This window comes from Pseudonocardia xishanensis (genome assembly GCF_039541715.1).
In the GTDB taxonomy this organism is placed as follows: Bacteria; Actinomycetota; Actinomycetes; order Mycobacteriales; family Pseudonocardiaceae; genus Pseudonocardia; species Pseudonocardia xishanensis.
Map to the genome: position 1 here is coordinate 1 of NZ_BAABGT010000040.1, position 176,605 is coordinate 176,605.

At 70.5% G+C, this 176,605-nt stretch carries 164 protein-coding genes and 6 pseudogenes; 54 read left to right on the top strand and 116 right to left on the bottom strand.

Annotated features, from left to right (window positions below; translation table 11 throughout):
• Positions 1 to 376: 376 nt before the first annotated feature.
• From ABD993_RS17190 to ABD993_RS17220, 7 genes and pseudogenes are all read right to left on the bottom strand, one after another.
• Positions 377 to 741, bottom strand: a pseudogene (locus ABD993_RS17190) (2-oxoacid:acceptor oxidoreductase subunit alpha); the annotation flags it as partial.
• A 46-nt stretch (positions 742 to 787) separates the two neighbouring features.
• On the bottom strand, positions 788 to 2,038 hold the full coding sequence (locus tag ABD993_RS17195; RefSeq protein ID WP_345418934.1) for an MFS transporter: 1,251 nt from the start codon (positions 2,036 to 2,038) through the stop codon (positions 788 to 790).
• A 122-nt stretch (positions 2,039 to 2,160) separates the two neighbouring features.
• Positions 2,161 to 3,051, bottom strand: coding sequence for an ABC transporter permease (locus tag ABD993_RS17200; protein WP_345418937.1), 891 nt, complete (start codon positions 3,049 to 3,051; stop codon positions 2,161 to 2,163).
• Complete coding sequence (locus ABD993_RS17205; RefSeq protein WP_345418940.1) at positions 3,048 to 3,896, bottom strand: ABC transporter ATP-binding protein; 849 nt, start codon at positions 3,894 to 3,896, stop codon at positions 3,048 to 3,050. Before ABD993_RS17205 ends, ABD993_RS17200 begins: the two co-directional genes overlap by 4 nt.
• On the bottom strand, positions 3,893 to 4,978 hold the full coding sequence (locus tag ABD993_RS17210; protein ID WP_345418943.1) for an ABC transporter substrate-binding protein: 1,086 nt from the start codon (positions 4,976 to 4,978) through the stop codon (positions 3,893 to 3,895). Before ABD993_RS17210 ends, ABD993_RS17205 begins: the two co-directional genes overlap by 4 nt.
• Before the next feature lie 127 nt (positions 4,979 to 5,105).
• Entirely contained in the window at positions 5,106 to 5,330 is a 225-nt protein-coding gene (locus tag ABD993_RS17215; protein ID WP_345418946.1) for a ferredoxin, read from the bottom strand.
• The gene (locus tag ABD993_RS17220) at positions 5,327 to 6,436 is read right to left on the bottom strand and encodes a cytochrome P450 (RefSeq protein WP_345418949.1); all 1,110 of its coding nucleotides are present in this window, start codon (positions 6,434 to 6,436) and stop codon (positions 5,327 to 5,329) included. The genes ABD993_RS17215 and ABD993_RS17220 overlap by 4 nt, the downstream gene beginning before the upstream one ends.
• Positions 6,437 to 6,819: 383 nt before the next feature.
• Here ABD993_RS17220 and ABD993_RS17225 point away from each other — a divergent pair, with 383 nt between their 5' ends.
• The 4 genes from ABD993_RS17225 to ABD993_RS17240 are packed head-to-tail and all read left to right on the top strand — an operon-like array spanning position 6,820 to position 9,611.
• The gene (locus ABD993_RS17225; RefSeq protein WP_345418952.1) at positions 6,820 to 7,926 is read left to right on the top strand and encodes an amidohydrolase family protein; all 1,107 of its coding nucleotides are present in this window, start codon (positions 6,820 to 6,822) and stop codon (positions 7,924 to 7,926) included.
• Between the two features lie 35 nt (positions 7,927 to 7,961).
• Positions 7,962 to 8,972 (top strand): amidohydrolase family protein, encoded by a 1,011-nt coding sequence (locus ABD993_RS17230; RefSeq protein ID WP_345418955.1) that lies wholly within the window; start codon positions 7,962 to 7,964, stop codon positions 8,970 to 8,972.
• A 1-nt stretch (position 8,973) separates the two neighbouring features.
• Positions 8,974 to 9,378 (top strand): Rieske (2Fe-2S) protein, encoded by a 405-nt coding sequence (locus tag ABD993_RS17235; protein WP_345418957.1) that lies wholly within the window; start codon positions 8,974 to 8,976, stop codon positions 9,376 to 9,378.
• The gene (locus ABD993_RS17240; RefSeq protein WP_345418959.1) at positions 9,375 to 9,611 is read left to right on the top strand and encodes a ferredoxin; all 237 of its coding nucleotides are present in this window, start codon (positions 9,375 to 9,377) and stop codon (positions 9,609 to 9,611) included. Before ABD993_RS17235 ends, ABD993_RS17240 begins: the two co-directional genes overlap by 4 nt.
• 70 nt (positions 9,612 to 9,681) lie before the next feature.
• On the opposite strand, the gene ABD993_RS17245 is transcribed toward ABD993_RS17240, so the two are convergent.
• From ABD993_RS17245 to ABD993_RS17285, 9 genes are all read right to left on the bottom strand, one after another.
• A complete protein-coding gene (locus tag ABD993_RS17245; protein ID WP_345418962.1) occupies positions 9,682 to 10,032 on the bottom strand; it encodes a Rieske (2Fe-2S) protein in 351 nt (116 codons plus the stop codon).
• Positions 10,029 to 11,102 carry an amidohydrolase family protein gene (locus tag ABD993_RS17250; protein ID WP_345418965.1) on the bottom strand — a complete coding sequence of 358 codons (1,074 nt, stop codon included), beginning with the start codon at positions 11,100 to 11,102 and terminating at the stop codon, positions 10,029 to 10,031. The genes ABD993_RS17245 and ABD993_RS17250 overlap by 4 nt, the downstream gene beginning before the upstream one ends.
• 44 nt (positions 11,103 to 11,146) lie before the next feature.
• On the bottom strand, positions 11,147 to 12,526 hold the full coding sequence (locus ABD993_RS17255) for a 4Fe-4S dicluster domain-containing protein (protein ID WP_345418968.1): 1,380 nt from the start codon (positions 12,524 to 12,526) through the stop codon (positions 11,147 to 11,149).
• Positions 12,523 to 13,761, bottom strand: coding sequence for an NAD(P)/FAD-dependent oxidoreductase (locus ABD993_RS17260; protein ID WP_345418971.1), 1,239 nt, complete (start codon positions 13,759 to 13,761; stop codon positions 12,523 to 12,525). Before ABD993_RS17260 ends, ABD993_RS17255 begins: the two co-directional genes overlap by 4 nt.
• On the bottom strand, positions 13,758 to 14,675 hold the full coding sequence (locus tag ABD993_RS17265) for an HpcH/HpaI aldolase/citrate lyase family protein (protein ID WP_345418974.1): 918 nt from the start codon (positions 14,673 to 14,675) through the stop codon (positions 13,758 to 13,760). The genes ABD993_RS17260 and ABD993_RS17265 overlap by 4 nt, the downstream gene beginning before the upstream one ends.
• Before the next feature lies 1 nt (position 14,676).
• A complete protein-coding gene (locus tag ABD993_RS17270) occupies positions 14,677 to 15,516 on the bottom strand; it encodes an alpha/beta fold hydrolase (protein WP_345418977.1) in 840 nt (279 codons plus the stop codon).
• A gap of 44 nt (positions 15,517 to 15,560) precedes the next feature.
• The gene (locus tag ABD993_RS17275) at positions 15,561 to 16,562 is read right to left on the bottom strand and encodes an aldo/keto reductase (protein WP_345418980.1); all 1,002 of its coding nucleotides are present in this window, start codon (positions 16,560 to 16,562) and stop codon (positions 15,561 to 15,563) included.
• A gap of 45 nt (positions 16,563 to 16,607) precedes the next feature.
• Positions 16,608 to 17,801, bottom strand: a complete 1,194-nt coding sequence (locus tag ABD993_RS17280) for a CaiB/BaiF CoA transferase family protein (protein WP_345418983.1) — start codon at positions 17,799 to 17,801, stop codon at positions 16,608 to 16,610.
• Between the two features lie 92 nt (positions 17,802 to 17,893).
• Complete coding sequence (locus ABD993_RS17285) at positions 17,894 to 18,718, bottom strand: FadR/GntR family transcriptional regulator (protein ID WP_345418986.1); 825 nt, start codon at positions 18,716 to 18,718, stop codon at positions 17,894 to 17,896.
• A 162-nt stretch (positions 18,719 to 18,880) separates the two neighbouring features.
• On the opposite strand from ABD993_RS17285, the gene ABD993_RS17290 reads away from it, so the two are divergent.
• Positions 18,881 to 19,672 carry an enoyl-CoA hydratase/isomerase family protein gene (locus ABD993_RS17290; protein ID WP_345418989.1) on the top strand — a complete coding sequence of 264 codons (792 nt, stop codon included), beginning with the start codon at positions 18,881 to 18,883 and terminating at the stop codon, positions 19,670 to 19,672.
• A gap of 631 nt (positions 19,673 to 20,303) precedes the next feature.
• Entirely contained in the window at positions 20,304 to 20,720 is a 417-nt protein-coding gene (locus ABD993_RS17295) for a YkvA family protein (RefSeq protein ID WP_345418991.1), read from the top strand.
• Positions 20,721 to 20,726: 6 nt separating this feature from the next.
• Here the strand turns inward: ABD993_RS17295 and ABD993_RS17300 are convergent, their stop codons facing one another.
• The 13 genes from ABD993_RS17300 to ABD993_RS17355 all read right to left on the bottom strand — a co-directional run bounded on the left by ABD993_RS17300 (position 20,727) and on the right by ABD993_RS17355 (position 33,613).
• Positions 20,727 to 21,770 (bottom strand): sodium:calcium antiporter, encoded by a 1,044-nt coding sequence (locus ABD993_RS17300; protein ID WP_345418994.1) that lies wholly within the window; start codon positions 21,768 to 21,770, stop codon positions 20,727 to 20,729.
• Positions 21,767 to 22,861 (bottom strand): pyrroloquinoline quinone biosynthesis protein PqqE, encoded by a 1,095-nt coding sequence (gene pqqE / locus ABD993_RS17305; RefSeq protein WP_345418997.1) that lies wholly within the window; start codon positions 22,859 to 22,861, stop codon positions 21,767 to 21,769. The genes ABD993_RS17300 and pqqE overlap by 4 nt, the downstream gene beginning before the upstream one ends.
• Positions 22,854 to 23,201: a pyrroloquinoline quinone biosynthesis peptide chaperone PqqD gene (gene pqqD / locus ABD993_RS17310; protein WP_345419000.1), complete on the bottom strand. Its 348-nt coding sequence runs from the start codon at positions 23,199 to 23,201 to the stop codon at positions 22,854 to 22,856. Before pqqD ends, pqqE begins: the two co-directional genes overlap by 8 nt.
• On the bottom strand, positions 23,198 to 23,884 hold the full coding sequence (pqqC, locus tag ABD993_RS17315; protein ID WP_345419003.1) for a pyrroloquinoline-quinone synthase PqqC: 687 nt from the start codon (positions 23,882 to 23,884) through the stop codon (positions 23,198 to 23,200). Before pqqC ends, pqqD begins: the two co-directional genes overlap by 4 nt.
• Before the next feature lie 4 nt (positions 23,885 to 23,888).
• A complete protein-coding gene (gene pqqB, locus ABD993_RS17320; RefSeq protein WP_345419006.1) occupies positions 23,889 to 24,779 on the bottom strand; it encodes a pyrroloquinoline quinone biosynthesis protein PqqB in 891 nt (296 codons plus the stop codon).
• A 74-nt stretch (positions 24,780 to 24,853) separates the two neighbouring features.
• Positions 24,854 to 24,949 (bottom strand): pyrroloquinoline quinone precursor peptide PqqA, encoded by a 96-nt coding sequence (pqqA, locus tag ABD993_RS17325; RefSeq protein ID WP_345419009.1) that lies wholly within the window; start codon positions 24,947 to 24,949, stop codon positions 24,854 to 24,856.
• 55 nt (positions 24,950 to 25,004) lie between these two features.
• Complete coding sequence (locus ABD993_RS17330; protein ID WP_345419012.1) at positions 25,005 to 26,699, bottom strand: PQQ-dependent dehydrogenase, methanol/ethanol family; 1,695 nt, start codon at positions 26,697 to 26,699, stop codon at positions 25,005 to 25,007.
• Between the two features lie 12 nt (positions 26,700 to 26,711).
• Positions 26,712 to 27,173: an MSMEG_3727 family PQQ-associated protein gene (locus ABD993_RS17335; protein WP_345419015.1), complete on the bottom strand. Its 462-nt coding sequence runs from the start codon at positions 27,171 to 27,173 to the stop codon at positions 26,712 to 26,714.
• Between the two features lie 285 nt (positions 27,174 to 27,458).
• Positions 27,459 to 29,714, bottom strand: a complete 2,256-nt coding sequence (katG, locus tag ABD993_RS17340) for a catalase/peroxidase HPI (RefSeq protein ID WP_425569030.1) — start codon at positions 29,712 to 29,714, stop codon at positions 27,459 to 27,461.
• A gap of 23 nt (positions 29,715 to 29,737) precedes the next feature.
• The gene (locus tag ABD993_RS17345) at positions 29,738 to 31,126 is read right to left on the bottom strand and encodes a DNA-binding protein (RefSeq protein ID WP_345419021.1); all 1,389 of its coding nucleotides are present in this window, start codon (positions 31,124 to 31,126) and stop codon (positions 29,738 to 29,740) included.
• 93 nt (positions 31,127 to 31,219) lie between these two features.
• A complete protein-coding gene (locus ABD993_RS36750; RefSeq protein WP_425569035.1) occupies positions 31,220 to 31,387 on the bottom strand; it encodes a VOC family protein in 168 nt (55 codons plus the stop codon).
• Between the two features lie 1,546 nt (positions 31,388 to 32,933).
• Positions 32,934 to 33,242 (bottom strand): helix-turn-helix domain-containing protein, encoded by a 309-nt coding sequence (locus ABD993_RS17350; RefSeq protein ID WP_345419024.1) that lies wholly within the window; start codon positions 33,240 to 33,242, stop codon positions 32,934 to 32,936.
• Entirely contained in the window at positions 33,239 to 33,613 is a 375-nt protein-coding gene (locus ABD993_RS17355; protein ID WP_345419026.1) for a type II toxin-antitoxin system RelE/ParE family toxin, read from the bottom strand. The genes ABD993_RS17350 and ABD993_RS17355 overlap by 4 nt, the downstream gene beginning before the upstream one ends.
• An 889-nt stretch (positions 33,614 to 34,502) precedes the next feature.
• Between ABD993_RS17355 and ABD993_RS36755 the strand changes: the two are divergent.
• Positions 34,503 to 34,676, top strand: a pseudogene (locus ABD993_RS36755) (site-specific integrase); the annotation flags it as partial.
• 118 nt (positions 34,677 to 34,794) lie between these two features.
• Positions 34,795 to 35,001, top strand: a complete 207-nt coding sequence (locus tag ABD993_RS17360; RefSeq protein WP_345419379.1) for a tyrosine-type recombinase/integrase — start codon at positions 34,795 to 34,797, stop codon at positions 34,999 to 35,001.
• A gap of 562 nt (positions 35,002 to 35,563) precedes the next feature.
• Here ABD993_RS17360 and ABD993_RS17365 read toward each other — a convergent pair.
• The 9 genes from ABD993_RS17365 to ABD993_RS17405 form a co-directional block, all read right to left on the bottom strand.
• Positions 35,564 to 36,325, bottom strand: coding sequence for an SDR family NAD(P)-dependent oxidoreductase (locus ABD993_RS17365; RefSeq protein ID WP_345419029.1), 762 nt, complete (start codon positions 36,323 to 36,325; stop codon positions 35,564 to 35,566).
• The gene (locus tag ABD993_RS17370; protein WP_345419032.1) at positions 36,322 to 37,854 is read right to left on the bottom strand and encodes a class I adenylate-forming enzyme family protein; all 1,533 of its coding nucleotides are present in this window, start codon (positions 37,852 to 37,854) and stop codon (positions 36,322 to 36,324) included. The genes ABD993_RS17365 and ABD993_RS17370 overlap by 4 nt, the downstream gene beginning before the upstream one ends.
• Positions 37,855 to 37,867: 13 nt before the next feature.
• A complete protein-coding gene (locus ABD993_RS17375) occupies positions 37,868 to 38,164 on the bottom strand; it encodes a hypothetical protein (protein WP_345419035.1) in 297 nt (98 codons plus the stop codon).
• Between the two features lie 111 nt (positions 38,165 to 38,275).
• Entirely contained in the window at positions 38,276 to 39,430 is a 1,155-nt protein-coding gene (locus ABD993_RS17380; protein WP_345419038.1) for an acetyl-CoA C-acyltransferase, read from the bottom strand.
• A gap of 115 nt (positions 39,431 to 39,545) precedes the next feature.
• Positions 39,546 to 40,358, bottom strand: a complete 813-nt coding sequence (locus ABD993_RS17385; protein ID WP_345419043.1) for an alpha/beta fold hydrolase — start codon at positions 40,356 to 40,358, stop codon at positions 39,546 to 39,548.
• Between the two features lie 47 nt (positions 40,359 to 40,405).
• A complete protein-coding gene (locus ABD993_RS17390) occupies positions 40,406 to 42,055 on the bottom strand; it encodes a thiolase C-terminal domain-containing protein (RefSeq protein WP_345419046.1) in 1,650 nt (549 codons plus the stop codon).
• Positions 42,052 to 43,506, bottom strand: coding sequence for an aldehyde dehydrogenase family protein (locus ABD993_RS17395; protein WP_345419049.1), 1,455 nt, complete (start codon positions 43,504 to 43,506; stop codon positions 42,052 to 42,054). Before ABD993_RS17395 ends, ABD993_RS17390 begins: the two co-directional genes overlap by 4 nt.
• Positions 43,503 to 44,696 (bottom strand): cytochrome P450, encoded by a 1,194-nt coding sequence (locus ABD993_RS17400; protein WP_345419052.1) that lies wholly within the window; start codon positions 44,694 to 44,696, stop codon positions 43,503 to 43,505. The genes ABD993_RS17395 and ABD993_RS17400 overlap by 4 nt, the downstream gene beginning before the upstream one ends.
• Before the next feature lie 48 nt (positions 44,697 to 44,744).
• Positions 44,745 to 45,974: a CaiB/BaiF CoA transferase family protein gene (locus ABD993_RS17405; RefSeq protein WP_345419055.1), complete on the bottom strand. Its 1,230-nt coding sequence runs from the start codon at positions 45,972 to 45,974 to the stop codon at positions 44,745 to 44,747.
• A 171-nt stretch (positions 45,975 to 46,145) separates the two neighbouring features.
• Between ABD993_RS17405 and ABD993_RS17410 the strand changes: the two genes are divergently transcribed.
• Entirely contained in the window at positions 46,146 to 46,979 is an 834-nt protein-coding gene (locus ABD993_RS17410) for an NAD(P)-dependent oxidoreductase (protein ID WP_345419058.1), read from the top strand.
• 16 nt (positions 46,980 to 46,995) lie between these two features.
• On the opposite strand, the gene ABD993_RS17415 is transcribed toward ABD993_RS17410, so the two are convergent.
• Complete coding sequence (locus tag ABD993_RS17415; protein WP_345419061.1) at positions 46,996 to 47,655, bottom strand: TetR/AcrR family transcriptional regulator; 660 nt, start codon at positions 47,653 to 47,655, stop codon at positions 46,996 to 46,998.
• Positions 47,656 to 47,856: 201 nt separating this feature from the next.
• On the opposite strand from ABD993_RS17415, the gene ABD993_RS17420 reads away from it, so the two are divergent.
• Positions 47,857 to 48,054 carry a ferredoxin gene (locus tag ABD993_RS17420; protein ID WP_345419064.1) on the top strand — a complete coding sequence of 66 codons (198 nt, stop codon included), beginning with the start codon at positions 47,857 to 47,859 and terminating at the stop codon, positions 48,052 to 48,054.
• A 21-nt stretch (positions 48,055 to 48,075) separates the two neighbouring features.
• Here the strand turns inward: ABD993_RS17420 and ABD993_RS17425 are convergent, their stop codons facing one another.
• The 6 genes from ABD993_RS17425 to ABD993_RS17450 are packed head-to-tail and all read right to left on the bottom strand — an operon-like array spanning position 48,076 to position 54,551.
• Complete coding sequence (locus tag ABD993_RS17425) at positions 48,076 to 48,858, bottom strand: enoyl-CoA hydratase/isomerase family protein (protein WP_345419067.1); 783 nt, start codon at positions 48,856 to 48,858, stop codon at positions 48,076 to 48,078.
• A complete protein-coding gene (locus ABD993_RS17430) occupies positions 48,855 to 49,994 on the bottom strand; it encodes a beta/alpha barrel domain-containing protein (protein ID WP_345419070.1) in 1,140 nt (379 codons plus the stop codon). Before ABD993_RS17430 ends, ABD993_RS17425 begins: the two co-directional genes overlap by 4 nt.
• Positions 49,991 to 51,223 carry an acyl-CoA dehydrogenase family protein gene (locus ABD993_RS17435; RefSeq protein WP_345419073.1) on the bottom strand — a complete coding sequence of 411 codons (1,233 nt, stop codon included), beginning with the start codon at positions 51,221 to 51,223 and terminating at the stop codon, positions 49,991 to 49,993. The genes ABD993_RS17430 and ABD993_RS17435 overlap by 4 nt, the downstream gene beginning before the upstream one ends.
• The gene (locus ABD993_RS17440) at positions 51,220 to 52,347 is read right to left on the bottom strand and encodes an acyl-CoA dehydrogenase family protein (protein ID WP_345419076.1); all 1,128 of its coding nucleotides are present in this window, start codon (positions 52,345 to 52,347) and stop codon (positions 51,220 to 51,222) included. Before ABD993_RS17440 ends, ABD993_RS17435 begins: the two co-directional genes overlap by 4 nt.
• 9 nt (positions 52,348 to 52,356) lie before the next feature.
• Positions 52,357 to 53,295, bottom strand: coding sequence for an enoyl-CoA hydratase (locus tag ABD993_RS17445; protein WP_345419079.1), 939 nt, complete (start codon positions 53,293 to 53,295; stop codon positions 52,357 to 52,359).
• Positions 53,296 to 53,324: 29 nt separating this feature from the next.
• Positions 53,325 to 54,551, bottom strand: a complete 1,227-nt coding sequence (locus tag ABD993_RS17450) for a CaiB/BaiF CoA transferase family protein (protein ID WP_345419082.1) — start codon at positions 54,549 to 54,551, stop codon at positions 53,325 to 53,327.
• 172 nt (positions 54,552 to 54,723) lie between these two features.
• Between ABD993_RS17450 and ABD993_RS17455 the strand changes: the two genes are divergently transcribed.
• A complete protein-coding gene (locus tag ABD993_RS17455) occupies positions 54,724 to 55,548 on the top strand; it encodes a coniferyl-alcohol dehydrogenase (RefSeq protein WP_345419085.1) in 825 nt (274 codons plus the stop codon).
• 37 nt (positions 55,549 to 55,585) lie between these two features.
• Here the strand turns inward: ABD993_RS17455 and ABD993_RS17460 are convergent, their stop codons facing one another.
• A complete protein-coding gene (locus tag ABD993_RS17460) occupies positions 55,586 to 56,620 on the bottom strand; it encodes a phosphotransferase family protein (protein ID WP_345419088.1) in 1,035 nt (344 codons plus the stop codon).
• A 92-nt stretch (positions 56,621 to 56,712) separates the two neighbouring features.
• Between ABD993_RS17460 and ABD993_RS17465 the strand changes: the two genes are divergently transcribed.
• A complete protein-coding gene (locus ABD993_RS17465) occupies positions 56,713 to 57,873 on the top strand; it encodes an acyl-CoA dehydrogenase family protein (protein ID WP_345419091.1) in 1,161 nt (386 codons plus the stop codon).
• A 64-nt stretch (positions 57,874 to 57,937) separates the two neighbouring features.
• On the opposite strand, the gene ABD993_RS17470 is transcribed toward ABD993_RS17465, so the two are convergent.
• From ABD993_RS17470 to ABD993_RS17480, 3 genes are all read right to left on the bottom strand, one after another.
• Positions 57,938 to 59,077, bottom strand: a complete 1,140-nt coding sequence (locus ABD993_RS17470; protein WP_345419094.1) for an amidohydrolase family protein — start codon at positions 59,075 to 59,077, stop codon at positions 57,938 to 57,940.
• Positions 59,078 to 59,119: 42 nt separating this feature from the next.
• Positions 59,120 to 60,064: an ABC transporter permease gene (locus ABD993_RS17475; RefSeq protein WP_345419097.1), complete on the bottom strand. Its 945-nt coding sequence runs from the start codon at positions 60,062 to 60,064 to the stop codon at positions 59,120 to 59,122.
• Positions 60,065 to 60,171: 107 nt separating this feature from the next.
• The gene (locus ABD993_RS17480; RefSeq protein WP_345419100.1) at positions 60,172 to 61,716 is read right to left on the bottom strand and encodes a sugar ABC transporter ATP-binding protein; all 1,545 of its coding nucleotides are present in this window, start codon (positions 61,714 to 61,716) and stop codon (positions 60,172 to 60,174) included.
• A gap of 313 nt (positions 61,717 to 62,029) precedes the next feature.
• Here ABD993_RS17480 and ABD993_RS17485 point away from each other — a divergent pair, with 313 nt between their 5' ends.
• Both ABD993_RS17485 and ABD993_RS17490 read left to right on the top strand, forming a co-directional pair.
• Positions 62,030 to 63,130, top strand: coding sequence for a sugar ABC transporter substrate-binding protein (locus tag ABD993_RS17485; protein WP_345419103.1), 1,101 nt, complete (start codon positions 62,030 to 62,032; stop codon positions 63,128 to 63,130).
• A gap of 67 nt (positions 63,131 to 63,197) precedes the next feature.
• Positions 63,198 to 64,031, top strand: coding sequence for a mycofactocin-coupled SDR family oxidoreductase (locus ABD993_RS17490; protein WP_345419106.1), 834 nt, complete (start codon positions 63,198 to 63,200; stop codon positions 64,029 to 64,031).
• On the opposite strand, the gene ABD993_RS36760 is transcribed toward ABD993_RS17490, so the two are convergent.
• From ABD993_RS36760 to ABD993_RS17555, 14 genes are all read right to left on the bottom strand, one after another.
• Positions 63,994 to 64,923 (bottom strand): TetR/AcrR family transcriptional regulator, encoded by a 930-nt coding sequence (locus ABD993_RS36760; protein WP_425569032.1) that lies wholly within the window; start codon positions 64,921 to 64,923, stop codon positions 63,994 to 63,996. The genes ABD993_RS17490 and ABD993_RS36760 overlap by 38 nt on opposite strands.
• A gap of 10 nt (positions 64,924 to 64,933) precedes the next feature.
• On the bottom strand, positions 64,934 to 65,758 hold the full coding sequence (locus ABD993_RS17495) for an enoyl-CoA hydratase-related protein (protein ID WP_345419109.1): 825 nt from the start codon (positions 65,756 to 65,758) through the stop codon (positions 64,934 to 64,936).
• The gene (locus ABD993_RS17500) at positions 65,755 to 66,525 is read right to left on the bottom strand and encodes an enoyl-CoA hydratase-related protein (RefSeq protein ID WP_345419113.1); all 771 of its coding nucleotides are present in this window, start codon (positions 66,523 to 66,525) and stop codon (positions 65,755 to 65,757) included. The genes ABD993_RS17495 and ABD993_RS17500 overlap by 4 nt, the downstream gene beginning before the upstream one ends.
• Positions 66,522 to 67,322 (bottom strand): crotonase/enoyl-CoA hydratase family protein, encoded by an 801-nt coding sequence (locus tag ABD993_RS17505; protein ID WP_345419116.1) that lies wholly within the window; start codon positions 67,320 to 67,322, stop codon positions 66,522 to 66,524. The genes ABD993_RS17500 and ABD993_RS17505 overlap by 4 nt, the downstream gene beginning before the upstream one ends.
• Positions 67,322 to 68,731 carry an aldehyde dehydrogenase family protein gene (locus tag ABD993_RS17510; protein ID WP_345419119.1) on the bottom strand — a complete coding sequence of 470 codons (1,410 nt, stop codon included), beginning with the start codon at positions 68,729 to 68,731 and terminating at the stop codon, positions 67,322 to 67,324. The genes ABD993_RS17505 and ABD993_RS17510 overlap by 1 nt, the downstream gene beginning before the upstream one ends.
• Before the next feature lie 14 nt (positions 68,732 to 68,745).
• Positions 68,746 to 70,170: an aldehyde dehydrogenase family protein gene (locus ABD993_RS17515; protein WP_345419122.1), complete on the bottom strand. Its 1,425-nt coding sequence runs from the start codon at positions 70,168 to 70,170 to the stop codon at positions 68,746 to 68,748.
• Positions 70,171 to 70,231: 61 nt separating this feature from the next.
• On the bottom strand, positions 70,232 to 71,254 hold the full coding sequence (locus tag ABD993_RS17520) for an acyl-CoA dehydrogenase family protein (protein ID WP_345419124.1): 1,023 nt from the start codon (positions 71,252 to 71,254) through the stop codon (positions 70,232 to 70,234).
• Complete coding sequence (locus tag ABD993_RS17525) at positions 71,251 to 72,366, bottom strand: acyl-CoA dehydrogenase family protein (RefSeq protein WP_345419127.1); 1,116 nt, start codon at positions 72,364 to 72,366, stop codon at positions 71,251 to 71,253. The genes ABD993_RS17520 and ABD993_RS17525 overlap by 4 nt, the downstream gene beginning before the upstream one ends.
• Positions 72,363 to 74,021, bottom strand: coding sequence for a class I adenylate-forming enzyme family protein (locus tag ABD993_RS17530; protein WP_345419130.1), 1,659 nt, complete (start codon positions 74,019 to 74,021; stop codon positions 72,363 to 72,365). The genes ABD993_RS17525 and ABD993_RS17530 overlap by 4 nt, the downstream gene beginning before the upstream one ends.
• The gene (locus ABD993_RS17535) at positions 74,018 to 75,133 is read right to left on the bottom strand and encodes an acyl-CoA dehydrogenase family protein (protein WP_345419133.1); all 1,116 of its coding nucleotides are present in this window, start codon (positions 75,131 to 75,133) and stop codon (positions 74,018 to 74,020) included. The genes ABD993_RS17530 and ABD993_RS17535 overlap by 4 nt, the downstream gene beginning before the upstream one ends.
• The gene (locus ABD993_RS17540) at positions 75,130 to 76,362 is read right to left on the bottom strand and encodes an acyl-CoA dehydrogenase family protein (RefSeq protein WP_345419136.1); all 1,233 of its coding nucleotides are present in this window, start codon (positions 76,360 to 76,362) and stop codon (positions 75,130 to 75,132) included. Before ABD993_RS17540 ends, ABD993_RS17535 begins: the two co-directional genes overlap by 4 nt.
• A complete protein-coding gene (locus ABD993_RS17545) occupies positions 76,359 to 77,117 on the bottom strand; it encodes an SDR family NAD(P)-dependent oxidoreductase (RefSeq protein WP_345419139.1) in 759 nt (252 codons plus the stop codon). Before ABD993_RS17545 ends, ABD993_RS17540 begins: the two co-directional genes overlap by 4 nt.
• 41 nt (positions 77,118 to 77,158) lie before the next feature.
• On the bottom strand, positions 77,159 to 78,352 hold the full coding sequence (locus ABD993_RS17550) for a thiolase family protein (RefSeq protein ID WP_345419141.1): 1,194 nt from the start codon (positions 78,350 to 78,352) through the stop codon (positions 77,159 to 77,161).
• Positions 78,353 to 78,537: 185 nt separating this feature from the next.
• Positions 78,538 to 79,839 carry an oxygenase MpaB family protein gene (locus ABD993_RS17555; protein ID WP_345419144.1) on the bottom strand — a complete coding sequence of 434 codons (1,302 nt, stop codon included), beginning with the start codon at positions 79,837 to 79,839 and terminating at the stop codon, positions 78,538 to 78,540.
• A 205-nt stretch (positions 79,840 to 80,044) separates the two neighbouring features.
• Between ABD993_RS17555 and ABD993_RS17560 the strand changes: the two genes are divergently transcribed.
• Both ABD993_RS17560 and ABD993_RS17565 read left to right on the top strand, forming a co-directional pair.
• On the top strand, positions 80,045 to 80,704 hold the full coding sequence (locus tag ABD993_RS17560; protein WP_345419147.1) for a TetR/AcrR family transcriptional regulator: 660 nt from the start codon (positions 80,045 to 80,047) through the stop codon (positions 80,702 to 80,704).
• A 57-nt stretch (positions 80,705 to 80,761) separates the two neighbouring features.
• The gene (locus ABD993_RS17565) at positions 80,762 to 81,700 is read left to right on the top strand and encodes a quinone oxidoreductase family protein (RefSeq protein WP_345419149.1); all 939 of its coding nucleotides are present in this window, start codon (positions 80,762 to 80,764) and stop codon (positions 81,698 to 81,700) included.
• Between the two features lie 88 nt (positions 81,701 to 81,788).
• Here the strand turns inward: ABD993_RS17565 and ABD993_RS17570 are convergent, their stop codons facing one another.
• The 14 genes from ABD993_RS17570 to ABD993_RS17635 form a co-directional block, all read right to left on the bottom strand.
• Entirely contained in the window at positions 81,789 to 82,847 is a 1,059-nt protein-coding gene (locus ABD993_RS17570; RefSeq protein WP_345419152.1) for an ABC transporter ATP-binding protein, read from the bottom strand.
• Between the two features lie 43 nt (positions 82,848 to 82,890).
• Complete coding sequence (locus ABD993_RS17575) at positions 82,891 to 83,337, bottom strand: hypothetical protein (RefSeq protein WP_345419155.1); 447 nt, start codon at positions 83,335 to 83,337, stop codon at positions 82,891 to 82,893.
• Between the two features lie 119 nt (positions 83,338 to 83,456).
• A complete protein-coding gene (locus ABD993_RS17580; RefSeq protein WP_345419158.1) occupies positions 83,457 to 84,059 on the bottom strand; it encodes a hypothetical protein in 603 nt (200 codons plus the stop codon).
• A gap of 29 nt (positions 84,060 to 84,088) precedes the next feature.
• Complete coding sequence (locus tag ABD993_RS17585) at positions 84,089 to 84,667, bottom strand: hypothetical protein (RefSeq protein ID WP_345419160.1); 579 nt, start codon at positions 84,665 to 84,667, stop codon at positions 84,089 to 84,091.
• Entirely contained in the window at positions 84,664 to 85,299 is a 636-nt protein-coding gene (locus ABD993_RS17590; protein WP_345419163.1) for a hypothetical protein, read from the bottom strand. Before ABD993_RS17590 ends, ABD993_RS17585 begins: the two co-directional genes overlap by 4 nt.
• A gap of 46 nt (positions 85,300 to 85,345) precedes the next feature.
• On the bottom strand, positions 85,346 to 86,743 hold the full coding sequence (locus tag ABD993_RS17595) for an MlaD family protein (RefSeq protein ID WP_345419165.1): 1,398 nt from the start codon (positions 86,741 to 86,743) through the stop codon (positions 85,346 to 85,348).
• Positions 86,740 to 88,026 (bottom strand): MCE family protein, encoded by a 1,287-nt coding sequence (locus ABD993_RS17600; RefSeq protein ID WP_345419167.1) that lies wholly within the window; start codon positions 88,024 to 88,026, stop codon positions 86,740 to 86,742. The genes ABD993_RS17595 and ABD993_RS17600 overlap by 4 nt, the downstream gene beginning before the upstream one ends.
• On the bottom strand, positions 88,026 to 89,270 hold the full coding sequence (locus tag ABD993_RS17605; protein ID WP_345419169.1) for an MCE family protein: 1,245 nt from the start codon (positions 89,268 to 89,270) through the stop codon (positions 88,026 to 88,028). Before ABD993_RS17605 ends, ABD993_RS17600 begins: the two co-directional genes overlap by 1 nt.
• Positions 89,270 to 90,313 (bottom strand): MCE family protein, encoded by a 1,044-nt coding sequence (locus tag ABD993_RS17610; protein ID WP_345419171.1) that lies wholly within the window; start codon positions 90,311 to 90,313, stop codon positions 89,270 to 89,272. The genes ABD993_RS17605 and ABD993_RS17610 overlap by 1 nt, the downstream gene beginning before the upstream one ends.
• A complete protein-coding gene (locus ABD993_RS17615; protein ID WP_345419173.1) occupies positions 90,310 to 91,437 on the bottom strand; it encodes an MCE family protein in 1,128 nt (375 codons plus the stop codon). The genes ABD993_RS17610 and ABD993_RS17615 overlap by 4 nt, the downstream gene beginning before the upstream one ends.
• Entirely contained in the window at positions 91,434 to 92,663 is a 1,230-nt protein-coding gene (locus tag ABD993_RS17620; protein ID WP_345419175.1) for an MCE family protein, read from the bottom strand. Before ABD993_RS17620 ends, ABD993_RS17615 begins: the two co-directional genes overlap by 4 nt.
• A gap of 4 nt (positions 92,664 to 92,667) precedes the next feature.
• Positions 92,668 to 93,510, bottom strand: a complete 843-nt coding sequence (locus tag ABD993_RS17625; RefSeq protein ID WP_345419177.1) for an ABC transporter permease — start codon at positions 93,508 to 93,510, stop codon at positions 92,668 to 92,670.
• 10 nt (positions 93,511 to 93,520) lie between these two features.
• Complete coding sequence (locus tag ABD993_RS17630) at positions 93,521 to 94,291, bottom strand: MlaE family ABC transporter permease (RefSeq protein WP_345419179.1); 771 nt, start codon at positions 94,289 to 94,291, stop codon at positions 93,521 to 93,523.
• Positions 94,292 to 94,591: 300 nt separating this feature from the next.
• Positions 94,592 to 96,367: a sigma-54-dependent Fis family transcriptional regulator gene (locus ABD993_RS17635; RefSeq protein WP_345419181.1), complete on the bottom strand. Its 1,776-nt coding sequence runs from the start codon at positions 96,365 to 96,367 to the stop codon at positions 94,592 to 94,594.
• A gap of 270 nt (positions 96,368 to 96,637) precedes the next feature.
• Here ABD993_RS17635 and ABD993_RS17640 point away from each other — a divergent pair, with 270 nt between their 5' ends.
• From ABD993_RS17640 to ABD993_RS17670, 7 genes are all read left to right on the top strand, one after another.
• The gene (locus ABD993_RS17640) at positions 96,638 to 97,873 is read left to right on the top strand and encodes an LLM class flavin-dependent oxidoreductase (RefSeq protein ID WP_345419183.1); all 1,236 of its coding nucleotides are present in this window, start codon (positions 96,638 to 96,640) and stop codon (positions 97,871 to 97,873) included.
• A 12-nt stretch (positions 97,874 to 97,885) separates the two neighbouring features.
• Complete coding sequence (locus tag ABD993_RS17645) at positions 97,886 to 98,683, top strand: alpha/beta fold hydrolase (protein ID WP_345419185.1); 798 nt, start codon at positions 97,886 to 97,888, stop codon at positions 98,681 to 98,683.
• Positions 98,684 to 98,759: 76 nt separating this feature from the next.
• Positions 98,760 to 99,935 carry a thiolase domain-containing protein gene (locus ABD993_RS17650; RefSeq protein ID WP_345419187.1) on the top strand — a complete coding sequence of 392 codons (1,176 nt, stop codon included), beginning with the start codon at positions 98,760 to 98,762 and terminating at the stop codon, positions 99,933 to 99,935.
• Positions 99,932 to 100,372 carry a Zn-ribbon domain-containing OB-fold protein gene (locus ABD993_RS17655; RefSeq protein ID WP_345419189.1) on the top strand — a complete coding sequence of 147 codons (441 nt, stop codon included), beginning with the start codon at positions 99,932 to 99,934 and terminating at the stop codon, positions 100,370 to 100,372. The genes ABD993_RS17650 and ABD993_RS17655 overlap by 4 nt, the downstream gene beginning before the upstream one ends.
• Positions 100,369 to 101,919 (top strand): AMP-binding protein, encoded by a 1,551-nt coding sequence (locus ABD993_RS17660; RefSeq protein ID WP_345419191.1) that lies wholly within the window; start codon positions 100,369 to 100,371, stop codon positions 101,917 to 101,919. The genes ABD993_RS17655 and ABD993_RS17660 overlap by 4 nt, the downstream gene beginning before the upstream one ends.
• The gene (locus ABD993_RS17665; protein WP_345419193.1) at positions 101,906 to 103,477 is read left to right on the top strand and encodes an AMP-binding protein; all 1,572 of its coding nucleotides are present in this window, start codon (positions 101,906 to 101,908) and stop codon (positions 103,475 to 103,477) included. The genes ABD993_RS17660 and ABD993_RS17665 overlap by 14 nt, the downstream gene beginning before the upstream one ends.
• 79 nt (positions 103,478 to 103,556) lie before the next feature.
• On the top strand, positions 103,557 to 104,975 hold the full coding sequence (locus tag ABD993_RS17670; RefSeq protein ID WP_345419196.1) for an aldehyde dehydrogenase family protein: 1,419 nt from the start codon (positions 103,557 to 103,559) through the stop codon (positions 104,973 to 104,975).
• Positions 104,976 to 105,155: 180 nt separating this feature from the next.
• On the opposite strand, the pseudogene ABD993_RS36765 reads toward ABD993_RS17670, so the two are convergent.
• The 6 genes and pseudogenes from ABD993_RS36765 to ABD993_RS17690 form a co-directional block, all read right to left on the bottom strand.
• Positions 105,156 to 105,533, bottom strand: a pseudogene (locus ABD993_RS36765) (zinc-binding dehydrogenase); the annotation flags it as partial.
• Between the two features lie 112 nt (positions 105,534 to 105,645).
• Positions 105,646 to 105,953, bottom strand: a pseudogene (locus ABD993_RS36770) (aldehyde dehydrogenase family protein); the annotation flags it as partial.
• 159 nt (positions 105,954 to 106,112) lie between these two features.
• On the bottom strand, positions 106,113 to 107,432 hold the full coding sequence (locus ABD993_RS17675; RefSeq protein WP_345419199.1) for an MFS transporter: 1,320 nt from the start codon (positions 107,430 to 107,432) through the stop codon (positions 106,113 to 106,115).
• Between the two features lie 163 nt (positions 107,433 to 107,595).
• Entirely contained in the window at positions 107,596 to 107,937 is a 342-nt protein-coding gene (locus ABD993_RS17680) for an EthD domain-containing protein (RefSeq protein WP_345419201.1), read from the bottom strand.
• 49 nt (positions 107,938 to 107,986) lie between these two features.
• Positions 107,987 to 108,817 carry an SDR family NAD(P)-dependent oxidoreductase gene (locus ABD993_RS17685; RefSeq protein WP_345419203.1) on the bottom strand — a complete coding sequence of 277 codons (831 nt, stop codon included), beginning with the start codon at positions 108,815 to 108,817 and terminating at the stop codon, positions 107,987 to 107,989.
• A 7-nt stretch (positions 108,818 to 108,824) separates the two neighbouring features.
• Positions 108,825 to 110,135 (bottom strand): Rieske 2Fe-2S domain-containing protein, encoded by a 1,311-nt coding sequence (locus ABD993_RS17690; protein WP_345419206.1) that lies wholly within the window; start codon positions 110,133 to 110,135, stop codon positions 108,825 to 108,827.
• An 83-nt stretch (positions 110,136 to 110,218) separates the two neighbouring features.
• Here ABD993_RS17690 and ABD993_RS17695 point away from each other — a divergent pair, with 83 nt between their 5' ends.
• The 8 genes from ABD993_RS17695 to ABD993_RS17730 are packed head-to-tail and all read left to right on the top strand — an operon-like array spanning position 110,219 to position 116,586.
• Positions 110,219 to 110,470, top strand: a complete 252-nt coding sequence (locus tag ABD993_RS17695; protein WP_345419209.1) for a hypothetical protein — start codon at positions 110,219 to 110,221, stop codon at positions 110,468 to 110,470.
• A gap of 26 nt (positions 110,471 to 110,496) precedes the next feature.
• Complete coding sequence (locus tag ABD993_RS17700) at positions 110,497 to 110,898, top strand: RidA family protein (protein ID WP_345419212.1); 402 nt, start codon at positions 110,497 to 110,499, stop codon at positions 110,896 to 110,898.
• Positions 110,895 to 111,866 (top strand): amidohydrolase family protein, encoded by a 972-nt coding sequence (locus tag ABD993_RS17705; RefSeq protein WP_345419214.1) that lies wholly within the window; start codon positions 110,895 to 110,897, stop codon positions 111,864 to 111,866. The genes ABD993_RS17700 and ABD993_RS17705 overlap by 4 nt, the downstream gene beginning before the upstream one ends.
• Positions 111,863 to 112,960, top strand: coding sequence for an acyl-CoA dehydrogenase family protein (locus ABD993_RS17710; RefSeq protein WP_345419216.1), 1,098 nt, complete (start codon positions 111,863 to 111,865; stop codon positions 112,958 to 112,960). Before ABD993_RS17705 ends, ABD993_RS17710 begins: the two co-directional genes overlap by 4 nt.
• A complete protein-coding gene (locus ABD993_RS17715) occupies positions 112,957 to 113,904 on the top strand; it encodes an acyl-CoA dehydrogenase family protein (protein WP_345419219.1) in 948 nt (315 codons plus the stop codon). The genes ABD993_RS17710 and ABD993_RS17715 overlap by 4 nt, the downstream gene beginning before the upstream one ends.
• Entirely contained in the window at positions 113,853 to 114,983 is a 1,131-nt protein-coding gene (locus ABD993_RS17720) for an aldo/keto reductase (RefSeq protein WP_345419223.1), read from the top strand. The genes ABD993_RS17715 and ABD993_RS17720 overlap by 52 nt, the downstream gene beginning before the upstream one ends.
• The gene (locus tag ABD993_RS17725) at positions 114,980 to 115,630 is read left to right on the top strand and encodes an RraA family protein (RefSeq protein WP_345419226.1); all 651 of its coding nucleotides are present in this window, start codon (positions 114,980 to 114,982) and stop codon (positions 115,628 to 115,630) included. The genes ABD993_RS17720 and ABD993_RS17725 overlap by 4 nt, the downstream gene beginning before the upstream one ends.
• Positions 115,627 to 116,586, top strand: a complete 960-nt coding sequence (locus ABD993_RS17730; RefSeq protein ID WP_345419229.1) for a PDR/VanB family oxidoreductase — start codon at positions 115,627 to 115,629, stop codon at positions 116,584 to 116,586. Before ABD993_RS17725 ends, ABD993_RS17730 begins: the two co-directional genes overlap by 4 nt.
• Before the next feature lie 59 nt (positions 116,587 to 116,645).
• On the opposite strand, the gene ABD993_RS17735 is transcribed toward ABD993_RS17730, so the two are convergent.
• The 5 genes from ABD993_RS17735 to ABD993_RS17755 are packed head-to-tail and all read right to left on the bottom strand — an operon-like array spanning position 116,646 to position 123,094.
• A complete protein-coding gene (locus ABD993_RS17735; protein WP_345419231.1) occupies positions 116,646 to 117,770 on the bottom strand; it encodes an ABC transporter substrate-binding protein in 1,125 nt (374 codons plus the stop codon).
• 26 nt (positions 117,771 to 117,796) lie between these two features.
• Entirely contained in the window at positions 117,797 to 118,972 is a 1,176-nt protein-coding gene (locus tag ABD993_RS17740; RefSeq protein ID WP_345419234.1) for an ABC transporter ATP-binding protein, read from the bottom strand.
• Entirely contained in the window at positions 118,969 to 120,753 is a 1,785-nt protein-coding gene (locus tag ABD993_RS17745) for an ABC transporter permease (RefSeq protein WP_345419237.1), read from the bottom strand. Before ABD993_RS17745 ends, ABD993_RS17740 begins: the two co-directional genes overlap by 4 nt.
• A gap of 4 nt (positions 120,754 to 120,757) precedes the next feature.
• Positions 120,758 to 122,377, bottom strand: coding sequence for a flavin-containing monooxygenase (locus ABD993_RS17750; protein WP_345419242.1), 1,620 nt, complete (start codon positions 122,375 to 122,377; stop codon positions 120,758 to 120,760).
• A 15-nt stretch (positions 122,378 to 122,392) separates the two neighbouring features.
• Positions 122,393 to 123,094: an enoyl-CoA hydratase/isomerase family protein gene (locus ABD993_RS17755; protein WP_345419244.1), complete on the bottom strand. Its 702-nt coding sequence runs from the start codon at positions 123,092 to 123,094 to the stop codon at positions 122,393 to 122,395.
• A gap of 93 nt (positions 123,095 to 123,187) precedes the next feature.
• Between ABD993_RS17755 and ABD993_RS17760 the strand changes: the two genes are divergently transcribed.
• Complete coding sequence (locus tag ABD993_RS17760) at positions 123,188 to 123,949, top strand: SDR family NAD(P)-dependent oxidoreductase (RefSeq protein ID WP_345419246.1); 762 nt, start codon at positions 123,188 to 123,190, stop codon at positions 123,947 to 123,949.
• A 38-nt stretch (positions 123,950 to 123,987) separates the two neighbouring features.
• Here ABD993_RS17760 and ABD993_RS17765 read toward each other — a convergent pair whose 3' ends face one another.
• Genes ABD993_RS17765 through ABD993_RS17790 form a run of 6 tightly spaced genes read right to left on the bottom strand, consistent with a single transcriptional unit; the run spans position 123,988 to position 130,379 of the window.
• Positions 123,988 to 124,899, bottom strand: coding sequence for an alpha/beta hydrolase (locus tag ABD993_RS17765; RefSeq protein ID WP_345419248.1), 912 nt, complete (start codon positions 124,897 to 124,899; stop codon positions 123,988 to 123,990).
• Entirely contained in the window at positions 124,896 to 126,035 is a 1,140-nt protein-coding gene (locus tag ABD993_RS17770) for an acyl-CoA dehydrogenase family protein (RefSeq protein ID WP_345419251.1), read from the bottom strand. Before ABD993_RS17770 ends, ABD993_RS17765 begins: the two co-directional genes overlap by 4 nt.
• 17 nt (positions 126,036 to 126,052) lie before the next feature.
• On the bottom strand, positions 126,053 to 127,615 hold the full coding sequence (locus ABD993_RS17775; protein ID WP_345419254.1) for a class I adenylate-forming enzyme family protein: 1,563 nt from the start codon (positions 127,613 to 127,615) through the stop codon (positions 126,053 to 126,055).
• A gap of 36 nt (positions 127,616 to 127,651) precedes the next feature.
• Entirely contained in the window at positions 127,652 to 128,746 is a 1,095-nt protein-coding gene (locus ABD993_RS17780; RefSeq protein ID WP_345419257.1) for a zinc-binding dehydrogenase, read from the bottom strand.
• On the bottom strand, positions 128,746 to 129,396 hold the full coding sequence (locus ABD993_RS17785; RefSeq protein ID WP_345419259.1) for an RraA family protein: 651 nt from the start codon (positions 129,394 to 129,396) through the stop codon (positions 128,746 to 128,748). The genes ABD993_RS17780 and ABD993_RS17785 overlap by 1 nt, the downstream gene beginning before the upstream one ends.
• Positions 129,387 to 130,379, bottom strand: coding sequence for a DODA-type extradiol aromatic ring-opening family dioxygenase (locus ABD993_RS17790; protein WP_345419262.1), 993 nt, complete (start codon positions 130,377 to 130,379; stop codon positions 129,387 to 129,389). The genes ABD993_RS17785 and ABD993_RS17790 overlap by 10 nt, the downstream gene beginning before the upstream one ends.
• Positions 130,380 to 130,429: 50 nt before the next feature.
• On the opposite strand from ABD993_RS17790, the gene ABD993_RS17795 reads away from it, so the two are divergent.
• On the top strand, positions 130,430 to 130,837 hold the full coding sequence (locus tag ABD993_RS17795) for a PaaI family thioesterase (RefSeq protein ID WP_345419264.1): 408 nt from the start codon (positions 130,430 to 130,432) through the stop codon (positions 130,835 to 130,837).
• A gap of 34 nt (positions 130,838 to 130,871) precedes the next feature.
• Here ABD993_RS17795 and ABD993_RS17800 read toward each other — a convergent pair whose 3' ends face one another.
• From ABD993_RS17800 to ABD993_RS17815, 4 genes are all read right to left on the bottom strand, one after another.
• On the bottom strand, positions 130,872 to 132,011 hold the full coding sequence (locus tag ABD993_RS17800) for an acyl-CoA dehydrogenase family protein (protein ID WP_345419266.1): 1,140 nt from the start codon (positions 132,009 to 132,011) through the stop codon (positions 130,872 to 130,874).
• Between the two features lie 9 nt (positions 132,012 to 132,020).
• Positions 132,021 to 133,652, bottom strand: coding sequence for a class I adenylate-forming enzyme family protein (locus ABD993_RS17805; protein ID WP_345419269.1), 1,632 nt, complete (start codon positions 133,650 to 133,652; stop codon positions 132,021 to 132,023).
• Positions 133,653 to 133,826: 174 nt separating this feature from the next.
• Entirely contained in the window at positions 133,827 to 134,507 is a 681-nt protein-coding gene (locus ABD993_RS17810; RefSeq protein ID WP_345419272.1) for a GntR family transcriptional regulator, read from the bottom strand.
• A gap of 58 nt (positions 134,508 to 134,565) precedes the next feature.
• Positions 134,566 to 135,228, bottom strand: a complete 663-nt coding sequence (locus tag ABD993_RS17815) for an RraA family protein (RefSeq protein ID WP_345419275.1) — start codon at positions 135,226 to 135,228, stop codon at positions 134,566 to 134,568.
• A gap of 37 nt (positions 135,229 to 135,265) precedes the next feature.
• Between ABD993_RS17815 and ABD993_RS17820 the strand changes: the two genes are divergently transcribed.
• Positions 135,266 to 137,383, top strand: a complete 2,118-nt coding sequence (locus ABD993_RS17820; protein ID WP_345419277.1) for an acetate--CoA ligase family protein — start codon at positions 135,266 to 135,268, stop codon at positions 137,381 to 137,383.
• Positions 137,384 to 137,423: 40 nt separating this feature from the next.
• Here the strand turns inward: ABD993_RS17820 and ABD993_RS17825 are convergent, their stop codons facing one another.
• Genes ABD993_RS17825 through ABD993_RS17835 form a run of 3 tightly spaced genes read right to left on the bottom strand, consistent with a single transcriptional unit; the run spans position 137,424 to position 141,007 of the window.
• A complete protein-coding gene (locus ABD993_RS17825) occupies positions 137,424 to 138,800 on the bottom strand; it encodes an MmgE/PrpD family protein (protein ID WP_345419280.1) in 1,377 nt (458 codons plus the stop codon).
• Positions 138,787 to 140,199 carry an MFS transporter gene (locus ABD993_RS17830; RefSeq protein WP_345419283.1) on the bottom strand — a complete coding sequence of 471 codons (1,413 nt, stop codon included), beginning with the start codon at positions 140,197 to 140,199 and terminating at the stop codon, positions 138,787 to 138,789. The genes ABD993_RS17825 and ABD993_RS17830 overlap by 14 nt, the downstream gene beginning before the upstream one ends.
• A 37-nt stretch (positions 140,200 to 140,236) precedes the next feature.
• The gene (locus ABD993_RS17835) at positions 140,237 to 141,007 is read right to left on the bottom strand and encodes an SDR family oxidoreductase (protein ID WP_345419286.1); all 771 of its coding nucleotides are present in this window, start codon (positions 141,005 to 141,007) and stop codon (positions 140,237 to 140,239) included.
• A 101-nt stretch (positions 141,008 to 141,108) separates the two neighbouring features.
• Here ABD993_RS17835 and ABD993_RS17840 point away from each other — a divergent pair, with 101 nt between their 5' ends.
• From ABD993_RS17840 to ABD993_RS17875, 8 genes are all read left to right on the top strand, one after another.
• A complete protein-coding gene (locus ABD993_RS17840; protein ID WP_345419289.1) occupies positions 141,109 to 142,371 on the top strand; it encodes an acyl-CoA dehydrogenase family protein in 1,263 nt (420 codons plus the stop codon).
• Positions 142,372 to 142,391: 20 nt separating this feature from the next.
• Positions 142,392 to 143,858, top strand: a complete 1,467-nt coding sequence (locus ABD993_RS17845; protein ID WP_345419292.1) for an aldehyde dehydrogenase — start codon at positions 142,392 to 142,394, stop codon at positions 143,856 to 143,858.
• A 7-nt stretch (positions 143,859 to 143,865) separates the two neighbouring features.
• Positions 143,866 to 144,987, top strand: a complete 1,122-nt coding sequence (locus ABD993_RS17850) for an NDMA-dependent alcohol dehydrogenase (protein WP_345419295.1) — start codon at positions 143,866 to 143,868, stop codon at positions 144,985 to 144,987.
• Positions 144,988 to 145,017: 30 nt separating this feature from the next.
• Entirely contained in the window at positions 145,018 to 145,626 is a 609-nt protein-coding gene (locus ABD993_RS17855) for a LysR family transcriptional regulator (RefSeq protein ID WP_345419298.1), read from the top strand.
• Between the two features lie 249 nt (positions 145,627 to 145,875).
• Positions 145,876 to 146,127, top strand: a complete 252-nt coding sequence (locus ABD993_RS17860) for a hypothetical protein (RefSeq protein WP_345419301.1) — start codon at positions 145,876 to 145,878, stop codon at positions 146,125 to 146,127.
• Complete coding sequence (locus ABD993_RS17865) at positions 146,121 to 146,348, top strand: hypothetical protein (protein ID WP_345419304.1); 228 nt, start codon at positions 146,121 to 146,123, stop codon at positions 146,346 to 146,348. The genes ABD993_RS17860 and ABD993_RS17865 overlap by 7 nt, the downstream gene beginning before the upstream one ends.
• On the top strand, positions 146,309 to 146,779 hold the full coding sequence (locus tag ABD993_RS17870; protein ID WP_345419307.1) for an MFS transporter: 471 nt from the start codon (positions 146,309 to 146,311) through the stop codon (positions 146,777 to 146,779). Before ABD993_RS17865 ends, ABD993_RS17870 begins: the two co-directional genes overlap by 40 nt.
• A gap of 7 nt (positions 146,780 to 146,786) precedes the next feature.
• Positions 146,787 to 147,182 carry an MFS transporter gene (locus tag ABD993_RS17875; RefSeq protein ID WP_345419310.1) on the top strand — a complete coding sequence of 132 codons (396 nt, stop codon included), beginning with the start codon at positions 146,787 to 146,789 and terminating at the stop codon, positions 147,180 to 147,182.
• Between the two features lie 18 nt (positions 147,183 to 147,200).
• On the opposite strand, the gene ABD993_RS17880 is transcribed toward ABD993_RS17875, so the two are convergent.
• The 9 genes and pseudogenes from ABD993_RS17880 to ABD993_RS17920 all read right to left on the bottom strand — a co-directional run bounded on the left by ABD993_RS17880 (position 147,201) and on the right by ABD993_RS17920 (position 156,162).
• Positions 147,201 to 147,845, bottom strand: coding sequence for a TetR/AcrR family transcriptional regulator (locus ABD993_RS17880; protein ID WP_345419313.1), 645 nt, complete (start codon positions 147,843 to 147,845; stop codon positions 147,201 to 147,203).
• A 43-nt stretch (positions 147,846 to 147,888) separates the two neighbouring features.
• A complete protein-coding gene (locus ABD993_RS17885; RefSeq protein WP_345419316.1) occupies positions 147,889 to 148,737 on the bottom strand; it encodes an SDR family NAD(P)-dependent oxidoreductase in 849 nt (282 codons plus the stop codon).
• Entirely contained in the window at positions 148,703 to 149,896 is a 1,194-nt protein-coding gene (locus tag ABD993_RS17890; RefSeq protein ID WP_345419319.1) for a CaiB/BaiF CoA transferase family protein, read from the bottom strand. Before ABD993_RS17890 ends, ABD993_RS17885 begins: the two co-directional genes overlap by 35 nt.
• A gap of 11 nt (positions 149,897 to 149,907) precedes the next feature.
• Positions 149,908 to 150,852 (bottom strand): HpcH/HpaI aldolase/citrate lyase family protein, encoded by a 945-nt coding sequence (locus ABD993_RS17895; RefSeq protein WP_345419322.1) that lies wholly within the window; start codon positions 150,850 to 150,852, stop codon positions 149,908 to 149,910.
• Positions 150,849 to 151,831: pseudogene (locus ABD993_RS17900) on the bottom strand (MaoC family dehydratase). Before ABD993_RS17900 ends, ABD993_RS17895 begins: the two are co-directional and overlap by 4 nt.
• Entirely contained in the window at positions 151,828 to 153,279 is a 1,452-nt protein-coding gene (locus ABD993_RS17905) for an aldehyde dehydrogenase family protein (protein ID WP_345419324.1), read from the bottom strand. The pseudogene ABD993_RS17900 and the gene ABD993_RS17905 overlap by 4 nt, the downstream one beginning before the upstream one ends.
• 38 nt (positions 153,280 to 153,317) lie before the next feature.
• A complete protein-coding gene (locus tag ABD993_RS17910) occupies positions 153,318 to 153,980 on the bottom strand; it encodes a TetR/AcrR family transcriptional regulator (protein WP_345419327.1) in 663 nt (220 codons plus the stop codon).
• On the bottom strand, positions 153,980 to 154,954 hold the full coding sequence (locus ABD993_RS17915; protein ID WP_345419330.1) for an acyl-CoA dehydrogenase family protein: 975 nt from the start codon (positions 154,952 to 154,954) through the stop codon (positions 153,980 to 153,982). The genes ABD993_RS17910 and ABD993_RS17915 overlap by 1 nt, the downstream gene beginning before the upstream one ends.
• On the bottom strand, positions 154,951 to 156,162 hold the full coding sequence (locus ABD993_RS17920) for an acyl-CoA dehydrogenase family protein (RefSeq protein WP_425569034.1): 1,212 nt from the start codon (positions 156,160 to 156,162) through the stop codon (positions 154,951 to 154,953). Before ABD993_RS17920 ends, ABD993_RS17915 begins: the two co-directional genes overlap by 4 nt.
• A gap of 300 nt (positions 156,163 to 156,462) precedes the next feature.
• Between ABD993_RS17920 and ABD993_RS17925 the strand changes: the two genes are divergently transcribed.
• From ABD993_RS17925 to ABD993_RS17945, 5 genes and pseudogenes are all read left to right on the top strand, one after another.
• Positions 156,463 to 157,686: an ABC transporter substrate-binding protein gene (locus ABD993_RS17925; RefSeq protein WP_345419335.1), complete on the top strand. Its 1,224-nt coding sequence runs from the start codon at positions 156,463 to 156,465 to the stop codon at positions 157,684 to 157,686.
• Between the two features lie 39 nt (positions 157,687 to 157,725).
• Positions 157,726 to 159,444, top strand: a pseudogene (locus tag ABD993_RS17930) (N-acyl-D-amino-acid deacylase family protein); the annotation flags it as partial.
• A gap of 62 nt (positions 159,445 to 159,506) precedes the next feature.
• Positions 159,507 to 160,265 carry an ABC transporter ATP-binding protein gene (locus ABD993_RS17935; RefSeq protein ID WP_345419337.1) on the top strand — a complete coding sequence of 253 codons (759 nt, stop codon included), beginning with the start codon at positions 159,507 to 159,509 and terminating at the stop codon, positions 160,263 to 160,265.
• A complete protein-coding gene (locus ABD993_RS17940) occupies positions 160,262 to 161,002 on the top strand; it encodes an ABC transporter ATP-binding protein (protein ID WP_345419340.1) in 741 nt (246 codons plus the stop codon). The genes ABD993_RS17935 and ABD993_RS17940 overlap by 4 nt, the downstream gene beginning before the upstream one ends.
• Entirely contained in the window at positions 160,999 to 162,936 is a 1,938-nt protein-coding gene (locus ABD993_RS17945; protein ID WP_345419343.1) for an ABC transporter permease, read from the top strand. Before ABD993_RS17940 ends, ABD993_RS17945 begins: the two co-directional genes overlap by 4 nt.
• Positions 162,937 to 162,944: 8 nt before the next feature.
• Here the strand turns inward: ABD993_RS17945 and ABD993_RS17950 are convergent, their stop codons facing one another.
• Genes ABD993_RS17950 through ABD993_RS17965 form a run of 4 tightly spaced genes read right to left on the bottom strand, consistent with a single transcriptional unit; the run spans position 162,945 to position 165,991 of the window.
• Positions 162,945 to 163,574, bottom strand: coding sequence for a TetR/AcrR family transcriptional regulator (locus ABD993_RS17950; protein ID WP_345419346.1), 630 nt, complete (start codon positions 163,572 to 163,574; stop codon positions 162,945 to 162,947).
• Between the two features lie 46 nt (positions 163,575 to 163,620).
• Entirely contained in the window at positions 163,621 to 164,433 is an 813-nt protein-coding gene (locus ABD993_RS17955) for a mycofactocin-coupled SDR family oxidoreductase (protein WP_345419349.1), read from the bottom strand.
• Complete coding sequence (locus tag ABD993_RS17960) at positions 164,430 to 164,627, bottom strand: ferredoxin (protein WP_345419352.1); 198 nt, start codon at positions 164,625 to 164,627, stop codon at positions 164,430 to 164,432. The genes ABD993_RS17955 and ABD993_RS17960 overlap by 4 nt, the downstream gene beginning before the upstream one ends.
• Entirely contained in the window at positions 164,624 to 165,991 is a 1,368-nt protein-coding gene (locus ABD993_RS17965) for a cytochrome P450 (RefSeq protein WP_345419355.1), read from the bottom strand. Before ABD993_RS17965 ends, ABD993_RS17960 begins: the two co-directional genes overlap by 4 nt.
• On the opposite strand from ABD993_RS17965, the gene ABD993_RS17970 reads away from it, so the two are divergent.
• The 7 genes from ABD993_RS17970 to ABD993_RS18000 all read left to right on the top strand — a co-directional run bounded on the left by ABD993_RS17970 (position 165,990) and on the right by ABD993_RS18000 (position 174,176).
• On the top strand, positions 165,990 to 166,844 hold the full coding sequence (locus ABD993_RS17970) for a mycofactocin-coupled SDR family oxidoreductase (protein ID WP_345419358.1): 855 nt from the start codon (positions 165,990 to 165,992) through the stop codon (positions 166,842 to 166,844). The genes ABD993_RS17965 and ABD993_RS17970 overlap by 2 nt on opposite strands.
• Positions 166,845 to 166,867: 23 nt before the next feature.
• The gene (locus tag ABD993_RS17975; RefSeq protein WP_345419361.1) at positions 166,868 to 167,362 is read left to right on the top strand and encodes a VOC family protein; all 495 of its coding nucleotides are present in this window, start codon (positions 166,868 to 166,870) and stop codon (positions 167,360 to 167,362) included.
• Positions 167,363 to 167,420: 58 nt separating this feature from the next.
• Positions 167,421 to 168,617, top strand: coding sequence for an amidohydrolase family protein (locus ABD993_RS17980; protein WP_345419364.1), 1,197 nt, complete (start codon positions 167,421 to 167,423; stop codon positions 168,615 to 168,617).
• Positions 168,618 to 168,631: 14 nt separating this feature from the next.
• On the top strand, positions 168,632 to 169,438 hold the full coding sequence (locus ABD993_RS17985) for an enoyl-CoA hydratase-related protein (protein WP_345419367.1): 807 nt from the start codon (positions 168,632 to 168,634) through the stop codon (positions 169,436 to 169,438).
• Between the two features lie 32 nt (positions 169,439 to 169,470).
• Positions 169,471 to 170,157 (top strand): ABC transporter ATP-binding protein, encoded by a 687-nt coding sequence (locus ABD993_RS17990; RefSeq protein WP_345419382.1) that lies wholly within the window; start codon positions 169,471 to 169,473, stop codon positions 170,155 to 170,157.
• Positions 170,158 to 170,227: 70 nt separating this feature from the next.
• Positions 170,228 to 171,418 carry an ABC transporter substrate-binding protein gene (locus ABD993_RS17995; protein WP_345419370.1) on the top strand — a complete coding sequence of 397 codons (1,191 nt, stop codon included), beginning with the start codon at positions 170,228 to 170,230 and terminating at the stop codon, positions 171,416 to 171,418.
• 55 nt (positions 171,419 to 171,473) lie between these two features.
• Positions 171,474 to 174,176 carry an ABC transporter permease subunit gene (locus ABD993_RS18000; RefSeq protein WP_345419373.1) on the top strand — a complete coding sequence of 901 codons (2,703 nt, stop codon included), beginning with the start codon at positions 171,474 to 171,476 and terminating at the stop codon, positions 174,174 to 174,176.
• On the opposite strand, the gene ABD993_RS18005 is transcribed toward ABD993_RS18000, so the two are convergent.
• Positions 174,140 to 174,691 (bottom strand): amidohydrolase family protein, encoded by a 552-nt coding sequence (locus ABD993_RS18005; RefSeq protein WP_345419385.1) that lies wholly within the window; start codon positions 174,689 to 174,691, stop codon positions 174,140 to 174,142. The two genes, ABD993_RS18000 and ABD993_RS18005, sit on opposite strands and share 37 nt — an antisense overlap.
• Positions 174,692 to 174,727: 36 nt before the next feature.
• Positions 174,728 to 175,828, bottom strand: coding sequence for a site-specific integrase (locus ABD993_RS18010; protein ID WP_345419376.1), 1,101 nt, complete (start codon positions 175,826 to 175,828; stop codon positions 174,728 to 174,730).
• Positions 175,829 to 176,605 lie beyond the last annotated feature (777 nt).

Sequence of the window (176,605 nt, forward strand, 5' to 3'; positions counted from 1 at the left end):
GCGATTTGTGCAGTCATCTCAGCCATCGCGGGGGCCACCGCCAGGGAGACCTACCGCGTCCCCACGGCCGAGCTGGGCCTGCGCGCGTAGTCGTCCGGCGCATCCATCCCGGACGACATCGGTGGATCGCGACCTCGCTCTCCCGGCGTCGCCGTTGTAATGCAGACGGCGATGCCGGGATGCGAGCCAGGCCGCCCGCAGCTCGCGTCGATCGCGATGGGGACGGTCCGCCCTCGACATGGAACTGTCCGCCGGTGGTTCGGTGTGGGCCGCGCTGCTCCGACCGGGGTCGGGTACGAAGGCGACTACTCGTTCTCCAGGATCGCCTCGAGCGCGGGGAGGGCCGCCCGGATGCAGGCTCGCTCGGACCGTGCGGGTCGTGGTTGTCCGGGTCGTAGGAGATCGAGCCGCGGCCGTCGGCCTTCTCCAGCCCGTCGACCCGGTGCTCCAACCCGGGGGTGCCGGGGATCGCCCGCGGCCGCGCCAGAGTGTAGGAGTAGGCAGGTAGGGCCAGGACTCCCCGGACTTGTCGGGAGCGTTGGGTTCGGTCGCGAACCCGGGATCGACCTGCTCCAGAGTGGAGGCGTCGGAGACCTTCCACGGCTCGGAGCCGTTCGCCGGCGCGCCGTCGGAGAGGACCACGACGGGGTCCGGTACCTCGCGCTGATGGCGGCGGCCTCGATGGCGGCGTGGAAGCAGTCCCCCCGGGGACTGCGGCGCGATGATCGGCAGCGGCAGCTCCAGGGCGTACACCTGCAGATCATCGTCTCGCCGCAGCACAGCCCTCTCACCGCAGAGGCTCGCGCGCAGTCTCCGAGGCGAAGAACGACACGATGAACGACGGGATGATGGTGAGGACGAGGTAGAACCCGGGTATGAGTGCACTCCCGGTCGCTTCGCCCAGAAAGGTCGAGACGTAGGGTGCCGTTCCTCCGAAGATCGCCGACAGGAGGCCGAATGTGGCCGCTGACGCGGTGAATCGAATCGCCGCGGGGAAACGCTCGAGACCGGCCTGGAGTGCGTTCGCCTGAGCGGCGGCGGTCGGTATCGCCAGCAGCAGGAGACCGGCCACCGAGAGCACGACGCGACCACTCTGGAGCATCACGAAGGCAGGGTACGTCAGCAGAATGAAGCCGCCCGTGGCCAGACGCAGGACGACCCGCCGACCCAGAGCGTCGGAGAGGCGCCCGAAGAGCGGCACACAGACGAGCTGGACCGCACCCGCGACGAGGATGATGGACAACGACGCGGTCGCGCTGAACTTCATCTGGCTCTTGAGGTAGCTCGGCATGAAGGTCATGATGAGATAGAAGCTGACCATGACCGGCATGTAGTAGGCCGCCGCGACACCGATCTGCTTCAGGTTCGCCGTATCCCGCAAGGTGGATCTCAGCGGATGACGAACGTCTTTCCCCGCTTTTCGAATGCTCTCGAACTCCGGAGTCTCGGCCACCTTGAGCCGGATGTAGAGACCGACGATGCCCAGTGGTCCCGCCAGGAGGAACGGAAGGCGCCAACCCCACGACTGCATGGCCTCGGCGGGAAGGAACGCCGCCAGCGCAGCCGCGACCACGATTCCGGAGAGGAACGCACCCGTGGTGGCCACCTGGATCCAGCTCACCAGCGCCCCCCGACGGTTGGCGTGGGCATGCTCGGCCACGAAGATCGACGCGCCCGCGATCTCGCCGCCTGCCGACAACCCCTGCACGAGTCGAAGCAGGATCAGGACGACGGGAGCCGCGAGACCGATCGCGCTGTAGCTCGGGATGAGACCGATCAGGACCGTGGCCAGAGAGATCATCACGATGATGATCGACAGGGTGCGCTTGCGGCCGATGCGGTCGCCGACCGGGCCCCAGATCAGCCCACCCAGCGGACGCGCGACGAACGCGACGGCGAAGACCGCGAACGTGCTCAGCAACGCCGTGACGGAGTCGAACTCGGGGAAGAACACCGTCGCCAGGACCGGTGCCAGCGACCCGTATATGGCGAAGTCGTAGTACTCGACGAACGTGCCTGCGGTGGCCGACGTGACCACCCGTCGGATGGATCCACCCGTTCCCGAGGGTGGCGACGACGACTCTCGCGACCCGGTGACGTTCGATGTCATGTCCATGTACTGCTCCACAGGGTAGGCGCAGGGTGGGTGTCCGCCTGCGGTCAGAAGCCGGACCGCGACCGGAGCCGGTCCGTCTTCCACCGCAGGAGGTATCGCTCAAGGAGCGTCACGAGTCCGGTGAGGATGAGGCCCATCACGACGAGGACGAGGATGGCCGCGAAGACACCGGCCGTGTCGAACTGCCCCGCCGCGAGGTTGAGCAGATAACCGACCCCCTCGTTCGAGGCCACGATCTCTGCGGTCACCGCGGCGACGAGGGCGTAGGGGACGGAGATGCTCAGGCCGGAGATGATCCACGTCATCGCCGACGGCAGCGTCACCGTGGTGTGCAGCTGAACGGGTGACGAGCCCATCACCCTCAGGACGTCGACCAGCTCCCGGTCGACGTCGTGCACCCCCGCGAAGGTGTTGTAGAAGACCAGGAAGAACACGATCATCGCCACGAAGACGACCTTCGAGCTCATCCCCAGGCCGAACCAGAGGACGAACAAGGGTACAAGAGCGAGCCTCGGGACCGAGTTCATGGCGACGATGTAGGGGCGCAGCACCGCGCTCCAGAGTGGACTGATTCCGAGCAGGAAGCCGAGCACCAGACCGATGGCCGCGCCGAGTAGGAACCCGAGCACCGTCTCCATGGTGGTCGCGACGATGTTGGGGAGCAGCGTCCCGTCGGCGATGGAGTCGACCAGCGACGCCCAGATGTCGGACGGCTTGCTGACGTACAGCTGGTCGATCAGGGCCCACTCCGTGCGAGGTCTGCCGGAGACGAGCTCCCACATCCCCAGGAAGACGACCGCCACGCCGACCCGGAGGGCCAGTACGGTCCTGCGGTGCCGCCGCCGCGACCGCATCAGGGCCGTCCGGGTCGACTGCCCGGGGGGTGCGCTGTCCGCGCCGACAGAGGTGGCCGCGGGCTGGGTGTGAGTCGTCATGCCTGGACCGCGCCGTCGTCGAACTGGGCTTCGAGCTTGGACCACAGGACGTCCCAGGTGGCGATGAACCGTTCGTCTTTCCTGAGTGTCACGACGTTGCGCGGTCGCGGTAGGTCGACGTCCTCGATGTGGATGATCTGGCCCGGGCTGCGTCCGAGCACGACGACCTTGTCGGCCATCAGGATCGCCTCCTCGAGGTCATGGGTCACGAGCATCACCGTGCGGCGGTCCCGCTCCCAGATCGCCAGGAGCTCTCGTTGCATGACCAGGCGGAGCTGGGCGTCCAGCGGGCCGAACGGCTCGTCCATGAGAAGGCTGTCGGGCTTGTAGACGAGGATGCGGGCGATCGCGACCCGCTTCTGCATGCCGCCCGAGAGTTGGGACGGGAAGTAGTCGGCGAAGTCCTGCAACCCGACCGTCCTGAGGATGTCGTCGACCAACCGTCGACGCTCCGCCCTGGGAACGCGCCGGATCTCCAGCGCCACGGCGACGTTGTCCCGCACCGTGCGCCAGGGCAACAGGTTGTTCTGTTGGGTGAGGTAGCCGACCCGCGGGTTGATGCCGGCGACCGGCGTTCCGCTCTGGAGCACCTGGCCGGACGAGGGTGCCATCAGGCCCGCCGCCATGTTCAGCAGGGTGCTCTTGCCGCATCCGCTCGGCCCGATGACGGCGACGAAGCTCGCGCGCTCGACCTGCAGCGAGATGTCGCGGACTGCCGTGTGTGCCTGCCCGTCGGCCGACAGGAACTCCTTGGTGACCGAACAGAACTCGAACTCGACCTGCTGCGCCGGCGCGGCGTCGGAGGAGGTTCCGTCGGGCGCGACCAGGGTCCGCGGCGACCTCACTCGGCCGCCTCGGCCGTGACGAAACTGGTGTCGAAGACCTCGGCGAAGGTCGCCTTCGACGGGCCCTTGCGGTTGGGATTGGCGTTGGCCAGGTCGAGCTGAGCCTGGAAGCCCGCCTCCGTCGGCGCAGGCCCGCCGCTCAACGCGGGCAGGACCTGCTCGAACGAGCTCTGGTAGACCTTCGGGTCGAGGTCCTTGAAGTACGGTGTCGTGCTCATCGTCTTCATCACCTCGTCCGGATCGGCCTTGATCTCGTCGTCCGCCTTCGTGATCGCGTCGACGAACTTCTGGACCGAGTCGTGATGCGACTCGATGAACTCGCGTGTGGTGGCGAGATGGAAGAACGTGAGGTCCTTCAGCTGGGGCACCTCGCCGCCCGCGTAGTCGATCCACACCTCGCCGATGCCCTCGGCGACGCCGATCTGCGGATTGGGGAGAGTCGCGGTGTAGCCGTCGATCTGACCCTCGCGGAACGCCGCCAGGGAGGCGCTCGCATCCGGGATCGGCCGGATCGTCACGTCGCGGTCCGGTTCGAGGCCCGCGGAAGCCAATGTCGCACGGAAGCCTGCGTCGATCGAGGTCCCGGCCCCGTTCGTGCCGAGCGTCAGGCCCTTCAACGCCGCGACCTTCCGGTCGATCGGCGCGTCGACCGAGACCCCGGAGGCGGCGACCGCCGCGATGGCCTTCTCGGAGAGGACCAGCTGATACGTCGGCCTCGCGATGACCGCGACGGTCACGACGTTCGTCTGACCCGCGTCGTGGGCGGCGAGCACGCCCTCGCCCCCGACCATCACCATGTCGACCTGACCCGCCAGCATGGCCTGTACCGGCGCGACGCTGTTCTGAGCGAGCGGTAGCTCGGTGACCTTCAGCCCGGCGTCCGCGTAGAGTCCGCTCTGCATCGCGTAAAGGCCGGGCAGCGCGGTGAAGGACTTGGAGCTGTTCATGAAGCGGACCACGCCGTCGTCGGTGGTCGAGCCCGAGGTGGTACCGGCGCAGGCCGACAGCGCGAAAGCCAGTAGTGCGACCGGCGCCAACAGCAGCCGGAAACGGCGCCCTGGGGCGCTCGACAGTGTCTTCACCGAACCTCCTTGTGCGGCAGAAGTTTTCGAAGCAGTGCGTGGCGTCCGGGAGGACGGGGCCCGGGGTCGCCGAAATGCGATCGGGACCGATCTCGAACGGCGCGGTCGTGTGCCGGATGGAGGGCGGCTAGGAGGAGCCGGACTCGTCCTCCGTGATCGTGATAGCCGCCTCGGGACACACGCTCACGGCGTCCCAGGCCTCTGCTTCTCGACCCTCGGGCACCGCGACCGCGCTTCCTTTGACCTCCACATAGCCCTCGTCGTCCGGCGAGAGCCATCCGGTCGTCGCCAGCGTGTAGCAGCGGCCATGTCCGGTGCAGCGCTCGCCCGACACCGCCAGCCGCGCGCTCATCGCGGGGTCCGATCGACCGGCCAGGCGAGCGGCAGGGAGGTCAGGCTCAGCTGCGCACCCCGCTCCACGAGGGGCTCGTCCGTGTCGACATGGAAGTCGGGGATGGCACGCAGCCACTCCTCCAGCGCGACCTGCAGCTCGCTCCTCGCCAGGTGTGCACCGAGGCAGCGGTGCGGACCCGCGGCGAAGGCCAGGTTCGGGGTGGGCTTGCGGTCGAGCACGAACAGGTCCGGGTCGGTGTAGCGGCGGTCGCGGTTCGCGGCCGAGGTCATCCCGTAGACCATGTCGCCCTTCTTGAGCGGGCAGCCCTGGTACTCCTCGTCACGGGTGACCTTGCGGCCGTCCCCGTAGATGATCGTGTAGTAGCGCAGGACCTCCTCGACAGCGGTGACGACGAGGGCCGGGTCGTCGAGCACGCGCCGCCGGTCCTCGGGGTGCGTGGCGAAGTGGTAGAGCATCCATCCGATCTGCGCCCTGGTCGTGTCGAGGCCCGCCACCACCAACATGAAGCACAGGTCCAGCAGCTCGTCCTCGGTCAGCGGACGGGCAGGCTCGCCGTTCGGCGCCACCGTCGCCTGCACGAGGTAGGTGAGGATGTCGAACTCGGGATCCCGGGGCCGTGCGCGGCGCTCGGCCAGGGAGGTCCCGAAATACTCCTTGATCCTCGCATAGGCGGAGCCTGCCAGCTCCGGGGCGGCGCCGCTGTACCCGAGGAAGAAGTCCTCGACGACCTGCACGAGCATCTCGGTGTCCTCGGCGGGGAGGTTCATGAGGCCCAGGAAGACCTCGGTGGGATAGCGGATGGCGAACTCCGCGACCGCATCGCACCTCCCCGACGGCACGAGCTCCTCGATGTAGCGGCGACAGATCCGCCGCTGCTCGTCGGCGTTCCGCCGGACCGCCGCGGGTGAGAACCAGGGGTTCATCAGCCGACGGAAGGACGCGTGCTCCGGCGGGTCGACCCCGAGCGGCAGCCAGCTGAAGTGTGGCTCCGGGTTCCACGCGGTGACCGACTCCGTGGAGAACAGGTCCGTCCGCTGGTACATCTCCCGGACGCCGTCGTAGGAGGTGAACACCCAGAATCCCTGCGCGAGGGTGTTGAACAAGATGGGAGCCTGATCCCGCAGTCGCTTCGACTGTTCCCAGTAGAAGCCCGACTCGCGCTGTGGAGCCACGTCGAAGTGGACGACGGGGCAGCCGGTGATCTCACGGGGGGGCGAGCCGTTCGCCCGAACCGGCCCATCGTGGATTTGCGACATTACGACCTCCAGGGCCATGGAGCGCATTCAGCGGCGGAGAACGCGGACCGGCGAGCCCACCCGGCCGACCGTCGCATCCTCCGTTGGAGCGATAACCGAACGTATCGATCGAATTATTAGCATAGATAGATCTGTGAGCGCAAGCACTTCCCACGAGGCCGGGTCACTTGCCAGACCAGGCATGATCTGCCACTATCATACGTATAGATCGCATAGACACGGAGGTGGCGATGAGCCCGACCATCCACCACGACCGGCCGCCGCTCGTCGACTGTGACGTCCACCCGATGCTGCCGAGGGCCGAGGCCGTCTTCCCGTATCTGTCGGCTTCGTGGCGGCGCCACTTCGAGGCCCACGGAACCCGGCTGTACGCGCGCGCCCGGGACCGCTACAACCACCCGAACCGGACCCACCGACTCGACGCGGTCCCGAGCGACGGAGGACCCGCGGGATCGGACCGCGAGCTGACCGTGCGCTCGCACGTCACGCCCTACGGCATCAGCGCCGCGGTCCTGCTCCCCCAGGAGCCCTACGGGATCACCACCTGGTCCGACGCCGCAGCCGCCGCCGCGTTCACCTCGGCGACCAACGCGTACTTCGAGGACGAGTGGGTCGCCTACGACCCCCGATTCACGCTGGCCGTCACGGTGACGTCGCACGACCCGGCGGCCGCGGCCGCCGAGATCCGCCGCCGGGGCCGCGACGCGGGCGTAGTGGCGGTGCAGCTGTTGTTGGCCGAGCAGATGCTCGGCTCGCGGTGGTTCGACCCGATCTACGAGGCCGCGACCGAGCTCGGGCTGCCGATCATCTACCACCAGAGCGGGAACGAGGGCTGCTACACGACCTCACAGGGACCGGCGGGCGGGATCCCCCGCTCGTACGGCGAGCGGCACGTGGTCCTGACCCAGGTGGGCGCCGCCAACCTGGTCGACCTCGTCGTCGGTGGCGCGTTCGAGCGCTTCCCCGGGTTGCGGATCGTCATGGTCGAGTGGGGTTTCAGCTGGCTGACCAGCCTGCTCGCCCGGATGGACCACCTGTGGACCACCGACCCGGCTGCTGCGCCTCTGGTGCGGCGGCTGCCGAGTGCGTACGTGAGCGAGCACGTCACCTTCACGACCCAGCCGCTCGACGAGACGGACACCGTTCAGGAGCTGGAGGCGCTGTTCGCCCTCCCCGGCATCGACTCGATGCTGCTGTTCAGCTCGGACTACCCCCACTACGACACCGACGACCCCGACTTCGTACTCAAGCGCATTCCGAGGTCCATGCGGGACCGGGTCTGTTACGAGAACGCGGTGGCGACCTTCGGAGAACGGATACTGGCAGCGCGCGGATAGCGGAGTCGGCCAGTCCCCTCGAGAATCGGACTCGCATGTTGATCGATGTCGACCGCCACGTCGCGGTCAGCCGGTACCAGGACCTCTTCCCCCACATGACGCTCTCCTGGCAGAAGCACTTCGAGCGCGAGGAGTGGATCGGGTCGGCGGCCGTCGCCTCCGACCACGTCCGTGTCTCCGACCGCCTCCGCCACGATCCCGAGCCGTCACCCAGCTCCCCGCCCGACGGATCGGTCCAGCTGCTCCTGCCCCACCAGGGGCTCACGGTCAACGGCTGGGCCGACCACGTCGCCGCCCGCTCGTTCCTCGCCGCACTCAATGGCTACGCCCAGGCGACCTGGTCCTCCCCCACCTCGAGGCCGGTCGTCGTGCTGTCCCCGTTCGACGTCGAGTGGTCGGTCGAGGAGATCGCCCGACACGACGACGCGGACATCCCCGCGGTGGCGCTGCCGCTGGCGGGCCCGATGCTGGGCTCCGACCGGTGGAGCCCGATCTTCGCCACTTGCCAGGAGCGGGACATCCCGGTGGTCGTGCACTTCTCGGGCGTCGAGGGACGCTATCTCGGGGCACCGCCCCTGTCCGGTGGCGCCCACGCGAGTGCCTACTCCCGGCTGACGCTCATGCCCCACCTCGCCGAGTCCACCATCGCCAGCCTCGCGTTCGAGGGCGCCTTCGCCCGGTTCCCCCGCCTGCAGATCCTCGTCACCGGCTTCGGCTTCACCTGGCTGCCCTCGTTGCTCTGGCGCCTGGACCGTGAGTGGCGGACCTTCCGGCACGACGTGCCGTGGGTGACCACGCCGCCGAGCGATGCCGTGCTCACGTCTCTTTGGTTCAGCACCTGGCCGGTCGCCGAGGCCGCCGATCCTCGGCAGTGGGAGGACACGTTCACCGATCGACTCCGCGGGCGCGTCCTCTACGGCTCGCACGCCCCGCACGGGGGCGACGGAGTCGCCGACATTCTTCGTGTGCTGGGAGCCGACTGGCCGGCGCGGCTGGAGCTGAACTCGCAGGCGGCGCTGCCCCGTCTGCACACGGTGGTGGCCTGACATGGAGGACACCGTGGAGAAGGCGGTCGCCGAGCACTTCGTCGGCAGAGTCGAGGACCTGCCGCTCAACGAGATCCACCCCGTCGTCGTGGAGGGCCGCTCCATCGGCGTGATCCGCACCGTCGGCCGTGTCTACGCCATCGGCAACCGTTGTCCGCACCAGGGTGCGCCCATGTGCGCCGGACGGGTCGGCGGGACGATGGCGCCCTCGGAGCCCGACGAGTACGTCTACGCGCACGACGGCCTCATCGTGCAGTGCCCGTGGCACGCTTACGAGTTCCACATCGACAGCGGACGCAGCGTCGCGGCCGCCACCAGGGGCCGGGTGGCGACCTACCGCGTCACCGTCCGCGACGGCGACGTCTTCTGCACGCTGACGGCGCCCGGCTCGGGAGGTACCCCGTGAGGATCTACGTCGACCAACTCGACTGCACGGGTGCAGGGCAGTGCGAGCAGCTGGCGCCCGACGTGTTCGCCCTGCTCGACGATGGCCTCGCCACCGTTCGTGACGCCGACGGGGAGCCCATGGCGGACGGCGGGGCACCATCCGGTGCCGTCGTCGACGCATCGCGTACCGCCCGCGTCCTCGACGCCATCGACGTCTGTCCCGGTGCCTGCATCCGACGGCTGCCGGACTGACCCGGCTGCCGACGAGACGAGAGAGGTCCCCGGGCGGGTTCGCCCGGGGACCTCTCTCGGCGCGGTGGGCTCAACCGGCCTCGACCACGACCATCCCGTCCTCCTCGGTCGCCGGGAAGACCCGGACGCGCTGCCGCCGGTCGACGCCGCAGATCCCGTCGCTCGCATCGAACTGGAAGCGATGCCAGGGACACCGCACGTGGAACTCGCCCGACATCCGGACCTCGCCGATCCCGTCCGAGGCGACGGTCTCCTCCAGGACGCCGCCCGACAGCTTCGCACCCCGGTGAGGACAACGGTCGGCGACCGCGCCCACATCGCCGACCGGAGTCCGTAAGACCACAATCGGCGTGCGGCCGAGGACGACGCCGCGCATCTCCCCCCGGGACAGGTCGACGGACTTGCACACCTCGTACCTCATGCCGTGACGCCGCTAAGCCGTGGGAAGGTCGCCAGTGCGTTCCGGAAGAGGACGGCCTCGCGCATCGCGTCCGGCAGCGACTCCGGAAAGGTCTTCGCGGCGTCGTCGGCGTCGTAGTGCGGATAGTCCGACGAGAACAGGAACAGCTCGTCGGTCTCCAGCTCCTCCACGAGGCGCTTGTACTCCGACGGTTTCAGCTCTCCCATCGGCTGGGTGGACAGCCGCACGCTCGCGCGGACCGCCTCGCTGGGCAGCCGCCGCACCCACGGCACCTCGGTGGAGAACTCCCGGAGGTTCTCGTCCATCCGCCGCATGTGCCACGGCAGCCAGCCCAGGGAACACTCCAAGAACAGGAACTTCAGTCCGTCGAACCTGTCGAGCACCCCGTTGAACACGAGGCTCGTCAGCTGGCTCATCGCCGCCTGCGGGGCGGCGAGGACGTGCCACTCGGCGAAGTAGCGCGGGTAGCCCAGCAGTGTGGGCGTGGGGGCGCCGTGGTGGAAGGTCACGACGAGGTCGTGGCGCGCCGCCGCCTCGTAGATCGGGTGGTAGTAGGGGTCCCCGTACTGGCGGTCGCCGACCGTGGGCATGAACACCTGCACCATGCCGGGGTGGGCCGCGACCCGGTCGATCTCCCGCACGGCGCTCGCCGGGTCCGCGGCGACGACGTGCACCGAGCCGCGGAGGCGAGGCTCCTTGTCCAGCCACTCCGCGATCTGCCAGTCGTTGTAGGCGCTCGCCAGCGCGGTCGCGAACTCGAAGGAGGCTGCCATCGCCGAGAAGTGGAAGAACCCGTTCAGGATCGCGAGCGAGGTGTCCGACTCCTCGAAGAGGTGATGACGCATCGCCTCCACCGACACCGCCGCGGGCCCGTACTTCGTGGACCAGTCGAGCCGGTCCCCGCCCTTCAGCGCGTAGGGGAAGCCACCCTTGATGTAGCCCGACTTGAAGTCGTAGTCGGTGACGTAGGAATGCCACGGTTTCGCGAGGTAGGGCAACAGGACGTCGGTACCGGACAACCGTTCGTGGACATCGGAGTCGATGACCGTCGTCGGCGCAGCTGCACCCATTCCGCTCTCCCTGACCGTTGGCGTGTCGACCCGTCTCGACGTGCTCATGTCCTGAACTCCTCCTCGTCCCCGCCACGGCGGCGCGTGCCGGTGGAGCGGGCCGCCAGGGCCTGTTCGTCGACCACCGGGTAGTTCCCGAGTCCCGCTGCGACGACGACCGGAGGGGCCAGGAACTCCGGCGCCAGCCGGGGTGTGCTCCCGGGCCCGTACCGCTCGCCGTCGACGGGCCAGAGATATCCCTCGAGCTCGTCGGTGCCCTTCCCGAGCACGTCGCCGGTCGCCTCGAAGTGGTCCATCACCGCGGGAAGGCCGTAGCGCTGGACCGGGCACACCTTCATGCACACGGCACAGCCCTCGGCCTGCGCGACGACGGGCAGGCACCGCTTCGTATTGATCTTGGCCTTCTCCACGCCCCGGTGGAACCGGCGGTTCTGGGGGATCGCGCCGGAGGGACAGCGCCGGACACAGATCCGGCACTTGTCGCAGAGCCCGGTGATGCCGAAGTCCACGGGTCGCCCGACCGGGAGCGGAGCGTCGGTGTCGATGCCGATCAGACGACAGCGGGAGCCCGCGAAAGGGGTGAGCAGCTGCCCGTTGAGACCCAGCTGGCCCAGGCCGGCCTCGACCCCGTAGTGGATCATCATCGCGCTGCCTGCCGGGTCGTGCAGCATCGCCCGGTAGCCCCGTGCCTTGAGGTGGTCGACCAGCTCGGCGGCCCGCTCGATGAGCTCACCGTAGGTGCTCAGCGCGGTCCGCTCGGAGCGAGTGGAGGGGATCCGCTGCGTCGACTCCCAGTTCTGCTCCTGCACGCACACGATCACCCGGTCGCCCACCCGCTCGTGGACGTGCTCCTGGAAGACGTAGCGCGGGTCGTAGTCGGCGAAGCCGATGGCGCTGATGCCGGACCCGGCGGCGAGGGCACGCAGCTCCGCGGCCAGGACCTCGTCGGCGAGTGTCGCGCCGGGCCTCGGCTCGGCGGGGGTCGGCTCGGCGGGGGTCGGTTCGGCGGAGGTCGGTTCGGCGGAGGTCGGCTCGCGATCGACGGCGGGGGGTTGCGAGGCGTTCTCGACCCGGATTCGCCGCCGGGCCCGTTGGAGCACCGGCGCCGCGAGCAGGTGAGAGGCCCACATGTGGCTACGCATGAAGAACATGGCGTCGGAGTAGATCCGTGCGAAGTCCCGCAGCGGGTGCTCGTGGAACGCGGCCCAGGCCTCGTCCTGTCGCCGACGGATGCCGGGGACCGTCCTCAGCTCGTCGGGTGGCGGCTTCAGGCTGGCGAAGTCCCACGGTTGCGCCGGGGACCGGGTCGTGGTGCGCAGGGCGAGCGGGAGCAGGGGGACGTGGCGCATCCGCCGCGACTGGCTGATCCGGCCGATCACCCGGTAGAACAGCGCGGACGCCCGCTCGCGCAGAGGCAGGCTCATCGGACGGTGACCGGGGCGGGCTCGCCGAGCAGGACGGCGTCGAGGGCGACCCGGTCCAGGACCGGCCGGCGGTAGCCGTTGATCGCGGTGCCCGCCTGGATACCGGCCACGGCGACGAGGGATCCCTCGTGTCCGTAGGCGACGACGAGTCGGTCACCGTGGTGCTCCACGACCTCGGCGCGGTCGTGACCGGCGGTCGAGCCGATGCTCTGGATGCGCATGCCGAACTGGTCCGACCAGAAGTACGGCGCCGTGGAGAAGCCGGCCGGGTCGTGCAGGCCGAGCAACCTGGAGGCGGCGTAGGCACCCTGGTCGAGCGCGTGGTTCCAGTGCTCGACGCGCATCCGCCGTCGGTAGAGCGGATTCCACCAGCTCGCGACATCGCCCGCGCCGACGACGTTCTCGGCTCCCTCCACCGCGCAGGTGGCGTCGCACCGGACCCCGTCGGCGACGTCGAGTCCGGACCCCGCGAGCCATGCCGTCGCGGGCACCGCGCCGGTGGCGAGCAGCACAACGTCGGCCTCGACGCGCATGCCGTCCGACGTTCTGACGGCGGTGACCGCGCCGTCGGGACCGACCTCGACCCCGTCGACCATCACCCCACATCGCAGCCACACCCCGCGGTCGGCGTGCACCGTGGCGAGGTGCTCGCCGAACCGGGCGCCGAGGACTCGTTCGAGCGGAACCCCGGCGGCCTCCAGGACGGTGACCTCCTTGTCGAGCCCGCGGAGCACCGCCGCGACCTCCAGGCCGATGAAGCCGGCGCCGACGATCACCACCGACTGCGCCTCGGTGAGCGCGGCCCGCAACGCCACCGCATCGCTCAACGAGCGCAGGACGTGGGCACCCCGCACCGTGCCGTAGGGGCTCGGCCGGGCCTCGGTGCCGGTCGCGATGACGAGGCCGTCGAACGGGAGCTCCCGCGCGGCGCCGTCCGAGACCGCCCGGACGGTCCGCGCCGCCAGGTCGAGCCCGACGAGGGTGGTGCCGCCGAGCAGCTCGAGTCCGAGGTCGTCCGGGAAGCGCACGGCGGCCGTGGTCCGGTCGACCTTCCCCGTGAGCATCCCCTTGGAGACCTCGGGCCTGCGATACGGTGCGTGCTCCTCCGTATCGGCCAGGGTGATCGAGCCGGTGAAACCGGCTCGACGCAGGTGTCGGGCGGCGCTGAGCCCCGCCGTCGACGCTCCGGCGACGACGACCCGCTGCGACGGGTCGCCCACGGTCAGGTGTGTCATCGATTCTCCATCCGGTGGTCGCGGTCCACCGACCGCGCCAGCACGAGGCTCGCCACCCGGTAGTCGGGCAACGTCACGACGGTGCCGTCCACCACGGCCGCGGGGTCACCGCGGTCGACCGCGGCCTCGTAGGCGCGGCAGGTGGTCTCGGCGCGGGCGACCTCCTCCGCCGAGGGGCGGAAGGTCTCGTTCACCACCGGTAGGTGAGCCGGTGAGACGACGACGCAGCCCGAGTACCCCAGCGCGGCCCACGACCGGACGAAGGCCGCGACCTTGGCCAGGTCGCGGTACTCCGGGATCAGGGTCCCTCCGGTCGCGAAGAGGTCGTTGGCGGCCGCTGCCACGGCGATCTTGGCGCGCACGTAGTGGTTGGCGGGCGCGAACAGGTCGTCGCCCGACTCGGCGAACGGTCGCGATCCCACGTCGGCGGCATAGTCGACGTAGCCGAAGTGTAGGCCGACGACGTTCCGTTCCGCCGCGATACGCTCGAGGTCCAGAACGGCCGCGGCCGTCTCGATCATGACGTAGAGACCGTGCGCCGTCCCTCGGGAGCTCAGGATCTCGCGGGCCTCGGCCAGCTCGGCGGCGTCGCGGACCTTGGGGTAGCAGACGAGCACATCGGCGTCGACCTCGGAGAGCGCCTCGAGATCGGCGCGACCCCACGGCGTCGCCAGGTTGTTGGTGCGAACGACGACGTGGCGGTCACCGAAGTACGACCGGTCCGCCAACGCCTCCACGACCCGACCTCGCACGTGGTCCTTCATCGAGGGTGTGGCTGAGTCCTCGAGGTCGAGCATGATCGCGTCGGCGTCCACCTCGGGGACCTTCGCCCAGTACCGGGGCTTGAGGATCGGCACCTCGAGGACAGAGCGCATGCCGGCGTAGCGGCGGCGTCCGCCGAGCGGAGTCGTCATGTCAGTCCCGTTTCAGGAACTCGGCCACTGCAGCGGTGAACTCCTCCGGCTGCTCCCGCGGGATGTAGTGGCCGGTGTCGAACCAGCGCACTGTGGCCGCGGGCAGGGCCGCCGCGAGCTTGTCCACGCCGTCCTCGTCGATGATGTGGCTGCGTCGCCCGGCCATCACCAGGGTCGGCATCACCAGGTTCGCGGTCAACGACCACAGGTAGCCGATGTCGGGCACGCTCACCGACCCGGTGATCCACTGGACGTCCGGGTCGGCCTTCGGCACCAGCTTGCCCGCCCAGTTGCGGCGCAGCTGGTGGCGGACGTGCAGGTCGATGAACTCCGCGCGCCACTCGGGGTGGAGGTCGACGTAGTACTCTCGCGCCTCGGCGTCGTCGCGGAAACCCCTGATCGAGGTCGCGGACCGGACGAACTCGCGCATGGCGAGCGCACCTGCGCGGGTCGTCTCGGGTCCGGCGTCGGACAGGACGAGCGACCGGACCGTCGCCGGTCGCTCCCCCGCCACCGCCATGCCCACCCGCACTCCCAGCGAGTGGCCGACGAGGTCCACCGGGCCGAGCCCGAGGGCCTCGATCAACCCGTGGACGTCGTGGGCGAGGGAACGGACCCGGTAGCCGGCCCGTGACCAACCACTGTCGCCGTGGCCCCGCAGGTCCACGGCGATCACGTGGTACTCATCCGCCAGCTGTGCGGCGATGGGGTCCCACGTGTGGCACTGGACGTTGAGTCCGTGCAACATCAGCACGGGTGGCGCCGAGGCCGAGCCCCATTCCGTGAAGTGGATGGGCAGTCCGTCGATCTCGACCCACCCGTCCGCATACCGCTGCGTCATTGCACTGCCTTTCCGCACGTCGTCGGTGTCGGTCGGTCGAGTGGTCAGCAGACGGAGCTGCTCTCGGCGCTGCTCAACCCGCTGTACACCCCGTACCGCTCGCCGATCCCGCCGTGTGGAAGGGCAGCCTCGATCGCGGCGAGCTCCGCGTCGGTGAGGGTGACGTCGGCGGCAAGGAGGTTCTCCTCGACCCTGCCACGGGTCTCCATGCTGGGAATCGGGATCACCCGCGGTCCCCGGGAGAGCAACCACGCGAGCGCGAGCTGGGCGGAGCTGAGCCCCCGTGCCCCGGCGATCTCGGCGACCGCGTCAACCAGCTCGAGGTTCCTGGCGAAGTTCTCGCCCTGGTAGCGAGGGAGCCTGCGGCGGAAGTCGTGCTCGCTGAAGTCCTCCGTCGAGCGGATCCGGCCGGAGAGCATCCCGCGGCCGAGCGGGGCGAAGCACAGCAGACCGATTCCCAGCTCGTCGAGTGTCGGCAGCACTTCGGCCTCGGGGTCGCGGGTGAACAGCGAGTACTCGTTCTCGACGACCGCGACCGGGTGGATGGCGTGCGCCTTGCGGAGGGTCTGCATCCCGGGCTCGGACAGCCCGAGGTACCGGACCTTGCCCTCGGCGACCAGGAGCGAGAGCTCGCCCCACACGTCCTCGATCGGCACCCGAGGGTCGACCCGGTGCTGGAAGTAGACGTCGATGTGGTCCGTCCGCAGCCGCCGCAGAGAGCCCTCGCACGATGCCCTGATCGTCTCCGGCCGGCCGTCGACGACCATGGACCCGGAGTCGATGTCGAAGGTCAGCCCGAACTTCGTGGCCAGCAGGACGTCGCCCCGCCTGCGCTCGACGACCCGGCCGACGAGCTTCTCGTTCGAATGGTCTCGCCCGTAGGTCTCGCCCGTGTCGAGCAGCGTGACACCGAGGTCGATCGCCCGGTCGAGCGCCCGGGCAGACTCGGTCTCGTCGACGGGACCGTACGTCGACTCGGTCAGGCCCATGCAGCCCATGCCGATCGCCGAGACGCACAGACCCTGGCCGAGCTCGCGAAACTCCACAGTGAGCCTCCTTCGTGAGGTGATGACGACGGTTCCGGGGCAGGCTCAGATGGCGCCGCTGTCGGCCAGCCGCTCCATCTCGAGCACCGACTTGCCGAGCAGGACCTGGTAGACGTGGTCGTTGTCCTCCCCGAGGGTGGGCGCCGTCCGACGGACGCTCCCGGGATGGTTGGTCATGCGCGGGAAGACCCCCTGCATACGGACCTGACCGAGCTCGGGATCGGCCAGCTCGACGACGCTGTCGCGCTCCCGGAACGTCTCGTCCTTCAGGATGTCCTCGACCGTGTAGATCCGGGACGCCACGACCTCCAGCCGCGCCATCACCTCGAGGCACTCGGCGAGGGGCCGCCGGGCGATCCAGTCCCGGACCAGCCCGTCGAGGTGCTCGCGCCTGGCGACCTGCTGCGCCGACGTCGCGTAGTCCTCGAGCGGCTCCCCGACCAGCTCGGCAACGTTGCGGACCGAACGCGGGGTTCCCGAGGTGACCGTGAGCCACTGTCCGTCGGCGGTCTGGAACGTGTTGATGACCGCGGCGGGGGCGGCGGGGAGCCGGTTGCCGACCCGACCGGGGACCTCCCCGAGCTGGTCGTAGAAGATGACCTGCCACTCGATCAGCCGATAGAGGCCGTCGTACAGCGCGAGGTCGATCCACTCGCCGGCGAAGTCGGGGTCCTGGGAGCGCCGGTAGAGAGCGGCCTGGACGGCGTAGGCGCCCATGAGCCCGGTCACGGAGTCCCCGTGCGAGAACCCAGTGTGGGTGGGCGGACCGTCGGGGAAGCCGGTGATGTTCACGACGCCGCTCATGGCCTCGCCCACCTTGCCGAACCCCGGCTCGTTCCGCCGCGAGGACGTCGCTCCGAACCCGGTCACCTGGAGGAACACGACCTTCGGGTTGAGTCGGCGGAGCGAGGCGAAGTCGAGCTCCCACCGCTCGAGGGTGGCCACGCGGAAGTTCGTGATGACCACGTCGGCCCATGCCGCGAGCTCGCGGGCGACCTTCCGCCCCTCCTCGGTCCGGAGGTTGAGCGTGACCGACCGCTTGTTGCGTGCGGCGACCTTCCACCAGAGGTGCACGCCGTCCTTCGCGGGCCCGGCGTACCGCTGGGAGTCACCCAGGCCGGGATCCTCGACGTGGACGACCTCCGCTCCCAGATCCGCCAGCAGGGTCCCGGCCAACGGACCGGCGATGACGTGTGCGAACTCGACGACCTTGAGGCCGGACAGGGCACCCTCTGGCATCTTCTCCACCTTCATCGGCGAACCAAGCTATCTATACGCACGATACGGATGGAACGCCTAGATAGCAAGCCTAAGGATCGCCTCGGGTGCGCCTACTCCCAGGCCAGACGGCTGGCCCGGAACTCCGGCGCAGTCTGCCGGACGCGCTCGACGTAGTACTCCATGTGCGTCCTCATGAGCCGTTCGGCCGTGTCGGCGTCACCTCTCACGATCGCCGTGCAGATCTCCTGGTGCTCCAGCTCGATGCTGGGGTCGGTCGTCGCGTGTCCGACCCCGGTGCCGACCAGCCGGCTCGTGTACAGCTCCTTCAGCGCCGTGGACACGAGATCGAGGACCCTGTTCCCCGTCATCGTGGCGAGCACGTAGTGAAAGTCGTTCGCCGCCTCGAGGTACTCGCGAGAACCGCCGGACACCGGGGCCTGGGCGAGAGTCGCGCGAAGCAGCTCGGCCGACTCCGGAGTGCAGTTCTCGGCCGCCAGCCGAGCCACCATGGGCTCGAGGAAGAGCCTCGTCTGCACGAGCTCCTCCATCGTCGCGCCGCGAAGGCTCAGGTAGAGCGACAGCGTGCGGCTCACATTGCGTGGGTCGATGGCGGTGATGAAGGGTCCGCCCTTCGGGCCCGCCCGAAGCTCGATCAGGCCGTGGACCTCCAGGATCCGGAGAGCCTCGCGAACCGATCCGCGACCCACGCCAAAACGCTCGACCATCGCTGCTTCGTTGGGGAGACGGTCGCCCGGCCCCAGCCCGGCGTCGATGATGTCCTGCACGAGCGCTGTGGCGATGCGTTCCGAGGTCTTGACGGCCCGCGTGAGCTGACCCCAGCTCGGCGCGGACATCCGCTCGAACGGGTTCGCCTCCACGGTCCGGGTCGACGGCCGGTCGTGCGTCTCGTCGCCCCGCCCAGGTCCGACATCCATGCTGACGCGCCTCCGCCGACAGGGCGACCGCCCGAGGACGGTTGCCAGCTACTCAGATCTATACGTATAATACGCATTATACACCGCAGCTGCAGACCCCGATGGCGCGCCGGGCGGAACAGCCCGAAAGGGCAGCGGTGACGCACGATCTGAGGCTGGCCGATGACCTTACGAGATGTCGCCTGGGACAACGTGTCGGTGACCCGGGCGAACGGTATCGTGGAGCTTCGGTTCCATACCGGAGGCGGTTCGCTGCGCTGGACCGCCCAGGCGCATCGGGACGCCACCGAGGCCTTCGCGTTCGCCGCGACCGATCCCGACATCAAGGTCCTGATCGTGACGGGCACCGGGGACGACTTCTGCACGGAGATCGACACGACGGACTTCGCCGCGCTCCCCTGGGACCACATCTGGTGGGAGGGCCGTCGGATGCTCCGCAACCTGAACGACGTGGAGGTGCCGGTCATCGGCGTGGTGAACGGCCCCGCGACGATCCACTCGGAGATCCCCGTGATGGCCGACATCGTGCTGGCCGCCGACGAGGCGAGCTTCGCGGACCATGCGCATTTCAAGTACCGCGACACGATCCCCGGCGACGGGATCAAGCTGGTCTGGGGCGAGCTGCTCGGCCCGACCCGGACGAAGTACTGGCTCCTCACCGGGCAGTCCATCGGCGCCCGTGAGGCCCTGCAGATCGGCTTCGTCAACGAGGTGCACCCCCGCGGTGCGCTCCGGGCGCGCGCCTGGGAGCTTGCGACCGACCTCGCCTGCCGTCCGGTTCCGGTCCTCCGCTACGCGAAGGCAGCGCTGACCATCGGATTCCGCCGCGACTTCAACGAGGGGCTCAGCCACGGTCTCGCGGTACAGGGAGGCGCCTACTGGGCCCGCGGTGGCATGACAGCAGATCGGGTAGCCCAAGACAGTACGGACGGCAGGGCGACCCACGGAACGTGACCAGGGCTGCCACGAAGGTCAGCAAGGCGTCGGAGGCACCCGGGGGCGGAACTCTAGACTTCAGCCTGGATCCGCAGAGGAACGGCGCTGGTGGATCGGCGTGTGAACGAGGGAAGTGCCCATTGAGCTGGGACGATAGGTGTTCCTAGGCACAGATCAACCCGGCTCAATGAAGGGCACTTCCCCATGAAAGTGTCGCATAGATTCACGGCCGGTTCGGCGCGGTTCGACGAGGACGATCTCGTGTCGCACGCGGGGCTGGTGCCGTTGCTGGAGCTGGCCCGACAGACCGCCGCGAGGTCACCGCCTTAGCCTTGTCCCGGTCCTCGACGTCGGCCTTCAGCCGGTCGCCGCCCTCGGCGGGCGGCTCAGGGCGCCGCATCCGGCTCCTTGACCTCGTCGGTGCGCAACAGTGCCGGCCGCCGTCGCGACCGTCCCGGTCGCGGGTCCAGCAGGGCGAGGGCGCGGTCACCCACCACGCCGAGTCGGTCGATCTCGGCGCGCCGCGGCTCGGGCCGGGGGGCGGGGTGCGGGCAGGCTCATCGATCGACGCCGATGAGCCGGCCGGGTCGATGGACGAGGGGGCCGTGCCGCCCCTCCTGTGGGAGACTGCGGCTGGACGGGAGTACCGATGCCCGCATGGTTGCAAGCGATCCTGGTCGTCGCCGCCGTGATGGTCGCGTCGTGGCTCGTGCTGATCGTGCTGGCCCGTCGACTGCCGCCGGGGCTCGCCAAGGACCTGGCCGCTTTCCTGCCCGACTGCGTGACCACCGCGCGGGTCCTGCGCCGCGACCCGCGCGTGCCCCGCCGGGCCAAGGTCGCCGTCGTGTTCGCGATGCTGTGGGTGCTGTCGCCGATCGACCTGCTCCCCGAGTTCCTGCCGGTCATCGGCCCGCTGGACGACGTCATCGTCGTCGCGCTGGTGCTGCGGTACGCGGCCCGCAGCGTTCCCCGACAGGTCCTCCTCGACGCCTGGCCGGGCGAGCGTCGCCTGATCGAGCGGCTGGTCGGCCCGGGGCGCCGGGCCCAGCCACCGCCACCGGGGTGACGCTCCTCAGTCCACCTCGATCGGGGCCTCCCCGAGCACGGTGAAGCTGACGACCCAGTAGACCACGTACAGCGCCAGCAACAGGACCCCGTGCCATCGCCGCAACCGACCCCTCCAGATGAGGAGGGCGGACAGCGCAGTCATGCCCACCAGCACCGGGAGGTGCCAGGTCAGCACGTCGTCGTCGACGACGACGGTGCCGCCGACCAGCAGGATGATGCCGAGCTTGGCGGTGACGCCGAAGACGACGCTGCCGAGGACGTTGCCGACCCCGATCTCGGGCGCTCCCCGCCGGGTGGGTTCCACCGACAGGACGATGTCCTCGATGGTCAGCACGAGGGTGGCGATCGTGGCACCGAAGACGGTCGCCCCGATCTCGTAGCCCTCGACGATGCCCTCGGTCCCGGAGCTCATGAGGACGGCACCGGCCAGAACACCGACGAGAGCGAGCACCGCGAAGCCGACGAACGACCATCCCGGGAGCGGCCGATCCTTGACGAACGGCGCCGTCACCCTGAAGGCCGGCTCGTCGGTCGGCTCCGCCGTGTTGTCCCCGGTCCCCCCGCCCGCCCCGATGTGCTCCAGGATCTCGGCGTTCCGGAAGACCGGGGTGGTGCTCCGCAGCTCCCGGTGGGCGACGTAGCCGATGAACGCGACGAACAGCAGTACGAGGATCACACCGTGCACCGGGGTCAACGGCGAGATCAGCACGAACGGAACCACGACCAGCGGCGACACGGCGAACAACAGGACGTAGCTGCGAGGGATGTCCACCCTGGTCGGAGCGACGAGGACGGTGAGCGCGAGCACGATCCCGGTCATCGCCACGGCGGTGCCGAACACCGTGCCGAGTGCGACCTCGCCGAGGTCCTCAACGTTGAGCACGACGCCGAAGGCGACGTCGTCGAACTCGATGCCCGTGAAGACGATGGCCAGCAGGAACACCGACACGTGCAGCCCGGCGGCCGCGCCGACCAGGTAGACGATCAGCTTCTCGGCGCTGTACACGAGCACGGCCGCGCCGACCACGAAGAGCAGGATCGAGGTCACTTCCCCTCCTCCGGTAAGCGATGCGGGCGGGGCACGAGCTGCAGGTCGATCGGCCGTCGGTCGTTGGCGGCCCGCACCGCGTCGGCCACCAGGTCGTGGTCGGGTGAGAGGTGGCAGACCGGGTCGGTGCGGGCGGCGTCGCCCGTCAGCTGGAACGCCTGGCAGCGGCAGCCGCCGAAGTCCCGCTCGCGACGCTCGCAGCTCCGGCAGGGTTCGGGCATCCAGTCCGTCCCCCGGAAGGCGTTCATGACCGGCGCCTCGGCCCAGATCCAGTCCAGCGCGGCATCGCGCACGCTCGCCCGCGGCAACGGCAGCGACTGGGCGGCCGGACAGGGGAGGACGTCACCGTCGGGCGTCACGGTGAGCTGCCGGGAGGCCCAGCCGCCCATGCACGGCTTGGGGTAGCGGCTGTAGTAGTCGGGGACGACGTAGAGGACGTCCATGCGGTCCCGCAACCGCTCGCGGGCCGCTCGCACGACGACCTCGGCGGCCTCCAGCTGGGCGCGGCTCGGCAGCAGCGCCTCCCGGTTGACCCGGGCCCAGCCGTAGTACTGGGTGTTGGCCAGCTCCACCCGGTCGGCGCGCACCTCCTCGGCGAGTCCGAGCACGTCGGCGACGCGGTCGATGTTCTGCCGGTGCAGCACCACGTTGACGGTCAGCGGCCAGCCCAGCTCCTTGACCACGCCCATCGCCTCGACCTTGCGGTGGAAGGAGGGGGTGCCTGCGATGCGATCGGACACGGCCGGTTCGTCGGCCTGGATGCTGATCTGCACGTGGTCCAGGCCGGCGGCGCGCAGCTGCTCGGCCCTCGACCGCGAGAACCCGAGAGCGCTGGTCACGAGGTTGGTGTAGAGGCCCAGCCCGTGCGCCTCGGCCACGATCTCCACCAGGTCGCGCCGCAGGAGGGGCTCCCCGCCGGAGAGGTGGCACTGCAGCACACCGAGGTCGCGGGCCTCGCCCAGCACCCGTCGCCACTCGTGCGTGGCCAGCTCGTCGGAGTAGTCGGCCAGGTTCAGCGGGTTCGAGCAGTACGCGCAGGCCAGCGGGCAACGGTAGGTGAGCTCGGCCAGCAGCCCGAAGGGGCTATCCATCGGTGGTCTCCCCGGCGAGCTCCACCCATCGCCGGGCCACGAGCCGGGACAGGAACCGCAGCACCTCGTCGTCCGGGACGGTCCCGAACCGCAGGCCCAGCTCAGCGACGATCTCGGCCACGGTGCGCCGTCCGTCGCAGAGCTCGAGGATGCTCGCGCCACTGCCGCGCAGCACGACCACGGTCTCCGGGAGCTGCAGGATGTGCCGCTGCCTGGTCCGGCAGAACGACATCCGCACATGCCGGGCGAGCCGAGGGCGGACCCCGTCGGACAGCACCGGGTCGGGCGGCTGGGGGCCGGGCGGCTGGGGCCGGGTCGGGATGCGGTCCGGCGCGGTCATTCCGGGTAGGCCTTGTCGATCGCGTCCATGAGGCTCCAGAGCACGTCGCACTTGAACGCGAGCGCGTCGACGGCGCGGGCCCGGGACTCGGCGGACACGCAGTGTGTGGTGACGACCTCGAGAGCGTGCTCGCAGTCGCGGGGCGCCTGGTCGAGGCGGGCACGGAAGTAGGCGAGGCCCGCGGGGTCGATCCACCCGTACCACCGCTCGAATGCGGCCAGCCGCTCCGCCATCAGGTCGGGGGCGAACAGCTCGGTGAGCGACGACGCCACCGCCTCCACCCAGGGCCGCGTGTGGGCGAAGGTCACGTATGCGTCGACCGCGAACCGCACGCCGGGGACCAGGTGCCGATGGTCGGTGATCTCCTCACGGGTCAGCCCCGCGGCCGTGCCCAGGCGCAGCCACGCCTCGATGCCGCCCTCCCCGGGCCGTTCTCCGTCGTGGTCGGTGATCCTGCGGATCCAGCGCCTGCGGACCTCGACGTCGGGGCAGTTGGCGAGGATCGCCCCATCCTTGCGGGGGATGTTCTCCTGGTAGTAGAAGCGGTTCGCCACCCAGCCCTGGATCTGCCTGCGGGAGAGCCGCCCGGCGTTCATCCGGACATGGAACGGGTGCTGGTCGTGGTAGCGCCGCGAGTGGGCCCGCAACGTCTCGACGAGGTCGTCCTGGATCGTGCTGGTCACGCGTCTACACCTCCACCTCGAGGCCGTCCATCGCCACCTCCGCGCCGTGCTCCTCGACGATCCGCCGCTCGGGCGTGTCGTCGAGCAGGATCGGGTTGGTGTTGTTCATGTGCACGTAGATCGCCCGGCCCACGCCCAGCGACGGGAGCTGGGCGAGGCTGCCGTCGCGGCCTTCGACGGGTAGGTGGCCCATGTCCCGGGACGTCTTCCCGGGGACCTCGTCGTCGCACCAGCAGGTCCCGTCGATCAGCAGACACCTGCAGCCCGCGATCTCGGTGCGCAGCGCGGCCGTGAGCGCCTGCACCCCCGGCAGGTACACCAGCGTTCCCCCGGTGCGCTCGTCGGTCAGCCGGTAGCCCACGACGCGGCCGTGATCGACGCCGAGCCCGAACCGGTCGTGCTTCGTGGTGGGCACGTCGAACGCCCGGCACGACAGCCCGTCCGCCAGGGGCAGGTCGGCGCCGGGCACCACCGCCCGCCAGTCGACCGCGCAGTACCGCTCGAGCGTGCGCAGCACCCCCGAGCCGTCGCAGAGGGTCGTGCGCACCGCCGCCGTGGCGTAGAGCAGCACCGTCCGGGCCTCGCGCAGGAGCAGCAGACCCAGCGTGTGGTCCAGCTCGGCGTCGGTGAGCAGCACCGCCGCGATCGGGGTCGCCCGCGCGCCGTGCGGATGCAGGGCGGGAGCGGCCTCGATCTGGGTGCGGACATCGGGTGAGCAGTTGATCAGCAACCACCGTTCGCGATCGGCACTGACCGCGATCGACGACTGCGTGCGGACAGGACCGCCCCGGACGCGGACGGCGGTGCAGACCCGGCATCCGCAGTTCCACTGGGGGGAGCCGCCTCCGGCCGCCGAGCCGAGCACCCGCACCCACACCCCGCACCCCCGTTCCACCGGAGAGCCCGGCTCCTCGGCCGTGTGACGACCGCGGGCGGCGCCGGACCGCGTCCGGCGCCGCCCACCCCCTCCTAGTCGTCCAGCCGGGCGACGTACATGGTCACCTCGGGTGCGACTCCGATCTCGTCGAACTCGGGCGTCTCCCACGCGTCGAGCTGGGACTCCATGGATCCACCTCCTCTCCCTGCCGAACGCCGACAGCCTGCGTTCACGGTGTGTCGCTCACTCCGGCAGCGCGAAGACCAACAGCGCACTTCCGTGGCCTGCGCCGAGCATGCCCGGGAGGAACCCCTCGGCCCATCCACCCCAGCCGACCGGAACGGCGACGTACTGCCTGCCGTCGACCATGTAGCTCGTCGGGCTGCTGTGATGACCGCTGCCGCACTGGAACTGCCACAGCTGCTCCCCGGTCCGGGCGTCGAGCGCGTTGAACTCGCCCGACGGCTCACCGGCGAACACCAGGTCGCCCGCCGTCGCCAGCACGGAGGCACACATCGGGAGCTCGTTGCGCCAGCGCCACTTCTCGTCGCCGTTCGCGTCGAACGCGCTGATCGAACCGACCGCCTCCTCGATGTCCACCTGCACACCGGCGCCCCAGTAGGGAATCGACTCCTTGAACTCCCGGCGGCGGCGCGTGGCCGTCGCCCCGACGTCCTGGACGGGGACGTAGAACAGCTCGGTCCGCGGGCTGTAGGCAGCGTGGGTCCATTCCTTCGCGCCTGCCGGGCCCGGGTAGAAGTGGACCGGGACACCTTCCTCGTCCGGGTAGACCTTGGCCGTCACCTGGCCGTCGCGGGTGATCGCCCCCCAGGTGATCCGGTCCACGAACGGGGTGATGGAGACCCGTTCCCCGGTCGTGCGGTCGAGGACGAAGAAGTAGCCGTTCTTGTCGAAGTGCCCGAGCAGCTTGCGCCCGTCCCGCTCGAAGAGGATGCACTCGCCGATGCTGTCGTAGTCCCACACGTCGTGCGGGGTGCACTGGTAGTGCCAGCGGATCTGGCCCGCGTCGACGTCGACGGCGATGATGCTGTCGGTGTAGAGGTTGTCGCCCTCGCGGACGGCGCCGTCGAAGTCCGGCGCCGGGTTGCCGGTGCCGACGTAGAGCAGGTTCGTCTCCGCGTCGAACGTGCCGGTGACCCAGCAGTTCGCCCCGCCGCGCGCCCAGGCCTCCCCGTCGGCGGGCCAGGTCTCCGAACCGGGCTCGCCGGGCTTCGGGACCGTGTAGCAGCGCCACTGGTGCTCGCCGCTGTCGAGGTCGAACGCGTCGAGGTGACCGCGGACCCCGAACTCGCCGCCGGAGCTGCCGACGATGACCAGGTTCTTCACGACGAGCGGCGCGACCGTGGCGCTCTCGCCCGCCCGCACGTCCCCGTACGTCTTGTCCCAGACGCGTTTGCCGGTGGTGGCGTCGAGGGCGAGCACGTGCGCGTTCGCGGTGACCAAGAAGACCCTCCCCTTGGCCACGGCGACCCCGCGGTTCACGTTTCCGCAGCACAGCGAGACGTCGAAGGGGACGGCGTGCTTGTACCGCCAGATCTCCTTCCCCGTCACCGCGTCGAGGGCCCACACCCAGCCGTCCCAGCCTGCCAGGAACATGACCCCGTCGACGACGATCGGGGCGGCCTCGAACGAGTAGGTCGACGCCCCCGCGATGAGCCCGCTCGAGCCTGCCTGGAACACCCAGGCGGGCACGAGGCGCTTGACGTTGTCGGTGGTGATCTGGTCCAGCGGGCTGTACCGCTGACCGTTGTAGGCACCGTAGTAGGTGAGCCAGTTCTGCGGTTCCGAGGCGGCGTTCAGGATCCGCTCGTAGTCGACGTTCTGGACCACGGGTGGCGCGACCTCACCGCCCGCGATCTTGCCGCTCAGGTTGCCCTGGTCGACGGCCTCGCCCGCATCCACGTACTCGACGGTCATCGTGGGCTCCTTCTACGGTCGCGGCTGGTCGGGACGGTCGAGACGGGCCTCGGGCGGAACGTCGCCAAGGACGACGATCGCCCCGGTCAGTCCCCGGCCCTCGTCGTTGCCGGTGGGTGAGCTGAACCAGTAGTAGCCCGGCCCGTCGAGATTGAGAGTCGCCCTTCCGCGCGAGTGGTTCACGAGCCAGATGAACTTCCGGTCGCCATTGCTCGGCAGGAGCGCGCAGTGCGTGTTCAGGTCGTCGTTGACGAGGGTGAGCTCGATGTCTCCGCCGTGTGGCATGACCAGGATCGACGGATCCCAGGCGATCTCGTCGGGCCGGATCCGGATCGTCGCCTCCATCCGCCCGTCGTCCTTCTCCGTGGCCTGCCCGATCCTCCCGGTCCCCAGCACCTGCCCCAGCGGGCCCTTGTTCTGCGCGGCCAACCCGAGCTTGTCCATCAGGTCAGCCCGCTCCTGCGCGGTCGTCACCGGGCCTCACCTCCTCATCGAGATCTCGTCGTCGGCTTCGGTCGAATCGCGAACTCCAGCAGTACCCGGATCAGCATGGCGACGGACATCGTTCCCACGATGGTCGCCCTCGCTCGATGGCGGCGCGCGATGGTGATCGTGAAGTCTCCCAAGGCATGCGCGACGCTACGCCGGGGGTATCGGGCCAACAAGGGGCGTCGGCGGATCGGATCCGCTCACGCCGTTCGTCCGCGAACGGCTACCGTTCGTGCCCGGTACGCCGCCGGAGCCGTGGTCGGTCGCTGATCACTGCCGCCCCGGAGATCGGGCGAGGTCGTACCGGTCGAGGGTCATGACCTTGTCCCACGCGGCCACGAAGTCGTGCACGAACCGCTCCCGCGCGTCGTCGCAGGCGTAGACCTCCGCGACCGCCCGCAGTTCGGAGTTCGCGCCGAACACCAGATCGACCCGGCTTGCGGTCCACCTGGTCTCGCCGGTGGCGCGGTCGCGGCCTTCGAAGGTCTCCGCGTCCTTCGACGTGGCCCGCCACTCGGTGCCCATGTCGAGCAGGTTGACGAAGAAGTCGGGGGTGAGCGACCCGGGCGCCGAGGTGAGGACGCCGAGCGGGGACCGCCCGGAGTTCGCGCCGAGCACGCGCAGCCCGCCGACGAGGACGGTCATCTCGGGAACCGTCAGGGTCAGCTGGTCCGCCCGGTCGACCAGCAGGTGCTCCGACGGCAGCCGGGCCCCGCCGCCACGGAAGTTGCGGAAGCCGTCCGCCCGCGGCTCGAGCACGGCGAAGAACTCGCTGTCGGTCTGCTCCTGCGACGCGTCCGTCCGCCCGGGTGTGAACGGGACGCGGACGTCGTGGCCCGCGGTGCGGGCGGCCTCCTCCACGGCGGTGCACCCGCCGAGCACGATCAGGTCGGCGAGCGAGATCCGCGTGCCTGCCCGCTCGGCGGTCCGTGCACCATGGAAGGCTCCCTGGATCCGCGCCAGGGTGTCCAGCACGTGCGTCAGCTCGTCGGGGTCGTTTACCTCCCAGCTCCGCTGGGGCGCGAGCCGGATGCGCGCCCCGTTCGCCCCGCCGCGCTTGTCGCTCGTCCGGAACGTCGACGCCGACGCCCAGGCGGCGGCGACGAGCTGTGCCACCGTGAGCCCCGAGTCCAGGATGCGGCGCTTCAGCTCCGCGACGTCGTCGGCCGAGACCAGGGCGTGGTCGACCGCGGGCACGGGGTCCTGCCAGAGCAGCCGCTCCCGGGGGACCAGCGGCCCGAGATAGCGCTCGATCGGCCCCATGTCGAGGTGCGTCAGCTTGAACCAGGCCCGGGCGAAGGCGTCCGCCAGCTCGTCCGGATGCTCCAGGAACCGCCGGGCGATCGGCTCGTAGCCCGGGTCGAACCGCAGCGCGAGGTCCGTCGTCAGGAAGGTCGGGGCGTGCGTCACCGACGGGTCGTGGGCGTCCGGCACGGTGCCCGCCCCGCCGCCGCCTCGAGGGACCCACTGCCACAGGCCTGCCGGGCTCAGCGCCACGTCCCACTCGTAGCCGAACAGGGTCTCGAGGTAGGTGTTGTCCCAGCTGGTCGGGGTGGGCGTCCACGTCCCGTGCAGACCGCTGGTGACGGTGTCGGGGCCCCTCCCGGTGCCATGGCGGCCCCGCCAGCCCAGCCCCTGCTCCTCGAGGGCGGCGCCCTCGGGTTCGGGCCCGAGTGCCGTCTCGGGGTCGGCCGGGCCGTGCGCCTTGCCGAACGTGTGCCCGCCCACGATCAGCGCGACGGTCTCCTCGTCGTCCATCCCCATGCGGCGGAAGGTCTCGCGGATGTCGCGCGCCGACATCCGCGGGTCGGGCACGGTGTTCGGGCCCTCGGGGTTGACGTAGATGAGCCCCATCTGGTCGGCGGCGAGCGGGGTGTCGAGCTCGCGGACCCCGCGGTGGCGCTCGTCGCCGAGCCAGGCCCGCTCCGGGCCCCAGTAGGTGTCGTCGGGCTCCCGGACGTCGGGCCGGCCGCCCGCGAAGCCGAAGGTCGTGAACCCCATCGTCTCCAGCGCCCGGTGACCCGCGAAGACCATCAGGTCGGCCCAGGAGACGCGGCGGCCGTACTTCCTCTTCACCGGCCAGAGCAGCCGGCGCGCCTTGTCGAGGTTGCGGTTGTCCGGCCAGCTGTTCAACGGCGCGAAACGGGCCATCCCGGTGCCCGGGCCGCCCCGACCGTCGGCGATGCGGTACGTGCCTGCGCCGTGCCACGTCATGCGGACCATGAGCGGCCCGTAGTGGCCGAAGTCCGCGGGCCACCAGTCCTGGGACGTCGTCAGCACAGCGTCGACGTCCCGGGCGAGTGCGTCGAGGTCCAGGGACAGGAACTCCGCCGCGTAGTCGACGTCGTCGCCCATCTGATCGGCGGCGCGGGAGTTCCTCCGGAGGCCGCTCAGGTCGAGGCGGTTCGGCCACCAGTCGCGGTTGCGCGGCCCGCCGGTCGCGGTGCGCAGGCGCAGCGCCGGGGCGGAGAGGCCGAGGCCGCCTGCGGCCCCCTCGTTCACCGCTCTCCCCCGGACCACGAGCATGATCGGCTCATCCCGCCACCACCTCAGATGTCCAGCGCCCGGCGCACGGCAGGCGCGTTCCGCCGAGACACGGGCACCATGCTGTTCGCGCCGTCGTCCATGACGAGGTGGAGCTCGCCCCCGCGCCCGCGCTCGATCTCGCGGATGCGGCCGAGATTGACGACGTAGCGGCGGTGGACCCGCAGGAAGTCGGCGTCCGCGAGCTCGCCCTCGAGCCTGTCCAAGCCCTGCGACGTCGCGCGCAACCGGCCCTGGTCGGTCGACAGCCACACGTCGTTGCCGTCCGACTCCGCGACGCAGACCTCCGGGAGGCGCAGGAGCACCATCCGGTTGTCCCGCGTCGCCACCACCCGACGTGGCCGGCGGCGAGCGGGTGCTCCGCCGTGCGGGATCGCCGGTCCGTCGGACGTGCCGAACGAGACGAGGTTCCCGATCAGGTGCCGGGAGGAGAAGACGGGTCGGATGCTGATCGAGATCGGTTCGTCGGCCAGATGGGCGAAGATCTGGGTCGACCCGACCCAGTCGGGGTTGCGGGCCGCCTGCCTGCTGGCGTACCGGGCGGCGCCGATCAATTCGGGTAGGCCGGGGTTCCACCGGACCGTCGGGTCGACCGCCGGTGTGGCGGCAGGGACGCCCATGAGCACACTCGCCGTGTCGTCGGCGATCACCACCTTGCCCGCGACGTCGACCGCGGCCAGCGCCGCTCCCGAACGCGCTCTGGCCTGGGCGTATGCCGCGACCAGCTCGGCCCCGCTGTCGCGGGCCCGCCGCCGCAGCGTGCAGCGGGTCCCGGTGACCGCGTCGCCCAGCCACCCGCCCGCGGACGCGGGGAGCTCGCTGCGCCAACACGCGATGTTCAGCACCGCGATCGCCTCCCGGGTCACCACATCGCGTACCGCGATGCCCGCGCACACCCAGTTGTGGAACGCCTGGCACCAGTGCTCCGCGCCTCTGATCAGCACCGGGCCGTGCGCCTCGAGGGCCGTGCCCATGCCGTTCGTCCCGGCGGCGGCCTCGGACCAGCAGAACCAGGGCGCCAGGTTCGCCTCACCTGCTCTGGCGAGCGTGGCCGGGTCGCCCCACTCGGCGAGGATCCGGCCGGTGGCGTCGGCGACTGTGACCACCCCACCGAGGGTCGCGACCTCGTGGGCGACCGAGGCGGCGTGGAATCCCAGCTCGGTGAACACGACGTCGTGCTCCGGCGGGTGGTCGACCTCCGCGACCGCCACCGGAGCCTCCGCGAGATGCGGGTCGACCCGGTACTGCTCCCGACAGCGGTGCCACGAGATCGCCACCACGGGCCGGACCCCGGGGACCTGGTCATCGCCCTGCACGAACCGCTCCCACGCCGCGAACACGGTGCCTCTGCCCGGGCTCGCAGGCACGGGTTCGAGCCGATGTACGTCCGCCATGAGGGAGAACCGCCTTTGGTCTCGCACGGGCACTCCACACTAGTGCCTCGTCTCGGATCGGTGGGGCCGGAATCGGTGGATCCGGGTGCCCGCTCAGATCGCCCGGAGACAGAAGGGGTGTCCGGCCGGACTGGCGTGGACACGCCCGCCCCCGGGCGCCGTGGGGTCGACGTCATCCAACGGCCTCGGCCGACGCCCACCGCCCTCGAGTACCCGCCGGTCGGCGCCGGCGAGGTCGTCCGTCGCGAGGTCGATGTGCATCTGTCGGGACACGCCGTCCGGCCACTCCGGCGAGACGTGCCCGGGGTGCCGGTTGGACGACGACTACCGGGAACCCGTCGACCTGCACGAAGTGATGGGTACGAGTCGGGGTCCTCGTGACGGAGCCACCCAGCAGCCGTTGCCACCTCGGCTGGCCCACTAGCTGCGGTGTGCTCACGTCTGCCTACGGCTACGACGACTCCACGGCGGACGCCCGCTTGTGGAACGGTTTCAAACACGATGCTGATCAACTGGTCGCTGACCCGAGGGGTCGTCGGGGCGACCGGGCGACGGCCACTCACGGTGAACGAGCACCCGCACTTCGACAGGAGACTGATCTATCGCTGAGGTTGGGCGAGGACGCCGCCCTCCTCGGTGTGATGCCGAGCCACGTTGTTCAATCTGGAGATAGGTGCGGCCTTCCCGATTGTCGCAGCGCTGTGACAATCGCGATGTCGCCACATCCGGACTCTGCCTGATTAGCGAGGACAACAGCCTAGCTCGACGCGGTGGTCGTACGCCCACGGGACGCCCGCGACACAGTCCTCGACACCGGCCTGGAACGGGTGGTGGGCGCCTGCAGTCCAAGCCTGAGGAAGTCGACCACGACCACCACGGGGACCGCCGCGAGGCCGCTTCTCCAGCGGCAGTGCACCGGGTTGTCGGTCGTCCGGATCGTGATGCCGCCGCCAGCGTGCGTGGTGACGATGCCGGACAGCGGACCCTCCACGCCGCGCGGCCGACGACGTGGGCCAGTCGATCCACCAGGATCTGGCTGAAGCGCCCCGATTCATGCAGCAGAGCGAAGAAGGCAGCGGCGTCGGTCTGGACACGAGCGTAGGCCGCGAGAGTGTGGACCTGGGCCGGGGCCGTCCGCGGGCCAGCAACCCACATTGCCAGCCGCAGCACGGTCTCGTGGTCGTCGCGAACGGCACCGAGCGCGGCGACCAAGTCGGTCACGAGGTGCTTCGAGCCGGTGTCGCCCGCGTGGAACGCCGGCGCCCGACGAACGGCGACCCGCGTGAACAGCAGCGGCGCGCTCTCCTCACCCGCGGAGTCGACAGCGAGATCGTCGACCGGACCGGAGAGCTGGAACGCTACTTTCACGACCCGTCTTCCGTCGTGCCCGACGCCCGCCGTTCCGGTCAGCATGCGGATCAGGTAGCTCGCCGCGACTCGCCGCTCGAAGGTGAACCCACCCCCGTCGGTGGCGTAGGGGCTGGACTCACGTCGGCCCACTGCCCGACCGCTTCCAGGCCCCATCACGTCTCTCTCACCGCCGCGGGCCACCTGCCGATCCTGGCACGATCCGCTCGTCCGCGAATCGGGAGGCACGGGCTCGGGGTCAGACCTCAGCCGAGAACGAACGGTTCAGCCGAACAGCCGTCCCACGACCGCCGCAGCGTCGGCTGCCGACGGTGTTCTGCGCCAGCCCGGCAGACCGGCGACCCGCCATCGTCGACTGCGAATACCGCCCGCGGACATGGCGTGACCCCGCGGTGCCGACCAGGCATGTTCGTCGATCCGGGCCGCAGTCGGGGCGCGCTCAGCCGACCTTGATCTGCTCGTCTCCGAAGTTCGCCACGATCTGCAGGTCGCCACCGAGCGCACGCACATACCTATCGAGCACCTCGATACCGGCCAGCTCACCGTTCTCGATCTGACTCACCCGCCCGACGGTCACCCCCATCACCTCCGCCACCTGCCGCTGCGTCAGCCCTCGCCGCTTGCGGGTCTCCGCCAGCCGGTGCGCACGCACCTGGCCGAGCAACCGCCCCTTCTGACGCTCGACACGCTCCTCTCCCGCGGCCGCGACGTGCTTGCCTCGGACCTCCGACCATCGCGCAGCACTCATGCCTCGCCCTCCTCGGCTTCCCGTTCCTTCGGATACGTCGCGTAGAGCTTCTCCGCACGCGGAATGGCCTGCCGATACCACTCGCTCCAGCGCCCGGCCTTGTCGCCCGCGACTAGCAGGACCGAACTACGCCACGGGTCGAAGGCGAACAGGATCCGCACCTCGCTGTTCCCCGCGGAACCCGGGCGCAGCTCCTTCATGTTGTGGACCGTCGAACCCTTGATCCGATCGACCAGCGGACGGCCGAGGTTCGGGCCACCTTCCGCGAGAGCCTCGATCGCCGACACCACCTGATAGTGCGTGTCCCCGTCACCTCGGAGCAGCCCGTCGAGCCGCTCATGGACCTCGTCTGTCAGGTAGATCTCCCACATGCGACCTCCACCCACCTACTTTAGCTCAAGCTAAAGCCAGTCGGCAGGTGGAGGTGCGGATCCGTTGACCGCCCGTTCAAATGACACCGCGCTGACCAGCGAAGCTCCTGTACGTGGTCGCGATGTGGTCACGCTTGAGCCACCGTCGGCCTCCGGCACGCAGCGTGCGGGCCCGAGGAGGTCGACGATCATGCGCCAGGCAGCTCACCGCGGCCGCGTCTACCGGCGGTGCGCCTGCCGCGGAGCCGACGGGAAACAGCTCGGGGCGCGCTGCCCCATGCTCGCGAGGACACCTCGGCACGGCAGTTGGACCTTCGCCGTCGACATGCCCGCACTCACCGGGAGACGCTCCACCCTGCGCCGTGGCGGCTTCCCCACACGCGCCGCCGCCCCCGCCGCCCCCGACCACGTCCTGGAGTGCGAGCGCGCCGGGATCGTCTTCGACGACTCCGAGTCCGTGGCCGACTACCTCGACACGTGGCTGCACGAGAAGGCCCGCTCGCTCAAACCCACGACACTCGCGATCTACACCGACTACGTCACCAAAGACCTCGTGCCGGCCTCGGCGCGATCCGGCTCGAGAAGCTCAACCACCTGCACGTCGCCCGGTTCATCGACGCCCAACTCACCGCCGGACGCGGCCCGACCACAGTGCGCCGGCTCGTGGCCACGCTCTCGAGCGCCCTGGGCGACGCCATCCGGAAACGACGACTCCACGACAACGCCGCCCGACACGCGCCGCTGCCCCACCCACCGAAGCAGATCATGACGTGCTGGACATCGACAGACGCCACCACATTCTCCGGCACTGCGACGCCACCGACGACCCCTCACGAACCTCTTCGAGATCCTGATCGGCACCGGTCTCCGGAAAGGCGAAGCGCTCGCACTGCACTGGCGCGACGTCCACCTCGACGACGCGGTCCTGTTCGTGCGCTACACCCTGTTCAACGTCCGCAACGGCACACCCGTCATGACCAGCCCCAAGACGAAGTCCAGCCACGCCTGGGTCGGACTGTCCGAACGCGTCGTCGCGGCCTTCGACCGACAACGACGCACCCAAGCCGCACACAGCGCGACCACCGATCTCGTCTTCAGCCAGGCCGACGGCGCACCGCTACGACCCGAGGTGGTCCCTTCGGCGCTTCCACCACCTCTGCACCAATGCAGGCGTCCCACGGATCCGCGTCCACGACCTCCGACACCTCGCCGCCACCCTGATGATCAGCTCGCAAGTGCCCCTGGCCATGGCATCGAAGACACTGCGCCACTCGAAGATCTCCACCACCGTCGACATCTACGGACACCTCGTCCCCTACGCCGCGCAACAAGCCGTCGACGCCATCGCCGCAGCCCTCACCGCCGCCGAACTCGCCCAGCGACCCTGATCGATCGCGTGCGCCCGCAACCCTGCGACCACAGTGCGACCACATCGAAGATCGACGGGCAGCAGCCGCCGCGGGACACCGCGACGCGCGGAGGGAGTTCGCCAGGCCTGACCTGCCAGAACAGCGGGGACGAGATCGAAATCAGAAGAGTGGAGCTGAGGGGATTCGAACCTCTGACCCCTTGACTGCCAGCCCCCCACAAGCCTCCTACCAGCGACAACGCTTACAGAAGGCCCCTCTCCAACCTCCAGAACTCGCACCACGCGCACGATCTCGCACCACGACTGGCTCTACGCGAGACACGGCGCAGAGCGAGGGACGAGGTGCTTTGCCCGGCCGACAACCTTCGACGTCGCGCCACAGGATGACGTGATCTGGCGGATCGTCGACTGCGCGAGCGGCTTGCAGACATGCTGCCTGCAGCGGTAGTCGCAGTCGTGCGCAGCGGGGGAAGGTCATCTCCTTGATTGTTGCGCTCGGCCGCAAGCCGCTGCTCCCGCCATCGTCATGGCAGGAGCGCGAGGTCGACTGCCCTTGATCCGAAGCTCCTCCGTCCTGCGCCTCACCACACCCGACGGCCTCCGTCGACCGCGAGGACCTGGCCCGTCAGGTAGCTCGATGCCGGAGTCGCCAGGAACAGCACCATCGCGGCGATCTCGTCAGGGGTTCCGAGACGGCCCAGCAGGGCCCGGGCCGCAGCTCCCGCGCGCTGATCATCCGTCCACCCCGCCTGCACCGAGGTCTCGACCGCGCCAGGCATGACGGCGTTGACCCGCACGGTCGGTCCCAGGAGCTCTGCGAAGGAGCGCGTGATGTTGTTGAGGCCCGCCTTCGCGGCCGCGTACACCATCGCGCGCGGCGAGCCCAGCTCACCGGATATCGAGCCGATGTTGACGATCACTCCACCGCTCCCCGCCGCCATCAGCGACCCGATCCGGGCGGACAGTCGGAACGGGCCTCTGAGGTTGAGTGACACGACCTTGTCGAACAACGCCTCGTCGACATCGGTGATGTGGTCGTAGCGTGGAGACGAGCCCGCGTTGTTCACGAGCACGTCGACCCGGCCGGTCAGGGCGTAGGCCTCGTCGACGAGTGAATCGCAGTCCGCCCATCGGGACACGTTCGCCACCACCGGGTGAGTCGTACTCCCCGTCCGGTCGGCCACGGCCAGCGCCGCCTCGCGGCAGGCTTCCGCACGGCGACCGACCACGATCACCTCCGCTCCTGCGGAGGCCAGCGCGAGACAGATCGACCTGCCGATACCCCGGGTGCCACCGGTGACCAGAGCGACCCTGCCGCCCAGCGGCCTGCCGTCATCCCTCACCGCGGCTCGACGATCGCGGTGTCGCGCATGACATGCTCTCGCATCGACGGGGCGGCGGGGTCGTCGAGCTCGTCTCGCAGTACTCGCCGCAGAAGCTTTCCCGTCTCGCTGTACGGGAGGCCGGATCGCTGATGGAACCGGTCGGGGACACGGGTGGAGCGCAGGCGCTCTCGGACCCAGCTCTGCAGCTCAGCCACCTCGAGCAACTTTCCGGCGACCGGGACGACGAAGGCCTCGACCCTCTCGCCCCACTCGGTGTCGGCTACGCCGATCACCGCCGCCTCCTCGACGTCAGGATGCGTGACGAGCGCCTCCTCGACCTCACCCGGCGAGATGTTCTCGCCACCCCGGACGATCACATCGTCGGCCCGCCCGTCGAGGAACAGGTAACCGTCGGAGTCGAGCAGGCCACGGTCACGGGTGGCGTACCAGCCCTGGTCGTCCAACGCGCTGTGCGAGGTGTACTCCCCACCGACCTGCTCTCCGCGGACGAAGACCTCTCCGGCGACCCCGGGCTCCACGACGGCGCCATCGGCCGAGCGGACCTCGACCTCGACGCTCGGCAGCGGCCGGCCTACGGAGGTGAGGCGCGCACGTCCCTCCGGCGTCGTGGCCGCCAACGCCGCCCGATGCTCGTCGGGCCCGAGGATCGCGATGGTCGAGCTGGTCTCGGTCAGGCCGTAGGCGTTGACGAAGCCGACGTGAGGGAGCAGCCGCATCGCGCGTTCCACGACGGACCCAGGCATCCGACCGCCTCCGTAGGAGAGGTGCCGAAGCGCGGGGAGCCGTTCGTCCCGCGCATCGAGGACGTCCAAGATCCGACCGAGCATCGTCGGTACGACCATCGCGTGCGTCACCGACTCGGCGACCGCGAGATCGACCCACTCCTCGGCCGAGAAGGAGGGGAGCTGGACGACCCGGCGGCCGGCGTAGACCGAGCTGAGCACGGCGCTGAGCCCGGCGATGTGATAGTTCGGAACCGAGATCAGAGCCGCCTCGTCCACATCCGCCGAGGCGAACTCCACGGTCGAGATGATGTAGCTGGTGATGTGGCGGTGGCGGAGGACCGCTGCCTTCGGTTCCCCCGTGGTTCCGCTGGTGAACAGGAGTATGGCCGGAGCGTCGGGATCCACGGACCGCTGCGTGGTGTGCGGTCCCCCCTGGGCGACGTCGTCGATGCGGCTCACTGCGACGCCCGGCCGTGGCCGGATGCGACCGGCGAACGGCTCGCCCTCGACGACCAGCACCGGACTGAGCCGATCGGTGGCGGCCGCGAGCTGGGCGTCCGTCTGCCGATAGTTGAGTGGAGCGAACGGGACGCCCGCAGCCGCCGCCCCGAACAGCAGGGCAGGCATGGCGGGGCCGTTGAGGTCCAGAAGGGCGAGGCAGTCGGCCTGGGATGCGCGGGTCGCCACGGCCCCGGCGCGGTCCAGGAGCTGCCCGTAGCCGATGCCCCCGACGCGCGACCCGACGGCGACGCGGTCCGGGGCTGCGTCGGCAGCCATCTCCAGCAACATGAACAGGTTCATCGACGCCCGTCCGTCAGTCCGACGCAGGGAGCGGCTTGGCGGACTTCAGCGACAGCAGCCGCCCCTCGACCGCGACCGACCCGCGCCCGCCCTTCACGCACAGCACCTCGATCCCTGCCTCGCCGTCCTCGTAGCGCTTGCCCAGCACCGTTCCGGTGTCGTGCCCTCGGGCCGGGCCCGACGACCGCACCGCGGGAGCCGCGTCGGCCATCGGTACACCACCGCAGGACAGCTCGACCACGTCCGCAGCACGGACGATCACGACTTCGGTCTCGCACACCGCGCTGTAGAACCGACTGCCTGGTCTCATGGGAACTCCTCGCAGGCGACGCCGCCGGCATCGATGACGATCGGGATCACGGCATCCGCTCACGCAGGCGTGACGGAGGCTCGGCGACACCATATACTTACTTGTCAGCCATCAACAATAGAACGGGTCGAGGAGTTCGATGATGGTCGCCGTCGCGATACCGCCGCCCCCGCACACGACCTGCAGTCCGAAGCGAACGCGGTCTCGACGCATCCGGGCGAGGAGGGTGGTCATCAGGACCGCGCCGGTGGCTCCGAGCGGGTGCCCGAGTGCGAGCGAGCCACCCCAGGCGTTCACGATGCCCGGATCCACGCCCACCTCCGCCAACCAGGCCATCGGCGCGGGCGCGAAGGGCTCGCTGATCTCCACCGCCCCGATGTCCCCCACAGCCAGACCCGAGCGCTTCAGCACCTTCTCCGTCGCCGGGATGTGTGCGGTGAGGACGTCGAGCGGGCTCGCCGCGGCCACCGCACCCGAGTGGTACCGCGCGATCGGCGTGAACCCGAAGCGCCGCGCGGCCTCCGTGGAGGTGACCAGCAGGGCGGCGGCGGCGTCGGCCAGCGGGGCCGCGTGTCCACGCTGAAGAACGCCGTCCGGCACGAGAGGAGCTCGCCCGACGAGTCCGGCCGCGTCGAGCCCTGTCCGCGGACACTCGTCCTCGGTCACCCTGGCACCGCCGACGTCGACCGGCGCGAGGACCGGCCCGTACAGGCCCGCACGCGCGGCGCTGAGCGCTCGGTCGTGCGAACGGAGGGCGAAGTCGTCGAGCTGTGCCCGGCTCAGGTTCCACCGCCGCGCGATCCGCTCTGCCCCCCGGAGCTGGTCGAAGCCGTCGACTCCGTACCGCTCCCGTGGAACCCGGCCGTTCGGGTCACCGCCCTGACGAGCGGCACCCAGGGACACCCGGCTGCTCGACTCGACACCCCCGGCGACGACGACGTCCATCTGCCCCGCCAACACCGCCCACGCGGCGTGCTCGATCGCCTGCTGCCCCGACGCGCACGCACGCGTGACCGTGACGGCAGGCACCTCCTCCGGCCAACCCGCCGCCAACACGGCGGCGCGTCCGACGTTGCCCGCCTGGTCTCCCGCCTGTGACACGCAGCCCCATTGGACGTCCTCGACGTGGACGGGATCGAGCGCGGTGCGCTCCACGAGGGCCCGGAGCACGGAGGCCGAGAGATCCGCCGGATGGACGTCGGCGAGGCCCCCGCCGCGGCGACCGGACGGGGTGCGGACCGCATCGACGATGACCGCGTCCGGCATGGACGAACCTCCTCGCACTCACCCCGACGTCAGTGTCCAGCGCCACGGAGCATCTCACGATCCCGCCCTCGTGTCCGCCGCCCGTCGCGCAGTCCTCCGAACAGCCGCGCGGCGGTCAGGGCCCGATGAGGGTCTCGTCGCACTGCTGCGCACGGACGAACCGCGCGACGTGCGGAGCCACGAGGTCAGGGTGCGTGACGCAGGCGGCATGCCCCGCGCTCGGGATGACCACCACGGGCTCGGCTCCCGACAGGTCCGCTCGCATGGCCTCGGCCCGCTCGAGGGCGATGGAACGGTCGCATTCGCCGTGCACGACCAGGGCAGGCGCGTCGACGTGCCGCAACCGGCCCTGGATGTCGTCGCGGTCCAGGAGACAGTCGAGCGCTCGCCCCAGGCCCGCTCGGTCGATCTCGTGCATGCTCGCGACGATCTTCGGCGGGGCGTGGTCGACCTCGCCGAAGGTGACCTTGAGGAAGGTCGCCAGGCGATCCGCGTCGAGTCCGTGGGTGACCCACGATCCGAGGAGGTCCCGCTTGGCCCGCAGCGACCGTTCACCGTCGACGCCGGCCATCGTGTCGACCAGGACCAGACCGGTGACCCGATCGGGACGATGCAGGGCGGCCCGGAGGGCGATGAACCCCCCTTGGGAGAGCCCCATCCACACCGCGGACTCGATCCCGAGGTGGGCCAGCAGCGCCACACCGTCGGCCGCCTGGTCCCAGAAGTCGAACGGTCCGCCGTCGAACTCGGTCCGTCCGAACCCCCGGGCGTCCCAACGGACGCATCGGAACTCCGACTGGAGCAGCTCGACCTGGGCGTCGAAGGACGAGCTCGACATCCCGAAGGCGTGCGCCATCAGGATGACCGGCGAGACTCCCCCGGAGTCCTCGAACCAGAGTCGCTGACCATTCACAGCGGCGAACGGCACCGAGGCCTCCAACGTTTACGTTGCTTGTCGACCAGCAATGTACCCGCTCAGGGCGCGCGGAGCAGCATCGCCCCGCCCGGGGTCAGGCCTCCGCTCGTCACGACCGCGGTTCGGGCGTTCGACACCTGGCGCTCCCCGGCGCGGCCGCGCAGCTGAGCGACGGCCTCCAACAGGAACCCGTATCCGTGCAGCCGCCCGGCCGAGAGCTGGCCTCCGTGGGTGTTGAGCGGGATCCGTCCGTCGAGCCCGATCTCCTTGCCCCCGTCCACGAGGTCCTTGGCCTCGCCGATCCCGCAGAAGCCCAGGGCCTCCAACCACGACACCGCGTTGAACGTGAACCCGTCGTACAGCTCGGCCACGTCGACGTCCGCCGGTCGCAGGTCGGTCCGGCTCCACATGTGCTCGGCAGGGCCGAAGATCTGCGGTTCGTGGGTGAGTACGCCCTGGTCCCACGCCGTCCGTTCGACGATCCGCGTGCCGACGGCCTCGACGCGGACGGGCGGTGACGCGAGGTCCGCCTCCGCGTCCCGGGCCGAGACGACGACGGCGACCGCACCGTCGCAGAGCAGGTCACAGTCGTAGATGCCGAAGGGTGTACTGATCGGCTCGGCCGCCAGGTACTGCTCCATCGTCAGCGGCGTGCGGTAGATCGCGTCCGGGTTCGCGCCGGCGTGTCGACGCTCGGTGACGGCGACCCAGCCGAGCATCTCGCGAGTCGCACCGTAGGTGTGCATGTAGCGGGTCGCTCGTGCGGCGAGCAGGTTCACCGCCTTCGACGCGGCATAGGGCGCCCGCCATTCGTGGCCCCAGATGGGAGTCGCGGCTCCCGGCGCGAACCGCCCCTCGCGGGCGAGCGTGGCCTCGGTGGACTGCCAGACGGTCCGGTAGCACAGCACGTGCCGGCAGAGGCCCGAAGCCACGGCGAGCATCGCGGCGACCACCGACCCGAGCTGCCCGGGCAGCTCGAACCCGCTGTTGAACCAGGTGGGCTGCAGGCGCAGCGCCTCGACGAGGGGCACTATGCCCCCTTCGCCCATCCCCGTGTCCCCCGGCCCCGGATAGGTCGACAGACCATCGACATCGGCCCAGGTGAGTCCGGCGTCGTCGAGGGCCGCCCGGCACGCGTCGACGGTCAGGGACAGCGGCGGACGCATGAGCCTGCGCCCGACCTCGGACTGCCCCACCCCCGAGATCGACACGCGGTCCTCGAAGCGTGGCCGCCGCAGGAGGAGCCCCGCGGCCGTCGGGACCGGCGGCGGCGGGCCGAGGTCGACGTCGGACGCACCGTCCGGGCGGAAGACCGGCACCCAGACGTCGCCATCGATGCGCTCGAAGTCGACGCGCACCGACTGCCCGACCCGGACCTCCTCGGGCGGGCAGCCCACGATGTTCGTGACCAGGCGGACCTCGCGGTCCTCGACGAGGGACACGATGGCCACGGCGTACGGCACCGGGACGTCCGGATGCCACCGTCGATGGTTCACGGTGCACGCCTCGACGACCGCCCTGCCCGACACCGCCGCGATCTCGGTGCCGTCCGAACCGCATCGCGGACACACGGGGCCCGGCGGGTGCCGGAGCGTCTGACAGGTAGTGCAGCGTTGCAGGCGCAGCTCGCCCACCTCGCCGCCACGCCAGAAGAACTCGTTCTCCGGCGTCACGCGTGGCGGCTCACGGACCCAGCCCTGCTCGTTCACGCGGGTGTCCCGATGTTCTTCACCGCCAGGTGCTCCTCGAAGCCCATCAGCCCGCTGTCGACGCCGATGCCGGACTGCTTCCAACCGCCGAACGGGGTGTCCAGACCCGGCACCGCACCGTTGACGATCAGGTGGCCCGTACGGACTCGCCGTGCGACGGCCATGGCGCGCTTCGGGTCACCGCTGGTCACGGCACCGCTCAGCCCGTAACTGGAGTTGTTGGCGATGGCGACGGCCTCATCGTCGGTGTCGAAGGGGATCATCACGGCGACGGGCCCGAAGACCTCGGTCTGCGCGATCGTCGAGTCCGGATCGACGTCGGTGAACAGCGTGGGCTCCACGAAGTAGCCACGCTCGATCCCCGGCGGACGCCCGCTGCCCCCGAACGCCACCGTGGCGCCCTCCGACTTCGCGGTCTCGATCAGACCGAGCACCCGGCGGTGCTGGTGGGCCGAGACCTGGGGGCCCTGGACGGTGGCCTCGTCCGCAGGATCTCCGACCGGGATCCTCGCGAACGCGTCACGTGCGGCGTCGACCGCCTCGGCGTAGCGGGACCGGGGCACGATGAAGCGCGTGAGTCGGCCGCACCCCTGGCCCGCGTGCAACCCGACCCCCGCAGCGACGGCCGCCGCCTTCGCCACGTCGGCGTCGTCCAGGATGATCGATGCGGACTTCCCTCCGAGCTCAAGCACCAGCTTCTTCAGTGTGTCCGCCGCCTGGTGCATGATCCGGCGGCCGGTCGCCGTCGAGCCGACGAAGGACACCATGTCCACCCGCGGGTCGGAGGTGAGCGAAGCCGCGACCTCGGTGTCGCTGGAGGTGAGCACGTTGAGCACGCCCGGGGGCAGATCGGTGTGCTCGAAGGCCATCTTGGCGATGTACGCCGCGCACCACGGCGTCTCGGGGGACGGCTTGAGGATGGTCGTGCAACCGGCCGCCAACGCCGGCGCGATCTTCCGCAGGTCGAGGTAGGCCGGGTAGTTGAACGGCGTGATCGCCGCCATGACCCCGCGAGGCTCTCGCCGGATGGTGGAGAGCCTGTCGCCGACGGCGACCAGCGGCCGCTCCCACTCGTAGCTCCGGGCGAGGTCGATCGCGAGGTCGATCTCGCCAAGAGCGCCGTCGAGCTGCACGCTGCGTGTGAACGAGATCGGGCAGCCGGCCTCCTTGACCAGGATGGTGCGCAGCTCCTCGACGTTCTTCTCCAGGGCCGCCTTCAGCTGGACGAGGCAGTGCAGCCGGAACTCGAGGTCGTCGGCCCAGCCGGTGTCGTCGAACGCGACGCGTGCCGCGGCCATCGCCGCATCGGCGTCCCGCAGGGTGCCGTCGGCCGCGAGGCCGAGCACCTCTTCCGTGGTGGGGTCGATGTTCTCGAACGTGCGGCCGGACTCCGCGGCCCGCAGCTCGCGGCCGACGAGCAGCGGGCTCGGTCCGTCGAAGGCCCCGGTCATCGAGTCCACTCCAGCGGAAGGGTCTCGATACCCGCCACAGAGGTCAGGTATCGCTTGGGCGTGACCTCGGCGGGCACCCGGTAGTCCGGGATCCGCTGGTGGAACCGCTCCATGGCGACGCGGAGCTCGAGCCGGGCCAGGTGCGATCCGACGCACCGGTGCGGCCCGACGGAGAAGGCGAGGTGACGCCGTTCCCGCCGGGAGAAGTCGATCTCGTCCGCGTTCTCGAAGAACGTGGAGTCCCGGTTCGCCGAGATGGTGTTCACCAGCACCCGGTCACCCTTGCGCATCTCCACCCCGCCGACCTCCGTGTCCTCGACGACGGTGCGGCCTGCCATCACCAGCGACTCGTACCGCAGCAGCTCCTCCACCGCAGCGGGGATGAGCGACGGGTCGGCGACGATGGCCTCCCGCCGGGCGGCGTCCGTCGCGAGGTGCAGGAAGCTCAGGCTGATCGCCGACGTCACCGTGTCGAGCCCGGCCAGGAACAAGAGGTAGGTGACGTCGATGATCTCCTCGTCCGTGAGCTTCTCGCCCTCGACCTCGGCGGTGATCAGCACGCTGATGATGTCATCGGACAGGTCGCTCTTCCGCCGCCCGATGAGCTCGTTGATGTAGGTGTGGACCTCCTGTCCCGCAGCCTTCCGCTTGGATCCGTCGACGTCGTCGTGGTGGCCGTGGAGGATGACGTCCTTCCAGGTGTGGAACTGCGTGTAGTGCTCGTAGGGCAGCCCCATCATCTCGACGAAGATCATGGACGGCAGCGGCGACGCGAACTCGGAGACGAGATCGCACCCGCCCCGGTCGATGAACGCGTCGATGAGCCGGTCGCAGTTGGCGCGGATCTTCTCGCCGAGGGCCTCGATCCGCCGCGGCGCGAAGACGGGGGCGAGCAGGTTGCGGTACTTCACGTGCTCCGGCGGATCCAGCTCCAACGGGAGCAGCGGGCGCGCGTTGCCCAGGCCGGGCGGGATGGTGACGGTCTCGCGGGTCGTGAAGAGCTCGGGATGCTGCAGGACGTAGCGGGCGTTCTCGTAGTCGGAGATCACCCAGAATCCGCCGTGGACGTCGCTGTGGGCGACGGGGTGGTCGGCGCGCATCGCCGCGTAGATGGGCTCCGGCTCGGCCCCCAGCCGAGGGTCGTGGTGGTCGAAGTGCTCGACGAAGTGCTCGACGAGGCTCTGGTCCATCGTTGGTTCTCCTGACTACGTCGTCGGATCCGTGCGGGCGGGGCCGTCTCAGGTGATCGCCTCGGCCAGCTTGAGCTCGATGAGGCGCTCCTCGTCGATGCCGAGTTCGCGGAGCACGTCGTCGGTGTGCTCGGCGAACTCCGGTGCGCGCACGAGGGCTGGCGGGGTCTCGTCGAACTGAACCGGGTTGGCGAGCAGCTCGCGCTCGTTTCCTTCGACGTCCGTCACCGGTGCGATGTAGCCGTTCGCGCGCAGCTGTGGGTCCTGGGCGACCTCGAGGCTGTTCTGGTAGATCGCCCATGCCCCCTCCAGCGTCTCGAAACGCTTCTGCCAGTGGGCGAGCGGGTGCGCGGCGATGGCTTCGACGAGGATCGCGTTGGCCGCCGGGGCGTTGGCCATCAGCTTCGGCAGGGTGTCGAAGCGCTCGTCCTCGATGAGCTCGGGCCGGTCGATGTGTCGGCAGACGTCGGCCCAGTAGCGGCCTGCCTGCAGCATGCTGATCTGGATCCAACGGTCGTCCGCGGTCCGGAACGCCCCGTAGATGGGGTTGCGGGCCGGGCCGGGCTCCGGCAGCGAGTTGGGGGGCATCGGGTCGCCCGACAGCAGGGAGAGGTTGACACTCAGCCCGGCGGCCCAGGCTCCGGTCGCCAGGAGGGACACGTCGACGACGGAGCCCTCCCCCGTCGTCGCACGGGCGTAGAGCGCGCCGGCGATGCCGGCGGCGACGGTGATCCCGCCCATGGAGTCCCCGTACGCCCCTGCGGGCATGTAGAGCGGGCGGTCCGAACCCGGCGGGGTCACCCCGAACGAGCTCCCGCCCCGCGCCCAGAAGGCCGTGGCGTCGAAGGCGGGCTTCCCCGCGTCCGGCCCTCGCGCGCCGTACCCGCTGCCTCGCGCGTAGACGATGCTCGGGTTGACGGCTCGGATGTGCTCCACGTCGATCTCGAGACGGCTCAGCGCGTCGGGCAGAAAGTTCGTCAGGAAGACGTCACTGCGCCGCGCCAGGTCGTAGAGGATCTCCTTGGCCGCGGGGTGCGCGAGGTCGAGACCCACGGACCGCTTCCCGCGGTTGGGGTGCTGGAAGATCGGCCGGAACGAGCCGGCGGCGAGGTCGATCGAGCCGATGTTGGTCTGCCCCCGGGCGGCGTCGCCCCGGCTCGAATGTTCGATCTTGACGACTTCGGCGCCCCAGTCCGCGAGGATCGCGCCGGCTGCAGGCACGAAGGTGAACTGGGCCACCTCGAGGATCCGCACTCCGGCCATGGGCTTGTCGGTCACAGTGTCGCTCCCGGTCTCTGCGGAACCGGCGCGCACTCGGCGCACGACGGTTCGGCCCGTCGGGGTCCGGTCGGGCTCGTCGGAAGGGAAGAAACAAGCGCGGGCACGAGCCCCGCCAGGCGCTAACCTAGGAACCATATCCTCGCTTGTCAACCAACAACGAAGGTGGCCATGACCGACCGACACGGCTTCATCGGGCTGGGCGACCTCGGGCTCCCCATGGCCGAGCGACTCGCCGACGGCGGCTTCCTGCACGCCGCGTGGGCACGCTCCCCCGAGCGCTGCGCACCGCTGCGCACCGCCGGCGTCGCGGTGGCCGACTCCCCCACCGACCTCGGTCTCCGCTGCGACGTCGTGCACGTCTGCGTGACGGACGACGACGCTCTGGTCGAGGTCGTCGACCGGTTGGCGCCGGGCCTGAACCCCGGCGACCTCGTCGTCGTCCATTCGACGGTGCTCCCGGACGCGTGCGACGAGATCGCGCACCGGCTCGCCCCGCGCGGGGTGGGAGTGGTCGACGCGCCGGTCTGTGGAGGTCCGGTGCGCGCTCGCGCCGGTGAGCTGCTGATCTCCTGCGGCGGCGACGACGAGCAGATCGACCGCTGTCGCCCCGCGTTGGAGCAGTTGGGCCGCACCGTCCGCCGCGTGGGCGGCCTCGGCAGCGGCGAGCGGGTCAAGCTCGCCATGAACCTGCTGTACGCCGCGAACGTGGAGATCATCTGTCAGGCGATGGACTTCGCGGAGGAACTCGGTGTGCCACGAGAGATCATGAGCGAGTTCGTGCGCGCCCTGCCCTACGACGGCTTCGTCGGGGGCCCGCTCGCCACCGGGCACGTCGGAAGCAGCCGGGTCCGCCACGGTGCTCGGATGCTCGCCAAGGACGTCGACTACGCCTCGCGTGCGGCGGCGGACGCCGGAGCGGATGCCCGGGACCTGCTGAAGCTCGGCACCACCGCGATCAGCTCCCTCGCCGACGTGGCGGACGAGGTGGCCACCCCCGCGTGACGCCCCTCTCGGCCGGTCAGGCCGGGTCGGCCATCGAGGACCGCGTCTGCTCGGCCCCGTCGAGGGGACGCGCGAGCCGCTGCTCGACGGCCGCCGTCAGGTTCGCCAGCGCACTCACCTGGTCGAACCGCTCGGGATCGAGGCACCAGTGGTAGGCCACGCCGCGCACCCCGCCGAGGATCATCTCGGCCTCGGCCTGTGCGGAGAGCCCGGGGAGGATCGATCCGTCGCGCATGCCCAACTCGACCGACTTGGTCAGCCCCGTCTGCTGGTCCCGATGGAAGTCGAGGATGCGCTGGCGGAGCTCGGGAACGGGGCCGAGCGCCTCGAACATCAGGGCGTAGAGGAGGCGGAGAGCCGCGGGCTCGTGCTGTGCGCGGTCGTGCACCGCGCGCAGAAAGATCAAGACCCGCTCGAGCCCGGTCGCCCCCCGGTACCGGGACAGGATGTTCGTCCGACCCCAGGCGCTGGTGATGTCGTCGATCAGCCGCTCCAGCAGCTTGTCCTTCGACCCGAAACGCGCCGTGACCAGTCCGCGGCTGTAGCCGGACCGCTCGCCGACGGCAGCCAGCGTCATCCCCTTGTAACCGCCCTCGACCACCAGCTCTCCGGCCGCCTTCAGCAGCCGCTGGGTCGATGCTTCGGAGCGCTCCTTCTGAGTGCGTCTCGCCGCCACCGACTGCTCTCCCCGATCCTTGCGAGCCTGCCCGTGCACGACCCCGCGGCGCGTGCCGAGCCTTCTGGCCCAGAGATGCTACTCATCGCAGGTCGGACGGATCCGGCGACTGCACCGAGAGCGACTGGACACCTTTGCTTGGTAGTTGCGCAGCAAGTATAGTCCGGAGGCAGCGTGGCATCTCGAAGGAGAGGGATCGGAATGAAGGTTCAGGTCGACCGGCAGGCGTGCAGCGGGCACGCGCGATGCAGCGTCGCCTCCGAGGAGCTGTTCCCGCTGGACGACGACGGGTACTCGACCCTCACCGAGCCCCATGACGTTCCGAGCGCGATGGCGGGTCTGGCGCGGGAGGGCGTGAGCCTCTGCCCGGAGAACGCGCTGCGCCTGATCGAACCCTGATGCCGCGCCGGCAGGGGCGGTTCATCGCCCCCGCCAGCGCGCTGGACGCTTCTCGCGGAAGGCAGCCAGTCCCTCCTGGCGATCCTCCGCCGTGTAGGGGTTGGGCCCGACGTTGAGCCGCAGGTTGGCCGGGACGGGGAGCTCCCAGCCCTTCGTCGCCATCTCCTTGTAGCGCTGCAGCGTCAGCGGGGCCTTGGTCCGCAGCTCGGCCACCCACTCGGCGAGCCGCACGTCGAGCTCCTCGTCGGGCCAGACCCGGTTGACCAGACCGTGGCCGACCATCTCGGTCGCGGAGAGCCTGCGTCCGAAGTACAGCATCTCCAGCGCCACGGCGCGGGGTACGAGCCGTGGGAGCAGCACCGACCCGAAGGTGGCCCCCATGCCGATGGTCGACTCCGGCAGCCCGAAGACCGACCGTGTGGTGGCCACCCGCAGGTCGCAGGCCATGGCGAGCTCGAAGCCGCCGCCGAGGGCGTAGCCGTCGACCACCGCGATCGTCGGCTTGGTGATCTCGAGGACGGCCTCGTAGACGTTGCGGGACACCTCGTGCATCGGGACCTCGAAGGCGCCGCCCTCGTCGTCTCGGCGGACCTCCTTCAGGTCCGCGCCGACGCTGAACGCCCTCCCTCCCGCTCCGCGCAGGACGACGATCCAGACGTCCGGGTCGTTCGTGGCGGTGACCGCCTGAGCGATCAGGGCGCTCTTCAGCTCCCGGTTGAGGGCGTTCAGCGCGTCGGGCCGGTTCATGGTCAGCCACAGGACGTGGTCACGCCGCTCGACGTCGAGCACCGCGGGCGCGTTCATCCCGGCTCCACGACGTGGACGACCGGTTCTCCTCGCTCGGCGCGCGCCCGCTGCGGGCTCGCGACGGGACGTCGCCACGGGCGTAGGCCACCGGCGTACGCCTCAGGACCCAGCCGGTAGTGCGCTGCCTCCTCGACGGTCTCGACCAGCGGCATGTCCATCGGGTACAAGCGGTCTCCTCGTGGTCGGGGGCCCGCCAGAGCCACCTTGCCGTACAGGGGGTGCCCGAAGACCGTCTCGGCGAGCACGGCGGCCTCGACGAGGCGGTCGAGGTCGATCCCCGTCGGGATGCCCATCTCCTGCAGCATGTCGACGAGGTCCTCCGTGGCGATCATGCCCGCCGCACGGCCGTTGCCGCAGTAGGGGCAGCCGCCGACACCGCCGACGGCGGCGTCCAGGACGAGCTCGTGCTCGGCTCCGAGGGCCCGGATCGCGGCGTAGGCGGAGACGAGGGCCGCACCGCGCTGGTCGTGCAGGTGCAGATGAACGCGGCGGACGTGCGGCCAGCGGGCGATCACCTGCGTGACCAGGTGCTCGACCCCGAGCGGGGTGTTCCACCCCATCGGGTCGCCCAGCCAGACGGTGTCCACGCGGCGCCCGGCCCGCTCCCAGACATCCATCATGCGCGCGATGAGCCCGAGGACCAGCTCGGGCTCGACGTCTCCGAGATAGTTCGAGCCGAAGGCCGCGTTGACCCGGACCGTCGCCGGCTCCTCCCCCGGCCCGACTCGGTCCGCCGCGGCGGTGAGGCCTGCCAGCTCGGCGGCCTGACCGCGGTTGGTGTTGCGCTGGGCGAAGACGTCGCAGGCGTGCACCGTCAGCCGCGGAGAGGCGTCGACGGACAGTGGGGGCACGTAGCGGTCCCGGCGGGCGGCCCCCTTGTCATTGAGCACCAGGGCCCGGTAGCGCACCCCCGGGACGACCGTCATCCGCTCGATGACCTCCTCGACGTGCGCCATCTGCGGCACCCAGTCGCCGCGGACGAAGGACCCGACGACGATCTCGTCGAGCCCCGTCGCGGACAGCGCGTCGAGGAGCTCGACCTTCGCGGCCGTCTCGATCCCGACCCGCTCGATCTGCACCCCTTCCCGGAGTGCCTCCTCGACTATCCGGACGGTCGGAAGCCCTCGGGTCATGGCGTCCAGTCCCGCGCCCGCCGCTGCACCTCGCGGAAGGGTACGTCGCTGTCCACCGACCGCTCCCTCGGCAGACCCAGAACGCGCTCGGAGATCGCGTTGCGTTGCATCTGCTCGGTCCCCCCGGCCACGGCGAGCCGCTTGCTCACCAGGAAGGTGTTCGCCGCCGCAGCCGCGTCGCCGTCGCCCCGTGACCACGCGACGGATGCCGCGCCACCGATCTCCATGAGGGCGCGCGACCGGGCGGGGGCGAGCCCGGCCTCGGTCAGTTTGGCGAACGAGGCCATCCCGGCGGTCATCGTGCCCAGCCGGGTCCTGGTCGCGGCACGCGCCTTGACCTGTGCGTTCACGAAACGCTGCAGATGAACGGAGACGATGAGGTCCTGGACCGCCGTCTCCCCCGCTCGTCCCTGCCGCCGGGCCAGGTCGACGAGCTCGTCGTCGAGGCGCCCCGGGTCGTCGGGGTGTTCGTCGACCGCGGGCCGTCCCGCCCCGCGCTCGTAGACCAGGAGGGTCGAGGTGATCGCCCAGCCGCCGTCGACGGGGCCGATGCGGTCCTCATCCGGCACCGGCACTCCGTCCAGGAACTCCTCGCAGAAGTCGCGCTCCCCCGAGCTCATCCGGATCGGCCGCACGGTGAGACCGGGAGCGTCGGTCGGGACGGCGAACCAGGTCAGCCCCTTGTGTTTGGGGACGTCGGCGTCGGTCCGAGCCAGACACATGGCCCAGTCGGCCAGGTGGGCCGCCGAGCTCCACACCTTGGCCCCGGACAACGACCATTCGCCGTCCTCGGTCCGCTCGGCCCGCGTCTGCACCCCGGCCAGGTCCGAGCCGGCCGCCGGCTCCGAGAAGAACTGGCACCAGAGCTCCTCGCCGCGCAGGACCGCGGGCACGTGCCGGGCCAGGAACTCCGGGGTGGCGTGGCGGATCATCGTCGGTACGCAGGACCCGAACGTGGTCACCCCGAGGACACCGAAGTCGGGGGTGACGAACTCCTTGGCCTCGGCCGCGAAGACCTGCTCGTGCTCACGGGAGAGCCCGCCTCCACCGAAGTCCTGCGGCCAGCTCAGCCCGGCGTACCCGCCGTCCCAGAGCCGTCGCTGGATCAGGCGGTGCTCGGCGACGTGCTCCGGCGCGTAAGGGTCGCCGACGGCTCGTCCCCGCCGGTCCAGGTTGGCCGGGAGCCACGCCCGAAGCGCTGCCCGGAACTCGTCGAGATCGAGGCTCACTCGCCCGCCTCCAGCTGGTCGGTGTGGTGCGCTCGAACGCACTCGCGGTGGAAGGTGGTGGTGCCGTGCAGCGCGGCGGAGGCGGTGAGCCGCCGCATGTAGAGGTGGAGGTCGTGCTCCCAGGTGAAACCGATGCCACCGAAGACCTGCAGGCAGTCCTGGGCGAACGACACCGCGCGCTCGCCGAGGTGGAGCTTGGCGAGGCTGACGACCTCCGCGGTGTGGTCGGTGGGACTCGACGCCGACCGCGTGGCGGCCGCGGAGACACCCTCCGCGGACTCCTGCACCACCGAAAGGTCGGCCAGCAGGTGCTTGAGCGCCTGGAAGGAGCCGATGGGCCTGCCGAAGGCGACCCGCTGCGAGGCGTACTCGCAGGTCATCGTGAGCAGCTGCGTCATGGCACCCACGGTCTCGGCCACCGCCAGCGCCGTAGCGACGCTCCGCCCGTAGGTGACCGCCCCGCTCGTTCCCACGACGGCGGAGCGAGGCACCACGACGTCGGACAAGGTGACGGCGACGAGGGGCTGGGTCGGGTCCAGGGTCTCCAGACCACTCACGTCGACGCCGGGAGCGTCGAGCGGGACGACGAAGTACCGCTCGCGACCGGTCGCCTCGTCCGTCGCCACCACCAGGATGTGCTCCACCTCCGCGCAGTCCGGCAGCAGGAGCGAGCGTGCGGTGAGATGCCATTCGGATGGCCCCGGCACGGCGCGCGCCACACCGCCCCAGGTGCCGTCTCCCGAGGCGACCTGTGCGGTCAGCGACGTACCCGAGACGATCCCCGGCAACAACGCGGCCCGCTGGGCCTCCGAGCCATAGGCCTGGAGGACGGCGGCGGCGCCGTTGACCTCCACGAACGGATCCTGCTGGAGAGCGGCACCGCGCACCTCGGCCAGGATCGCGGCGTCCGCCATGGGCACCCCGGACACCGAACCTCCGCCGAAGGCCTCGCTGACGAACGTCGCATACCACCCGAGCTCGGCGCGCCGGGCGAGGTCCGCGGCGTCGAGCCGGATCCCCTTCTCGATCGCCTCCCGCACCCGCTCGGCCGGGTTCCGCTCGGCGATGAATCGCGTCGCCGTCTCGCGGACGAGCTGCTGGTCCTCGGTCAGGTCGAGCTCCATGACCGACGGTCAGCCCGCCTCGGACGGGGCGGCCACCGAGGCGACCTCGAGACCGGGCCGGTCCTTGACCGCGGGGGTCACCGGCGGCGCGTCCTTCCAGTTGGCGACACCGTCGGACTCGTGCGCTCGCGGCACCTTGTCCTCGTGCATCTCCGCCCAGTGCGAGTGGTTGATCTGGTGCAGGCTGAAGCACGCGTTCAACGCATTGTGGAAGCCCATGTTGTCCGCCGTCTGGTTCACGGCCTCCTTGATCAGCAGCGCCGTCATCGTCGGAAGGGCGGCGATCCGGGCGGCGAAGGCGTCCGTGTCGGCCCGCAGGCTGTCCGCCGGGAAGACCTTGGAGACCGAGCCGAGCCGGTACGCCTCCTCGGCGTCGATCGAGTCTCCGGTCAGCATGAGCTCCTTGGTCTTGCGCAGGCCGAACTCCCACGGGTGGGCGAAGTACTCGACCCCGCACATCCCGAGCCGGGTACCGACGACGTCGGCGAACGTCGTCTCCTCGGCCGCCACGATGAGGTCACAGCTCCACGCCAACATGAGGGCCGCCGCGTAGACCTTCCCGTGCACCTCGGCGATCGTGATCTTCCGCAGGTCCCGCCAGCGGCGGGTGTTGTTGAAGAAGTGGTGCCACTCCTGCAGCATCCGCTGCTCGGCGCCCGCACGCGTGCCGCCGTTCACCAGCGTCGACGGATGCTGGTTCGGGCCCGGCGTGCGCTCCACGAGGCGCACCTTCGAGCCCATGTCGTGCCCCGCGGAGAACATCGGCCCCTCCCCACCCAGGATGACGACGCGAACCGAGTCGTCCGCCTCCGCCGCCATCAGCGCATGGTCGAGCTCCACGAGCATCCCGCGGTTCTGGGCGTTCCTCGCCTCCGGGCGGTTGAGCATGATCCGGGCGACGCGGCCGTCCTGGCTCCTGCTGGTGGTGACGTAGGTGTACTCGCTCACGGGGGTCTCCTTGTCGTCTGGGTCAGTCATCAGATGAGTCCGTCGGCCGCCATCGCGTCGAGCCTCTCCCGCTCGTAGCCGAGGACGGTCCCGTACACCCGGTCGTTGTCCTGGCCGAGGAGCGGTGCATCGCCGTCGATCTCCGCGGTGTCGCGGGAGAACACGATGGGCAGGCCGCTCGCGACCACGTCGCCGACGGGCCCGTACACGGGATGGCTGAGCGCGACGGTCTCCCCGCGCGCGCGAACCCGTGCGTCGGTGACGGCCTCCACCGGAGTACGCACCGGGGCGGCGGGCACGTCGGCGGCGCTCAGCAGTCTGACGACCTCCTCCACCGTGCGAACCCGGGTCCACTCTGCGACGATCGCGTGGATGGCGTCGGCGTTGGCCGCACGGTGCGCACGACGGGCGAATCGGTCGTCCTCCAGTAGCTCCGGCCGCCCGATCGCCGCGGGCAGCCGGGCGAAGAACCGATCGTTCGCGGCACAGACCGCGACCTCGCCGTCCTTCGCCGGGAAGAGCCCGAACGGCGCGAGGCGGTTCAGGAAGCTCCCCGTCCGCGCGGACATGCCGACGGCGTCGTAGGCCTGCCACGGCTCGATGGCGACCATCGAGGTCAACGCCCCCAGCATGGACACGTCGACGTGCTGGCCCTCTCCCGACTCCTGTGCCGCGAACAGGGCCGAGACCGTGCCGATCACGGCGAAGAGCGGGGCGATCGCGTCGCCGAACGGGAGACCCGCTCGAACGGGTGGCTCGCCCGAGGACCCGGTCGTCATCGTGAGTCCGCTGAGGGCCTGGGTGATCAGGTCGTAGGCCTTCGTGTCACCCACCTCGGTCGCACCCGAGCCGCTGATGGACGTGTAGACCAGCCGCGGGTTGACCGAGTGGGCCCACGAGTAACCGACGCCCAGCCGGTCCGCGGTTCCCGCGCTGAAGTTCTCGACCAGGACATCGGCCCCCCGGATCAGGTCCGCGAGGACCTCCCGAGCGCCGGCGTGCTTCAGGTTGAGGGTGACACCGAGCTTTCCCCGACCCCGTTCGAGGAACGGTACCGACATGTCGTCCGGCTCGACCGGAACCCGGGACAGGCCCCCCCGACCCGCATACGGGACGTTGCCCCGGGCCACGTCCCCGGCCCCGGGCTCCTCGATCTTGATCACGGTCGCGCCGAGGCCTGCCAGCAACAGCGTGGCGTACGGCCCGGACAACGCCCGCGTCAGGTCGATCACGGTCACTCCGGCGAGAGGGCCCACGTCAGCTCCGTCCTCGAACAGGTCGTCCGTGGAAGGCTAGTATGTTGTCGGTCAACCAGCAACTTGAATCCGATTCCACGTGGGTGAAGATAGTTGTCGGTTGACCGTCAAATCCAGCTCTGGCACCGTCCCTCGCGACGGCGCCGACCGACGACGGAGGACGAGAAGACACATGACTGATCCTTGGCGATTCACGGGGCGGACCGCGGTCGTGACCGGGTGCTCGTCCGGCATGGGGCGCGCCGTCGCCGAGGAGCTGACGACGCTCGGCGCCAGCGTGGTCGGCGTCGATCGCAACGAGCCGCCGTCGGGCGGGCACGAGTTCGTCCGGGTCGACCTCCAGGACCCGGCGAGCATCGACGACGGCGTGGCGGCGCTCCCCGCCGAGATCGACGTCCTCGTGAACTGTGCGGGAGTGTCGGGCGCCCTGCCTCCGCTGCAGGTCATGGCCGTCAACTTCCTCGGTATGCGGCACCTGACCGAGGCCCTGATCCCCCGTCTGCGGGTGGGCGGGGCCATCGGCACCATCTCCTCCACCGGAGCTGTCGACTGGGAGGACCGCCTGGCCCAGCTCGAGTCGCTGGTCGACACCGCAGACGTCACCGACGGTCTCACGTGGTGCGCCGAACACTCCGAGGCCGTCGAGAAGAACGCGTACGGGATCTCGAAGGGCGCGGTGATCGTCTACACGATGCGCCGGGCTGCCCAGCTCGCGGAGCGCGGCGTGCGCGTCAACGCCATCGGCCCCGGGGTGACGGACACACCGTTCCTCGACGACACGAGGCGGCGCCTCGGCGACGCCGCTCTCGACGCGATCCCGAAGCCGCTGGGCCGGCTGGCCCAGCCGCAGGAACAGGCCCGCGCGCTGGTGTTCCTCTGCAGCGACGCCGCGAGCTACGTGACCGGCCAGAACCTGTGGGTGGACGGCGGCTTCATGGGAGCGGCCATGACGGGACAGATCGACGGCTCGATCCTGGGCTACCACCGGAGGACCTGACCCGCCGGGTCCACCCGCCCGACCCCGGCGGGTGGACTCAGATCCACGTGCCACGAGTGATCTCGAGTCCGTGCCTGACGAGATCGGGGACGAGCCGCTCGAAGCGGGCGTGGCGAGGGTTGCCGCTCCGCCCCGAGGCGTACCGGAACCACGCCCCCTCGACGATGCAGGCCAGCTTGAAGGTGGCGAGGGCGGCGTAGAAGGCGATCTCGCCGACCTCGCGACCCGTCCGCGCCGCGTACCGCTCCACGAGCGCCTTGCGTGGACCCATCCCCGTCAGCTGGGTGACCCCACCCGCGATCACGGGCTCCTGCCCGGGCTCGCTCCACTGGGCCACCAACCAGCCGAGGTCGACGAGCGGATCCCCGACCGTGGCGGTCTCCCAGTCCACGATGGCCACGAGCCGGGCGGGCGCGCCGGGGCGGAACAGCACGTTGAACAGGCTGTAGTCACCGTGGAGCAGCGCGGGGCTCTGCTCGGGGACGCGCCGGGAAGCGAGCCAGTCCGCCAGATCCTCCACACCCGGCAGGTCCCTCGTCCGGTACTTGGCGAGCTGCCCCATCCAGCGCGGGACCTGTCGCTCGAGGAACCCGTCGGGGCGCCCGAACCCGTCGAGCCCGCGCGCCCGCCAGTCGACCTCGCTCAACGCCGCCACCCCGTCGACCAGCTCTCGGCCGATGCCGGCACGCACCTCCGCATCGTTCGCCCAGTCGGGAAGGGGGTCTCGCAGCGCCACGCCGTCGACGTGCGCCATGACGTAGAACGGGCGGCCGAGCACCTCCGGGTCAGCGCAGAGCGCGACCGGCCCGGGGTGCGGGACCGCGGTGCCCTCCAACGCGGCCAGGAGCCGGAACTCCCTGGTGACGTCGTGTGCCGTCGGCGCGTTCTTGATCTCCGGCGGCATGCGGAGGGCCCATCGCCCCTGCCCGGCGTCATGGACCACCCACATCTCGTTCGAGGTCCCGCCCACCTGGAGTGGCTCGAGCCCGTAGGGCCCGTCCCCGTCGAGTGTCGTCTCGAGCCACGCCTGCAGTGCGGGCTCCGGAGTCTGCAGTTCCGGCGTTGCGTTCACGACGCCCCTTCCATGACGACTTCTACTTGCTGGCTGACTGTCAACTTTCTAGGCTCGACCTCGACCCCCGTCCGTCCAGCCGCGAGGACCTCATGCAGCGCGATCTCTTCGACACCGACCACGAGCAGTACCGGACGACCGTCCGCGAGTTCCTTGCGCGAGCTGTCGCCCCGCATCACACCGAGTGGGAGGAGGCGGGGATCGTGGACCGGCAGGTCTACGTCGAGGCCGCCCGGCAGGGGCTGTTGGGGTTCTCCGTTCCCGAGGAGTACGGCGGCCTCGGAGTCGACGACTTCCGCTTCAACGTCGTCGTCACCGAGGAGACCTGCCGGATCAACGCCACCGGCGTGGCGTTCCGCCTCCAGAACGACATCCTCGCCCCCTACCTCCTGCATCTCACGACCGCTGAACAGCGCCGCCGGTGGCTCCCCCGGTTCGCCCGCGGCGAGCTCATCGCCGCGGTGGCGATGACGGAGCCGGACGCCGGATCGGACCTGCAGGGCATCCGCTCCCGCGCGGTTCGCGACGGCTCCGACTGGGTCCTCTCCGGCTCCAAGACCTTCATCTCGAGTGGCATCAACGCCGACCTCGTCATCGTCGCCTGCCGGACGGACCCCGAGGTCCCCGCGCACCAGGGCATGTCCCTGCTGGTCGTGGAACGCGACATGCCGGGGTTCACGCGCGGGCGGCGGCTGAGGAAGGCGGGCATGCATGCCCAGGACACCGCCGAGCTGCACTTCGACGAGGTGCGAATCCCTCAGGAGAACGTGCTCGGTGAGGCAGGGACCGGCTTCGCCTCCCTGATGTCCAACCTCCCGATGGAGCGGCTGTCCATCGCCGTCGGTGCCGTGGCGACCAGCCGCGCCGCCCTCGAGATGACCCTCACCCACGTCCGCGACCGGCGCGCCTTCGGCCGGTCGATCGGGTCCTTCCAGAACAGCCGGTTCGTCCTCGCCGAGCTGGACACGGAGGTCGACCTCGCCCAGCAGTACGTCGACCGCGCCGTCCACCTCCTCCGCGAGGGTGCCCTGACCGCCGTAGACGCCGCGAAGGCGAAGTGGTGGTGCACCGAGCTGCAGCAGAAGGTCGCCCGCGCCTGTGTGCAGCTGCACGGCGGCTACGGCTTCATGCGCGAGTACCCCATCTCGCAGATCCACGCCGACGCGACCGTCCAGACCATCTTCGGCGGCTCCACCGAGATCATGAAGGAGATCATCGGCCGGTCCCTCGGCCTCTCCGACCGAAAACCGTGAGCCCCTGGTGGGTCGTTGAGAGCGCGCCGGCCCCGGACCGACGAGGGTCCGGGCCGGCGACGGGTCAGGACCAGAAGTTGTAGAGCTCGCGGGCGTTGAGCTCGGCGATGCGTCTGGCCTCGTCGTCCGGGACGTCGGCGAGCATCTTGGCCAGCACCTTCCGGCTGTCCGGCCAGTTCGTGTCGTTGTGGGGATAGTCCGTCTCGAACATGAGCTTCTTGATGCCGATGTCGTGTCGCAGCGTGATGCCGACGTCGTCGCTGATGAAGCAGGTCCAGAAGTGGCGGTCGTAGAGCTCGCGGGGCGAGACCGAGCGGTCGACCTCCATGCGCGTCCGTTCCCAGGTGTACTGCATGCGCTCGACGATGTAGGGCACCCACCCCGCGCCACCTTCGGACAGGGCGATCTTGATGTTCGGGAAGCGCTGCAGGATGCCGGAGAAGACGAGGTCCGCCATCGTCTCCATCGAGTTCAGGCCACAGAGGGAGATCTCGACGTTCTCGGACGACTCGGGCGCCGGGTGCGGCAGGCCCCCCGAGGTCCCGATGTGCATGGAGAGCGGCATCCCCGTCTCGATGGCGGCATCGAACACCGGATCCCAGTTGCGGGTCCAGTACGACGGCAGGCCGAGGGGTGCGGGGTTCTCCGGGAAGGAGATCGACAGGGCGCCCTTGTCCCGGCAGCGCCGGATCTCGGCTGCCGAGGCCTGCGGGTCCCAGAGCGGGAGCAGGATCGAGGCGATGAAGCGGTCGGGGGCCGTGGCGCACCAGTCGTCGATGAGCCAGTCGTTGTAGGCCTTGACGATGAGGTGCGCGAGTTCCTTGTCCTGTGCCTGAAGGAACAGCGTCCCGGCGAAGCGGGGGAACGTCGGGAAGTTGACCTGGGCGTGGATCCCGTCCTCGTCCATCGCCGCGACCCGCGCCTTCGCGTCGTAGACGCCGGGGACGACGCCGTCGTAGCGATGGGTGCGCAGCTCGTCCGCGCCGCCGCCGTTCGTGAAGACGCGCGTCTTCGGCGACCCCATGAGCACGAGCGGGTAGCGCCGACCCTCCCAGACCCAGACCTGGTCGTGGGTGTCCGGGTCCTCGATGATGTGCGGGGCGTCCTCCCGGTACCTCTCCGGGAGCCGTCCCTGCCAGACGTGCGGCGGCTCGACGATGTGGTCGTCGACCGAGATGACCTTGACGTCGTCGGTCAGGGGCATGGAGTGGACCTCTCTCGGGTTTCGGGTGTCGGTGATGCCACGTCAGCGGGCGCGGGAGGCCATGCGCCGTGCGGCGGAGCGCGCCGCCAGAGCCACGGCGACGATGAGGACGATTCCTTCGAAGAGGTCACGGATCCAGGGCTCGCCCGGCCACTGCAGCTCGAGCCCCTTGACGCCGATGGCCAGCAGGTAGATGGCGATCAGGGTCCCCCAGACGTTGAACCGGCCGGGACGGACCTGGGTCGCACCGAGGAACGCCGCCGCGAAGGCCGGGAGCAGGTAGGGGGCCCCCGAGTCGTACGAGGCCGTGCCGAGCTGGGCCGTGAACACGATGCCTGCGAACGCGGCGACCGCGGCGGACGTCATGAGGCCGAACCACTGTAGGCGCACCACCTTCAGCCCCGACAGCCGCGCGGCCGACATGTTCGACCCGACCGAGTAGAGGTAGCGCCCGGCCGGGGTGTAGCTCAACAGGTACCAGAGGACCAGCGCGATGACCGCGAAGTAGTAGACCGGCGCCGGGATGGTGAGCCACTTGCTCGACCCCAGCTCGCGAAACGCCGGGTCGAGGCCACCGACGATCGACTGTCCGTCGGAGAGCCAGTAGGTCGCCGCGGCGAGCACCGAGGACATACCCAGCGTCCCGATCACGGAGTCGACCTTGAGCACGGTCACGACGACGGCGTTGAGAACGCCGATGAGGACCCCGAACGCGAGGGTCAGCACGATGCTCAAGACCCAGTCGACCCCGACGACCGCCTGCAACCAGCCCAGGAAGATGGTCGACCAGCTCATGTTCGCCGCCACCGAGAGGTCGAACACGCCGCTGATCAGCGACACCATCAGTCCCAGCGTCAGGATCCCGGTGATCGCCTCGCTCGAGAGGATCACCCGCGCGTTGTCGGCGTTGAAGAAGGTCTCCGGCAGCCACAGCGAGTAGACGACGACGAGGAGGCCGATGAGGTAGAGGCCGCTGAAGCGCGACATGTTGAGATCGATGCGCGGCCGGCGACGCGAGCGGTCGGAGGGCGGCTCCCCCGGGGCCGGCTCCGTGGGCCCTCCCTCCTCGACGGGGGCCGTCGTCCGTGCCTGGTTCATCCGATGGTCTCCTTCGCCCTGTCCCGCGCAGTGGGGATGCCGAGGCTCGGTTTGATGATCGCTTCCTCCCGGATCTCGGCGCCGGCGAGGTCGGCCACGACCCGCCCCTGTGACAGCACGAGCACCCGCGAACAGAGTCGGACCAGCTCGGCCTCGTCGCTCGAGCAGACGAGCACCGCCGCGCCGCTCTGCGCCGCCTCCTCGATCAGGACGTGGACCTCCTCCTTGGCCGCGATGTCGACGCCCTGGGTCGGCTCCTCGAGCAGGAGGACGCGTGGCTTGAGCCGCAGCCATTTGCCTATGACGACCTTCTGCTGGTTCCCGCCCGAGAGTGCGTTGACCGAGGTGTCCCGTCCGCCCTTGATCCGGAGCCGGTCGATCCAGGCCTCGACGTCCGACCGCTCCCGCGACGTCCGCAGCACCAACCCGGAGAAGAAGTCCTTGAGCCGGGCCAGGGTCAGGTTCTCGAGCACGCTGAACTCCATCACCAGCCCGTCGGCGTGTCGGTCCCGAGGGACGAGGCCGACGCCGAGCCCAACCGCCTCGTGCGGACGGTCGGGCGCGAGCTCGACACCCGCCACCCGCACGGTCCCCCGCCGTGTCCGGGAGCCGAAGACGCCACCGGCGACCTCATCGCGGCCGGAGCCGTCGATGCCGGCGACGCCCACCACCTCGCCCGGACGGACCTCGAGGTCGAGGGCGTCCAGGACGTCACACGCGAGGCCTCGGATCTCGAGGACGGGGTCGCCGTCGACCGGCTTCCGCTCCCGCGCCGCCTCGGCCACCCAGATGCCCCCGGTCATGAGCTCGACGACGTGGTCCGGCGTCGTCTCGGCGATGTCGAGGGTCGCCGCCTCTCGCCCGTCGCGCAGCACGGTCACCCGGTGGGCCAGGTCGAAGACCTCCTGCAGATGGTGCGACACGTAGAGCACGGACGAGCCCAGCTCGGTGACGCGGCGAACCAGGTCGTGCACCCGGTCGACGTCACGCGCCGGCATCGTGGCCGTCGGCTCGTCGAGCACCAGGAGACCGGCCCGCTCGTCCCAGCCCTGCATCGCCCGGGCGATCGCCAGGGTGGTCCGTTCCACCGCGCTGAGCCGCTCCACGGGCACCGTCACGTCGAACTCGTGCCCGAGGGACGTCAGGAGCGAGCGCGCTGACTCCTCCTGAGCGCGCCAGCTGATGTGCGCGGGTCCCCGCGTCCGGTAGCCGACACCCAGGGCGAGGTTGTCCATCGCGTTCTCGGTCATGACGAGGCCGAGGTCCTGGTGCACGAACCGGAGTCCGGCCGCGTAGGCGGCCGCGGGGTCCCCCAGGCGCAGCGGCGCGCCGTGCATGGTCGCCTCCGCCCCCGGGTCCGGCGCGTGGAATCCGGCGAGGACCTTGATGAAGGTCGACTTGCCGGACCCGTTCTGCCCGACGAGCGCGTGCACCCGTCCCGGGTGGAGGTCGATCGAGAAGTCCTGCAGCGCCCGGGTACCGGGGAAGGTCTTGCTCAGGCCCGCCACGTGCAGGACCCCCGATGTCTGACCGTCATTCATCGATGAACACTGGCCCTTCCGCTGAGCAGGCCGCCGCAGCTCATCGGCCGCCCCGCATCGAGATGACCGTCACCGTAACTACTTGTTGGTCAACCGTCAATCAGGTTCCCGAGCCCCGCCGAGACGATTGTCAGCCGACCAACAACCCGCTATGTTCTGCCCCGCCGAGCCGGATCCGATCCCGGGGCCCGCGGTCGGAGGGCACCGCCCCGCGGCACGCGGGTGGGCGAGCTCGAATCGGAACCAACGACCCGCTTCCGAAAGAGGACACATGGACACCGGAGACCGGAAGAGCCCACGCAGCCTCCTGGCCGTGGCCGTCGCACTTGCGACCTTGACCGTGGCGGCGTGCGGGGGTGGAGGCGGCGGGAGCGCGGCGACGACCGCGGCGACGAGCCCGGGGACCGTCCCCGCCGAGGTCTCCTCGACGGTGGGCACCTTCGCGAGCGAGCCGAAGATCGACCTCGAGCCGCTGGCGTCCCGGCCCCAGGCCGGCGCACGCGTCATCTACCTCGCCAACTCCGCCGTCCCCACCGATGTGCAGAACGTCAAGGGTGTGGAGTCGGCCGCGCAGGTGCTGGGCTGGCAGACCTCGTCGATGGCGTACGACGGAACGCCGGCGGGCTTCGCGAACGCAATGGGGCAGGCAACCTCCGAGAAACCGGACGCGATCGCGTTCGCGGGCCAGGAGCCCGACGTCGCGCCCGACGCCGTGAAGGCCGCCAAGGAGGCCGGGATCAAGGTCGTCGCGTTCGCGATTGCGACAGCACCGACCGGCCTGACCGGGGACGGCACGTCCGGCGTCGCGCTCGGGATCGAGGCCACCAAGCAGCAAGGCCGGATCGCCGCCGACTGGGCGATCGAGGACTCCGGCGGGAACGCGCACGTCGCCGTGGTCAGCACGCCCGCCTTCCCGTCCCAGAGCGCGAAGGCGAACGCCTACGTCGATGAGATGAAGGCGCAGTGTGGCGGCTGCTCGACCACCCTGGTCAACGTCAACCCGCAGGACATCGGCAAGAAGGTCCCGGCGGCGGTCGTGTCCACTCTCCAGTCGGACCCGAAGCTGAACTACATCTTCTTCTCGTTCGGGAACCTGAGTCTCGGTGTCTACCCGGCCCTGTCGGCAGCCGGGCTCACCGAGAAGGTCAAGCCCACCACCGCGGTCGCGACCCCGGAGACCTTCCAGGACCTCCGCGACGGTCGCATGGCCATGGTCCTGAACCTGTCCGTCGAGGTGGACGGTTACCTGATCCTCGACGCGGTCGCGCGTTCGCTGGCCACCGACGCCGCCGTCGTCACCAACCCGTCGCCCTTCCAGCTGTTCACCAAGGACACGGTGCCCGCGAACGGGACCCCGCTGTCCCCCAGCGACTACGTCGACCAGTTCCGGACGATCTGGCGCATCACTCCGTGACGGCGCGGCCGGAGCATCGCATCCGGTGCTCCTGGGCCGGCGCCCGTCCGAGACGAAGGAGGAAGCAGTGACACGCCGACTCGAGGGCAAGGTCGCGTTCGTGACCGGCGCCGCCAGGGGCCAGGGCCGGAGCCATGCGGTCCGGCTCGCCGAGGAGGGCGCCGACATCATCGCCGTCGACATCGCCGACCAGGTGCCCACTGTCACCTACCCCATGGCGACTCCGGAAGACCTCTGGCAGACCGTCAAGGAGGTGGAGGCCAGGGATCGGCGAATCCTGGCCACCGTCACCGACGTCCGCGATCTCACCGGGCTCGAGGCGGCAGCCCGCTCGGGGGTCGAGGCGTTCGGCCGCATCGATGTGATCGCCGCCAACGCAGGCATCTCGTCGTACGGCACCGCGCTGGAACTCACACCGCAGGCCTGGCGCGACGTCCTCGACATCAACCTCACCGGAGTCTGGAACACCGTTCGCGCGGTGGCGCCGCACCTCGTGTCCGGGGGCCGCGGCGGGTCGGTCGTGATCACGAGCTCGGCGGCCGGGCTACGCGGGCTGCGGAACCTGGCCCACTACAGCGCCGCGAAGCACGGGCTCGTCGGCCTGATGAAGGCACTGGCGATCGAGCTGGCTCCGCATTCGATCCGGGTGAACTCGCTGCACCCCGGCAGCGTCCTGACCAAGATGATCGACAACGACGTCACCGCGCGGCTGTTCCGGCCCGATCTGGCCGAGCCGACACGGGAGGACGTCGCCGAGCGGATGGCCGAGAGCAACCTGCTGGGTGTCCCCTGGCTGGAGCCATCGGAGATCAGCAACGCGCTCGTCTTCCTCGCCAGTGACGAGGCGCGGTTCATCACCGGCGTCACGTTGCCGGTGGACGCGGGTTATGTGCTGAAGTGAGCGGTGGCGAGCTCGTCGGCCGATGATCTCGACGAGACGACGCGACTGGTCGAGGAGTGGGACCGCCGCGGCCTACCCCCAGGTGGACGTGCACAACGGCGAAGCCCTCGCCCGTCGCCTGGGGAAGCCTCGGCCGAGCTCGGCGGCAACGACGTCGCGGTGGGCTCGGCCGGCGTCTCGTCGTTCGACGGTGCGGTGCACGGCGCGGAACGAGCTGTCGGAACCGTCGGTGCCCACGACGATGGTCGTGTACTCGGTCAAGGGGATCCTCCTGACGTTGCCGTTCGGGGAGCGCCTCGTCGACATCGGTCCCCAGGATCCGGCGCGCGATGCCCCACGCCCGGTTCCCCGCCGTGTCCACGGTGCCCGTAGGGGCGGTCGCGACGCTCCGGCAGACTGCTCGGACCGCGCGCAACGAGTGATCGGGTGCGTCGACGGCGAACTCACCGGACCCGATCCCGTCCTGCGCGACCGCGCGCCAGATCTCGACGGTCTGTGCACACGGCGCGGCGGTCAGCTTCCCGACGACGCACGACGGGGTCCGGCGTTCCCGGTCGACGACCAGGGCGTCGAACGGGTGGGCGTTGCGGTACTCGACGGAGAAGCGCACGAGGTCCCTCATGCGCTCGGACGCCGGCTCGGGGCGGGCCGCGAGAGCCCGACACCGGTCCACGTAGTTCTCCGCGAACGGCTGCACGATCTGCGCGAGTACGTCCTCCTTCCCCCCGAACCAGTGATAGATCGTGGCGAGTGTGCACCCTGCGGCCGTCGCGACCGAGCGCAGCGACGCGGCCTCGTAACCGCGCACAGCGAACAGTCCCCGTGCGGCGTGGAGGATCCGGGCGTCCGCGGGTCCGTCCGGGATCCTCCGCCGGTGCTCGGTCGTCGTCATGGGTGGTCGGTCACTGCACCGTGGGGAGGTCGGCGAAGACGGGTTCGCGCTTCTCCCCCCGTGCGCGGATGGCCTCTGCGATGTCGGCGCTGTCGAGCGCGGAGACGTTCCAGTGGGCGACCTGCTCGAGCCCGGCCTCCACGCCGAAGTCCCTGGCGTGGTTGAGGGCGGCCTTCGCTCCGGTCACGGCCAGCGGGCTCTTGGCTGCGATCTCCGCGGCGATGCCCCGGACGCCGTCGAGCAGCGCCGCCTGGTCGTCGAAGACCGTGTTGACGAGCCCTGCCCGCAAGGCCTCGTCGGCGGGCATCCGGCGGCCGGTGTACACCAGCTCCCGTGCGAGCCCTGGTGCGATCAGGCCCGGCAGACGCTGCAGCGTGCCCAGGTCGGCGGTCACCGCGATGTTGGTCTCCTGCACGACGAAGAAGGCGTCCGCGGTGGCGTAGCGCATGTCGCACGCCGTGACGAGGTCGACCCCGCCGCCGACGCAGCCGCCCTGGACCGCTGCGAGCACGGGGATCCGCAGCCGGTCGAGCCGGGTGAAGATCTCCTGTAGGGCCCTGAGGTGCGCGAACCGCGAGATCGCGTGTCGCCCTCGGTCTGCGCCAGGCTCGGCTGCGGCACCGCCGAAGGCGGCCAGGTCCATACCCGCGGTGAAGTGCCTGCCGGTCGACGAGATCACCAGTACCCGCACCGCGGGCGTCGAGGCGATCTCGTCGAGTGCGGACGGGAACTCCGACCAGAACGCCGGGGTGAGGGTGTTGAGGGCATCGGGGCGGTCGAGGGCCAGCTCGGCAACCGGACCGTCGACCGACAGCCTCAGGGATGGCCGGCTCACCGGCCGGCTCCGCGTCCGCGTCCGGCGAACGCGGCGCGCGCCGCAGCGAACTGCGGGCCGTGCTGCGCCTTGCCCTGGGCGACGGCCTCCTCGTCGAGCTGCGTCGTCAGGTCGTTCGTGGCGGCAGAGGCGAGCAACCTTCGGGTCACGCCTGCGATCTCACCGAGACCGGCAGCGAGCTCCACGGCGGCCTGCTGCGCCTGCGGGCCCGTCGCCTCCACCCGGTTGACCAGGCCCCAGGCCAGCGCAGTGTCCGCGTCCACGGGCTCGCCGAGCAAGGCCATCTCGGCCGCCCGCCCGCTGCCCACGATGCGCGGCAGCAGCCAGGTCGCCCCCGCGTCGGGCACCAACCCGATCTTCGCGAAGGCCAGCCGAAAGGTCGTCTCCGAGGCCGCGACCCTCAGGTCGCACGCCAGCGCGAGCGACACCGCCGCACCCGCCGCGACGCCGTTCACCGCGGCGACCATGGGCGTCTCGACGCCGAGCATGGTGCGCACGAGCGGGTTGTAGTGGTCGCGGACCACCTCCCCGGCATCCGCAGCGGGACCTCGCAGGTCGGCTCCCGCGGAGAACGCGCCCTCCGCACCGGTGAGGACGACGGCGCGGACCGCGGGGTCCCGCTCGGCGGCGACGATCTCGTCGTGCAGGGCGTCGACCAACGCGTGGCTGAGCGCGTTGCGCCGGTCCGGACGGTCGAGGGCCAGGACCCGGACCGCGTCGCGGTCCTCGATCCGCAGTCCCTCGTCGAGTCGCCGCTCGGTGCTCATGTGCCGGTCCACACGGGCTCGCGCTTCTCCGCGAACGCGCGCGGGCCCTCCTTGGCGTCGTTCGACGAACGGACCAACGTCCGCTCGTCGGCGGACAGCGCCCAGGAGTCCGCCTCGGCCGGGATGGCTCCGCCGATCATGCCCTGGGCGACCCGCTTGCTCGCCTGCACGGCGAGCGGGGCGTTGGCGTTGATCCGTTCGGCGAGCTCCAGCGCCGCGGTCAGGACCTGGTCGGCGGGGACGACGGAGTTGACCAGGTGCAGGTCGAGCGCCTCTCGGGCGGTGAGCGGGTCGCCGGTGACGAGCAGCTGCATCGCCACCTTCGGCGGCAGCTGGGCGGGGAGCCGGAAGAGACCGCCCGCGCCGGCCACGAGACCACGCTTCACCTCGGGCAGGCCGAACACCGCCGTGTCCGCCGCGACCACGAGGTCGCTGGCGAGCACCAGCTCGGTCCCCCCGCCCAACGCCGTTCCGTTGACGGCGGCGATCGTCGGCTTGGAGATGTGGTGCGACACGTACCCGGCGAATCCCCACGCCGCTCGCGGGCCCTCGTCGAAGAGCAGGCTCTCGCCCCGTGCGAGGGCCTTGAGGTCCGCGCCCGCGCAGAACGACTTGTCCCCGGCTCCGGTCAGCACGACCGTGCGGATGTCCACCTGCTTCTCGGCGTGCTCCAGAGCGTCGCCGATCCCGACGGTGACGTCGCGGTTGATCGCGTTCCGCGCCTCGGGTCGGTTGATCGTCACCAGCAGCGTGTTCCCCCGCTGCTCGACGAGCACGGCCTCCGTCTGCTCGCCCATCACACCGTCCCTTCCGTGACCACGTGACGGACCTGCACGTCGGTGAACTCCTCGTATCCGTGGACCCCGTTCTCCACGCCCAGCCCACTCGACTTGTGCCCGGCGAACGGATAGCGCGGGGAGAGGGCGGTGTGCGTGTTCACCCACACCGTTCCCGCCTCCATCTGCGCGGCGGTGGCCTCGGCGCGGTCGAGGTCCGCACCCCACACCGAGGCGCCGAGGCCGTACTCGCCCGCATTCGCCCGTGCGACCGCATCCTCGAGCGTGTCGTAGGGCAGCACCGGCAAGGCGGGGCCGAACTGCTCGTCGGCTGCCAGGGGTGCCTCGTCCGGGACGCCCGCCACCACGGTGGGCGGGTAGAAGTGCCCTGGTCCGCCCGGGAGCTCGCCCCCGTGCACGACTCGCGCGCCCCGTCCGCGTGCGTCCTCGACGTACTGCGCGACCTTGGCGCGCTGCGCCGCCGTCGTCAGCGGACCGAGCTGGGTCGACGGGTCCGACCCGGGACCCACGACCTTGTTCGCCGCCTCCGCGGCCAGCGCCTCGGCGACCGCGTCGACCATCGCCGCCGGCGCGTAGACCCGCTTGACCGCCGCGCACGTCTGGCCGTTGTTCGCGAACGCACTCGCGAAGATCTTGGACGCCACGGCCGACGGGTCGACGTCGTCGAGGAGGATGGCGGGGTCGTTGCCCCCGAGCTCCAGGGTCACTCGCTTGAGGCCCGCACCCGCGGCGACCCGCCGTCCGGTCGCGGTCGAGCCGGTGAAGCTGATCTTTCGCGGTATGTCGTGCGCCGTCACCTGGGGGCCGAAGGAGTCCGGACCGGTGACGACGTTGAGCACACCGGGCGGAAGGACGTCCGCGAGCACCCGACCGAGCAGAAGTGAGCTCAGCGGGGTGAGCGGCGAGGGCTTGAGCACGACGGTGTTGCCGGCAAGCAGGCCGGGCGCAGCCTTGAAGGAGGCGAGGAGCAGGGGATAGTTCCAGGGGGTGACCGCGGCGACCACCCCGAGCGGCACCCGGTGCAGCGTGACCCGGACACCGTCGCCGTCCTGCAGGACCTCGACCGGAGTCGGCAGCGATGCGTAGTAGCCGAACCAGGCGGCGGCCGCGTGCGCCTCACGAGTGGACTCGACGAGCGGTTTGCCCTGCTCGAGGGTGAGCAGCTGCGCCAGCTCGCCTGCGGACGCGGTGATCGCGGCCGCTGCCCGCTGCAAGGAGCTCCGGCGGGCGTCCTGGTCTCGCGCCCAGTCGCGCTGCGCGGCCTGGGCGCTCGCCATGGCCCAGTCGAGCTGGTCCCGGCCACAGGCGGGTGCGACGGCGAAGACCTCGCCGGTCGCGGGGTTCTCGACGTCGAAGCCGGAGGTCCCGGCCTCGGACTTGCCGTCGATGGTCATCAGGTGATCGCTCACGGCAGCCTCCACGCTCACATCATCCGCCGCAGCACGGCGTTCTTGAGCGACGTCATCGGGGGGTACAGGAAGGGTGGGTCGGGGCGGGTGTAGGTGCGCACGACCGGCTTGCGGTGGGAGAAGGTCTCGAACCCCCACCGGCCGTGGTAGGCGCCCGTCCCGCTGTGGCCGACACCGCCGAAGGGGACCTGGGGCGACAGGCAGTGCAGGCCGATGTGGTTGATGACCACGCCGCCCGCGCTCACCTTGTCCACGAAGCGCTTGTGCTCGGCGCCGCTCCCGCTGAAGAGGTACGCGGCGAGCGGCTTGGGACGGGCTCGGACGAACCCGATGGCGTCGTCGAGCGAGTCGACCGCGAGCACCGGGAGGATCGGGCCGAAGATCTCGTCCGCCATCAGCGGTGAGGTGATGTCCGGGTCCACGATGATCGTGGGCTGGACGGCGACCGCGGCCTCGTCCACCGAGCCGCCGTAGGCCACAGTGCCACCGTGGCTGTCGAGCAGACCTGCCAGCCGGTCGTACTGGCGGCGGTTGACGATGCGCTGCGCGGCAGGGGCGTCCTTGCGGAACTCCTCGACCGTTTCCACCAGCCGGCGCACCAGCTCGTCCTTCACCCCGGCCTCGACCAGCACGTAGTCCGGCGTGATGCAGGTCTGTCCGGCGTTGGTGAGCTTCGCCCAGACGATCCGTCGCGCCGCCACCTCGAGGTCGGCGTCCGCGGTGACGACCACGGGGCACTTCCCGCCGAGCTCGAGGGTCACCGGTGTCAGCGTCGGGGCCGCCGCTTCGAGGATCTTCGCACCGACCGCCGCGCTGCCCGTGTACAGGACGTGGTCCAGACCCTGGGCCAGGAGCGCCTGAGTCTCGTCCACAGCCCCCTCGACGACCGTGATCGCCGACGTGTCGAGGTACTCCCCCACCAGCCGCGCCATGAGGGCGGACGAGGCGGGCGCGTGCTCCGAGGGCTTGAGGACGACGGCATTGCCCGCGGCCACCGCACCGACCAGGGGGCCGAGCGTCAGGTAGAACGGGTAGTTCCAGGCACCGATCACCAGGACGACACCCAGCGGCTCCCGGCGGATCCTGCCCCACGCGGGGAGGGTCGCCTTCGGCAGCCCGGTGCGGCGGTCCTTGGCCCACCGGCCGAGCCGCGAACGGGCGAAGCGGATCTCTGCGCGGATGCTCGCGATGTCGGCGAGCCAGGCCTCGAAGGCCGTCCGTCCGAGGTCGGCGTCGAGGGCCTCGACGATCTCGCGCTCGTGCGTGGTGAGCAGCCGGTCCAGCGCGTCGAGCTGACGACGCCGCCAGGACAGAGCCCGGGTCCGGTCCGTGGCGAAGGTGGCCCGCAGACGGGCGACCACCTCCGGGACCGTGGAGCCGGAGGTGTGCGGCCCGGACACGGGCTGGGCCGCACCGTTGCGGCCGACGAGTGAAGTCATGACCAACCTTCCCGACCGGCTCGTCGCCGGCCGACCTGTGCTGTCCGTGGATGACGTGCGGTCAGGCCACATCGCGTGGCGGGACGGACGCGGTGACGACGTCCCACAGGACCGCTTCGCCGCCGTCGAGGCAGAGCGTCCCCAACCGGGCCGACCACTCCGACTCGGTGCCGTCCGTATCGCGCCACGCCCAGAGCCTGCGAGTCAGGCGATGGAGCGGGTACTCCTGCGTGATCCCCATGGCGCCGTGCAGCTGGTGGGCGATCCGGGCGACGTCACCGGCGGCGGACGCCGTGGAGATCCGGGCCGCGGCGACCGCGGCGGCGACGGTCGCGTCGCCGGCGTCCACCCCGCCGCGCTCGTCCACGATCTCAGCGGCGCGTCGGACCGCCGTGCTCGCGGTGATCTGGGCGGTCCGCATGGTCGCGAGCTGGGTGGCGACGGCGGGCAGCCTGACCAGTGGTGCGCCGAACTGCTCGCGTTCCGCCACGTAGGTGCGGGTCAGGTCGTACGCGCCCGTGAGCGTGCCCAGGAGGGCTCCTGCGCGCAGGAGCCCGACGAGCAGGGTCAGGTCGGACCCGCGGGCCTCGTCGAGACGCGCGCCACCGACTCCGCCGTCCGGCCGGACCGTGTCGCGCGGCTCGTCCGCGAGGTCCACGTCCTCCTCGACCGCCGCATGCTCCACGTCGACGATGCGGACCCTGTCCCGCAACGGGACCAGGACCTCCGCGGCATGCCGTCCCCAGGGCACGTCGCGCAGCACGTCCCGGTCCACGCCACCGGGAGCGGCCACCCCTCTGATCGCATTGTCGATCTCGTGGTGGCGGCCGAGCAGCACGTTCGCCGCGGCGCACGCCACGATCGGTGTCCCGATGCCGTGCCTGGCCAGCTCGCCCACCACGACGAGCAGGTCCCCGAGGTCACCGTCGGAGCCGCCGTTCTCCTCGGGTACCCCGATTCGCGTCAGCCCGGCCTCGGCGACCGCTGCCCACACGGCGGGGAGCTCGCCTGGCTCCGGCTCGACGTGTTCCTCCGCGATCGCCGCGATGAGGTCCTTCAACGCGCTCTCGTTGTCCGCGCTCACCGGGCCTCCTCCCTGGCCAGCAGGCCGAGCAGAACGTCGGCCGCCCCGCCTCGGATCGTGAAGCCGGGCTGGGCCGCGAGCGCTCCCCGGAACAGCCGGGCACCCGCGCCCCCGCCCGCCCCGAACACCTCGCGCGCGAGCTCGACCACGCTGCACTCGAACGCGTTCCCGAGGTACTTGAGCGTGACCGCCTCCTGGACGGGGGCTCGCCCGTCGTCGAGAGCACCGGCGAGCTCCCAGGCGAGTCGGCGGAGGGTCGCCAGCCTGGCGGCAAGGCCACCGAGGCGGGTCGCGATGTGCGGCTGACGCGCGGTGGGATGGCCGATGAGCTCGGCGAGCAGGGGGTAGGTCGACAGCACCCGCTCCGGGCCACCACGCTCGAAGGACAGTTGCTCCACGACCTGACGCCAGCCGTCCCCGGCGGTCCCGAGCAGGCGGTGCTCGGGGACGAACACGCCGTCGAGGACCACCTCGTTGAAATGGTGCTCGCCCGAGAGGTCCCGGATCGGGCTGATCTCGATGCCCTCGCTGGGCAGGTCGAGCACGAACTCGCTGAGACCCTGATGCTTGCGCTCGGCCTTCTCGGTGCGCGCCAGCAGGTACATGTGGGTCGCGTGGTGGGCGTGGCTCGTCCACACCTTCCGCCCGCTGACCCGCCAGCCGCCCTCGACCCGGTCCGCCCGGGTGGTGACCGACGCGAGGTCGGAGCCCGCGCCGGGTTCGCTCATCCCCAGGCAGTACACGGCCTCACCCGCGGTGATCGCCGGGAGGAGCTCCTTGCGGAGCTCCTCGGTGCCGTGGCGGAGTATGGCGGGACCGATCTGCCGGTCCCCGATCCAGTGCGCCGCGATGGGGGCACCCGCGCGGAGCAGCTCCTCGGTCACGGCCAACCGGTCCCGGTTCGACGAACCCGCGCCGCCGAACTCGGTCGGCCAGGTGATGCCGATCCAGCCCCGGGCCGCGAGCGCCCGGCTGAACTCGGGGTCGAAGCCGCGCATCCAGCTGTCGCAGGTCGGCTCGACGTGACGGTCGGTCCGCCACTGGTCGACGAACGCGCGCACCCGGGCACGCAGCTCCGCGCGGTAGGGGTCCTGGTCGTGTGTCCCGGTCATGCGGTCAGCCGCTCCCGCAGCTCACGCTTGAGGATCTTGCCCGCCCCCGACACGGGGAGGCTCTCCACGACGTGGACCTCGCGGATCTTCTTGTAGGGCGCCAGCTCCCCGTTCACCTCCGCCATGAGCGCGTCGGTGTCGAGCGCCCGGGCCCCGCGAGGGACGACGAAGGCCACCGGCAGGTCGCCGACGTCCGGGTTCGGCCTGCCGACCACCGCCGCGGCCGCGACGTCGGGTCGGCGCGCCAGCAGCTCCTCGATCTCCCGCGGGTACACGTTGTAGCCCTTGTAGATCAGCATGTCCTTCGTCCGGTCGACGATGAACAGGTGGCCGTCGGCGTCGCGGACGGCGACGTCGCCGGTGCGGAGCCAGCCGTCGCGCAGGACGTCCGCGGTGTCGTCGGGCCGGTTGCGGTAGCCCTGCATGACCTGCGGCCCGCGGATCCAGACCTCGCCGCGCTCGCCGTCCGCGACCGGGACCAGCGTGTCGGGGTCCCGCAGCTCCACCTCGGTGTCGAAGACCGGCACACCCACGCTGCCGACCTTGCGCTCCGACGAGCGGGACGTCGGGCCGTAGCTGACCCCCATCGTCGCCTCCGTGAGCCCGTAGCCCTCGACGACGACGACCCCGGGGAATCGCTCGCGAAGTCGGTTGACGTGGTGTTGGGACAGCGGCGCGGCCCCCGAGCTGACCAGCCGGACGGTGGACAGGTCGCGGGTGGCGGTGTCCGGATGGTCCAGGAGGGCGGCGAACAGGGTGGGCGCCCCGCTCAGCGAGGTCGCCCCGTGGCGCTCGGCAGCCTCCAGGAAGGCGGCAGGCTCGAACCGATGCTGGAGCACGGTCGTCACGCCCGCGAGAACGGGAACGTTCATGCTGCCGACGCATCCCATGGCGTGGTACCACGGCGACAGGTTGACCGTGACCCCCGTGCCGAGCCGAACGGGGAACTCCTCGGGGGTCCCGACCTGGTCGAGCCACACCGTGCCGTCGCGCTCCTCCGGGACACTGCCGTGGATCCAGCAGCCGAACTGAAGGATGTTGCTCACGACGTTGCGGTGGGTGAGCTCGACGCCCTTCGAGACGCCGGTGGTCCCACCCGTGTACGCGATGTGGGCGATCCGATCGACGTCTGTCGGCACCTCGGGCAGGATCGCCGCGTCGTCCGCCACCAGCTCCTCGTAACCGACGACACCCGTCCGGAGCTCCCCCCCGACCTGGATCACCAGGCGCACGTCCGGGGCCCCGGACCGGCGGACGGCGTCTGCACCGGTGTCCGAGGTGACGACCGCGACCGCGCCGCTGTCCACCAGCTGGCGACCGAGCGCGTCGTCCGGCAGCAGGGGGTTGACCGGCGAGAACACGGCCCCCGCGAGGAGCAGACCGTAGTAGGCGACGGCGTACTCGGGCCGGTTGGGCAGGTGTACCGCGACGACGTCACCCGGCTCGACACCGCTGGCGGCGAGCGCGGCCGCGAACGCCCGCGAACGGGCGCCCAGCTGGGCGAACGTCGTCACCTCCTCGTCGGAGACGAACGCCGCCCGGTCGCCGTAGCGCTCGGCCGCACCCAGCACCACCGCGCCGATCGGCAGCGCCGGATAGGTCAGGCTCTCGGGGAGCCCGACCGGGCGGACGGCACGCGTACCCGCCGCCGTCACGGCCGGATCCCCACTCTGGTCGCGAGGAGGCGACGCTGGTTGTCCGAGCTCCCCAGCAGGAGCGCGTTCGACTCGGCCCGGCGGTAGTACAGGTGTGCGTCGTGCTCCCACGTGCAGCCGATCCCACCGTGGATCTGGATGTTCTGGCGCGCGGCGAAGAGCGCGGCATCGGTCGCGAGAGCCAGAGCCATGGGAGCTGCCACGGCGGCGCTCGCGCCTGCCCGAGCGAGATCTGCGGCGTGGTACACGGCCGACCGTGCGGTCTCGGCGGCGATGAGCATGTCGGCGCACCGGTGCTTGATGGCCTGGAAGCTGCCGATCGGCCTGCCGAACTGGGTGCGGATCTTGGCGTACTCGACGCTCGCCTCCAGACAGGCCTGGGCCACGCCGAGCTGCTCGGCGGCGAGCATCACCCGCGCGAGGTCCAGGGCGCGGTCGACCACCTCATGGCCGTTCGCGACCCCGACCGTCGACGCGGCGGTACCGGTCAGGTGGACATGGGCCTGCTTGCGGGTCTGGTCGAGGGTGCCGAGCGGCTCGATGCGCACGCCCGTCGCCGAGCGGAGGTCGACCTCGACGAGCGCGGCGCCGTCCTCGGTGTCCACGACCAGGAGGAGCACGTCCGCCGTGGCAGCCGCCAGGACGTGGTGCGCCGTGCCGTCCAGGGCGAGGGCCCCGTCCGCGGCGGGTCTCGCGGTCACGGCCGGGCTGCCCAGGCTCCCGTCCCGGTCGACCAGCGCGACGGTTCCGACGACCGATCCGTCGGCCAGCGCGGGGAGCAGCCGCTTCTGGGCGGTCTCGTCGCCCGACGCGGTCACGACCGCCGCGGCCAGCGCGACGGACGCGAGATAGGGCCCGGTGTACAGCGCCCGACCCATCTCCTCGAACACGATGGCCTGTTCGAAATCGGAGAAGCCGGCCCCACCGAACTCCTCGGGGACCGCCATCCCGTGCAACCCCAGCTCCGCGGCGCAGCGGGTCCAGTGGGCCCGATCGACGCCCTCCGGGGTCGCCATCACCTCACGAACCCGTGACGGCGGCGCGGTGTCGGCCAGGAAGGCGCGGACGGACTCGGCGAGCGCCTTCTGCTCGTCGTCGAACAGCATGCTCATGCCTTCCTCCCGGACAGCTCACGGAACGGGGTGTCCCGGTCGTGGGCGGGTTCCTTGGGCAGGCCGAGAACCCGCTCGCCGATGATCGTCTTGAGCACCTCGTCGGTGCCGCCCGCGACGGACAGCGACGGGGTGAACAGCAGGGTGTTCGCGTAGCCGTCGGCCCCGGCCTCGTCCTCCCGCCACGCCACCCCGGCGGCACCGGCGAACCGGGCCCCCGCCTCGGCCGACCGGTTGGAGAAGTCCGTCCGGACGAGCTTCGCGACCGAGCCCTCCGGGCCCGGCGTCGTCCCCTGCATGAGGGCGGTGGTGATCCGCTCTCCCAGCAGGCCGACGACGCGTTCTCGCATCCAGAGGTCCGCGAGGTCGCGCACGACGCCGTCGTCGGTGAGCAGCCCGCGCCGGCGGGCGAGCTCGATCAGGTCGTCGGTCGAGTGCACGTCGTCCAGGGGGCGGACCGCCCCGAGGGAGACCCGCTCGTTCATCAACGTCGCGGTGGCCGCGTGCCAGCCGCCGTCGACCCCGCCGAGCACGTTGGCGTCGGGGATCCGCACGTCGTCGAAGAACACCTCGTTGAAGTGCTCGCCGCCGTCGATCTGCTTGATCGGCTGGATCGTGACGCCGGGCGAGCGCAGGTCGACGATGAACATCGTCAGGCCCTTGTGCTTCGACTTGTCGGGGCTGGTCCGGGCGAGCAGGATGCCGAACTCGCAGTGGTGCGCACCGGAGGTCCACACCTTCTGCCCGTTGACGACCCAGTCCTCGCCGTCCTTGACGGCCCGAGTGGTGAGCCCGGCGACGTCCGAGCCCGCGCCGGGCTCGGAGAACAGCTGGCACCAGACCTCGTCACCGCGCAGCATGGGCTCGATGTAGCGCTGCTTCTGCTCGTCGCTGCCGACCGCCAGGATCGTCGGTCCGCACATGCCGAGGCCGATGATGAACATGACCAGCGGCAGGTCGTAGCGGCGCGTCTCCTCGGTGAAGACGATCTGCTCGCGCATCGTCAGGCCCTGGCCGCCGAACTCCTCGGGCCAGGTCAGCCCGGCGAGCCCGGCCTCGAACAGCGCGAGCTGGCACTCCTTGTTGCGCTCGACCGCGGCGTGGTCGCCCCGTCCGATGCGACGCCGCCCGCCGCTGCTCTCCTTCGTCCAGCCGTGAGCAGGCGCTTCCTTCTCCAACCAGGTCCGGACGCGGGTGCGGAAGGCCTGCAGGTCCTCCTCGCCGCTCATCGGGGTGCCATCCGGATCGCGCCGTCCAGGCGGATGGTCTCCCCGTTGATCATCGGGTTGTCGATGATGTGCGCGGCGAGCGAGGCGTACTCCTCCGGGGTACCGAGCCGCTTCGGGTGCGGCACCGAGGCTCCCAGCGAGTCCCGCACGGGCTGCGAGAGCCTGCCGAGCAGCGGCGTGTCGAAGATGCCGGGAGCGATCGTGTTGACCCGGATCTCCTTGCTCGCGAGGTCGCGGGCGGCGACGATCGTCATGCCGACGACACCTGCCTTCGACGACGCGTAGGGGATCTGGCCGATCTGGCCCTCGTAGGCCGCCACGGACGCGGTCAGGACCACCACACCGCGCTCACCCTCGACGGACTCCGTGCGGGCGATCCGCGCCGCGGCGAGCCGCAGCACGTTGAAGGAGCCGATCAGGTTGGTCCGGATCACGCCCTCGTAGTTCTCCAGGGAACCCGGGCGCCCCTCCTTGTCCAGGACACGCATCGTGTGGCCGCGTCCGGCGCAGTGGACGACCGCCCGCAGCGGTCCCGCCTCCTCGGCGGCGTCGAGGACCGACTCGACGCCCTGCTCGTCAGTCACGTCGGCGGGGACGAACCGCGCGCCGAGCTCCGCCGCGGACTCCTCCCCCCGCGACGTCGGCAGGTCCAGCAGGACCACCGACGCACCCTCCTTGACCAGCCGCGCGGCGGTGGCGTACCCGAGACCGGACGCACCGCCCGTGACGACGGCCGAAGCCCCTGCAATCCTCATTGATCCTCCTGTCGCAAGCGGTGAGCGGCGTGACCGGGGGGTCAGAGTCGCTCGATGACGGTGGCGTTCGCCATCCCGCCCGCCTCGCACATGGTCTGGAGCCCGTACCGACCGCCGGTCCGCTCCAGGTTGTTCAACATCGTGGTCATGAGCCGGGCGCCGGAACCGCCCAGCGGGTGCCCCAGGGCGATCGCGCCACCGCAGGGGTTGAGCCGCTCGGGGTCGGCGTCGAACTCCGCCTGCCAGGCCAGCGGCACCGGGGCGAAGGCCTCGTTGACCTCGATGTGGTCGAGGTCACCGATGGTCAGCCCGGAGCGCTCGAGCACCCGGTGCGTGGCCGGGATGGGGCCCGTCAGCATCATGATGGGGTCGTCCGCGACCACCGAGAACGAGTGGAAGCGGGCGCGCGGGCGGAGCCCCAGCTTCGCGGCGCGGTCGGCGCTCATCACGAGCATCGCGCTGGCGCCGTCGGTGATCTGCGAGGAGTTGCCCGCCGTCACCGACCACGTGATCTCCGGGAAACGCTGCAGCCACCGCTCGTGCTCGAACGCCGGCTTGAGGCCCCCGAGCTTCTCCGCCGTGGTACCGCGCCGGATCGTCTCGTCGCGGTCGACGACGACCTCGTCACCCGGCTCCCCGGGCACCCGGATGGGCACGATCTCGTTCGCGAACCCGCCGGCGTCCTCGTACGCGGCGGCCCGCTCGTGGGAGCGCGCCGAGTACTCGTCCATCTCCTCACGGGTAATCTTCCACTTCGCTGCGATCAGTTCCGCCGCGATGCCCTGCGGCACGAGTCCCGGCGCGAAGCGGGCGGCGACGCCAGGGCCGTAGGGGTCCATCCCGATGGCGCTGCTGCCCATCGGGATCCGGCTCATGGACTCCACACCGGCGACCACGGCGACGTCGTAGGCACCCGCGAGCACGCCCTGCGCGGCGAAGTGGGCCGCCTGCTGGCTGGAGCCGCACTTGCGCTCCACGGTGGTCGACGGCACGTGCACGGGCAGCCCCGCGCTCAGCCACGCCATGCGACCGACGTTGCCTGCCTGCTCCCCGACCTGGCTGACGCAACCCGCGAGGACGTCGTCGACGGTGCCCGGGTCGATCCCGGTCCGCTCGATCAGTGCCTTGATCGTCTGGGCCAGCAGCTCGACGGCGTGCAGCCCGGACAGGGCGCCGCCCTGCTTTCCCTTCGTCAGCGGCGAACGAATGGCATCCACGATCACGGCGTCGGTCACGTGTGTCTCTCCTCTGGTGGGGTGGCGTGCGGTGGCCCGGACCGGACACCGGCGGGGAGCGTGGCGCCACGTTCGGGCACTCACCGAGCCGCGACGGGCCTTCGGTCCGGACCGAGGCCGCGGCCCGCCGAAGGGGCGGCCGCGGACGGAGCGCGCGACAGGGACGTCGGCGCGCACGGGAGGGGTCAGGCGTGCAGGATCTCCGACGCCTTGGAGCTGTTGCGCTCAAAGGAGTCCGTGACCTCGTCGGCCCCCGCGACCTCCGGGTCGCCGTCCTTCAGCGCCAGGGCGACTCCGAACGCGCGCAGCGCCTCCGCCGCCTTCTCCCCGTCGTCGTGCGGGAGGATCCGCGTCACCCGGTCGTAGGTGGACACGAAGGGACGCGCGATCTTGACCAGGTGGCGCAGGCTGTTGTTGGGCAGGCCGAGCTGGTCGCAGATGTCGTCGCCCGCCCAGGCGCGCATCAGGCCGTAGGTCAGGACCTTCTTCTGGTCCGGGCCCAGACGCTTGTCGATGAACGGCGGCAGCACCTCGTAGCCCTGGATCTTCTCCTCGCAGATGTAGTCGGTGAGCGACTTCATCAGCGCGACGCAGCCCTGGTCGGCGGGGTGCTCGAGCATCCGCACGATCGCGGACTTCGTCTTGAGGTCCTTCCAGTCCGTGAAGTTGATGTCGTCCGGGATCCCCATGACGTAGCCGATGTAGCGCCACAGGGCGATGATGTCGTCGACCTCGCGGTCGCTGAGGTTGATCCCGACCTTGCGCAGGGCGTCGACCACCGCCTCGGTGAACAGGCACCCCATCGTGTACAGCGCATCGACGTTGTCGACCGGGACACCCCAGTCGTTCCAGTCCCAGTCCGCACTGCGGGACAGGTGGTAACGCACCGCCCCGTGGATCATCCGGACGTTCATGGTGAGGCGGAAACCGTCCTCGAACCTGCGCATCCCGTTCGGCTTGGAGGCATTCGCCGCCCAGCGCAGCGTCTCGATCAGCCGCCTGCCGACCTGGTCCCGCTCGATCAGGCGACGACTCAGCACCAACGGTCGCGTGCCGCCGTAGGTACGGAAACCCGCGCCGATGGCGGCGTAGGCGAGGCACATCACGACCATCTTGCCCGCGCGCCAATAGGCGATGCTGCCGCGCTCGAGCTGGTCCCAGTCCACCCAGTCCGGAACGGTGTCCACCGACTTGAACAGCTCGACGAGAGCAGCAGGCGGGTCGACCAGACTGTCGATCCCCTCCTCCAGCGCCTTGGCGTACAACGCCCGTCCTTCAGCGGGGGAACCGCCGAGGTCGTGCAGTGCCGCGTAGGCGGCGTAACCGAGCTCGTCTCCTCGGTTGTAGTGGTCCGCGATGTGCTCGACCGTGGTGCGGCCGTACAGACCCACGGCCTTCTCGAAGTTGACGGTCCGTCGTAGTGACGGGCCCGAGACCAGGTCGTCTGGGATGTCGGCGGGCCGGACATCCGGCTGCGCTGTGGGCATGGAGGCCTCCTAGCAGCGAATCGGGAACAGCCGCAGTGCTGCTCGGCGACAGATTACACGATCTGTCGCCTGCAGCAAGTCCGGACGGGCGACACAACGTGTCGCCTGACGCACTCCTCGACGACACGAGTCGTGAGCGGTGCCATACTCGACCGGGTACGGCTCGCGCGCATCGGTGCGAGCCCGTCGAACGAGGGGGCTGGACATGGCACGACGCTCGGGCGGTGGCGATCTCAGGAATGAGATTCTGGAGGTCGCCACCACCCTGCTGCAGCGCCTCCCGCTCCACAAGCTCACGATGGAAGACGTCGCCCGCCAGACCGGCATCGCGCGACAGACGATCTACAAGCACTTCAGCGGGCGGGACGAGCTCCTGATCGCGCTGTACATCCGGCAGATCGACCAGAACCACCGCCCGGTGCTCGAGCGACACTTCGCCGACACCGAGCCGTCGACGCGCGCGCTGCTCGACCTGATCATGACGGAGATCAAGATCGCCAGCGAGTTCGCCCTGTTCGACGAGGTCCTCGACCCCAACATCGCCCCTCGGATGGCGGAGCTCGTGTTCGGCTCGGTCGGCATGGCGGAGGCTCGCGAGGACTACTGGCTGCCGATCCTGCGGCGGTACGAGGAGAGCGGCGTCCTCCGCCCCGGACTCGATCACCGGGCGATGAGTCGATGGATCACCTATCAACAGTTCTGGCTGTTGACCCACCCCACCGCACTGACCAAGGAGGAGGACGAACTGACCGCGTACGTCCGGGACTTCATGGTGGCCGCTGTCGTGACCGCCCCACTCCCTCCGGGTGAGATCATCCCCACCCCACGCGAGAAGGCGACGGGCGACAGTATCGGTAACCTGTAACCTCCGAAGGAGTCCCCGACCACTGCCGGTCGGGGGCGTCCCGAGGAAGGAGCGCGGATGCGCGCGGTCTACATCGAGTCCTTCGCACCCGAGTCGCCGCTCGACGGTCTCGTGGTCGGTGAGCGTCCCGAGCCGGTCGTCCCGCCGGGGTGGTCCCTCGTCGAGGTTCGTGCGGCATCGCTCAACAGACACGACCTGTGGTCCCTGCGAGGCGTGGGGCTGGCCGAGAAGAACCTGCCCATGATCCTCGGCTGCGATGCCGCCGGCGTCACCGAGGACGGTCGTGAGGTCATCGTGCACGCGGTCGTGGCGGATCGAGGCCGACGTTCCGTGTTGTCCGAGCAGCACCAGGGCGCATTCGCCGAACGGCTCGTCGTCCCGACCGCGAACCTCGTGACCAAACCCGCGGAGCTGACGTTCGAGGAGGCGGCCTGCCTGCCCACGGCGTGGCTGACCGCCTATCAGATGCTGTTCGGCAAGGCGGACGTCGAGCCGGGCGGAACCGTTCTCGTCCAGGGCGCAGGTGGCGGGCTCGCGACGGCGCTCGTGCTGCTGGCGCGCTCCGCGGGCTTTCGCGTGCTCGTCACCAGCCGCAGCGAGCAGAACCGGGCGTTCGCGCTCGATCTGGGTGCCGAGGGGGCGTACGAGAGCGGGGCCCGGCTGCCCGAGCGGGTCGATGCCGTCATGGACTCTGTCGGAGCCGCCACGTGGCCGCACTCGCTCAAGTGTCTGAAGCCGGGCGGGACCATGGTCGTGTCCGGAGCGACCAGTGGCTACCAGATCACCGTCGACGCCGCCCTGGTGTTCGCCAAACAGCTGACCATCCGCGGCTCCTCGATGGGCTCCCTCGAGCGCCTCGACCGGCTCGCGAACCTGTGCGCGTCCGCGGGCATCAAGCCGCCGATCCACCAAGTCCTCCCGTTGGCCGAGGCACACGCCGGATTCGCCGCCATGGAGCAGGACGACCTGCGCGGAAAGATCGTGTTCACTCCCTGACCGGGGGCGGTTCGCGAGTGGGTGCCGTCCCGCCCCCTGGCACCCACCCGCTCCTCCGCGTCCCGCCCGCCCCTGCGGGCTCGGCGAATCAGCGAAGCCGGTGTCGCGGCTCGCCGTACCCGCCGTGGCCGGCCCGAGGCAGCTGCTCGGTGGGGGCCCCCGGGTCGGCGACGCCCGCTTGCGGCTGGGCGATGTGTGAGGCTCGGATCGCCGCCTGGGCGGCAGGCGACAGGGTGTGCATCATGTCCCGCACGCGCTGCTGCCTGCGAGCTACGGCCTTGCGCTCCGGCACTCCGGCGGAGACCTCCAGCTGAGGCTTGATGGGTGGCAGGCCGTCGAGTTCTCCCGCCTCCGCCATCTCCCGCTCGGCCTGCGCGGAGTCCTTCTCCTCCGACATGCCGATCGGTCCCTCGCGCCGACCGTTGAGAAACTGCGACACCACCGGGTCGTCGCTGGTCAGCAGAAGCTCGCGTGGCCCGAACATGGCCAGGTGCTTGCGGTACAGCATGCCGATGTTGTCCGGGACCGTCTGTGCGGTGTTGATGTCGTGGGTGACGATCAGGAACGTCGAGTCCGTCTGCGCGTTCAGGTCGATGATCAGCTGGTTCAGGTACGCCGTGCGCACCGGGTCCAGCCCCGAGTCCGGCTCGTCGAACAGGATGATCTCCGGGTCCAGCACCAGCGCCCTCGCCAACCCGGCCCGCTTGCGCATACCGCCCGAGATCTCACCGGGGAGCTTGGACTCGTCGCCCTTCAGGCCGACCATGTCCATCTTCTCCATCACGATGTCCTTGATCTGCGCCTCGGACTTCTTCGTGTGCTCGCGCAGGGGGAACGCGATGTTGTCGAAGAGGTTCATCGACCCGAACAACGCGCCGTCCTGGAACAGCACGCCGAAGAGCTTGCGCAGCTCGTACAGTCGGTTCTCGTTGCACCGCACGAGATCCGTGTCGTGGATGACGATCGATCCCTTCTCCGGCTTCAGCAGCCCGATAAGGGACTTCAGGAAGACCGACTTGCCGGTCCCGGACGGGCCCAGCAGCACGCTGACCTCGCCCGGAGGCAGGGTCAGGCTCACATCGGACCAGATGTTGGCCCTGCCGAAGGACTTCGACAGCCCCTCGACCTTCACTTCGACTCCGGACACGGGTCGGCTCCTCCAAGGATCGTGACTACGCCACGGGACTGGGTCAGACAGGGGTCAACTCGGAGACGAGCCACTCGTCCGCCGGGCGTTCCATCGTCACGCGGACACGGCTGCCGGCGACATCGGGCGCCCGTCCCTCCGGACCGGTGGACTGGTTGACGAACATGAGCAGGGTGATGCGGTTCGGGCCGTCGTCCGCGGCCACCCCGGAGTCGACGAGCTCGGTCGTGGTGATCAGGACGCTCTGCTGAGCGGCCGGGAGCACGACGTCTCGCATCAGCTTCGCGTAGTCGTCCTTGAACGACCCCGTCAGACGAGCCTCGCGCGAAGCCAGGTCACCACCGAGGCTCGTGTGGTCGAAGGACAGGAGCACCGGAACGGCCTCCTTCGCGACCGCCTGCGCCTCGGCCCGTGCCATCACCGTCCGCTGCTCACGGACGTGCAGCACCGTGAAGGTGGCGATCCCGGCGAGGAGCAGGAGCGCGGCCACTCCCGCGACGATCGCGGCGGGGCGCGGCGCACGCTCGGACCAGGTGATGAGTCTGCCCGGTGCTGTCCCCACCGCCGCCGCACCGGTTCGGAGCGTACCCAGGACACGTCCGACGCCGCTCATCCGACGAAGTCCAGCTTGTTCACGAGCCACCGGTCGTCCTCCTTCATCATCTCCAGACGCATCCGGTAGAGCCGTGGCTCCGCCTCGGGGGAGGAGCTGTTGTCGACCATGCTGCGCACCGCCACCAGCGCCTCCGCCGTCGAGGAGCCGGACTCGATCAGTGCGGCACCGGTCACCTCGCCCGTCGAGTCCACCTTCGACTCCCGGACCATCCCGATGTAGGAGTCCAGGTTCTGCCGGAAGAGGTCGCCGAACTCGCCGGTTCCGGCGTCGATGACACGCTGCACGTCGGCGTCGGCGGAGTCGAAGTTCATCGACGTCAGGGCGACCGCCGCCGAGCGAGCTGCATCGAGAGCCTCGGCTCGTGAGGCCTCCCGGGAGCGGTCGGAGAGGTAGAGCAGGCCGGAGGCCACGAGGCCGAGCAGCAGTGCCAGGAGCACGAGCAGGACGATCCACCGGGCCCGACGCGAGGTCGGTCGGTGCGGTTCGCTCGCGGACGAGTCCGCGGCGTCCTCGTCCCCGGCGGGGCCGTCGGTGATCACCGTGGTCGGCTCGTCGTCCTGGTCGGGCGCGAGCCGGTTCGTTCGGGTCGCGGACATGCCGTGACCTCCTTCTGACGGGGGGCGGATCAGACGGGTTGGATGTCGGCGGTCAGCCAGCGGCCGTCCACCCTCTCCAGCGAGAGCTGGACGCGGCTGCCCGTGAGCAGCGGCTGGGCGAGGCTCGGCGCCTCGGAGCTCTGGTTCAGGAAGAGCAGCAGGGTCACGTGGTCGACGTCCGGGACCGCCACGACCGACGATCCGACGACCGTCGAGGTGGTGACCACCTGCTGGGCGGCGGCCGCCGGGGCCACCGTGCCCGCGACCATCGAGCGGTACCGCTCGCGGAAGTCTCCGGTGAGCTGGTCCAGTCGGAGGTCCACGTCGCGGTCCAGAGAGCGGTAGTCGTAGGACAGCAACTGCTGGGCGGCGAGCGACGCGGCCTCTCGGGCCTCGGCCCTCGCCGTCTCAAGGGAGCGCTGGTGCAGGAGCATGCCTCCGAAGGTCGCGCCGACGACCAGTGCGACGAGGGCGACGCCCAGCGCCGCGACCATGCCCCTCGACCGGCGTGGAGCCGCGGGCTCCTCGCGGGACGAGGTCGACGCGACCGGGTCCGGCATCCCCACCGGGTTCTCCCCGTCGATGTCCTTCTCGGTCTTCTCGCTCACGGGACGAACTCCACCTTGTCGGCCAGCCATTCACCGTCGGGCTGCTCGGTCATCTCGACCGCCATGCGGTAGGTGCGCTGCTCGCCGTCGGGGGCCTGCTGGTTGCGCACCTCGGCCCTCAACGCGACGAGCACCCGGGCCGTGGGCCCGTCGAGGCGTTCCAGCCCGGACGAGACGACCTCGCCGCTGGTCTCGACGCCGCCCTTGCGGACGATGTCGACGTAGGAGTCCAGGTTCTCGGAGAAGATCTTCCCGAAGTCGCCCACGGCACCGTCCATGATCCGTCGGACGTCCTGCTCGGCCGAGTCGGAGCTGACCGACACCAGCGCCACCGCCATGTCCTGGGCTTCCGCGACCGCGCGGTCGCGGCGCTCGTCGAGCTGCCTGCCGTCGTTCCACAGGATTCCGAGGAGCACCGCGGCCGCGACGAGGAGGACCGCGAGCACGGCGGCTGCGACGGTCGCGGGCCGCGGCCGCGGGGCGACCGCCTCTCCCCCACCGCCGCCGTCCGTGCCTGCCGTCTCCACCTCGGACCCGCTGGTGTCAGCGGGCCCCGCGGCCTCGACGGCCTCCGCCTCGGCGAGCGGCTCGGGGGAAGCCGGCTCGGTGGCGCTCTGCTCGTCAGTCTTCATCTCAGGTTCACCTCGTCTCGTCGTCGAGCTCAGGGTCACGGTGGGCTCAGCCGGGCAACAGCAGTCCCCGCAGGTCCTCTGGCGCGGCACCCGGCTGGGCACCCGGCCCGAGAAGGTCCACCGGCACTGCCGGGGTCTGCCCGATGAACAGGGGGGCGTCGGACAGCGCGCCCCCGATCGGCAGCTGGGTGCCCTTCGTGGTGGTGGGCACGAAACCGCCCTCCCGGCACTGCTGGACGGTGGCGGCCCGACGGTTCGCCGGAGCGTCCGGCTCGAAGCAGGGCAGGTTCCGCGAACCGCGGACGAGTCGCTCGTCGTTCTGGGGCAGCTGGCAGTACTGGTCGTCCGGGAACGGCATGTCGGACAGCTCGAAGGCGTCGCGCGGCCCGCCCTCGGCCCCCGGTCCGACCCAGCCCTCGTAGCAGGCGGGGCGGTTGGGGTTGAGCTTGATGTTGAAGTTGATCTGCTCACGCGTGTTCGGCCCCAGCGCCGCCTGGTAGAACGACTGTAGCGCCGGGTAGACGACGAGCACCTGCTCGATCGGGGCGTTGTAGGCCTGGGCCAGCTCGGTCAGCACGATGGTGTTGTCGAGGGTCCCCGGCAGCGGCCCGCGCAGCCGGTCCAGGAAGTTCCCCGCCTGCTCGGCGGCCACCTGGCCGTTGCGCAGCGCCCCGCGCAGGTCACCGTCGCTCTGTTTGAGCTGCTCGGTGACCGAGGCGAGCTGCCGCGACCAGGCCCGGGCGTTGTCCGCACTCGCGATCTGGCTGTCGAGGAAGGGCTCCGCGTCCCGGATGAGCTGTTCGGTCTGGGGGTACGCGGCGTCGGCGGAGTCCAGCAGCAGCCGTGCGTTGTCGGCGATGGAGGACAGCTGCGGCCCGATGCCGCGGAAGGCGGCGTCGAACTCCCGGAGGACGACGTCGAGGTCCTGCTTGTCGACCGTCGCGAGCAGCCCGTTCACCTCATTGAGAACGTTCGCGGTGGGCGTCGGGATACTGGTGTGGCTCTCCGGGATGAAGGCGCCGTCGGCGAGGGGTTCTGTGGCCGAGGCAGGCGGCGCGGACCCTGGCTCGCCGGTGAAGCTCGCATTGGCGACCTCCGGGGAGTCCGGCGGGACGAAGTCGACGAACTGCTCGCCGATCGCGGACACCGACTGCACGTGGGCGTAGCTGTTCGCAGGCGGGGCGAGCGACTCGTCGATCGACATCCGCACGTCGACGGCGCCGGGGACCAGCGTCACCTCCTTGACCTTGCCGATCGTGTAGCCGCGGTAGGTCACGTTGGCGTTGGGATAGATGCCCCCGGCCTCGGGGATCCTGGCGGTCACCTGGATCTGTCCCGCCCCCAGCAGGGTGGGGACCTTCACGTAGCCGAACGCGATGATCGCGAAGGCGGCCACGGACAGCGCCGTGAAGATCACGAGCTGCTTGCGGACGAAGCTGGTCATCGGCCACCCCCGGTCACGGAGTCGAGCAGGCCACCGAGTGCGCCGCCGTCGGGCTGCGGTGCCGTGGTGGGGTCCGGCGGGGCGTTGTACGCGTCCGGGGCCGGGTTGGGCGCCTGGGCCCCGTCTGCGGGAGACAACCCCGGGATCGGCGGGAGGCCCGGGAGCCGGTTCTCCTCCGGGAGCGGGGCCGGCAGCAGCGGGTCCACGGCCTGGGTGACCGTGCCGCCGTTGGCGAGGATCGTCTCCACCTGCCCCAGCGCGCCCGCGAAGGGCGTGTTGGTCAGGAAGTTGTGGTCCAGCGTCCCGAGCGTGAGGTCCACCGTGATGGAGAAGTTGATGAAGTCGCCGCGCACGTAGCGGTCGAACGTGCGCAGCGGGAACACGACGGTGCCCAGCATGTACAGCGAGTCGACGAGAGAGGGCCCCGCATCGGCGAGCCCCGCCAAGGCCGGCTCGAGGTTCGACAGGTTGGCGGCCAGGTCGTCGCGCACGCCGCCGAGCACCCGGTCGGCCTCGACGCCGAACCCGCCCAGCGAGTCCAGCGTCGCCACGAGGTCGGCGCGTTGCGCCTCCAGCTCCGCGAGGGCGGGTGGGAACGTCGCCAGGGCCTCCCGCAGCGCGGGGTCCTGCTCCGCGAAGCTCGACCCGAAGCGGTCCAGCCCGTCGATGGCGCGGACGATGTCGTCGCGCTGGTCGTCGAGCCCGGTCACGAAGGTGTCGAGCTCGGTGAGCAGGTCGCGGATCTGCGGCGTGCGGTTCGACAGCGCCCGGTCGAGCTCGCCGCTGATGGTCTTGATGTGCTGCAGACCGCCGCCGTTGAGCAGGGCGGCGACCGACGCCAGGACATCCTCGGTCTCCGGGTACCGGCCGGTCTGCGCGACCGGGATGACGTCCCCGTCCTGCAGCCGACCCTGCGGAGCCTCCTCGGGCAGGTCGAGCTGGACGAACTTGGCACCGAGCAGGCTGCCCTGCCCGATCTTCGCCCTGGTGTTGCGCGGCAGCTCCACATCACCGTTGAGCGCCACGGTCACGACGGCGTTCCAGTCGTCCAGCCGGATGGCACTGATGGTGCCGACGTTGACGTCGCGCAGCCGGACGGGGTTGTTGGCCACGAGGTTGCCCACGTCCTCCATCTGGATGTCGATCGTGTAGGCCCCCTCCCCCTGGCCCTGCGTGCCCGGCAGCTTCAGCGAGTTGATCCCGCCGTAGTCACATCCGGAGAGCGCGAGCACGCTGCCGACGACGAGCGCCGCCATCGCCTTCACGCCGATGCGTCGTCGCATCAGTTGCCTCCCGTCAGCAGGCCGCCGAGGCCCGGGATGTCGGTCGAGGGGACGAGCTTGTCGTTCGACGGAGCCGTGCCGCTGGTGCGGTCGACCTCGCCGGGACGGTCCGTCGAGAGGCCGCCGCCGGGCCTCGAGATCGGGTTGACGCCGATGGGCGGCTGCTGGATCCGCAGCAGGTTGAGCAGCGGACCGAGCGTGGTGACGCAGGAGTCCGTGCCCTCCTTGGCGCTGTGCGCGGCGGCGGCCGCGAACGCCGAGCACACGAAGTCCGCCGGGGTGTCGAGGTTGTTGACGGTGAGCGTGCCCGTCACGGCCTGCCCGGTCGGCGAGAAGACGTTCAGGAACGCCTGCAGCGTGTTCGGTGCGACGTGGAGGATCTGTGCCAGGTCGTCCCGCTGCGCGGCCAGGGCACCGTTGAACTGCCCGAGCCTCTCGACGGTGGTGTTCAGCTCATCGCCGTTGGTCCGGACGAACTCGTCGATCGCCTGGCCCGCCTGGTCGATGCCGCTGATCGCCTGCGCGAGCTGGTCGCGGTTCTCGTCGAAGATGCCCGACACGTCGTCGAGACGCGTGTTGAACTCGGTGATCTGGTCTCCCAGCCCGGACAGCGCGGTGACCAGCACCTGCAGGTTCTTCACCGTGCCGAACAGGTCCTCCCGGCCGTCGGCCAGTGTCTGCATCGCGGCTGACGCGTCCTGGATCATCGTGTTGAACTCCGCGCCGCGGCCGTCGCCGTTCTCCGCCGACACCCGGAGGAACCGGTTGAGCGCGCCCTGCGGGTCGAGACCGTCCGGGCCGAGCTGGGTGGCGACCTTGGACAGCTCCTTCTTCAGATCGTCGAACTCCAGCGGGGAGGCGGTGCGCTCCAGCGGGATCACGCCGCCGTCCTCGAGAACCTCGCCGCCCTTGTAGGCCGGCGCGATCTGCAGGAAGCGGGTGGCCACCAGGGTGGGGGTGACCACGGCGGCGCCTGCGTCGGCGGGCAGGTCGTACTTCGAGTCGTAGGTGAACTCGACCCTGACCTTGTCGGCTTCCGGAGTGATCGACTCGATCCTGCCGACATCGACGCCCTGGATCTTCACCCGGTCCTGCGGGTAGATGTTCTTCACCGTCCTGAAGTACGCCGTCCCGTGCTTCACCCCGCCCTGCAGCAGGATCACCACCGCGCCCGCGACGAGCGCGAGCACCACGGCCACGGCCACGAACCGGACGGGCATCGCGAGCTTCCCCAGCCGAGCCATCAGCTACCTCCCGTCGGGAGCGGCAGCGGCCCGAGGTTCGGGGTCTGCGCGGTCGGCACCGTCAGCGACGGGACGAACTGCGACGTCGGGAAGGCCCCGAGACCCCCGAGCTCGCCGTAGCCGGTGAACGAGGTGCCGTGCTCCAGGCCTTCACCGAGCCCGGTGATGAACGTCGACACCCGCTCGACCGCCGAGCCGATGTTGTCCTGGTTGTCCTGCAGGATGGAGATCGCGTCGTTCAGGGACTTCAGCGCGGGTTGCAGCCGGTTGCGCTGGTCCTCGTTGAGCCCGACGACCTGCTGGGCGACCCGGGTGGTGTCCCTGAGCAGGCCGGCGATCACCTCTCGACGCGCCTGCAGCTCGCCGAGCAGCGTGTTGCCGTCGACCAGCAGCGTCGACAGCTGTCCGCTGCGCTCGCTGAGGATGCCGCTGACACTGTTCGCCTTGGCGAGCAGCTGCCGCAGGGCGTCGTCGCGCGAGGCGATCGTCTGCGAGATGCGGCTGACGCCCCGGAAGGCCTCGGACAGGTCGTCCGGGGTGTCGGAGAAGGTGTCGGCGAAGACGTCGAGTGCCTGGCCGACCCGCTCGGTCTCGATCTCGCCGGTCCGGCGGGTGACGTCCTCGATGCCTTGGGTGATGCTGTACGGCGCGGTCGTCCGCTCCAGGGGAATGCGGTCGCCCGCCGACATCTCGCCGCCTCCGCGGGAGGAGACCTCGAGGTTGCGCTCGCCCAGCAGGGTCTGGGTGCCGATCGTGGCGGTCGACTCGTCGCCGAGCGACACGCCCTTGACGGTGAAGGAGACCAGGACGTCCCCGTCGACCAGGTCGACGCCGGTGACCTGGCCGGCCTCCGTTCCCGCCAGCTTCACCTTGTCCCCGACGTTGAGGCCGCCCGCCTCGCTGAACACCGCCTCGTAGCTCGACCCGGCGATGAAAGGCATCGCCGCGATCTGGAACGACCCGAAGATGATCACCAGGATGCCGCCGACGCCCACCAGCGCGATGGTGATCGGGTTCTTCTCGCGGAACTTCAGCTTGCTCATCGTCCACCGCCCTGTGCCTGGGCCGACTCGGCGACCTCGCGCTGCTCGGGGGTCTCCAGCGGGGCGACGTCGTCGTCCCGGCAGCGCTCGATGTTGTCGCTCGGACCCACCATCGGCGAGTAGAGCGGCTGGCCGTCCGGCCCGGTGACCTTCACCCGCAGCGAGCAGATGAACAGCGAGTACATCGCGCCGCGGGACGCGACGCGGCTGACCCTCAGGTAGGCGCCGGGCAGCATGCCCAGGACCTCGTTGAGGTTCTCCTCGCCCTGGTTGGCGAGGTCGGCGACGCGCTGGATCTGGTCGACGGTGCCCACGAGCGGGCCCCGCGCCTTGTCGAGGAAGCCGTCGACGCTGGTGACGAGTCGCTGCGTCGCCTCCAGGCCGTCGCCGATCCGCTCCCGGTCCCCGGAGAGCCCGGAGACGAGGATCTGGAGCCGGTCGATGGTCTGGGCGAGCTCGGGCCCCTTCTCGTCCAGGGTGCCGAGCACGGTGTTCAGGTTCGTCACCACCTGGCCGATGACCAGGTCTCGGTCGGCGAGGGTGTTCGTGAGGGAGCCGATGCGGGTCAGGATGGACTCGAAGGTCCCGCCCTGGCCCTGCAGCACCGCGATCAGGTCGCTGGTGAGGCCGTTGATCTCCTCGGGGGCGAGCCCTTCGAACAGCGGGTCGAAGCCGGCGAGCAGGACGTCGAGGTCGAGCGCCGGACGCGTCTGCGCCACCGGGATCTCCGCACCCTCCTCGAGGGTACCGACACCGCCACCCACTCCCCGCCCCACCTCGAGGTAGCGGTCGCCGGTGAGGTTGAGGTAGCGGATGGTGAGGGTGCTGTCGGTGGGCAGCGGCCTGGTGCGGTTGACCGAGAAGGCCACCGTCGCGTGCGCCGCGTCGGCGAGATCGACGTCGGTGACCTCACCGACGTCGACGCCCGCGACCCGTACCGAGTCCCCCACCTGCAGGTCGGAGGTGTCGGTGAACACCGCCTTGTACTCGGCACGGTCGTGCAGGCCTGCGACGTTCGCCCCCAGCTCCAGTGCGATCACCACCAGCACCACGAGGGCCACGGCGACGAAGATGCCGCTCTTGATGGTCGGCTTGAGAACCGCCTGGGAGTTGCTCGTGCTCATCGGGGTCCTCCGGAACCGGGCTGCTGGAGCGCCCCGGTCGCGCCGGGCTCGGTCGTGAGCGGGGCGCCCGCGAGCGGCCCGAACAGCTGGACCACGAGCGGCGGATCACCGACGCGGAGACTGTCGCGCTGCTCGTTCGTGCCCTCCGGCGGGGTCTGGACGTCGACGGCCGAGTCCGGGACCCGCGCACCGTCGAGGTCGGGCAGCCCGTGGCACTGCGGCCCGCTGCTCTGGTCGACCTCTGGCAGGTCGTTCGGATACGTGTAGACCTCCTCGCCCGGCTCGAACGACACGTTGCCGTTGATCGCGGCCACCTGGCCCTCACCGCCGAAGAAGTGCTCGGCCCGTCGGTTCGAGTGGTCGAGACCTTGAAGGAAGCAGGGGAACATCGGTGAGTACTTCGACAGCAGCGCCGTCGTCGGCAGAGCCGTGCGCACCGTGGTCATGAGCCTGTCGCCGTTCTCCGCGAGGAAGTTCCCGCCGATGTCGCCCGCCCTCGTGACCTGGAACAGGAAGCTGTCGATCTGTGCCTGCTGTTCCACGATGGTTCGACTGGTCGTCGAGAAGTTGCTCAGGATGGCGCCGAGGTCGGGGGCGATGTCGCTGTAGAGCTGGGCCGTGTCCGCGCCCTTGGCGAAGTCTCGCTGCAGGGTGGGCAGGTTCTCATTGAAGCGGCGCAGGTAGTCGCCGAGCCGCACGGCAGTGTCGCCCAGCTCGTCGCCCTTGCCGTCGAGCGCCTGGGCGACGGAGCCGAGGACCGCGTTGACCTTGGAGGGGCTCGCGGTGGCCAGCACGCCGTCCAGGTTCTCGAACAGGTTGTTGACCTCGACCGTGATCCGGCCGGTGCTCAGCAGGTCGCCGGCGGCGAGGTTCCTCGCCGAGGGGCTCTCCGGCTCGACGAGCGAGACGGTCTTGGCGCCGAACGCCGTCAGCTGGTTGAGTGCGACCCCCACGTTGGACGGGATCATGTCGAGCAGGTCGGGGTCGATGTTCAGCGCGATGTCGACCGCGTCCCCGCCGTCGGCGAGCGCCACCGCGTCGACCTCGCCGACGTCGACACCGCGCAGCTGCACCCGGTTGCCCGGGTACATCTGCAGGCCGGCCCGGTCGGCTTTCAGGGACACCCTCGCGTACGGGGTGAACGCCTCGTTGGCGACGGCGACACACAGGGCCACGAAGCCGCCGATGATGCCCAGCATCACGAGCGCATAGATCTTGTGCCTCACGCGGTCACCCCGAGATCCGGAAGACGTCGGAGTTGGTGTAGAGCGCCATCGAGATGACGAGCTCCATCGCCAGCACCGCGATGAGGGAGGTGCGGACGGCCTTGCCCACGGCCTGTCCGACGCCGGCGGGGCCACCCGAGGCGGTGTAGCCGTAGTAGGTGTGGATCAGGATCACCACCACCGCGACCCCGAGGGCCTGGGCGAACGAGAAGGCTATGTCCTGCCATTGCAGGAACGTGTCGAGATAGTGGTTGTACGTACCTGCGGACAGCCCGAAGAAGTCGACTTGGGTGATCTTCCAGCCGAACCAGGCGCCCACCATGGACATCGCGAAGATCGGAATGATCGTGATCATGCCCGCGACCAGCCGCGTCGTCACCAGGTAGGGCAGCGACCGGACGCCGATGACCTCCAGCGCGTCGATCTCCTCCGCCACCCGCATGGCGCCGAGCTGGGCGGTGAAGCCCGAGCCCACGGTCGCGGCCAGCGCTGCGCCCGCGACGATCGGCACCAGCAGCCGCGGATTGATGATCGCCGAGGTGAAGCCACCCAGGGCCTCCAGCTGCAGGTCCTTGAGCGCGCTGAAGGACTGCAACCCGCCGGTGACGCCCGCGAACAGCGTGATGAACAGGGTGATGATCGACGAGCCGCCGATGACGGCGAGCGCGCCCGTGCTCATGCCGACCTCGGCGATCAGGCGGACCTGCTCACCCTTGTAGCTCTTGACCGCCTTGGGGGTCCAGGCGATCGACTTGCCGTAGAACTCGGCCTGTCTGCCGAGGTCGTCCAGCAGCCGGAAGGGGGTCCCGACGACCTTCTTGACCCCGTCGAGGAACTTCGACTCCATCGCCCTCTCCTCAGACGATCCCGAGCGAATACGGGATCTGGGTCAGCATGATGTTGAGCGGGAACAGCGCGAGGAAGGTGTAGACCACCGTCTCGTTCACGGCGTTGCCGACGCCGCGGGGTCCGCCCTTGCAGGTCATCCCCCGGTAGCAGCCGATCAGCGCCCCGACGACGCCGAAGCACACCGCCCGGATCTCGCCGTGGATCAGGTCCTCGTAGCCGACTAGAAGGTCGACGGAGTCCACGTACTGGCCAGGGCTCGCGTCCTGCAGGTAGACGCCGAAGACGTAGCCACCCGCCAGCCCGATCAGGATCATGATCCCGTTGAGCATGGCGGCGTTGAGCGCAGTGGCCAGCACTCGCGGCGCGACCAGCCGCTGCACCGGGTCGATGCCGAGGACCTCCATGGCGTCGAGCTCCTCGCGGATCTTCCGCGCACCGATGTCCGCGCAGATGGCCGTGGAGCTCGCTCCCGCGATGATGAAGGTCGTCGCCACCGGGCCGATCTGAGTGATCGTGGCGAAGCCCGATCCCGCCCCGGAGAGGTCGATGGCCCCGAGCTCGACGAGCACGATGTTGAACTGGAAGGTCACCAACGCCACGAACGGGATGCCCAGCAGGATGGTCGGCCCCAGCGAGACGCTGCAGATGAACCACGTCTGCTGCAGGAACTCGCGCCACTGGAAGGGCGGCTTGAACATCGCGACGAAGGTGTCCATCGTGAACGCGAAGAAGCCGCCGATGGGCTTGACGGCGCGGCCCGCCGTCTGCGTGACGGTCACCGCACGCTCCACTCGGCAGCCGCTGCCGCACGACCGCGCAGAGAGCGCCGCTCCTGCATCGCGAGCGACGGGTGCCCTCGGCGTACTGCTGTATGACTCATCAACCCCGCCTCTTCGTTGAGACCCAGAAGGATCAGAGCCGGGTGTGCGTCGCACTCCGACTTCGATGGGCTCAACGAACGAGACGGCGACAGGTTACGGAATTTGTCGCTCGACGCTTCCCCGCGGCATCATGCCTGGTCAGCGACGTGAGCTTGCCACTATAGAGTGAGGCGCCGGCAAGGCCCGACGTCTGTCGGGTCAGAAGATCGACGTCTCCATGTCGACCCCGTAGCGGCGGAGCTTGCGGTAGAAGGTGCTGCGTGAGATGCCGAGCTGCTCGGCCGCATCGGTCTTGTTGCCGCCCGCTGCCCGCATCGCCTGCCGGATCGCGTCCGCTTCGGCCTGTTCCATCGCGGTGAGCCTGCGCCGGGACGCGGCGGCCACCAGCCAGGGCGGGAGGTCTGCCGCGCCGATGAGGGGTGCGGCGGAAAGCGCGGTCAGTCGGGCGAGAACCGACCGAACCTGAGCGACGTTGCCTGGCCATGGGTACCGGATGAGCACCTGGAGCGCGTCCTGGCCCACGCGAACGGGACGCCCGCCCTTCGCCTGCAGGAGCACCCGGACGATCGCGGGGAGATCCTCGGCGTGCGCACGCAGCGGAGGAATGGTGATGACGGACCCGAAGAGCGCCGCCACGCGGGAGACTGCTCCGGCCACCGGCTCGACGGCGGTCGCCAGGACCAGCCGCTCGTCGTGCAGCGCGCCGGTCAGGGCGTCGGCGAGACGGTGGTCCGCCTCCGCCGGGAGGTGCTCGATGTGGCGGAGCACGATCGCCCCCCGGTCGGACCCCAGGGAGACGACCAGCTCGTCGACGTCGCGAGCCGACCGGAGGTCGCCGCAGTCCACGCGCTGCACCGATTCGTAGCACGTCGCCGCCGCGGCACAGGCGAGCAGCAGCTTCCCGCTGCCCGCCTCCCCCACCAGCAGGGACGGCGTGTCACAGGCGACTGCCGTCGCGACCTCCTGACAGGCGGCTTTCCACACGGCACTCCCGCCCTCGACCCCAGGGAGCTCGACGCTCGGGGCGGCCCCGGACGCCTCGACCCGCCGGATCCGCTCGAGCTGGATGGAGGAGCCGATGACCTCCCGGCCGTCCAGGATCGGTGCGCAGTCGGCCATGACCCGGCCGCCCGCAGGGAGCGGGATCTCGCGTCGCCCGCTACCTCCTCCGCGGGTCGCCTCGAAGGCGTGCTCCCACAGCACCGCCTGGTCGATCTGGTGCAGCAGCCGGGCGGCGGCCGCGTTCGTGATCACCATGTCGTTGCTGACGCACACCAGCGGTCGGCTCGAACGCCGCTTCACCCGGGTGAAGCTCTGCACGAGCAGGCTCTCGCGCCGGCTGGAGTCCTCACCGAGCCGCTCCGAGATCGCGTCGGCCGCCGAGATGACCAACGGCATCACGATCTTGTTCGCCTCGCGGTACAGGCAGGTGATGTCCAGCATCGCCACGTACTCGCACGTCACAGGGTCCCGGACGGGGGCGGCGAAGCAGCTCATGTCGTGGATCTCGGGATGGAAGTGCTCGGCGCCTGCGACGTAGCACGGCCTGCGCGCCGCGGAGAACAGCGCGGCGACGGTCGTGCCGACGACATCCTCACTGAAGTAGAAGCCGGGCTCGGTCGGGATGGGGTGGAAGCGGCGCTCGATGGTGCCGTCGCACCACCTGCGGTCGATCATCATGCCGTCGGGGTCGCAGAGGAAGATCGCGGTCGTCGTGTCGCTGAGCTTGTCCGCCAAGTCGTCGAGGATGTCCTTCGCCGCCCGGTACAGGCGCGAGTCCGTGTCCACCTCGTTGCCGAAGACCGGGCCCAGGCGGTGCTCGGGATCGAACCTCCCGTGGTCGGAACGCTGCCAGGAGGCCAGGATCTCGGGACGCACGGCGGGTCCGATGTCCACGGCGTCGCCGCTGCGGAAGCGCTCCCAGGCCATCAGGGTGTCGCGTCCCCCGAGCTTGCCCACCCGACCATGCTCCATCGCACGCTCCTTCGACCGTCGCCGCAGCCGGATCCCGAGCCCGTCATCCGGGGCCGTGAGCCTGCGGAGGCCGAGACCGGCCACACTGCCGCGCTCGCGTTGTCCCGACGAGACGATAGCCACGCCGGGCCGTGCCGGGGTGTGTCAAGGACGATGTCGTTCGGATTTGACACAGATGACGCAGATCACTCGCCGCTAACGTCCGGTCCGTGCCCACCCGGTGATCCTGAACCGGGAACCATGCCCCGACGACGAAGTGGGAGCGCATCTGTGAAGTTCGACATCGTCACCGTCCCGACCATCCCGGCCACCCCGGAGGAACGCCGGCGCCTCAAGCCGATCGGGCGGAACAAGGAGAAGGTCCAGGAACTCTACCGCGAGATCACCGAGTGTTGCGTCGCGGCCGAGAACGCGGGGTTCGATGCCTTCAGCACCACCGAGCACCACTTCCACACGGAGGGCTTCGAGTTCTCGGTCTCCCCGCTGGTGCTCTACTCGCACCTCTCCGCGATCTGCAAGAAGATCACGTTCGCGCCACTCGGCGTCGTGCTGCCGACTTGGGACCCGATCCGGCTCGCCGAGGAGGTGGCGATGCTCGACCAGCTCACCCAGGGACGGGTGTGCGTCGGGCTCGCCCGCGGCTACCAGCCGCGGTGGACGAACATCCTCGGCCAGAAGTACAACGTCAAGGCGGCGACGATGGACGGCTCCGCCGCCGACGTGAACAACCGCGAGGTCTTCGACGAGATGTTCGAGATCCTCATCAAGGCCTGGACGAAAGAGACGTTCGACCACGACGGCAAGTACTACAAGGTGCCCTTCCCGCACGAGGGCATCGACTGGCCGGTCCACGAGATGACCCGCGAGATGGGCGCACCCGGCGAGCTGGACGAGAACGGGAAGGTCGTCCAGATCAGTGTCGTCCCCGGGCCCTACCAGGATCCGCACCCGCCGCTGTGGCAGGCCTACGCCGCGAGCGAGACCACCGTCCGCAGGTGCGCCGAGAAGGGCATCACCCCGTTCCTCATCATCTCGGACCCGGAGAAGTTCAACGAGTTCTGCCAGATGTTCCGCGACGTCGCGGCGCAGGCAGGACGGCAGCTCCGGCTCGGTGAAGGACTCGGCGCCAACCGATCGGTCACCTTCGGCGACACCTACGACGAGGCGTTCGAGCTCGGAGTCAAGACCACCGGCGTGGTGTTCCACGAGTACTTCACCCGGTTCGGCTTCATCGAGGGTTTCCGCATCCCGAGCGACCCGCCGGACCGCGACCTGGGCCTGCGCGACCCGCGCGCCGTGTTCCAGCGTCTGGTCGACGCGGGTTTCGCGATCTGCGGTACGCCGGACCAGGTGACCGAGGAGGTCGCCAAGGTCGCGAGGTGCCACGGCGACGGCGAGCTGGACTGGTTCTCCTGGAACCTCTTCCAGCAGGGGAACGTGTCCCTGGACATCAGCCTCGACCAGATCACCCAGTTCGAGAAGCACGTCATCAAGAACTTCGCCTGACGAGGAGATGCGATGACCAGGATCGAAGTGGAGCCCGGTGTGGAGCTCCACGTCCAAGACGTCGGGTCGGGCCCCCCGGTCGTGCTCGTGCCGGGTTGGGCCCAGAGCCACGAGGTGTGGGATGCCCAGGTGCGGGTGCTCGCACCGAACCACCGGGTGGTGGCGGTCGACCCCCGTGGCCAGGGCCGGTCCGACCGGCCGTTCGGCGACTACACGATCGCCCGCCATGCCGCGGACGTCGCGGTGGTCCTGCGCGAGCTCGATCTTCGCGACGCGGTGATGGTCGGCTGGTCGATGGGCGGGTTCATCGCTCTGCGAGCCACCGCCGACAACCGGGACCGGATCGCGAAGCTGGCCCTGGTCGGCTCGAACGGGACCCGCCTCGTCAGCGACGACGGGTTCCCCCACGGGCTGCCTGCCGACGTCGTCGGACAGTTCCTCGGTGGTGAGCTGACGGCGCGTCCGCAGTACCGACGCGGTGCGACGGAGCAGTCGCTGTTCGCCCCCGACCCGGCCACCGTGCAGTGGCTCGTCGCCGACAACATGCAGACGCCCTCGTGGGCGGGTGCCGCGTCGATGCAGGGCCTGGTCGACGCGGACCACCGCGCAGACCTGGCGGCCCTCGACCTGCCGGTCCTGCTGCTGCACGGAAAGAACGACCCGTTGTTCCCGATCGACGGCTCGCACTGGGTCGCCGAGCGGTTGAAGGACGCCCGCGTCGTGGAGTTCGACTCCTGCGGACACGCTCCGCACATCGAGGCCACGGGGCAGCTCAACGCCGCCCTGGTGGAGTTCGTGGACGCCTTCTGACCGAGTGGGAGGACAGAGGGGGGTGGGTGGGCCACGGCTCGCCCACCCCCCTCCTGGATGAGGACTGCGAGGAAGTATGACCGCATCGACCGGCAGCGTGGTGGTCGGCGCCTACGAGCATCCGGGACGCAGCCTGCCCGGTTACACCGTTCCGAGGGTGCTGCGCGAGGTGACGGACGGCGTCCTCGCGGACGCGGGTCTCGGCCTCGCGGACGTCGACGGCTTCTTCTGCGACTCGACCGTCCCGGGCTTCGGCCCGTCCGACATCATGGGCTACCTGGGCCTGAACTGCACTTACGCGGAGTCGACCGACGTGGGGGGCTCCGCGTACATCGCGTATCTGGGTCACGCGGACGCGGCGATCCGGGCCGGCAAGTGCCGGGTCGCGCTCATCACCCTGGCAGGCCTGCCGAAGGCGGACCCACGGAACTTCGTGGGCCGGGAGCTGGTGCCGGGGCCCGCCGCACCGTTCGACGTCGTCGGCACGGTCGGCGGGCATGGCCCGGTCGCGGACTACGCCCTGACGGCGCGCCGCCACATGTACGAGTTCGGCACGACGGCCGAACAGCTCGCCTGGATCCGGGTGGCCGCCTCCGAGCACGCGCAGCACAACCCCGACGCCGTGTTCCGAGACCCGGTCACGGTCGAACAGGTCGTCGACTCACCGCTCATCGCCGACCCCATCCGCCGCCTCGACTGCTGCGTGATCACCGACGGCGGAGGCGCCCTGCTGGTGGTCCATCCCGATGTGGCGCGCGAGCTCGGTCGGGCCGGGGCACGCCTGCGCGGGCACGGCGAGGCCAACCACAACATCGACACCGGCCGGGTGGACCTGACCTGGTGCGGGGCACGGCGCAGCGGCACCCAGGCGTTCGCGATGTCGGGCACCACCCCGAAGGACATCCAGTACCTCTCGCTCTACGACAGCTACACCATCACCGTGCTGATGCAGCTGGAGGACCTCGGGTTCTGCGAGAAGGGCAAGGGTGGTCCGTTCGTCGAAGGCGGCACGCTGCGTGCCCGCGGCGGCGCGCTGCCCTTCAACACCGACGGCGGCGGCCTCTGCAACAACCACCCGGCCAACCGCGGGGGCATGACGAAGGTGATCGAGGCCGTCCGTCAGCTCCGCGGTGAGGCTCGGCCGGAAGTCCAGGTGCACGGCTGCGAACTCGCCCTGGTCTCCGGCATCGGCGGCCGGCTGTCCACGCGGCACGTCAGCGCCACCGCCGTGCTGGAGAGGTTCTCACCATGATCAGAACCGGGTCCACCGCCCTCCCGACGCCGGTCCCCGCCCCCGACCCCATGACGTCCGAGTACTGGGATGCGGCGGCTGCCGGGAGCCTGGTGCTGCCGCGGTGCCGAGCCTGCCGCGAGGTGTTCTGGTACCCCCGCCCACACTGTCCGCTCTGCGGGGCGGACGGCGTCGAGTACGTACCCGCGGTGGGGCGCGGCGTCGTCTACACCTTCACGGTCGTCCGGCGGGCCGGGGGCGCCTGGGGGGAGGCGGCACCTTACGTCCTCGCCATGGTGACCCTGCCCGAAGGCGTCACCGTGTCGGCCAACATCATCGACACCCCTCACGGCCGGCTCCGGATCGGCCTCCCCGTCCGGGCAGTGTTCGAGCGGGGGTCGGCGGACAGCCCGGCCGTGCTGCGGTTCACCGCTGCGGGCGCCGAGAAGGCCCCGTGACGCCGGGGGCCGGTGACCAGGCGGTGAACGCCGCCGACCTCGCGACGTGTCTCGGTCGGCTCGCCCTGTCCCACCCACAGAGCTGCGCGTTGCGCTTCGGCACCGACAGCCGGTCCTATGCCGAGCTGGACCGCCGCGCATCCGATGTCGGGACGCTCCTCGACGAGCGGGGCGTCCGTCCCGGTGACCGGGTCGCGGTGCTCTCCACCAACCGGCTCGAGGTGGTGGACACGTTCTTCGGCATCGTCCGGCTCGGCGCGATCGTCGTCCCCCTCAACACCCGGCTGAGCACCACGGAGGTCCGCTACCAGCTGAACGACTGCGGGGCCGAGGTCCTCGTCGCCGAGCGCGCACTTCTGGAGCGGCACCCCGAGCTCCGCAGACCCTTCCGCGTCGTCCTGGTCGACGACCTGCCGCCCCACGCGGGGACCGCTCCGTGCCCCAGCCCGGTGGTCGACGACCACTCCCCCGCCTTCATCCTCTACACCTCGGGAACCACCGGGCCGCCCAAGGGCGCGATGCTCTCGCACCGCAACCTCGTCTTCCGCACCTACGCCGGCCTGCTGGGGATGGGCGTCGCCGGTGGCGACGAGGTCTGGTACTCCGGTCTGCCGTTGTTCCACATCGGAGGCTGGTCCAGCGTCCTGATGTACCTCTACGTCGGGGCGACCGTCGTCCTGGCCCCGAGCACCGGGTTCGACGCGGACGCCGCGGTCGCGGCCATGGTGGACCACGGGGCGACCGGTGCCTTCTTCGTGCCCACCCAGTGGCAGGCGGTGTGCGACGCCGTCGGAGAAAGACGGATCCCGCTGCGGCGTATGGTCTGGGGCGCTTCACCGGCACCGCGGGTGCTCCTCGAGCGCATGTCGGAGACCTTCCCCGGGGTGCCGAACATCAGCGCGTTCGGCCAGACCGAGACGGCCGCATCCACGTGCATGCTTCGCGGCGACGACTCGATCCGCAAGATGGGTTCGGTAGGAACTCCCCTGGTCGGGGTCGCAGTACGGATCGTGGACGACGAGATGCGCGACGTCCCCCGGGGCGAGGTCGGCGAGATCGTCTACCAGGGGCCGACCGTGTTCCTCGGGTACTGGAACCGGCCGGAGGCCACCGCCGAGGCCACCGCAGGCGGCTGGTTCCACTCCGGCGACCTGTGTCGACAGGACGACGACGGCTTCATCTGGGTCGTCGACCGCAAGAAGGACATGATCGTCACGGGCGGGGAGAACGTCTACTGCGCCGAGGTCGAGTCCGTCCTCAGCACTCACCCGGGGGTCCGGGACGTGGCGGTCATCGGCCTTCCGCACCCGCGCTGGGTCGAGACGCCCTGTGCGGTGATCGTGCCGACCGACCCGGACACCCCGCCCGACCCGAGCGACGTCATCGCCTTCGCCGCCGCCCACCTGGCCTCCTACAAGAAGCCGACGTCCGTCGAGTTCGTCGACATCCTGCCCCGCAACGCGTCGGGGAAGGTGCTCAAGACCGAGCTGCGGTCCCGGTTCCGTCCGCCCGCGCCACACACCGGAGAACGCCGTGACGCCTCCTGAGGACCCCGCCATCCGTCGGCTCGCCTTCGGTGCCCAGCTCACGCGGGCCGCCCAAGCCCGACCCGATGACGTCGTCTACACCTCGCCCGAGCGAACCCTGACCTGGGCGGAGCTCGACCGCCGTGTGCACGGGTTGGCCGCCGGTCTCGCCGACCTCGGTGTCCGACACGGGGACCGGGTGGCGGTCCTGATGCGGAACCGGCTCGAGGTCGTGGAGACCTACCTCGCGGCGTTGCGGCTGGGCGCCATCGCCGTGCCGCTCAACTTCCGGCTCACCGGCCCGGAGATCCGCTTCATCCTCGACGACTGCACCCCTTCGGTGCTGGTCACCGAGAAGGCACTGTCCGGGGCCGTGCCTGCAGGCCCCGCCGATCCCGTCACCGTGGTCGTCGACGCGACGAAGGGTGCGGACGTCGACTTCGAGCATCTGGTCGCCGGTGCCGTGGTCCGTCCCCCCGTCGACGTGGTCGAGAACGACGCGGCGTTCTGCATGTACACGTCGGGGACCACCGGCCACCCCAAGGGCGCCGTCCTGACCCACCTGAACCTCGTGGCGTCTGCGTTCGCGATCTCGCTGGCGACCGGTGGCAGGCACGCGGACGTGCGGCTGCTCGCCGTACCGATGTTCCACATCGCGGGCGTCGCGAACCTGCTCGGTCCCCTGCTCGACCGCGGGCGGCTCATCGTCCCCCCGGGCGACACGTTCGACCCGTCCGCGACCCTGGACCTGCTCGAGCGCGAGCAGGTGACGAGCTGCTTCTTCGTCCCGACCCAGTGGCAGGCGATCTGCGCCGTGCCCGGCGCACGGGACAGGGACCTCGCCCTCCGGCTGCCGTACTGGGGGGCGTCCTCGGCCCCACCGTCGGTGCTGGAGGCGATGGCCGAGACGTTTCCCGGGGCTCCGTCGTTCGCGGCCTTCGGCCAGACGGAGACCAGCGCCACGACGTGTCTGCTCAGCGGAGCTGACGCCCTGCGCAAACAGGGCTCGGTCGGGCGTCCGGTGCCCACGGTCGAGATCCGGCTCGTCGACGAGGATATGAAGGACGTGCCCGTGGGCGAGGTCGGCGAGATCGTCTACCGCGGGCCCACCGTGATGTCGCACTACTGGGGGGCTCCGGAGGCCACCGCGGAGGCGTTCGTCGGCGGCTGGCTTCACTCCGGCGATCTCTGCCGGATGGACGACGAGGGGTTCCTCTACGTCGTCGACCGCAAGAAGGACATGATCATCTCCGGCGGCGAGAACATCTACTGCGCCGAGGTCGAGGCCGCCATAGACAGTCACCCCGGCGTGGCCGAGGTCGCCGTCGTCGGAGTGGAGCACCCGGTGTGGGTGCAGACCCCGCGTGCGTTCGTGGTCCCCAGGGACCCCTCCCGTCCCCCCTCCGCGGAGGAGATCATCGAGCACTGCCGTACACGGCTCGCGTCGTACAAGAAGCCGACGTCCGTCGTGATCGTCGAGGCACTCCCCCGCAACGCCGGTGGCAAGGTCCAGAAGTTCCGGCTTCGCGAGCACGGCGGGAGCGCCGACCGACCAGCCACACCGGTCTCGATCGACTGACCCGCCGCGTCTCCACCCCGTAGCGGAAGCGGACCGGCATAATTATGCTTTGTACTTTATAGACTTGGTGAGGAGTGCCGTGGAAGACCGCACAGAGCTGTACATCGGCGGGGACTGGGTGCCGTCGCTGGGGCAGAGCCGGATCGAGGTGGAGAACCCTGCCACCGGCGAGATCGTGGCGACGGTGCCGTCCGGCAACGCCGAGGACGTCGACCGTGCGGTGGCCGCGGCGCGGGCGGCGGCACCGGGGTGGGCCGCGGTCCCGACGTCGGAGCGGGCCGAGTTCCTGCGCCACATCGCCACAGGCATCGCCCAGCGCCAGGACGAGCTGGCGCGCGCCGTCACGACCGAGATGGGCTGCCCGATCACAGTGGCCACCCGGGTGCAGACCTGGCTCCCCCGAGCCGTGCTGACCACCACCGCCGACACGCTGGACGCCTACGCCTTCGAGACCGAGATCGGGAACTCCCTGGTGGTACGGGAGCCCGCCGGGGTGGTCGGCGCCATCACCCCGTGGAACTACCCCCTGCACCAGATCGTGTGCAAGGTCGCCGGAGCGCTCGCGGCCGGGTGCACCGTCGTGGTGAAGCCCAGCGAGATCACCCCGCTGTCGGCCTACCTGCTCCTCGAGATACTCGAGGCGGCCGGGCTCCCGGCCGGTGTCGTCAACCTGGTGCCGGGGCTGGGTCCCTCGGTCGGCGAGGCGATCGCGGGCCATCCCGACATCGACGTCGTGTCGTTCACCGGGTCCGTCCGCGCGGGTCGACGGGTGGCCGAGGTCGCGGCGGCGAACATCACCAAGGTCACCCTGGAGCTCGGAGGCAAGTCCGCAGGGGTCGTCCTGCCGGACGCGGACCTCGCGACCGCGGTCAAGGCAGGCGTGGCCAACGCGTTCCTGAACGGTGGGCAGACCTGCGCCGCGTGCACCCGGATGCTCGTCCACGAGTCACAGTACGACGAGGCCGTCGAGCTGGCCGGGGCTCAGGCGGCCAAGTACCAGCCGGGTGACCCGCTGGAACCGGCGACTCGCCTCGGGCCGTTGGCCTCCGGCGCCCAGCGGGACCGCGTCCGGGAGTTCATCACGACCGGGATCGCCGAGGGGGCCCGGGTCGTCACGGGTGGCGCGGAGCCCCCGGAGGGGCTGGAGCGCGGGTACTTCGTCCTACCGACGGTGCTCGCGGACGTCCGTCCCGAGGCGACCGTCGCCCAGCAGGAGATCTTCGGTCCGGTGCTGTCGCTCATCCGGTACTCGGATGAGGAGGAGGCCGTCGCGATCGCCAACGACTCGGACTACGGACTGGCGGGCGCGGTGTGGTCCGCGGACCGGGCGCGCGCGGTCGCGTTCGCCCGCCGGGTCCGTACGGGCAGCGTGGACGTGAACGGAGGCGGCTTCAACCCCGCCGCCCCCTTCGGCGGCTACAAGCGTTCGGGGATCGGCCGCGAGATGGGTGTCTTCGGCATCGAGGAGTTCCTGGAGGTCAAGTCCATCCAGCTCTGACATGTCGGTGGCCCGGCAGCGGCCTGCTGCCGGGTCCCATCGGCAGAAGAGCAGGACCGGCTTGACCGCCTCCCCGGACTCGCCGGCCTTGACCGCGCGGTCGATCTCCTCGAACGGGAAGGTGCTCACCATCTGGTCGAAGGGAAACACCCCCGCGAGGTGCAGCCTGATCAGCTCGGGGATGAACTGCTGCGGCACGGCGTCGCCCTCCACGACTCCGACGATCGTCCTCCCGGCCTGCACGAGGTTGTAGTCGAGACGCAGCTCCGCACCCGGGGCGCCCGCGCCGAGAAGCGCCACGGTCCCGGTGGTCCGGACACCCGCCACGATGGCCGCGACCGCTCCGGGGTTGCCCGGCGTCTCGACCGAGAAGTCGGCGCCACCGCCGGTGATCTCCATGATCCGCGCTGTCGAGTCGCCATGCCGCGCGTTGACGACGTGCGTCGCCCCCAGCTCGCGTGCCAGGTCGAGGCGGCTGTCGTGTACGTCGACCGCGATGATCGTCGCCGCTCGCGCGACGACACCGGCGAGCAGCGCGGCGAGCCCGGGGGCCGGCATCCGCCCGCCGCGGCGGTCGCACCGGCGGCCACCGCCTCGGCGACGAAGTCCTCGCACCGGCTCCGCGTCCGCTCCACGGCGAGCGGGCCGAAATCGACGGTCGGTCGACGGGATCACCGATGCGCAGTGCGCCGAAGGCGTCGACCAGGGCGCCCACGACCTCGTCGTGCCGTCGCTCCGACACGAGCACCCTGGTGATCGCGACACAGATCTGCCCTGGAACGTCACCAGACCGGGCATGAGCGCCGGAACGAGGTCATCCAGCGGCATGTCATCGGCGACGATCCCGGCAGACTTGCCGCCCAGCTCGAGCGTCACCTTGGCGAAGCGACCCGCAGCCGCCCGCAGAATGCTGGAACCGACTGCGGCGCCGCCCGTGAAGCTGATCATGTCCACGCCGGCGTCGGCGACGAGGGCTGCGCCGGCGACGGGCCGGCGGCGAACACTGACAGGACCCCCGGCGGAAGGTCCGACCGTTCGACCGCCGCCCCGACCACGCGCGCGACGAGCGAGTTCTCCTCCGGCAGTTCGAGGATCACGGTGTGCCTGCGAGCAGTGCGGGCAGCCGGCTGCCTTCCCTCAGGCGGGATCGGCGACCGGTTCGACCTTCTCCTCAGCACCCCGGTCCGACCTGCCGTAGGCGGTCTCCCGAATACTGAACAGGGCGATCAAACCGATCACCGAGACCCCGATGATCCACCAGGCGGGCGAGGTGGGACTGCCGGTCGAGGCGACCAGCAACGTGGCGATGTAGGGAGAGAATCCTCCCGCGATGACCGCGGCCAGGTTGTACGAGAGCGCGGCACCGGTATACCGGACCCGAACCGGGAACAGCTCACTGAACAAGACCAGCCCGGAGGACTGGACGCCTGACAACAACATGAACAGCAGCAGGGTCAGGCCGACCGCGGCGAACGACGGCGCGTTGGCCAGGAGCAGCAGGATCGGGAAGGCGAGCACCAGATGTCCGAGGGTGCCTGCGATGAGAACCGGTCGCCGCCCGAACCGATCCCCCAGCATGCCGAACAGCGGGATCGAGACCGCTTGGATGACGAGGCACGCCGCGATCAGCCAGAAGACACCGCGCTGGTCGAATCCGCGGGTCTTGACCAGGAACGCGGGAGCGTAGACCAAGCTGACGTAGACCACGCCGCTGAGTCCGATACCGAATCCGAGGGCCTGCAGCATCTGCTTCGGGTACTGGGTGAAGAGCTGACGAAGCGGGACCCGGCGGATCGTCGACGTCTCCACCGCCTTGCGGAACTCCGGCGAGTCCTCGACCCGCAACCGCAGGACCAGGCAGATCACGGTGAGTGGCAGGCAGAGGAGGAACGGGATGCGCCAGCCCCACGCCGTCAGCTGCTCGGCCGTCACAGCCAGGGAGATGATCCCGACGACGACGCTGCCGGTCGCGGCGCCCATCGAGGAGCCGAACGGGTTCATCGCGACGAGGAAGCCCCGCCTGCTCGGCGGAACGGACTCCATGACGTAGGTGACGGCGCCGATCAGCTCGCCGCCCGCCGAGAAGCCCTGGCAGAGCCGAGCCAGCACCAGCAGGATCGGAGCCACCGCCCCCAACGTCGCGTAGCCGGGCAGGAGGCCGATCGCGGTCGACGCCGTACCCATGATCGAGATGGCCAGGATCAGAGCGGCTCGGCGACCGAACTTGTCTCCGTACCACCCGAAGAAGATCGCACCCAGTGGACGTACGAGGTACGAGCTACCGAAGGTGAGAAGCGTGGCGAGGACCGCCGTCGTGCCGTCCTGAGTGGAGAAGAAGTTGGCGGCGATCGCCAGCGTCAGCAGTCCGTAGATCGTGAACTCGTAGTACTCGACGGCGGTGCCGAACAGGCCGGCCGCCACCGCCCGCCTGGCCTCGGCGGGGATCGGTTCCTTCACCGCCGCGCCTCGGCCATGCCTCACGGAGCCTTGCGTAACGCCGTCACCGGACAGTCCGGGAGGCGGGGGGACCTGCGACATGGATCTCCTCCACTCACCTTTGCGCGGGGGATGCGCGATATTGCTTATAAAGTACAAGACTAGCCCGGTAGGGTGTCAAGGCTCACTCAGGGCGACAGCCGCCTGAACCCAGCAGCTCGAACTCGTCGACGACGAAGACGCAGGAGCGGGTGACATCGATGAACCGCAGCTCGTCGGCCATCAGCTCCTTCAGCGCCACCACACCCGCTTCGGAGCCCGCCGCGGCGAGCATCGACGGCAGGTCCGCGAACCACGCGTCGGCGATTCCGTCGAACGGCTCCGCCGTCCCACGCTGCTCCGCGAGACCCTCATTGAGCCCACCGGGCCGACAGTGACCCTGGACGTAGCGGATCATGCCGAGCGTGTCGGCGTGCCGGAGCACTCGCGGCGCATGCTCGTTCAACCAGTACCGGTGGAACTCCACGGCCGAGAGCGCGGATTGCCGCCTCAGGCAGAAGGTTAGGCGGACCCGATCAGGCAACAGTCAGCCCCCCGTCCACCTGAATGATCTGCCCGGTGACGTACGACGCCGCCGGGCTCGCCAGGAACGCGATGACGTCCGCCTGCTCACGGGGCGTCGCCATCCGGCCCAGGGGGATGCCGCGGACGGCGTGCTTGCGGATGACCTCGGGGTCCAGGACCAGCCGCTCGGCGGTCCGCTGGAACGTGCCCGCCATCATGTCCGTCGCCGTCGACCCGGGAGAGACGGCGTTGACCCTGATGCCCTCGGCTGCAAGCTCGACGGCGAGCTGGCGGGTGATCGAGTCGACCGCGGCCTTGGACGCGGGGTAGGCCCCGAAGAACGGCATGACCCGCACCCCCGCGGTGGAGGACAGGTTCACGATCGCCCGGTCCGCCACCGTGTTCTCCAACATCCGTGGCACGAACTCCCGGATCATCCGGTACAGCCCTGTCACATTCACCTCGAGGGTGGCGACCCACACCTCGGGCGGGGTGTCGTGGACCCGGTACGAGCTGGCCTCGCCCGCCATCCCGGCGTTGTTCACCAGAGCCCCCACCCGGCCGAGACGACTCACGTCGCAGCCGAGCTCTCGGACCTGATCGGGATCCGCGACGTCGCAGGCGAAGGCCCAGGCGCTGCCGCCGGCCTCCCGGATCTCCGCCACGACCGAGGCCGCGCCCTGCCACCCGGCGCGGGCCTCGTCCTCGGTGCGCGTCGAGTCCGCGGAACGCTCGACGACGGCGACCCGCCATCCGTCCTGCGCCAAGCGGACGGCGGCGGCGCGCCCGATGCCGTCCATACGGCCGGCACCGGTGATGACGGCAATGTCATCCCTGTCCATCAACGCCTCACACCTGGGTGGAGGCGGGGGAGGTCGGACGCGGGTTGCCGACGACCGTCCACTCCTGGTCCAGCTCGAGGATGGCCTCCTCCGCGTGGATCGCGTGGTAGTCGAAGCCACCGGCGAGGGCGGGCGGGGTGCGGTCGCCGGTGTCGAGCGCCCGAACCGCGGCGAGCATGATCCGGCGCATCCGAATCACCGCCACGTCCGAGGTTCCGAGATGCTCACGGGAGCGGTCGTAGACCGGGCCCATGCTCTCCTGGACCGCGATGTCCTCCAGCGGCGGATACCCACCCATCCCCGAGAAGGAGGTCCCCGCCGTCATCGCAGCGCGGTCCTGGCCCCAGTTGTTCGCGGCGGTGTGCCTCGGCAGCGCGAAGTCGGCGTCGAGGCCGGTGATGCCGTTCCACTCGGCCAGCAGCTCGCGCTGGCCCGGCTTGAGCGGGGCGTCCTCCAGGTGCAGCACGAAGTAGAACATCGTGTGATGGTCGTCGACCGGCACGAACGCCTGGGCGAAGGACCAGCCCTGCCGTGTGGGGATGAGACCCCAGACCGGTGCGACGAAATGGGTGACCCGCACGTACTTCACCGGCGCCCCGTCCTCGTCCCGGTGGGCGTCCCGGATCGCTCCGTAACGGAAGCCGTACGGCGTGTTCTCGATCTTCAGCTTGGGGTGGCCGTCGAGCGCGACCTTCGACAGCAGGCTCTCCCCGCCGCCCTCGTAGGCGTCCTCGCCGTTGGCGAGACGTCCCACGTAGTCGGTGTGCAGGAAGCTGACGTGGGCCGAGTCGATGACGCCTTCGAGTGCCTGCGCCCAGTTGCAGCTCAGCCGGACCCGGAGGATCGCCGTGTGCGAAGGATCGGCCTCCGCCCAGTTGAAGGCGGGGAACTCGGGCGTCTCCGCGGGGTCGCCGAGGTAGGCCCACACCATTCCGCCCGACTCGCGGACGGGATAGGCGACCTGACGGATCCGGTCCTTGAACGTGGCGTCGTCAGGCTCGGACGGGGTCTCGACCACGCGGCCCTCACGATCGACCCGCCATCCGTGGTACAGGCACTGCAGGGAGCAGTCGACGTTGCGCGCCAGGGTCAGCGACGCTCCGCGGTGCGGGCAGTACTCATCGAGCAGACCGACCTCGCCGGAGGTGTCGCGAAACGCGACCAGCCGCTCGCCGAGCAGGGTGACCGGTCTCGGGGCGCCGCCCGCCTCGAGGTCCTCGCTCCGGAAGACCGGCAGCCAGTACTTCCGCATGAGCTGCGACATCGGCGCACCGTTCTCGATACGCACGAGGAGTTCGTTGTCCGCGTTGTTCAGCATCCGTCACCCTCGATCCGACTTCGTGGTGGCCTGACCCCCACCTCGTGGCATACTATACTTTATAAAGCACGGGAGGGATACGGATGGCAACGAGGACGACCCTGGCGGAGCCGTCTCTGGCGCTGCTGTTGGACAACGCTCGCGAAGCGATCATAGCTGGGCGCGCAGCGGGGATCGAGCCCGTTGCCCTGCTGCTCAGCAGCGCGGACTACGCCCAGGTGACCAGGACCAAGCAGCGCGAAGCCCGAGTCGGTCTGCCGCCGGTCGTGCTCGGCATCGAGATCCGGCCGGACTCCGCGATCCGCGAGGGCTCCGTCCGCATCGTCCTCCCCTGACCGCCCCCACCAGGAGTTGGAGCGCCATGAGGCGACGCACGTCCGTGACGGTCGACGGCATCGACCACGGTTCATCCCCCTTCCCTGCGGCGACCAGGATCGGACCGTTCATCTTCTCCAGCGCGCTGTCCGGTCGCGACGCCGACTCCGGGGTGCTGCCGGACTCCGTCGAGAAGCAGGCGGAGACGGCGTTCGAGAACGTCCGACGCGTGGTCACCGCGGCCGGCGCAAGTCCCGAGGACATCGCGAAGGTGGTCGTGTTCGCGCGGGACCGCGCCGCGGTGCGCGCGGTCCTCGACGGACCGTGGACGGCCCTGTTCCCCGACCCCGGATCCCGGCCCGTCCGGCACACCGTCGAGGCCGAGATCCCGGCCCACATGCACCTGCAAGTCGAGTTCGTCGCCGTCCAGGAGGAGAACACCGCATGATCATCGACTCCCACGCCCACCTCGTCGCGCCCCCCGCCATCAACGCCGCCTGGACGCAGATGGAGTCCGCAGGCGTCTACAACGGACGGACGCGCGGCCAGGTCCCCGACGCTGCGCTGATCGAGTCCGCCGACCGCCAGATCGCGCTGATGGACGAGGTCGGCACCGACGTCCAGCTGACCTCCCCGCGGCCCTACATCATGAAGCACTCGTACAAGCCGGGACAGCTGGTCGAGTGGTGGGTGGCCAACCACAACGACGCCATCGCCGTCCAGGCGAACGCCCGTCCTGACCGCATCCGCGGCGTGGCCGGGCTCCCCCAGCAGGACGGCGCGCCGGTCTCCGTGGTGTTCGACGAGCTCGACCGTGCCATCAACGACCTCGGGTTCGTGGGCGTGCTGCTCAACCCGGACCCGGGTGAGGGGAACGGGCGCTCCCCGCTCATGGAGGACGAGTACTGGTTCCCGCTCTACGAGAAGCTCGAGGAGATGGACGTCCCGGCGCTGTTGCACTGCGCGGGCTGCACGGTGCGGGAGAACTACAGCGAGCACTTCATCACCGAGGAGAGCCTCGCGATCACCTCGCTGCTCCGCAGCGACGTGTTCGACCGGTTCCCCGGTCTGAAGATCATCGTTCCGCACGGCGGCGGCTCCATCCCCTACCAGCTCGGCCGCTGGGTCGCTCACGAGGGCAAGTTCAAGGGAATGGATCCCGCCTCGGCGCGCGAGGCGTACGTCGGACGCCTGCGCAAGCTCTGGTTCGACACCTGCCTGTACACCCCGGAGGCGCTGAACCTGCTGATCGGTGTCGTGGGTGCCGACCGAGTCCTGTTCGGCACCGAGCGCCCGGGCAGCGGATACGGACTCGAGGACGTCAAGCCGATGCTCGAGGGCCTCGGGCTGGAGGAGGGCGCGCTGCAGGCGATCTTCGAGAAGAACGCGCGGACCGTCTACACCCGACTCGCATGATCGACGAGGTCGCCGAGGTCCGCGCCGCGGCGCGGTCGCTGGCCGAGGAGTGGCTGGCGACCGGTGGCCGCGGCCGGGCGGACAACTGGGCCCGCGGGCTCGATCCGGCGTTCAGCAAGTCCTTGGCGGCCCACGGTCTGATCGGCCTCACCTGGCCGCGGGAGTACGGCGGTCGGGGGCTCGGCAACGTCGCACGCCTCGCCGTCACCGAGGAGCTGCTGCGGGTGGGCGCCCCGACCGGCGCGCACTGGGTCGGGGACCGGCAGATCGGACCCTCCCTGATCCGGCACGGCACCGAACGACAGCGTGCGGAGTTCCTGCCCGCGATCATCGCGGGCGAGGTCGTCTTCGCGCTGGGCATGAGCGAGCCGGGGGCGGGCTCCGACCTCGCGGCGGTCACCACGCGGGCCACACCGGTCGCCGGCGGTTTCCGCGTGTCGGGTCGCAAGGTGTGGACCTCCAACGCCCATCGCGCGACCCACCTGTACCTGCTGGCCAGGACCGACACGGGCGAGCGCAAGCACGAGGGGCTGTCGGAGTTCCTCATCGACATGGACTCGCCCGGTGTCCAGGTCTCCCCCATCCGTGACCTCGCGGGCGAGCACCACTTCAACGAGGTGCTGCTCGAGGGGGTCGTGGTCCCGGAGGACCGCCTGCTGGGCGTTCGGGGCCGGGGCTGGCAGCAGGTCGTCGGGCAGCTCGCCTTCGAACGGGGTGGGCCGGAGCGGGTGCTGTCCACCTACCCCCTGCTGGCGGAGCTGCTCTCGGCCGGGCTGTCGCTGTCGCCCGCCGAGCAGGACCGGCTGGGTGAGCTGATCGCTCGACTTGCCGCGCTGCGTCACCTCGCGGGCGGGGTGGCGAAGGCGTTGGACGGTGGCGAAGCACCGACGCGGGAGGCCGCCGGCCTGAAACACCTCGGCACCGCGTTCGAGACCGATCTCGCCGAGTTCGTCCGGGACGCGTACGCGGCCACGGGCCGGGCTCCCAGCCCGCTGGTCTGGGACGCGTTGCTGTCCTCCCCCGGGTTCGGCATCCGCGGCGGAGCGGCCGAGGTGTTGTTGTCTCTCATCGCACGTCAGGAGGCTCGGGCGTGAACTCCGACCTGCTCAGACTGGTCGACGAGGTCGTCGAGGACCACGCGGCGGAGAGCCCGGGGTCACTGTGGGACACCTTCGTCGAGCTCGGCCTGACCCGCATAGGCGTCCCCGAGGAGGTCGGGGGGTCCGGTGGTGGGCCGTCCGACCTGCACACCATCGTCCGGCGGTTGGCCCACCACGGCGTGGAGGTCCCACTCGTCGAAGCGGCGGTGGCGGCGTGGGCCCTCCCCGAGGAGCAGGACGACCTCGACCCGATGCTGGCCCACTGTCGTCCGCCGGGTGATGTCCTCGTCGTGGTGAGTCCTGGTGCCCGCGTCGGCTCCCGTGTCCTGCTCGTCGAGGCAGGCACCGGGGTACTCGCCAGGGTCGTGCGAACCCAGCCCGGCCCGCCTCCCACGGCCGACCTGGAGATCGACGAGGCGCCCGTCGTCGATGCGGAGCGGGTACGGCCGGTCGAGACCCGGCTGCTTGCGGCCAACGCGGCCCGCCTCGTCGGCGCCGCGACGGGCGCTTACGAGCTGACCAGGGACTACGTACGCGTACGGGAACAGTTCGGCAAGCCGCTGGTGGCCCTCCCTGCGGTCGCCGCCCACCTCGCCCGGATGCGGACCGCGCTCGAGGTGGCGGGCGCCGGCCTCGACCGCGCTGAGCTCCAGCTCGACGCCGGCCAGGACGCCTGGGCCGCGGCGGCCGGTGCCGCGATCGGCGCTCGGCGGGCGGCGGATCTCGTCGTCTCGACCTCGCACCAGCTGCACGGTGCCATGGGTATGACCGAGGAGTACCCGCTCGCCCGACGCACCTCGCTGGCCCGGCTCCATCGAGGCGCCGTCCCCACCGACTCCGCGACTCGCCTGGGCGCCGCGGCGCTGGCCGGTGGCGAGGAGGAGGTGTGGACGACGTTGACCGGCCACGTCGCCGCAGCCGCCGGGGAGCGGACGTGATCCCGGCGGGCGAGGCCCTCCCCCGGATCTCCTTCGGCGCGGGCACATCTGGAGGTCTGCTCGTCAGCGGTGAGCGCGACGAGCAGCGGCGGGCTGTGGCGACCGCGATCGAGCACGGCATCCGGCACTTCGATTGCGCGCCGATCTACGGCCACGGTGCGGCCGAGACCAACCTCGGCGCCGTCCTGCGCGAGCTCGGGCGACCCGACGTGCTCGTCACCTCGAAGGTCAACATCACCCCGGAGTTCCTGGCCACCGGCGACCTGCGCACCTGCGTCGAACGGTCGGTGCGGGCCAGCCTGACCCGGCTACAGCGGGACCACCTCGACTTCCTGCTCGTCCACAACCCGGTGAACCGCGGTCGGTACTACGACTCGCCGACCGACCCCCGCGCGCGCCTGCTGAGTCAGTACCCGCCGCTCACCGTCGACGACTACATCGGGCTCGACGGCGTGTGGGAGGCCACCACCGCGCTGCGGGAGCAGGGCCTCGTCCGCCGGGTCGGGCTGGGCGGGATGGACAACGACCCCGTCGCCCTCCGTGCCGCGCTCGCGTCCGGCCTGGTAGCGCTGTTCCAGCAGCCCTACCACCTGCTGAACCCGACCGCCGCGCTGCCGGAACACGTGCGCGGAGCAGGATTCGACCCGCTCGCACTGGACGCGGCGGGCCGGGCCATGGACCACCGGGACAGCCTGGTCGCCGCGGAGACTCACAAAGTCGCGGTGTCGGCGATCAGCCCGGTGGCCGCGGGTGCGCTCACAGACGACGCGGTGGCGGGCCGCCCCCCGGACCCGGTGTCGGCGCGAGACGTTCGCTTCGCTGGGCCCGACGGTTTCGCCCGCCAGGTGGAGCTGGTCGTCCCGTTCGCGGAGCTGGCCCGGGAGAGCGGGATGTCGCTCACCGAGCTCGCCTACCGCTTCGCGATGTCACACCCCGCCGTGACGACGGTGGTGGGTGGCTTCTCGCACACCGGACACGTGCTGGAGGCCGTCCGCTACGCCGAGCGCGGCCCTCTCCCCGCCGACGTCGGTGCGGCGCTCGCCGACGTCTGGATCACCACGACGAAGGGCTCGACATGAGCGACGATCTGACCCGCCTGGCCGAGATCGGCACGGCCACCGTGTCCGACGCGTTGGACCGTCTCGGTCTGCGTGGCAGCGCGCACGGGATCGCGCCGGTGCAGGACGGGCTGCGGGTCGCCGGGCCGGCGTTCACCGTGCGCTACGTCCCCGCCGGGTTCCCCGTCGGCACCGTCGGCGACTACGTCGACGAGGTGCCGCCGGGCGCGGTCGTGGTGCTGGACAACCAGGGCCGCACGGACGCGACCGTGTGGGGCGACATCCTGACCGAGTTCAGCGCCTCCCGCGGTATCGCGGGCACCGCGATCTGGGGGGTGTGCCGGGACGTGGCGACCGCGCTGCGCCTGACCTATCCGCTCTTCACCCACGGTCGCTTCATGCGCACCGGCAAGGACCGGGTCGAGGTCGCCGACACACAGGTCCCGGTGGCTCTCGGTGACGCCCAGGTCAAGCCCGGTGACATCGTCGTCGGGGACGACGACGGGACCGTCGTGATCCCCGCGCTGCGGCTGGCCGAGGTGCGGGACCTGTCCGAGACGATCGCCGCCCGCGAGGACGACATCACTCGTGCGGTGCTCGACGGTTCCACCATCGCGGCGGCACGGGCCCGGTTCGGCTACCACTCCCTGCAGCGGGAGAACCCGTGACCTCCGTCGACCCGCCCGCGCTGCGGCAGCTCCGCGTACAGGAGGTCCGGCACGAGGCCGCCGGCGTGGTCTCCGTGCTGCTCGTCGACCCGGCCGGCGAGCCTCTGCCCGCCTGGGAACCCGGCGCCCACCTGGAGCTGGTCCTGCCCTCGGGCCTGCTCCGCCAGTACTCCCTCTGCGGGCCGGAGGGTGCCGCCGGCTACCGGGTCGCCGTCCTGCGCGAGGCCGAGGGGCGCGGCGGCTCGCGGGAGATCCACGACGTCGGGCTCGTCGGGCGCACCCTCGGGGTGCGAGGGCCCCGCAACCACTTCAGCCTGGCCGACGCGCCGTCACACCTGCTGATCGCCGGCGGCATCGGGGTCACGCCGATGCTGGCCATGGCACGGCGGCTCGCCGCGACGGGCCAGGACTGGCGGATGGTCTACGGCGGGCGCACACGGGAGTCGATGGCGTTCGTCGACGAGCTCCGGTCGTTGGGCCCCGTGGACATCGTCCCGCAGGACGAGCTGGGGCATCCCGACCTCGCGGCGGCGCTCGATTCCGCCGCTCCCGGGACCGTCGTCTACGCCTGTGGACCCGCACCGCTGCTGGCCGCGGTCGAGGAGGCGACCGGTGCGCGCTCCCTCGCGCTGCGCGTCGAACGGTTCGCAGCGGACCCGGACGGCCCCTCCGCCGCCCCCGCCGCGGGCGGGGACTTCGAGGTCGAGCTGCGGCGATCCGGTGTGACCCGCCAGGTGCCCGCCGACCGCTCCCTGCTCGACGTGGTTCGTGAGGTGGTGCCCGACGCGCCGGCTTCCTGTGAGGAGGGGTTCTGCGGCTCCTGCGAGACGAAGGTCCTCGCGGGTGTGCCCGAGCATCGCGACACCGTCCTCGACGACGAGGAACGCGCCTCCAACGCCACGATGATGATCTGCGTCGGACGGTGCCTGTCAGGCAGGCTCGTCCTCGACGTCTGACCCCACCGACGTGGGGAAGCCCCCGCGGCTCGCGGGGGCTTCCTCATGCCGCATCGCACTCATGCCTTGCCGAAGACCTGCTTGATCTCGGGCAGGACCTGCTGCTCCCCGGTCGCCTGCTCGGCGAGCCCGGGCGGTGTGAGGGTCGGGATCTGTTCGATCGGGGGGTAGCCGTCGGGAGTCGGGCTGCCGGGCACGGGCGAGAAGTAGTCCAGGTCGGCGAGCGCCTGGGCACCCTCGGGGGTGTACAGCCAGTTGAACAGCAGCTTCGCCGCGTTCGGGTGGGGTGCCCCTGCGGTCAGCGCACCGTAGACGCTGGCCACGTATCCACCGCTGGTCAGCGGGAACTGGAAGCCGACGGGCGCTCCGCCCTTCTTCAGGCGCTGGTAGTCGACGTTGCTCACGCTCAGCCCGACCGGGACCCGGCCTGTCGCGACGGCGGACGACAGCTCCGGTGACGAGCTGGACAGCTGGAGCTGTTGATCAGCGAGGCCGCGCAGGTACGCGTCGTCGAACTGCCCGGAGGCGGTCAGCTGGTACAGCGAGGACAGGCCCGCGCCGTTGGAGGTGGGGTCGGTGATCCCGAGGCGCCCCTTCCACGCGGGGTCCAGGAGGTCCTTCCAGCCCTGGGGCGCGGAGCCCTCGGGCACCTGGGTGGTGTTGTAGAGGAAACCGCGGGCGTCGTACATGAACCCGGTGAGGCCGGGGTAGGCCGGGTCGACGAAGAGGTCGTTCGTCACCGAGTTCGCGGCGAACGGCCGATACGGCTCGAAGCGGCCCGCCTTGTCCAGGTAGCTCATGCTCGTGACCGCGCTGGCCACGAAGTCACCCGTCACGCGCCCTGAGGTGACCTCCTGCTCGACCTTGGTCTGAAGCGGAGCACCGAACAGCGGGACCCCGGTGACCTTGATGTCGGGGAACCGCTTGCTGAACGCGTCGAAGGCGGGCTTCAACGGCTCGGAGAACGAGCTGTAGACCACGACCTCGCGCTCTCCAGCCTCCTGCGCGGCCCGGTAGAGATCGACGAACTGCTGCTCGCCGGCCGGACCCAGCCCCGCGGCGTCGCCGACCATCTGCTCGCCGCCACCGCCTCCGCAGCCCGCCAGCACCACCGCGGCGACCGCCGCAAGCGCCACCAGCGGGGCTCGGCGCCATCCGCGCCTGTCATCGCCCTGGATCGTCATCGCACTCCTCGTCGAGTCGGGAAGGGTCACGAGCCGGTCGCCCCAGCGGGCACCCGCTCGTCCTCGGTGGTGGCCGGGCGGTCTCCGGCGGGTCCGCCGCTCGGCGTGAGCGGCACGAGCTGGTCGGTCGGGAGCTCCACGAGTACCGGCGCCCCCGGGTCGAGATCAGGATCGGTGTGTCCGCGTCCTCGGGACGGGTCCGTGTAGACCAGCGCACTGATCGAGACCCCCCCGACGTCGAGCCGGTAGGCCACCTCTTCGCCGAGGAAGGCCCGATCCGTGACGACGCCGGAGACCGTCGATGCGCCTACCGGAGCCTCCTCGGGCCGATACAGCCGCACCGCCCGAGCTCGCACCCCCACGCACAGCGGGTCACCCGACGAGACCGGGTCGGCGGCGGCGACCTGGACGGACAGTCCGACCGCGCGGGCGGTCGCCGTCCCGCCGCGGACGTCCTCGACGGTGAGGTCGAGCAGGTTCTCGATGCCGACGAAGTCCGCGACGAACCGTGTGCGCGGCCGGTCGAAGACCTCGCGCGCGGTGCCGAGCTGCTCGACGACACCACCGTTCATGACCGCCACCCGGGTGGACAGGGTCATCGCCTCGGTCTGGTCGTGGGTCACGTAGATCGAGGTGGTTCCGACGGTGGCGTGCAGCCGGCGCAGCTCGTCCCGCAGAGTCGCCCGCAGCTTGGCGTCCAGGTTGGACAGCGGCTCGTCGAACAGGAGCAGCTGGGGCTGGGCGGCCAACGCACGGGCCAGTGCGACTCGTTGCTGCTGACCGCCGGACAGCCGCCCGATGCTGCGGTCCGCCAGGTGCCCGAGATCGACGAAGTCCAGCACCTCGCGGACCCGGCTCGCCGTCTCGGCACGGGACCGGCCTCGCCGACGGAGTGGGTACCCGACGTTGCCCGCGACCGTCAGATGCGGCCACAGCGCGTAACTCTGGAACACCATGCCGATGTCACGCTTCTCCGGCGGGATGAACCGACCCTGCCCGACGACGGTGCGGTCGCCGATCCGGATCTCACCGGCCTGCGGCGACTCGAGCCCGGCGACACACCGCAGGGTGGTGGTCTTCCCACAACCGCTCGGACCGAGCAGGGTGAGGAACTCCCCCGGGCGCACGTCCAGGTCCAGCCCCCGGACCACGGGCGCCCCGCCGTAGTGCTTCACGAGGCCGTGCACCTCGACTCCGATCATCTCGGTCCACCTCTCTCGTTCGGCTGAGGAGTTGCGCGGCGCAGGAGGGCCGACACGCTCGCCCGCAGGGCCAGGAGCAGGACGAACACCGCCGCGAGCGACGCCAGGAAGACACAGAGCACCGCGGCCGCCTGGGCGGTCTGCCCGGTCTGGGAGTACAGGCTGTAGACGATGGTCGGCACCGTCGGCGTGCTGGGCGAGGCCAGCAGGACGGGGATGTCGAGGTTGCCCGCCGCGAGCACCCCGGTCACGAACCATGCCCCGAGGAACGCGGGGAGGATCAGGCGCAACACCACGTCGACGACGGTGCGAGCCTGCGAGGCACCGGCGGTCCGGGCTGCGTCCTCCAGCTCCGGGCCGATCTGGACGACCGCCCCGGACGTGGCGCGGGCGGCGATCGGTGTCACCAGCGCCACGAGGGCGAGGACCACGATCCACACCGTGCCGTAGAGGCCGCCCAGCACGGGTGTGCTGAGGTAGGCCCACAGCACACCCAGCGACACCACGACCCCCGGAACAGCGATGATCAGCCACAGCGCAAGGTCGGGGAGCGTGCGCAGCACCGCGGTGGTGCGCAGCCGTGCGTAGGAGATCAGGGCGGCGAGCAGGGTCGCGACGAAGCCCGCCACGACACCCAGCAGGAGGGTGTTGCTCAGCGCCTCGAGGACGGTCCGGTCGTCGAGGACGTCCAGGTAGTTGTCGAGTGTGAACGTGCCGTAGACGCCGAACACCGGCTGCAGCGAACCCAGCACCAACTGCAGGAACGGCAGGACCACCGCCACCAGCCCGTATCCGACGACCACCGCCGTGCACGCCCAGCGGGCGCGACCGAGCGGCAGGACGTCCCCGGCCCGGGCCTTCCCTGTCACGGTGACGAACTCCCGCCCTGCGAGCACCCGGTTCTGCGCGGCGACCAGCAGCAGGACGATCACGACCAGGACCAGGGCGAGCACTCCGGCTCTCGCGTACTCCGGAGGTGAGGCCGTCATCAGGTAGCCGTAGATCTCGGTCGGGAACACCGAGATTCCCGCCGGGACCCCGAGGACGAGCGCGACGTCGAGAAGGCCGAGCCCCAGGACCAGGCACAGGATCGCGACACCCGCGACGGCCGGTGCGAGCACCGGCACCTCGACCCGCCAGAACGTCGTCCACCGGCGAGCGCCCGCGAGCGACGAGGCCTCGGTGAGCGACCGGTCCATCGCACCGACCGGTCCTGACAACAGCAGGTAGGCCACCGCGGTGACCTTGAGCGCCGTCGTGCCGATCAGGCCGAACCACGAGTACGCCGTGAGCCAGGTCGTGTCGGCGCCCGACACCGCGGCGACCGCGGTGTTGAGGGTGCCGTTCGGGGGCTGGGCCAGCATCCCCCAGCTCAGCGCCGAGAACAGCAGCGGTACCGCGAACACCACCATCATCATCGGCGTGACGACGCGCCGGAGCGGGGCGTCCGTCCGGGTCACCACCCAGGCCAGGAAGAACCCCAGGACCACTCCCACCGCGGTGACGGTGACCGCCAGCGCGGCGGACTGGAGCAGGGTCGACCAGGTTCGCGGGTCGGACAGCACGGCGGGCACCGCCTGTGCCGACCACTCTCCCGGCACGCCGGGGGCCGAGGTGCGGAAAGCCCCGATCGCGAGCATCGCGACCGGCCAGACGAAGAGGACCAGCGCGAGGACACAGAGGACCGCGACGAACGGCCGGGCGCTGCGGGCGCCGCGGACCGGGACCAGCCTGCGAAGTCCGTCCCCGGTGGCACGCTCCGTCGAGTGAGCCGAGGTCACCACGTCAGCGGGTGACGAAACCGCGGTAGTCCGCGGCGGCCACGTCGTCGCAGATCCGCCGGTAGCGCCCGACGCCACCGACGTACGGCATGAAGACCTTGGGCTTCCCGGGCACGTTCGCACCGGTGAACCACGAGTCGGTCTCCGGGTACAGGGTGGCCTCCGCGACCTCCTGGACGTGCGCGGTCCAGTCCTTCGCCGCCACCTCCGTGGCCTCGATGGTGGCGACGCCCCGCTCGCGCATGCTGAGGATCAGGTCCGAGATCCACTCCACGTGCTGCTCGATGGACACCACCATGTTGCTGAGCACGGACGGGCTTCCCGGCCCGGTCACGGTGAACAGGTTGGGGAACTGCGGAACGGACAGCCCGAGGTAGGTGACCGGGCCGTGCTTCCAGGCCTCGGTGAGGGGCACGCCGTCGCGTCCGTGGATGCCCATCGCGGTGAGCGGACCGGTGATCGCGTCGAACCCCGTCGCGAAGACCAGCACGTCGAGCGGGTGCTCCTCCGCCTCGGTCTGCACACCGGCCTCGGTGATCCCGACGAGCGGCGTCTCCCGCAGGTTCACCAGCCGGACGTTCGGCCTGTTGTACGTCGCGTAGTAGTTCGTGTCGAGGCACGGACGCTTGGTGCCGAACGCGTAGCCCTGCGGGACCAGCGCCTCGGCCAAGGCGGGGTCCTCGACGATCTCGCGGATCCGGTCGCGGACGAACTCGCCCGCGGTCTCGTTGGCCGCGCGGTCCAGCAGCAGGTCGTAGTAGGAGGAGAGCACGCCGATGAGCTCGCCGCGGTTCCACCGCTCGGTGAAGGTGGCCGTGCGCTCCTCCTCGGACACCTCGAGCGCGGACTTCGTTGGCCGCTCTGCGGGGATGCCGAACAGCGAACGGCGGGCCGCGACGTGCTCGGCCGGGTAGTCCTCGCGCATCCGCTCGACGAGCGCGGGGTCGATCGGGCCGTTCTTGGCGGGCAATGTGAAGTTGGCCGTCCGCTGGAACACGGTGACCTTCGCGGCGCCCTCGGCCAGGATCGGGATCACCTGGATGCCCGAGGAGCCGGTGCCGATCACACCCACGTGCTTGCCCGCGAGGTCGACATCCTCCTGGGGCCAGGCTCCCGTGTGCATCCACCGGCCTGCGAAGCGCTCCAACCCCGGCACCTCCGGGGGCTTCGACTTGGAGAGGGCTCCGACTGCGGTGACCAGGTGGCGCGCGGACAGCACTCCCCCGCCCTCTGTGGCGACGATCCATCGTCCGGTGTGGTCGTCGAAGTCGGCCCGCCGCACCCGGGTGTCGAAGCGGAAGCTGCGCCGCAGGTCGAACCGGTCGGCCACGTGGTTGAGGTACGCGAGGATGTCCGGCTGGGCCGAGTACTTCTCCGGCCAGTCCCACTCCTTCACCAGGTCCTCGTCGAACGAGTAGGAATACAGCATGCTCGGGATGTCGCACCGGGCACCCGGGTAGCGGTTCCAGTACCAGGTCCCGCCCACGTCGGACCCCGCCTCGATCCCGACGACGTCCAGGCCCGCCGAGCGCAGGCGATGCACCAGGTAGAGCCCGGCGAACCCGGCGCCGACGACGACGACATCCGCCTCGGCGGGGGTGGCGTCGTTCGGGTGTGTGGTCATGCTGCGTTCCTTCGGTCAGGGGGTGGCGGGAGCCGGTATGGCGAGCTGAGCGCGAATGTCGGCCTCGATGCGCGCCAGGCCCTCCGCCCGCAGGTCTCGGGTCAGCGCACGCTTCGCGGCACGGATCGCGGCCTCGGGGGCGGACGCGATCGCTGTGGTCCGTCGGTCGACCTCGGCGGCCAGGTCGGCGTCCGGGACGACCGCACCGACGAGACCGGCGCCGAGGGCGTCGGCCGCGGTCAGCACGCTGCCGCAGAGCACCAGCTCGGCCATCGTCTTGGGCCCGCAGGGGCGCAGCCCGAGGAACTGGGACGGTGCGACGCCGAGCGCCACCTCGGGCAGCCGGAACGTGGCCGACGCCGCCGCGACGGCGACGTCGGACGCGGCCACGAGTTCGGCACCGCCGCCCACGGCAGGACCGTTGACGGCGGCGACGACCGGATAGGGGTGCTCGACGACGGCTCGGATCGCCGCGAGGACGGTGTCGATCGCGTAGTCCAGGAGCTCCTGTTCCGCCAGTCCGGCCGCATGTCGCAGGTCGTCCCCGGCGCTGAAGCAGGCACCCCTGCCGGTGATCACGACGGGGGTCGGTCGGTGTTCGACGGCACGCAGAGCGTCCGCGAGACCGCACCAGCCGGTGTCGTCCAGGGCGTTGCGCCGCTCGGGCCGGTCGATCACGAGCCACGGGATGTCACCGTGCCGCTCGACTGTGATCATCCGTGATCCGCTCTGCCGTCCTTCCCGACCCATCGGGCTGCTTTATATAGTACAAGATACAGAACACAGGTCAACGACGCTCGAGGAGCTCAGGTGGATCTCGGACTCACAGGGATGACGGTGCTGGTCACGGGGGGCAGCCGAGGGATCGGTCGGACGGTGGCCCGCGTGCTCCTCGAGGAGGGGGCCGCCGTCGGCATCTGCGCCCGCGATCCGGAACGGCTCGCCCAGACCGTGAAGGAGCTCGGCGAGCTGGGACCGGTCCACGGCGAGGTCGCCGACGTGGCGGACGCCGAGGCCGTCCAGCAGGTCGTGGATCGCTGCGCCGCCGAGCTCGGCGGTCTGGACGGCGTGGTCGCCAACGCGTCGGCGGGATCGCGCCGCGGTGGCGACGCCTGGCGAACGAGCTTCGAGACCGACCTGCTCGGGCTGGTCAACGTCATCGCCGCCGCCCGGCCGCATCTCGAGGGGAGCGAGCGGGGCTCGGTCGTCTCGATCGCCACGACCTCCGCGCTCGAGGCGGGCGTACTGCCCTCCACCGACAGCTACGCCGCGCTCAAGGCCGCGGGTCTGCAGCACGCCCTCGGACAGGCGAGGGCACTCGCACCTCGCGGGGTGCGGGTCAACGTGGTGTCCCCCGGCCCTGTCCAGTTTCCCGGCGGCACGTGGGAGATGCTGCGCGACCGCGCTCCCGATCTCTACCGGTCTGCGGTCGACGCGACCGGCCTCGGTCGACTCGCCGAACCCGAGGACGTCGCCTCGGCGGTGGCGTTCCTCCTCTCGCCGCGGGCACGACACGTGACCGGCACCAACCTGACGGTGGACGGCGGGTTCACGCGGCGGTTCTCCTACTGAGCTGCGCCCCGGCCCCGCCTGGCAGGGGCCGGGGCGCCTCACCGCGGCACCCCGACCCGCACCGCGTCGGCGAGCAGGGCGACACCCTCGACGGCACCCGGGAGTGCGCCGACCATCGTCAGGAACCCGTGGGCCTGCCCGGCAACCGTGTGAACCCGAGAGGGCACACCGGCGGCCGCGAGCGCCGCGGCGTACGCACGCCCCTCGTCACTCAGCACGTCGTGCTCGGCGAGCAGGACGGTCGCAGGCGGCAGGCCGCCCAACTCTGCTCGCAGGGGCACGAGATCGGGATCCGCGCGATCGGCGCCCGCGGCGTACTGGGCCCAGAACCAGCGGAGCAGGTCGGCGTCGAAGATGAGCTGGTTGTCCGGGTCGAGATAGGACGGCGTCGTCCCGGCGGGGTCCAGCGCGGGGTACGCCAAGAGCTGGTGCGCGATCGTCGGCCCACCCCCGTCCCTGGCCCGCCGGGCGACGACGGCGGCGAGGTTCCCGCCGGCGCTGTCCCCGGACACGATCAGTGGCACGTTCGACCCGGCGAGCTCGATGACCCGGTCCGCCGCCCACCGGACGGCGGCCCACGCGTCCTCGATCGCCGCGGGGAACGGATGCTCGGGGGCCAGCCGGTAGCCGGGCAACAGCACCGCGGCTCCGGCCGCCGTGGCGAGCGCGGCTCCGAAGGCCTCGTGCTGCTCGGGTGCGCCGAGGGTCCAGCCGCCCCCGTGGAAGTGCACGACGAGCGCGGTCACCGGCTCCGCGGGCACGAGCAGGACGCCGCGACCGGAGCCCCCGATCGACACTTCGCGGCGCTCGGCCGGAGCGGGACCGCGGAATCCCCGCGCCATGCCCGCGACAACCTTGCGGGCCCGATCGACGCCGAGGTCGCGCAAGGTGGGAACGCCGGGGGCCCGGGCCGCGTCGACCGCGGCCCGGGTCGCCTCGTCGAGGCTCATCGCCGCGCCTTCTTCAGCGCGCGCGAGAGGATCAGCCGTTGGATCTGGTTGGTCCCGCCCAGGATCTGCAGCGCCTTGACGTCGCGCATCATCCGTTCCACCGGATAGTCCTTCATCAGCCCGGCGCCGCCGAGGCACTGCACCGCGTCCGTCGTCACCTTCATGGCGACGTCGGTGGCGAACGTCTTGGCCATCGACGACAGCTCGTTAGCCCGCGGGCCGCCCGCGTCGACCTCCGCCGCGGCCCGGTAGCCGAGCAGGCGCGCCGCCTCGGTCTGCGTCGCCATGTCGGCGATCATGAAGGACACGCCCTGGAAGTCGTAGACCGGACGCCCGAACGCCTCCCGCTCCAGCGTGTAGTCCAGCGCGCAGTCGATGGCCGCACTCGCGACACCGACCGCCATGCCCGCGGTGCTGGGCCTGCCGTAGTCCATCATCACCTGGACGGCCTTGAACGCCTCCGCCTGGAGCATGTCCTCCGCGGGCACCTCGACGTCGGTGAACGTCAGGCCGGCCACCGACCCGCCTCGGATGCCGATCATCTGCTCCTCGCGGGTGGTCTCCACACCGGCGGTCGTGCGACGGTCCAGGAAGAACAGCCGGTGAGCCGACGGCCCCGCGCCCGGCTCCACCGTGGCGAGGACCGCGATGAAGTCCGCGACCCCGCCGTTGGTGATGTACTGCTTGGCGCCGTTGAGCACCCAGTACCCGCCCTTGTCGACGGCCCGGGTGGTGATCGCCGCGATGTCGCTGCCCGCGCCGGGCTCCGTCCCGGCGAAGCAGCCCATCCCGTTCCGCAGGACGGGGAAGAAGCGCTTCTGCTGGTCGGGCGTCCCGAACAGGCGCAGCATCACGATCGGGCCGTAGCCCTCGAGCAGGGAGCAGGTGGCCAAGGAGACGCGGGAGAGCTGCTCGGTCATCACCACCCACTCGGTCGCGCCCGCACCGTCCCCGCCGTACTCCTCGGGGACGAGCAGGTCGAGCCAGCCCCACTCCACGAAGCGCTCGACGAGGTCGTGGGCGAACTCGCCGGTCTCCTCCATCCGCTGGGCATAGGGGCCGAGCTCGGCCCGGGCGATCTCCGCGACGGTGCGCGCGAGATCGGTCTGGTCCTGGTTCAGCACGGTCATCGTCATGGTGGGCTCCGTCAGGTTCAGGCCAGTGCGGCGCCGGTCGGCACCCGACCCGCGGCGACGTCGTCACGGAGGACCCGCTTGAGGATCTTCCCCGTGGAGGACAGGGGCATCCCGTCGACGACTACGACGGACTTCGGCCGCTTGAAGTCGGCGAGCTGGGCGGTGCAGTGGGCGCGCAGCGACTCGAGGTCGACCTCGGCGCCCGCCGCGGCGGTGACATAGGCGGTGACGGCCTCGCCCCACTTCGGGTCGGGGACTCCGATCACGGCGACCTGACCCACGCCGTCGAACGTGGAGATGACCTCCTCGACCTCGTTGGAGTACACGTTCAGTCCGCCGGTGACGATCATGTCCTTGGTGCGGTCGACGACGTAGAGGAAGCCGTCCTCGTCGAACCGGCCCAGGTCGTTGGAGGTGACCCAGTCACCGCGCCTGCTCGCCGCCGTGGCCTCCTCGTTCTCGAAGTATCCGACCGACAGGACCTTGCCGCGGGTGTAGATCTCGCCGACCTCCCCCGGAGCCACGTCGTTGCCCTCTGCGTCCAGCAGGCGGACCTCGGCACCGAGGAAGCCCTGCCCGACGGATCCGTCCCGGCCCTCCTGCTGGCTCGGGTGGATGCAGGCGCAGGTTCCGAGCTCGGTCGAGCCGTACGGGTGGTAGACGCCCTCGGCCGCGGCGAAATAGCGCTCGACCCGGCGGCGCAGCCCGGTGGACAGGGCGGAACCCATGGCGAGGATCGCGCGGACCGAGGAGACGTCGCGCTCCGCGGCGCCGTCGGCCTCGATCATCATGCTGAGCATGGTGGGCGCCGCGGGCAGGACGGTGACCCGGTGCTCCTCGATCAGCTGCAGCGCACGTGCCGGGTCGAACTGCTCCATCAGCACCACACGGCCGCCGCGGTACAACGAACACAGGCCGAAGACGAACCCCACACCACCGAAGATCGGAGCGGCGAGGAGGTAGGTGTCGTCGCGACCGCTCGCGATCTCCGCCGAGAGCGCGTTCCACTCGGTGACCAGGTTGCGGTGCGGGATGAGCGCGGCCTTCGGGGCACCGGTCGTCCCGGAGGTGAACGGCATCCAGAACGGGGCGTCCGGCGACACCTCGACGGTCGGCGGGGCGGGGTCGCTCCCTGCCAGGAGCTCGTCGTAGTCGAGCCAACCCGGCTCGCCGCCGCCCCTCCCGAGGACCGCGATGTCGATCCCCGCCAGCGCCACCGCCTCACGGACGACGGTCGCGAAACCGGGCGAGGTCACGAGCACCTTGGCGTGGGACCGCTCGAGGTAGTAAGCGAGCTCACGCGCGACGAGTCGGGCGTTCAACGGCACGATGACGGCGCCCGCCTTCGCGACCGCGAACATGAGCTCGTAGTAGGCGGGGTCGTTCCACAGCAGGACGGCCACCTTGTCCTGCACTCCCACCCCGAGACCGCCCAGGGCCCGGGCGAGCCGGTTGGAGCCGTCATCGAGCCGACCCCAGGTGTACGACTCGGAACCCGTGGTCAGCACCACCCGGTCCCGGGTCACGCCGGAGCGTGCGTAGTGGTGGGATATCTGGCCGAGGGTCAGTCCTTCGATCATGGCCTCGTCGACTCCTTCGTCCGGCTCTGCGATCACTCAGTGGGTGGTGATGAGGGTGCGTCCACCCTCTCCGGAGGCCATTCGGTCCAGCGCGTCCCCGATGCCGAGCAGGTCCGTGTGGTGGGTGACGAGTGGGCCCAGGTCGAGCCGGCCGGCCGCCACCAGGGCTCCGATGTCGGCGATGTCCCGGCCCGGCTCGCTGGAGCCGTAGACCGAGCTGGTCAGGGTTCGCGCCGAGCCGAAGAGCTCCATGGCGTTGAACTCGAGCGTGTCGGTGACCCGACCCGCGCCCACGACCACGGCCCGTCCTCCACGGCGGGTGGCATCCCAGGCCGCCCGGATGGTGCGCGACGAGCCCACGCACTCGAGGGCGTGGTCGGCCCCGATCCCGCCGGTGAGCCTGCGGACGTCCTTGGTGAGCGAGGGGCCGCTCACGAGGAAGTCGGTGGCGCCCATGGCCCTGGCCAGCTCCTCCTTCTCCGGGTGGAGGTCGGCGGCGATCACCCGGGCCGCACCCGCGAGGGCCGCACCCGCGACGGCGGACAGGCCGACACCGCCGAGGCCGAGCACGAGCACGGTGTCCCCCGACCGGACGTCGGCGGTGTTGCGCACCGCTCCCATCCCGGTCAGCACCGCACAGCCCAGCAACGCCGCGACCGGGTCGGGAATGCCCGTGGGGAGCTTCACCACGGCGCTCTCCGGGAGCACGGTCTGCTCGGCGAACGCGCCGATGCGCATGGCGACGTTCAGGGGGGTGCCGTCCAGCAGCGTGCCCCTCGGCACCGAGGCCACCGGGGCCGACTCGGCGCAGAGCCACTGCTCGCCGCGCAGGCAGAACCAGCACCTGCGACAGGCGGGCGCCCAGTTGATGACGACCCGGTCACCGACACCCACCTGCGAGACACCGGCCCCCGCCTCGACGACCGTCCCCGCGGCCTCGTGGCCGAGCACCAACGGGAACACCGGCCGGAGGGTGCCGTTCAGCATCGAGAGGTCCGAGTGGCACAGGCCCGCCCCGGTCAGCTCGACGCGGACGTCCCTGGGCCCGACCTCGGGCAGTACGAGCTCGAGGACCTCGGGCGCCTCGCCCTCGGCCTGCACCACGACGCCCTTCACCGTCGTCCCGCTCATCAGGCCTCCTCCACCGGCGGGAAGCCGTACAGGTCGATGGTGCTCGTCCCGCTCTTGATCGCGGTGATGATGTCCTGTTCCTTCCGTTCACGGTCGGCGGCGGCCGCGACGATCTCGGGCGCGGCCTCCCGGTCCAGGACGACGACGCCGTCGACGTCCCCGACCACGATGTCGCCCGCCTTCACGGTGACGCGTCCGACCTGGATCTCCTCACCGAGAGTGCCGCCGCCGGTCAGCTTCTCGGTCCCCCGGATGCAGAGCCCGCGCGCGAAGACCGGGAACCCGACCGAGAGCAGCTCGGCCCGGTCCCGGACGCACCCGTCGATCACGAGCCCGCCGAGATCTGCTGCACGGGCGGCCTCGCTCAGGATCTCGCCCCAGTAGCCCCAGTCGTATCCGGAGCCCACGTCGACGACCAGGACGTCACCCGGTGCCGCACGCCGGATCGCGTGATGTAGGTGGAGGTTGCTCCCTGCGGGGCTGCGCACGGGGTAGGCGGGCCCCGCCACTCGGAACAACGGGCCCACGGGTTTGATCTCCGGAGGCAGGTCGCCGACGCGACCGGCAGCCTCGTGCAGGGTCGCCGTCGGGAACCGCGCAGCGGCCGCAGCGACTCCGCTGGTCTCCGCAGGGATCTCGGTCAGTGCCATGACGCGAACGCCATCCCCACGCCGGTCCCGGCCTCCGAGCGGTAGGCGGCCACGTAGTCGATGACCTCCATCTGCAGCTCGTCGAGCGCGCCCGCCGCCGTGACCCAGTTCAGGATCTCCGAGGTGCCCGAGTTCATCTTGCGGCGGTCGATCGCCGTGAGCGCAGCGGCGTCGTGCGCGGCGATCGCGTCCAGAACCGCCCGGTCGAGCTCCTCGTCGACCACGAAGTGGCTCAGCCCCCCCGTCGTGATGACGGCCACCCGCTCGTCGCTCTCCCACGACCGGATCGCCTCCGCGACCGCCTTGCCCAGCGCGAAACACCGCCGCGGCGACGGCTGCGTGGGCGGGTACAGGGAGTTGAGGTGGATCGGCACCATCGGCAGGATCACCGCCCCCATCAGGCGCCTGCGGCTGTACGTCCAGGCATGACCCAGGGTCCGACCCGGCGGCTGGCGGGTGAGCTGGGCCGGATCGAAGTCCGACTCGGTCAGGTGGCCCGCGATGTGCCAGGCGAGGTCGGCGCGCACGGGATAGGTCTCCACCTGCTCGCCGTGGTAGGCCCATTGGGCGTCGCGCAGGCCGGTGGGCATGCCGGCCAGGACCGGCTCGGGGATCGGGTTGTCCGGCACCGAGTCCCCCAGGAACACGGCGAACGCGGGCATCCCGTCGTCCCCGAACATCTCCTTGTGGTCGTTGCCGATCACCACGGCGACGGTCGCTCCGGACTCCTCGAGGGCGAGCCTGCACTTCTCCAGACCCGCCTGCATCCGCTGGTCCTTCGCCACGAACACCTCGTTCGTGAGCTCGGCATCGAGACCCGGCGGGGCCATGGGCACGAGCTCGGCGAAGTCGTGCACGTGCCCGTCGACACCGATCAGGTCGGTCTTGCGCCGATCCCGCGCGGCGTGGTCGTGCCAGATCTCGACCGGGGTACTGAGCTGGGGACTGTGGGAACAGGCGACCCCGACCACGATCTCCGCCATGGGGCTCCTCTCGACGACGTTCTTCGTACTTTATATAGTATAGTGGCGTCGTGACAAGCGACGTTCCGCAGGCGCTCCCCGAGCACGTCGACGGCGTCCAGGACTTCCTGGGCTTCACGTTCGTCGAGTCGACGCCCGACCGCGTCGAGGTGGTGTGGGACGTCCCGGACCGCGTGCGCCAGAAACAGGGCATCGTCCACGGCGGCGCCTACTGCGCGCTGGTCGAGGCGGCGGCGAGCCGCGGCGCCGCCCGGTGGTGGGGCGATCGGGGGAAGGTCGTCGGCGTCAGCAACTCGACGGACTTCCTGCGACCGGTCCGCACCGGCCGGCTCTCCGTCGTCGCCACTCCGGTGGCCCGAGGCCGCACCCAGCAGCTGTGGGAGGTCGCGATCACCGACTCCGAGAGCCGCCTCGTTGCGACCGGCCGCGTCCGCCTGCAGAACCTGCGGGCGGACTGACCCGCCGCCCGGGCCGGACGGCGGGTCGCCGGGATCACCCGACGAGGCGGCGGGAGAGCAGCTTCGCGATCGTCTCGCGCTGGATCTGGTTGGTGCCCTCGTAGATCTGACCGATCTTGGCGTCGCGCATCATGCGCTCGAGCGGGTGCTCCCGCGAGTAACCCGAGGCACCCAGGCACTGGACGGCGTCGGTGGTCACCCGCATGGCCATGTCCGTGGCGAAGGCCTTGGCCATCGAGACGAGCTCCCCGCCGCGGGGCCCGCCGCGGTCGATCTCGGCGGCCGCCGCGTAGGTCAGCTCCCGCGCCGCCTCGATATCGGTGGCCATCTGGGCGAGCATGTGCGAGACGGCCTGGAACCGGTACACCGGCTGACCGAACTGGTGGCGCTCGTGTGTGTAGCGGACGGCGTACTCCATCGCCGCGTTCGCCATGCCGACGGCCTGAGCGGCGGAGGTCGGACGAGCCGCGTTCATGAAGGCGATGAACTCCTGCGTCCCGTTGCGCCCGCCCAGGCGGTTGGTGACCGGGATCCGGACGCCGTCGACGGCGACTTCGGCCACCGAGACCCCGTTGAGGCCCATGAGGTCCTCTTCGCGCTCGGCCCGCATCCCCGGCGACTCCCGGCCGTCGACGAAGAACAGCCCGATGGCCTGCTTCCCGGAGCCCTCGTCGACCTTCGCCACGACGGTGTAGATCTCGGCGTGGCCCCCGTGCCCGACCCACTGCTTGCGGCCGTCCAGGACGTACTCGTCACCCTCGCGCACCGCGACCGTACGAACCGAGGACACGTCGCTGCCCGCCTCCGGCTCCGACGCCATGAAGCAGGCGAAGGACTCGTCGAGGCGAGGGAAGAACCGGGCCTTCTGCTCATCGGTGCCGAGCAGGGCGACCATCGTGTTCATCCCGTTGTGCCCCAACAGGTGTGCGGCGGACATCGACACCGCTGCCACCTCCTCGGCCACGATGCACCATTCGGTCGTCCCGGCTCCGGCACCCCCGTACTCCTCGGGGACCGTCAGCGACATCCAGCCGAGCTCGCGGTAGAGCGCAACGAGCTCCTCGGGGTCGACCACCCGTTCGTCGAGCTTGCGTGCCATCGGCTCGATGCGCTCTCGGGCCACCTCGCGGGCGACCTCGCGCAGCGCCTGCTGCTCCTCGGTGAACTGCGGCATGTCGACTCCTCAGAGTGTGGGGACGGAGGGCGCGGGCGTGGCGAGCTTGGCCGCGACCTCGTCGCGCAGGACGCGCTTCAAGATCTTGCCGACCGGGCTGGTCGGGAGCTCGGCGCGGACGACGATCCGCTCCGGCAGCTTGTACTTGGACAGGCCCTCGGCGAGCAGGAACTCCCCGAGGGACGCGACGGTCGGCGGCTCAGCACCCTCGCGCAGCACGACGGCGGCGCACACGACCTCGCCGAGCCGCTCGTCGGGCACGCCGATGCACGAGGCCTGAGCGATGTCCGGGTGGGCCGCCAGGAGATCGTCGATCTCCGTCGGGGAGATGTTGAACCCGCCGCGGATGATGATGTCCTTGACCCGCCCCACGATCGCCACGTTGCCGTCCTCGCGCATGACACCGAGGTCGCCGGTCCGCACCCATCCGTCCGCGGTCCGGTAACGGGCGTCGAGCTCCGGGCTGTTGAGGTAGCGGAGTGGGGCGAACGGCCCGATCCCCCAGATCTCGCCGGGCTCCCCGCGAGGCACGTCGGCCCCGTCGGAGGTCACGATCTTCACCGTGCTGACCCGCTCGTCGGACCGCCCGACGGTCACCGCCGCGATGTCGATGGGCAGGTCGAGTCCCGTGTTGATGCTGACCCCGTCGGAGCAGCCGTAGAAGGAGATGGTGCCGAGCCCCAGATCCTCCCGCAGCTTGCGCGCGAGGTGAGCGGGAAGCGAGGAGCCCGCAGACACGACCACGCGAAGCGCCGTGAGGTCCCGGTCGGCGAAGCTCGGCTGCGCGAGCATCATCTGAACCATGGTCGGCACGCCGTAGAAGTGCGTGACCCGGTGACGCTCGAGGACATCGAGCGCCGCGTCCGCCTTGAACGCAGGTGTCAGCACGACGGTCGCGCCGTGCCGGGCGAGCAGCGCGCAGACCTGGACGCCCATGCCGGACCCGAGCGGGACCCCCGGGTACATCCGCGCCGTGGCGTCGATACCCATCTCCGACTGCATCACCTCGAAGGGCCGCCCCACGGCCTCGTGGCTGTAGAGGACCATCTTCGGTGCGGACTCCGTGCCGGAGGTGACGAACACACGACACCCCGCGGACGGGTCCACGCGACGTGCCGCCCAGGGCGTCGACTCGCGTAAGGCGGCGAGCAGGGCGGGGTGGGCGTCCTGTTCCCGGTCCGCGACCACGAGTGTGCGAAGACTCGGCAGCTCGGCGCGCAGTGTCTCGACCATCGCGATGTGGTCGCTGCCGTGGTAGGACCGGGGGCCGATGTAGGCCGATGCGGCGGCCCTGCCGAGGAGCTGGGTCACCTCGCGCTCCCGGTAGTGGGCCGGGAACGGCATGCAGATCGCACCGACGGCCGCGATGGCGAAGTCCACCGCGCAGCTGACCCAGCTGTTGGGGAGCTGTACCGCGACGACGTCGCCGGGCAGGACACCCTCGCGGTCGAGCAGGACGGCGATCCGGTCGACGGCCGCGAGCAGCTCGCGGTAGGTGAGCGTCCGGTCCGCGTCGACCACCGCGGGATGGTCCGGTCGAGCGGTCGCCGTCGCCCGGAAGGCGCCGTAGAGATCGAACTCGTCGTAGAAGCCGCGGTCGCGCCACGTCTGTCGCAGCGCGGGGGGCGTGAGGTCGTCCACCGCCGTCCACCCCGCGCCGTTCGTCGGTTCCCCTCTGCCGGGTTCAGGCATCATCGACCTCCCATGTCCCGGAGCCGGCGCCGCCGTGGTGGACGCGCCTCAGAGCACCGTTGCCACAGTTTATGGAATATAAAGTCACTCTGTCGAGCACGGACCTCGCCCGACCGGGCGAGGTCAGGCCCCTTCTTGCTTCCGCATCCGCTCGAAGCCGTAGGAGACGTGGTCGCGCATCAGGCGGCTCGCCAGGTCTCCGTCCCTGGCGATCAGGGCGGCGATGATCTCGCTGTGGTTGCGATGGGCCGTCGAGACTCCCGGGTCCCTCCGGAAGGCGAGCGCGCGATAGCGGTCCACGAGGTCGGACAGCTGGTCGAGCACACGGATGAGGACGGTGTTGTGGCTCGCCCGGTAGATCTGACGATGGATGGCGCCGTTGTAGCGCAGCAGGGTGAGGGCGTCGTCGGCGGCGGGCGGGTTGTCGACGAGCTCCGCGATGGCCTGCAGCTCGCTGTCGGAGGCCGCCGCGGTCGCCAGTCGGCTCGCGAGCGGCTCCGTCTCCAGACGCACCACGAAGACCTCGGCGAGCGTCTCGTACTCCAGGGGGGCCACGTAGACGTGCCGGTGGGCGGCGGTGGACACGAGCTGTTCGGTCTCCAGCCTGCGCACCGCCTCACGCAGAGGTGTCGTCGACACGCCCAGCCGGCTCGACAGCGCCTCCGGGTCGAGCGCCATGCCGGGCTGGAACTCGCCGCTGAGGATGCGCTCGCGGATCCACTCATGGGCGTACTCGGCCTTGGTCAGGGCGCGGACACCGTACGACGGCGCGGTCACCGCGGTGTAGATCTCGCCTGCGCTCATCCCTACCCCCACCTGCCGTACCGTTTCACACTCTATAAGAGCTACGCGCCCGAGGCGATCAGGCCCGCCGGAGCATGTCCTCATAGGCGCCGCCGAGGACACCGGACGGCTCGAGTCCCGAATCGAGCAGTCGCACCATCTCGGCCTCGCGGGCCGCGATCTGCTCCGCTCGGTGCAGCACCGGCCCCGCCTGCGCGGCGGGCACCACCACCACACCACTGCCGTCGGCCACGACGACGTCTCCCGGTTCGACGGAGCGGCCTGCCACCGTCACGACACCCCCGCACTCGACCTGGTGAACACGCCCCCGAGCGGTGCGCGGCGTCCCGGCGAGCCCGAACACCGGGAAACCCTGCTGTCGGGCCTCGTCGATGTCGCGGCAGGCCCCGTCGACCACCACCCCCGCAACCCCCTTGCGCAGCGCGGCCCGCGACAGCAGCCCACCCCAGCCGCCCATGCCGGTGCGCCCCTCGTTGGCGACCACGATGACGTCACCGGGGGCGCTGCGCTCGATCGCCTCGACACCGAGGTGGACCGTGGTGCGTGGCGGGTTCTCGGGGTCGACCTCGGCCAACCGCACGGTCACCGCCCGACCGCAGACGGCCGCCCCTGCCCACAACGCCGCCAGGCCCGGGGCGACCGCATCGATCCCCAAGGCGTCGCAGGCGTCGGACACCGTGCACGCGTCCAGCCGCGTGAACTGCTCGACCACATCGGTCATCGCTTCTCCCTCCACTCGATGGGTTTATACTCTATATATGTCGCTGCAGTCGGCCTCGTCCGAGGAGATCCCGCTCGCTCGCCTCTTCGCACCCCGCTCGGTCGCGCTGGTCGGCGTGTCCGGTGATCCGGCGAAGGCGATGTCCCGCCCACTCCGCTACCTCGCCGAGCGCGGGTACACCGGCAAGATCCATCCCGTGAACCCCCGCTACCGGGAGATCCTCGGCATCCCCTGCCATCCCACCCTCGCCGAGGTCCCCGGCCCGGTCGATCTCGTGCTGAGCTTCGTCCCCGCCGCGGCCACGGCCGAGGTCGTCGAGGCGGCGGCGAAGGCCGGAGCCGTCGCGGTGGTGGTGTTCGCGTCGGGCTTCGGCGAGACCGGCCCTGAGGGCGCGCAGCTGCAGGAGCAGCTGCGCGACGTCGCGGCACGGCACGGCATCCGAGTGGTGGGCCCGAACTGCCAGGGGCTCATGTACGCCCCTTCGCACCTGTTCGCCACCTTCACCGGCGCGGTGGACCGGGAGCTGCCCCCCGCGTCCGGCATCGCGTACGTCGGCCAGAGCGGGGCCGTCGGCGGCTCGGTGCTCGACCTCGCAGCCGAGCTCGGCGTCGGTCTCACGGCGTGGGTGAGCACCGGCAACCAGGTCGACCTGGATCTCGTGGAGATCGCCCGCACCCTGGTCATGGACGAGGCCGTCCGCGTCGTCATGCTGTATGCGGAAGGCATCGGCGACGGCGCCCGGTTCACCGCCCTGTGCCGGGAGGCCCGGGACCGCGGCGTCCGGATCGTCCTGTTGCGCACGGGCAGGTCGGAGTCCGGCAAGCGCGCAGCAGCGTCGCACACCGGTTCGATGCTGGGCGACGACGCGGCACTGTCGCTGGTCTGCCACGAGGAGGGCGTGCTGCAGGTCGACGACGTCGACGAGCTGCTGGTCGGCGCGATCGTGGCCGCCAACCCTCCCGCCGGTGGACGAGCCGCCATCGTGACCACCTCGGGCGGGGCCGGCGGTCTCGCCGCCGACCAGTGCGACCTCGCGGGCCTCACCGTCCCGGAGCTGTCGGCCGCGGTCCGGGAACGCCTCGCTCCCCTCATCCCATCCTTCGGCGCCGTGGCCAACCCGGTCGACGTGACCGCGGAGATCCTCAGCCCCAAGGCCAGGGAGCGGTCCCTGGGTGAGGTCTGCCGGATCCTCGCGGACGCCGAGATCGACTTCATCCAGGTCGTACTGACCATGGTGACCGGCGATGCGGCGGCGGCGCTCGCCCGAGACCTGGTGCGCACGCTGCCCGACCTACCGGTCCCGGTCTACCTCACGTGGCTCGCGGGGAACGACCTCACCCTGCAGGGCCGGGCCCTGCTGCACGAGGCCGGAGTGCCGGCTTTCGCCTCGGTGTCGTCGGTGACGCGTGCGGTGGGCAGGCTGCTCGCCCCGGTACGCGAGCGGCGGTCGTCGACGGCGGAGTCGGACGACGAGCTGATGTCGCTGGTCAGGACGACGGCTTCCGGATCCGCCGGAGACGTTCTCCTCGATCGGTTGGGCGTCGACCACCCCCGCAGCGCCGTGGCGACCACGGCGACCGAGGCGGCTGTGGTCGCCGCCGCGGGCGGATCCTTCGCTCTCAAGATCCATTCCCCGTCCCTGCTCCACAAGTCGGACGTCGGTGGCGTCGAGCTCGGCGTGGACGCCGCAGACGTGCCCGCGGCGTTCGAGCGGCTGCAGGCTCGCGGCGCCGAGCTCGACCTGCCGGACCTCCGGGGCATCCTGGTCCAGGAGATGATCCCCTCCGGGACCGAGCTGATCCTGGCTCTGACCAGCGGCGGCGACGGCTTCCCGTCGATCCTCACGGTCGGGGTGGGCGGCGTCACGACGGAGCTCTACCGCGACCTCGCCTCGGCTACCGCCCCGGTGGACGAGGCCGAGGCCGAGGACCTCCTGCGCCGGCTGCGAGGCTGGCCCCTGCTCGACGGCTTCCGCGGCTCGCCGCGCGCCGACGTCGCCGCCGCGACACGTGCGATCGCCGCTTTCAGCAGGCTGGGCGCCGTCACGGCAGGCCATCGCCTCGAGGTCGAGGTCAACCCGCTCGTCGTCGGCGTCGAAGGCGCGGGTGCAAAGGCCGCAGACATCCTGGTGACCACCGACATGGACGGCGAGTAGCTCCAGCTGCCGATCCCGTCTCGCGGGCTGACCCACGCCCTCACACGGCCACGGCCGCCCGGAGGTCGTCGAGTGTCCGGGCGGTCGGCAGCCCCTCGATCGCGGTGAGCATGCGAGCCGTCCGGTCCGCTCCGACATGTGGCTCGACGAGGCCGAGGAGCTTGCGTCGCAGCACGACCTCACGCCGGTCGAGCTCGCTCGGTGTCGCCGGGTCGGGGACGCTGACGTCGACCTCGGCGACGAGCTCAGGGCCGTGACGGCGGCGGACCCGGACCTCTGTGGCCGGGCTGTCGTCCGCACGAGCCACGATGTCGACGCGTTCGCGGACGGCCGCGAGCCTCGGGTCGGCAGGCGACTCGGCGGTGAACGACCGCTCGGACAGGTCGCCGGTGACGAGGGCGAGCGCGGCCGTGTGCCGGAGACTGAACTTGGCCTCCAGCGGCGTCGTGGGATCGGGAATCGCACAGACCCGCAGGTGCCCCGGGGGCACACGCAGCCGGACCGCCTCGACCTCGTCGGCGCGCAGTCCCTGCTCACGAAGCCGCAGCAGCCCCTCGACCGAGGAGTGGGTGAGGAAGCACGACGCATGCCGCTTGAACAGCACGTCCAGGATGTCGAACGCGCCCTCGGGCGGGAGGACCCCGGTGCCGCCCAGCACTTCTCGGAAGCCCTGCTCGGCGCCCAGCACGTCGCGGTGTGCGGTGAACCCGCGCGCGGCGAGCGACGCTGCGCGGACACCGGTCTCGGCCGCGAAGCCCGCGTGCAGGGGTTTGGTCATCGTCCCGAACATCGACTTCAGCCCGGCCGCCCGGGTGGCGGCGATCCCGAGTGCCCGACACCAGCCGTCCTCGTCGAGTGCAGCGGCGTGGGCGGCAGTCGCCGCCGCGCCGACCGCACCGACCGTGGCGGTCGTGTGGAACCCGCGGGCGTAGTGCTCCGGGCCCATGAGCCTGCCGACGAGACACGCCGTCTCCACACCGGCGACGAACGCGGCGAGCATCTCCGGCCCGTCGAGGCCGTGCCGTTCGGCCGCGGCGAGCGCGGCGGGCAGGACGACCGTCGAGGGGTGCCCGCCCATGGCGGCGCTGACGTCGTCGAAGTCCAGGGCGTGGGCTGCCGTCCCGTTCACCAGCGCGGCGGCCGCGGCGGGCAGCCGGCGGGGGTCGCCGACCACGCCGGCGGGTCCGGACGACCGCTCGTCGAACATCTCCGCTCGCACCAGGGTGGCAGGCGGGGTGGTCGACCCCACGACAGCCACCCCGACCACGTCGAGCACGCAGTGGACGGCGGTGCGTCGCACGGGTTCGGGCATCAGATCGAACCGGAGAGGCCGGACCCTGTCGACCACGGCGCGCGTGAGACTGCGCGGGGTCGCGTCCCCCAGCACCGTCACCGGTGCTCCGTCATCCCCGCGCACCCGCCTCAGTCGCCGACTGACCCGGCTCCGCCTCGGACCCGACGCCCTCGGAGATCACCTCGAGCGACCGGTTCCGCGTCCGCTCCCCGAAGACGCCGATGACGATGCCCGCGACGATGCCCGCGCACCCGAGCGCGACGAAGACGGTGCCGCTGCCGAGGCCCGCGAGCAGGGAGGCGATCAGGAAGCTGCTGGCGAACGTCGCCAGCCGTCCCGCGCCGTTGCCGATCCCGGCACCGAGCCCACGCAGGCGCGTCGGGAAGATCTCCGGCAGGTACGCGTAGGTGCAGGCGGTGCCCGCCTGCATGATCAGCACGAGCAGGAAGCCGCAGACCAGCAGCACACCGTAGCTGTCGACGAACGCGAAGGTGAGGAGCATGCCTGCGACCACGAAGTTGATGACGAGCAGCGCGGTCCGTCGCTCGACACGGTCGATGAAGAGCATCGCCAGCAGCGCACCCGGGCAGGCCGCGATCCCGATGATCGAGCTGAAGGTCAGGCTCTCCGCCGTGGTGTACCCGTTCTCCACCAGCAGGGTGGGCATCCAGGCGTTGAAGCCGTAGAAGACCGAGACCGCGACGATCATGTACGCGCTGAGGACCAGCACGCGCTTGCCGAAGGGCGGGCGGAACATCTCGCCGGGCGTCGCCGGGAGGGGTGCCGGCTGCTGCTCGACGGGCGGCAGCTCGGCGCCGGTGCGACGGCGGGCCTCCTCCTCCAGGCGGGTGACCAGGCGATCGCTCCGGTCGCCGGCGCCGTTGGCGGAGGTCCACCGCACCGACTCGGGCAGCGCACGAACGGCGACGAGCGCGACGACCAGGCCGACCGCTCCCAGGACGAAGATCCAACGCCAGGCACCCTCGCCGTGCGGGATCACCCACCGGGCGAAACCCGCCATCATCGGGATGCCGAGCAGGCTGAAGGCAAGGATCAGGGCCTGGATCCGTCCTCGCGAACGCTTCGGGTACATCTCGGAGATGTAGGTCAGCAGGACCACCGTCATCGCCTGCAGGCCGACACCGGTCAGAACCCGGTAGACGGCGAGGTCGACGACGCCGACCGCGAAAGCGGACGCCAGCGAGAACAGCGAGTAGAACACGGTCGCCGCGATGATGAGTCGCTTGCGGCCGAACCTGTCGGCCAGTCGTCCGCCCACGATGGAGCCGACGAACATGCCGAGGAAGGACATCGCCGTCACGAAACCGATGTCGCCCACCGTCAGCCCCCACTCCTCACGGATGGCGGGTGCGGCGTAGGCGAACGTGTTGAGATCGCCCATGTCGAAGAACAGCAGCAGACCCAGCACCACGATCCAGCCGCGGTGTGAGCGGGTGAGGATCGGGATGCGTTCGAGCCTGTCGCTGGGTGAGCCGACGGCATCGGGTTCGGGTGAGGTCATCTCTCCTCCACGGTGAGGCATTCTGGGAAATGGCCGGTCAGGCGATGCTGCGGCCGCCGTCGACGTCCAGGCAGACTCCGGTGAGGAAGCCCGCCTGGTCGGAGGCGAGATACACCGCTGCATTGGCGACGTCGGTGGGGACCGCGGTCCGTCCCATGGGAATGCCCGCGACGAGCTGGGCTCTCGCCTCCTCGGAGAGGGTGTCCACGCCCATGGAGTTCTTGATGAAGCCGGTCTCGGACACCACGGGGTTGAGGGCGTTCACGCGCACGTCCGGGGCGAGCTCGCCCGCGAGGCCCCGGGTCAGGGTGATCACGGCGCCCTTGGTGGCGTTGTAGACGGTCATGCCCGGCCGCGGCCTGCGCCCCGCGATCGACGCGACGTTCACGATCACCCCGCCCCCGGCCGTCCGCCGCATCGCGGGTACCGCGAACTTGCAGCCGAGGAAGACACTCCGCACGTTGACCGCGAGCTGGGCGTCGACCTCCTCGACGCTCATCTCGATCATGGGCGCGGCCAGATGTGGGAGCCCGGCGTTGTTGACCATGATGTCCACGCGGCCGTACGTGCCCACGGCGGCGTCCACCAGCGACCGCATCGCTTCGGGATCGGTGACGTCGGCACCGATCGCGAGCGCGGACGGGAGGGACGCCGCCACCTTCTCCGCGCCCGGGATGTCGACGTCGGACACCACCACGTGAGCGCCCGCCGCGCCGAAGCCCTCGCTGATCGCAGAGCCGAACCCGCCCGCGGCCCCGGTGACGACCACTACCCGGTTCTCGAAGGACACCTCCACCTCCCCGATCATGCGGTTGAAGAATAATTTGTCAACTAGCAAATTTTTTCCTTCTCTTCCGGGCGCCGAAGCGGTAGGACGGACGTCGACCACCGTCGTTCGACAGGAGATCCATGACCGACAGCTCCGCCGCTCGTCCGCGGACGCCCGTCGAGGCGGCACCTCCCGGTCTGCCCTCGCCGTGGCATACCGCCGAGCGAGAGGCCCTGCAGAAGCAGGCGCGCGAGTTCGCCCACCGCGAGGTCCTGCCCGTCGCGAACGAGCTCGACCCGCAGCGGGCGGAGATGCCGCGGTCGCTGATCGACAAGATGGGCGAGCTGGGCTACTTCGGACTCACGGTGCCCCGAGAGCACGGCGGCCTCGGACTCGGGGTCTTCGAGTACTGCATGGTGACCGAGGAGCTGGCGCGGGCGTGGATGAGCGTCGCCAGCATCATCGCCCGTGCGCAGGGGATGGGGACGGCGGTCGCCGACCCGCGCCGGCGCGAAGACCTGCTGCGCCGCAGTGCGCGAGGCGCCTGGATCGGTGCCGCGGCACTGTCCGAGCCCGACGCGGGCAGCGACCTGGCGGGCGTGCGGACCACCGTCGAGCGGCGTGGGGACCGGCTCGTGCTGCACGGTCACAAGCGGTGGTGCGGGAACGCATTGGCCGCGGACTTCATCCAGGTGCTCTGCCGAGAACGCGATCCCGAGCCCGGGGAGCCGCGGTCCGCCGGTCTGCGCACCGTCCTGGTCGAGAAGGAGCCAGGCCGGTTCCCGCCGGGCCTCACCGGCACGCCGATCGACAAGATCGGCTACCACGGCTTCCTGACCTGGGACCTGACCTTCGACGGGGTCGAGGTGCCAGCGGGGGACCTCGTCGACCCGGTCGGCGCAGGCCAGGACGCGGACGCCGGAAAGCCGGGCCGGTCGACGTTCTCGACGATCCAGCGGGGGCTCAACGTCGCCCGGGTGCAGACCGCCGCGCGCGCGGTCGGACTCGCGAGGGCGGCTGTGGAGGACACGACGACCTACCTCCAGCACCGCCACCAATTCGGCCACCCGATCGCGGACTTCCAGTCCCTGCGGTTCACCCTCGCCGACATGGCCACCCAGGTCGAGCAGGCCCGCGCCCACTATCGCCAGGTCGCCCACCTGATCGACGAGGGCGAGCCCGCCGAGCGCGAGTCGGCGATGGTCAAGCTCGCCGCCTCCGAGATGGCCGTGCGGGTCACGAACTCGGCGATGCAGCTACACGGCGGCAACGGCTACACGACCGAGCAGCAGGTCGAGCGCCACTGGCGGGACGCCCGACTCACCACGATCTTCGAAGGCACGAGCGAGATCCAGCGGCGGATCATCAGCGACCGCCTGCTTCCGCGCAGCCCCCTGGGCTGACGACCCCTCACGGAGGACACGTGAACGCACCGACGGTCCCATCGACGGGCCTGCGCTCGTTCGACAGGCTCTACATCGGCGGCCGGTGGCGCGCACCGGCAGGCGACGAACTCATCGAGGTGGTCTCCCCCAGCACCGAGGAGCGCCTCGGTGAGGTCCCTGCAGGCTCACCCGCCGACATCGACCTCGCGGTCGACGCCGCCCGACAGGCCTTCGACTCCGGTGCCTGGCCCGGCCTCGATCCGGCCGAGCGCAGCAGACTCCTGCGTCGGGTCGCGGACGAGATCGACGCCCGGGTGCCGGAGATGACCCACGCCTTCACCGCCGAGGTCGGGGCGCCCCTCGCGCTCAGCGAGATGATCCAGAAGATGGCGGCGCACTTCTGGCGGCGCAACGCCGACCTCCTCGACGCCATGAACTTCGAACAGGGCCGTGACTGGGGCAGTGGCGCCGGCACGCTGCGGCGGGAGCCCTTGGGTGTCGTCGCGACCATCAGCCCGTGGAACGGCCCGACAGCCAACATCAGCATGAAGATGGCGCCCGCACTGGCGGCAGGCTGCACCGTGGTGGCCAAGCCCGCCCGGGAGGGCCCGGTCAGCACGCTGATCATGGCGGAGGCGATCGAGGCGGCAGGCCTGCCGGAGGGTGTCGTGAGCATCGTGCCGGCCGGTCGCGAGGTGGGCGAGCACCTCGTCGGTCACCCGGGTGTGGACAAGGTCTCCTTCACCGGCAGCACCGTGGCAGGCCGCCGAGTGATGGAGCTCTGCGCGGGACGGATCGCCAGAGTCACCCTGGAGCTCGGAGGGAAGTCGGCTGCGATCATCGCCGACGACATCCCTTTCGACGAGTTCCTGCCTGGACTCGTCGCCGGCGGAATCGGCCACAGTGGTCAGGTCTGTGCCGCGCTGACCAGGGTTCTGGTGTCCGAGGTTCGCCATGACGACCTCGTCGAGGCCCTCGCCGCGGCGTTCGCCGCGACGAAGGTGGGCGACCCGTTCGACCCCGCCACGGCTCTCGGACCGCTCGTCGCCGAGCGGCAGCGGGACCGGGTCGAGGGCTACCTCGAACTCGGTCGCTCCGAAGGCGCCCGCGTCGCGGCGGGCGGCGGTCGCCCCGCCGATCTCCCCCGCGGCTGGTTCGTCGAGCCCACGCTGTTCGCCGACGTCACGAACGACATGCGGATCGCGCGCGAGGAGATCTTCGGCCCCGTCGTGTCGGTTCTGCGCTACCGGGACCTGGACGAGGCCGTGGCCATCGCCAACGACTCCGACTACGGGCTGTCCGGGTCGATCTACGCGACCGATCTGGACCTGGCGGGTTCCCTCGCCCGCCGCATCCGGTCCGGTCAGGTCTTCCTCAACGGCTGCGGGACGACCCTGGACGCCCCCTTCGGCGGCTACAAGCAGTCCGGCCTCGGTCGCGAGGGCGGCCCCGAGGGCCTCGAAGCGTTCTTCGAGACCAAGCTGATCGTCGAGCGCGGGCTGTGAGCGCGCGATGAGGACCCGCGGTGCGGTCGTGCAGAAGGCTCCGGGGCCGTACGAGGTCGTCGAGCTCGAGCTCGACGACGAGCTCCGCCCGGGTGAGATCCGCGTCAGGGTGGTGGCCTCCGGGCTCTGCCACACCGACGACCACTTCGCGACCGGCGACATCCCCATGGCGGTCTACCCGGTCGCCGGTGGCCACGAGGGGGCCGGAGTGGTCGAGGCCGTCGGGCCGAACACGCCGGACTTCGATCCCGGCGACCACGTCGTCCTGTCGATGCTCCCGAGCTGTGGGCGCTGTCGGTGGTGCGCCTCGGGCATGCAGAACCTGTGTGACCTCGGCGCGAACATGTTGCGGGGCAGCCGGTTCGATGATCCCGAGAGCTACCGCCTGCACACCCTCGACGGCCGGCCCGTCGCCCAGATGTGCGGGATCTCGACGTTCGTCGAGCACACTGTGGTCTCCGCCGACTCGGCGGTCAAGGTCCCCCGGGACCTGCCGCTCGAGGTGCTCTGCCTGCTGGGCTGCGCGGTCGGCACGGGGTGGGGTTCCGCCGAGAACTCGGCGGGGGTGCGCGCCGGCGACACGGTGATCGTCATCGGGGTCGGCGGCGTGGGCATGAACGCGGTGCAAGGTGCCGTGCACGCCGGTGCCGGTGCCGTCATCGCGGTGGACCCGGTGGAGTTCAAGCGCGACACTGCAGTGGCGTTCGGCGCCCGCCATGCCGTGGCGACCCTCGACGAGGCGGCCGAAATCGCACGGGAACGGACGAACGGACAGGGCGCGGACAGTGCGATCGTGACCGTCGGCATCACGACCGGTGACCACATCGGAGCGGCGTTCGCGGCCGTTCGCAAGGCCGGGACCGTCGTGATCACCGGCGCAGGACAGGCGACGGATGTCGGCCTGCCGATCCCGGTGATGGAGCTGTCGATGTCGCAGAAGCGGCTCCAGGGTGCGCTGTACGGGGCCTGCAACCCCAACGCGGACATCCCGCGCTTCACACGGCTGTACCAGGACGGTCTCCTCAAGCTCGACGAGCTCGTCACCACGACCTATGCGCTGGACGACATCGCGAAGGGGTACGAGGACATGCACGCAGGGCGCAACATCCGCGGCGTCGTCCGCTTCTGACCCTCGTCCGCGCGCCGCTAGGATCGGCGCATGGCCGAGGATCGGCGGCGGGACTCCAGGCTGGACCTGCGGCTGGCCCGCTACTTCCTCGCGGTGGTCGACCACGGCGGTGTGACCGGTGCCACCAGAGCGTTGTTCCTCGCGCAGCCGTCGCTGTCGCAGGCGATCCGGAACCTCGAGGAGCACCTGGGAACACCGATCTTCCACCGCGCAGGTGGTCGCATGCGGCTGACGACCGCGGGCGAGGAGTTCGCCGTCGCCGCCCGGGTCATCGCTCTCGACGTCGATCGGGCGCGCGCTGCCGTGCGAGCGGTGCAGGGACTCGACGCGGGAAGCCTGGAGGTCGCGACCACGACGCCGTGGGAGATGGACCCGCTCCCCGGCCTCGTGGCAGGCCTGGATGGTCCGAGTCGGTTCGGGCGCCGAGACGTCGAGACCCGTCGCGCGCGGGTCGGGGACGTAGCTGATGACCAGGTCGTGGTGACCGTGGTGGAGCGAGGCGGCGACGGACTCCACCGCGTCGAGATCGTCCACCCGCACCGAGACTCCGGGGTGCGCCGCGAGGAACTCGCAGACGAGCCCGGCGTCCAGCTCCCGCTCGAGGTCCCTCATTCGCCTGCGACACGGTCGACGCCGTGACCCCCAGCATCCGTGCCGCGGCCGCGACCCCACCGCCGTCCACGACACCGAGAAGGGCCCGGAGCTGCTGGAGCTGCACCGAGCAAGCCTAGTACCGCCGTTCGGCGGTTCCATAGATTCTGCCTGTTCGAGGGTTGTCCGTTGCGTCTTTGTCGTGGCCCGACCCGCCTTGGTTGACTCGACCGAGAGGTTCCGGCGGCGCTCCCCGGTGTCGGAACCACGGCGTGTTCGACGAGGAGGACGTTGGCGATGGCGGTACAGGACGAACGGTCACCCGGCACGCAGCTCGTGCCGGTGGATCCCACCCGACCCGGTCCGAGCCGGGCCCGTGCATGGTCGGTCACCGGGATGGCGGTGAGGTTCATCGTCGTCAACTGGGCGAACAAGGCGATCCTGGGCATCGCGGCGCAGCCGCTCATGCAGGACCTGGGGCTCACGCCCGCCGACATCGGCTCATCGGCAGCGCCTTCTCCTTCCGGTTCTCGATCACCGGCGTGCTGACCGGGTTCGTCGCGGACCGCGTCGGGATGATGTGGGTGCTGCTCGTCCTGGCCCTGCTCTGGTCGATCACCCAGCTCCCGGTCCTGAGCTGGGCCACTGGAGCCGCGCTGTTGGTCGGCCGCATCGCGCTCGGAGCCGCGGAGGGCCCGGGTGCCGCGACGGCCAGCGTCGCGGCGTTCGGGTGGTTCCCCCCGACCGCCGCGGACTTCCGTCGGCACTGATCAACTCGGGGGCGTCGATCGCGAAGATCGCGATCGCCCCGGTCCTGACACTCGTCGTCGTGACCTGGGGTTGGCGTACCGCCTTCGTCGTGCTCGCCGTGTTCGGGTTCGCGTGGGCGGCGGTGTGGCTGTTCGTCGGTCGCGAGGGGCCCTACACGGTCCGGGCCGGAGACGGTGGCAAGCGGGCACCGCTGCGCACGATCCTCAGCACGCCCACCTTCGTCGGGGCCGTCGTGGGAACGTTCATGATGAACGGCCTGATCGCGGTCGTGCTGACCTGGCTGCCGTCCTACTTCGAGACCGGCCTGGGCTTCACCAGGCTCGAGGCGGGCAGCATGTTCGGCCTTCCCAGCGTCGTCGGCATGGTCGCGATGATCGTCGTCTCCGGGACACCGACCGCCGCCTCGCCCGCGGCGCGAGCTCGCGGGTGATGCGCCTGTGATCGCCGCTGCCGGCCTCGTGGTCGGCGGCGGTCTGCTCGTGTTCCTGCCCGCGGTCTCCCAGCCCTATTTGGCGGTCGCCCTGGTCTCGGTCGGATACGGTCCGGGCGCGTTGTGCCTGCCGCTGCTGTACGCCGCTGTGTCCATGATCGCCCCGGACGGCATGCAGTCCACGGTGTTGGGCATCCTCGTCGCGCTGCAGGCGCTGTCCGGGCTGATCGCGCCCGCCCTCACCGGCCTCCTCGTCGAGAACGCCGACACCCCGGCGGCCGGTTTCGCCTCGGCCTTCCAGATCTGCGAGTTCGCCGCCCTCGTCGGCGGGCTCGTCGTGGCCGCGGTGGTCCGTCCCGAACGCGACCGCGACGCGGTCCACGCCGCCGCGCTCACCGGTTGAGCGTGCACAGGCCCCCGCTCATCGTTCGGCGGGGGCCGGTACGGCCTCGAGCCTCGCGCGCGTCGACTCGATCAGCATGTCCAAGGGGCTGACCGGCTCGAACTCCTCTGGATCCAGGCGCCACTGGTAGCCCACCCCGCGGAGGGTGGCCATGATGAAGCGGGCCTCGGCCTCGGGATCGACTGCCGCTGTGATCGAACCGTCCTCGATGCCGCGTCGAACGGTCGCCGCCAGGTCGGCGCGCATGTCGCGGTGGAAGTCCCGAAACCGCACCCGCAGCTCCTCGTCGGGGCCGAGAGCCTCGAACATGAGCGCGTACAGGACCCGCAGCGACTGCGGGTCCTTCCCGTAGGAGTCCCGGATGGAACGCAACACGATGGTGAGCGCCTCCAGGCCGGGCTCACCCTCGGTCTTCGGGATGACCGTCGCAAGGTTCCACCGCGTGACGATGTGATCGACCAAGGCGTCGAGCAGCTTGGCCTTCGACCCGAAGCGCGCGGTGGCGAGGCTGCGGCTGTAGCCTGCCCGCTCCCCCACCATGGCCAGGGTCACCGTGGCGTAGCCGCCCTCGGCGATGAGCTCCCCCGCCGCCCTGATCAGGAGTCGGGTGGACCGTTCCGAGCGCACGGTGTGGCCGTTGGGCGCGTCCCGCGTCTCGGTCACGACGGAAATTGTAGTGCTGAATCCAACAGTCGGTCCTCCCGCCTCAGCTGCGGCTGAACCCGCCTGCCGCGTCGGGGGCGACGGCCGGGGGCGACTGCAGGGTCAGACCCCCGTCGACCACCAGCACCTGGCCCGTCACGTTCCGCGACAGCTCGGAGGCCAGGAAGAGGATCACGCTCGCCACGTCGGAGGGATGGCCGACCCGGCGGAGGGGGTGGGCCTGCGCCACTGCCTCGTACCACTCGTCGCCCTTGCCCTGCCACCGCGGCGTCGTGTGCAGACCGGGCGACGCGGCGTTGACCCGGATGCCCATCGGGCCGAGCTCGACCGCGGTGACCCGGGTCAGGTGGTTGAGCGCGGCCTTGGCCACCGCGTACCCGAGAGCGGGCTGCTCCCACACGGCGTGGCCGTGCACCGAGCTGACGAGGGTGACGGTGCCGCCCCCGTCCCCGGCCATCAGCGGCGACCCGATCTGGAGTGCGAGGTAGGCGTGCCGCAGGACGTTGTCGAACTGCCACTGCCAGTCGTCGTCCCCCATGGTGAGAATGCCGCCCTGGATGCCGATGGCGATGATGTCGACGATGCCGTCGAGCCTGCCGTGCTCCGCGTCGATCGTCTCGAACAGCCGTTGCATGGTCGGGCGGTCCTGGGCGTCGCCGAGGAACGCCGACCCGCCCACCTCCTCGGCGACCGCCTCGGTGGGCTCGGCGCGCCTGCCGACGCACACCACGTGCGAACCCCTTGGCTCAACGCGTGTGCGGCCTGCCTGCCGATGCCCTGTCCTGCGCCGAGGACGACGAACACCTGGTCGTCGAGCCAGCCCAGCCGGGTGAAGTCCGGCACCGGAGTGGAGTCGGTCATCGGCCCCACCGCCCGAGGACGACATCGACATCGTCCTCGCCCAACGCGGGCCCCCTCCCACGCACGGAGCTGGGGGTGCGGCTGAGCTTCATCGGCGAGCCGACGATCGTCACCGGTTCCGCGGACCCGGGCTGCTCCACGTCCACGAGCATCTCGCGGGCAGCGACGTGCGGGTCGGCGAACACCGCGGCGGCGTCGTTGACCGGGCCCACGGGGACCACTCCGCCCAGCGCCTGCACCGCCTCGGCCGTGGTGCGTTCGAGGAACCAGGGCCCGATCAACGCCCGTACCTCCTCCGAGCGTCGTGCCCTCGTCGCGTTGCCCGCGAAGCGCTCGTCCTCGGCGAGCTCGGGTCGCCCGATGGTGCGGACGAGGGCGTGCCACAACCGCTCCTGCGGTGCCGCGACGGCGATCCACCCGTCCGCGGTCGGCAGGATGTCGAACGGGGAGAGCAGCGGGTGCTTGTTCCCCTCCGGTCGGGGGACGATGCCGAGCATGGAGTGCTGGTAGACCATCCGCTCGCAGAGCGCGAGGACGGCGTCGTACATCGCGACGTCGACGAACTGGCCCTCGCCCGTGCGCTCGGCGTGCCGGACCGCGGAGACGATCCCGAGCGCGAGCAACGCGCCCGGGAAGATGTCACCGATGCCGGGGCCGGATTTCACCGGCGCGCCGTCCTCGGTGCCGGTGATGCTGAGGAACCCACCCATCGCCTGCGCGACGACGTCCAGCGCCGGCCACCGCTCGTACGGGCTCGCTCCGCTGCGATGGTCACCGAATCCTCGCAGGGCCCCATAGACCAGGCGGGGGTTCTCGGCGGCGAGCACCTCGTAGTCCAACCCGAGCCGCTCCATCACACCCGCCGAGTAGTTCTCGACCAGCACGTCCGCCGCCCGGACGAGCTCGATCAAGCGCCCCTTCCCCTCCTCGGTCTTGAGGTCGAGAACCACGCTGCCCTTGCCGCGGTTCACCGACTGGAAGTAGCCGCCCAGTGCCTTCTCGGGATCGTCACCCGGCCGAAGCGGCCCGACGATCCGCGTGGTGTCACCCGCGGGCGGCTCGATCTTGACCACGTCCGCGCCGAGATCGGCGAGCAGCATGGTGGCGTAGGGTCCCGCGAGCATCGCGGTGAGGTCGAGCACGCGGACCCCCGCGAGCGGTCCCGGCCTCGTCGCCGACGTCTCCGCCATCTCCGGTCCCCTCAGGCCAGGACGCCGCAGCGCCGGGCTCGGTCCAGGACGCCCTCGAACACGCGCGAGGTCGCCGCGTCGATCATCATGCCGTTGTACGACGCTGCTCCGAGACCCTCTGCCTCGGCCTTGTGCATGGCCTCGACCACCTCCAGGGCCTGCTTGATCTCGTCCGGGGAGGGGGCGAACACCTCATTGGCCACGGGGACCTGGCTCGGGTGGATCGCCCACTTCCCGACCGCGCCGAGGGTGGACGCCCACGTGGCCTCGCGGCGGTAGGCCTCGGGGGACTTGATGTCGGCGAAGGGCCCGTCCACGGCGTCGATCCCGTGGGAGCGTGCCGCGACGATGACCTGGTTGCGGGCGTAGTGCCAGATGTCTCCCGGGTAGCCGAGTCCGTCGGCGCCGTCCGCCGAGCCCCCGATGTGGCCGATCCGGATGCCCTGACTCGCCGAGAGGTCGCCGACGCCGAGGATGAGGGCCTCGAGCCGCGGAGAGCAGCCGGCGATCTCGTTCACTCGCGCGAGGGCCTCGGTCTCCTCGATCAGCACCTCGATGCCGATCCGGCCCACCTCCAGACCGAGCTTGGTCTCCAGGCCGGTGAGCAGGTCGTCGACGAACCACACCTCGCGCGGTCCCTTGATCTTCGGGACGATGACGACGTCGACGTTCCGCCCGGCCCCGCTGATCACCTCAGTGAGGTCGTCGTGGCACCAGCGGGTCCCCACCGCGTTGACGCGGACGGCACGGGTCTTCGTGCCCCAGTCGAGCTCGTTCAGCCCGGCGACGATGGTGGCTCTCGCTCCGTCCTTGGCCGACGGGGCGACGGCGTCCTCCAGGTCGAGGAAGACGAGGTCGGCATCGCTCGACGACGCCTTGGTGATCATCTTCGCGCTGTGCCCCGGAGTGGACAGCTCGCTGCGCCGGAGGCGGCTGGGACGGTCGGCGGTGGTCATGACGTGCTCCTCGGCTCTCGGCGTTCGATCAGGGCGGTCCGCTCGCCCTCGAACACCACGACGGCGTCCTGGCGGCGGCCCCAGTGCTTGAAGCGGACGACGCCCGCGTTCGGATGGTCGATGTCGTCCGAGACACCGAGGACCTCGGTGAAGGCCTCGACGGTGTCGCCGTGGTGCATGGGTGCACGGAAGCGCAGCTTGTCCCAGCCCAGCTCGGACACGAGGTGCTCGGCGGTGTCGGTGGCGACGAGACCGTAGACCATCGACGCGGTGGCGAGCCCGAACACGAGCCGCCCGCTGCCCAGCTCGGTGCCCTGCAGCAGGTGCTCGTTGAAATGGGCCTGGGCCGTGTTCACGACCTGCTTGGCCAGGAAGCCGCCCTCGACCTCGTCGATGGTGGCCGCGCGGGCGTGGCGCATCCGGCGGCCGACCGGGAAATCCTCGAAGTAGCCGCCGTCCGACAGCAGCCCGTCCGTCGGTTCGCTCACAGGAGGTCCTTTCCGCGCGTCACCACGAGGTTCGTGCGCTGCAGCTCGACCACGAGCTCTCCCCGCTGGTTGTGCGCCTCGGTGTGCCAGGTGACGATCCCGACGCCGGGCCTGCTCGACGAGGTCCGCTTGTCGACGACCTCCGAGCGGGCGACGAGCGTGTCACCGGGGTGTACGGGCACCCCGAACCGGCAGTCGTCGACACCGAGGAACGGCCCACCCGACTCGCTGAGGTCCTCGACGGACAGCCCGACCACCGTGCACAGCACCAGCATCGGGTTCACCACGACGTCCCGGAGGCCCCTACCGCGCGCATACTCCGCGTTGAGGTACAGGGGGATCCACGCGCAGGTGGCCGAGCTGAAGATCGCGTTGTCGGCCTCGGTCAGGGTCCGTCCCCAGTGGTGCGGGATCTTCTGTCCGACCGTGAAGTCCTCGAACTTGCGGCCCTTCACGACCAACGGGAACGAGTCGAAGTCCGGGTCGCTCACAACGTCACCGCCACGAACTTGGTCTGCGAGTAGTGCTGCAAGGCCTCGATCCCCTTCTCGCGCCCGTAGCCGCTGCTCTTGTAGCCGCCGAAGGGACCCTCGACGAGTCCCGCCTGCCACCCGTTGACGTAGACCTGGCCGGCCTCGAGCTCTGCTGCGACGCGATGGGCGCGGCCGAGGTCGCGCGTCCAGACCCCCGCCGCCAGGCCGTAGTCCGAGTCGTTGGCGATCCGAACCGCCTCCTCTTCGTTGTCGAAGGGCAGGACGGCGAGCACCGGCCCGAACACCTCCTCGCGGGCGATCCGCATGTCGTTGTGCACGCCCGTGTAGACGGTGGGCTCGACCAGCCAGCCGTCACCCACCGCACGACCACCTGCGGCCAGGGTGGCCCCGTCCTGCTCGGCGATCTCGAAGTACGACAGCACCTTCCGGTACTGGTCCTCGGTCGTCTGCGGGCCGTACGTCGCGCCTGCCTTCACCTCGGCCAACGCCTTCAGCAGGGCCTCCACGAACTCGTCGTGGATCTCGGCGTCGACCAGCAGCCGGGTTCCGGCGCTGCAGATCTGGCCCGCGTTGAGCACGAACGCCTGGACCGAACCCTTGGCCGCGGCCTCGACGTCGGCGTCCCCGAAGACGATGTTGGCCGACTTGCCACCCAGCTCGAGTGTCAGGGGCAGGATGCGCTCGGCGGCGATCCGTCCGATCTCGCGCCCCGCGCGCATCGAGCCGGTGAACGCGACCTTGCGGACCCGAGAATCCTCGACGATCGGCTGGCCGACCGCCACCCCGGCACCCGTCACGACGTTGAGGACGCCCGGCGGGAGCCCGGCTTCGGACCCGATCCGACCCAGTTCGAGGGCCGTGGCGGACGTGAACTCGGACGGCTTCAGCACGACGGTGTTCCCGGCGGCGAGGGCGGGTGCCACCGCCCGAGCCGCCTGGTTGAGCGGGGCGTTCCACGGGGTGATGACCCCGACGACGCCGAACGGCTCCCTACGGGTGTAGCCGAGCATGCCCGGCCCGAGGTCGAGCACCTCGCCCGCGGCCTGGTTGACGATCCCGGCGTAGAAGTCGAAGTACGTCGCCGCGCCCTGGATCTCTATCGGGGCCTGCCAGGCGGGCTTGCCGGACTCCGCGGACTCGAGCTCGGCAAGCTGTGCGGTCTGCGCTCGAAGTGCCTCCGCGACCGCGGCGAGCACTCGTCCTCGCTCACCCGGCTTGCGGGAGCGCCACTCGACCACCGCCTTCGCGGCGGCGTCGACAGCCTGCCGCACGTCCTCGGCCGTGCCGTCCGCGATCTCGCAGACCACCTCGTCGGTGCCGGGCCGGGTCGACACCCGTCGACCGCCCGCGGCAGGCGGCCGGGGGGACCCGGCGATCCAGTGGTCGTATCGCCGCCTCCTCCCGGTCGTGCCGGGTGCGGCGACCTCTCCGTCGCTGTCGTGCATGGTTCCAGCATCACCAATCAGAGTTGTTTGTCAACCAGTTAATTATTTGTCAGCAACAGCACGACGAGGTGGTCGAGGTCGTCGAAACCCTGCTCCAGCGAGAAGTGGTCGGGATCGAGCATCGCCTGGAACACCACACCACGCAGGCTGCCGAGCAAGGTGCGGCTGATCTGGGCCGCATCGACCTCCGCCGGGACCGAACCCTCGACGATCCCGGCCCGGACCACCGCTTCGGTGACCGCCCGCATCTCGCGGTGGAGGCAGGCGATCGCATCCTGCAGGATCGGCGACGGCAGGGCGGCCTCGAACATCAGCACCGACAGAGCCCGCATGTGGACGGGGCGGCGGCGCCAGCCCTCCCTGATGGCCGCCACGAAGCGATGGAGTGCGGGGACCCCGGTCGACGCGCCGAGCGCGGGTATCACCAGGCCGCCGTCCTCGTCGTGCAGCATGCTGTCGACGAGGGTCCACAGCAGGCCCTCCTTCGACCCGAACCGCTCGGTCACGAGCCCGTAGCTGTACCCGGCGCGCTCCCCGATCACCTTCAGCGTCATCCGGTGGTACCCGCCCGCTGCGATGACCTCCGCCGCGGCATCCAACAGACGACTGGTGGAGAGCTCCGAGCGAGCCTGCTTCACCCGCGGCCGAGGCGGGAGGTCCAGCGGTGGGATGAGGCGCCGCTGCGCCGCCTTGCTCGGCATCAGGTCGCCAGGGCGAGATCGGCCACCCGGAGGAGGTGCTCGGTCTCGTCGCCCAGCAGGAGCCGGTCCACCTTGGCCCGCCGCCAGTACAGGTGCGAGTCGTGCTCCCAGGTGAAGCCGATCCCGCCGTGCACGTGCAGGGCGGTCTCCGTCGCCCGTTCGACGACGGCGGCGCTGTACGCCTTCACCGCCGACGCCGCGGCGGGCAGGCCGTCCGGCTCGCGGTCCGCGGTCCACGCTGCCCACCAGACGAGCGACCGCAGCTGGTCGACGCCGACCCAGGCGTCCACCAATGCGTGCTTCACAGCCTGGTAGGAGCCGACGGTGCGGTCGAAGGCCGTGCGGGTCCGCGCGTACTCGACCGCAGCCTCGACCGCCTTGGCCGCGGTCCCCAGACCCTCGGCGGCCAGGACCACGGCACCGACGTCGCGAGCGTGGCGCCAGGCAGCGGGGTCGATCTCGCGAAGCGACCGCGGGTCACGCAGCCGCACCTTGCCGAGGCCACGGGTGGCGTCGATCGGGACGCCGGCCGTGACCTCGCCCTCTCCCACCACCAGGTGGCCGTCCTGCACCGCGAGGAAACGCGTGGCGGCGAGGGCGTCGAGGACCGGCTCCTCCGGCCCGTCGACCACCGCGAAGAGCTCGGTGCCGGAGGCGAGGACGGCGAGCTGCGCGTCGTCCGCGTCGAGCAGCGCCACCGCGCGCGCCGTCCCGGCGAGCGAGGGCCCGGCCAGCTCACGCCCGGCCTGTTCGGCCACCACGGCGAGGTCGAGCACCGTGCCGCCCCCGCCGCCCGCCGCCTCCGGCACGGTGATCGCGGAGAAGCCGACCTCGGCCAGGGCCTTGCGCCCCGGAGCGGGCTCACCGACGCCGTCGAGGAGCTGGCGTGCGGCGGTGGGGCCTGCCTGGTCCGCGAAGAAGTCGGCGCCGGCGGCGGCCAGTGCCCGCTGCTCGTCGTCCAGGTCGAAGTTCATCGGGCTGCCTTTCCGGGTGTGGGCTCCGGGGCGAGCCCGAGGACGCGCTCCCCGATGATGTTGCGGAGGACCTCGTCCGTGCCGCCCGCGATGGCGAGGCCCGGCATGGAGGCCTGCGTGGTGTGCCAGCGCCAGTCACCGTCGGCCGCCCGCGCGAACGCGGCGTCGGGACCGCTCAGCCGCACGCCCAGCTCGGCCCCGTCGATGGCGGCGCGAACCGCCGAGAGCTTCCCGGCACTGGCCTCGGGCCCGGGCGTCTGCCCTCGGGCGAGCGCGGTGAGCCTGCGGTAGCCCGTGTAGCGGATCGCGAGGTTCTCGACGAGGACCCGTCCGAGCTGCTCTCGCAGTCGGACCTGCTCACCGGTGGAGAAGTGCGGCAGTCGCTCGCGGGCCCGGGCGACCAGCGAGTCCGTTCGCATCCCCAGCTCGTTGCCGGCGCCGCCGATGGCGACGCGCTCGTTCATCAGGGTGGTCAGCGCGACCCGCCACCCCTCACCGACCTCGCCGAGCCGCTCGGCGTCGGAGATCACGACGCCGTCGAAGAAGACCTCGTTGAACTCGCTCGCCCCGTTCATCTGCCGCAGTGGCCGCACGGTCACGCCAGGAGTGGACATGTCGATCACGAACATGGTCAGCCCGCGGTGCTTGGGTACGTCGGTGTCGGTGCGCGCGAGCAGGATCCCGTACGCGGCGTACTGCGCGAAGGTCGTCCAGACCTTCTGGCCGTCGACACGCCACGTCCCGTCGTCCTGCCGTACCGCCTTCGTGCGCGACGCGGCGAGGTCGCTGCCCGACCCCGGCTCGCTGAACAGCTGGCACCACATGTCGTCGGCCCGCAGAAGCCGCCGCAGGTAGCGCTGCTTCTGGTCCTCGCTGCCGTGAGCCATGATCGTAGGGCCGCACATGCCGATCCCGAGATGGTTGACCAACCCCGGGATCGACGCCCGGGCGAGCTCCTCGGTGACGATGGCCTGTCGGATCGCCCCCTCACCCTGTCCCCCGTACTCGCGTGGCCAGGTGACACCGACGTAGCCACCGTCGTAGAGCAACGCCTGCGTACGCCGCAGCTCCTCAATGCGCTCGACGCCCGGTTCCGAGAGGTACTCGGAGTCGCTGTGCTCGAGTTCGTGGTCGTGTCGACGCAGGAAGTCGCGTAGCCGGGCGCGGTACTCCGCGTCGCCGGCCGAGTCGGTGAAGTCCACCGGCATGGCCTTTCTGTCGAGTTCAGCTCAGGAGTGGTGGCTCGCTCGCGCAGGACGGGCGGGCAGGCCGCGGGCACGGGCACGGCGGTGCCGAGCGTCACGAGCAGGACTCCCTCGTCCGACTCGGTGATCACGCTCGGGTGTGCGTCCATCGCCACCTCCCCTGCGCGCCGACAGTAGGCGGAAATATTGATGGTTGACAAGCTTATCTTTCTGGCCCAGTGTTCTGCGAGTCACGAGACGGGCTGCGTGCCACCTCGGCACCGCCCCTCACTTCAGCCACACGACGACCAACGGAGGTCCTCGGTGTCGAGCTCAGTCCCACGACGCCTACTCGGCGTTCTCGCCGCGCTGTCTCTCGGCGTCCTCGCCGCGTGCGGGTCATCGTCGGGAGGAGGCACCGGTACCTCCGGCGACATCGTCATCGGTGTCAACAACTCCGACGAGGGCAACGGCCAGGACCTCGCCTACTTCGGTGACGCCGTACAGGCCTGGGCGAACGATCTCAACCGTCGGGGCGGGATCGACGGGCGGTCGATCCGCATCGAGCGATGCAACGACCAGGCCTCCGAACAGGGCGCCACCTTCTGCACCCGCCAACAGGTGCAGAACTCCGAGATCGTCGCCGCCCTCGGGTACAGCCCGTTGGCGGGGACGATCCAGGGCCCGACCTACTCGCGGGCCGGCGTACCGTTCATGCAGCTGGGTGCCCGGGACCGCTACAGCATCGACGGGACGGGCTCCGTCCTCACCGTGGACCCGCAGACGATCGGGGCGTTCGGTGGGGGACTCGCGCAGACGATCTCCGGGACCCTGGGCAAGAAGAAGATCGCCGTGATCCGCCTGGACGCGGCGTCCCTCGACTTCTCCTTCTCCCTGGTGAAGCAGAGCTTCGAGGCCACGGGCGCCGAGATCGTGGCGGACATCAAGCATCCCGCCACGACGGTCGACTTCACCGCGAGCGTCGTCCAGGCGAAGGCGGCGGGCGCCGATGCGGTCATCGGCCTGCAGACCACGCCCGGCTACATCCGGCTCCTCCAGGCCGCCGCCGCCCAGGACTTCCGGGTGCCGTTCGGCGCGGCGGGCCCCACCCTGACGCCCGACCTCGAGAAAGCCGTCGCGGACACCGGCGCCACGATGGTGCTCAACGCCTTCGCGGCGGACCCCGTGCACTCCACCGATCCCGACCTCGTCGCCTTCCGGGACGCCATGACGGCGTCCAACTTCTCCGCAGACATCCCCAAGGCGGGCTCGGTGGGCGCCTGGGGGGCGGCCAAGGTGCTGGAGAGCGCGCTGACCACGATCGGCGGCGACGCGATCAGCCGGGACGCGGTGCTCAAGGCCCTGACCGACGACACGTTCAGCGACGTGCCTCTCTTCGACGGGCAGGTCGGTCGCGCCAACGGCACTCCGGAGATGCCTGCCCTGGGGTACACGAAGACGTACATGGTCACCCTCGACGGGACCGGCGCGCGTTACACGCCCGAGCCCATCGACATCCGCCCGACGCTCGAACGCATCAAGTCGTAGCGGTCGCCACCACCGCAGCACCGCACGGAGAGGAGACAACGAATGGACCTCGACCTGATCATCAGGAACGGGACCGTCGTCGACGGCACCGGGGCGGACCGCCGCCGGGCCGACATCGGCGTCAAGGACGGCCGCATCACCGAGATCGGTGACCTCGGCGACGCGCGAGCCACCCGGACCGTGGACGCCGACGGGCTGGTCGTCGCCCCGGGCGTGATCGACCTCCACACCCACTACGACGGGCAGGTCCACTGGGACCCGCACCTGACCAACACCGGCACCCACGGGGCGACCACTGTGGCGGTCGGCAACTGCGGGTTCGGCTTCGCACCGTGCAAGCCGGAGATGCGCGACCGCTACATGCAGATGATGGAGCGCACCGAGCAGATCCCGTACGAGGCACTCCGCCAGGGCATGCCGTGGAAGTGGGAGACCTTCCCGGAGTGGATGGAGCATCTCCGTTCGCTGCCCAAGGCGCTCAACATGGCCTCCTTCCTCCCGATCAACCCGCTGATGATCTACGTCATGGGGATCGAGGCGGCGAAGTCGAGGCCGGCAACCGAGGACGAGCGGGCCGAGATGCGGCGGCTGCTGCACGAGGCGATGGACGCCGGCGCCCTCGGGTTCGCCGTCACCTGGCTCGGCGAGATGAACAACCACACCGACTTCGACGGCTCGCCGATGCCCTCGGACATCATGGAGATCGAGGAGGCCTACAACCTCGCGCAGGTCCTGCGCGAGCGTGGCGGCGGCATCATCCAGGCCAACACCGACATCCCGATGCTGCGCAACCGCCGAGACGTGTGCGCGGAGCTCGCCCACATCTCCGGGGCGACGGTGATCCACAACGTGATCATGGTGGTCCCGGACTCCACGGTGCACCTCGACGTGCTCGCCTGGCTCGACGAGTGCACCGAGGAGGGCCTCGACATCTACACGCAGAGCATCGCATCGCGCGGGTGGACGGAGTTCACCGTCCTGAATTACACCTCCTGGGACGTCCTGCCGGTGTTCAAGGCCTTCACCGACCAGGATCCGGACGGCAAGGCGGCGCTCGCCCGGAGCCCCGAGTACCGGCAGCGGGTCGTCGACGAGTACGACTTCGGCCCCCAGCAGCACGCCGGGACCAGGTTCCACGAGTTCACGATGATCGACGCCGCAGGCGCTGCGGAGTTCACCGCGCACGAGAACAAGACGGTCGCGGAGATCGCCGCCGACACGGGCCGCAGCGTCACCGACACGTTCTACGACATCCTTGTGGCCAGCAAGCTGCAGGCGCAGTTCACCCACCTCACCCGGTTCGTCTACGACGAGAAGCTCGTCGGCCCGGTCCTGCAGCACCCCCGGGTGCTCGCGGGGGGCTCGGACGGCGGCGCCCACGTCAAGTTCGTCGCGGGCGGCCAGTGGCCGACCGACCTGATCATCTGGCTGGCCCGCGACAGTGACCAGTTCACGCTCGAGGAGATCCACGCCAAGATCAGCGCCCTGCCGGCGAGAGTGCTCGGCCTGCCCGACCGCGGCACCCTGGTGCCGGGCAACGCCGCCGACATCATGATCTACGACCTCGACGAGCTCGGCTACCAGCACGGACGCTACGAGGTCCGTCACGACCTTCCCGGTGGCGACTGGCGGAAGTTCGTGGACGTGCGGGGGCTTCGGTACGTCCTGGTGAACGGGGAGATCACGTTCGTCGACGGTGTTCCGCAGGATCCCCGCCCGGGCGCCCTGGTCACGACCGCGGTCGGCGCCACCACCTGACCGACGGTCCACAACCCTCCGGCGGGGCCGCGGGCCCCGCCGGGTCGTTCGGAGAGGCTTCCATGTCGCTTGCGCAGCCCGGTTCCCACGACGACGTGAGATCACCGGCCGCACCACCCGCTCTCGCCGCCCACGGCCTCGTGCTCCGCTACGGCGGGGTCACCGCCGTCGACGGCGTCGACCTCGAGCTCCACCGCGGCGAGGTCACGGGACTGATCGGGCCCAACGGGGCCGGCAAGACCTCTCTGATCGACGTGCTGTCCGGGTTCGTCCGGGCCTCGGCAGGGCGCGTCGAGCTGGCGGGCACGCCGATCGACCGGCTCCGACCGCACCAGCGCATGCGGCGGGGTCTGGCGCGGATGTTCCAGCACCTCGAGCTCTGCGCGGAGCTCACGGTCGCCGAGAACCTCTCCGTCGCCGCACGTCGGGTGCCCGGGCCTGCGACCGACCGGATCACCGAGGTCGTCGACGAGCTCGGCCTGGGCGCGGAGCTCGATCGTCGGGTAGCCGAGCTGTCGCAGGGCAGACGGAAGATCGTCGCGCTCGCGCGGGCGGTCGTCTCCCGCCCGTCGGTGGTGCTCATGGACGAGCCGGCCGCGGGTCTGGGGCCTGCCGACACCGCGTCGGTCGGCTCGTACCTGCGGTCTCTCGCCGCCGCCGGGACCGCCGTGCTGCTCGTGGACCACGACATGGGGTTCGTCCTGCCGACCTGCGACCGGATCGTGGTGCTGAACTTCGGCTCCGTGCTGGCCTCCGGCAGTCCGGCCGAGATCCGCCGCGACCCCGCGGTCCAGGCGGCCTACCTGGGCGAGGCGGCATGAACGAGGTGCTGGAGGTCCAGGGCCTCGAAGCCGGCTACGAGGGCCGCGCCGTGGTGCACGGCATCGACCTCTCCGTGGGACGGGGCGAGATCGTCGCCCTGCTCGGGGCGAACGGGGCCGGGAAGTCCACCACCCTGCGCACCGTGAGCGGGTTGCTGCGCCCACTCGGCGGCCATGTCCGTCTCGACGGCGTCGACCTCACCGGGCGTCCCGCCCACCGGGTGGCGTCGGCCGGGTTGGTGCTCGTCCCGGAAGGGCGGGCGCTCGCCCGCGGGTTGACCGTGGAGGAGAACCTGCGCCTGGTCGCGTTTCCGTCGTGGGACCCGCTCACCCTGTTCCCGGAACTGGGTGAGCTGCGGCGCCGGCGGGTCGGGCTGCTTTCTGGGGGCGAACAGCAGATGCTGGCGGTCGCGCGCGCACTCACGATGAGCCCGAAGGTGCTCCTGGTCGACGAGCTGTCGTTCGGTCTGAGTCCGAAGGTCGTCGCCCGGCTGCTTACCGCCCTGCGGGAGCTGGCCACGAAGACCGGCCTCGGTGTGCTCCTCGTCGAGCAGCACGTGCAACAGGTCCTCGAGGTCGCCGACCGGGGATGTGTCCTGCGGCAGGGCGCACTCGTGGCCGACCGACCCGCCGCGGACCTGCTCGCCGACCGGTCCGTCCTGGAGGCCGGATACCTCGGTGACACCGCCACCCCCGCCGTCGCGGTGCGCGGCGCGACCAAGGAGCCCACGCGATGAGTCTGGACCTGCAGCTCGCCCTGAGCGGCCTGGGCACCGCCGGCGCTGTCGCCCTGCTCGCGCTCGGCCTCGTGGTGACGTTCAAGGGCTCGGGAACACTGAACTTCGCGCACGGGGCCTACGCCACTGCGGCGGTCTACACCTATGTGGGCCTCGCCGAGCCGCTCGGGGTCGCGGCCGCCGTCGTCATCGGCCTCGCCGTGCCTGTCGCCATCGCCGCCCTGGTGCAGGTCCTGGTGATGCAGCGACTCTCGGAGGCACCCGTCCTCGCCAAGGTGGTGGCCACCCTGGGGGTGATGCTCACCATTCAGGCGTTCATCTCGGCGCTGACCGGAGGAGCGACGCCCAACCCGCCCCGGCTTCTCCCCGCAGGCCCCGTCACGCTCGGGCCGGGGATCACGATCGGCGCCGACCGGCTGATCATCCTGGGCATCGTCGTGGTCCTCGCCCTGGGGCTCGCGGCGGCGTTCGCCCGGACCCGGTTCGGCATCGTCACCCGCGCGGGCGCCCAGGACGAGGAGGCCGTCGTCCTGACGGGCACCTCGGTGAACCGGGTGGCGCTGGCGAACGGGTGCATCGGGGCGTTCCTCGCCGGACTCGCCGGGATCCTGCTGGCGGGCTTCGCTCCGATCTCCCCGACCTTCTTCACCTCGGTGCTGATCACCGCCATCGCCGCGGCGATGGCGACCGGCTTCCGGTCCGTGCTCGGCACGGTCGGGGTGGCGTTGCTGATCGGTGTCGCGCAGGCCGTCATCGTGCGACACAGCAGCTCGTGGAACGTCTTCGGTCTGGTGGGCTGGGCGGAGGCGCTGCCGGTCCTCGTCATCATGCTCGTCGTGCTCGGTAGAGGGCGCTCGATCCCGGTCCGCGGTGCGACGGCTCGGCTGGGGCTCCCCCAGGTCCCGGTCGTCCGCCGACCGTGGGCGGCGGCACTGGCGCTGCTGGTCGTCGGTGGCCTCCTCGTGTGGGTCCTTCCGGTGTCGCTCGGCGACCCGCTCGCGATGTCGATGATCTCCTTCGTCATCTGCCTGTCCCTGGTCGTCCTGGTCGGGTACGCGGGACAGGTGTCGCTCGGACAGATGGCGTTCGCAGGCCTGGCGGCCCTCGTCACCGCACGGATCGCGTCGGAGACCGGCCTCGGTTTCCCCTGGGCGGGGATCGTGGGTGTCGTCGTCGCCGTCGTCTGCGGTGTCGTCCTCGCGTTGCCCGCCCTCCGGGTGCGCGGCATCGAACTCGCCGTGGTGACTCTCGGTGCCGCCCTGGTCCTGGAGCTCATGGTCTTCAACAGCCCCCTGCTCAACGGCACCACGTCCGGCAGTTCCGTCCCCCCGCCCGAGCTGTGGGGGCTCGACCTCGACTCGATCACCAACCCGGTCGGTTTCGGGCTGCTCACCGTCGTCGTCGCCGCCCTCGTCCTCTGGGCGGTCGCGTCGTTACGTCGATCCGACCTCGGCAGGCAGATGCTGTCGGTCAGGGAGAACGAGCAGGGCGCCGCGGCCTCCGGTGTCTCCGTGACGCGGGTGAAGCTCACCGCGTTCGTGATCTCCTCCGCGCTGGCCGGCGTCGCGGGGGTGTTGTTCGTCTACCGTTCCGGGCAGGTCACCTACGACTCGTTCCTCGTCCTGCAGTCGGTGTTCTTCGTGGCCATCGTCTATCTCGGCGGGATCGGCTCCGTGGGAGGTGCGCTCGTCGTCGCCCTCTTCTTCGCCCCCGGCGGCATCGGCAGCCACCTCAGCGCGGTCATCTGGCACGACGGGTGGATGCAGGTCATCGCAGGCCTGGTCCTGCTCCAGGTGGTCGTCTCCCATCCCGACGGCCTGGCAGGCGTCCCGCGCCAGCTCACGACCCACCGCGCCCGACGCCGCAACAGGACCGCGGCCACAGCACCGGCCCCCGAGACCCCGGTCCCGGCCGGCTCGTCGTCACGAGGGTGAGCCGCCGGTCACGACGGTGACGGGAGCAGCGGATCGATGAGCGCATGCACATCGTCGATCGCCGCCGCCACGCCGACCTCCCCATCGAGCAGGGCCTGGTACGCGGCGCCGCGCAGCGCACCGACGAACAGTCGTGCGGCACGCGGGACGTCCACCGCGGGATCGACCGTCCCATCGTCGACGCCGCGCGCGATGCAGGCGGCGACCGACTCGCGCATCCCCCGGTGCAGCTCCGCCATCCGCTCCCGGAGGAGCGGGATGGGCAGCAGAGCCTCGAACATCAGGAGGTAGAGGGCGCGCATCCGGGCCGGCGCCTCGACGGCGCTCGCATGGATGCCCGTCACCATCGTGTGGAGCGCCGGCCTCCCCCCGCTGTCTCCGACCGCGGGCCCGAGGACCGAGGAGTTCCAGTCGACGACCATGCGTTCGATCATCGTCCAGAGCAGCCCTTCCTTCGACCCGAAGCGCCTGGTCACGAGGCCGGGGCTGTAGCCGGCGCGCTCTCCGATCGCGGCGAGCGTCGCCCGCTCGAAACCGACCTCGCCGATCAGCTCCATCGCGGCGTCGAGCAGGCGTGACGTCGACAGCTCCGAGCGGGCCTGCTGCGGAGTGGGAGGGGTGTGGGATCGTAGGGTCACAGGGCTCCCGATCGACTCGTCGACTTCTGCCGAGACCTCGGCCAGGTCAGATCTTCGTGGCTCCCATGTCCACCGTCAGCTGGGCCCCCGTCATGGTGCGGGAGAGGTCCGACGCCAGGAAGACGACGCTGTCCGCGATGTCGTCGACCTCGGCGATCGACACCTTCGGCAGCAGGCTCGCGAAGGCGGCGGCGTAGGACGGGTGCGCGTCCAGGACGGCCCGCATCCCGGAGCCCTCGCCCATCGGCGTCGCCACGCCCCACGGGTGCAGCGAGTTGACCCTGATCCCATACTCACCCAGCTCGATCGCCGCCGTCTTCGTCAGCCCGACGACGCCGTGCTTGGCGGCGGAGTAGTGGGCCTGTCCCGGCAGGGACTTCAGACCCGCGACCGAGCTGACGGTGATGACCGAACCCCCGTTGCCTGCGGCGATCATGTGGGGAACCGTGGCTCGCAGGGTGCGCCAGACACCGGTCAGGTTGATGTCGATCATGGTCTGCCACTGCTCGTCCGACATCTCCCAGAACCGGTTCCAGTCGCTGATCCCCGCGTTCGCCACGACGACGTCCAACCGGCCGCCGAGGAGCGCCACCCCCTCCGCCACCACCGCGTCGAGCCGGCTCGAGCGGACGTCCACCACGTTCGCGCACACCCGTTGCCCCTCGGCCTCCACCAGGGCCGCGGTGGTGTCGAGATCCTCCGACGTGGCGGGCGGATAGGCGGCGCGAGTGGAGACCCGCTCACAGACGTCCAGGGCGATGATCGCCGCTCCCTCCCGGGCCAACCGAACGCAATGCGCCCGACCCTGGCCCCGTGCGGCCCCGGTCACCACCGCCACCCGTCCGCCCAACAGGCTCATGACGCCTCCATCTTGCTGAGCGCGCCCGACGGACACGACTCCGCGACTTCGTCTGCGCTGCCGTCGACCTCCGTCGCGCCGGGTGGCGCGAGCACCACGACGACACCGTCCTCGTCCTGGTCGAAGAGGTCGGGCCGGGCGAGGACGCACGACCCGGCACCGATGCACCGCGCGCGGTCCACCTGCAGGGTCATCGACCGTCGCCCCACGTCACCGGCATGCGATGCACGCCGTAGATCGAGAGGTCGTACCCCAGCTCGACCTCGTCGTCCGGAACCGCGAGTCGGATGTCGGGCAACCTGCCCAGCAGGGTCGCGAAGCCCGCTCGCATCTCGACGCGGGCCAGCTGCTGCCCGATGCACTGGTGCACCCCGTGCCCGAAGGCCAGGTGGCCTGCAGTCGCTCGCTCGATGTCGAGCACGTCGGGTGAGGCGAACTTCCGTGGATCCCTGTTCCCCGCCGGAAGGGAGACGGTCACCGTCTCCCCCGCGGCGATGCGGATGCCGTCGATGTCGACGTCCTCGATCGCCGTGCGAACGACGGAGAACTGCACGATCGACAGATAGCGCAGGAGCTCCTCCACCGCGGCGGGGATGCGACCGGGATCCGCCACGAGCAGTCGGAGCTGAGCCGGGTTCCTGAGCAACGCGAAGGTCCCCAGCGTGAGCATGTTCGTCGTGGTCTCGTGTCCGCCGAGCAGGAGCAACAGCCCGGCTCCGCCGAGCTCGACGTCGGAGAGATCCGTCGTGGTGACGAGGTGGCTCACGAGGTCGTCACCGGGCCGGTCCCGCTTGTGCCGCGCGAGGGTCTGGACGTACTCGACGATCGACCGGAGTGCCGCCGCGCTCTCCTCCGCCGTGGAGGTCAGACCCAGGTGGACGATCGCGTTGCGCTGGAACTCGGCCCGGTCGGCATCGGGGACACCGAGCAGCTCACAGATGACAAGCGACGGAACGGGCAGGGCGAAGTCGGCGACGAGGTCACTCGGCTGCCCGGCGTCGATCATGGCGTCGACGCGTTCGACGAAGAGCCGCTCCACGGTCGCATGCAGCGCTGCCATCCGACGCACGGTGAAATGAGCGGTCAACGGCTTGCGGAACCGGGTCTGCTCCGGTGGGTCCATGGCCAGGAAGTACCCGGGGGGCGCCGGGTGTCCATAGATCGCGTCCATCCCTGGGCGCGGGATCGGAGAACGCCGCAGCTCGGCGCGTGCACTGAAACGCGGGTCGCTCAGCACCGTCCGCGCCTCCCCGTGCCCCGTCACCAACCAACCGACGTGGCCATCGGGATAGCGCATGCGGCACACCGGGGTCGCTCGCAGTTCTCGGAACTCCGCGGGGGGATCGAAGAAGTCGACCCGCCCAGTCGGCATGGTCACCGGCGAGCCGGCGGTCGTCGTCTCGGACATGCGGAAGCCTCCCGCAGCGTCGTCGCTGAGTGATGGGCCCGGCGGGCCTGGCGGCGAACGTAGCCAGAATTTTGGTAGTTGACAACTTACATTTCTGCCGACCACGCTGAGCCCATCCACCCGATCGACGGCGATACGGGAGTACTGCATGAACCTGCTCGAGGGTCGAGTCGCCCTGATCACCGGAGGAGCCCGCGGCCAAGGGCGCGCGCACGCCCTGACCTGTGCCAGGGCAGGAGCCGACGTCGTCCTGCTCGATGTGCCCGACCGTCTCCGATCCGTGGGGTACCCCCTGGGCTCCGAGGCGGACCTCCGTGACACCGCCGCACAGATCGAGGCCCTCGACCGACGTGTGCTCACGGTTCGCGCGGACGTTCGCGACCGAGATGCGGTCGACGCGGCGGTGGCGCAGGCGCTCGAGGACTTCGGCCGGATCGACATCCTGATCGCGAACGCCGGCATCTGGACGCGTGCAGCGTTCTGGGAGTTGGACGACGACGCCTGGGACGAGATGCTCGGCGTGACTCTCACGGGCACCTGGCGGGCGGCCAAAGCCGTAGCCCCCCACATGATCGCCGCCGGGCGGGGGTCGATCGTCGTCACGTCGTCGATCAACGGTCTCGAGCCCGGGCGACAGTACGCCCACTACACGGCCGCCAAACACGGTCTCATCGGTCTGATGAAAGCGATGGCCTTGGAGCTCGCGCCACACGGCATCCGCTGCAATGCCATCTGTCCCGGCGCGATCCACACCCCCATGACCGACCACCAGGCGGTCTGGGACCTCTTCGCGGGCCACGAGGGCGGAACCAAGGAGGAGATGATGGAGAGCGGGTATCACAACCACGCCCTCAAGGGCGCCACCTTCCTGCCACCGCAGGTCATCGCGGACGCGGCGCTGTACCTCAACTCGGACCTGGCGTCCGCGGTGACCGGCGCCGTCCTGCCGGTCGACGCCGGCCATCTGCTCCTGCCCGGAGTGAACCCCCACCCTGTCCGCTGACATCGGACCTTCGAGGAGGACCCGTGCCCAAGCGTTGGTGGCTCAACCAGCTCAACACCGAGAAGCCTGAACGGCTGGTCGAGTTCTACAAGGCCTTCGGATTCGTCGACGACCACGGTTTCGACCTCCGTCCGGGAGCCGAGGTACCAGCCCATTTCACCCCCGGTGAGCTCTGCGCCGCGCTCGGCTACGACGGCGCCGACCGGCTCGACACCGGTCTCACCCGCGCGATGCTGCGTCTGCCCGGCGACGTCGCGCGCGTCGAGATCCTCGGCTGGAAGGAGGGGACGCTCCGCTCCCCCGGCCCCCGGTACTTCAACTCGCAGGGCCTCGTGCGGATCGGCCTGCTCGTCGACGACCTCGACAAGGAGCTCGCCGCGCTCGCCGAGCGAGAGGTCCCGGTGCTGTGGTCGGGCGAGATCACCTGGCTGAACTGGGGAGTCGTCAAGGCCGCCTTCCTCTACGACCCGGATGGGAACGTCGTCGAGCTCGTCGAAGCCGACGTCGAGAACAACTGACCAGGCCGATACGGCCCAGTCCCACGGACATCATCCAGCACCACGCCGAGGAGGAGAGATGACGCTGACGAGCCCGAACGACATCATCGACGTCGACATCGACAGCCACGAGATGGCACCACTGCACATGTGGGGCCCGATGTTCGGGGAGCACTCGGACAGGTTCGCCAAGATCCTGGAACCGGCGATGTCGCGGTTCGGCGCCAGTGCCAACAACTTCGACCGGCCGGGGCTCACCGACACCGCGCCCATCACCGCCGAGACGGTGTGGAACGAGCGGGGACCGGGCGCCCCCGGTGCCTTCGACTTCGATCGCAGGCTCGCCGTGCTCGATGCGATGGGCACCGAGACCCAGCTCGTCTTCCCCTCCGGCGCGATGACCGCGTTCGGAGCCCTGCTCGGTGGGGAGCTTCGCCAGACGTTCCTCAGCGGACTCGAGTACGACGACTACGCACCGATCATCGAAGGGCTGATCGACGAGTACAACGCCTGGGCGGCACGAGAGACGACCGCGCGCGGGAACCGTCTGCGGTTCGTGGCGCTTCTGCACGGCGCGAACCCGGCGGAGATGATCACCAACACCGAAGCCCTGCTCGCCCAAGGCATCCGTGCACTGCATCTGCCCTCGGGCATCCCGCCTGCCGGCGTCTCGCCCGCGGACCACGCGCTACACCCGCTCTGGAGGATGATCGCCGACGCGGATGCGGCCGTCGTGACGCACGTGGCCGGCCAGACCGGCTTCCTCGCCTCCGCCGCCTGGAACCAGGCCCCGGAGTTCGCGCCGGGCAAGGTCGAGAGCACCGAGGTCGGTTTCGAGCCGCTCAGCATGAGCGTGGTGCACGCCGCGGCGGTGAACTACCTGTCGGCCATGATCCTCGGCGGGGTGTTCGAACGCTTCCCGACCCTCCGGTTCGGGGTCCTCGAGTTCGGCGCGTACTGGGTCGGCCACCTGGCGGAGACCCTGGACGTCTGGGGCACCCGGGTCTTCCGCAAGCGGGTGTCGGGTGTCCTCTCGGCGAAGCCGTCGGAGTACCTCGCGCGCAACGTCCGGGTCAGCCCGTTCCCCTTCGAGGACACCCGCTCCTACTTCGAGCGCCACCCCGCGGTCGCGGACTGCTTCGCGTACTGCAGCGACTATCCGCACGTCGAAGGGGGCATCTCGCAGAAGCAGGTCTTCTTCGACCAGCTGCAGCCGCTGGGCGACGACGTCCTGCGACGCTTCTTCAGCGAGAACGGCCGCCTCCTCACCCCCTAGCCGGGAGGACCATGATGGACTACGAACGATACGAGTACCTCGACATCACCGTCGCCGACGGGGTCGCGTCGGTGTTGAACAACGACCCGCTGCGGGACAACGCATTCACCCCTGCGGCACACCGGGAATGGGCCTACGTCTACCGCGACCTCGCGCAGGACGAGGACGTGCGGGCGATCGTGCTGGGTGGACACGGCGAGCACTTCTCCGCGGGTCCCGATGTGGAGTACCTGCGTGCCCTCGCCACCGACCCCGCGGCCCGTGCGCGCGGTTTCGACGAGACCGAGCAGATCGTCTACGCCCCGCTGACCTTCGACAAACCGGTCGTCAGCGCGATCTCCGGTTCGTTGGTCGGCGGGGCGGCGACCTACGCGCTGATGGCCGACATCATCGTGGCGGACGAGACGGCCACCTTCGTCGACAAGCACGTCACCGCGGGCCTCGTTCCAGGCGACGGCGGCATCCTGACCTGGATGACGTACGCCGGTGTGCTCAGGGCGAAGCGCCATCTGCTCACGGGCGACCCGTTGTCGGCCCATGAGGCCGAACGGATCGGGCTGATCACCGAAGTCGTCCCCCGTGGTGAGGCGCTCGATGCCGCGCGGGGCTACGCACACCGGCTCGCCGAGCTCCCGCCGGCGACGATCCGCCAGACCAAACGAGCGCTCAACCAGGGGCTACGTGTCCTGGCGCCCGTGCTGTTCGACCACAGCCACGCCCTGGAGGCGCTGTCGATGCAGACTCCGGAGTTCCGGGACTGGGTGGCCGCGCTCCCCCACGACGACCCGGCGGAGGCGGTCCACCCCGTCGGCTCGCCGTGAGCACTGGCGGGCCGGTCCTGCGCCTCGCGGGGGTGTCGGCCGGTTACGGTGGCTCCGCAGTCGTTCGGGACATCGATCTGGATGTCGGGGTGGGCGAGGTGGTCGTCGTGCTCGGCGCCAACGGCGCCGGCAAGACGACGACACTGCTCACCGCCGCCGGAGCTGTGAAGCCGATGGCAGGCACGGTGCAGTGGCGGGGCGTGGCCACGACCGCATCGTTGCACCGGCGGGCCCGGAGCGGTCTGCGGCTCGTCACCGAGGAACGCTCGGTCTTCACACGTCTGTCGGTGGCCGACAACCTCCGCATCGGCCGTGGATCTCCGAGTGCCGCCCTGGACCTCTTTCCGGAGCTGGCGCCGCTGCTGGGCCGCCCGGCGGGACTGCTTTCGGGTGGGGAACAGCAGATGCTGACGCTCGGCAGAGCGCTGTCCGCCCGGCCCGCGCTCCTCATCGCCGACGAGCTGTCCCTGGGGCTCGCGCCCCTCATCGTCGAACGGCTGCTGACGACGGTGCGCGACGAGTCCCGACGGAGCGGAATGTCGGCCTTGCTGGTCGAGCAGCACATCCGACCCGCGCTCGCGGTCGCCGACCGCGGATACGTCATGCGCCGCGGTCGGATCGAGTTCTCGGGTTCGGCGGACCTGCTGCGGTCGGAGTCCGCGGCGATCGAGTCGACCTATCTCAGTCGCGCGGCCGGGGTCGGCCCGCCGACGGGATGAGCACGGCACCGGAACAGCCCATTTCATGAACGGGGATCCCATGGTCAGCAGAGGATGGAGCTCGACAGCCGTGATCGCGGCGCTCGCGCTCGCGATGTCCGGATGCGCGTCGAGCTCGCTCGGTGGCGGCGACGCATCGTCCGGTCCCGGCGACACGGTCAAGGTCATGATGTTCAACTCCGGGCAGGCCGCGACTCTGGACTGGTCGCCGGCCGGGACCGCGGTTTCCACCTACGTGGACGCGTACCTCAACCCGGCGGGTGGCGTCCACGGCAGGCAGGTCGAGCTGACGGTCTGCGACGACCAGCTCGACCCCAACAAGGCCGCCGCCTGCGCACAGCGCGCGGTCACCGAGGGCGTCGTCGCGGTCATCGGAGGCATGAGCATCAACGGCAACCGGTTCCTGCCCGGGATCGAGGCCGCCGGGATCCCCTACGTCGTCACACTCCCCCTGTCGAGCGCGGACTACACGAGCCCGGTGTCCTTCCCGATGCAGGGCGGCACCGTCCTCAACTACTCCGGGGCCGCCGCCGAGCTGGTCCGCAAGGGCTGCCCCGACGTCGGACTACTCGTCAACCCGATCGCGACGTCGGCCGCTCTCGAGGACTTCGCACGCAAGGGGGCGGACGCCGCAGGCGGGCGGCTGGTCTCGACGGTCGCGGTCCCGGTGGGCACGACCGACATGTCCGCAGCCTTCGCCAAGCTGAAGGCGGACGGTGCGGACTGCGTGGTGATCGGCACGGTCGAGCAGGACTTCGTCAACTTCGCCAACTACTCCGCACAGAGTGGGTCACCGATTCCGCTGTCGGCCTCGACCGGCGGGGTCCCTCCGCAGGCGCTCAAGGCGCTCTCCGCGGAGGCCGTCGGGCAGCTGGAGCTGGTAGGCGGCTCGTACGGCGCCGGAGATCGTTCCATCGCAGAGATCCAGCAGTACGCCGACCTGCTGTCGAAGACGCACCCGGACGCTCCGATCGAGGACAAGGGCGCCGCGGCGTGGGGGACGGCGGCCGCCCTCTTCGCAGCGATGGCCTCGGTAGAGGGCGATCTGACGCCCGCCGCGATCGCGACCGCTCTCGCGCGGCACTGCCCGGTCGGCACCGAGGTCTACGGACCCGATGTGTGTTTCGACGCCCCAGCGACGTCCAACCCGAGCTACCGCCGGACTTTCAACGCGAACCTGTTCGTCTACGAGGTCGGCGAGGACCGCTCCATCACCTTGGTCGCACCGCCCGCCGCTCAGCCGGAGCTGTTGCCGACGTGAGCACTGGGTATCGCCACCTCCCACCCCGACCGCGAGGGGCCGCCGCATGGATGCCGTGACCTTTCTCCTGCTCGGTGTCGGCGCCGGCGCGCTCTACGTCCTCGTCGCCGCAGGCCTGATCCTGATCCACCGCGGATCCGGATTGATCAACTTCGCCCACGTCGCGATCGGGCTGTGCGGCGCATACACGTACTGGGAGCTCCGCGAACTCCGCGGCGTCCCGACCTGGCTGGCGGTTCTCGCCGGAATCGCGGTGTCCGCCGGGCTGGGCGCCGGCGTCCATCTGCTCGTCATGCGTCCGCTCCGGAACGCCTCCCCCCTGACACGGCTCATCGCCACCCTGGCCGTCATGGCCGGCCTGCAGGCGGCGATGCAGCTGCGGTACGCGGACTCGATCTACGTGCGAGTCGAGCCGATGCTGCCCACCGGCGCCGTGTCCGTCCTCGGCGTGACGGTCCCCGGCGACCGTCTTCTGGTATTCGGGATCACCGTTCTGCTCATAGCGCTGCTGTGGGCGGTGTACCGCTGGACGGCGCTCGGTCGGATCACCGCAGCCGTCTCGGAGAACCTCCGGGCGGCGGCGGCCCTCGGGCTGTCCCCCGACGTGATCGCGTCTCTCAACTGGGCGCTCGGGTCGGCGATGGCTGCGCTCGCCACGATCCTCATCGCACCGATCTCCGGGCTCACCCCGGCGCTCGCGACGTCGCTGATCATCCCGGCGCTGGCGACGGCCGTCGTCGCGCGCTTCGCGTCGTTCCCTATCGCGCTCGCCACCGGCACCCTGCTCGGCATCATCCAGTCCGAGGTGACCTACTTCGTCCCGGTGCCGGGCCTCGACGCGGCGATCCCGTTCGTCGTCGTCGCCGTCGTGCTGTTGGCGCGGTCGAAACCGATCGCCGCCCGCGGCGAACCGGTGTTCCGCTTCGCCTCGGTCGGCACCGGCGGCGTCCGGGCCAGGTACGTGCTGCCGGTGACCCTCGTCGCCCTCCTGCTGATCTGGGGGGTCGTCCCGATCGACTGGGTCTCCGCCGTTGGCGTGCAACTCCCGGTGGCGCTGATCGTGCTCTCCGTCGTGGTCGTCACCGGCTACACCGGACAGCTCTCGCTCGCGCAGTTCGCGTTCGCCGGCATCGGCGCCTTCGTCGCCGCGCGGCTCACCGTACTCGGCGCGCCCTTCGGCGTCGCTCTGGTGCTGGCCTGCGCGTCGACGATCCCCCTCAGCATCGTGGTCGGGCTCGCCGGGGCCAGGGCGCGCGGGGTGAACCTCGCCATCGTGACCCTGGGACTGGCCGTCACGGTCGAGGCGATGATCTTCAACAACCCCGTGCTGACCGGCGGGTTCGACGGACTGCAGGTGGGCACGCCGACCCTGTTCGGCATTGCGCTCGGCGCGATCGCGACGCCTGCGGTGTACGCGTCCTTCACGCTGCTCGTGTTCGTGGGGTGTGCCGTCGTGGTGGGGAACCTCCGTCGCGGCCGAGCCGGCCGCCGGCTGCTCGCGGTTCGCTCGAACGAACGAGCGGCCGCAGCCCTCGGCATCTCCGGACTGGGCGCGAAGGTGTACGCATTCAGCCTCGGCGGAGTGCTCGCCGCCTGCGGAGGAGTACTCCTCACCTTCGCCAACCCGATCGTCACGTTCGGAGACGCGTTCACACCCCTGCGCTCGATCCAGATGGTGCAGGAGGCGGTCGTCGGTGGGGTCGGCTGGCTGGTGGGCCCCCTCCTGGGCTCGACGCTCGACCCGGGGACGGTCGGTTCGAAGATCATGGAGGCCGTGGCAGGCAGCCCGAACCCGGCATGGCTGACGCTGGTGGGCGCGGTGATCCTGGTCGTCGCGCTCCTCCAGGCACCGGACGGGCTCGTCCCGCTCAACACTCACCTGCTCCGTGCGGGATGGGACCGCGTGACGCGCCTGTTCGGTCGCTCACCCTCCGACCGCCCCCTTGCTGCGCGCGGCGTTCTCGGTGGCGACGAGGGACCCTCTCGGGTCGCGCCGCACACTCTCCATGTCACGGACCTCAAGGTGAGATTCGGCGGCACGATCGCACTGGACGGCCCCTCGCTCACCGTGGGCCCGGGCGAGGTGGTCGGGCTCATCGGCGCCAATGGTGCGGGCAAGACGACCCTGCTCGACGGCGTCACCGGCTTCGTGCCGCTCGACCGTGGCTCGGTCCTGCTGGACGGCCTGGAACTGCACACACTCGGACCCGCCCGGCGCGCCCGGGCCGGTCTCGGACGGTCGTTCCAGTCGCTGGAGCTGTTCGACGATCTCACGGTCAGGGAGAACCTGCTCAGCGCCTCCGAGCGCAGGGACCCGTGGGCCTACCTCACCACCCTCCTGCGGCCCGGCGTGCCCGCACTCAACGCGATGACGCGGGCGGCGGTCCAGGAGTTCGACCTCGGCCCGGACCTCGACCGCCGTCCCGGCGAGCTTTCGTACGCCCGCCGTCGGCTCGTCGCCATCGCCCGTACGGTGGCCGCTCGCCCCTCGGTCCTCCTGCTGGACGAGCCGGCGGCGGGGATCGACGCGGCGGAGGCCCACGAGCTCGGCGAGCTGATCCGCCGGCTGGCCGACGTCTGGGGCATGGGAGTACTGCTGGTGGAACACGATGTCGAGCTGGTCATGCGCGTCTGCGATCGGATCCTCGTGCTGGAGAACGGTCGTGAGATCGCCACCGGAACCCCCGAGCAGATCAGGATGGACGCGCGGGTCATCGAGTCCTATCTCGGCGGCTCCACGTCACCGGTCGAGGTGTGAAGCCCGCCACCTCTTCGAGCAGGCGGCGGGCTCGCGCCGCGCATGGTCAGGGGCGGGGCCGACGGTGGAGGCGACCCGGGCGGGCGCCGGTGTCGGCCGTTCCGGCGGGTGACCGTGCCCGCGACGATGGTCACGTCGTACCCGGTCGCGTCCTGGACGAAGCGGTGGGCGCCGCTCGGGAGGTCGTCGGTCAGCCGCGGCGTGCAGGGCGCGAGGGACGCGGGATCGATCACATTGACGTCGGCGCGCTTGCCCACGGCCAGCACACCCCGGTCGTCGAAGCCGTAGAGCTCGGCGGGGTCGCGGGTCAACCTTCTCACCAGACTGTCGACGGCGAACCGCGGACCCCGCGTCCTCCGTCTGGCGAAGTGCGACAACAGGAACGTGGGACAGCGGGCGTCGCAGATGAACTGCGCGTGCGCCCCGCCGTCGCTGAGCCCCATGACGTAGTGGTGGTCGACCAGGAACTCACTGATCTGCGTGAGGTCACCGTCGAGTAGCCCGTCGCCAGCCAGACCAGGACCGCCGCGCCGTCCTCGGCGATTACAAGGTCATGGCATAGCTCCAGCGGTCCCGCCCGTCCGCACGGGCACGGGCGGCGACCGACGCCCGAGGTGAACGAGGCGGGTGTACCGGCGTGTGATCGTCCGTGGGTTCAGGCGTGCGGCGCCGTCGCCCGAGTGGGAGAAGACGAACGCATCATGCGCGAGCTCGTACCCGAGTGCCGCGGCGAGCTCCATGCTCCGTGCCCGATGGGCGGTCAGCAGCGTGACCGACTCCGGATCCAGTGCGATTCGACGGTGCTGGTGGGTCTTGGTGTCCTTCTCCCACGTCTCGGTCTTGAGCTCGGCGATGGACCGCTGGACGCGGAGCGTGCCCGTCACGAGGTCGACGTCGTCCCACCGCAGCGCGCAGAGCTCGCCCCGGCGAGCACCGGTGACCATCGTCAGCCAGACGAGCACCGCCCAGTCCGGGTCCTCCCATGACGCGTTCAGAATGCGCACGGCCTCGGCGGACGTCGGCGGCGAGGGGTTGGCCGGGGGCTGCTTCGGCGGCTCGGCGTTGTCGATCGGGCCACGCGGCAGCCATTTCCATCGGACGGCGCGCCTCAGCGCGCCGCTGAGGATGATGTGGATCTGCCGGATCGTCGATTGCGCGAGCGGCTTGCAGACATGCTGGCGGCAGCGATGATCGCAGTCGTGAACGGTCTTCACCCGATGCTCGATCATCCGCCTGCGCTTGCAGTGGAGCCGGCAGCGGCGGAGCTCGGCGTAGAAGGAGTCGAAGACCTCGGACGTGAGCGCAGCCAGCTTGACCGGGCCGATCAGCGGCACAATGTGAGTCCGAGCGACATTCTGGTAGGTCGCCTTGGTCGTGCGCTCCACGTCGAGCAGCAGGAAATGCTTCTCCAGGAGTTGGCGGACGGTGGCCGAGGTCCGTGGGTTCAGCTGCTCGTCGACCTGGACCAACAGCCGCCGCAGGACCTTTTCCGCCTCCGCGTCAGCATCCGGACCGCGCCGCACGGTCTCCTGGAGGTAGTGGCGCTTCTTGGTGACCGGATCCCGCCCGACGAACACGCGGACCTGCAGCGAGCCACTGCTCAGCTGCACGATCTGGCCGCGGGGGCGTTTGCGGCGGGGAGCGGTGACCATGGCGGGAGCGTAAGGCCGGTTGGCACCACAAGTGGCACCACAACACGACAGGCCCGAGAGTCGGGAGACTCATCGGGCCTGGTGGGAAGGGTGGAGCTGAGGGGATTCGAACCCCTGACCCCTTGACTGCCAGGATTCCACGAACCCCCTCACAAGCCTCCTACCAGCGACAACTCTGACACAATCTCCCTCTCCAGCCTCCAGAACTCGCACCACGTGCAGGGTTTCGCACCACGAGTGGCACCACGTGTGTCAGAGCTTCGGCTGGATCCACCCGAAGCCCGTGGGAGTAAAGCGTCCACACCCGCCCGCCGATGGTCCCGAGGTCCGGGGCCGGAGAGGGCGCGGAAGCAAGCTCTGGATTCTCGGCGAGCTGGGCACGCAGCGCTCGAAGCCGTCCCAAAGGGATGTCGAGCGACCCCACAGAGAAGATCGCGTTGTCATACATCTCCTGCTCAACGAGCGCCATCAGCTCGTCGCACTTCTCTGCATCGCGAGTACCCGCATTTCGGCCTCGTCGAGGTCGGGCCACGGATCGCCGATATTCACCAGCGCGCTCCTCGTCCTGCATCCCTACTGCGAACACGCTGGACCCCTTCGCCATGTGGCCGGCTTTCCCGACCTCGGACTACTACGGGTCCTCCGCCCCACCCCGACAGCATCGGCCGACGACGGGCCTTCCCACCACACCGCCGGCTGCGGCGCGGATCGGGGACCATTGAACCGTCCTGGCCGGTGGAGAGGCTCCTGATCTAGCAAGGAGACTGGAGCTGTGGG

Excerpts from the sequence above, each read along its gene's own strand:
- ABD993_RS17650 (WP_345419187.1), top strand. The coding sequence starts at position 98,760 with ATGACCGCATCGACCGGCAGCGTGGTGGTCGGCGCCTACGAGCATCCG.
- ABD993_RS17470 (WP_345419094.1), bottom strand. The coding sequence starts at position 59,077 with ATGCCCCTGACCGACGACGTCAAGGTCATCTCGGTCGACGACCACATC.
- ABD993_RS17420 (WP_345419064.1), top strand. The coding sequence starts at position 47,857 with ATGAAGGTTCAGGTCGACCGGCAGGCGTGCAGCGGGCACGCGCGATGC.
- ABD993_RS17230 (WP_345418955.1), top strand. The coding sequence starts at position 7,962 with ATGTTGATCGATGTCGACCGCCACGTCGCGGTCAGCCGGTACCAGGAC.
- ABD993_RS17330 (WP_345419012.1), bottom strand. The coding sequence starts at position 26,699 with ATGACCGTCGAGTACGTGGATGCGGGCGAGGCCGTCGACCAGGGCAAC.
- ABD993_RS17215 (WP_345418946.1), bottom strand. The coding sequence starts at position 5,330 with ATGAGCGCGCGGCTGGCGGTGTCGGGCGAGCGCTGCACCGGACATGGC.
- ABD993_RS17355 (WP_345419026.1), bottom strand. The coding sequence starts at position 33,613 with ATGTGGGAGATCTACCTGACAGACGAGGTCCATGAGCGGCTCGACGGG.
- ABD993_RS17225 (WP_345418952.1), top strand. The coding sequence starts at position 6,820 with ATGAGCCCGACCATCCACCACGACCGGCCGCCGCTCGTCGACTGTGAC.
- ABD993_RS17810 (WP_345419272.1), bottom strand. The coding sequence starts at position 134,507 with ATGAGCGCAGGCGAGATCTACACCGCGGTGACCGCGCCGTCGTACGGT.
- ABD993_RS17945 (WP_345419343.1), top strand. The coding sequence starts at position 160,999 with ATGAGTCTGGACCTGCAGCTCGCCCTGAGCGGCCTGGGCACCGCCGGC.
- ABD993_RS17700 (WP_345419212.1), top strand. The coding sequence starts at position 110,497 with ATGAGGCGACGCACGTCCGTGACGGTCGACGGCATCGACCACGGTTCA.
- ABD993_RS17895 (WP_345419322.1), bottom strand. The coding sequence starts at position 150,852 with ATGACCACCGCCGACCGTCCCAGCCGCCTCCGGCGCAGCGAGCTGTCC.
- ABD993_RS17545 (WP_345419139.1), bottom strand. The coding sequence starts at position 77,117 with ATGAGGATTGCAGGGGCTTCGGCCGTCGTCACGGGCGGTGCGTCCGGT.
- ABD993_RS17245 (WP_345418962.1), bottom strand. The coding sequence starts at position 10,032 with ATGAGGTACGAGGTGTGCAAGTCCGTCGACCTGTCCCGGGGGGAGATG.
- ABD993_RS17780 (WP_345419257.1), bottom strand. The coding sequence starts at position 128,746 with ATGAGCGGGACGACGGTGAAGGGCGTCGTGGTGCAGGCCGAGGGCGAG.
- ABD993_RS17980 (WP_345419364.1), top strand. The coding sequence starts at position 167,421 with ATGACGCTGACGAGCCCGAACGACATCATCGACGTCGACATCGACAGC.
- ABD993_RS17400 (WP_345419052.1), bottom strand. The coding sequence starts at position 44,696 with ATGGACCAGAGCCTCGTCGAGCACTTCGTCGAGCACTTCGACCACCAC.
- ABD993_RS17380 (WP_345419038.1), bottom strand. The coding sequence starts at position 39,430 with ATGCCGGACGCGGTCATCGTCGATGCGGTCCGCACCCCGTCCGGTCGC.
- ABD993_RS17425 (WP_345419067.1), bottom strand. The coding sequence starts at position 48,858 with ATGAACGCGCCCGCGGTGCTCGACGTCGAGCGGCGTGACCACGTCCTG.
- ABD993_RS17290 (WP_345418989.1), top strand. The coding sequence starts at position 18,881 with ATGACCTTACGAGATGTCGCCTGGGACAACGTGTCGGTGACCCGGGCG.
- ABD993_RS17280 (WP_345418983.1), bottom strand. The coding sequence starts at position 17,801 with ATGCCAGAGGGTGCCCTGTCCGGCCTCAAGGTCGTCGAGTTCGCACAC.
- ABD993_RS17595 (WP_345419165.1), bottom strand. The coding sequence starts at position 86,743 with ATGACCAGCTTCGTCCGCAAGCAGCTCGTGATCTTCACGGCGCTGTCC.
- ABD993_RS17725 (WP_345419226.1), top strand. The coding sequence starts at position 114,980 with ATGAGCGACGATCTGACCCGCCTGGCCGAGATCGGCACGGCCACCGTG.
- ABD993_RS17705 (WP_345419214.1), top strand. The coding sequence starts at position 110,895 with ATGATCATCGACTCCCACGCCCACCTCGTCGCGCCCCCCGCCATCAAC.
- ABD993_RS17525 (WP_345419127.1), bottom strand. The coding sequence starts at position 72,366 with ATGACCGGGACACACGACCAGGACCCCTACCGCGCGGAGCTGCGTGCC.
- katG (WP_425569030.1), bottom strand. The coding sequence starts at position 29,714 with ATGCTCGTGGTCCGGGGGAGAGCGGTGAACGAGGGGGCCGCAGGCGGC.
- ABD993_RS17260 (WP_345418971.1), bottom strand. The coding sequence starts at position 13,761 with ATGACACACCTGACCGTGGGCGACCCGTCGCAGCGGGTCGTCGTCGCC.
- ABD993_RS17985 (WP_345419367.1), top strand. The coding sequence starts at position 168,632 with ATGGACTACGAACGATACGAGTACCTCGACATCACCGTCGCCGACGGG.
- ABD993_RS17635 (WP_345419181.1), bottom strand. The coding sequence starts at position 96,367 with ATGGAGCATGGTCGGGTGGGCAAGCTCGGGGGACGCGACACCCTGATG.
- ABD993_RS17255 (WP_345418968.1), bottom strand. The coding sequence starts at position 12,526 with ATGAGCCTGCCTCTGCGCGAGCGGGCGTCCGCGCTGTTCTACCGGGTG.
- ABD993_RS17395 (WP_345419049.1), bottom strand. The coding sequence starts at position 43,506 with ATGACCGGGGCCTTCGACGGACCGAGCCCGCTGCTCGTCGGCCGCGAG.
- ABD993_RS17740 (WP_345419234.1), bottom strand. The coding sequence starts at position 118,972 with ATGATCGGAGTCGAGGTGCACGGCCTCGTGAAGCACTACGGCGGGGCG.
- ABD993_RS17455 (WP_345419085.1), top strand. The coding sequence starts at position 54,724 with ATGACTGATCCTTGGCGATTCACGGGGCGGACCGCGGTCGTGACCGGG.
- ABD993_RS17835 (WP_345419286.1), bottom strand. The coding sequence starts at position 141,007 with ATGATCGGGGAGGTGGAGGTGTCCTTCGAGAACCGGGTAGTGGTCGTC.
- ABD993_RS18010 (WP_345419376.1), bottom strand. The coding sequence starts at position 175,828 with ATGGTCACCGCTCCCCGCCGCAAACGCCCCCGCGGCCAGATCGTGCAG.
- ABD993_RS17555 (WP_345419144.1), bottom strand. The coding sequence starts at position 79,839 with ATGCCCACAGCGCAGCCGGATGTCCGGCCCGCCGACATCCCAGACGAC.
- ABD993_RS17765 (WP_345419248.1), bottom strand. The coding sequence starts at position 124,899 with ATGAGCCTCGACGAGGCGACCCGGGCCGCGGTCGACGCGGCCCGGGCC.
- pqqA (WP_345419009.1), bottom strand. The coding sequence starts at position 24,949 with ATGGAGTCCCAGCTCGACGCGTGGGAGACGCCCGAGTTCGACGAGATC.
- ABD993_RS17540 (WP_345419136.1), bottom strand. The coding sequence starts at position 76,362 with ATGAGCGGCGAGGAGGACCTGCAGGCCTTCCGCACCCGCGTCCGGACC.
- ABD993_RS17590 (WP_345419163.1), bottom strand. The coding sequence starts at position 85,299 with ATGAAGACTGACGAGCAGAGCGCCACCGAGCCGGCTTCCCCCGAGCCG.
- ABD993_RS17770 (WP_345419251.1), bottom strand. The coding sequence starts at position 126,035 with ATGACGATGACCGTGCTGAACCAGGACCAGACCGATCTCGCGCGCACC.
- ABD993_RS17915 (WP_345419330.1), bottom strand. The coding sequence starts at position 154,954 with ATGAACTTCGACCTGGACGACGAGCAGCGGGCACTGGCCGCCGCCGGC.
- ABD993_RS17505 (WP_345419116.1), bottom strand. The coding sequence starts at position 67,322 with ATGGGCGAGCAGACGGAGGCCGTGCTCGTCGAGCAGCGGGGGAACACG.
- ABD993_RS17920 (WP_425569034.1), bottom strand. The coding sequence starts at position 156,162 with ATGCCGGTGGACTTCACCGACTCGGCCGGCGACGCGGAGTACCGCGCC.
- ABD993_RS17560 (WP_345419147.1), top strand. The coding sequence starts at position 80,045 with ATGGCACGACGCTCGGGCGGTGGCGATCTCAGGAATGAGATTCTGGAG.
- ABD993_RS17830 (WP_345419283.1), bottom strand. The coding sequence starts at position 140,199 with ATGACCTCACCCGAACCCGATGCCGTCGGCTCACCCAGCGACAGGCTC.
- ABD993_RS17200 (WP_345418937.1), bottom strand. The coding sequence starts at position 3,051 with ATGACGACTCACACCCAGCCCGCGGCCACCTCTGTCGGCGCGGACAGC.
- pqqE (WP_345418997.1), bottom strand. The coding sequence starts at position 22,861 with ATGGATAGCCCCTTCGGGCTGCTGGCCGAGCTCACCTACCGTTGCCCG.
- ABD993_RS17265 (WP_345418974.1), bottom strand. The coding sequence starts at position 14,675 with ATGACGACTCCGCTCGGCGGACGCCGCCGCTACGCCGGCATGCGCTCT.
- ABD993_RS17480 (WP_345419100.1), bottom strand. The coding sequence starts at position 61,716 with ATGAATGACGGTCAGACATCGGGGGTCCTGCACGTGGCGGGCCTGAGC.
- ABD993_RS36760 (WP_425569032.1), bottom strand. The coding sequence starts at position 64,923 with ATGACGACGACCGAGCACCGGCGGAGGATCCCGGACGGACCCGCGGAC.
- ABD993_RS17690 (WP_345419206.1), bottom strand. The coding sequence starts at position 110,135 with ATGCTGAACAACGCGGACAACGAACTCCTCGTGCGTATCGAGAACGGT.
- ABD993_RS17655 (WP_345419189.1), top strand. The coding sequence starts at position 99,932 with ATGATCAGAACCGGGTCCACCGCCCTCCCGACGCCGGTCCCCGCCCCC.
- ABD993_RS17600 (WP_345419167.1), bottom strand. The coding sequence starts at position 88,026 with ATGCGACGACGCATCGGCGTGAAGGCGATGGCGGCGCTCGTCGTCGGC.
- ABD993_RS17940 (WP_345419340.1), top strand. The coding sequence starts at position 160,262 with ATGAACGAGGTGCTGGAGGTCCAGGGCCTCGAAGCCGGCTACGAGGGC.
- ABD993_RS17890 (WP_345419319.1), bottom strand. The coding sequence starts at position 149,896 with ATGGCGGAGACGTCGGCGACGAGGCCGGGACCGCTCGCGGGGGTCCGC.
- ABD993_RS17850 (WP_345419295.1), top strand. The coding sequence starts at position 143,866 with ATGAGGACCCGCGGTGCGGTCGTGCAGAAGGCTCCGGGGCCGTACGAG.
- ABD993_RS17815 (WP_345419275.1), bottom strand. The coding sequence starts at position 135,228 with ATGACCGATGTGGTCGAGCAGTTCACGCGGCTGGACGCGTGCACGGTG.
- ABD993_RS17790 (WP_345419262.1), bottom strand. The coding sequence starts at position 130,379 with ATGGCGGAGATCGTGGTCGGGGTCGCCTGTTCCCACAGTCCCCAGCTC.
- ABD993_RS17500 (WP_345419113.1), bottom strand. The coding sequence starts at position 66,525 with ATGAGCACCGAGCGGCGACTCGACGAGGGACTGCGGATCGAGGACCGC.
- ABD993_RS17685 (WP_345419203.1), bottom strand. The coding sequence starts at position 108,817 with ATGGACAGGGATGACATTGCCGTCATCACCGGTGCCGGCCGTATGGAC.
- ABD993_RS17840 (WP_345419289.1), top strand. The coding sequence starts at position 141,109 with ATGACCGACAGCTCCGCCGCTCGTCCGCGGACGCCCGTCGAGGCGGCA.
- ABD993_RS17965 (WP_345419355.1), bottom strand. The coding sequence starts at position 165,991 with ATGCAGTACTCCCGTATCGCCGTCGATCGGGTGGATGGGCTCAGCGTG.
- ABD993_RS17375 (WP_345419035.1), bottom strand. The coding sequence starts at position 38,164 with ATGAGACCAGGCAGTCGGTTCTACAGCGCGGTGTGCGAGACCGAAGTC.
- ABD993_RS36750 (WP_425569035.1), bottom strand. The coding sequence starts at position 31,387 with ATGCACATCGACCTCGCGACGGACGACCTCGCCGGCGCCGACCGGCGG.
- ABD993_RS17410 (WP_345419058.1), top strand. The coding sequence starts at position 46,146 with ATGACCGACCGACACGGCTTCATCGGGCTGGGCGACCTCGGGCTCCCC.
- ABD993_RS17535 (WP_345419133.1), bottom strand. The coding sequence starts at position 75,133 with ATGAGCATGCTGTTCGACGACGAGCAGAAGGCGCTCGCCGAGTCCGTC.
- ABD993_RS17440 (WP_345419076.1), bottom strand. The coding sequence starts at position 52,347 with ATGGAGCTCGACCTGACCGAGGACCAGCAGCTCGTCCGCGAGACGGCG.
- ABD993_RS17370 (WP_345419032.1), bottom strand. The coding sequence starts at position 37,854 with ATGAACCTGTTCATGTTGCTGGAGATGGCTGCCGACGCAGCCCCGGAC.
- ABD993_RS17960 (WP_345419352.1), bottom strand. The coding sequence starts at position 164,627 with ATGACCCTGCAGGTGGACCGCGCGCGGTGCATCGGTGCCGGGTCGTGC.
- ABD993_RS17430 (WP_345419070.1), bottom strand. The coding sequence starts at position 49,994 with ATGACCCGAGGGCTTCCGACCGTCCGGATAGTCGAGGAGGCACTCCGG.
- ABD993_RS17465 (WP_345419091.1), top strand. The coding sequence starts at position 56,713 with ATGCAGCGCGATCTCTTCGACACCGACCACGAGCAGTACCGGACGACC.
- ABD993_RS17750 (WP_345419242.1), bottom strand. The coding sequence starts at position 122,377 with ATGACCACACACCCGAACGACGCCACCCCCGCCGAGGCGGATGTCGTC.
- ABD993_RS17970 (WP_345419358.1), top strand. The coding sequence starts at position 165,990 with ATGAACCTGCTCGAGGGTCGAGTCGCCCTGATCACCGGAGGAGCCCGC.
- ABD993_RS17855 (WP_345419298.1), top strand. The coding sequence starts at position 145,018 with ATGGCCGAGGATCGGCGGCGGGACTCCAGGCTGGACCTGCGGCTGGCC.
- ABD993_RS17885 (WP_345419316.1), bottom strand. The coding sequence starts at position 148,737 with ATGTCGATGTCGTCCTCGGGCGGTGGGGCCGATGACCGACTCCACTCC.
- ABD993_RS17565 (WP_345419149.1), top strand. The coding sequence starts at position 80,762 with ATGCGCGCGGTCTACATCGAGTCCTTCGCACCCGAGTCGCCGCTCGAC.
- ABD993_RS17910 (WP_345419327.1), bottom strand. The coding sequence starts at position 153,980 with ATGCCGAGCAAGGCGGCGCAGCGGCGCCTCATCCCACCGCTGGACCTC.
- ABD993_RS17800 (WP_345419266.1), bottom strand. The coding sequence starts at position 132,011 with ATGCCGCAGTTCACCGAGGAGCAGCAGGCGCTGCGCGAGGTCGCCCGC.
- ABD993_RS17755 (WP_345419244.1), bottom strand. The coding sequence starts at position 123,094 with ATGATCACAGTCGAGCGGCACGGTGACATCCCGTGGCTCGTGATCGAC.
- ABD993_RS17350 (WP_345419024.1), bottom strand. The coding sequence starts at position 33,242 with ATGAGTGCTGCGCGATGGTCGGAGGTCCGAGGCAAGCACGTCGCGGCC.
- ABD993_RS17475 (WP_345419097.1), bottom strand. The coding sequence starts at position 60,064 with ATGTCGCGCTTCAGCGGCCTCTACCTCATCGGCCTCCTCGTCGTCGTC.
- ABD993_RS17580 (WP_345419158.1), bottom strand. The coding sequence starts at position 84,059 with ATGTCCGCGACCCGAACGAACCGGCTCGCGCCCGACCAGGACGACGAG.
- ABD993_RS17785 (WP_345419259.1), bottom strand. The coding sequence starts at position 129,396 with ATGGCACTGACCGAGATCCCTGCGGAGACCAGCGGAGTCGCTGCGGCC.
- ABD993_RS17955 (WP_345419349.1), bottom strand. The coding sequence starts at position 164,433 with ATGAGCCTGTTGGGCGGACGGGTGGCGGTGGTGACCGGGGCCGCACGG.
- ABD993_RS17605 (WP_345419169.1), bottom strand. The coding sequence starts at position 89,270 with ATGGCTCGGCTGGGGAAGCTCGCGATGCCCGTCCGGTTCGTGGCCGTG.
- ABD993_RS17695 (WP_345419209.1), top strand. The coding sequence starts at position 110,219 with ATGGCAACGAGGACGACCCTGGCGGAGCCGTCTCTGGCGCTGCTGTTG.
- ABD993_RS17905 (WP_345419324.1), bottom strand. The coding sequence starts at position 153,279 with ATGCACGACAGCGACGGAGAGGTCGCCGCACCCGGCACGACCGGGAGG.
- ABD993_RS17820 (WP_345419277.1), top strand. The coding sequence starts at position 135,266 with ATGTCGCTGCAGTCGGCCTCGTCCGAGGAGATCCCGCTCGCTCGCCTC.
- pqqD (WP_345419000.1), bottom strand. The coding sequence starts at position 23,201 with ATGACCGCGCCGGACCGCATCCCGACCCGGCCCCAGCCGCCCGGCCCC.
- ABD993_RS17285 (WP_345418986.1), bottom strand. The coding sequence starts at position 18,718 with ATGGATGTCGGACCTGGGCGGGGCGACGAGACGCACGACCGGCCGTCG.
- ABD993_RS17270 (WP_345418977.1), bottom strand. The coding sequence starts at position 15,516 with ATGACGCAGCGGTATGCGGACGGGTGGGTCGAGATCGACGGACTGCCC.
- ABD993_RS17235 (WP_345418957.1), top strand. The coding sequence starts at position 8,974 with ATGGAGGACACCGTGGAGAAGGCGGTCGCCGAGCACTTCGTCGGCAGA.
- ABD993_RS17860 (WP_345419301.1), top strand. The coding sequence starts at position 145,876 with ATGGCGGTACAGGACGAACGGTCACCCGGCACGCAGCTCGTGCCGGTG.
- ABD993_RS17615 (WP_345419173.1), bottom strand. The coding sequence starts at position 91,437 with ATGAGCACGAGCAACTCCCAGGCGGTTCTCAAGCCGACCATCAAGAGC.
- ABD993_RS17735 (WP_345419231.1), bottom strand. The coding sequence starts at position 117,770 with ATGACGATCCAGGGCGATGACAGGCGCGGATGGCGCCGAGCCCCGCTG.
- ABD993_RS17345 (WP_345419021.1), bottom strand. The coding sequence starts at position 31,126 with ATGGCGGACGTACATCGGCTCGAACCCGTGCCTGCGAGCCCGGGCAGA.
- ABD993_RS17645 (WP_345419185.1), top strand. The coding sequence starts at position 97,886 with ATGACCAGGATCGAAGTGGAGCCCGGTGTGGAGCTCCACGTCCAAGAC.
- ABD993_RS17295 (WP_345418991.1), top strand. The coding sequence starts at position 20,304 with ATGCCCGCATGGTTGCAAGCGATCCTGGTCGTCGCCGCCGTGATGGTC.
- ABD993_RS17625 (WP_345419177.1), bottom strand. The coding sequence starts at position 93,510 with ATGGAGTCGAAGTTCCTCGACGGGGTCAAGAAGGTCGTCGGGACCCCC.
- ABD993_RS17935 (WP_345419337.1), top strand. The coding sequence starts at position 159,507 with ATGTCGCTTGCGCAGCCCGGTTCCCACGACGACGTGAGATCACCGGCC.
- ABD993_RS17515 (WP_345419122.1), bottom strand. The coding sequence starts at position 70,170 with ATGACTTCACTCGTCGGCCGCAACGGTGCGGCCCAGCCCGTGTCCGGG.
- ABD993_RS17710 (WP_345419216.1), top strand. The coding sequence starts at position 111,863 with ATGATCGACGAGGTCGCCGAGGTCCGCGCCGCGGCGCGGTCGCTGGCC.
- ABD993_RS17775 (WP_345419254.1), bottom strand. The coding sequence starts at position 127,615 with ATGATCGAAGGACTGACCCTCGGCCAGATATCCCACCACTACGCACGC.
- ABD993_RS17250 (WP_345418965.1), bottom strand. The coding sequence starts at position 11,102 with ATGGGTGCAGCTGCGCCGACGACGGTCATCGACTCCGATGTCCACGAA.
- ABD993_RS17610 (WP_345419171.1), bottom strand. The coding sequence starts at position 90,313 with ATGAGCAAGCTGAAGTTCCGCGAGAAGAACCCGATCACCATCGCGCTG.